Source organism: Streptomyces sp. NPDC002742, assembly GCF_042888885.1.
GTDB lineage: Bacteria > Actinomycetota > Actinomycetes > Streptomycetales > Streptomycetaceae > Streptomyces.
On record NZ_JBIAQF010000004.1, the window covers coordinates 57,150 to 287,835 of the forward strand.

The 230,686-nt window shown below is 71.3% G+C and carries 182 protein-coding genes and 6 pseudogenes (2 of these 188 only partly in view); 94 read left to right on the forward strand and 94 right to left on the reverse strand.

The features are described from left to right. Together ACFYW8_RS07760 and ACFYW8_RS07765 are read left to right on the forward strand one after the other, a co-directional pair. On the forward strand, window positions 1-1,577 hold the 3' portion of the coding sequence (locus ACFYW8_RS07760) for a PucR family transcriptional regulator (RefSeq protein ID WP_389068957.1). The gene continues 97 nt to the left of window position 1, outside the view; the window shows 1,577 of its 1,674 coding nt (coding positions 98-1,674); its start codon lies off the left edge, out of view; its stop codon occupies window positions 1,575-1,577. A gap of 135 nt (window positions 1,578-1,712) precedes the next feature. Then, the gene (locus tag ACFYW8_RS07765) at window positions 1,713-2,486 is read left to right on the forward strand and encodes a hypothetical protein (RefSeq protein WP_365868523.1); all 774 of its coding nucleotides are present in this window, start codon (window positions 1,713-1,715) and stop codon (window positions 2,484-2,486) included. Between the two features lie 192 nt (window positions 2,487-2,678). Here ACFYW8_RS07765 and ACFYW8_RS07770 read toward each other — a convergent pair whose 3' ends face one another. Next, a complete protein-coding gene (locus ACFYW8_RS07770; protein WP_365868525.1) occupies window positions 2,679-3,404 on the reverse strand; it encodes a GntR family transcriptional regulator in 726 nt (241 codons plus the stop codon). A gap of 595 nt (window positions 3,405-3,999) precedes the next feature. Here ACFYW8_RS07770 and ACFYW8_RS07775 point away from each other — a divergent pair. After that, window positions 4,000-4,905, forward strand: coding sequence for a (2Fe-2S)-binding protein (locus ACFYW8_RS07775; protein WP_389068961.1), 906 nt, complete (start codon window positions 4,000-4,002; stop codon window positions 4,903-4,905). A gap of 407 nt (window positions 4,906-5,312) precedes the next feature. Continuing rightward, window positions 5,313-6,353 (forward strand): DUF2637 domain-containing protein, encoded by a 1,041-nt coding sequence (locus ACFYW8_RS07780; RefSeq protein ID WP_389068963.1) that lies wholly within the window; start codon window positions 5,313-5,315, stop codon window positions 6,351-6,353. An 81-nt stretch (window positions 6,354-6,434) separates the two neighbouring features. Here the strand turns inward: ACFYW8_RS07780 and ACFYW8_RS07785 are convergent, their stop codons facing one another. Next, window positions 6,435-6,887, reverse strand: a complete 453-nt coding sequence (locus ACFYW8_RS07785) for an ATP-binding protein (RefSeq protein WP_389068966.1) — start codon at window positions 6,885-6,887, stop codon at window positions 6,435-6,437. Window positions 6,888-7,103: 216 nt separating this feature from the next. Between ACFYW8_RS07785 and ACFYW8_RS07790 the strand changes: the two genes are divergently transcribed. Continuing rightward, complete coding sequence (locus tag ACFYW8_RS07790) at window positions 7,104-10,118, forward strand: alpha-mannosidase (protein WP_389068968.1); 3,015 nt, start codon at window positions 7,104-7,106, stop codon at window positions 10,116-10,118. Between the two features lie 272 nt (window positions 10,119-10,390). Next, a complete protein-coding gene (locus ACFYW8_RS07795) occupies window positions 10,391-11,836 on the forward strand; it encodes a helix-turn-helix domain-containing protein (RefSeq protein WP_389068971.1) in 1,446 nt (481 codons plus the stop codon). 114 nt (window positions 11,837-11,950) lie between these two features. Here the strand turns inward: ACFYW8_RS07795 and ACFYW8_RS07800 are convergent, their stop codons facing one another. Next, a complete protein-coding gene (locus tag ACFYW8_RS07800) occupies window positions 11,951-13,693 on the reverse strand; it encodes a pyruvate dehydrogenase (protein WP_389068974.1) in 1,743 nt (580 codons plus the stop codon). 101 nt (window positions 13,694-13,794) lie between these two features. Next, entirely contained in the window at window positions 13,795-15,342 is a 1,548-nt protein-coding gene (locus ACFYW8_RS07805) for a protein phosphatase 2C domain-containing protein (protein ID WP_389068977.1), read from the reverse strand. Between the two features lie 933 nt (window positions 15,343-16,275). Between ACFYW8_RS07805 and ACFYW8_RS07810 the strand changes: the two genes are divergently transcribed. Together ACFYW8_RS07810 and ACFYW8_RS07815 are read left to right on the forward strand one after the other, a co-directional pair. Next, window positions 16,276-17,256, forward strand: a complete 981-nt coding sequence (locus tag ACFYW8_RS07810; protein ID WP_389068979.1) for a helix-turn-helix transcriptional regulator — start codon at window positions 16,276-16,278, stop codon at window positions 17,254-17,256. Window positions 17,257-17,292: 36 nt separating this feature from the next. Continuing rightward, the gene (locus ACFYW8_RS07815) at window positions 17,293-17,775 is read left to right on the forward strand and encodes a DUF456 domain-containing protein (RefSeq protein WP_389068982.1); all 483 of its coding nucleotides are present in this window, start codon (window positions 17,293-17,295) and stop codon (window positions 17,773-17,775) included. Here the strand turns inward: ACFYW8_RS07815 and ACFYW8_RS07820 are convergent. Then, complete coding sequence (locus tag ACFYW8_RS07820; RefSeq protein WP_389068984.1) at window positions 17,738-19,075, reverse strand: SGNH/GDSL hydrolase family protein; 1,338 nt, start codon at window positions 19,073-19,075, stop codon at window positions 17,738-17,740. The genes ACFYW8_RS07815 and ACFYW8_RS07820 overlap by 38 nt on opposite strands. 255 nt (window positions 19,076-19,330) lie before the next feature. Here ACFYW8_RS07820 and ACFYW8_RS07825 point away from each other — a divergent pair, with 255 nt between their 5' ends. Beyond that, entirely contained in the window at window positions 19,331-19,699 is a 369-nt protein-coding gene (locus tag ACFYW8_RS07825) for a PPOX class F420-dependent oxidoreductase (RefSeq protein WP_365868541.1), read from the forward strand. Between the two features lie 93 nt (window positions 19,700-19,792). Here the strand turns inward: ACFYW8_RS07825 and ACFYW8_RS07830 are convergent, their stop codons facing one another. Continuing rightward, a complete protein-coding gene (locus ACFYW8_RS07830) occupies window positions 19,793-21,253 on the reverse strand; it encodes a DNA-3-methyladenine glycosylase 2 family protein (protein ID WP_389068988.1) in 1,461 nt (486 codons plus the stop codon). A 228-nt stretch (window positions 21,254-21,481) separates the two neighbouring features. Continuing rightward, window positions 21,482-22,597: a ribosome small subunit-dependent GTPase A gene (rsgA, locus tag ACFYW8_RS07835; RefSeq protein WP_389068991.1), complete on the reverse strand. Its 1,116-nt coding sequence runs from the start codon at window positions 22,595-22,597 to the stop codon at window positions 21,482-21,484. Window positions 22,598-23,074: 477 nt separating this feature from the next. On the opposite strand from rsgA, the gene ACFYW8_RS07840 reads away from it, so the two are divergent. Together ACFYW8_RS07840 and ACFYW8_RS07845 are read left to right on the forward strand one after the other, a co-directional pair. Then, on the forward strand, window positions 23,075-23,659 hold the full coding sequence (locus tag ACFYW8_RS07840) for a DUF4232 domain-containing protein (RefSeq protein ID WP_365868545.1): 585 nt from the start codon (window positions 23,075-23,077) through the stop codon (window positions 23,657-23,659). Between the two features lie 109 nt (window positions 23,660-23,768). Next, on the forward strand, window positions 23,769-25,751 hold the full coding sequence (locus ACFYW8_RS07845) for a trypsin-like serine peptidase (protein WP_389068994.1): 1,983 nt from the start codon (window positions 23,769-23,771) through the stop codon (window positions 25,749-25,751). Between the two features lie 301 nt (window positions 25,752-26,052). Here ACFYW8_RS07845 and ACFYW8_RS07850 read toward each other — a convergent pair whose 3' ends face one another. After that, window positions 26,053-27,573, reverse strand: coding sequence for a cellulose binding domain-containing protein (locus tag ACFYW8_RS07850; RefSeq protein WP_389068997.1), 1,521 nt, complete (start codon window positions 27,571-27,573; stop codon window positions 26,053-26,055). A 426-nt stretch (window positions 27,574-27,999) separates the two neighbouring features. Then, the gene (locus ACFYW8_RS07855; RefSeq protein ID WP_389068998.1) at window positions 28,000-29,322 is read right to left on the reverse strand and encodes a radical SAM protein; all 1,323 of its coding nucleotides are present in this window, start codon (window positions 29,320-29,322) and stop codon (window positions 28,000-28,002) included. A 164-nt stretch (window positions 29,323-29,486) separates the two neighbouring features. Between ACFYW8_RS07855 and ACFYW8_RS07860 the strand changes: the two genes are divergently transcribed. Beyond that, window positions 29,487-30,368 carry an alpha/beta fold hydrolase gene (locus ACFYW8_RS07860; RefSeq protein WP_389069000.1) on the forward strand — a complete coding sequence of 294 codons (882 nt, stop codon included), beginning with the start codon at window positions 29,487-29,489 and terminating at the stop codon, window positions 30,366-30,368. An 88-nt stretch (window positions 30,369-30,456) separates the two neighbouring features. On the opposite strand, the gene ACFYW8_RS07865 is transcribed toward ACFYW8_RS07860, so the two are convergent. Next, window positions 30,457-31,434, reverse strand: coding sequence for a hydroxyacid dehydrogenase (locus ACFYW8_RS07865; protein ID WP_389069002.1), 978 nt, complete (start codon window positions 31,432-31,434; stop codon window positions 30,457-30,459). A gap of 278 nt (window positions 31,435-31,712) precedes the next feature. Between ACFYW8_RS07865 and ACFYW8_RS07870 the strand changes: the two genes are divergently transcribed. The 6 genes from ACFYW8_RS07870 to ACFYW8_RS07895 all read left to right on the forward strand — a co-directional run bounded on the left by ACFYW8_RS07870 (window position 31,713) and on the right by ACFYW8_RS07895 (window position 40,802). Beyond that, window positions 31,713-32,963, forward strand: coding sequence for an FAD-binding protein (locus ACFYW8_RS07870; protein WP_389069004.1), 1,251 nt, complete (start codon window positions 31,713-31,715; stop codon window positions 32,961-32,963). Between the two features lie 263 nt (window positions 32,964-33,226). Continuing rightward, on the forward strand, window positions 33,227-34,474 hold the full coding sequence (locus tag ACFYW8_RS07875) for an ROK family transcriptional regulator (protein ID WP_365868559.1): 1,248 nt from the start codon (window positions 33,227-33,229) through the stop codon (window positions 34,472-34,474). Window positions 34,475-34,723: 249 nt separating this feature from the next. Continuing rightward, on the forward strand, window positions 34,724-35,986 hold the full coding sequence (locus ACFYW8_RS07880; protein WP_389069009.1) for an ABC transporter substrate-binding protein: 1,263 nt from the start codon (window positions 34,724-34,726) through the stop codon (window positions 35,984-35,986). A gap of 20 nt (window positions 35,987-36,006) precedes the next feature. After that, window positions 36,007-36,972, forward strand: coding sequence for a sugar ABC transporter permease (locus tag ACFYW8_RS07885; RefSeq protein WP_365868563.1), 966 nt, complete (start codon window positions 36,007-36,009; stop codon window positions 36,970-36,972). A gap of 8 nt (window positions 36,973-36,980) precedes the next feature. Next, window positions 36,981-37,859 (forward strand): carbohydrate ABC transporter permease, encoded by an 879-nt coding sequence (locus tag ACFYW8_RS07890; protein ID WP_389069605.1) that lies wholly within the window; start codon window positions 36,981-36,983, stop codon window positions 37,857-37,859. A 12-nt stretch (window positions 37,860-37,871) separates the two neighbouring features. Beyond that, window positions 37,872-40,802: a glycoside hydrolase family 2 TIM barrel-domain containing protein gene (locus ACFYW8_RS07895; protein WP_389069011.1), complete on the forward strand. Its 2,931-nt coding sequence runs from the start codon at window positions 37,872-37,874 to the stop codon at window positions 40,800-40,802. 83 nt (window positions 40,803-40,885) lie between these two features. Here the strand turns inward: ACFYW8_RS07895 and ACFYW8_RS07900 are convergent, their stop codons facing one another. Both ACFYW8_RS07900 and ACFYW8_RS07905 read right to left on the reverse strand, forming a co-directional pair. Then, the gene (locus ACFYW8_RS07900) at window positions 40,886-41,497 is read right to left on the reverse strand and encodes a hypothetical protein (protein ID WP_389069013.1); all 612 of its coding nucleotides are present in this window, start codon (window positions 41,495-41,497) and stop codon (window positions 40,886-40,888) included. After that, window positions 41,494-43,197: a PHP domain-containing protein gene (locus tag ACFYW8_RS07905; protein WP_389069016.1), complete on the reverse strand. Its 1,704-nt coding sequence runs from the start codon at window positions 43,195-43,197 to the stop codon at window positions 41,494-41,496. The genes ACFYW8_RS07900 and ACFYW8_RS07905 overlap by 4 nt, the downstream gene beginning before the upstream one ends. Before the next feature lie 247 nt (window positions 43,198-43,444). Between ACFYW8_RS07905 and ACFYW8_RS07910 the strand changes: the two genes are divergently transcribed. Beyond that, window positions 43,445-44,032, forward strand: coding sequence for a TetR/AcrR family transcriptional regulator (locus ACFYW8_RS07910; RefSeq protein WP_389069019.1), 588 nt, complete (start codon window positions 43,445-43,447; stop codon window positions 44,030-44,032). A gap of 10 nt (window positions 44,033-44,042) precedes the next feature. On the opposite strand, the gene ACFYW8_RS07915 is transcribed toward ACFYW8_RS07910, so the two are convergent. Next, window positions 44,043-44,513, reverse strand: a complete 471-nt coding sequence (locus ACFYW8_RS07915) for an Lrp/AsnC family transcriptional regulator (RefSeq protein ID WP_389069023.1) — start codon at window positions 44,511-44,513, stop codon at window positions 44,043-44,045. 214 nt (window positions 44,514-44,727) lie between these two features. On the opposite strand from ACFYW8_RS07915, the gene ACFYW8_RS07920 reads away from it, so the two are divergent. Both ACFYW8_RS07920 and ACFYW8_RS07925 read left to right on the forward strand, forming a co-directional pair. Continuing rightward, the gene (locus tag ACFYW8_RS07920) at window positions 44,728-45,177 is read left to right on the forward strand and encodes a hypothetical protein (RefSeq protein WP_389069025.1); all 450 of its coding nucleotides are present in this window, start codon (window positions 44,728-44,730) and stop codon (window positions 45,175-45,177) included. Window positions 45,178-45,208: 31 nt separating this feature from the next. Continuing rightward, complete coding sequence (locus ACFYW8_RS07925; RefSeq protein ID WP_389069027.1) at window positions 45,209-45,706, forward strand: hypothetical protein; 498 nt, start codon at window positions 45,209-45,211, stop codon at window positions 45,704-45,706. Between the two features lie 90 nt (window positions 45,707-45,796). On the opposite strand, the gene ACFYW8_RS07930 is transcribed toward ACFYW8_RS07925, so the two are convergent. The 3 genes from ACFYW8_RS07930 to ACFYW8_RS07940 all read right to left on the reverse strand — a co-directional run bounded on the left by ACFYW8_RS07930 (window position 45,797) and on the right by ACFYW8_RS07940 (window position 49,686). After that, window positions 45,797-46,537: a rhomboid family intramembrane serine protease gene (locus ACFYW8_RS07930; RefSeq protein ID WP_389069030.1), complete on the reverse strand. Its 741-nt coding sequence runs from the start codon at window positions 46,535-46,537 to the stop codon at window positions 45,797-45,799. Window positions 46,538-46,585: 48 nt separating this feature from the next. Further along, the gene (locus tag ACFYW8_RS07935; RefSeq protein ID WP_389069032.1) at window positions 46,586-48,421 is read right to left on the reverse strand and encodes a DUF2264 domain-containing protein; all 1,836 of its coding nucleotides are present in this window, start codon (window positions 48,419-48,421) and stop codon (window positions 46,586-46,588) included. Window positions 48,422-48,597: 176 nt separating this feature from the next. Continuing rightward, window positions 48,598-49,686 carry a rhamnogalacturonan acetylesterase gene (locus ACFYW8_RS07940; protein WP_389069035.1) on the reverse strand — a complete coding sequence of 363 codons (1,089 nt, stop codon included), beginning with the start codon at window positions 49,684-49,686 and terminating at the stop codon, window positions 48,598-48,600. A 268-nt stretch (window positions 49,687-49,954) separates the two neighbouring features. Here ACFYW8_RS07940 and ACFYW8_RS07945 point away from each other — a divergent pair, with 268 nt between their 5' ends. Next, window positions 49,955-51,631, forward strand: a complete 1,677-nt coding sequence (locus ACFYW8_RS07945) for a rhamnogalacturonan lyase B N-terminal domain-containing protein (protein ID WP_389069037.1) — start codon at window positions 49,955-49,957, stop codon at window positions 51,629-51,631. Window positions 51,632-51,655: 24 nt separating this feature from the next. Here the strand turns inward: ACFYW8_RS07945 and ACFYW8_RS07950 are convergent, their stop codons facing one another. Both ACFYW8_RS07950 and ACFYW8_RS07955 read right to left on the reverse strand, forming a co-directional pair. Further along, a complete protein-coding gene (locus ACFYW8_RS07950; RefSeq protein WP_389069609.1) occupies window positions 51,656-53,065 on the reverse strand; it encodes an RICIN domain-containing protein in 1,410 nt (469 codons plus the stop codon). 140 nt (window positions 53,066-53,205) lie between these two features. After that, entirely contained in the window at window positions 53,206-54,159 is a 954-nt protein-coding gene (locus tag ACFYW8_RS07955) for a LysR family transcriptional regulator (protein WP_389069040.1), read from the reverse strand. Between the two features lie 173 nt (window positions 54,160-54,332). Here ACFYW8_RS07955 and ACFYW8_RS07960 point away from each other — a divergent pair, with 173 nt between their 5' ends. Next, the gene (locus ACFYW8_RS07960; protein WP_389069043.1) at window positions 54,333-55,160 is read left to right on the forward strand and encodes an oxidoreductase; all 828 of its coding nucleotides are present in this window, start codon (window positions 54,333-54,335) and stop codon (window positions 55,158-55,160) included. Between the two features lie 170 nt (window positions 55,161-55,330). Here the strand turns inward: ACFYW8_RS07960 and ACFYW8_RS07965 are convergent, their stop codons facing one another. Then, the gene (locus ACFYW8_RS07965; protein WP_389069045.1) at window positions 55,331-55,933 is read right to left on the reverse strand and encodes a nitroreductase family protein; all 603 of its coding nucleotides are present in this window, start codon (window positions 55,931-55,933) and stop codon (window positions 55,331-55,333) included. A 350-nt stretch (window positions 55,934-56,283) separates the two neighbouring features. Between ACFYW8_RS07965 and mmuM the strand changes: the two genes are divergently transcribed. Further along, window positions 56,284-57,210: a homocysteine S-methyltransferase gene (gene mmuM / locus ACFYW8_RS07970; protein ID WP_365868591.1), complete on the forward strand. Its 927-nt coding sequence runs from the start codon at window positions 56,284-56,286 to the stop codon at window positions 57,208-57,210. A gap of 216 nt (window positions 57,211-57,426) precedes the next feature. On the opposite strand, the gene ACFYW8_RS07975 is transcribed toward mmuM, so the two are convergent. Beyond that, window positions 57,427-59,181 carry a carboxylesterase/lipase family protein gene (locus ACFYW8_RS07975; RefSeq protein ID WP_389069049.1) on the reverse strand — a complete coding sequence of 585 codons (1,755 nt, stop codon included), beginning with the start codon at window positions 59,179-59,181 and terminating at the stop codon, window positions 57,427-57,429. Between the two features lie 187 nt (window positions 59,182-59,368). Then, entirely contained in the window at window positions 59,369-60,052 is a 684-nt protein-coding gene (locus ACFYW8_RS07980; protein ID WP_389069051.1) for a ThuA domain-containing protein, read from the reverse strand. A 117-nt stretch (window positions 60,053-60,169) separates the two neighbouring features. On the opposite strand from ACFYW8_RS07980, the pseudogene ACFYW8_RS07985 reads away from it, so the two are divergent. Continuing rightward, window positions 60,170-60,301: pseudogene (locus tag ACFYW8_RS07985) on the forward strand (glyoxalase); the annotation flags it as partial. Between the two features lie 74 nt (window positions 60,302-60,375). Here the strand turns inward: ACFYW8_RS07985 and ACFYW8_RS07990 are convergent. After that, window positions 60,376-61,545: a YihY/virulence factor BrkB family protein gene (locus tag ACFYW8_RS07990; protein WP_365868603.1), complete on the reverse strand. Its 1,170-nt coding sequence runs from the start codon at window positions 61,543-61,545 to the stop codon at window positions 60,376-60,378. 17 nt (window positions 61,546-61,562) lie between these two features. Between ACFYW8_RS07990 and ACFYW8_RS07995 the strand changes: the two genes are divergently transcribed. From ACFYW8_RS07995 to ACFYW8_RS08075, 17 genes are all read left to right on the forward strand, one after another. Beyond that, the gene (locus tag ACFYW8_RS07995) at window positions 61,563-63,197 is read left to right on the forward strand and encodes an acyl-CoA dehydrogenase family protein (RefSeq protein WP_389069055.1); all 1,635 of its coding nucleotides are present in this window, start codon (window positions 61,563-61,565) and stop codon (window positions 63,195-63,197) included. Window positions 63,198-63,454: 257 nt separating this feature from the next. Continuing rightward, window positions 63,455-64,750 carry a GAF domain-containing protein gene (locus ACFYW8_RS08000; protein ID WP_389069058.1) on the forward strand — a complete coding sequence of 432 codons (1,296 nt, stop codon included), beginning with the start codon at window positions 63,455-63,457 and terminating at the stop codon, window positions 64,748-64,750. A 160-nt stretch (window positions 64,751-64,910) separates the two neighbouring features. Beyond that, window positions 64,911-66,260 (forward strand): hypothetical protein, encoded by a 1,350-nt coding sequence (locus ACFYW8_RS08005; protein WP_389069060.1) that lies wholly within the window; start codon window positions 64,911-64,913, stop codon window positions 66,258-66,260. A gap of 212 nt (window positions 66,261-66,472) precedes the next feature. After that, window positions 66,473-67,045, forward strand: a complete 573-nt coding sequence (locus ACFYW8_RS08010) for a GNAT family N-acetyltransferase (protein ID WP_389069064.1) — start codon at window positions 66,473-66,475, stop codon at window positions 67,043-67,045. Between the two features lie 155 nt (window positions 67,046-67,200). Continuing rightward, window positions 67,201-67,284 carry a putative leader peptide gene (locus ACFYW8_RS08015; protein WP_309486338.1) on the forward strand — a complete coding sequence of 28 codons (84 nt, stop codon included), beginning with the start codon at window positions 67,201-67,203 and terminating at the stop codon, window positions 67,282-67,284. Between the two features lie 136 nt (window positions 67,285-67,420). Next, window positions 67,421-69,115 (forward strand): nitrite/sulfite reductase, encoded by a 1,695-nt coding sequence (locus ACFYW8_RS08020; protein ID WP_389069066.1) that lies wholly within the window; start codon window positions 67,421-67,423, stop codon window positions 69,113-69,115. Continuing rightward, on the forward strand, window positions 69,112-69,291 hold the full coding sequence (locus tag ACFYW8_RS08025; RefSeq protein WP_328552809.1) for a hypothetical protein: 180 nt from the start codon (window positions 69,112-69,114) through the stop codon (window positions 69,289-69,291). Before ACFYW8_RS08020 ends, ACFYW8_RS08025 begins: the two co-directional genes overlap by 4 nt. After that, complete coding sequence (locus ACFYW8_RS08030) at window positions 69,288-69,998, forward strand: phosphoadenylyl-sulfate reductase (RefSeq protein WP_389069068.1); 711 nt, start codon at window positions 69,288-69,290, stop codon at window positions 69,996-69,998. The genes ACFYW8_RS08025 and ACFYW8_RS08030 overlap by 4 nt, the downstream gene beginning before the upstream one ends. A 53-nt stretch (window positions 69,999-70,051) precedes the next feature. Then, window positions 70,052-70,588 carry an adenylyl-sulfate kinase gene (cysC, locus tag ACFYW8_RS08035; RefSeq protein ID WP_389069070.1) on the forward strand — a complete coding sequence of 179 codons (537 nt, stop codon included), beginning with the start codon at window positions 70,052-70,054 and terminating at the stop codon, window positions 70,586-70,588. Further along, complete coding sequence (gene cysD / locus ACFYW8_RS08040; RefSeq protein ID WP_365868615.1) at window positions 70,585-71,523, forward strand: sulfate adenylyltransferase subunit CysD; 939 nt, start codon at window positions 70,585-70,587, stop codon at window positions 71,521-71,523. The genes cysC and cysD overlap by 4 nt, the downstream gene beginning before the upstream one ends. Before the next feature lie 2 nt (window positions 71,524-71,525). After that, entirely contained in the window at window positions 71,526-72,881 is a 1,356-nt protein-coding gene (locus ACFYW8_RS08045; protein ID WP_389069074.1) for a sulfate adenylyltransferase subunit 1, read from the forward strand. 235 nt (window positions 72,882-73,116) lie between these two features. Next, entirely contained in the window at window positions 73,117-74,226 is a 1,110-nt protein-coding gene (locus ACFYW8_RS08050) for an aliphatic sulfonate ABC transporter substrate-binding protein (protein WP_389069612.1), read from the forward strand. 36 nt (window positions 74,227-74,262) lie between these two features. Next, the gene (locus ACFYW8_RS08055; RefSeq protein WP_389069077.1) at window positions 74,263-75,051 is read left to right on the forward strand and encodes an ABC transporter ATP-binding protein; all 789 of its coding nucleotides are present in this window, start codon (window positions 74,263-74,265) and stop codon (window positions 75,049-75,051) included. Then, window positions 75,038-75,943 carry an ABC transporter permease gene (locus ACFYW8_RS08060; protein ID WP_389069080.1) on the forward strand — a complete coding sequence of 302 codons (906 nt, stop codon included), beginning with the start codon at window positions 75,038-75,040 and terminating at the stop codon, window positions 75,941-75,943. The genes ACFYW8_RS08055 and ACFYW8_RS08060 overlap by 14 nt, the downstream gene beginning before the upstream one ends. 7 nt (window positions 75,944-75,950) lie before the next feature. Next, window positions 75,951-76,697 carry a sirohydrochlorin chelatase gene (locus tag ACFYW8_RS08065; RefSeq protein ID WP_389069082.1) on the forward strand — a complete coding sequence of 249 codons (747 nt, stop codon included), beginning with the start codon at window positions 75,951-75,953 and terminating at the stop codon, window positions 76,695-76,697. A gap of 180 nt (window positions 76,698-76,877) precedes the next feature. Continuing rightward, on the forward strand, window positions 76,878-77,252 hold the full coding sequence (locus tag ACFYW8_RS08070) for a hypothetical protein (RefSeq protein ID WP_365868625.1): 375 nt from the start codon (window positions 76,878-76,880) through the stop codon (window positions 77,250-77,252). Between the two features lie 287 nt (window positions 77,253-77,539). Next, window positions 77,540-78,394, forward strand: a complete 855-nt coding sequence (locus ACFYW8_RS08075; protein WP_389069087.1) for a transglutaminase-like domain-containing protein — start codon at window positions 77,540-77,542, stop codon at window positions 78,392-78,394. Here the strand turns inward: ACFYW8_RS08075 and ACFYW8_RS08080 are convergent. Together ACFYW8_RS08080 and ACFYW8_RS08085 are read right to left on the reverse strand one after the other, a co-directional pair. After that, window positions 78,375-78,752 (reverse strand): DUF4440 domain-containing protein, encoded by a 378-nt coding sequence (locus tag ACFYW8_RS08080; protein WP_389069091.1) that lies wholly within the window; start codon window positions 78,750-78,752, stop codon window positions 78,375-78,377. The two genes, ACFYW8_RS08075 and ACFYW8_RS08080, sit on opposite strands and share 20 nt — an antisense overlap. Continuing rightward, window positions 78,745-79,293 (reverse strand): DUF1697 domain-containing protein, encoded by a 549-nt coding sequence (locus ACFYW8_RS08085; protein ID WP_365868630.1) that lies wholly within the window; start codon window positions 79,291-79,293, stop codon window positions 78,745-78,747. Before ACFYW8_RS08085 ends, ACFYW8_RS08080 begins: the two co-directional genes overlap by 8 nt. A 308-nt stretch (window positions 79,294-79,601) precedes the next feature. On the opposite strand from ACFYW8_RS08085, the gene ACFYW8_RS08090 reads away from it, so the two are divergent. Further along, complete coding sequence (locus ACFYW8_RS08090) at window positions 79,602-81,875, forward strand: MMPL family transporter (protein WP_389069096.1); 2,274 nt, start codon at window positions 79,602-79,604, stop codon at window positions 81,873-81,875. Window positions 81,876-82,123: 248 nt separating this feature from the next. On the opposite strand, the gene ACFYW8_RS08095 is transcribed toward ACFYW8_RS08090, so the two are convergent. Genes ACFYW8_RS08095 through ACFYW8_RS08105 form a run of 3 tightly spaced genes read right to left on the reverse strand, consistent with a single transcriptional unit; the run spans window position 82,124 to window position 85,172 of the window. Next, window positions 82,124-83,404 (reverse strand): ABC transporter substrate-binding protein, encoded by a 1,281-nt coding sequence (locus ACFYW8_RS08095; RefSeq protein WP_389069099.1) that lies wholly within the window; start codon window positions 83,402-83,404, stop codon window positions 82,124-82,126. Continuing rightward, entirely contained in the window at window positions 83,404-84,237 is an 834-nt protein-coding gene (locus ACFYW8_RS08100; RefSeq protein ID WP_389069102.1) for a carbohydrate ABC transporter permease, read from the reverse strand. Before ACFYW8_RS08100 ends, ACFYW8_RS08095 begins: the two co-directional genes overlap by 1 nt. Then, window positions 84,234-85,172 carry a carbohydrate ABC transporter permease gene (locus tag ACFYW8_RS08105; protein ID WP_389069105.1) on the reverse strand — a complete coding sequence of 313 codons (939 nt, stop codon included), beginning with the start codon at window positions 85,170-85,172 and terminating at the stop codon, window positions 84,234-84,236. The genes ACFYW8_RS08100 and ACFYW8_RS08105 overlap by 4 nt, the downstream gene beginning before the upstream one ends. 212 nt (window positions 85,173-85,384) lie before the next feature. On the opposite strand from ACFYW8_RS08105, the gene ACFYW8_RS08110 reads away from it, so the two are divergent. Then, a complete protein-coding gene (locus ACFYW8_RS08110) occupies window positions 85,385-86,248 on the forward strand; it encodes a phosphotransferase enzyme family protein (RefSeq protein ID WP_389069108.1) in 864 nt (287 codons plus the stop codon). Between the two features lie 331 nt (window positions 86,249-86,579). Here ACFYW8_RS08110 and ACFYW8_RS08115 read toward each other — a convergent pair whose 3' ends face one another. The 4 genes from ACFYW8_RS08115 to ACFYW8_RS08130 form a co-directional block, all read right to left on the reverse strand. Continuing rightward, entirely contained in the window at window positions 86,580-87,302 is a 723-nt protein-coding gene (locus ACFYW8_RS08115) for a 3'-5' exonuclease (protein ID WP_389069111.1), read from the reverse strand. Between the two features lie 106 nt (window positions 87,303-87,408). Further along, a complete protein-coding gene (locus tag ACFYW8_RS08120; protein ID WP_365868674.1) occupies window positions 87,409-88,647 on the reverse strand; it encodes an SAV2148 family HEPN domain-containing protein in 1,239 nt (412 codons plus the stop codon). A gap of 119 nt (window positions 88,648-88,766) precedes the next feature. Further along, window positions 88,767-90,086, reverse strand: coding sequence for a copper amine oxidase (locus tag ACFYW8_RS08125; protein ID WP_365868676.1), 1,320 nt, complete (start codon window positions 90,084-90,086; stop codon window positions 88,767-88,769). Window positions 90,087-90,142: 56 nt separating this feature from the next. Then, on the reverse strand, window positions 90,143-90,955 hold the full coding sequence (locus tag ACFYW8_RS08130; protein ID WP_389069114.1) for a Tat pathway signal sequence domain protein: 813 nt from the start codon (window positions 90,953-90,955) through the stop codon (window positions 90,143-90,145). Window positions 90,956-91,133: 178 nt separating this feature from the next. Here ACFYW8_RS08130 and glgX point away from each other — a divergent pair, with 178 nt between their 5' ends. Both glgX and treY read left to right on the forward strand, forming a co-directional pair. After that, window positions 91,134-93,242, forward strand: a complete 2,109-nt coding sequence (glgX, locus tag ACFYW8_RS08135) for a glycogen debranching protein GlgX (protein ID WP_389069117.1) — start codon at window positions 91,134-91,136, stop codon at window positions 93,240-93,242. A 455-nt stretch (window positions 93,243-93,697) separates the two neighbouring features. After that, entirely contained in the window at window positions 93,698-96,190 is a 2,493-nt protein-coding gene (gene treY, locus ACFYW8_RS08140; protein ID WP_389069120.1) for a malto-oligosyltrehalose synthase, read from the forward strand. On the opposite strand, the gene ACFYW8_RS08145 is transcribed toward treY, so the two are convergent. Then, window positions 96,150-97,241 carry a cytochrome P450 gene (locus ACFYW8_RS08145; protein ID WP_389069124.1) on the reverse strand — a complete coding sequence of 364 codons (1,092 nt, stop codon included), beginning with the start codon at window positions 97,239-97,241 and terminating at the stop codon, window positions 96,150-96,152. The genes treY and ACFYW8_RS08145 overlap by 41 nt on opposite strands. 656 nt (window positions 97,242-97,897) lie before the next feature. On the opposite strand from ACFYW8_RS08145, the gene ACFYW8_RS08150 reads away from it, so the two are divergent. Continuing rightward, entirely contained in the window at window positions 97,898-99,148 is a 1,251-nt protein-coding gene (locus ACFYW8_RS08150) for a M14 family zinc carboxypeptidase (protein ID WP_389069126.1), read from the forward strand. Window position 99,149: 1 nt separating this feature from the next. Here the strand turns inward: ACFYW8_RS08150 and ACFYW8_RS08155 are convergent, their stop codons facing one another. The 3 genes from ACFYW8_RS08155 to ACFYW8_RS08165 all read right to left on the reverse strand — a co-directional run bounded on the left by ACFYW8_RS08155 (window position 99,150) and on the right by ACFYW8_RS08165 (window position 101,719). Then, window positions 99,150-99,569: an SSI family serine proteinase inhibitor gene (locus ACFYW8_RS08155; protein ID WP_365868687.1), complete on the reverse strand. Its 420-nt coding sequence runs from the start codon at window positions 99,567-99,569 to the stop codon at window positions 99,150-99,152. Beyond that, window positions 99,566-100,891 (reverse strand): M14 family zinc carboxypeptidase, encoded by a 1,326-nt coding sequence (locus ACFYW8_RS08160; protein ID WP_389069615.1) that lies wholly within the window; start codon window positions 100,889-100,891, stop codon window positions 99,566-99,568. The genes ACFYW8_RS08155 and ACFYW8_RS08160 overlap by 4 nt, the downstream gene beginning before the upstream one ends. 261 nt (window positions 100,892-101,152) lie before the next feature. After that, complete coding sequence (locus ACFYW8_RS08165) at window positions 101,153-101,719, reverse strand: FHA domain-containing protein (RefSeq protein ID WP_389069130.1); 567 nt, start codon at window positions 101,717-101,719, stop codon at window positions 101,153-101,155. 193 nt (window positions 101,720-101,912) lie between these two features. Here ACFYW8_RS08165 and treZ point away from each other — a divergent pair, with 193 nt between their 5' ends. Then, the gene (treZ, locus tag ACFYW8_RS08170) at window positions 101,913-103,658 is read left to right on the forward strand and encodes a malto-oligosyltrehalose trehalohydrolase (protein WP_389069132.1); all 1,746 of its coding nucleotides are present in this window, start codon (window positions 101,913-101,915) and stop codon (window positions 103,656-103,658) included. Between the two features lie 162 nt (window positions 103,659-103,820). Here treZ and ACFYW8_RS08175 read toward each other — a convergent pair whose 3' ends face one another. From ACFYW8_RS08175 to ACFYW8_RS08195, 5 genes and pseudogenes are all read right to left on the reverse strand, one after another. Next, a complete protein-coding gene (locus ACFYW8_RS08175) occupies window positions 103,821-104,759 on the reverse strand; it encodes an aminoglycoside phosphotransferase family protein (RefSeq protein ID WP_365868693.1) in 939 nt (312 codons plus the stop codon). Between the two features lie 63 nt (window positions 104,760-104,822). Then, window positions 104,823-105,947, reverse strand: a complete 1,125-nt coding sequence (locus tag ACFYW8_RS08180; protein WP_389069135.1) for an aminopeptidase P family protein — start codon at window positions 105,945-105,947, stop codon at window positions 104,823-104,825. Window positions 105,948-106,041: 94 nt separating this feature from the next. Next, window positions 106,042-106,662: a LysE family translocator gene (locus tag ACFYW8_RS08185; protein ID WP_389069137.1), complete on the reverse strand. Its 621-nt coding sequence runs from the start codon at window positions 106,660-106,662 to the stop codon at window positions 106,042-106,044. Window positions 106,663-106,781: 119 nt separating this feature from the next. Then, the gene (locus ACFYW8_RS08190; RefSeq protein WP_389069140.1) at window positions 106,782-107,513 is read right to left on the reverse strand and encodes a PDZ domain-containing protein; all 732 of its coding nucleotides are present in this window, start codon (window positions 107,511-107,513) and stop codon (window positions 106,782-106,784) included. A gap of 92 nt (window positions 107,514-107,605) precedes the next feature. Then, window positions 107,606-107,902 (reverse strand): annotated as a pseudogene (locus ACFYW8_RS08195) (LysR substrate-binding domain-containing protein); the annotation flags it as partial. On the opposite strand from ACFYW8_RS08195, the pseudogene ACFYW8_RS08200 reads away from it, so the two are divergent. Beyond that, window positions 107,886-108,182: pseudogene (locus ACFYW8_RS08200) on the forward strand (hypothetical protein); the annotation flags it as partial. The pseudogenes ACFYW8_RS08195 and ACFYW8_RS08200 overlap by 17 nt on opposite strands. Before the next feature lie 372 nt (window positions 108,183-108,554). On the opposite strand, the gene cyc2 reads toward ACFYW8_RS08200, so the two are convergent. Next, complete coding sequence (gene cyc2 / locus ACFYW8_RS08205; protein ID WP_389069142.1) at window positions 108,555-110,732, reverse strand: germacradienol/geosmin synthase Cyc2; 2,178 nt, start codon at window positions 110,730-110,732, stop codon at window positions 108,555-108,557. Window positions 110,733-110,905: 173 nt separating this feature from the next. Next, the gene (locus ACFYW8_RS08210) at window positions 110,906-112,102 is read right to left on the reverse strand and encodes a damage-control phosphatase ARMT1 family protein (protein ID WP_389069145.1); all 1,197 of its coding nucleotides are present in this window, start codon (window positions 112,100-112,102) and stop codon (window positions 110,906-110,908) included. Window positions 112,103-112,512: 410 nt separating this feature from the next. Here ACFYW8_RS08210 and ACFYW8_RS08215 point away from each other — a divergent pair, with 410 nt between their 5' ends. Next, window positions 112,513-113,475 carry a lytic polysaccharide monooxygenase gene (locus ACFYW8_RS08215; protein WP_389069147.1) on the forward strand — a complete coding sequence of 321 codons (963 nt, stop codon included), beginning with the start codon at window positions 112,513-112,515 and terminating at the stop codon, window positions 113,473-113,475. Window positions 113,476-113,493: 18 nt separating this feature from the next. Here ACFYW8_RS08215 and ACFYW8_RS08220 read toward each other — a convergent pair whose 3' ends face one another. After that, window positions 113,494-114,159: a Tat pathway signal sequence domain protein gene (locus ACFYW8_RS08220; RefSeq protein ID WP_365868706.1), complete on the reverse strand. Its 666-nt coding sequence runs from the start codon at window positions 114,157-114,159 to the stop codon at window positions 113,494-113,496. A gap of 726 nt (window positions 114,160-114,885) precedes the next feature. On the opposite strand from ACFYW8_RS08220, the gene ACFYW8_RS08225 reads away from it, so the two are divergent. Both ACFYW8_RS08225 and ACFYW8_RS08230 read left to right on the forward strand, forming a co-directional pair. Further along, window positions 114,886-115,560: a DUF6230 family protein gene (locus tag ACFYW8_RS08225; RefSeq protein ID WP_365868708.1), complete on the forward strand. Its 675-nt coding sequence runs from the start codon at window positions 114,886-114,888 to the stop codon at window positions 115,558-115,560. Beyond that, the gene (locus tag ACFYW8_RS08230; RefSeq protein WP_365868710.1) at window positions 115,560-115,973 is read left to right on the forward strand and encodes a DUF6114 domain-containing protein; all 414 of its coding nucleotides are present in this window, start codon (window positions 115,560-115,562) and stop codon (window positions 115,971-115,973) included. Before ACFYW8_RS08225 ends, ACFYW8_RS08230 begins: the two co-directional genes overlap by 1 nt. Window positions 115,974-116,233: 260 nt before the next feature. Here the strand turns inward: ACFYW8_RS08230 and ACFYW8_RS08235 are convergent, their stop codons facing one another. Genes ACFYW8_RS08235 through ACFYW8_RS08255 form a run of 5 tightly spaced genes read right to left on the reverse strand, consistent with a single transcriptional unit; the run spans window position 116,234 to window position 120,491 of the window. Then, on the reverse strand, window positions 116,234-117,586 hold the full coding sequence (locus ACFYW8_RS08235) for a cytochrome P450 (RefSeq protein ID WP_389069619.1): 1,353 nt from the start codon (window positions 117,584-117,586) through the stop codon (window positions 116,234-116,236). 38 nt (window positions 117,587-117,624) lie between these two features. Continuing rightward, entirely contained in the window at window positions 117,625-118,227 is a 603-nt protein-coding gene (locus ACFYW8_RS08240; protein WP_389069152.1) for an ATP/GTP-binding protein, read from the reverse strand. After that, window positions 118,205-118,570, reverse strand: coding sequence for a DUF742 domain-containing protein (locus ACFYW8_RS08245; protein ID WP_389069154.1), 366 nt, complete (start codon window positions 118,568-118,570; stop codon window positions 118,205-118,207). The genes ACFYW8_RS08240 and ACFYW8_RS08245 overlap by 23 nt, the downstream gene beginning before the upstream one ends. Next, on the reverse strand, window positions 118,567-118,980 hold the full coding sequence (locus ACFYW8_RS08250; RefSeq protein ID WP_365868718.1) for a roadblock/LC7 domain-containing protein: 414 nt from the start codon (window positions 118,978-118,980) through the stop codon (window positions 118,567-118,569). The genes ACFYW8_RS08245 and ACFYW8_RS08250 overlap by 4 nt, the downstream gene beginning before the upstream one ends. Continuing rightward, a complete protein-coding gene (locus ACFYW8_RS08255; RefSeq protein ID WP_389069157.1) occupies window positions 118,977-120,491 on the reverse strand; it encodes an ATP-binding protein in 1,515 nt (504 codons plus the stop codon). The genes ACFYW8_RS08250 and ACFYW8_RS08255 overlap by 4 nt, the downstream gene beginning before the upstream one ends. Window positions 120,492-120,698: 207 nt before the next feature. Here ACFYW8_RS08255 and ACFYW8_RS08260 point away from each other — a divergent pair, with 207 nt between their 5' ends. Both ACFYW8_RS08260 and ACFYW8_RS08265 read left to right on the forward strand, forming a co-directional pair. Next, window positions 120,699-121,670 (forward strand): helix-turn-helix domain-containing protein, encoded by a 972-nt coding sequence (locus ACFYW8_RS08260; protein ID WP_389069160.1) that lies wholly within the window; start codon window positions 120,699-120,701, stop codon window positions 121,668-121,670. Between the two features lie 269 nt (window positions 121,671-121,939). Next, on the forward strand, window positions 121,940-122,809 hold the full coding sequence (locus tag ACFYW8_RS08265; protein ID WP_389069162.1) for a LysR family transcriptional regulator: 870 nt from the start codon (window positions 121,940-121,942) through the stop codon (window positions 122,807-122,809). 97 nt (window positions 122,810-122,906) lie between these two features. Here the strand turns inward: ACFYW8_RS08265 and ACFYW8_RS08270 are convergent, their stop codons facing one another. Beyond that, the gene (locus ACFYW8_RS08270; RefSeq protein ID WP_389069165.1) at window positions 122,907-124,304 is read right to left on the reverse strand and encodes a YhgE/Pip domain-containing protein; all 1,398 of its coding nucleotides are present in this window, start codon (window positions 124,302-124,304) and stop codon (window positions 122,907-122,909) included. Between the two features lie 147 nt (window positions 124,305-124,451). Here ACFYW8_RS08270 and ACFYW8_RS08275 point away from each other — a divergent pair. Beyond that, window positions 124,452-124,715, forward strand: a pseudogene (locus ACFYW8_RS08275) (lysylphosphatidylglycerol synthase domain-containing protein); the annotation flags it as partial. Window positions 124,716-124,842: 127 nt separating this feature from the next. On the opposite strand, the gene msrB reads toward ACFYW8_RS08275, so the two are convergent. The 4 genes from msrB to ACFYW8_RS08295 form a co-directional block, all read right to left on the reverse strand. Beyond that, on the reverse strand, window positions 124,843-125,250 hold the full coding sequence (gene msrB / locus ACFYW8_RS08280) for a peptide-methionine (R)-S-oxide reductase MsrB (RefSeq protein ID WP_365868730.1): 408 nt from the start codon (window positions 125,248-125,250) through the stop codon (window positions 124,843-124,845). A gap of 45 nt (window positions 125,251-125,295) precedes the next feature. Then, on the reverse strand, window positions 125,296-126,684 hold the full coding sequence (gene murC / locus ACFYW8_RS08285) for a UDP-N-acetylmuramate--L-alanine ligase (protein WP_365868732.1): 1,389 nt from the start codon (window positions 126,682-126,684) through the stop codon (window positions 125,296-125,298). Window positions 126,685-126,891: 207 nt separating this feature from the next. Continuing rightward, window positions 126,892-127,365 (reverse strand): indole-3-glycerol phosphate synthase, encoded by a 474-nt coding sequence (locus tag ACFYW8_RS08290; RefSeq protein ID WP_365868734.1) that lies wholly within the window; start codon window positions 127,363-127,365, stop codon window positions 126,892-126,894. Window positions 127,366-127,496: 131 nt separating this feature from the next. Then, window positions 127,497-128,291: a pyrimidine reductase family protein gene (locus ACFYW8_RS08295; protein ID WP_389069171.1), complete on the reverse strand. Its 795-nt coding sequence runs from the start codon at window positions 128,289-128,291 to the stop codon at window positions 127,497-127,499. Here ACFYW8_RS08295 and zapE point away from each other — a divergent pair. The 6 genes from zapE (at window position 128,290) to ACFYW8_RS08325 (ending at window position 134,414) form a co-directional block, all read left to right on the forward strand. Further along, window positions 128,290-129,435 (forward strand): cell division protein ZapE, encoded by a 1,146-nt coding sequence (gene zapE / locus ACFYW8_RS08300; RefSeq protein ID WP_389069174.1) that lies wholly within the window; start codon window positions 128,290-128,292, stop codon window positions 129,433-129,435. The genes ACFYW8_RS08295 and zapE overlap by 2 nt on opposite strands. A 167-nt stretch (window positions 129,436-129,602) precedes the next feature. Next, entirely contained in the window at window positions 129,603-130,637 is a 1,035-nt protein-coding gene (locus ACFYW8_RS08305; protein ID WP_389069176.1) for a slipin family protein, read from the forward strand. 179 nt (window positions 130,638-130,816) lie between these two features. Next, window positions 130,817-132,079: a threonine--tRNA ligase gene (thrS, locus tag ACFYW8_RS08310; protein ID WP_389069178.1), complete on the forward strand. Its 1,263-nt coding sequence runs from the start codon at window positions 130,817-130,819 to the stop codon at window positions 132,077-132,079. A 177-nt stretch (window positions 132,080-132,256) separates the two neighbouring features. Continuing rightward, the gene (locus ACFYW8_RS08315) at window positions 132,257-133,129 is read left to right on the forward strand and encodes a polysaccharide deacetylase family protein (RefSeq protein WP_389069181.1); all 873 of its coding nucleotides are present in this window, start codon (window positions 132,257-132,259) and stop codon (window positions 133,127-133,129) included. Window positions 133,130-133,275: 146 nt separating this feature from the next. Beyond that, a complete protein-coding gene (locus ACFYW8_RS08320) occupies window positions 133,276-133,482 on the forward strand; it encodes a hypothetical protein (protein WP_389069182.1) in 207 nt (68 codons plus the stop codon). A 182-nt stretch (window positions 133,483-133,664) separates the two neighbouring features. Further along, complete coding sequence (locus tag ACFYW8_RS08325) at window positions 133,665-134,414, forward strand: peptidyl-tRNA hydrolase (protein WP_389069185.1); 750 nt, start codon at window positions 133,665-133,667, stop codon at window positions 134,412-134,414. Between the two features lie 93 nt (window positions 134,415-134,507). Here the strand turns inward: ACFYW8_RS08325 and ACFYW8_RS08330 are convergent, their stop codons facing one another. Next, window positions 134,508-134,981: a hypothetical protein gene (locus ACFYW8_RS08330; RefSeq protein WP_365868748.1), complete on the reverse strand. Its 474-nt coding sequence runs from the start codon at window positions 134,979-134,981 to the stop codon at window positions 134,508-134,510. A 284-nt stretch (window positions 134,982-135,265) separates the two neighbouring features. Here ACFYW8_RS08330 and ACFYW8_RS08335 point away from each other — a divergent pair, with 284 nt between their 5' ends. Further along, a complete protein-coding gene (locus tag ACFYW8_RS08335) occupies window positions 135,266-135,496 on the forward strand; it encodes a DUF397 domain-containing protein (protein WP_365868749.1) in 231 nt (76 codons plus the stop codon). Between the two features lie 128 nt (window positions 135,497-135,624). Beyond that, a complete protein-coding gene (locus ACFYW8_RS08340) occupies window positions 135,625-136,548 on the forward strand; it encodes a helix-turn-helix domain-containing protein (RefSeq protein ID WP_389069187.1) in 924 nt (307 codons plus the stop codon). A 66-nt stretch (window positions 136,549-136,614) separates the two neighbouring features. On the opposite strand, the gene ACFYW8_RS08345 is transcribed toward ACFYW8_RS08340, so the two are convergent. Continuing rightward, window positions 136,615-137,433, reverse strand: a complete 819-nt coding sequence (locus ACFYW8_RS08345; protein WP_365868753.1) for an SAM-dependent methyltransferase — start codon at window positions 137,431-137,433, stop codon at window positions 136,615-136,617. A gap of 348 nt (window positions 137,434-137,781) precedes the next feature. On the opposite strand from ACFYW8_RS08345, the gene ACFYW8_RS08350 reads away from it, so the two are divergent. The 5 genes and pseudogenes from ACFYW8_RS08350 (at window position 137,782) to ACFYW8_RS08370 (ending at window position 143,420) form a co-directional block, all read left to right on the forward strand. Further along, window positions 137,782-138,426 carry a TetR/AcrR family transcriptional regulator gene (locus ACFYW8_RS08350; protein WP_389069191.1) on the forward strand — a complete coding sequence of 215 codons (645 nt, stop codon included), beginning with the start codon at window positions 137,782-137,784 and terminating at the stop codon, window positions 138,424-138,426. 195 nt (window positions 138,427-138,621) lie between these two features. After that, complete coding sequence (locus ACFYW8_RS08355) at window positions 138,622-139,233, forward strand: TIGR03086 family metal-binding protein (protein ID WP_389069194.1); 612 nt, start codon at window positions 138,622-138,624, stop codon at window positions 139,231-139,233. Window positions 139,234-139,456: 223 nt separating this feature from the next. After that, on the forward strand, window positions 139,457-140,911 hold the full coding sequence (locus ACFYW8_RS08360) for a DUF692 domain-containing protein (protein WP_389069196.1): 1,455 nt from the start codon (window positions 139,457-139,459) through the stop codon (window positions 140,909-140,911). Between the two features lie 188 nt (window positions 140,912-141,099). Further along, window positions 141,100-141,636: pseudogene (locus tag ACFYW8_RS08365) on the forward strand (TIGR04222 domain-containing membrane protein); the annotation flags it as partial. A 146-nt stretch (window positions 141,637-141,782) separates the two neighbouring features. Continuing rightward, a complete protein-coding gene (locus ACFYW8_RS08370; protein ID WP_389069199.1) occupies window positions 141,783-143,420 on the forward strand; it encodes an alpha/beta hydrolase in 1,638 nt (545 codons plus the stop codon). A 67-nt stretch (window positions 143,421-143,487) separates the two neighbouring features. Here the strand turns inward: ACFYW8_RS08370 and hemQ are convergent, their stop codons facing one another. Continuing rightward, window positions 143,488-144,219, reverse strand: coding sequence for a hydrogen peroxide-dependent heme synthase (hemQ, locus tag ACFYW8_RS08375; RefSeq protein ID WP_365868765.1), 732 nt, complete (start codon window positions 144,217-144,219; stop codon window positions 143,488-143,490). A 4-nt stretch (window positions 144,220-144,223) separates the two neighbouring features. Further along, window positions 144,224-145,714, reverse strand: a complete 1,491-nt coding sequence (hemG, locus tag ACFYW8_RS08380; RefSeq protein ID WP_389069202.1) for a protoporphyrinogen oxidase — start codon at window positions 145,712-145,714, stop codon at window positions 144,224-144,226. 160 nt (window positions 145,715-145,874) lie between these two features. On the opposite strand from hemG, the gene ACFYW8_RS08385 reads away from it, so the two are divergent. Then, window positions 145,875-147,131, forward strand: coding sequence for a DUF4349 domain-containing protein (locus ACFYW8_RS08385; protein WP_389069205.1), 1,257 nt, complete (start codon window positions 145,875-145,877; stop codon window positions 147,129-147,131). Window positions 147,132-147,164: 33 nt separating this feature from the next. Next, window positions 147,165-148,604: an FAD-dependent oxidoreductase gene (locus tag ACFYW8_RS08390; RefSeq protein WP_389069623.1), complete on the forward strand. Its 1,440-nt coding sequence runs from the start codon at window positions 147,165-147,167 to the stop codon at window positions 148,602-148,604. 78 nt (window positions 148,605-148,682) lie between these two features. On the opposite strand, the gene ACFYW8_RS08395 is transcribed toward ACFYW8_RS08390, so the two are convergent. Then, window positions 148,683-149,015: a hypothetical protein gene (locus ACFYW8_RS08395; RefSeq protein ID WP_365868769.1), complete on the reverse strand. Its 333-nt coding sequence runs from the start codon at window positions 149,013-149,015 to the stop codon at window positions 148,683-148,685. Between the two features lie 212 nt (window positions 149,016-149,227). Here ACFYW8_RS08395 and ACFYW8_RS08400 point away from each other — a divergent pair, with 212 nt between their 5' ends. Then, complete coding sequence (locus ACFYW8_RS08400; RefSeq protein ID WP_389069628.1) at window positions 149,228-150,046, forward strand: rhomboid family intramembrane serine protease; 819 nt, start codon at window positions 149,228-149,230, stop codon at window positions 150,044-150,046. Between the two features lie 88 nt (window positions 150,047-150,134). Here ACFYW8_RS08400 and hemE read toward each other — a convergent pair whose 3' ends face one another. Continuing rightward, window positions 150,135-151,202 carry a uroporphyrinogen decarboxylase gene (gene hemE, locus ACFYW8_RS08405; RefSeq protein ID WP_365868771.1) on the reverse strand — a complete coding sequence of 356 codons (1,068 nt, stop codon included), beginning with the start codon at window positions 151,200-151,202 and terminating at the stop codon, window positions 150,135-150,137. Between the two features lie 185 nt (window positions 151,203-151,387). On the opposite strand from hemE, the gene ACFYW8_RS08410 reads away from it, so the two are divergent. The 5 genes from ACFYW8_RS08410 (at window position 151,388) to ACFYW8_RS08430 (ending at window position 158,330) form a co-directional block, all read left to right on the forward strand. Next, on the forward strand, window positions 151,388-152,062 hold the full coding sequence (locus ACFYW8_RS08410; RefSeq protein WP_365868773.1) for a DUF3000 domain-containing protein: 675 nt from the start codon (window positions 151,388-151,390) through the stop codon (window positions 152,060-152,062). A 282-nt stretch (window positions 152,063-152,344) separates the two neighbouring features. Next, window positions 152,345-153,007: a response regulator transcription factor gene (locus ACFYW8_RS08415; protein WP_019073943.1), complete on the forward strand. Its 663-nt coding sequence runs from the start codon at window positions 152,345-152,347 to the stop codon at window positions 153,005-153,007. A 182-nt stretch (window positions 153,008-153,189) separates the two neighbouring features. Beyond that, complete coding sequence (locus ACFYW8_RS08420; protein ID WP_365868775.1) at window positions 153,190-154,467, forward strand: ribonuclease D; 1,278 nt, start codon at window positions 153,190-153,192, stop codon at window positions 154,465-154,467. Window positions 154,468-154,971: 504 nt separating this feature from the next. Beyond that, window positions 154,972-156,198 (forward strand): thiolase family protein, encoded by a 1,227-nt coding sequence (locus tag ACFYW8_RS08425; RefSeq protein WP_389069213.1) that lies wholly within the window; start codon window positions 154,972-154,974, stop codon window positions 156,196-156,198. After that, window positions 156,195-158,330, forward strand: coding sequence for a 3-hydroxyacyl-CoA dehydrogenase NAD-binding domain-containing protein (locus ACFYW8_RS08430; RefSeq protein WP_389069215.1), 2,136 nt, complete (start codon window positions 156,195-156,197; stop codon window positions 158,328-158,330). The genes ACFYW8_RS08425 and ACFYW8_RS08430 overlap by 4 nt, the downstream gene beginning before the upstream one ends. A gap of 85 nt (window positions 158,331-158,415) precedes the next feature. On the opposite strand, the gene ACFYW8_RS08435 is transcribed toward ACFYW8_RS08430, so the two are convergent. Both ACFYW8_RS08435 and ACFYW8_RS08440 read right to left on the reverse strand, forming a co-directional pair. After that, window positions 158,416-159,942 (reverse strand): hypothetical protein, encoded by a 1,527-nt coding sequence (locus ACFYW8_RS08435; protein WP_389069217.1) that lies wholly within the window; start codon window positions 159,940-159,942, stop codon window positions 158,416-158,418. 32 nt (window positions 159,943-159,974) lie between these two features. Continuing rightward, entirely contained in the window at window positions 159,975-161,462 is a 1,488-nt protein-coding gene (locus ACFYW8_RS08440; RefSeq protein WP_389069218.1) for a hypothetical protein, read from the reverse strand. Window positions 161,463-161,526: 64 nt separating this feature from the next. Between ACFYW8_RS08440 and ACFYW8_RS08445 the strand changes: the two genes are divergently transcribed. Next, window positions 161,527-161,766 (forward strand): hypothetical protein, encoded by a 240-nt coding sequence (locus ACFYW8_RS08445; protein ID WP_389069221.1) that lies wholly within the window; start codon window positions 161,527-161,529, stop codon window positions 161,764-161,766. 232 nt (window positions 161,767-161,998) lie between these two features. On the opposite strand, the gene ACFYW8_RS08450 is transcribed toward ACFYW8_RS08445, so the two are convergent. After that, window positions 161,999-165,865 (reverse strand): CDP-glycerol glycerophosphotransferase family protein, encoded by a 3,867-nt coding sequence (locus tag ACFYW8_RS08450; RefSeq protein ID WP_389069224.1) that lies wholly within the window; start codon window positions 165,863-165,865, stop codon window positions 161,999-162,001. Between the two features lie 396 nt (window positions 165,866-166,261). On the opposite strand from ACFYW8_RS08450, the gene ACFYW8_RS08455 reads away from it, so the two are divergent. Continuing rightward, window positions 166,262-167,356 (forward strand): LCP family protein, encoded by a 1,095-nt coding sequence (locus ACFYW8_RS08455; protein WP_389069227.1) that lies wholly within the window; start codon window positions 166,262-166,264, stop codon window positions 167,354-167,356. A gap of 135 nt (window positions 167,357-167,491) precedes the next feature. Here the strand turns inward: ACFYW8_RS08455 and ACFYW8_RS08460 are convergent, their stop codons facing one another. Continuing rightward, window positions 167,492-168,508: a hypothetical protein gene (locus ACFYW8_RS08460; protein ID WP_389069229.1), complete on the reverse strand. Its 1,017-nt coding sequence runs from the start codon at window positions 168,506-168,508 to the stop codon at window positions 167,492-167,494. Window positions 168,509-168,622: 114 nt separating this feature from the next. Between ACFYW8_RS08460 and ACFYW8_RS08465 the strand changes: the two genes are divergently transcribed. After that, entirely contained in the window at window positions 168,623-168,997 is a 375-nt protein-coding gene (locus tag ACFYW8_RS08465; RefSeq protein WP_389069231.1) for an NTP pyrophosphohydrolase, read from the forward strand. 158 nt (window positions 168,998-169,155) lie between these two features. Here the strand turns inward: ACFYW8_RS08465 and ACFYW8_RS08470 are convergent, their stop codons facing one another. From ACFYW8_RS08470 to ngcE, 9 genes are all read right to left on the reverse strand, one after another. After that, complete coding sequence (locus tag ACFYW8_RS08470) at window positions 169,156-170,679, reverse strand: amino acid permease (RefSeq protein ID WP_365868795.1); 1,524 nt, start codon at window positions 170,677-170,679, stop codon at window positions 169,156-169,158. A gap of 148 nt (window positions 170,680-170,827) precedes the next feature. Further along, window positions 170,828-172,759 (reverse strand): 1-deoxy-D-xylulose-5-phosphate synthase, encoded by a 1,932-nt coding sequence (gene dxs, locus ACFYW8_RS08475; protein ID WP_365868797.1) that lies wholly within the window; start codon window positions 172,757-172,759, stop codon window positions 170,828-170,830. Between the two features lie 226 nt (window positions 172,760-172,985). After that, a complete protein-coding gene (locus ACFYW8_RS08480; RefSeq protein ID WP_389069235.1) occupies window positions 172,986-174,308 on the reverse strand; it encodes a sugar ABC transporter permease in 1,323 nt (440 codons plus the stop codon). Continuing rightward, window positions 174,305-175,096, reverse strand: coding sequence for an ATP-binding cassette domain-containing protein (locus ACFYW8_RS08485; RefSeq protein WP_328552899.1), 792 nt, complete (start codon window positions 175,094-175,096; stop codon window positions 174,305-174,307). Before ACFYW8_RS08485 ends, ACFYW8_RS08480 begins: the two co-directional genes overlap by 4 nt. A gap of 245 nt (window positions 175,097-175,341) precedes the next feature. Then, window positions 175,342-176,433 carry a substrate-binding domain-containing protein gene (locus ACFYW8_RS08490; RefSeq protein WP_365868801.1) on the reverse strand — a complete coding sequence of 364 codons (1,092 nt, stop codon included), beginning with the start codon at window positions 176,431-176,433 and terminating at the stop codon, window positions 175,342-175,344. Between the two features lie 133 nt (window positions 176,434-176,566). Continuing rightward, window positions 176,567-177,766, reverse strand: coding sequence for an ROK family transcriptional regulator (locus tag ACFYW8_RS08495; protein ID WP_365868803.1), 1,200 nt, complete (start codon window positions 177,764-177,766; stop codon window positions 176,567-176,569). 240 nt (window positions 177,767-178,006) lie between these two features. Continuing rightward, window positions 178,007-178,945 carry a carbohydrate ABC transporter permease gene (locus ACFYW8_RS08500; RefSeq protein ID WP_365868806.1) on the reverse strand — a complete coding sequence of 313 codons (939 nt, stop codon included), beginning with the start codon at window positions 178,943-178,945 and terminating at the stop codon, window positions 178,007-178,009. A gap of 15 nt (window positions 178,946-178,960) precedes the next feature. Further along, a complete protein-coding gene (locus ACFYW8_RS08505; RefSeq protein WP_355851371.1) occupies window positions 178,961-179,893 on the reverse strand; it encodes a sugar ABC transporter permease in 933 nt (310 codons plus the stop codon). Window positions 179,894-179,975: 82 nt separating this feature from the next. Beyond that, entirely contained in the window at window positions 179,976-181,427 is a 1,452-nt protein-coding gene (gene ngcE, locus ACFYW8_RS08510; RefSeq protein WP_389069242.1) for an N-acetylglucosamine/diacetylchitobiose ABC transporter substrate-binding protein, read from the reverse strand. A gap of 487 nt (window positions 181,428-181,914) precedes the next feature. Between ngcE and ACFYW8_RS08515 the strand changes: the two genes are divergently transcribed. Continuing rightward, on the forward strand, window positions 181,915-185,739 hold the full coding sequence (locus tag ACFYW8_RS08515) for a GH92 family glycosyl hydrolase (protein ID WP_389069244.1): 3,825 nt from the start codon (window positions 181,915-181,917) through the stop codon (window positions 185,737-185,739). 65 nt (window positions 185,740-185,804) lie between these two features. Here ACFYW8_RS08515 and ACFYW8_RS08520 read toward each other — a convergent pair whose 3' ends face one another. After that, a complete protein-coding gene (locus ACFYW8_RS08520; RefSeq protein WP_389069246.1) occupies window positions 185,805-189,080 on the reverse strand; it encodes a GH92 family glycosyl hydrolase in 3,276 nt (1,091 codons plus the stop codon). Between the two features lie 524 nt (window positions 189,081-189,604). After that, window positions 189,605-190,606: a lytic polysaccharide monooxygenase gene (locus ACFYW8_RS08525; protein WP_389069632.1), complete on the reverse strand. Its 1,002-nt coding sequence runs from the start codon at window positions 190,604-190,606 to the stop codon at window positions 189,605-189,607. Between the two features lie 468 nt (window positions 190,607-191,074). On the opposite strand from ACFYW8_RS08525, the gene ACFYW8_RS08530 reads away from it, so the two are divergent. After that, window positions 191,075-191,464 (forward strand): hypothetical protein, encoded by a 390-nt coding sequence (locus tag ACFYW8_RS08530; protein WP_389069249.1) that lies wholly within the window; start codon window positions 191,075-191,077, stop codon window positions 191,462-191,464. Between the two features lie 402 nt (window positions 191,465-191,866). Here ACFYW8_RS08530 and ACFYW8_RS08535 read toward each other — a convergent pair. The 4 genes and pseudogenes from ACFYW8_RS08535 to ACFYW8_RS08550 all read right to left on the reverse strand — a co-directional run. Next, window positions 191,867-192,823, reverse strand: a pseudogene (locus tag ACFYW8_RS08535) (sensor histidine kinase); the annotation flags it as partial. A 267-nt stretch (window positions 192,824-193,090) separates the two neighbouring features. Next, window positions 193,091-195,805: an aconitate hydratase AcnA gene (gene acnA / locus ACFYW8_RS08540; protein WP_365868820.1), complete on the reverse strand. Its 2,715-nt coding sequence runs from the start codon at window positions 195,803-195,805 to the stop codon at window positions 193,091-193,093. A 383-nt stretch (window positions 195,806-196,188) separates the two neighbouring features. Further along, window positions 196,189-197,550 carry a sensor histidine kinase gene (locus ACFYW8_RS08545; RefSeq protein WP_389069636.1) on the reverse strand — a complete coding sequence of 454 codons (1,362 nt, stop codon included), beginning with the start codon at window positions 197,548-197,550 and terminating at the stop codon, window positions 196,189-196,191. 79 nt (window positions 197,551-197,629) lie between these two features. Further along, a complete protein-coding gene (locus ACFYW8_RS08550; protein ID WP_389069253.1) occupies window positions 197,630-198,307 on the reverse strand; it encodes a response regulator transcription factor in 678 nt (225 codons plus the stop codon). 135 nt (window positions 198,308-198,442) lie between these two features. On the opposite strand from ACFYW8_RS08550, the gene ACFYW8_RS08555 reads away from it, so the two are divergent. From ACFYW8_RS08555 to ACFYW8_RS08565, 3 genes are all read left to right on the forward strand, one after another. Then, window positions 198,443-199,018, forward strand: coding sequence for a PepSY domain-containing protein (locus ACFYW8_RS08555; RefSeq protein ID WP_389069255.1), 576 nt, complete (start codon window positions 198,443-198,445; stop codon window positions 199,016-199,018). Window positions 199,019-199,422: 404 nt separating this feature from the next. After that, window positions 199,423-199,617 (forward strand): DUF4236 domain-containing protein, encoded by a 195-nt coding sequence (locus ACFYW8_RS08560; protein ID WP_266763518.1) that lies wholly within the window; start codon window positions 199,423-199,425, stop codon window positions 199,615-199,617. A gap of 229 nt (window positions 199,618-199,846) precedes the next feature. Continuing rightward, window positions 199,847-201,376 (forward strand): UDP-N-acetylglucosamine 1-carboxyvinyltransferase, encoded by a 1,530-nt coding sequence (locus tag ACFYW8_RS08565; RefSeq protein ID WP_365868828.1) that lies wholly within the window; start codon window positions 199,847-199,849, stop codon window positions 201,374-201,376. A gap of 490 nt (window positions 201,377-201,866) precedes the next feature. Here the strand turns inward: ACFYW8_RS08565 and ACFYW8_RS08570 are convergent, their stop codons facing one another. Together ACFYW8_RS08570 and ACFYW8_RS08575 are read right to left on the reverse strand one after the other, a co-directional pair. After that, window positions 201,867-203,543 carry a hypothetical protein gene (locus ACFYW8_RS08570; RefSeq protein ID WP_389069258.1) on the reverse strand — a complete coding sequence of 559 codons (1,677 nt, stop codon included), beginning with the start codon at window positions 203,541-203,543 and terminating at the stop codon, window positions 201,867-201,869. Window positions 203,544-203,973: 430 nt separating this feature from the next. After that, window positions 203,974-204,423 carry a DUF6299 family protein gene (locus ACFYW8_RS08575; RefSeq protein WP_389069260.1) on the reverse strand — a complete coding sequence of 150 codons (450 nt, stop codon included), beginning with the start codon at window positions 204,421-204,423 and terminating at the stop codon, window positions 203,974-203,976. Between the two features lie 252 nt (window positions 204,424-204,675). Between ACFYW8_RS08575 and ACFYW8_RS08580 the strand changes: the two genes are divergently transcribed. Next, window positions 204,676-204,870, forward strand: coding sequence for a DUF5999 family protein (locus tag ACFYW8_RS08580; protein ID WP_389069263.1), 195 nt, complete (start codon window positions 204,676-204,678; stop codon window positions 204,868-204,870). Between the two features lie 21 nt (window positions 204,871-204,891). Here the strand turns inward: ACFYW8_RS08580 and ACFYW8_RS08585 are convergent, their stop codons facing one another. Both ACFYW8_RS08585 and ACFYW8_RS08590 read right to left on the reverse strand, forming a co-directional pair. After that, window positions 204,892-205,290: a RidA family protein gene (locus tag ACFYW8_RS08585; RefSeq protein ID WP_365868879.1), complete on the reverse strand. Its 399-nt coding sequence runs from the start codon at window positions 205,288-205,290 to the stop codon at window positions 204,892-204,894. Then, complete coding sequence (locus ACFYW8_RS08590; RefSeq protein ID WP_389069267.1) at window positions 205,287-206,432, reverse strand: acyl-CoA dehydrogenase family protein; 1,146 nt, start codon at window positions 206,430-206,432, stop codon at window positions 205,287-205,289. The genes ACFYW8_RS08585 and ACFYW8_RS08590 overlap by 4 nt, the downstream gene beginning before the upstream one ends. 126 nt (window positions 206,433-206,558) lie before the next feature. On the opposite strand from ACFYW8_RS08590, the gene ACFYW8_RS08595 reads away from it, so the two are divergent. Continuing rightward, window positions 206,559-208,256: an AMP-binding protein gene (locus tag ACFYW8_RS08595; RefSeq protein ID WP_389069270.1), complete on the forward strand. Its 1,698-nt coding sequence runs from the start codon at window positions 206,559-206,561 to the stop codon at window positions 208,254-208,256. A gap of 15 nt (window positions 208,257-208,271) precedes the next feature. Then, entirely contained in the window at window positions 208,272-209,114 is an 843-nt protein-coding gene (locus tag ACFYW8_RS08600) for a PaaX family transcriptional regulator C-terminal domain-containing protein (RefSeq protein ID WP_365868884.1), read from the forward strand. 113 nt (window positions 209,115-209,227) lie between these two features. Here ACFYW8_RS08600 and ACFYW8_RS08605 read toward each other — a convergent pair whose 3' ends face one another. Both ACFYW8_RS08605 and ACFYW8_RS08610 read right to left on the reverse strand, forming a co-directional pair. Then, the gene (locus ACFYW8_RS08605) at window positions 209,228-211,564 is read right to left on the reverse strand and encodes a bifunctional salicylyl-CoA 5-hydroxylase/oxidoreductase (RefSeq protein ID WP_389069274.1); all 2,337 of its coding nucleotides are present in this window, start codon (window positions 211,562-211,564) and stop codon (window positions 209,228-209,230) included. A 7-nt stretch (window positions 211,565-211,571) separates the two neighbouring features. Then, window positions 211,572-212,399 carry an enoyl-CoA hydratase family protein gene (locus tag ACFYW8_RS08610; protein WP_389069276.1) on the reverse strand — a complete coding sequence of 276 codons (828 nt, stop codon included), beginning with the start codon at window positions 212,397-212,399 and terminating at the stop codon, window positions 211,572-211,574. A gap of 510 nt (window positions 212,400-212,909) precedes the next feature. On the opposite strand from ACFYW8_RS08610, the gene ACFYW8_RS08615 reads away from it, so the two are divergent. Further along, the gene (locus tag ACFYW8_RS08615; RefSeq protein ID WP_365868890.1) at window positions 212,910-213,365 is read left to right on the forward strand and encodes an ATP-binding protein; all 456 of its coding nucleotides are present in this window, start codon (window positions 212,910-212,912) and stop codon (window positions 213,363-213,365) included. Here the strand turns inward: ACFYW8_RS08615 and ACFYW8_RS08620 are convergent. The 3 genes from ACFYW8_RS08620 to ACFYW8_RS08630 form a co-directional block, all read right to left on the reverse strand. Then, a complete protein-coding gene (locus ACFYW8_RS08620) occupies window positions 213,322-214,785 on the reverse strand; it encodes an amino acid permease (RefSeq protein ID WP_389069279.1) in 1,464 nt (487 codons plus the stop codon). The two genes, ACFYW8_RS08615 and ACFYW8_RS08620, sit on opposite strands and share 44 nt — an antisense overlap. 141 nt (window positions 214,786-214,926) lie before the next feature. Further along, window positions 214,927-215,934 carry an ornithine carbamoyltransferase gene (argF, locus tag ACFYW8_RS08625; protein WP_389069281.1) on the reverse strand — a complete coding sequence of 336 codons (1,008 nt, stop codon included), beginning with the start codon at window positions 215,932-215,934 and terminating at the stop codon, window positions 214,927-214,929. A 149-nt stretch (window positions 215,935-216,083) separates the two neighbouring features. Then, on the reverse strand, window positions 216,084-217,307 hold the full coding sequence (locus ACFYW8_RS08630) for an arginine deiminase (RefSeq protein WP_389069284.1): 1,224 nt from the start codon (window positions 217,305-217,307) through the stop codon (window positions 216,084-216,086). A gap of 174 nt (window positions 217,308-217,481) precedes the next feature. On the opposite strand from ACFYW8_RS08630, the gene ACFYW8_RS08635 reads away from it, so the two are divergent. Beyond that, window positions 217,482-218,528, forward strand: a complete 1,047-nt coding sequence (locus tag ACFYW8_RS08635) for an SPFH domain-containing protein (protein ID WP_389069286.1) — start codon at window positions 217,482-217,484, stop codon at window positions 218,526-218,528. Then, on the forward strand, window positions 218,525-219,418 hold the full coding sequence (locus ACFYW8_RS08640) for a hypothetical protein (RefSeq protein WP_365868900.1): 894 nt from the start codon (window positions 218,525-218,527) through the stop codon (window positions 219,416-219,418). The genes ACFYW8_RS08635 and ACFYW8_RS08640 overlap by 4 nt, the downstream gene beginning before the upstream one ends. A gap of 259 nt (window positions 219,419-219,677) precedes the next feature. Here the strand turns inward: ACFYW8_RS08640 and ACFYW8_RS08645 are convergent, their stop codons facing one another. From ACFYW8_RS08645 to ACFYW8_RS08655, 3 genes are all read right to left on the reverse strand, one after another. Continuing rightward, the gene (locus ACFYW8_RS08645) at window positions 219,678-222,245 is read right to left on the reverse strand and encodes a polynucleotide kinase-phosphatase (protein ID WP_389069287.1); all 2,568 of its coding nucleotides are present in this window, start codon (window positions 222,243-222,245) and stop codon (window positions 219,678-219,680) included. After that, the gene (locus ACFYW8_RS08650; RefSeq protein ID WP_389069290.1) at window positions 222,242-223,732 is read right to left on the reverse strand and encodes a 3' terminal RNA ribose 2'-O-methyltransferase Hen1; all 1,491 of its coding nucleotides are present in this window, start codon (window positions 223,730-223,732) and stop codon (window positions 222,242-222,244) included. The genes ACFYW8_RS08645 and ACFYW8_RS08650 overlap by 4 nt, the downstream gene beginning before the upstream one ends. Window positions 223,733-224,119: 387 nt before the next feature. Then, window positions 224,120-224,743 (reverse strand): TetR/AcrR family transcriptional regulator, encoded by a 624-nt coding sequence (locus tag ACFYW8_RS08655; RefSeq protein ID WP_365868906.1) that lies wholly within the window; start codon window positions 224,741-224,743, stop codon window positions 224,120-224,122. Window positions 224,744-224,864: 121 nt separating this feature from the next. On the opposite strand from ACFYW8_RS08655, the gene ACFYW8_RS08660 reads away from it, so the two are divergent. Both ACFYW8_RS08660 and ACFYW8_RS08665 read left to right on the forward strand, forming a co-directional pair. After that, complete coding sequence (locus tag ACFYW8_RS08660) at window positions 224,865-225,578, forward strand: SDR family oxidoreductase (protein ID WP_365868908.1); 714 nt, start codon at window positions 224,865-224,867, stop codon at window positions 225,576-225,578. Window positions 225,579-225,837: 259 nt separating this feature from the next. Continuing rightward, a complete protein-coding gene (locus ACFYW8_RS08665; protein ID WP_365868910.1) occupies window positions 225,838-226,761 on the forward strand; it encodes an LLM class F420-dependent oxidoreductase in 924 nt (307 codons plus the stop codon). 79 nt (window positions 226,762-226,840) lie between these two features. Here the strand turns inward: ACFYW8_RS08665 and ACFYW8_RS08670 are convergent, their stop codons facing one another. The 4 genes from ACFYW8_RS08670 to ACFYW8_RS08685 form a co-directional block, all read right to left on the reverse strand. After that, complete coding sequence (locus ACFYW8_RS08670; protein ID WP_365868912.1) at window positions 226,841-227,320, reverse strand: DUF6099 family protein; 480 nt, start codon at window positions 227,318-227,320, stop codon at window positions 226,841-226,843. A gap of 428 nt (window positions 227,321-227,748) precedes the next feature. Next, the gene (locus ACFYW8_RS08675) at window positions 227,749-228,081 is read right to left on the reverse strand and encodes a nucleotide pyrophosphohydrolase (protein WP_389069295.1); all 333 of its coding nucleotides are present in this window, start codon (window positions 228,079-228,081) and stop codon (window positions 227,749-227,751) included. Further along, window positions 228,078-229,235, reverse strand: coding sequence for an AAA family ATPase (locus tag ACFYW8_RS08680; protein ID WP_389069297.1), 1,158 nt, complete (start codon window positions 229,233-229,235; stop codon window positions 228,078-228,080). Before ACFYW8_RS08680 ends, ACFYW8_RS08675 begins: the two co-directional genes overlap by 4 nt. Before the next feature lie 165 nt (window positions 229,236-229,400). After that, complete coding sequence (locus ACFYW8_RS08685) at window positions 229,401-229,790, reverse strand: cell division protein SepF (RefSeq protein ID WP_365868919.1); 390 nt, start codon at window positions 229,788-229,790, stop codon at window positions 229,401-229,403. Between the two features lie 196 nt (window positions 229,791-229,986). Between ACFYW8_RS08685 and ACFYW8_RS08690 the strand changes: the two genes are divergently transcribed. After that, window positions 229,987-230,406 (forward strand): molybdopterin-binding protein, encoded by a 420-nt coding sequence (locus ACFYW8_RS08690; protein ID WP_389069300.1) that lies wholly within the window; start codon window positions 229,987-229,989, stop codon window positions 230,404-230,406. Window positions 230,407-230,505: 99 nt separating this feature from the next. After that, window positions 230,506-230,686 carry the beginning of a hypothetical protein gene (locus ACFYW8_RS08695; RefSeq protein WP_389069302.1) on the forward strand. The gene runs 1,562 nt beyond the window's last position, so only the first 181 of its 1,743 coding nucleotides appear in the window; its start codon is at window positions 230,506-230,508; the stop codon falls past the right edge of the window.

Genomic DNA, 230,686 nt, shown 5'->3' on the forward strand with positions numbered 1-230,686 from the left:
CCGACCTCAAGGACCCGAGCCGCTACCTGTCGGGCGGCGAACTGGTCCTCACCGGCCTCGCCTGGCGGCACGACGCCGAGGACTCGGAGCCGTTCGTCCGCATCCTCTCGACCGCCGGCGTCGCGGGCCTGGCCGCGGGTGAGGCGGAGCTCGGGGACATCCCCGACGACCTGATCGTGGCCTGCGCCCGGCACCGGCTGCCGCTGTTCGCGGTGAACGAGTCGGTCGCCTTCGCCACGATCACCGAACACGTCGTGCGCCAGGTCTCGGGCGAGCGTGCCGGGGATCTGGCCGCCGTCGTCGACCGGCACCGGCGGATGATGACCTCGGGCCCGGCCGGCGGCGGCCCCGACGTGGTCCTCGATCTGCTCGGTACCGACCTCGACCTGCGCGCCTGGGTCCTCTCGCCCGCCGGACGGCCCATCGCGGGCTCGAAGCTCGCGGGCGGCGCGCTGCCCGCGGACACCTGCGCCAGGCTGGCCGCCGAGCATCTGGCGGCGGCCCGGACCGGGCGCCGGGGACCGCACCGGGTGACGGTGGGCCCCGCGACGTACTCGCTCTTCCCGATCCGGTCCTCGGGGCGTGCGGCGGGAGCCTCCCGCGACGTGCGTGAGACGGTGCTCTGCGACTGGCTCCTCGCGGTCGAGGCGGACGCCGGGGACTGGCCCGAGGAGCGGCTCGACCTGCTCCAGGGCGTCACCCAGCTGATCGCGGTGGAGCGCGACCGGCGGGACGCGGCGCGCACGGTTCGGCGGCGGCTCGCGCAGGAGGTCCTCGAGCTGGTCCAGACCGGTGCGGCGCCCGCCGAGATCGCGGCACGGCTGCGGGTCGCGGCGCCGGTGCTGCTGCCCGGCCTGGGCGCCGCCCCGCACTGGCAGGTCGTCGTGGCGCGCGTCGAGTGGGACGGCGGCGAGATCGAGGGCGGTCCGGTCGCCCAGGCGCTGCTGGAGGAGATCCTGGTGGACCCGCTGTCGCCTGGTTCGGAGCACTCCGACCGGATCGCCGTCGCCCACACGGGCGACGAGGCGGTCGCGCTCGTCCCCCTTCCGGCGGTCCCGGCCGGCGAGGACGGCCCGGAGCCCGGCCTGCACGCCGACACGCTGCTGGCGGCCGTACGGGACCCGCTGTCGGCGGGCCTGAACGACGACGGGCGGCTCACCCTCGGCGTGAGCGCCGCCGTCCACTCGGCCGAGGGGCTGCGCGGCGCCCTGGAGGAGGCCCGGCACGCCCGCCGGGTCGCCGCGGCGCGCCCCGGGCGGGTCTGCGCGGCCGGACACCAGGAGCTCGCCTCGCACGTCCTGCTGCTGCCGTTCGTCCCGGACGACGTACGCCGTGCCTTCACCGCGCGGCTGCTGGACCCCCTGCGCGAGTACGACGGCCGGCACCGCGCGGAGCTGATTCCGACCCTGGAGGCGTTCCTCGACTGCGACGGCTCCTGGACGCGCTGCGCCGCCCGTCTGCACCTCCACGTCAACACGCTGCGCTACCGCGTCGGCCGTATCGAGCAGTTGACGAGTCGTGATCTGTCGCGCCTGGAGGACAAGTTGGACTTCTTCCTGGCACTGCGAATGAGCTGACCTCAAGGGCCCCGGGTGAGCCGCACGCGTCCAATGACTTTGTGAAATCCTTCACCCACCCTCTTGGCCGGGCCCGGTGATCCGTGCTGAGATGCCACCACTCAACAGCTCAATGGTGTGCTCGGGGAGGGCAACGTGGCGCATACCGCCATGTCTGGTACCGGAACGACTGCAGGGGACGATCCACTCCAGACCGCGGTATGGCGGCTGCGCTCGCGCGCCTGCTGGGCCGACGCGGCGGCGCTGATCCAGCCCCACACGGCGGGGGCCGCCCTGCAGAGAGCGTCGCTGCTGGTCGAGCGCTGTCTCTACACCGAGCAGGGCTGGGCCGAGGCGGAGGACGCGCTGCGCACCGCCGAGGCGCTGGCGCAGAGCGACGACGAGCGGGGCGCGGCGGCCTGTGAGCGGGGGCAACTCGCCTACGCCGCCACGCTGCTGACCGTGCGGGACCGGGCCGACGAGGCGCGCGCGGCGCTCGGCCGGGCCGCGGCGCTGCTGGCGCCGGGCGCGCCGGGCAGGGCCCTGCTGGACTTCCGGCGCGGGCTGCTCGCCGAGAACCTCGCGCACGCGCCGCAGGCCGCCCGCGCCGCGTACCGGCGGGCGCACGCGGGCGCGACCGCCCAGAACGACGCCCTGCTGCTGTCCTTCACCTGGCGGCATCTCGCCGGACTCGCGCTGCGCGAGGGGGAGTTGACGGAGGCCCGGCACGGCTTCGCCGAATCACTGAGGATCCGGGAGGAGTTGGGGTACCTCGTGGGTACCGCACCGGCTCTGGCGTCCCTGGCCGACGCCGAGGTCGAGCCGGAGGCATCGCGGCTGCGGGCGGAGGCGGGACGGCTGTTCCGGCTGCTCGGGGGCGTGCCCATCTGGCTGACGGGTCAGCTGACTCCGCCCGCCGCGACGGCCTGATCACGCACGGGCGGGCGGATACTTCGCCCGCCACGGGCTCCCTCGCCGACCGCGGACTCCCGCCGTCCGGCACGGGCTCTTGTTGTGCGGCACGGATGCGTACGGTCCGCGCGGCAGACCTCGCGGAGTGGCGGGCCGGGCGTTTCGGAACGCGCCCGACGCTTCACGTTGTGCCCGACGCGCCGGACCGCCTCAGGAGGCGCCGGCGAAGTGCTCCCGCACCAGGGCCTGGACGACTGTCAGGTCCTCGGCGATCAACGCGTCCAGCAGCGCGGTGTGTTCGGCCGCGTCGGCCACCAGGTCGGCGCGGCCACGGGAGACCGGGCCGCCGACCAGCGGCCACTGGGCGCGGCGGTGCAGATCGTCGGCGATGCGCACCAACTGCGCGTTGCCCGCGAGGGCCAGGACGGCGCGGTGGAAGGACCGGTCGGACTCCGCGTAGGTCGCGCGGCAGCCCGAGGACGCGGCCCGCACGGTGGCCTCGGCGAGCGGGCGCAGCTCGGCCCAGCGGGCGGCGGGCACGGTGCGCGCGAGCCGGAGCATCACCGGGACCTCGATCAGGCCCCGGATCTCGGCGAGTTCGGCCAGCTCGCGGGTGCCGCGCTCGATGACGCGGAAGCCCCGGTTGGGGACGACCTCGACGGCTCCTTCGAGGGCGAGTTGCTGCATCGCCTCCCGCACGGGCGTCGCGGACACCCCGAAGCGCTCGCCGAGCGCGGGCGCCGAGTACACCTCGCCGGGAGCGAGTTCACCCGCCACGAGCGCCGTGCGCAGGGCGTCGAGGATCTGCCCGCGCACGGAGGCGCGCTGCACGACGGGCCGGACGGCTTCGGCATGAAGGGCGGGGTGGGCGTCGTCGGCGCGTCCGGGGCGGGCGCTCCGCTCGCGTGCCGCCGGACGGTCCTCCTCGGCGCGCACGGGCCGGAAGCTCTCAGGACGTGCTCCGGGGCGAGTCCCGCCGGTGTGTACGGGCCCGGGACGGAGGTCGCCCCTACGCACGTCGGCGCGAAGGTCGTCCGTGCGCACTTCGGCGCGGGTGCCCTCGGTGCGCGGGTGCGGGATCGGCGTCTCACTGTGCGTGTGTTCACCGCGCGCCGAGGCCGAGGCCACGACGGGACCGCCACCCGGCCGGCCACCCGACCCACCGTTCGGAAAGTCACCGTTCGAAGAGTCACCGTTGGGAGAGTCACCACGTGGCCCGGCGCCGGAACCGTCGCCCGCGACACGCTCCGGGACTCCCCTCGCCCGGCCCACGTCCGCGGGTCCGGGCTGCGGCGGAACCCGGAAAACGCCCGCATGGAGGTCCGGGTCCCATGACCCGGCGGAGTCGTGCGCGCCGCGCGGACCGGCCTGCTCCACGGGGTCCTCCTCCGGGTCGGTGGTACTTGGGGTCATGGTGTCGGTTGTTACTCGTCCGTCAAGCACGATAGGCGCACATGGCCTCAGTTCAAACACCTGCCAGGCCGGGTAAGGTAAGGCTTACCTGCTAACGATCGTGAAGCGATGGTTCCGCATGTCCGCTCCGCCCCTGTCCATCGACGCCACCACAGACGCCCCGGCCGACCCGGCGGTCCGCCCCGGCGCGCCGCTCGCCGCGGTGTCACCCGTGGCGGACGCGTACGCGCGGCTGAGCGAGGCCTTCCCCGGACTGAGCGTCAGCGAGCTCAAGGCGGGCGAAGCCGCCCCGCGGGGCGCGGGCTGGGCCGCCGCCGCCCGGCTCGCGGAGGGCGGGCCCGACCTCGACGCGTTTCTCGCCCTGGACGAGGCCCAGGTGGTCCGGGACCACGGCCGGCGGGCGCGGCCCGATGTCGTGGCGACCTTCGGGCTGCACCGGTACGCGTGGCCGGCCTGCCTGCTGATCACCGTGCCGTGGTTCCTGCTCCGCCGGGTGCCGCGCCTGTCTGTGGAGGACGTCACATTCCAGCGTGAGCTCGGCCGGATGGCCGTCCGGGTCACCACGTTCGCCTGCCTCCCGGACGACCCGGCCGCCGCCCTGCCGGGCGCCAGGGTCGTCCGGGACGAGGAGGCGCTGCGCGCCGAGGTGCGGGAGGCGGTGGCCGAGCACCTGGGGCCGGTCCTCGGCGGGTTCGGGCCGCGGATGCGGCGGCGCGGCCGGGCACTGTGGGGCATGGCGACCGACGAGACCGTCGAGGGTCTCTGGTACGTCGCCCAGCTGTTCGGTGAGGAGCGGCGCGCGATGCGCGAACTGGAGCTGCTGCTGCCGGGCTCGACCCGGCCGTACGCCGGCTCGGCGGCCTTCCGCGAACTGACCGGCCCGGACGGGGAGTCGCTTCCCACCCGGGACCGGGTGAGCTGCTGCCTCTTCTACACACTGCGCCCCGCGGAAACGTGTGCCACCTGCCCGCGCACCTGCGACGCGGACCGGATCACCAAGTTGACGGCCGCCGCGGCGAGTTGAGGCTCCCGGGCGAACGCCGGCGCGTACACGCCCCGGGAGCGTTATCAGGATCAGGACCAGCACCGGCGCTGGCGCCGGCCCTGGCGCAGACGCAGACGCAGACGCAGACGCAGACGCAGACGCAGACAGCGGCAGCGGCAGCGGTCGAGGCGCCCTTGGACCGCTCACAGATCACAGGTGCTTCACAAATTCCTCACTTGTCACGGGAACTCTCCGTGGAACCATCCTTACGGGTAGTCTTATTCGTACTCAACTCCCGTCCCTCGCGCGGTAGTTCGAGCAGAAAGTCGCCCTGCGCACCTCCTTGCACTTCCTTGGCGGCCTCTTGCCCCGAAACCCCCTGAGGGCCGACGTGATTGGGCCACTATGGCGGGCGTTACGCCCTATCCCAATGCAAGGGACCCCAGATGAGACTTACCGACATATCGCTGAACTGGCTGCTTCCAGGCGCCGTTCTGCTCCTGGGCCTGCTGGCGGCGGTGGCGGTGCTCGCGCGCGGCAAGCGGTCCGGGGACAGCACGAGCAGCGACGACTCGTGGGAGCGCACCGAGGAGCGCCGCAGGCGTAAGGAGGCCGTCTACGGCACGGCCTCCTATGTTCTGTTGTTCTGCTGTGCCGCGGTCGCGGCGGCACTCTCGTTCCACGGCCTGGTCGGCTTCGGCGAGGAGAACCTCGGCCTCTCCGGCGGCTGGGAGTACCTCGTCCCGTTCGGCCTGGACGGCGCGGCGATGTTCTGTTCCGTCCTCGCCGTGCGCGAGGCCAGCCACGGTGACGCGGCACTCGGCTCCCGCATACTCGTGTGGACCTTCGCCGGTGCGGCGGCGTGGTTCAACTGGGTGCACGCGCCCCGGGGCATGGCCCACGCCGGTGCTCCGCAGTTCTTCGCGGGCATGTCCCTGTCGGCCGCGGTGCTGTTCGACAGGGCGCTGAAGCAGACCCGTCGTGCCGCGCTGCGTGAGCAGGGCCTGGTGCCGCGTCCGCTGCCGCAGATCCGTATGGTCCGCTGGCTGCGCGCGCCCCGCGAGACGTACAGCGCGTGGTCGCTGATGCTCCTGGAGAACGTCCGCTCCCTGGACGAGGCCGTGGACGAGGTGCGCGAGGACCGGCGCCAGAAGGAGCAGAACCGACTGCGCCGCCGGAACGAGCAGCGGGTCGAGCGAGCGCACCTCAAGGCGCTCAGCCGTGGTCACCGCGGCTTCGCCGGACGCGGTGGCGCCCGGGAACTGGAGACCGCGACCGTGGAGCGGGCGCCCGCCCAGGCCTCCACGGAGCCTGCCATATCCACCGCGGAGCAGCTGCCCGTGCGATCGCGGCCCTCCCTCACCCCCGTCCGCAAGAACACTGAGCCGATCACCGTCGACCTCACCACGGAGGACGAGACGATGGCCCTGCCGCGGCTCGACTCGCTGGAGCGCAAGCTCAAGGATCTTGAACAGCAGTTCGGCTGAGGCACACTCGACCGACCCCCGGCGACAGCCCGGCCGGAAGCTCCGGCCGGGCCTGGACACGACAATGGCGGCGCGGTGTTCCTACACCGTGCCGCCGTTCAGTTCGAACCACACCGCCTTGCCCACCCCATGTGCCCGTACGCCCCATGCGTCGGCCAGGGACTGGACGAGGACGAGACCTCTGCCATGCGTACCGTCGTCGGCGTTCGGTACGCACAGTCGGGGCCTGCGTGCCACGAAGTCCCGGACCTCCACGCGCAGCCCGCGCGGTCCGATCGTCGCCGTCAGAAGGGCGTCGTCGTCGGTGTGAATCAGTGCGTTCGTGACGAGCTCGCTGGTCAAGAGCTCGGCTATCTCGGACCTTCCCGGTTTCCCCCAGTGCCGTAACAGCTCCCTCAGCGCCTTGCGCGCCTCGGGCACCCCTCGCAGATCCGCCTTGCCCAGCCGGCGCCGGAGCTGCGCGCCGTCCGGTCGGTCGATCGCCCCGTCGGACGCTTCCTCCACTGGATCGGTGGAGAAGGCCCCCCTGGTCATGGGACCACCTCCTGGTGCATGCCGCTTCATGACCCCCGCCTGCGTGCCGATGTCGGTTCCCCTCTGCTCGAACACGTTCACGGGGATCCATGCCCTCTTCGGGAAGGTGACAGTCATGTCGAATCGTCGGCCGGCTGCCGCCCGGTCACGGGTGCGCGCCGCCCGCACGGGGAAGTGAAGGGTTCGACAGAGCCGTCCGAGCACCGAGGAGCCGCCGTGCACGACGACCGTTCGCTGGTGGAGGCGCGCCTGGAACGCGCGCTGCGGCAGTGCCTGCGCCCCGCGCAGTACGCGGACCGGGTGCCGCTCACGCTCTCCGTATGGCACGTGCCGGGCGAGCCGGTACCCGTCGGCCAGGCGCTCCGGGCCTCCTACGAGCCCTTCACGACCGGCACGGTCTGGGGAAAGCCCTGGTCGACGAGTTGGTTCCGCGTCGAGGGCCGGGTACCCGAGGAGTGGGCGGGCCGCCAGGTGGAGGTGGTGATCGACCCCGGGTTCACGGGGGACGGACCCGGATTCCAGGCGGAGGGGCTGCTGTACGACGCGGCGGGCATCCCCCTCAAGGGCATCCACCCGCGCAACCGCCACCTGACGGTCGGGGCACCGGCGGCCGGAGGCGAGGAGGTGCGTCTGCTGCTGGAGGCGGCCGCCAACCCCGCCGTCCTGCACGGTTTCGAGCCCACGCGCCTGGGAGACGTACTGACCGCCGGGGATGGGCCGATCTACCGATTCGCGGCTGCCGACCTCGCCGTACTCGACGAGGACGTGTGGCATCTGGTCCTCGACGTCGAGGTCCTCTCGGAGCTGATGTACGAGCTGGATCCCGAGCGGCCGCGGCGGCACGAGATCCTGCGCGCCCTGGAGAACATGCTCGACGCCCTCGACCTGCACGACGTCTCCGGCACCGCGGCGGCGGCCCGGTCCGAGCTGGCCGAGGCACTGTCACGGCCAGCCTCGGCCAGCGCGCACCGCGTCTCGGCGGCCGGGCACGCGCACATCGACTCGGCCTGGCTGTGGCCGCTGCGCGAGACGGTCCGCAAGGCCTCCCGGACCTTCGCCAACGTCACGGCGCTGGCCCTCGACTACCCGGAGCTTGTCTTCGCCTGCTCGCAGGCCCAGCAGTACGCCTGGGTCAAGGAGCACCAGCCGCACATCTGGGAGCGCATCAAGAAGGCCGTGGAGGAGGGCAATTGGTCTCCGGTGGGTTCGATGTGGGTGGAGTCCGACGCCAACATGCCGGGCGGTGAGGCGCTGGCCCGGCAGATCGTGCACGGCAAGCGGTTCTTCCGGGAGGAACTGGGCGTCGAGACGGAGGAGATCTGGCTGCCGGACTCCTTCGGCTACACGGCGGCCTTCCCGCAGCTCGCGAAGCTCGCCGGAGTCCGCTGGTTCCTCACCCAGAAGCTGAGCTGGAACCAGACCAACAAGATGCCGCACCACACCTTCTGGTGGGAAGGCATCGACGGCACCCGGGTCTTCACCCACTTCCCGCCCGTGGACACCTACAACTCCCAGTTCCACGGCCGCGAACTCGCCCACGCGGAACGCAACTTCGCGGAGAAGGGCCGGGCCACCCGCTCCCTGGTCCCGTTCGGCTGGGGCGACGGCGGGGGCGGCCCGACCCGCGAAATGCTGGAGAAAGCCCGGCGGTTGCGGTCCCTGGAGGGCTCGCCGCAGGTCCGGATCGAGAAGCCGGAGGCGTTCTTCGCCGCCGCGGAGGACGAGTACGGGGTCCACGCGCCGGTCTGGTCGGGCGAGCTGTACCTGGAGCTGCACCGGGCCACCTACACCACGCAGGCCAAGACCAAGCAGGGCAACCGGCGCTCCGAACACGCCCTACGCGAAGCCGAGTTGTGGTGTACGACGGCCGCTGTGCGCGATCCGTCGTACACCTATCCTTACGACGCCCTGGACCGGCTGTGGAAGACGGTCCTGCTGCACCAGTTCCACGACATCCTGCCCGGCTCCTCGATCGCCTGGGTTCACCGGGAGGCACGCGCGACCTACGCGCGGGTGCTCGCGGAACTGGCGGAGATCACCGCGGACGCGGTACGGGCGCTGGGGACCGGCTCCTCGCCGGGGGTGCTGAACGCCTCGCCGTACGAGCGGACCGAAGTGGTCGGCGACGCTCTGGTGACGGTGCCGGGGCTGGGCGCCGCCGAGACGGGGGCCGGTACGGGCCCCACCGTGCGGGCCGAACGGACCGACGGTTCCATCGTGCTGGAGAACGAGCGGCTCCGGGTGCGGATCGACCGTGACGGGCTGCTGACCTCCGTCCGGGATCTCGCGCACGGCCGGGAGGTGCTGTGCGGTCCCGGCAATCTGCTCCAGCTCCACCCGGACCATCCCAACGCCTGGGACGCCTGGGACATCGACCGGCACTACCGGCGCACCCACACCGACCTGACGGCGGCCGAGTCGGTGGAGCTGGTGGAGAGCGGGCCGCTGCGGGCGACCGTGCGCGTCACCCGGGCCTTCGGCTCGTCCCGGATCACCCAGGAGCTCCGGCTGACGGCCGCGAGCCGTCGGCTGGACATCGTGACCGACGTCGACTGGCAGGAGTCGGAGAAGGTTCTCAAGGCCGCCTTCCCGCTCGACGTCCACGCCGAACGGTCCGCCGCCGAGATCCAGTTCGGGCACGTCCACCGCCCCACCCACGCCAACACCGGCTGGGACGCGGCCCGTTTCGAGATCTGCGCCCACCGCTGGCTGCGGGTCGCGGAGGAGTCGTACGGCGTCGCGGTGCTCAACGACTCGACGTACGGCCACGACGTGACCCGTGCCCCGCATGCCCACGGCCTCGGCACCACCGTACGGCTGACCCTGCTGCGCGCCCCGCACAGCCCGGATCCGGAGACGGATCTCGGCACGCACCGGTTCACGTACGCGCTGCTGCCGGGCGCGGAGGTGGGAGACGCCGTCGCGGAGGGGCTCGCACTCAATCTGCCGCTGCGGCAGGCCTCGGTGCCGGCGCTCGAACCGCTGGTGAGCGTCGACGACCCGGCCGTCACCGTCGAGTCGGTCAAGCTCGCGGAGGACCGCGGCGGCGATGTGGTGGTGCGGTTGTACGAGTCCCGGGGCGGGCGGGCCCGCGCGAAGGTGACCGCCGGTTTCCCGGTCTCCCGGGCCGAGGTGACCGACCTGCTGGAGCGGCCGCTGGGCGAAGCCCCCTCGGAGATCGAGCTGCGGCCGTTCCAGATCCTCACCCTGCGGCTGCGGCCCGCCCGTTAGGCCGGTCGGAGCCCCGGGGGCCGGGCCGCTGGTCACGTGCCCGGCCCCCGGTACGGGCGGCCCCCGTCATGGGCGGCCCCTCGCCCTCCGTGGTGCGGGGGCGGCTCCGGCCGCGCCACGAGCATCAGGGGCCCGGAGGTCCGGGCACCCGGAGGTCCGGGCGCAAGGGACAGCGCCCCCGCCGCGACGGTGGAACCGTCCCGGGCCTTCCGCCCCTCTCCTACGGGGGAGTACCTGGGACGCCGTCCTGGGACGTGAAGCGGGGAGAACAGGTGTCATCCCAGGACGACGTGGCGGAATTCGCGGCGCTGCTGCGGCGTCTGAAAGCACGCACGGACCGCAGTTACGCCGCGCTCGCGCGCCGCCTGAACATGAACGCCTCGACTCTGCACCGGTACTGCGCGGGGGAAGCGGTGCCGCTCGGGTTCGGACCTGTGGAGCGGTTCGCCGCGTTGTGCGAGGCCACCCCGGCCGAACGGATCGAGCTGCACCGGCGGTGGATCCTGGCGGTGGCGGCACGACAGCGGTCCCGAACGGCGACCGCGTCCGTACCGGGAGTCTCCGAAGCACTCTCGGCGGGCGGCGAGGACCCCACGGCCGACGGGACGCCTGAGCTCGTCTCCGCGCTGACCGCCGACCCCACTTCCGCCCCTTCTTCCGACCCCTCTTCCGACCTCACTTCCACGACGGCCGCCGACTCCGTGCCCGCGGCAGCCCCCGCACCCTCGCCCGGCCCCCGGGACAACCCCACGGAAGGCCTCCCCGACTCGTCGCGCGAGCAGCACGGCGCGGCGTCGCGCCCCGCCTCGCGAAGGCCCTGGTACAGGCGCCGCCTCACGGTCACCGCTGCTGTCGTGACCGCGTTGGCCGCCACCCTGGGCAGCCTCTCCGTCCTGCCGTCCGGGCACTCCTCGGCCACCGGCGACGACCGGGCCTCCGGCACCAGGACCGCGAGCGCGGCGGACGCGCGGCACGGCTCCCCGACGCCGTCCGCACCCGCCTCCGCCACGCGCGGAGGGGGACCCGGCACGCCGTCCCCGAAGGTGTCCGGCAAGCGGGACGCCTCGCCGGGCCCGTCCGCGCACCCCTCCCCCACGACCGGCTCCGCCGTCCCGCCCATCACCTGGACCGCGAACTCCCATCGCTGGGCGACCGGCTGCTTTCACGACTACGTCATCGACAAGACGCCCGACGAGGTGCCACCGCCCCCGGCCCCGCAGGACGCGTCCCCGTGGGCGCGGACGCAGAACGCGGTGCACGGCGACCAGACCTTTGTCGACATCACCGTGCAGGGGCGGACGGACGCGGCTGTCGTCCTGGAGGCACTGCGGGTCCGCGTCGTCGGACGCTCAGCTCCGGTGAAGGGCAGGGTCTACTCCACGGGCCAGGGCTGCGGCGCCGACCTGCCTCCCCACTCGTTCGCCGTCGATCTGGACAAGGACCGGCCCATCGCCCGCGCGGTCCCGGGCGATGACGCCGGAACGATCACTCCGCCGCTGCAAATGCCCTACCGGGTGTCCGTGACGGACCCCGAGGTGCTGATGGTCGACGCGCGAGCCGAAGGCTGCGACTGCCGCTGGTACCTGGAACTCGACTGGTCCTCGCAGGGCCGCACCGGCACCGAGCGCATCGACGACCACGGTGTCCCGTTCCGCGTCAGCGGCACCAAGGGCCTGCCGCACTACTGGTACGCGCACGAAGGCTGGACCCCGGCGTGAGACGGGGGCGGGCCCCGGATCCGCGCCCGGCCCCGGACGGGCGTGACAGCCGGTACATGCGTTACAGCCGGTACACGCGTTACAGGCGGTACGAGCGTACGGGCGTTACGGGCGTTACGGGCGAGGCACGTTGCGCAGGTTGGAGCGGGCCAGCTGCACCATGCGACCGACGCCGCCGTCCAGCACGATCTTGGACGCCGAGAGCGCGAAGCCCGTCACCATGTCCGCGCTGATCTTCGGCGGGATGGACAGCGCGTTCGGGTCGGTGACGATGTCGACGAGGGCCGGGCCCTTGTGGCGGAAGGCGTCCTTGAGGGAGCCGGCGAGCTGCTTGGGCTTCTCGACCCGGACGCCGTACGCCCCGCACGCGCGGGCCACCGCCGCGAAGTCCGGGTTCTTGTTGGTGGTGCCGTAGGAGGGCAGCCCGGCGACCAGCATCTCCAACTCGACCATCCCGAGGGACGAGTTGTTGAAGAGAACGACCTTCACCGGCAGGTCGTACTGCACGAGGGTGAGGAAGTCGCCCATCAGCATGGAGAATCCGCCGTCGCCGGACATCGACACGACCTGCCGCTTCCGGTCGGTGAACTGGGCGCCGATCGCCATCGGCAGCGCGTTCGCCATCGACCCGTGCGAGAACGAACCGATCACGCGGCGGCTGCCGTTGGGCGAGATGTAACGGGCGGCCCAGACGTTGCACATCCCGGTATCAACAGTGAACACCGCGTCGTCGTCGGCGAGTTCGTCGAGCACGGAGGCGACGTACTCGGGATGGATCGGGACGTGCCTGTCGACCTTGCGGGTGTACGCCTTGACGACCCCTTCGAGGGCGTCCGCGTGTTTCTTCAGCATTTTGTCGAGAAAGCGCCTATTGCCCTTGGGTCGCACCCTCGGGATCACGCAGCGCAGCGTCTCCCGCACATCGCCCCACACCGCCAGGTCCAGCTTCGATCGGCGTCCCAGGTGTTCGGGACGCACGTCGACTTGAACGATCTTGACGTCGTCGGGAAGGAAGGCGTTGTACGGGAAGTCGGTGCCCAGCAGGATGAGGAGGTCGCACTCATGGGTCGCCTCGTAGGCCGCGCCGTAGCCGAGGAGCCCGCTCATCCCGACGTCGAACGGGTTGTCGTACTGAATCCATTCCTTGCCGCGCAGCGCGTGCCCGACCGGGGACTTGATCTTCTCGGCGAACTCCATGACCTCGGCGTGCGCGCCCGCCGTGCCGCTGCCGCAGAACAGCGTGACCTTCTCCGCCTCGTCGATCATCGCGACGAGCTTGTCGATCTCGGTGTCGCCCGGCCGGACGCTGGGCCGGGAGGTGACGAGGGCCGTCTCGACGGTCTTGTCCGGGGCGGGCTCGGAGGCGATGTCGCCGGGCAGCGAGACCACGCTGACACCGGACCGGCCCACCGCGTGCTGAATGGCGGTCTGGAGCAGCCGCGGCATCTGTTTCGGACTGGAGATGAGTTCGCTGTAGTGACTGCACTCGCGGAAGAGCTGGTCGGGATGGGTCTCCTGGAAGTAGCCGAGGCCGATCTCGCTGGAGGGAATCTGCGAGGCGAGGGCCAGTACCGGGGCCATCGAGCGGTGCGCGTCGTACAGGCCGTTGATGAGGTGGAGGTTGCCCGGGCCGCAGGAGCCGGCGCAGGCCGCGAGCTTGCCGGTGATCTGGGCCTCGGCGCCCGCCGCGAAGGCCGCGGTCTCCTCGTGGCGGACCTGGACCCAGTCGATGGCCGCGTTGCGCCGGATCGCGTCCACCACCGGGTTGAGACTGTCGCCCACGACTCCGTACAGCCGTTTGACGCCCGCGCGGACGAGGATGTCGACGAACTGCTCGGCGACGTTCTGCTTGGCCATGCTGCACGCACCTCTTCGTGATTCTCGATGCCCTCGGGTGTCCCGGGTCCCCCTGTTCCTTCGGCTCGTCCCTCGGTTCCATCAATTCACACCCTGCGCGCTTACGCCTCCCACACGGCGGCGGCCGTCCGGTCGTCGGCGTACCCCTTGACCCGCACCAGGCTGTCCGCGAGGAACGCGGCGAGGCCGGGCGGCTCCCCCGCCGACCACCTTGCCGTCAGGTGCTCGGCCAGCTCGGGTTCACCCCGCAGCGGCTCGGCCAGGCCGCCCGTGCACAGCAGGAGCGTGTCACCCGGGCGGGCGACCGAGGCCCGGAACCGGAACGGCGCGCGCGGCGGCCTGGGGGCGGGTTCGTACGGGCTCGGGGGCGTCGTGATGCCCAGGTCCATGGTGAGCCGGTCGCCCTCGGGGGTCTCGTGGGGCAGCGACCCGAACCCGACGACGGCCTCCCCGGCGGTGTCGGCGACCCGCGGTTCGATGTCCTGCCACTCGCCGTCCCGCAGCCTGAACAGACCGCCCGCGCCGACGCCGAAGAAGACGCGGGTACGGCACTCCGGATCGGCGGGCAGCAGCAGACAGCGCAGGCCGGCGGTGTACTCCTCGGGTTCGACGCCCTGCTCCGCCGCGCTCGCCCGCAGTCTGCCGAGGCTGCGGTCGGTGAGCCGGTGCAGCCCGGACTTCAGGTCGCCGCGCCGGGCGGCCCTGATGTCGTCGGCCAGCCGCTCGTGGCTGCGCCCGACGGCCTGCCCGATCCACTGGCACGCCTCCGCCGCGGCCCGGTGCGCGCCCGATGTGGCGCGGGCGCCGGTCGCCATGGCCACCAGGACGAGCGCCTGCTCGCCCGTACCGAACCGGGCGGTGAGCAGCGCGTCCCGGCGGGGCTCGCCCCGGTACCGCGCCGAGTCCCCGCGCACGGACACGGCCCGCAGGGTGCTCGTTCCGTACCGTGCGCCGTCCAGCACGGTGTCGGCGACCAGGTCACCGAGTTCGTCCGGCTCGGCGGGCGGCAGCGCGGTCGGTTCGGGGTCGTAGGTGGGCGGCCCGGAGCCGACGTGACCGACAGGGGCCGGCGGCTGGACGACGGACAGGGCCGTCGCCGGGGGTTCACCCGCGGGCGTCTCCTCGGACGCCGACTCGGGAGGTGGTGTCCGGAAGCCCCCGGTGGTGCTCGGCAGCGCGGGCGCCGGGGGCGCCGCCGCCGGGGACCGGGCAGGAGCCGCCTCGGGTTTCGGCGGCACGTCCGACGGCGCCCTCGACACGGGCACCTGCGCCGCCGGAGGCTCCGGGGACGTGTCACTCCGGGCGTCCCGGGGCGCGTCCGGGTGGGGCTCCTCCGCGGTGAACCCCGGCGGTTTCGGGCCGGGCGGGAAGGGCGGGGGAACGGCCGGGGCCGGGCCGGTGGGCGGGAGCTCCCAGGACGGCGGCTCCCACGCCGTGGGCTCCCAGGGGGTGGGCTCCCAGGACGGCGGCTCCGAAGGGGATCCGCCGCGGCCGGGCGGCCCCGTGTCGGCACCGGGCCCGGGCACCGGGCCGCGCTCCCAGCGGCCGGGCCGGGAGGCCGTCTCGTCGCGCGGGGCCGCGCCCGGTCCGGCGGTGGTGGCCGGAGGGCCACCGGGCTGCCCCGATACGGCGGGAGGCTGCCTCGGCATGGAGGGGGGCTGCTTTCCCGGTCCGGGAGACGACGGCCCCGGGACGGTCGGCGGCAGCTCCGGGCGCGGCGGACCGTCGGGACCGCGTGCGTCGGACCGCCGGGCGGAGCCGCGTCCGCGCGAGGACGGCAAATCCTGCACGGACCTCGCATCCGACGCGGACCTCGGTTCCAACACGGGCCTCGCGTCCGGCGGTTGCGAGGCGGGCCGCGCGTCCGACCCGGATTCCGGACCCGGATCGAGCCCGCTCCCGAGCGTCCCCGACGCCGACGCGAACCGGTCGTCGAGGGAATCGGCCACGGCCGCGGGCCCCGTGTCCTCGGTGGAGTCGTCGTACAACTGCCTCCACCAGTCGTCCTCGTGACCGGTGGGCTTCTCCCCCTGCTGGCTCATGCTCCCGATTGTCCACCGAGAGAGCCGGTTGAAAACGGGGCATCCGGAAAAACCGGCCAAGGTGCGGGCCGTCGAACGGCGTACCGAGTGAATCTTCGAACAGGGATGCGCACCGAAACGCGCGAACACCTGACCGCCGGACGGTCCCGCCCCCACGGGAGAACCGCCCGGCGGCGCCTGGGCGGCCAGGGCCCGACGCCCGTCGGGACAGGCCCGGGTCACGGCCCGGATGGCCGAATCGCCTTTGGCGTCGGCCGGTTCGGCACCGGGTCCAGCACCGGTCCGGCATCGAATGCGACCTGCCTGCCGCCGGGAGCTCGGTGATCGACGGTCGCGGACCGCGAGCCCGTACTGCCGCTTTCACACAGGTCGAGCCCAAGCGGGTTATTACGGACGGTAGTTGATGCCGCGATGACGTGAGCTTGTCAGAGGGGCGGGGGGTGCGGCGATGATGTGCCGGGGCGGGTTCGTGCCGTGGCCGATTTCCGCCACGGCTCCGCCGACCGGCCGGAAACGCATCCACGGGAGGGACTTCGCCGCATGCTGGGAGCGATAGGTCTGGACGAGACCCACGAGGCGGCGTACCGCGCGCTGGTGTCCGTGGGCGCCGCCGAGGTGCCCGATCTCGCGCGTCGGCTCACGCTCGGCGAGTACGAGACGGAGCGCGCGCTGCGCCGCCTGGAACGGCACGGTCTCGCCGCCCAGTCCTCGGCGCGGCCCGGACGCTGGGTCGCCGCGCCGCCGGGAGTCGCCCTCGGCGCGCTGCTCACCCAGCAGCGCCACGAGCTGGAGAAGGCGGAACTGGCGGCCGCGCTGCTGGCCGAGGAGTACCGGGGCGCGGCCGGCGAACCGGCCGTGCACGACCTGGTCGAGGTGGTGATCGGCGCGGCGGCGGTCTCACAGCGCTTCCTCCAGCTCCAGCTGGGCGCAAGCGACGAGGTGTGCGCGCTGGTCACCGGGACCCCGATGGTGGTCTCCGGCGCGGACAACGACGCCGAGGAGCAGGCCGCGGGCCGGGGTGTCGGTTACCGGGTGGTCGTCGAGCGGTCCGTCCTCGGCCAGCCCGGCGGGATCGGCGAACTGTCCGCGGCGCTCGGCCGCGACGAGCAGGTGCGGGTCGTGGACCAGGTGCCCACCAAGCTGGTGATCGCCGACCGGGCGCTCGCGATGGTGCCGCTCACCTCGCACACCTCGGAGCCGGCCGCACTGGTCGTGCACGCGAGCGGGCTCCTGGAGCTGTTGTCGGGGCTGTTCCAGTCGGTGTGGCGGGACGCGCTGCCGCTGCGGCTGGGCAGCCGGGGCGTGCTGGAGCAGGAACCGGACGGCCCGGACTGCACCGACCTGGAGATACTCTCCCTCCTCCTCGCGGGGCTCACCGACGCGAGCGTCGCCAAACAGCTCGACCTGGGCCTCAGGACCGTACAGCGCCGGGTGAAGCGCCTGATGGAGCTGACCGGTGTGACGACCCGGCTGCAACTGGGCTGGCACGCGTACGAGCGCGGCTGGGTGGCGCGGGACTGACCTGCGGTTTCCCGCCCGCTCGGGCAGGCTGGGCAGATGGGAGTGTGGGAACTCCTGCTGGTCGGCGTGGTGATTCTGCTCGGCCTGGCCGGAGTACTGGTGCCCGGTCTGCCGGGGTCGTGGCTCGTATGGGCCGCGGTCCTGTGGTGGGCGCTGAGCTACCCGCAGGCCCTGTCCTGGGGCGTCCTCGTCGGTGCGACCGCGGTCCTGCTGCTCGCTCAGGCCATCCGCTGGATGCTGCCGCCGCGACGGCTGCGCGAGAGCGGCGCCACCACCCGAATGGCGGTGTACGCGGGTGGCGGGGCGATCCTCGGCTTCTTCCTGGTGCCGGTCATCGGCACCGTCCCCGGTTTCGTCGGCGGGATCTACCTCGGCGAGCGGCTGCGCCTCGGCGGGCACGGACAGGCGAAGGCCTCGGTGCGGACCGCGATGCGGGCGGGCGGCTGGAGCGTGCTGACGGAGCTCTTCGCCTGTCTGTTGATCATGGGCGCTTGGCTGGGCGCGGTGATCTGGGGCTGAGCGGGCGGACGGGCACGCGCGTCCGGGCCTCCGCGGGCCTGGGCCGGCGCCCGTACGGCGTCGGCACGAGGGAGCGCAGGTCGATCGCGCCGGCCAGCGCGCGCATGCCGGCGTCGTTGAAGTGCAGGTGGTCGCCGGGGTCGTAGGCCGGGAGGATCCGGCTCGGACGGGCCGGGTCGCGGACGGTGGCGTCGAAGTCCGCGACCTCGTCGAAGATCCGGTGCGTGCGGATGGCGGCGTTGACAGCCTGCCGCACGGCTTCCCGGGCCGGGGTGTACGCGGCATGACCGCCGTACGGGGTGATCGTGGCGCCGATGACCCGGATGCCGCGGGCGTGCGCGCGGCTCACGACGAGCCGGTAGGCGTTCTCCAGGACGCGGGGGTCCTTCTGCTCCGGTGTCCCCTTGATGTCGTTGATGCCCTCCAGGACGATCATCGTGCGGACGCCCGCGCGGGAGAAGACGTCGGTGTCCAGACGCGTCAGCGCGCTCGGGCCCCGGTCGGCGAGCAGGACGCGGTTCCCGGCGATCCCCGCGTTGAGGACACCGGGCCTGCGATACGCGGGAAGGACGCGCAGCCGGTCGGCGAGCCGGTCGGGCCAGCGGTGATTGGCGCCGGCCGAGGAGCCGGAGCCGTCGGTGATCGAGTCGCCGAGCGCGACCACACTGCCCGCGGCAAAGGGGCCGAGCACGTCCACGCCGGTCACGTAGTACCAGCTGGCGACGGTGGTGGTGTAGGCGGCGCCGCTCTCCTCCGCGGTCCGATCGCCCCGGGGCGCGATGAAGTTGGCCTGGAGCGCCGAGCGGTGGTAGGTCGCCGGGCCCGAGTCGGCCGGGGTGTGCACCGAGACCAGGAGATTGGCGTCGGCGGGGACCGGCAGGGCGACGGGGTCGCTGAACACGTCCCGGCCGGCGGGTACGGTGACCGATCCCGCGCCGGCGAAGGTGACCGCGCGTACGGAGCCCTCGACGGCCCCGGGACTCATCGGTTCGCCCGGCCGCTGCAACGCCAGTGTCACGGAGCCGAGTTGGAGTGCTCTCATGCCGAGCCGGTTGGAGATACGGACGCGAGCGGCCCGGCCGCCGACACTGGTGTGCACGACGTTGCGGATCGAGGCACCCGGCAACGCGGGCACGGTACCCGAGGCCGCGGCCTCCCAGGTGCCCGTCCAGGTCCCGGCCGGCCTCGGGGCGCTCCGGCCGGGCGCGGACCGGGCTTCGGTGATCTCGCTCGGGGCGGCGAGGACCAGGGCGGCCACCAAGGGGACGAGCAGACGCCGGAACATGATCGCGCGGGTCATGGGCCATCGCTTCCCCGCCCGTGAGTCCTCGCATCGCACCATCACACGATCGGACGCGCCCGAACGTGACCGGACACGACCATATGGGACCTGATGGGACCCGATGAGACCTGATGGGACCGAAATGCGACCGGACAGGGCCGGACGAGGTCACGCGCGCCGGTCCGCGCGAGGTTCCGCAGGAGATGGGCTCCTCCCCCGGGCCTAGGTCCAGAACCCGATGCGCCGCGCGCTGGGGCGTGTTTGGCTGCGGTCATGACGGAATTCAGTGAAGCCGAGCGCGCGTATCTGAGGTCCCAGCGGCTGGGACGGCTGGCCACCGTCGACCCTCTCGGGCAACCCCAGGCCAACCCCGTCGGCTTCTTCCCGCAGGAGGACGGAACGATCCTGATCGGCGGTTACGCGATGGGCACCACGAAGAAGTGGCGCAACCTTCGGAAGAACCCGAAGGTCGCCCTGGTCGTCGACGACATCGTCAGCCTCGAGCCGTGGAAGGTCCGAGGCATCGACATCCGTGGAGAGGCGGAACTCCTGACAGGCGCACACGACTTGGGACCGCACTTCAGCGAGGAACTGATCCGGATCCATCCGAGGCGGATCCACAGCTGGGGCCTCGTCGACTGACGAGGGGAACACGGCGTCCCCGGAGCCGTGCGACTCAGGAGCGAGCGACCTGCCGGACGTCCGGTGAAACCGCCGCCCGTTCGGGCCGTCGGGCTACAACTCCCCCGCTACTCTGAGGTGTTGGACGGCATACGAGCGCCACGGGCGCCAGGTGTCCGGGGCGTCCGCGCCGGGCGGTGCCACGTCCGGGTCGCCGAGGGCCCGGGTGCGGATGACGGCGGCGGTCCCCTCGTCGATGCCGGGCAGCGCGAGCAGTACCGCCCGCGCTTCTTCGCGGTCGGCGCCCGGGTCGAGACGCAGGGTGCCGTCGGCGAGGGCGGCCGTCAGCGCGCCGAGCGGGCCGTCGGGCTCCGCCTCCGCGAGTACGGCGGCCTCGGGGAAGAGATGCGTGAGCGTGCCGCACGGGGCGTCCAGCGCCTTCCCGTACCGCAGCACCAGCCGCTCGGCCTGCGCCGCCCCGACCAGCGCGCGCACCGCCGGCTCGTCCGGATCGGCGGCGCCCGGCGACCGCAGGCCCGGCCGCGCCGCGACCAGCGGACCCAGCCGGGCGTCGGCTCCCAGGCGCTCGTCGACGGCGTACGGATCGGCGTCGAGGTCGAACAGGCGCCGCAGCCGCTGTACGGCGGTGGTGAGGTCCCTCAGATCGGTGAGGTGCAGACGGGCGTCGAGCCAGCCGCCGAGATGCGCGGCGTCGGCAGGGTCCGCTGTGGGCGCGGTACGGCTCGTCCCGCCGGCCCGGTGACGGCCCGCGCCTGTGCCCGGCCGCTCTTCGACGGCCACGATTCCCGTGCCGTACGGCAGCCGGAGCGTGCGCCGGTACGTACGACTGCCACGGCTCCCGACGACGGCCTCGACACCCGGGACGGCCTCGCCGGCCAGCAGGTCGAAGACGGCGGCGGACTGGTACGGCCCACGGTAGGCGAGACGCAGTGGGACGCCGGCGCCGGGGGTGGCCGCGCTCCGGGCCGCGGGGCCGGTGCGCGGCGCGGCGGCGCGCAGCTCGCTCGGTGTCGACGCGTAGACCGCGCGGATCGTCTCGTTGAACTGGCGCACGCTGGCGAACCCGGCCGCGAACGCGATCTGGGTGACGGGGAGTTCGGTGGTCTGGAGCAGGATCCGCGCGGTGTGCGCCCGCTGGGCCCTGGCGAGCGCGACCGGGCCCGCGCCGACCTCCGCCGTGAGCTGCCGCTGGACCTGGCGGGTGCTGTAGCCGAGGCGCGCGGCGAGGCCTCCGACGCCCTCGCGGTCCACCACCCCGTCACCGATCAGGCGCATGGCCCGGCCTACGACATCGGCCCGTACGTTCCAGGCCGCGGAGCCCGGCACCGCGTCCGGTCGGCATCTGCGGCAGGCCCGGAAGCCCGAGCCCTGCGCGGCGGCGGCCGTCGCGTAGAACCGCACGTTCCGCTGCTTCGGCGTCACCGCGGGGCAGCTGGGCCTGCAGTAGATCCCCGTCGTCCGCACGGCGAAGAAGAACTCTCCGTCGAACCGGGCGTCCCGGCTCCGCACGGCCTCGTACCTGGTTTCCTCGTACCTGGCGTCCTCGTCGTTCACCCTTCCAGTGTGGCCCGGCCCCCACGACGGGGCTGGCGGAAATCGGACACGGCGCTTCCGCCCGGGCGACAGCCCGGGCCCACGCCACGCCGCACCACGCCGAACCACACAACGGTCCGCGGTGCGGACCCGGCCTTCCGGGGTGGAGGGCGCGGCCCGGCGAGGTGGAGGACGCGGTCCGGCGGGGTGGCGGACGCGGGGAATCCGCGCCCTCCACCCCGTCCCGGGCTACCAGCGTCCGCGCTTGACCTCCATGGCGGCGCGGCCCTCCGCGTTCTTGCGCTTCCAGTCCCGGCGGATCTCGGCGCGGGCACGCGCGTCCGTCTTGGCGACGATCCGCTGGTTCTCGCGGAGCAGCTTGCGGTAGCTCTCCAGGCGTCGCTCCGACAGTTCGCCGGAGTCGACGGCCGTCAGCACCGCGCACCCGGGCTCGGCGACATGGGCGCAGTCCTGGAAGCGGCAGTCGGCGGCGAACTCCTCGATCTCGGAGAACACCTGTCCGACCCCGCTCTCGGCGTCCCAGAGTCCGACTCCGCGCAGCCCCGGGGTGTCGATGAGGACACCGCCGCCGGGCAGCGCGAGAAGGTTGCGGGTCGTCGTGGTGTGCCGCCCCTTGCCGTCCATGTCGCGGGTGGCCCGTACGTCCATGACGTCCTCGCCCAGCAACGCGTTGGCCAGGGTCGACTTGCCCGCGCCGGACTGCCCGAGCAGGACGGCCGTACCGCCGGCGAGCACGGCTTCGAGGAGGTCGAGCCCCGACCCCGTCGCGGAGCTGACGGCGAGCACGGGAACCCCCGGCGCGGAGGTCTCCACGTCCTCGACGAGGTGCCCGAGGGTCGCCGCCTCCGGAACCAGGTCGGCCTTGGTGAGGACGACCACGGGCTGTGCGCCGGACTCCCAGGCCAATGCGAGGAAGCGTTCGACACGGCCGAGGTCGAGTTCCACGGCGAGCGAGACGGCGATGACGGCGTGGTCGACGTTGGCCGCGAGGATCTGCCCCTCGGACCGCTTGGAGGAGGTGGAACGCACGAAGGCCGTACGGCGCGGCAGATACGCCCGTACGTAGCGCGGGTTGCCTGACGGTTCGACGGCGACCCAGTCGCCGGTGCACACGACCCGCAGCGGATCGTGCGGCGTCACGAACGCGGTGTCGGCGCGGACGACCCCGTCGGTGGTGGCGACATCGCACTGGCCGCGGTCGACCCGGATCACCCGTCCCGCGACGAGCCCTTCGGAGTCGTAGGGAGCGAACTCTTCCGCCCAGGCGTCGTCCCAGCCGAGGGAAACGAGCGGGGAGAGCCCCAGGGAGGCGGACGAGATCGGGAAAGCGGAGCTGGAAGTCAAGGGAGACCCTTCACAAGGGCGGCCCCGGCGACGCGCACTGCGGCGCGAAGTAAAGAGGAAGGTCAGCCGGCGGCCACGAAGGTGGACTTGATGAACTTCTGGATGCGGGCAGCGCCCATCTCAACGACAGCCATCGGTCACACCTCCCAAACAGTCCACATCGGCACGGCAACCCGAGGTCGCCGCTCGAACGGCTCCGACTCCTCGAACGGCTCCGACTCTAGGGGCACGCGGGCCACGACGCCATCGATTTACGACGCGCCTGGCGGCCGTCCGGACAGCGGCCCGCACGGAGTGCCACAACTGCGGCGGGGCGCGCGGCCGCCGCCCATCGGACCATGTCAGGCAGGCACGCAGACCCGGAGCCCGGCGAGGCACCCGGGAACCTGCCCGGGCCTGTTCGCATCTCCCTGTCGGGGAGGCAGGAGTGGGGGCACCCGGCCCTCGCGGGAACGGCTTCGCCCGGGGGAAGTTCTCATGGCACGGCGGACCGCGGCGGTCATCGGCATCAGTCTGGGCCTGGTTCTGTCTGCCACAGCCTGTGGTGCCGGCGACCACGGGGCCGCACGGCCGACCACCGAACCGTCACGGACAACCGCCTCCGCCTCGGCGGGAGGAAGCCGGGCTGCCGGATGCGGAACCCGGCAGCTGCGGTGGAAACTGACGCGTCTCACCGGGAACCCGAGGAACGCGTCCGCGGCCCTGTTGAGCGCGGCCAACACCGGCACCACGCCGTGCGCCTTCGACGGTTACCCGGATGTGGAGGTCCACGCGGGCAAGGGGCCTTCGGTCTCGTCGAGACCGAAGGCGCCCGCGCCGGTGCGGCACGTGCTGAACCCCGGCCGCAGCATCGAATTCCCGCTCTTCTACGAGACGTCCGCCTCCCCTCACGGGAGCTGCTTCCTGCCGGCCGAAGACGACGCCGGCATCGATGTGCGGCCACCACACCCCGCTCGCAACGACTACGGCGCCTCGATAGAGATGACCGACGCACAGGGCCGACATGTGCGCGCGGCGGTCTGCGGGATCGTCGTCCGGATGGGCTCACCTCGGCTGCCGTAGCACGCGGGGGCGGTGCTCGACATCCGAAGCGGCGGATCGAAGTCCGTGGAAACGAAGACACGGCCTCGCACGTCGCGACGGCCGCCCACCTCACGCACGGACGCCCACCATGCCGTCCGGCGTGTCCGACCTGGAGCAGATGTACTTGCGTTATTCACGAATACGGCTGGGGACCGCCGCCGCGCTGTGCGCCGCGCTACTGCTCGGAAACGCCGCAGTGGCCCAGGCCGCCACACCGGCTCAGGCGCCCACCGGACCCTCGACGGCCGAGCCGGCACCCACCGGCGGGACCGACAACGTACCGAGGCCCTCGACGCCCATCACGCCGTCTCCGACCGGCACCGGCACCGGCACCGGCACCGGGACCGGCACCAACATCAACGCCGACGCCGACGCCGACGCCGACGCCGACAACTGGACGGTTCAGAACGCCCTCCGCTTCTGGACGCCCCGGCGCATGGCCTCGGCGACCGACCCCTCAGGCCGTATCGCCCGGCCACCGGGCTGGACGGCGCCGCGCGGGAAGCGGGCCGTCGCCGCCAGGATCGACGGCGAACACTTCGACGGCGTCAAGTCCGTCGGCGTGCTCTTCAACACGGACAAGGGCATGAAAGCCCACTACTGCACGGCGAGTGTCGTGCGCAGCAAAGGACGCAACCTCATCCTCACCGCCGGCCACTGTGTCGGCGACAAGGCCGTGTTCGTACCCAAGTACGACCACACGAAGTCGGGAGCCGACCAGCCGTACGGGATGTGGCTGGTTCAGGAGTGGTTCCGCGACGCGCGGTACGCCTCGGACAAGAGCCCCGAATCCGACCTGGACTTCGCGTTCGGGAGCCTGAAGGCCGACAACGGCCGCGAGGTCCAGGACGTCGTGGGCGCCAACACCCTCGTCCGCACGCCCGGGTTCGTCAACAAGGTGACCGTCATCGGCTACCCGATGATCGGCCACAACCCGCAGGACCGCGCCTTCCGCTGCCCCGACGTCTCGACGGCTCCGCTGCCGGCCTACTACCAGATGCAGATCGACTGCGGCGGCATGTGGGGCGGGGTTTCCGGTGGACCGTGGTTCTCCTCGCTCGACCCTTCGGGTGACACCGGCCAGATCATCGGCAATGTGGGCGGCTTCCTGAAGGGTGGCCCCGATGTGCCCGCCGACAACCCGCTGTACAACCGGATCACCTACAGCCCGCTGCACGGCGACCGGTTCTTCCAGCTCTACGACGACGCCCAGAACGGCCTCCACACCGACCATGGCGCCTACCACCAGCCGCCCCTGCCCTACTCCATGGGCAATGGCGAGACCTGGAAGCACGCCAGGCTCATGGCCGCGGGCGACTTCAACGGCGCCGGCCACAGCGATCTGATCGTGGTGTGGACGGACGGCGAGGTGACCCTCTACACCGACGACGCCCACGGCCGCTTCGTCTCCGAACGGCGGTTGCTGGCCCCCAACTCCACCTGGACCCACGCGGAGACCATCACCGCGGGCGACTTCACCGGCTCGAACCAGTTCGACCTCATGGTGCGCTGGTCCGACGGTGAGGTCACGCTCTACGGCGACGTCGGCGCCAAAGGGCTCGACTGGACCGGCACCCGGATGACCGGCCCCAATCCGACGTGGCAGCACGCCACCCAGATCGCCGCGGGCCGCTTCAACGCCTCCACCTACGTCACCGACCTGATGGTGCGCTGGTCCGACGGCGAACTCACCCTCTACACCAATGTGAGCGCGGGCAGCTTCGGACAGGAGCACAAGCTCAAGGACCCCAACTCCACCTGGCAGAACGCCACACTGCTCACCAGCGGCGAGTTCTCGGGCAACCAGAAGTGGGACCTGATGGTTCAGTGGAAGGACGGTGAACTCGACAACTACGTCGGCACCTCCGTCTCCGCCCTCGGCACCGAGGCACGCATCCAGAACCCCAACGGGCTCTGGACCCACAACACGGTGATGACCACGGGCAGTTTCACCGGCGATCACCGCACCGACGACCTCGTCGTGCGCTGGTCCGACGGCGAGACGACGATGTACACCGACACCGGTATGGATCACCTCGGCACCGAGGAGAACCTGGTTCCGCACGCCTGAACGCGCCCCGAGCGCGCGGACTCCGCTGTCCGTTCCGTCTTCCTCCGAGCCCCTCCGGGCCGCACCGGGAGACGGCTGGGACGGAGAACACCGATGGGCCCCACCGCGAGCGACGGGGCCCATCGGCGCCCCGCCGGACAAGCACCGGCCGGGAAGTGCCGGCTTGAGAACGGGCGGCGGGTAGTGCCGACTTGAGGACGGGCGGCGAGGTCTCCCGTGCCCGAGTCCGCTCCGGGCAGCGGCTCTGCGGCGATGAGCTGGAGCGCACCCTCGCACGAGAAAACGGGCCCGTTCGGGCCGGTCAGTGAGCGGCCGTACAGCGTCCGCCGTTGAGGGTGAAGGTGTCCGGGGCCGCGTTCGTGCCGTGCCAGGTGCCGAGGAAGCCGACGGCGAAGGACCCGCCCGCGGCGACCGACTTGTTGTAGTCGGCGGCGGTCGCGGTCACGTGGGAGCCGTTCTGGGCGACCGTGCCGTCCCACATCTGCGTGACCTGCTGGCCGTCGCCGAAGGTCCAGGCGATCCGCCAGGAGTCGAGGGCCGCGGCGGACGTCACGGTGACGGTGGCCTGGAAGCCGTCCGTCCACTCGTCGACGATGTGGTACTTCACCTCGCAGGACGCGGGGCTCTTGGCCGAGTCCGAGTCCGCGGGTTTCGTGGGGGCCTTGGAACCCGGAGTACTGCCGCGGGTGTCGGCCGAGGACGAGGACGTCCCCTGGGGTTCGGGGTCGGGGGCGGGCTTCGAGCCCGCGTCGGCGCTGGGGTCCGCGGGTTCGGGAGAGACGAGCGAGCCCTCGGCGCGGGTGGTCGCCGGCGGGGACGACACGTCCGATTCGGCCACCGGCTGACGGTCGGCCGAGTCGCCCCGCGCGGCGGCGCCACCGTCGTTTCCCGCGCCGAAGGGCATAAGGGAGACCGTGAGCGCGAGGCCGGAGACGATGACGGCGGCCACCAGCAGTCCGGTGCGTCCGACCCTGGGCGCGGCCTCCTTGGCCTCGGCGATACCGGTGTCCACCGCCGCGTCCCTGCGCCCGCCCGCCATCCCCGCCTCGGCGGCGCGGCGCCTGCGTTCCAGATAGGCGAGACCGCCCCAGCCGATCACCCCGCCCGCGAGCGCCGCGGGCAGTCCGCCGCCATGCAGCCGCAGACAGCCGGCGGCCTCCGCGCACTCCACACAGCGGGAGAGGTGCTGCGAGAGGTCCTCGGGGGTCTCTGCGCCCGGCGAGCGGGTGACCGCGTCGAGAAGCCGGGCGTAGCTGCGGCAGTTCGCGTCCATCGGCGTGTCGAGGTGATTGCGATGGCACCGGTCCCTGAACAGCGCCCGCACCTGGCCGAGTTCCTCGGCGGCCGCCACCGGGTCGAGACCGAGGCGCCGGGCCACCGCGGGCAACGGGAGCGCCTCCACCTCGACCAGCCACAGCAGTGCCGCGTCGGGTTCCTGGAGATCCCGGAGGCCCCGCAGCGCGATCGGCCGGTGCAACGGAGGTCCGGTGTATCGGGCGGCCTTCTCGGAGTTGAGCCACAGTCTGAGGTCGGGGTCCAGCCGGTGGCCCTGGCCGTGCGCCTCCCAGGCCGTGGCGGTGGTCCGAACCGAGTTCAGCAGCAAGGGAATCCGGGGCAGCCGGGGGGTTCTGCGGCCGGTGTTCTTCGTGCGGGCCATGACCGACCGCGCCTCATGAATGCCATGGGTGAACGCCTCGGTGGCCAACTGTGTGGCCGCGGCGGAGCCGGACGTGCACAGATCGGCGTACGACAGGACCGCGTCCCAGCATTCCGAGAACAGCGCGGCCTCGGCGGCATCCTGGGGGGTCGGCAGGTCTGACATGGGGGGGCTCCTGCATCGATTGCTTCCATGCGCAACTTCGCACAACGCCCAACTCGCCCTGATTCGGCTGGAGTTGGGGACCGTCTCGACAACGGGCCAGAGCCTTTCACGCGTTCGACACAACTGACAAGCGACGCAGTCACATATCGCGGTCACGCGATCACACGGTGGACCGACCGGTTCCGGTGAACTGCCCTACGCGCGCGGACCGTCCGACTCCGGTCGGCTGAGTGTCGTACGGAACGCGGGCCGGCAGGGACCGATTGCTTCAACTTTCACAGAACCCGCCACTCCTCGGGCAGGACAGCTCTCGGTACGGACGCGGTGCGGGCTCAGTATGGGCGCGATACGGGCATAGCACGACGCTTACGGCCCGGACGTACGGATGACGTCCGGGCCGTGCGGGGTGCGCCTCGGGGACGCGGGTCACACCTGGGAGGCGGGCTCCCGCGCGGGCAGGCTGTCCATGAAGGAGCTGACGGAGAAGACCGCTCGGCCGGGACCGGGCTCTCCGTATCCGGGCGGCGACTTGAGCCCGAAGTCGTCCATCGTGGCGCGGTAGGCCTCCAGCAGACGGATGTGGTACTCCAGCGGCGCGCCGTTCGGGTTGGCCTTGCCCAGCGGGGTGGTCGGCTCGGGGCACCAGGTGGTGAAGCGGGGCGTGATGCCGTGCGACATGAAGAAGCGCAGCCCCTCGGTCGTCGACGCGATGGCCTCGTCGACCGTGGTGAAGCCGAAGGGCTCGGCCATCTCCACGCCCGCGACGAAGTTGGGGATCACGTTGCGCGCGCCGAAGATCTCGGCGGAGTCGAGGATGCGCTTGTGCCACTCGTCCCTGCCGACGTAGCGCTCCTTGCCGGGGCAGTACAGCTCGAACAGCCGGCGGTCCCACACCTCGTAGTTGGGGTGGTAGATCTGCACGCCGTAGTCCTTGAACCGCTGCACGTCGTCGCGCGGCAGCGCCTGGGCCACCACCTTGCCGATCCACCGCCCCGGGAACCGCTCCTCGATGGCCTTGGCGTAGTGCCCGTAGAAGTCGGCCTCATCACGCCCGGCGACCGTCTTGGTGATCGCGCCACCCGTGAGGGTGTAGGCAGTCGACGCCTTCGCGGTGTCGTAGCGGTCGATGATCTCCAGCGCTTCGAGGACCTCCTCGACGTCCTTCACACCGGTGTACGGGCGGCCGGCGGCCTTGTGCTGGCGCCAGTTGTGGTTGATGTCGCAGTACTGGCACTCCTCCTTGGCGCCGAAGTACTGGCACACGCGGAAGACGGTGAGGTAGATGAGGTAGCCCCACTGGATGGTCGGGGCCACCTCCATCACGGACTTCCCGTTGGAGAGGGTGTGCCGGTAGTACTCGGGCATCGGCGGCACCCCGACGTCGGAGATCCGCTTCCCGTCGAGGTAGAGCCCGAGGACGCCCTCGTCGTCGGCGGCGACGCGGTACGGCGAGGCGGGATTGACGCGCACGGACACCACGGTGCGGCGCAGGTCGTACGGGCCGCCCGTGAGGATGATCTCCTCGGGCGGGCGCCGCAGCGCGGCCTCACCGAGCTCGGGCAGGGTGCCGTGGTCGAAGGAGAAGATGAAGTACGACTTCGGTTTGACCTCGCCGCTCTCGTTGTCGCTGAGGGCCGAGGCGTCGAAGGCCACGCCCCCGCGGAGCAGGTCCTCCTTGATGACGGCTTCCCGCGGCACGTGTGGGAACCGCTCCATCAGATCCTCGACCAGCGCGGTGCGGCTGCCCATCCCGATCTCCTCGCTCCCGACCAGCTTCGTCTGTCGTGTTCGACTCCTCACGGTATGCCCCCGCCCGGACATCGGCCGTGCCGGGTCCCCTCGCGCCGCGCGACGCCCGCCGCGGGGCCGGATCTCGTTTGCTCCGTCCGGGCGCCGCTGCGAGAGTCGTCGCCATGCCTTCCTTCACCACGTACGACGGGACCGAGCTGGCGTTCGACACCTTCGGGGACGGCTCACCGGTGGTGTGTCTGCCCGGCGGGCCGATGCAGGACTGCGGTTATCTCGGGGACCTGGGCGGGCTGTCCGCGCACCGGCGGCTGATCATGCCGGACCCGCGCGGGACCGGTGGGTCCGCGATCCCGGCGGACCCGGCCTCGTACCGCTGCGACCGGCTCGTCGACGACGTCGAGGCGCTGCGCGAGCACCTCGGCCTCGACCGGATGGACCTGCTCGCGCACTCCGCCGGGACGAATCTGGCGCTGCTCTACGCGCAGCGCCATCCGGAGCGCGTCGCGCGGCTCGCGCTGATCACGCCGAGCGTGCACGCCGTCGGGATCGAGATCGCCCCGGAGGTCAGACGGGCGACCGCGCTGCTGCGCCGGGACGAGCCGTGGTTCCCGGATGCGTTCGCGGCACTGGAGGCGATCGTCTCCGGGAACGGGGACGCCGCCGCGTTCCGGGCCATCGCCCCCTTCTGGTACGGCCGTTGGGACGAGGCCGCGCGGGCGCACCGGGACGCGGAGGACGCGCACAAGAACCACGAGGCCGCGGCCCGCTACGCCGACGGCGCGTTCACCCCGGACGCCACCCGGGCGGCGCTCGCCCGTCTGGCGTCCCCGGTGCTGGTGCTCGCCGGGGAGGTCGACCTGAACTCCCCGCCTCCCGCGATGGCCGGGATCGCCGCGCTGTTCCCGCACGCCGAGCTGGTCGTCCGGCCCGGGGCCGGACACTTTCCGTGGCTCGACGACGCGGAGCGGTTCGTGGCGACGACCGCAGGGTTCTTCGCCCGCCCGGCCGGGCGGCTTCCCACCGACGGCGTACGGCCTGCCGTGTGACGCGTACCGGGCGGGGCACCCCGAGGAGAGGCTCCCCCGGCAGGCGGCCCCCCTGCAAGCACCGCCAGGGGCAGCACAAGCACCCCGCTCAGGCGACCCGCTCCAGGCCCTCCGGGTCGATCCGGAACTCAAGCTCCCCTCCCGACAGGAGGCGTTCGGCCTCGTTCAGCACGGTCAGGCCGAGCCGGGCGACCTCGTTGCCCTGCGAACCCGCCAGGTGGGGGGTGACGAACGCGTTCGGCAGGTCGTGCAGTGGGGAGTCGGCGGGGAGCGGCTCGGGGTCCGTGACGTCGAGGATCGCGCTGATCCGCTCGGCGCGCAGCGCCTCGACCAATGCGTCGTGGTCGACCAGGGAGCCGCGTGCGGTGTTGATGAGAACCGATCCCGTGGGCATCAGCGCGAGTTCGCGGCGGCCGATCAGATGCCGGGTCTCCGGAGTCTGCGGGGCATGGATCGTGACGATCTCGCTGCCGGCGAGCAGGGCGTCGAGCGGCAGCAGGGGGACGCCGAGAGCGGCGGCCCCGGCCTCGTCGACGTAGGGGTCGGCGAGGCTCACCGCCAGGTCGAAGGGCCGGAGCAGTTCGATGACGCGCCTGCCGATGCGGGAGGCGCCCACGATGCCTACGCGGCGGCCGAAGTTGCCGATGCCGGGGAGGATCTGTCCGTAGGGGAAGGTCCGTTCGCTGCGCAGGCGGTCCCGGTGGGCGAAGACGTCCTTGCCCGCGAGCAGGATCATGGCGAGCGTGTACTCGGCGACCGGCAGCGCGTTCGCGGCGGCGGCCGACGACACGACGATCCCGCGCTCCCACACCGCCGGGGTCGCGAAGCCCTTGACGGAGCCGGCGGCGTGCAGCACGGCCCGCAGTTTCGGGGCCGCGTCGAGCGTGCCCGCGTCGAGTACCGGGCACCCCCAGCCGGTGATCAGGATCTCGGTGTCTGCGAGGCGAGCCCGTACCCGCGGATCGGTGAGGTCGCCTGCCGCCAAGGAGGGATCGATGTCCACCAGCTCGCGCAGCCGGGCGAGTGCGTCCGGAGGGAAGATCCGCGTCACGTTCTCGTCGGTCATGGCGAACATCGCCACAGGACGCTCGGGAGGCATCGTCACAGGACGCTCGGGAGGCATCGTCACAGGACGCTCGGGAGGCATCGTCACAGGACGCTCGGGCAAGGAGGTGACCTTCCGGTTCGGGGACGCCGACGACAGCAACCGCTCTCTACCGTAAATCGCGCCACGTGAGAGGGTCAACGGACAGGTCTGCCGGCTCGGCGGACCGGCAAGGTACGTTCCCCGGGTGGTCATCGCGCGGGCCACGTACTGCGACTTCACGGGAAGGGACGACAGGGATGACTCGGACCCTGACCAACTGGGCCGGCAACATCACGTACGCGGCCAAGGAGCTGCACCGGCCGTCCTCGCTCGACGCGCTGCGCGCGCTGGTCACGGAGAGCTCCCGGGTGCGGGTGCTGGGCAGCGGCCACTCCTTCAACGAGATCGCCGAACCGGGCGCCGACGGCGTCCTGCTGTCGCTGACCGCGCTGCCGCCCGGGGTGGAGATCGACACGGCCGCCCGGACGGTACGGGTCTCGGGCGGCGTCCGGTACGCCGAGCTCGCCCGCCTGGTCCACGAGCGCGGGTTCGCGCTGCACAACATGGCCTCCCTCCCGCACATCTCCGTGGCGGGCTCGGTCGCCACCGGCACCCATGGGTCCGGGGTCACGAACGGGTCGCTGGCCTCCGCCGTGCGCGAGGTCGAGCTGATCACGGCGGACGGCTCGGCCCTGACGATCGGCCGCGGTGAGGCGCGCTTCGACGGCGCCGTGACCTCGCTGGGCGCGCTCGGTGTGGTCACCGCGCTCACCCTCGACCTGGAGCCGGACTTCGAGGTGAGCCAGCACGTTTTCACCGAACTCCCTCTGGAGGGACTGGACTTCGAGACGGTCGCGGCGTCGGCGTACAGCGTGAGCCTGTTCACCGACTGGGGGCACCCCGGCTTCCGGCAGGTGTGGCTCAAGCGGCGCACGGACCAGCCGCTGCCCGACTTCCCGTGGGCGGCGCCCGCGACCGTGGCGATGCACCCCGTGCCGGGCATGCCCGCCCGCAACTGCACCGAGCAGTTGGGGGTCCCGGGACCCTGGCACGAGCGACTGCCGCATTTCCGGGCCGAGTTCACCCCGAGCAGCGGGGCCGAGTTGCAGTCCGAGTATCTGCTGGCGCGCTCGGACGCCCTGGCCGCGCTGCACGCCCTGGACGCGATCCGCGGAACGATCGCGCCGCTGCTGCAGATCTGCGAGGTGCGGACCGTGGCGGCCGACGACCAGTGGCTGAGTCCGGCCTACGGCCGGGACACCGTGGCCCTGCACTTCACCTGGGTCGAGGACACCGAGGCCGTGCTGCCGGTGGTACGGCGGGTCGAGCGAGCGCTTGAGCCGTTCGGGCCGCGGCCGCACTGGGGCAAGGTGTTCACCGTGCCGCCGACGGTGCTGCGCGAACGGTACCCGCGGCTGGCCGGGTTCAGGGCGCTGGTCGACGAGCTCGACCCGGCGGGCACGTTCACGAACGCCTTCGTGGGGGACTTCCTCCGCCCCCTTTCCTAACCCCTTGTCGAAAGTCCCCGGCAGGCCATAGCCTTGCGCAGCGCCGGGGCCGACGGGCCTCGTCAGGGCACGGAGGCAACGGGGGAGGCGATCGGCGCCGTGCCGCTCCCGGGCGCGTCCCCGGACCCCGGCGGCCCGAAGATCTGGCCGGCCGATGTACCCGGTGCGCGCCTGCCCTGCTCCGCAGGAGTCCGTTTCTCCCCATCACGGGGGAGGTACCCCCACCCCGGCCCGAAGGCCGGGGTATCCACGGAGGAAGACCGATGAAGCGCGGTACATCACGCGACATCCGCACCGCGAACCGTTACGAGGTGCTGCGCCAGATCATCGCGGAATCCCCCACCTCGCGACAGGAGTTGGCGGCGGCGACCGGGCTCAGCCTGGCCACGGTCGCCACGCTCGTGGGCGAGCTGCTCGACCTCAGGATGCTGACCGAGGTCGGGTTCGAGGACTCCGCGGGCGGCCGGCCGCGTGGGCTGGTGGCGGTGAACGCGGCCGGGGGCGCCCTCATCGGCGTCGACATCGCGGAGACGTACGTCCGTGTCGAACTGTTCGACCTGGCCCTGAACGTGCTGGCCCGCGCCGACGAGGACATGCGCCCCGGCGAGAGCCGCCCGGAGCAGGTCGTCGGGCATGTCGCGGCCGCCGTCGGCTCGGTGGTCGCGCAGGCCGGGGTGGAGGGCGCGCGGGTCCTGGGGGTGGGTGTCAGCGTCCCCGGGCAGGTCGACCGCGACACCGGGATCGCGGAGTACGCGCCCAACTGGGACTGGCACGACGTGCCGTTGCTCGATCTGCTCGCGGAGCACATCGCCTATCCCCTCCACCTCGACAACCCGCTGCGCGCCTGCGCCGTCGCCGAGTTGTGGTTCGGCGCGGCCCGCGGACGCGGTGACGCCGTGGTGGTCAATCTGGGTACGGGCGTCGGCGCCGGTCTCGCGCTCGGCGGCGGACTGCACCGCGGCGTCAGCAACAGCGCCGGCGAGTGGGGCCACACCACCCTCGTGCTGGACGGCCGGCTGTGCCACTGCGGCAACCACGGCTGTGTGGAGACGTACGTGGGGGCGCCCGGGATCATGCTGAATCTGCGGGAGTTGAGCCCAGGAAGCGCCCTGCTGCACCCGGAGGACCAGACCGCCACCATCGACGCCCTCGCGGCGGGCGTCGCCGCGCAGGATCCGGTCGCCCTCAAGGTCGTCCGCGACACCGCCCGCTACCTCGGAGCCGGGATCTCCGACCTGGTCAACCTGCTCAACCCCGAGGTGGTCGTGCTGAGCAGCTGGGTCGCCGCCACGCTCGGCGAACCGCTGCTGCGCGAGGTGCGAGAGGCCGTCGCCCGGCACGCGCTGCGGCGCCCGCTCGCGGCCACCGAGATCGTCCTCTCGCCCATTCCGAGCGATCCCGTCTGCCTCGGTGCCGCGACGTTCGCCCTCGAAGGGGCACTGCAGTCGGTCGGCCAGCGGCCGGTCAAGCGGGCGACCCCGGCGAGGAGCCGCACCGCGCCTCCGGCGTGACGACGGCATCGGAACCACCGGCGAGACCCGTCGCAAGTAGGGCCGCATCGCGGTGAGTTGAGCCGACGCGGCCCGCCATGACCATGGATCGCGACCCGGCGCGTCCGGTATCCCGAACCCCCTACAACGCTTCGCACCGGCTTCGTCCAACCCCTTGCCGAAGCCTTAGCAGAAGGTTAACGTCCCGCACCGCACCGCGAATTCGAGCCGCAGCAGCACTCAGACCGCAGACAAGACAAGGACGTCACCATGTCGGCATTGAGCAGCAACTGGGACCGTCGATCCGTACTCCGGGCCGCCGCCGGCCTCGCCGCCCTCGGGCCGCTGGCCGCGTGTGGCAGCAACAACGGGCGTTCCGGGGGCGGGAGTTCGGGCAAGGAGCTGGTCCAGTACTTCCACGCCTACGGGGAGCCGGGCACCGAGCAGGCCATCAAGAAGTACGCGAAGGCCTACGACAAGGCCCAGGTGAGCACACAGTGGATCACCGGCGCCGACTTCGAGAGCAAGCTGTTCGCCTCGCTGCTCACCAAGAGCGCGCCCGACCTCTTCGAGTTCCACCCGCAGATCCAGCTCGTCAAGAGCGGCCAGGTGGCGGATCTGAGCAGCATCATCGATCCGGTCAAGGACGACTTCAACCCGGCCGACATCGCCTCGCACACGGTCGACGGGAAGATATACGGCGTCCGGATGATCGACGACCCGCAGTTCTTCTTCTACCGGCCCTCCCTGCTGGAGAAGGCCGGGGTCAAGGTGCCGACCACTTTCGACGAACTCGTCGAAGCGGCCGCGAAGTTGACGACCGGCAAGGTCAAGGGCCTGTTCATCGGCAACGACCTGCACGCGGTCATCAACCCGCTCATCTGGTCCGCGGGCGCCGACACCCTCGACGCCAAGAACCAGATCGCTTACCACACCGAGGGGGTCAAGGAGGGTCTGAAGAAGATGCGGGGGCTCTTCACCAGCGGCCATCTGCTCCTCGACGCCCCGGCCGACTACTGGGACCCGTCGGCGATCAACCAGGGCCTGTGCGCCATCCAGTTCTGCGGGATGTGGGCGATGCCGCAGATGCAGCAGGCGCTCGGCGACGACATCGGGGTCTTCGCCTTCCCCAAGGTCACCGACTCCGGCAAGCCCTCCGTCTACAACGGCGGCTGGTCGATGTTCGTCAACGCCAAGGGCAGACACGTCGACCTGGCCAAGGAGTACGTGAAGTGGCTCTGGATCGACCAGAAGAAGTACCAGGAGGACTGGTCGCTGTCGTACGGCTTCCACATCCCGCCGCGCGCCTCGCTCGCCGCGTCCGCCACGAAGCTCAAGTCGGGCCTGCCCGCGGAGGGCGTCAAACTCTTCGGTGAGTACGGGCACTTCGACAACATCGGCTGGACCCAGTCCATGATCACCGCACTTGAGGACGTCTTCGCCAACTGCGTCCGCAAGAACGGAGACCCGGAGGCCGCGCTCGACAAGGCCGACGTGACCGTCAATCGCGAGCTCAAGAAGCTCTTCGGATAGACCGACGGACGGGCTGCGACATGTCGACCACCACCTCACGCGGTGTCTCGCGCCCCGCCGTGGCCGAGGCGACAACGCCCCGGCCACGGCGAGCACTTCGGGGCGGCGCCACCTTCAACTTCTGGCTCTTCACCGGCCCCTTCCTCATCGGCCTGCTGGTCTTCGTGTACGTGCCGATCGGCTGGAGCCTGTGGCTGAGCTTCTTCGAGGCGCGCTTCACGGTCACCCCCGACAAGTTCGTCGGCTTCGACAACTACCGGCAGATGCTGGAGAACAGCAACTTCACCGGATCCCTGGTGACGTTCACCGTCTTCGCCGCGTTCATCGTGCCGCTGACCTGGGCGCTCTCGCTCGGCCTCGCACTGCTGGTGAACCGACTGCGGTTCATGCGCGCGTTCTTCCGGTCGGTGTTCTTCCTGCCGACCGCGTGCAGCTACGTCGCCGCCTCGCTGATCTGGAAGATGTCCATCTTCAGCGGGGTCCGCTTCGGTCTGATGAACACCGTCCTCGGCTGGTTCGGGGTCGAGAACATCGCCTGGCTGGCCGACCCCGATCCACCCTGGTACTGGCTGGTCATCGTGAGTGCCCGGCTGTGGCTCCAGGCCGGCTTCTACATGATCCTCTTCCTGGCGGCCCTGCAGAACATCCCGCCGGAGCTGTACGAGGCCGCCGCGATCGACGGCGCCAGGCCGGGCTGGCAGACCTTCCGCCACATCACCCTGCCGCAGTTGCGGGCCACCTCGACGGCCGTGATCCTGCTGCTCCTCGTGGCCGCCTACCAGGCCTTCGACGAGTTCTTCAACCTGCTGTCCAAGACCACCTGGGGCCGGCCCCCGCTCGTCGAGCTGTACTACACGGCGCTGGGGCAGGCCCAGGACTACGGCGCGGGCAGCGCGGGCGCGGTCATCCTCACCCTGCTGATCTGCATGGTGACCCTGCTCCAAGGCAGGTTCATGGGATTCGGACGCGGGGAGGAAGCCGAGTGACCGCCGTCATGCCGGGCCGCAAGGCCCACGCCGCCGCGCCACAAAAGCGCCGGCGGGACCGGGGCGGAGTCCTCGGCAGCACCGGCCTGTACGTCGCCACCGGTGTCGCCGGTCTGCTGTTCCTCGTCCCCTTCTATCTGCTCGTGCGCAACGCCCTGTCGACCGACGCCGCCATCACCGGCGAGAACTGGCAGTTCTTCCCCACCGACCTCAAGTGGGGCAACATCGGCGAGCTCTTCGACGACCCCACGGTCCCCTTCGCGCGCTCCTTGTGGAACTCCGCCGTCGTCGGAGTGCTCCACACCCTCGGCACCCTGCTGGTCTGCTCGCTCGCCGGCTACGGCCTCGCGCGGATCCCGTACAGACACGCCAACAAGGTCTTCTACGGGGTGCTGGTCACCCTGATGGTCCCCTCCGCCGTGACCTTCGTGCCGAGCTTCGTGCTCGTCTCGTCGCTGGGCTGGGTGGACAGTCTTCGCGGTCTCATCATTCCGGGGCTTTTCAGCGGTTTCACGTGCTTCCTCTTCCGGCAGTACTTCTTGGGGTTCCCGAAGGAACTGGAGGAGGCGGCGCGCATGGACGGGCTCGGCTACTGGGGCGCCTACTGGCGCATCGTCGTGCCGAACTCGCTGAACTTCTTCGCCGCGATCGCGACCATCACGTTCATCAGCGGCTGGAACGCCTTCCTGTGGCCGCTGGTCATCGGCCAGGACCCGGACGCCTGGACGGTCCAGGTCGCCCTGTCCTCGTACATGACGAACCAGACCGTCAACTTCCATCTGATCTTCATGGCCACGGCCATTTCCATCCTGCCCCTGGTGTTCGTGTTCCTCTTCCTCCAGCGCTGGCTGGTCCAGGGAATCGCGCAGACCGGCATCAAGGGCTGACCTAGGAGACGCATGTCTTTCCGCACCTCTCCCGGACAACCGGCCTCTCCCACCACCACCGACTACGTCGAGGACGTCTCCCCCGGCAGCGGCGCCCTGCCGCCACGCTCCTGGTACGCGGCCTCGGACGCCAGGTCCCTGTCTCTGAACGGAAGTTGGAGCTTCAGGCTCTCGCCCACCGCCGACGCCGAGGACGACTCCTTCGCGGCCGAGGGGTACGAGCCAGGGGGCTGGGCCGAGGTCCGGGTCCCCGGCCACTGGGTGCTGCAAGGCCATGGTTCACCGATCTACACCAACCACCTCTATCCGTTCCCGGTCGACCCGCCGCGCGTGCCCACCGAGAACCCGACCGGTGACCACCTGCGCCGTTTCGACCTGCCGCCCGACTGGCCGGGGGACGGCGGTTCGGTGCTGCGCTTCGACGGGGTCGAGTCCTGCGCCCGGGTCTGGCTGAACGGCACGGACCTGGGCGAGTTCAAGGGCTCGCGGCTGGCGCACGAGTTCGCCGTGGGCCAGTTGCTGAAGCCGGGCGGCAACGTGCTCGCGGTCCGGGTGCACCAGTGGTCGGCGGGCTCCTACCTGGAGGACCAGGACCAGTGGTGGCTGCCGGGCATCTTCCGTGACGTCACCCTGCTGCACCGCCCGGCGGGCGGCGCGCTCGACTTCTTCGTGCACGCCTCCTACGACCATCGCCAGGGTCTGGGGACCCTGCGCGTCGACTCCGACGTCGACGGGCGGGTGCTCGTGCCCGCCCTGGACATCGATGTCGTGACCGGCACGCCGGTCATCGTGCCGGTGCTGCCGTGGACGGCCGAGACGCCCCGGCTGTACGACGGCGAACTGGTCACCGAGGGTGAGCGCGTCCCGCTGCGTATCGGCTTCCGTACTGTCGCCCTTGAGGACGGTCTGATCAAGGTCAACGGCACGGCGGTCCTCTTCAAGGGCGTCAACCGGCACGAATGGCACCCGGAGCGGGGCCGCGCCCTCGATCCGGAGACGATGCTCGCGGACGTGCTGCTGATGAAGCGGCACAACATCAACGCCGTGCGCACCTCGCACTACCCGCCGCACCCCGCGTTCCTCGACCTGTGCGACGAGTACGGTCTGTGGGTCATCGACGAGTGCGACCTGGAGACCCACGGTTTCACCGAACAGGGCTGGCGCGACAACCCCGTCGACGACCCGCGCTGGACACCCGCACTGCTCGACCGGGCCGCGCGCATGGTCGAACGCGACAAGAACCATCCCTCGGTCGTCCTCTGGTCCCTCGGCAACGAGGCCGGTACCGGACGGGGACTCACCGCCATGGCAGAGTGGATCCGGGGCCGCGACAGCTCACGGCTCATCCACTACGAGGGCGATCTCGACTGCCGCGACACGGACGTCTACTCACGGATGTACGCCGGCCACGCCGAGGTCGAGCGGATCGGCCGGCGTCTGGACGGCGGCGGCCTGAAGCGGCGTCAGCTGCCTTTCATCCTCTGCGAATACGGACACGCCATGGGCAACGGACCCGGCGGACTCGCGGACTACCAGCACCTCTTCAGCTCGTACGACCGCGTCCAGGGCGGCTTCGTCTGGGAGTGGATCGACCACGGCATCAAGGACGAGCGGTACGGGTTCGCGTACGGCGGGGACTTCGGCGAGGAACTGCACGACGGGAACTTCGTCTGCGACGGACTTCTCTTCCCGGACCGGACGCCGTCCCCCGGGCTCGTCGAGTACAAGAAGGTGATCGAGCCCGTCCGCATCGACGGTGGGGGCTCAGCTCTCGACTCCGAGCGGGGCCGGGAAGCGGTCGCGGCCTCGGACGGCACCGTGCGCGTCACCAACGGGTACGACTTCGCGGACCTTTCCGCGCTGGCCTTCGAGTGGTCGTACCAAGTGGACGGCGAGACCGCCGAGTCGGGCCCGCTCCCGGTGCCCGCGCTGGCACCGGGCGAATCGGCCGACGTCAAGCTGCCGACGCCGCCCGCGGACCCGAGGGGCTCCGAGACCCAGTGGACGGTCCGGGCGGTGCTGGCCGAGGAGACGGCCTGGGGGCCGCGCGGCCATGTCGTCGCCTGGACCCAACTACCCGTCACAGAGCCGGTGTTGACACGATTTTTGCCGTCCGGCGGTCCGGTGCGGGGCGAGCGCGTGATCACCCTGGGGCCGGGCACCTTCGACTCCCGCACCGGTGCGCTGCTGACCATCGGCGGGGTCGAGGTCCGCGGGCCACGCCTCGACGTATGGCGCGCCCCGACCGACAACGACAACGGCGCGCCCTGGCAGCCGGACGCCCGCTTCGGCCCGCTGTGGCGCACTCTGGGCCTGCACCGGATGCGGCACCGGCTGGACGGGGTGGAGCCGGACGACGACGCCCTGACCGTACGCACCCGGGTGGCGCCCGCGGCCCGGGAGGCCGGCCTGCGCACGGTGTACCGGTGGACCTCCGACGGCACGCGGCTGCGGCTGACCGTGTCCGTGGCACCGGAGGGCCAGTGGGAACTCCCGTTGCCGCGGCTCGGCGTCCGGCTCGGGCTCGCGGGCTCCGCCGACCGCGTGACCTGGTTCGGCGGTGGACCCGGCGAGGGATATCCGGACACCAAGTCGGCTTCCATGAAGGGCCGTTGGCACTCGACGGTGGACGCGATGCAGACGCCGTACGTGCGCCCGCAGGAGAACGGCGCCCGGCCCGACGTCCGCTGGGCCGAGATCGGCGGCCTGCGGATCGAGGGCGACCCGGACTTCTGGTTCACCGCACGCCGCTGGACGTCCGAGGAACTGGACGCCGCGGACCATCCGACCGATCTGCGCCCCGGTGACACGGTCTGGGTCAACCTCGACCACGGCCAACAGGGCATCGGGTCGCAGTCGTGCGGTCCCGGCACGCTTCCCCGGTACCAATTGCGGGCGGAGGCAGCGGAGTTCTCGTTCGTCTTCGCGGAGATCCAGGACTGACGTCCGTGTACCGAGCGTGGCCGGACGGCTCTTCCGCCGTCCGGCCACGCGGCAGCACCTGCCCTGTCGGTCGCCGGCCGGCCTCAGTGGTCGGCGCAGCAGGGCGTCGGGTCCGGCACCTCGAACGGGACGAGGGTGCCGCCCGCGGCCGGCATCGCCGCGAGGACGAGGCGACCGTCGCGCCACTCCGGACGGACGTGCTCACGGGTGACCAGCTTCGCCTCCGGATCAGCGCCTCCGGGCGAGCCGAGGACGGCGACCCGGTCCACCGCCGACACCTCCAGCAGCCGCGCGACGGTCACCGCCCCGGTGAGGGCGTCGGCCCCCGGGTAGAGGACGGCGCGGCCGCCCGTGCGCGCCGTGTGCTCCGCGGCGGCATGGGCGGCTCCGGCCGCGAGCTCGTCGGGCCCGTGCAGCTCACCGGCGAAGGCGACGCCCCGGACGACCCCGGGACCGGTGCCGGGACCGGACCCCCTCTCCGTGAGCCGCTGCCGGATCGCGCGAGCCGCACGCTCCGACGGCACGGCGAAGGACAGGGCCGTGTGCGGCCGCCGTCCGTCCCGTACGTGATGGGTGCAGCCCAACACGTCTTCCCGGAGACCGAGTTCGACCGCGAGCGCGAGCAGCAGGTGGTCGGCCTCCCGCAGGGCTCCCGTATGACCGGTGTCGACTCCGACGACGTACCACTCGCTCACGACGGCAGGACCCACACCGGGTTGGAGTAGAACCACAGGTCCGTCCACGGGTCGGCGTCGCCGAGGACGTCCACGGCCGGACCCACCGGGTCGACCGCCGCGCCCCTCAGGCCGACGGCGGAACGGTTGCCGTCGGTGCCGCGCAGACGGACGTACACGGGACGGTCGACGGCGCCGAGGTCGTAGGTGAGGCGGACCGTGCCAGCCGACTTGTTCACCTCGTAGGACTTGGCGACCCGCGCGGTGGGCGCGGTGATCGTGTCCCGGTCCGCGGCCGCGCCCGTCACATCGCCCTGGATGACGTCGACGCGCGCCAGCTTCGGTACGAAGCCCGCCCAGTTGGGGCCGCCGGCCAGTCCCACGTCGACGGTGAGGGTGACCCGGGTGCCCTTGCGCACGTGCAGCGCGCCGCCGAGGGTGGCCCAGCGTCCGCCACCCGAGACCCGGGCGTCGAGACCGCTGAGGAGCTGCCCGTGGTCGACCCACACACGCCCGGCGCGGATGCCGTCCATCACGGCGGAGTACGAGAAACCGTCGGAGCCGACGTGCGTACGGCTGTACTGGCCGGGCCAGTAGTCGCCCTGCGTGAGGTCGATCCTGCCGCCGTAGACCGGGTCGGTGTGCCGGCCGTTGGCGTCGAAGTCACTGTCCGGTCCGCCGCGTACGGCGGTGTCCGTGTAGACCTGGTGGGAGTCGGAGTTGGCGGTGATCCACCAGGGCTTGCCCTCGGCGAGGAGGCTGTCCCACAGGCCGCCGACGGTGGCGGTCATCCAGTCGAAGCCGCCCCAGGTGCGGTAGCTCTCCAGCGGGTACCCGGCGAAGGAGTTGGCGCTCGGGCTGTTGTCGTACAGACCGCGCGCGACACCCATGCCGTACGTCTTCTCGATGCCGCCGCCCTGGTGCCCCGGCGCGCCCTCGAAGCCGACCGCGATCTGGTGGGACGCGGGGGTCGCGTCGCGCCAGGCGCGGATCTCGTGCGGGGAGTCGAGTCCCTTGCGGGCGGGGTGGTTGGCGAGCATCAGGATGTCCTTGACGCGGCGCCGCTGGACCTGGTCGGAAAGGAAGTTGAGGCCCGCGATGGCGAGCGCCTCGTTGGCGGGCGTCGAGTCGGAGGCGTTCTTGACGCTGCCGTCGTAGTCGGTCTCGAACTGCTTGAGGACCGCGACCTCGTTGCGGCCCGGGTGGACGAAGACGGTGCCGTGCTCGGCGGCCGGGATGTTCCACTCCAGCCCCTGGAAGACGAGCGTGTCCTCGTGGGCGTCCCGGGCCTCCCGGATGTCCGGGTTGACCTTGTCCACGCCGATCTTGGCGTGCGTCACGCTGCCGTGGTCGGTGATGACCATCCAGTCCAGGCCGTGCGCGGCACCCTGGCGGACCTGGTCGCCGACGCGGTACTTGCCGTCGCTGCTGTACTGGGTGTGGATGTGGTGGTCGCCGGCCAGCCACAGGAAGCCGTTCTTGCGTCTGCCGCCCGTCGAGGCGTACGCGGGGGCGGCGGCCCCCTGCGCGACGACGCTGCCGGCGGCGAGGCCGGCGCCGAGCAGTCCCGCGCGACGCAGCAGTGAGCGGCGCGACTGCTGCTCGGGGGTGAGGTCCTCGTCGGGCACGGCGGTGTCGAAGGCGGCGGGCAGCGGGGCGCCCGTCTCCTCGTGGTCGTGATGGTGGTGATGCCCGTGCTCGTGTCCGTGCGTGTGCCCCATGACCGCCTCCTGAATTCCGCCCCGCCCCTGCGGGGGCGTCATGAGGAGATTCCGCGCGGCGTATGAACGGCGGGCGGCGCCCTCGTGTTCGCCGGACGACCTGGATCGGTCAACTGCCCTTACCGAAAAGCCTGTTGACGTTCCGGATGCCCGTTGCGTCAGGACTTCCGTGGAGTTGGCGGTCCTCCGGGACTAGGGTTTCGCCTGGGTTCCCTAGGAAACAGTCTGTGGCGAAAAGGTGGTCCTCATGGCTCGTGCCGGGCTCACGACCGAGCGGGTCGTGCTGGCCGCGGCCGATCTCGCGGACGAGATCGGCTTCGAGAACGTCACCGTGGCGGCGCTGGCCCGGCAGTTCGGGGTCAAGGACGCGAGCATGTACGCGCACGTGAAGAACGTACGGGAGCTGCGCGAGCGCATCGCGCTGCTCGCGTCCGGCGAGATGATCGACCGGATCGCCCTCGCCGTGGCCGGACGGGCCGGAAAGGACGCGCTCGTCGCCTTCGCCGACGCCTATCGGGCGTACGCGCTGGAGCGGCCCGGTCGCTACCGGGCCACCCACACCCAGCTCGACCCCGCCCTCGTCGCCGGGACGACGACCTACCACCGCACCGCCGAGGTCACCTACGGCATGCTCCGGGCCTACGGGCTGTCCGAGCCCGATCTGACCGACGCCGTACGCCTGCTGCGCAGCACGTTCCACGGCTACTGCAACCTCGAGGCGATCGGCGGATTCGGCGCCCCGCGCTCCGTGGAGACCTCGTGGCGGCACGCGCTGGACGCGCTGCACGTCGCCCTGGAGAACTGGCCCGGCGCCGAGGACGGGGACCGGGCCTGACCGGCGCCTCTCACTCCGTGCCGGTGGGTCCGAGGGGGCTGGTCACCGGGTTGCTCAGATGCTGGTAGATCACCGAGCTGCGGAAGGTGACGATCTCGCGTCTCTTGCTGAAGCGGTCCAGCAGGAAGGAGTGCAGCTGGTCGACGTCCGGGACGGCGACATGGACGAGGAAGTCCTCGCTGCCCGCGACCACGAAGACCGACAGGACTTCGGGGAGACCGGCGGCGTACCGCTTGAAGCCCTCGATGACCTCGCGGCTGAGCGGCCGCACCTGCACGGACAGCAGGGCCTGGACAGGGCGGTTGAGGGCGCGCAGGTCGACGGCCGCGTGATACCCGGTGATCACGCCGCGATTGCGCAGCGCCCGCACCCGTTCCAGGCAGGTCGACGGGGCGATGCCTAGCTGGCGGGCCAAGTCCCGGTTGGTCTGCCGGGCATCGCGCTGAAGGTGCTCCACGATCGCCGAATCAAGTTCATCCATGACCGCCACTCTTCCCATTCCACCGAATTGAATTCGGCAGATCGTCCGACGATCACACTCCCTGTCTACGTTCGGCCCACGATGCCGAACAGTGAGTGGGGAGCCGTACCGATGAACGTACGAACGCGACGGGGTCGGACGAGCCCCGGACCGGGCTGGGGCCGGCGCCGTCAACGCGTATCTGGCGGGCGGGGCCCGGCTGGGTTCGGCACTCGTGCGGTCCGGGTCGCTCCCCCTGCCGGCGACCTGTGGCGTCCGGGGAAGCCTGGCCCTCCTCGCCGTCGTCTGCGCGGCGGTCCTGCTGATCGCCGCGCGGGGCGTGATCGGCCTCGAGGCGCTGCTCCGGGCGACCTCGGCATGTCTGGCCGCGGTGACGCTGGCCGGGACGACGGCTGCCGTCGTGCTGCTCCCCCGGCGCAGCGCCCTGCGCCGCTGCGCGGTCGCCGGGTGCCTCCTGATGGCGGTGGTCGTGGCCTGCTGCGGGGTGTACCTGGTGGTTCCCGCGGTGCTGGGAATCGCCGCGCCGGGCGCTGAGCGCCTGCACCTGCGCGTAGTCCGGACGGCACGGCGGTCCCGGATTCTCACTGCCCTCGGCCTGCGCGCGAGGAGCAGAGAGGGAAACGAGGACGCCGCACCGATGTCAGTGCCGCCTGATCTACTTTGATCCCAGGACACGGTGAAGGACGGAGGCCGACATGGGTGTGCTGTACGACTACTTCCACGCGACCGACCACACGACGGCCGTGCGTCAGGCCATCGGCCCGGACGACGACCGGCCCGGCGGGACGTCGCTTCCGGAGACGGGCGCGGACCGGTTCGGCACGAAGGGCCTGGACCCGAACGTCGTCCTGGCTCAACTGGTCGCCTACGCCGAGGGCGTCAACTCCACCGATCAGCAGGACCAGCCGGAACTGGTCTGGCCCGACCTGCCGTACCCCAAGGGCGAGCCCACCGATCCCGACTCCCCCTGGAACGCAGGCATCATCCTCCAGCAACTCCCCGACCGCTGGCGGGACATCCTCGCCGACCTTCCCGAGGAGGCCGTACCGATGGTGGCGGCCCAGTGGTACGAGATCGAGGAGGTCGACTTCGCGGACTACCTCGCCGTCAAGGACTCGGTCGACATGTTCACAGTCCTGGCACGCCGGGCCCGGATGGCGGGCGCCCATGTCTACTGCTGCTGCTGCGTGTGAGACCGGCCGCGGGGTGCTGAGCGCCGCGGTGCGGCAACGCCGTACGGCGGCCACCACGATCCCGGGTTCCGGCCCGCGGGACCGCCCCCGCTAGAGCAGCCCCAGATCGCCCAGTTCCTTGTGCAGGTCCGCGCGCGGGTTGCCGGTGTCTGCCTGCGGGGTGCGGCGCGCGGGAGCCCGTCCGTCGCCGTCGGACCGGGAGGGCGGGAGGGGGCGTGGGCCGCGGTCCCGGAAGAGCCACGCCCCGGCCAGACCGCCGATCAGACCACCGAGGTGTCCGAGCCAGCTCACCCCCGGTGTGCCGGGTACGGCGACGGTGAGGAGGTAGGCGAAGGAGGCCGCCATGACGACACCGATCAGGGTGTCGATCAGGTGCCGGTCGAAGATCCCGCGGACCACGACATAGCCGAAGTAACCGAAGATCAGGCCGCTGGCCCCCACCGTGTCCACACCGCCGCGCTCGAAGAACCACACCGCGAGCCCGCTGGTCACCGCCACGAGCAGGCTCAGCCCGAGAAAGCGGACCACGCCTCGGTAGGCGGCGAGGAACCCGAAGACGAACAGCGGTCCGGAGTTGCTCTCGATGTGCTCCCAACTCCAGTGCAGGAAGGGAGCGCTGAGGATGTCGGGCAGTGTGCCGAAGTCTCCGGACACCACCCCGTGGTCCCGGGAGAGGGCGTAGTGGTCCGCGTAGTTGGCCAGTTGCACCAGCCAGACGATCACGAGGAACCCGAACATCACGAAGAACGCCTTCCGCGCCTCCGCGATCATCTGCTCCGCGTCGACCGGGCCACTGCCGCCCTGGCCCCGACCCTGGTCCGACCCACCCATGGCACGCTCCCCCTCCCCCGGCGGATCGCTTTCCGCCTCACCCGAACTCTAGGGAATCCCCGCGGTGCCGTCGCCGCTCAGGGTCCCGTCTCCCACGAGTCGTCGCCGCGCCGTCACCGAGGGCCCCAAGAGCCCCGCCGGCGTACCTTCCCTCCCGGCGGAACCGTCGAGGCCGTCAAACCCGTCGAGGCCGCCGGAACCGTCGAACCGGAAGCCCGCCGTCTCCTCCCGGGTCCAGGTCACCGTCAGGTCGTACGCTCCCGGCCTCCCGTCCGCGGGCGCCGTCACCCGTACGGACACCAGGTCCCTCAGCGGGAGGGGGTCGCGCTCGGCGGTCAGGCGGACCAGGGCCACGAAGAGCGAGGCGTCGTCCCCGGCGACGCCGTACCCCCCTCCCGACAGGCCGTGCACGGGCAGGAGTTCGGCGCGCGCGCCGTCGCGCGCGGCCCAGCCCGTGACCCGTACCGACGTCCCGGGGGCAGCGCCCGACACCAGGTGGGCCCGCACCTCCACAGCACCCCGCGCGACCACGAGGGAGGCGACCTCGACGCCCTCCGAGACGGTGTGCCGGGAGGCCGCCCAGCCCTCCCCGACGCCCAGCGGCTCGATCCCCGTACGGCTCGCGTCGGCACCGACGATCACACTGTTGTCGTACGACGGCGAGGGCTCCGTCACCGTCGAGTAGGCGAGCCGGGTGTAGCAGGGGTCATAGCGGACGTCCTCGCTGCCGTGGTTGTGGAGTCGGACCAGGCCGTCCGAACTCGTCGACTGCAACAGCCAGTTCGGAGGTCCGACCGGGGTGACGGCGTCGGCGCGTTCCGTCGGACCCGGTTCCTCCCTGGCCGTCCAGACCTCGTGCTCCGCGGGCAGCAGCAGACCGACGAAGGCCTTGGCGGCCCAGTACGGCGAGGCGGGGCCGGAGTAGTGCTGCAGGAACGCCTCGTCGGGGCCCCGCCAGCCGAGGGTGAGCAGGCCGCTGTCGTCGACCGCGCCCCGGTCGAGGAAGTAGCGCAGCGCGCCCGAGGCGAGACGGCGGGTCTCACCCGGGGACAGGGGCGTACGGCCGGTGAGCGCGCCGAGCCACAGCGGGGCGGCGGTCGCGAAGCGGTAGGTGAGCGAACGGCCTTGGAGCACCGGCGCGCCATCACCGCCGAACAGGCGGGCGTAGTGCGCGAGATGGGCATCCAGCCGGCCGGCGTACAGGTCGAGCAGCCGGGTGTCGTCCGCCAGCCACGCGTGCAGCACCGGGTACAGGTGCATCGCCCAGCCGTTGTAGTAGTCGAACTTGCGCCCGTGGCCGTCGGTGTACCAGCCGTCGCCGACATACCACTGCTCGATGCGCTCCAGGCCTCGGTCGATCGCGGCGCGGGACGCCTCCGGCTCGTATCCGACCTCCTGGAGGAAACCGCCGACCGTCACCGGGAACAACTCCCAGTTGCAGGGCCAGGGTTCGGCCGTCAGCGCGTCGCCGAGCCACTCGGCGGCCCGCTGCCGTACGGCGTCGTCCAGGCGGTCCCACAGCAACGGCCGGGTCAGCCGCAGCGCGAGCGCGATCGACGCGGCCTCGACGAGCGGCTGACCGCGGTCCTCGACACGGGGCCAGACGCCCGCCGCACCGGCGGCGAGTCCCCGCGCGTACCTCTCCAGGACCTTCTCGTCACGGCGGAAGCCTGCCAGCAGCAGCGTACGGGCGTAGCCCTCCAGGCCGTCGGAGAGCCTGCCGGACGTGCTCGTGTGCTCTCCGGGGAAGTGGTAGAGGGCCCCGTCCTCGGTGGCGTACGGCGCGACCGCGGCGAGCAGGGAATCGGCCGCCGCCTCCCAATGGGCGCGGGTGCAGCCGGTGTACGGGCTGAGGGTGCGGTCCTCGGGCGGGTCTGCGGGCATCACATCGGCCTCCTGTCTGGGCTGTGCCGGACGTCCTCGGCGCAGCCGGGCACCTCGTCACGCCGGAGCGTCAGGACCTCCGGGCACCTCACCGTGCCGGAGCGTCCGGACCCCCGGACGGCACGGCCGGGGTCGATACCTGGGGCGCCCCGGTTCCGGTCGGGACGCCCCAGGGGCTATCCCACCCTCACCAGAGCCCTGGGCACCAGATGCAGGGCGAGGAGTTCGTCACGGACCAGCGCCGCGTACACCGTGGCGCCGTGCACGGAGGTGTGGGTGTTGTCGCGTTTCTCGTTGTAGAGATAAATCGCCTTGGAACCTTCGACGCCGAGTGATTCGACGAGCGCCTTGGTCTTGGCCGTGAGGTCGATGAGCGGCACGCTCTCGGCGGCGGCCACCGAGCGGATGACGGCCGGATGGTCCACGCCCAGACCGTTCACCAGCAGCGCGGTGCCGTTGTTCAGGGTGCCGTCCGCGTTGAACCAGCGGCGGACGATCGGCGTGACGAGCACGGGCTCGCCGCCCCGGGCGCGGACGCCCGCGACCAGTGCCTCCAGGTTCGCCCTGTAGGTCGCCTCGTCGGTCGTCTTGTCGTTGTGGGCGAGCTGGATGAGCACCAGGTCGTGCTCGCGGATCAGCGGCTGGACGGTCGGGAAGAGCGCCGGGTCGGCGAGGTAGGTGACCGTGCTCTCCCCGGAATCGGCGTAGTTGGCGACGGAGAGGCCCTTCCTGAAGTACTGCGGCAGTTGCTGGCCCCAGCCGGAGTAGGGGTCGGCGGGCTGGTCGCAGACGGTCGAGTCGCCGACCAGGAAGATCTGCCGGGTGCGCGTGCGGCCGTCCCCCGGCCGGGCGGAGCCGAGTCCTCGGAGGGCGGCCGGGGTCACCCGGATGTCGGCCGGCGCGGGCGCCGAACCGCCGATGACGAGGTCCAGGCCCGGCGTGCCCTCGGGGCCGGTCGGCTCACCCTCGGGAGTACGGACGTTCACGGTGAAGCCGCGCGCCACGCGTCGACCGGCCTCGGTGGCGGTCTCGGGCAGCAGGGAGCGGCGGGTCTCGCCACTGATCGACGTACTGGCCGAGGTGGCACCGCCGAGCTGCACCCTGACGTCGTACGTGCCCGGCGGGACGTCGAAGTGACAGGCGGTCGCCGTGCAGTTCTCCACGCCCAGGGCGGGCCGCCCCGCGCGGGCCTGGGCCGGGGCGGCCGACAGCGCACCGGCGGCGGCCACCGCCAGCAGCGGGACGGCGATGGTGAGACGTCTCATGTGCGGCTCCTCCAACGGGACGACGGGACGGCAGAGGGAGAAAGACGAAGAGCGACAGGACCTGGCGCCAGGACGGTACCGCTCACGGGCAAGCGCTTTCTAGACTGCGGCCGAATTTCACACAACTGCCAACTTCCATTGAGCGAAAGCCCTTTCGCGATGATGGTTCAACTGTCACTCTGCGAGACAGCCGCACCCCCAGCTCCGCCACCCCCACCTCCACACCCCGCACCTCCACACCCCCGCACCTCCCGAAGGAGGCACCCCCATGTCCGGATCCCTGAACAGGCCGGTCCGACGCCGCGCCTTCGTGCTCGGCGGCGCTGCCGCCGCCGGCACCGCCGCCCTCGCCGGGCCGTTCGCCACCGCCGCGTCCGCCGCGGCCTTCGGCTGGAGCGACGACGGCTCGAACTACGTCGTCGACACCGGCGCGAACCTCGTCTTCAAGGTGAGCAAGACCAACGGAGACCTGACCTCGCTGGTCTACAAGGGCACCGAGTACCAGGGCTACGGCGGCAAGAACTCGCACGTCGAGTCCGGCCTCGGCGCGTCCACCGTGACGATCACGCAGTCCGGTACGACGATCCTGGTCTCCGTCGCCTACGGCACGCTCAAGCACTACTACGCGGCCCGCAGCGGCGAGAACAACGTCTACCTGTGGACCAACAAGGCCGACACCTCCGTCAGCGCCACTCGCTACATCGTGCGCGTCAAGGCGGGCCTGTTCCTCAACGACGAGCCCGATTCCTACACTTACGCGCCGACCGTCATCGAGTCCGCCGACGTGTTCGCGAAGTCGGACGGCCAGACCCGCTCGAAGCACTACGCGAAGCGCCGCGTCATCGACTACTCCGCGATCGGCTGGACCACCGGCAGCGTCGGTCTGTACATCGTCCGCTCCAACCACGAGAAGGCGTCCGGCGGCCCGTTCTACCGTTCCCTGCTGCGCCACCAGAGCACGGACGGCGGCGGCCTGTACGAGATCCTGTACTACGGCGAGAACCAGACCGAGGCCGAACGCTTCGGCCTCCAGGGCCCGTACGTCATCGCCTTCACCGACGGCGGTGCACCCTCCTCCTCGTTGTATCCGGGCACCCTGACCACCACGTGGGCGGACTCGCTCGGCATCTCCGGATACGTCGCGGCGAGCGGCCGGGGCAAGGTCGCGGGCGTCGGCATCTCGGGACGTGACACCGCGTACGCGTACACCGTCGGCCTGGCCAACTCGGCCGCACAGTACTGGGGTTCGGCGCGCTCCTCGGACGGTTACTTCTCGATCGGGGGCGTTCTGCCGGGGACGTACACCCTCACGGTCTTCAAGGGCGAACTCGCCGTCCACACCACCTCGGTGACGGTCACGGCCGGAGCCACGACCACGCTCAACACCATCGCCATCGCGTCCTCGAACGACCCGGCCAACGCGACCGCCATCTGGCGGATCGGCACCTGGGACGGCACGCCCGCCGGGTTCAAGAACGCGGACCTGATGACGTACGCGCACCCGTCCGACGTCCGGGCGGCCGCGTGGACCGGCAACGTGGTCATCGGCAGCGGCAGCGAGACCGCGTCCTTCCCGGCGTACATCTGGAAGGACGTCAACAGCGGTCTGCTGGTCTACTTCAAGCTGACGGCCGCGCAGGCCGCCGCCGCGCACACCCTGCGCATCGGCGTGACCACCGCCTACGCGAACGGCCGGCCGCAGATCACGGTCAACAGCTGGGTGTCGTCGGTCCCTTCACCGCCCACCCAGCCGAGCACCCGTTCCCTGACGGTCGGTTCGTACCGCGGCAACAACAACACGTTCACGTACAGCGTCCCGGCCAGTGCCTGGCTCACCGACACCAGCCGGTACAACGTGCTGAAGATCGACGTGGTGAGCGGTTCGGGAACGACGTCGTATCTCAGCGCCGGCACGTCGATCGACGCGCTGGATCTGTTGTCCTGAAGCCGGTGTCGGTGACGCCTGGGCTCAAGTGCCGCGCGTCCACTGCTGGTTGGTGCCGCTGTTGCAGGTGTACGTGATGAGCGCCGCGGAGTTGGCGGTGGACGCGCCGGACACGTCCAGGCACTCGCCGGACGCCCTGGCCTTCAAAAGCACATAGCTGCCGGAGGCCGTCACGGACCACTGCTGGGTGGTGGCGCCGGCGCAGTTCTCCTGGGTGACGCCGGTGGCGTTCTCGGTCAGACACAGGGAACTGCCCCGGCCCATCAGCTCGTAGTAGCCGCTGCCGAGGGACTTGAACCAGAACTTCTGGTTCGTACCGCCGTTGCAGGTGTACTGGGCGACGGCGACCCCCTGCCACAGCGACTGGTTGGGCACGTCTACGCACTTGGCGGAGTGACGGGCCGTCAAGGTCTCGTAGGTGGCGGACGTTCCGCCGATGGTCCCGGCGGCCGTGTCGACGGTGATCTCCGGGGACCAGGACAGGGACATCGTGGTCGTCGTCGGGAAGGCGAGGGGCAGCCAGACGTACCGGGAGTCGTCGACGGAGCCGCCGAAGGAGTCGCCCCAGCGGTCGCCCATGTAGAGGTACGAGGTGCCCGAAGTCCCTTGCACGGGAAGGACGTACGCGGCCTGCGAGCCGTACGCCGTGGAGTCGCCGATGTCGGTCATCGCGGTCCAGGGGCCGGCGAGCGAGGTGGCGGTGGCGTACTGCTGCTGGTTGGGGGTCCAGCCCGTGGCGGCCGAGGTCAGCATGAAGTAGACGCCGCCCCGCTTGAAAAGCGCGGGTGCCTCGCGGTGTCCGCCGTGCCAGGGGTCGGCGACCAGGGCCGCGATGCCGGTGTAGTCGGCGGTGAGCCGGTAGATCTGGAGGTCGTAGTTCTCCCGGGCGGCGGAGACCATGTAGCCGGTACCGTCGGTGTCGACGAAGGTCGTGATGTCACGGGACATGTACTGGCCGAGCGGCTGGAAGCTGCCCTGGTAGGTGTAGGCACCGTCCACCGTGCCCGACACCGCGACGGCGGCACGCGCCTCGCTGTAGTCGACGCCGTTCTCCTTGTGCATCCACATCACGAACTTGCCGGTGGACGCGTTGTAGATGACCTTGGGCCGCTCGATGTAGGCGGTACCCAGCTCGGCGGCGCTCGACTGGGTCAGGACGTGGTTGCGGAACTCCCAGTTCTTCAGGTCGGTCGAACGATAGGCGTCGACATACCTGAAGGTGTTGTCGGCGTTGCGGTTCTCGCCGAACCAGTAGTAGAAGCTGCCGACCTTGACGACCCCGCCGCCGTGCGCGTGCACCGCGGAGCCCGAAGTGTCGGTGAACTGGGTTCCGTTGGTGATGGTCTGGGCCGCCGCCTGGGCGGGCCCGGCGGCGAGGAGTCCCCCGGCGACCGCGAGACAGAGGGCGACGAGAAGGGCGTACAGGCGTCTCACCTTGCTCGTACCGCTGATGCGGCTCGTACAACTCATGCGGCTCATGCGGCTCATGCGGTGACCGTCCGTCCGGTATGCCGAACATTATCTGCGATTACGAACGTTGCCGCCGAAAAAAGTAAGCGCGTACTATGGCGAGGTCAACGGGGCGGACGGGACCGGTCCTTCACGGTGGGGCCCGCGGGGTGGCCGGGGTGCTGCCCCGAGGCGAGACGACTCGCCTCGGCATAGGCCCGGACCAGCGGACGCCGGTCGTCCGCGCGCCAGGCGAGCGCCAGTCTGCTCGGGGCGATGCCGAGCACCGGGCGGGTCACGACGCCACCCCTGGTGAGCAGCGGCGCGTTCCCCGCGGCGAGCAGGACGACACCCCGGCCGTCCACCAAGGCCTCGTACGTCTCGTCGGCGTTGGCGGCCTCGGCACCGATCCGCGGCGGGCGCCCGGCGCGGTCGTCCAGGGCGAGCCAGTACGCGCGCAGCACACCGGCGGACTCGGGGATGGCGATGAACGGTTCGTCGACGAGGTCCGCGAAGTCGATCTCGGCGCGGTCCGCGAGGGGATGCGTCTCCGGCAGCGCGACATGGCGCGGCTCCTCGGCGACCACCACCCACGCGTAGCGCTCCTCGTCCGGCACCGGCAGCCAGACGAACGCGACATCCACCGAACGGTCCGCGAGTCCGGCGCTGGAGTCCGCCCAGCCCACCTGCCGCAGTTCGATCCTGACGTCCGGACACGCCTCACCGAACCGGGACCGGATGGCCGGCAGCAGGCCGCCCCGCCCCGGGCTCGTACTCATGCCGACGACCAGGGTGGCCAGTTGGTCGGCCTTGGCCCGCTCCAGTGCCTCGGCCGCGACGGCCCACTCGGCGAGCACCCGGCGCGCATGAGGCAGCAGCACAGAACCCAGGGCGGTCAACCGCACTCCCTGGTGGCCCCGTTCGAACAGCTCTGCTCCCAACTGCCGTTCCAGCATGCGGATCTGTTTGCTGAGAGCGGGCTGCGAGACGAAGAGACGCTCGGCGGCGTGTGTGAAGTGCAGTTCCTCGGCGACGGCGACGAAGTAGCGCAGGTCCCGCACATGAACGTCCATGGCCATAACCATGGGTTATCACGAAAGGTCTTGGACGAGCGAGCGGGCGCGGGGCGAGGCTCGACGCATCGGAAGCGACCGCACGGAAGCCGGACGCCGGACGCCGGACGCCGGACGGAAGTCGAACGCCGGACGCCGGACGCCGGACGCCGGACGAAACAAGAATCAGGGAGTCGGACATGAGCAAGGTGTGGCTGGTCACGGGGGCGGGCAGCGGTTTCGGCCGGGCGTTCACCGAGGCGGCGGTCGGGCAGGGCGACGTCGTGGTGGCCACGGCCCGCAAGCCCGAGGCGCTGGCCGATCTGGTGGCGGCTCACCCCGACCAGGTGGAGGCGCTCGCCCTCGACGTGACGGACCCGGCGGGCATCGACGCCGTCGTGGCCGATGTCGTCGAGCGGCACGGGCGGATCGACGTGCTGGTCAACAACGCGGGCCGCACCCACGTCGGCGCGGCCGAGGAGACCACGGACGCGGAACTGCGGTCCCTTTTCGAGCTGCACTTCTTCGGGCCCGCCGCACTGGTACGGGCCGTGCTGCCGCACATGCGGAACCGGCGCTCGGGCGAGATCGTCCAGATGAGCAGCATGGGCGGGCAGATGACGTACCCGGGATTCTCCGCGTACTGCGCCACGAAGTTCGCGCTGGAGGGATACTCCGACGCGCTGGCGGCCGAGGTCGGGCCGCTCGGCATCAAGGTACTGGTCGTGGAACCGGGCGCGTTCCGTACGAACCTCATGAGCGGGGCCGGCACAAGCGAGGAGATCACCGACTACGCGGACACGGTCGGCCCGACCCGGGAGGCCGTGGCCGCCGGTGACGGGGACCAGCCCGGCGACCCCGCGAAGGGTGTGGCCCTGGTGCTGGCCGCCCTCGCCGACGCCCGCACTCCGCTGCGACTGCCGCTCGGCGGCGACGGCGTGGACGCCGTCCTCGGTCACCTGGACGCCCAGCGCGCGGAGATCACCGCCTGGGAGAAGGCCGCGCGGGACACGACGTTCGCGGTGTGAGACGCCGGTGACGGTCGAGGGCGCTGCCGGTGCCTTTTCGCCGGGCCGTGATCAGCTCTCGAAGGAGGCGACCTCGTCGAAAGGTCACGCGGTATCCCCGAAAGCTCACCCCCCGATCCGCCCAAGGGGCACCCCCGGGGGCCAGAGACCGGCCCGGTGCCCTCGCCGGCTCAACTGTGCAGGCCCCAGTGACCCCGGTGGACGACCTCGGCCGCTCCGCGGCGGCGTTCCGCGAAGCGGGAGCCCTGCGGGGGAACGTCGTCCGCCCGGTGGCCGACCGTGATGCCCCCGATCGGCGCGTACTCCTCGGGAACCCCGAACTCGGTGCGGAAGGGCTCCAGCTGCTCGGGCATGATCCCGAAGAAGCAGGCGTCGAGGCCTTCGTCCACCGCGCTGAGCAGCATCATGAGGGCGGCCATCCCCGTGTCGATGTACCAGTACGGGGCGGGCCAGCGGGCCTCGGCGCGGTCCTCCCAGCCCTTGTCGGGCTCGGCGTAGCGCTCCAGATAGGCCGCTTTGTGGGCGAGCGGCACGACGACCAGCGGGGCGTCCTGCATGGTCGGCGTCCGCTCGGTGCGGGTGGGGACGAACGGCCAGAACCGGGCACGGTCGGCGGGGTCGGTGAGCGCCAGGAACGCCCAGCCCTGGGAGAAGCCGGCCGACGGGGCCCGCAGGGCGGAAGCGAGGATTCTCTCCACCGCCTCGGGGGCCAGCGGCTTGTCGGAGTAGTGCCGGATCATGCGACGTCGACGGACCACTTCGGAGAATTCCATGTCGCCTGATCCTGCCAGTGGCCGGACCGACGGTGACCGGGCGCCGTCCGGATCAAGCCTCGCTCACCGACACACCGGAGGACCGACAGACAGACGGATCGGAGGAGGACCGGAGGGCCGGAGCACCGGAGGACATGCGGACCGGAGGACATGCGGACCGGAGGACATGCGGACCGAGGGACAGGCGGACCGGAGGACTTGCGGACCGGAGGACTTGCGGACCGGAGGACTTGCGGACCGGAGGACGAACAGGCGAATCGACAGAGGCAGGCGTGTCTCATTCGGCGAGACAGTCTCCCAGAAAGTGGACGCGGCCGGGCGGCCCGCCCCGGATCGGCTAGCGTCGTGGCATGGCCAGCGACAACGCCCTCACCCTCGCCGCCGCGCTCTCCTCCGGCACGGTCGTGCTCGACGGAGGCATGTCCAACCAGCTCGAATCGGCCGGACACGACCTGAGTGACGAGCTGTGGTCCGCGCGGCTGCTCGCGGACCGGCCCGAGGCGATCGTCGAGGCGCACCTCGCCTACTACGAGGCCGGCGCGGACGTCGCGATCACCTCCAGCTACCAGGCGACATTCGAGGGATTCGCCCGGCGCGGCATCCCGCGCGAGCGGGTGGCCGAAATGCTCCGCCTGAGCGTCGGGTCGGCGCGCGAGGCCGCCCGGCGCGCGCACGCGAAGGGCGTCGCACGGCCGTTGTGGGTCGCCGCGTCGGTGGGCCCGTACGGGGCGATGCTCGCGGACGGTTCGGAGTACCGGGGGCGGTACGGGCTGAGCGTCGCGGAACTGGAACGGTTCCACCGGCCGCGCCTGGAGGTGCTGGCCGCCGCCGCGCCCGATGTGCTGGCCCTGGAGACGGTCCCGGACACGGACGAGGCGCTGGCGCTGCTGCGGGGGGTGCGCGGGCTCGGCGTACCGGCGTGGCTGTCGTACAGCGTGGCCGGTGACCGTACGCGGGCCGGGCAGCCGCTGGAGGAGGCCTTCGCCCTGGCCGCCGAGGCGGACGAGATCGTCGCGGTCGGGGTCAACTGCTGCGCCCCCGAGGATGTCGACGGGGCGGTCGCCACGGCCGCGCGCGTGACCGGAAAGCCGGTCGTGGTCTATCCGAACAGCGGCGAGGCCTGGGATTCCCGGGCCCGCGCCTGGACCGGCAGCTCCACGTTCACGGCCGGGCAGGTCGGCGGGTGGGAGCGGGCGGGGGCCCGGCTGATCGGCGGGTGCTGCCGGGTGGGCCCGGAGGCGATCACCGGGATCACGGCGACACTGCGGGCCGCGTAGGACCGCAGGCCAAGCCGTCAGCTCCCTGAGCCGTCAGGTCCCTGGGCTATGAGGTCCCTGAGCCGTCAGGTCCCTGGGCTATGAGGTCCCTGAGCCGCCAGGTCCCTGGGCTATGAGGTCCCTGAGCCGCCAGGTCCCTGGGCTATGAGGTCCCTGAGCCGCCAGGTCCCTGGGCTGTCAGCAGGTCCCTGAGCCGCCAGGGATCAACGGCCTGGCTCACTGCCGCCCCGCGCCGCCCGAGCGGCGGAAGCGTCGTACGGCCGACAGCGGTGTCGTGATGCGCGCGGAGGCTTCGACGGGCGGGACCGACGTGGGCGGGCCCTCCACCGAGCCGGCCGTATCGTCCGCGGGCTCGCCGGCGGGTTTGTCCGCAGGCTCGGCCGAGGGACTGTGGGCGGGACCCGTCGCGGGACCGGCCGCGACCTTGGCTGCGGCCCTGGCCGATTCGGCTTCCCACAGGGCGAGTTCGCGGTCGCGCGGGCCGTGCGCGGTGTGCGGGTCACCGGCGCCGAAGATCCGGACCGGGCGGGAGGCGTCCCAGACGGCCCACCCCGGGTCTCCGTCGACCGCGAACCGCACCCACGCGCCGTGCATGGCGTCCGCCAGCTCCTGCGGGGCGCCCTCCCCCGCGAGCTTCGCCGACTCCGGGGTGCCGACGGTGTCGAAGACGAAGCCCAGCTCCAGGGCGTGACAGGCACCGAGGTCGGGCACGTTGGACGGCCAGGCGAACTCGTAGACGTGCGCGGAGGCCCGGCCGCCGCCACGGACGTCCGCGTCGAGGGCCGCGGTGGGCCGGCCGCTGCGCGCGTCGGCGAGGCGGTGCAGCGGGACCCGCAGAAGATGGTCGGTGATCATCTGGCCGACGAGATCCGCGGTGCGCCCTTCCGGGTGGATGGCACGGTAGCCGCGGGGCACCTCGTGGCCACAGCGGCAGCGGGCCATCGCACCGGCCAGGGCGACCGGGCCGAGCCGGTCGACGCGCTCCAGGAGCCCGCCCGGTACGAGCCACAGCCGGTACTCGTCCCGGGTCCAGCCGAGCAGGAGACCGACGTCCGGCGCGGCACCCTCGACGAGCGCCTCCAGCGGGTCGCGCGGCACGAGGTCGCCGTCGACGACGATGCCGAAGGCGGGGCCGCCGAGCACCGGGCTGCTGAGTCTGCCCACGTCGGCCTGGGTGCGCAGGAGCAGGTCGCGGTCGACGGCGGCGAACGCCTCCGCCGTGGCCGGGATCTTCAGCCGGGTTGCCATCCTGCGCACCATCCGGCGCACCTTGTCGCGGTCGCTCGCCTCTGGAGGCCCGCTCTGCAGGACCGCACGGTGGAACAGTCCCTGGGCGCGGGGACTGGCGAGCAGCGCGCCGACGCTGATGGCTCCGGCGGACTCGCCGAAGACGGTCACCCGGTCGGGGTCGCCGCCGAACCGCGCCACGGACTCCCGTACCCACTCCAGCGCGGCGAGCTGGTCGCGCAGCCCGGGGTTGGCGGGCGCGTCCGGGAAGAGGCCGTAACCCTCCACGCCCAGACGGTAGTTGACGGACACGAGCACCACGCCGTCGCGGGCGAAGGCGCGCCCGTCGTACACGGGCACGGCCGAGGAACCGCGGGTCAGGGCTCCGCCGTGGATCCACACCATGACGGGGAGCCGGGCGGCGGGGTCCGGCTCCGGAGTCCACACGTTCAGGTTGAGGCAGTCGTCGCCGGGCACGACGGGGTCGGCGAGGAGCCGGGCGAACGCCTCGGAGTACGGCGGCTTCGGCGGCGTCGGCCCGAAGGCGCCGGCGTCCCGGACTCCGTCCCAGGGCTCGGGCGGCACGGGCGGGCGGAAACGGCGGGCGCCGAAGGGCGGGGCGGCGTACGGGATGCCCCGGAAGACCGCGATCCCGTTCTCGTACCGGCCGCGCACCGCCCCGTACGGGGTTGCGACCACCGGGTCCCTCGTCCCCGCCACCGGATCCACCGTGTCCACCGCCATCCGGGACCAGCTCCTCACGTCGCGCGTCGTAGAGATCAGAGCACCACATCGCTTCCGGGTATTCCTGCGGATGTCCCCTGTTCGGCCGATATCGCCGTACGGCCCGGCCCGGCGAGCCGGCCCGTACCTCTGTACGGCGAGCGAGCGTGCCTGATCCGAACCGGCCCGCACCCCTTTGCGGCGTGGGTCAGCGCGTCGGCTCCGGACCGGCCGCCGAGGGCCTCCGCGCCGCCCAGAGGAGGCCGCCGAGCAGATGCCCGCGGAATTCCGGGTCCTCGTACGCCCGCGCGGCATGTCCGAGCGCGGTGTAGAAGACCCGGCCCGCGCCCTGTTCCCGGCACCACACCAGAGGGTGGTCGTCGCCCATTCCCCCGCCCTCGTAGGAGGATTCGTCGGCGGAGGCGAGTACGCGCACCGAACCGCGCGGGTTGGAGCGGAAGTCGTACCACTCGTCCGTGAACTCCCAGACGGGCGGCAGGTGCCGGGTCGCGGGATGTCCGTGGTCCTCGACGAGGACCCTGCCCGGCTGGAGGTCCGGGTGCCGGTCGAAGCGGGCGCCGAGCAGCTCGCCGTAGTGGGGCCACTCGTACTCGGTGCACGCGGCGGCGTGCACCCCGACGAAGCCGCCGCCGCCGTCGACGTAGGCCGCGAGCCGGTCGCGGCCCGTCGGCGTCAGCACCTCGCCGCTCGTGGACAGGAAGACGACCGCCGCGTACGGGGCGAGGGGCGCCTCGAAGACCGCGGGGTCCTCGGTGGCGTCGGCCGCGAAGCCGTGCGCGTCACCGAGGGCGCGGACGGCGGCGACGGCGGCCGGAATGGAGTCGTGCCGGTAGCCGGTCGTACGGGTGTACACGAGAACGCGAAAGGCCATGCCCGGAGCCTAGGACGGGCCCTGTTCCGGGCGGTACGGCGGACCGCTGACGAGGTGGGGCGGGAGGTGTCCGATTCGTTCAAGACCCACGGGCCGCGGCCTGCCTACGGTGACCGTATGACTCCACGATTCGATGTGATCGGCCTGGCGGTCTCCGACATGGCCGCCTCCCTCGCCTTCTACCGCCGGCTCGGGCTCGTCTTCCCCGAAGGTGCCGAGAACGAACCGCACGTCGAGGCCGCCCGCCCGCAGCCGCACCCGCTCGCCCCGCTCCGGTACGACCCGGGCGTCACCGCGAACCACCGCAGATCCTCAGATCCGGCTCACTCCCGCGGGGGGTGCTCCTCGCCGTTCTTGTGGGTGCGAGGGGTGTGATGGGTGTTCTTGGCGTGCGTGCGCAGACGGGACGTCACGTCCTCCGGGGGCAGGAAGCGCGACCAGCGTTCCGGGAACTCGGAGGGCATGTCGGGGTCGTCGGGGTCGGCGTCGTAGGAGCGGTGTGCGGCGACGCGGGCCACGTACTCGGCGGCCTGGGCCTCGCGCAGCCGCTCGTTGGCGGCACGCGCCGCGGCGGTGGCGGCGGCCGGCCAGACCCGGTCGATGGCGGCGTTGACGGCCGCGCCGACCAGGACTGCGAAGGCGGCGACACCGATCCACAGCAGGACGGCCACCGGTGCGGCGAGCGAGCCGTAGATGGTGGGGCCCTCGATGGCGTTGGTCAGGTAGATGCGGAGCAGGAAACTGCCGAGCACCCACATGGCCAGGGCCACCAGGGCGCCCGGCACGTCCTCGACCCACGGGGAACGGACGGGGACGGACACGTGGTAGAGCGTCGTCAGGAAGGCCACCGACAGGACGATGACGACCGGCCAGTACAGGACCTGCACGACGGTCGTCGACCACGGCACGACGTGCACCACGGCGTCCGGGCCCGCCACCATCAGCGGGAGCAGGACCGAGCCGATCAGCAGCGCCACGATGAACAGCAGGAACGACATCACCCGGGTCTTCACGATGCCCCGGGTGCCGTCGAGGCCGTACATCACGGTGATGGTGTCGACGAAGACGTTGACCGCGCGCGAGCCCGACCACAGGGCGAACAGGAAGCCGAGGGAGATGATGTCGGGCCGGCCGCCCTTCATCACGTCGTGCAGGATCGGCTCGGCGATCTGGTGCACGCCCTTCTGCGTCAGCACCCTGCGGGAGGCGTCCAGGATGTTGGACTCCACGCTGGCGATGGTGTCGGCGCCGGTCCAGGCGTCCACGTATCCCAGCAGCCCGACCATGCTCAGCAGCAGCGGCGGCACGGACAGGAGCGTGAAGAAGGCGGCCTCGGCCGCCAGTCCCAGGATCCGGTACTCCATGCACGAGTTGACCGTGTCCTTGATCAGCAGCCAGGCGGTCCTGCGCTTGGAAACGTTCCGATAAAGCGCGCGAGCGCGATGAAAGCGGCCGGAGCGAGGCCGTTCAGAGGTTTCTTTTGCCTGGTGCACGTCCTTACGGTAGCGGTATGGCAGCCAGCACCCACACTGTGACCAACCAGGCTCCGCCCCTGGTCGGATATGACGTATTCGCCGCCGACCGGGCCCTCGTCGAGGCGGTCGACCGGCATCTCGATCCAGAGCTCCTCGATGAGGCGCGCGAGGAACTGTCGGCACTCGGCCGGACGACCGGTTCCGCCCAGGTTCAGGAGTGGGGTGCGCTGGCCAACGAGAATCCGCCGAAGCTGCGCACCCACGACCGCTACGGCAACCGGATCGACGAGGTCGACTTCCACCCGTCCTGGCACCGTCTCCTCGGCAAGGGCGTGTCGGCCGGGCTGACCTCTGCCTGGAGCCGTCCCGGCGGACACCTCCGGCGCGCGGCGGGTTTCGTGATCTGGACGCAGGCCGAGGCGGGCAACGGCTGCCCGCTGTCGATGACCCACGCCGCCGTGCCCGCGCTGCGCACCGACCCGGCGCTCGCCGCCGAGTGGGAGCCGCGGCTGACGTCCACGGTCTACGACCAGGAACTGCGGCCCGCGTCCCAGAAGGCCGGCGCGCTCTTCGGTATGGGCATGACGGAGAAGCAGGGCGGCAGCGACGTACGCGCCAACACGACCGAGGCCCGGCCGCTCGCCGAGGACGGCACGTACGTGCTGACCGGGCACAAATGGTTCTGCTCGGCGCCGATGTCGGACGGTTTCCTCGTGCTGGCGCAGGCCCCTGGCGGCCTGTCCTGCTTCCTGGTGCCGCGCGTGCTGGAGGACGGCACCCGTAACGCCTTCCGGATCCAGCGGCTCAAGGACAAGCTCGGCAACCGGTCCAACGCGTCGAGCGAGGTCGAGTTCGACGGGACCTGGGCGCGCCGGGTGGGCGACGAGGGCCGCGGGGTGCGGACCATCATCGAGATGGTCGCGGCGACCCGGCTGGACTGCGCGCTCGGTTCGGCCTCGCTGATGCGGCAGGCCGTCGCGCAGGCGATCCACCACAGCACCTACCGCGAGGCGTTCGGCGGCCGGCTTCTCGACAAGCCGCTGATGCGCAACGTGCTCGCCGATCTGGCGCTGGAGTCGGAGGCGGCGACGACCCTGGCGATGCGGCTGGCCGCGGCGTACGACGACGGCAGCGAGCAGGAGCGGGCGTTCCTGCGGCTCGCGGTGCCGGCCGCCAAGTACTGGGTGACCAAGCGGTGTACGCCGGTCGCGGTGGAGGCGCTGGAGTGCCTGGGCGGCAACGGCTACGTCGAGGAGTCGGGCATGCCGCGGCTGCTGCGGGAGTCGCCGCTCAACTCCGTCTGGGAGGGCGCCGGCAATGTGCAGGCGCTGGACGTCCTGCGCGCGCTCCAGCGGGAGCCGGGGGCCCTGGACGCGTATCTGCGGGAGGTGGGACGGGCCCGGGGCGCCGACCACCGGCTGGACGGGGCCATCAAGAACCTGCTGACCGAACTCGCCGACCTGGACGGCATCGAGGCCCGTGCGCGCCGTCTGGTCGAGCGGATCGCGCTGGTGCTCCAGGGTTCGCTGCTCGTCCGGTACGCGCCCCCGGAGGTCGCCGACGCGTTCTGCGCCTCACGCCTGGGCGGTGACTGGGGGACGGCCTTCGGGACGCTGCCGCACAGTCTGGATCTGGCCACGGTGGTGGAGCGGGCCCGGCCGGTGTCCTGACGGAGGCGCTGACGCGGGGGTGGTGCTGCGCCGACACGGCACCACCCCCTCGCCGGCCCCGTTCAGGAGCTCGGACACCGCACAGGCGGCATCGCTGTCAGTTTCGAGGAACCTCGTGACCGTTGGCGAGAGTTGCAGACCGTTGCATTCCTTTGTGTACCTTGCGCGAAGGCCCGGCGGACCCGGCCGAGAGCAGGCACGATGTGGGATGACGCGGTGTCGCGGCCCGTACGAGGTCCTGGTTTCGGGAGTGCCCTGTGAAGATCACATCGTTCAACCCCGCCCGTTCCGCCCCGTCGGACGCGTCCGAGACGGCCGGGCACCTCAAGGAGACCTGGGCCGCGTCCGTCAAGGGGGAACGCGGCCCGATCGCCCCGCGTCCGGTGATCGGGCGGTCCTGGCAGAGAGCGAAACGTTTCGGCGTCAATCCCGAACAGGGAACGGGCAGTGTCCTGTTAGCGGCGGACGAACTCGAACACCGCCGGACCTCCACCGCGCTCGCCGAGGTGATGCCGACCCTGCACGGCGGACTCGGGGCGGTCGCGGACGCCTCCCTGCAGATCATGGTGGTCACCGACCCGGAGGGCCGGGTGCTGTGGCGCGAGGGCAACCCGGGGGTGCTCCGCCGGGCGGACGCCATCTGCCTGGAGGAGGGCGCCTCCTGGAGCGAGGACACCACCGGCACCAACGCCATCGGAACCGCCCTGTCGGCGGGCACCCCGGTCCAGGTGCACTCCGCCGAGCACTTCGTGCGCACCCTGCACGACTGGACGTGCGCCGCCGCGCCCGTCCACGACCCGCGGGACGGACGGCTGCTCGGGATCATCGACGTGAGCGGCCCGGACAGCACCTTTCACCCCGCGACGCTCGCCCTGGTCGACTCGGTGTCCAGACTGGCCGAAAGTGAACTGCGCGCCACGCATCTGACAGCCATCGAGCGGCTGCGCGCGGTGGCCGCTCCCCTGCTGTGCCGGCTGGACGGCCCGGCGCTGGTGGTGGACACCCACGGCTGGCTCGCCGCCGTCACCGGTATGCCGCCGGTGGACCGGGTGCCGCTGCCCGACACCTTCGGCGCGGGCCGAAGCTGGCTGCCCTCACTCGGGATGTGTGTCGCCGAGCCGATGCCCGGCGGCTGGCTGCTGCGCCTCATCGGTGCCGGCGACGCGGGGAGCGCCGGCCGGGTGGTCCTCGACCTCGGCGACCCCCGGCGGCCGTACGTCACCGTCTCCGGCACGGCGGGCAGCTGGACCCAGGTTCTGAGCCCGCGCCACGCGGAACTGCTCTACGTCCTCGCCGTGCACCGGCAGGGGCGCAGCGCCGCCCAGCTCGCGGTCGACCTGTTCGGCGACCCGACCCGCACGGTCACGGTCCGCGCCGAGCTGTCCCGCGTACGCCGTCGGCTCATCGGGCTCCTCGACCACCGGCCGTACCGCTTCCGCGAGGAGGTGGGGGTCGAGGTGCTGCTGCCCGGCGACCCCCGGGACCTGCTGCCGCACTCGACGGCGCCCGCGGTGCTCGGAGCGCGCGCATCGGCCGAACCGGCGCCCTCCTGAACGCGGGAAGGGGGGAAGCGAGCGTATTTCGTGAGCGTCTTCCGCGGTCTTTGTCCTGGCCGGGAGGTCTCTGCCGTAGCATCCCCTTCACAGGCCACCCCACCCGTCTCTCCGTCAACGCCCTCGGCGGGGGAGGCAGTTGGCCTACTCGGGAGGACGCATGAAGCAGCGCGGCAGGCACCGCCGTCGCAGGAGGGGACAGGCGCTGCGCGCCACCCTGGCCGGAACCGCGCTCGCGCTCACCGCGGCCGCCACCCTGATCAGCACCTCGCAGGCGACCGGTGCCAACACGCCGGGCGGGCTCACCGCGCTCCGTTCCCCCGCCGCCGCGCAGCCGCTGCGACTCCACGAGAACCTCGCGTCCCGGGACGCGCTCGACACGCTCAGCGGGAACATGGGCGGCAACGTGGGCGTCGAAGGGGTCCTGCGCGACGCCGACCGTTCGATGCGGAACACCGCCGACTGCACGGAGGACGAGCGGGCCTCGCTGCCCGTCGAGCCGACGGCCACGCGCGCGTACTGCTGGGACGGCGCCGACGCGCGGACCGGGCAGTGGCAGCCGCGTTCCGTGACCACGTCCGGTGACGCGGTCGACGACGGCCTGTGGGGCACGCGCGAGGTGATCCTGGCCGGCTGGACGCACCACGACGGGCAGGCGGCCGCGCCGACCCGGGAAGAGGGCCTCGCCAAGGTCGCCGTCGTCGACGCGACCGACCCGGACGCCCTCAGCTACCGCTGGGTCCTGCTGGTCGCCCCGCGCGCCGGCGGCAAGGACTTCACGGCCGTCCACTCGGGTCTCGGCGGCATGGTCTGGTACCAGGACAAGCTGATCGTCACCGCGGAGCACGGCCAGGGCCTGCTCGTCTTCGACCTGCACCGGCTGCTGCGGGCCGACGTGGACAGCGGCGCCGTGGGCCGGGTGGGCCACGGCTACTCGGCCGCGGGCTACCAGTACGTTCTCCCCGCCATCGGCTCGTACGACCCGGAGGGCGGCGCGTGTACGCGCGGCCGTGACAACGCCGTCCCCTGTTTCGGATCCCTCTCCCTCGACCGTACGACCACCCCGCACAGCCTGGTCGCGACGGAGGCCGCGGGCCACCGCCCCGAGCGGACCCGCGTCTGGCGGTACGCGTTCAGCACCGCCGCGTACCGGACGGGGCTGCTCGCCGACGTCCAGGGACACGTGGACGCGGTCGAGGCCTACACGACGAAGGGTTCCGGGGTCTCCGGCGCCCTCTCTCACCGGTCCGACGGCGAGCGCGAGGCCCAGTGGTACATCGGCCGGCCGGCCGACAGCGGCACCCGGCACGGCTCCCTGTGGCGGCAGAGCGGACACGGCGCCCAGGCGGCCACGTGCACCGCGGACCAGTCGCACGCCTGCTGGAGCCTCGGCTCGGGGTCGCTCTCCTACTGGCAGCGGACCGGCGAACTGTGGACGCTCACCGACGCCGCGGACCGGCGGGTGCTCTACGCGGTGCCGCTGTCGTCGGTCGACGGCTCGCTGGGATAGCCACCCGAACCGCGGCCCCGCTCCTACAGCGGCCCGGCCCGCGGACACGCCCGTCGCCCCTGTCCGGGCCCGGCCCGCGGACAAGCCCGCGTCTCCTGTCCGGGCCCGCGGACACGCCCGGACCGGGGCCCGGTCCACGGTTCCCCTCGGACAGCGGCCCGGCCCGCGGACACTTTTGGAACGGCGCCCGCCCCCGTGATTCCCTGGCGGTCATGAGCAACGTCAGTGTGACCACCTGGTCCCTGGAGCAGACGGCCCCGACCGACCTGCTCCCCGCGAGCGCGCCCGACGGGGATCTGCGGATCGTCCGCGCCGAGGTCCCCTCGCCCGAGTTCAGCCGCTTCCTGTACGCCTCGGTCGGCGGGGACATCCGCTGGACGGACCGGCTCGCGTGGACGTACGCGCAGTGGCAGGAGGTCCTGGCGCAGCCGGGCACGGAAACCTGGGTCGCCTACGACCGGGGGACGCCCGCGGGCTATGTGGAGCTCGGCGCGCAGGACGACGGGGTCGTGGAGATCGTCTACTTCGGGCTCGTCCCCGCGTTCCGCGGGCGCCGGATCGGGGGACACCTCCTCTCGTACGGTGTCGAGCGGGCCTGGGACCTGGCCGGGCGCTGGCCGGGGCTGGCCGAGACGAAGCGCGTCTGGCTGCACACCTGCAGCAAGGACGGGGAGCACGCCATGGGCAACTATCTGCGCCGCGGCTTCAAGCTTTTCGACACCAAGGTCGAGGAGGAGTCGGAGGTCGCCACGCCCGGCCCGTGGCCGGGGGCGTACACCGTCTGACCCGCTTCGGACCGCGGCCCCCGGACCCTCGGTTTGGCGCCGCGGGAGGCCCGATCGCGTGATCGACAACACTCTTGTCTCGCGATACGGGACAAGGGTGTCCACATGATGGACGACGGTGGACTGCCCGGAGATCCCCGTGACACGCTTCCGTCATGTCTGGAACTGGAATTGCCTTGGTGAGTCGGCGGCACGTCGACCTCGGCCGCATGTCCAGCGCCATCTGTCCGGCGAGCTGACCAGACCAGCAGCGCCCGACTCCCTCCCTTTTTGGGACCCTTGCGCAGTGCTGCGCCCATTCTTCCGTATGCACCCGTATGCGCAGGTCAGAGCCGCAGTCAGACCTGTCCCGCAGTCTCGAAGGACGTATCAACCATGGCCGCCACCCCCGAGAATCCCGCCGCCGCGCCCCGCCGCAAGGTGAGCCGTCACCGCGGCGAGGGTCAGTGGGCCGTAGGTCACTTCACCCCGCTCAACGGCAACGAGCAGTTCAAGAAGGACGACGACGGTCTCAATGTGCGGACACGCATTGAGACGGTCTACTCCAAGCGGGGCTTCGACTCGATCGACCCCAACGACCTGCGCGGCCGGATGCGCTGGTGGGGTCTCTACACCCAGCGCAAGCCCGGGATCGACGGCGGCAAGACCGCGATCCTGGAGCCGGAGGAGCTGGACGACAAGTTCTTCATGCTGCGCGTCCGGATCGACGGCGGCCGGCTGACCACCGAGCAGCTGCGCGTGATCGGCGAGATCTCGCAGGAGTTCGCGCGCGGCACCGCCGACCTCACGGACCGTCAGAACGTCCAGTACCACTGGATCCGCATCGAGGACGTCCCGGAGATCTGGGACCGCCTGGAGGCCGTCGGCCTGTCCACGACCGAGGCCTGCGGTGACACGCCCCGCGTCATCCTCGGCTCGCCCGTCGCCGGCATCGCCGAGGACGAGATCATCGACGGCACCCCGGCCATCGAGGAGATCCACCGCCGGGTCGTCGGCAACAAGGACTTCTCCAACCTGCCCCGCAAGTTCAAGACCGCGATCTCCGGCTCGCCGCTGCTCGACGTGGCGCACGAGATCAACGACGTCGCCTTCGTCGGTGTGAACCACCCGGAGCACGGCCCCGGTTTCGACCTCTGGGTCGGCGGCGGCCTCTCCACCAACCCGAAGATCGGCCAGCGCCTCGGCGCCTGGGTCCCGCTCGACGAGGTCGCGGACGTCCACATCGGCGTCCTCTCGATCTTCCGCGACTACGGCTACCGGCGGCTGCGCACCCGCGCCCGTCTGAAGTTCCTGGTCGCCGACTGGGGTGTGGAGAAGTTCCGCCAGGTCCTGGAGGACGAGTACCTGAAGCGCAAGCTGGTCGACGGCCCGGCCCCCGACCAGCCGGTCGCCCGCTGGCGCGACCACGTCGGGGTGCACCGGCAGCAGGACGGCCGGTACTACGTCGGCTTCGCCCCGCGCGTCGGCCGCATCGACGGCGCCACCCTGACGAAGATCGCCGAGCTGGCCGAGGCGCACGGCTCGGGCCGGCTGCGCACCACCGTCGAGCAGAAGATGATCGTGCTCGACGTGGACGAGACCCGGATCGACTCGCTCGTCGAGGGCCTGGAGGCGCTCGACCTGACCGCCAGGCCCTCCACCTTCCGGCGCGGCACGATGGCCTGCACCGGCATCGAGTACTGCAAGCTCGCGATCGTCGAGACCAAGGCGCGCGGCGCTTCCCTGATCGACGAACTCGAGCGCCGCATCCCCGAGTTCGAAGAGCCCCTCACCATCAACATCAACGGCTGCCCGAACGCCTGCGCCCGTATCCAGGTCGCGGACATCGGTCTCAAGGGCCAGTTGGTCCTCGACGAGAACGGCGAGCAGGTCGAGGGATACCAGGTGCACCTGGGCGGCGCGCTCGGGCTCGAAGCCGGATTCGGCCGCAAGGTCCGTGGTCTGAAGGTCACTTCGGACGAGCTGCCCGACTACATCGAGCGTGTCCTCAAGCGTTTCCAGGCGGAGCGCGAGGACGGCGAGCGCTTCGCCGCCTGGGCCGCGCGTGCCTCCGAGGAGGCGCTGTCGTGAGCGAGCGTGCCGCGCCGTTCTACTGCCCGTACTGCGGAGACGAAGACCTGCGACCCAGCGAAGAAGGTCACGGCGCGTGGGAATGCGCGGCGTGCAACCGAGCCTTCCAGCTGAAGTTCCTCGGGCTGCTGTCCCGGGGCGTTCGGCAGGAAGACCGTGGAGGGGCGGAGATATGACGGCCATTCAGGAAGAGCGTACGGGCGAGGACTTGAAGACCCTGGCCGAGCGGGCGGGGCGCGACCTGGAGGACGCCTCCGCGCTGGAGATCCTGCGCTGGGCGGTCGACACGTTCGGCACGAGGTTCTGCGTGACCTCCTCCATGGAGGACGCGGTCGTCGCGCATCTCGCCTCGCGCGCCAAGTCCGGCGTGGACGTGGTGTTCCTCGACACCGGCTACCACTTCCCGGAGACCATCGGCACCCGGGACGCGGTCGAGGCGGTGATGGACGTCAACGTCATCACCCTCACCCCGCGGCGGACCGTGGCCGAGCAGGACGCCGAGCACGGGCCGAGGCTGCACGACCGCGACCCGGACCTGTGCTGCGCCCTGCGCAAGGTCAAGCCGCTCGAAGAGGGCCTGACCGCGTACGACGCCTGGGCGACCGGGCTGCGCCGCGACGAGTCCCCGACCCGGGCGAACACCCCGGTCGTCGGCTGGGACGAGAAGCGGCGGAAGGTCAAGATCTCGCCGATCGCCCGCTGGACGCAGGACGACGTGGACGCGTACGTCGCGGAGCACGGGGTCCTCACCAACCCGCTGCTGACGGACGGTTACGCCTCCGTCGGCTGCGCGCCCTGCACCCGCCGGGTGCTGGAGGGCGAGGACGCGCGCGCCGGCCGCTGGGCGGGCCGCTCGAAGACCGAGTGCGGGCTGCACGGATGACGACCACGACGACCGCGCCCGCCGCGGACCCCACGATTTCCCAGGAGCAGCAAGTGACGACCGGAGCCACCGTCTGGCTCACGGGTCTGCCGAGTGCCGGCAAGACCACCATCGCGTACGAACTGGCCGGCCGGCTGCGCGAGGAGGGCCACCGTGTCGAGGTCCTCGACGGCGACGAGATCCGCGAGTTCCTCTCGGCGGGCCTCGGCTTCAGCCGCGCCGACCGGCACACCAACGTGCAGCGTGTCGGCTTCCTCGCCGAACTGCTCGCCCGCAACGGCGTCAAGGCGCTCGTCCCGGTGATCGCGCCCTACGCGGACAGCCGCGAGGCCGTGCGCGGGCGCCACCAGGCCGGGGGCACCCCCTACCTGGAGGTGCACGTGGCGACCCCGGTCGAGGTGTGCTCCGTACGCGATGTGAAGGGGCTGTACGCCAAGCAGGCCGCGGGCGAGATCTCGGGGCTGACCGGTGTCGACGATCCGTACGAGGCTCCCGAGTCGCCCGATCTGCGCATCGAGTCGCACACCCAGACCGTGCAGGAGTCCGCTGCGGCGCTGCATGCGCTGCTCACCGAGAGGGGTCTCGCATGACGACCGTCGCCAGTGTCTCCGAGGAGACGGAGAGCACCCCGTACGCGCTGTCGCACCTGGACGCCCTGGAGTCCGAGGCCGTCCACATCTTCCGCGAGGTGGCGGGTGAGTTCGAGCGGCCGGTGATCCTGTTCTCCGGCGGCAAGGACTCCATCGTCATGCTGCACCTCGCGCTGAAGGCGTTCGCGCCCGCCGCGGTGCCCTTCACGCTGCTGCACGTCGACACCGGGCACAACTTCCCCGAGGTGCTCGACTACCGCGACCGGACGGTGGAGCGGCACGGCCTGCGGCTGCACGTGGCCTCCGTGCAGGACTACATCGACCGCGGTGTGCTGCGCGAGCGTCCCGACGGGACGCGCAACCCGCTGCAGACCCTGCCGCTGACCGAGAAGATCCAGTCCGAGCGCTTCGACGCGGTCTTCGGCGGCGGACGCCGTGACGAGGAGAAGGCCCGCGCCAAGGAGCGGGTGTTCTCGCTGCGGGACGAGTTCTCGCAGTGGGACCCGCGCCGCCAGCGGCCCGAGCTGTGGCAGCTCTACAACGGCCGCCACGCGCCCGGCGAGCACGTCCGCGTGTTCCCGCTGTCGAACTGGACCGAGCTGGACGTGTGGCAGTACATCGCCCGCGAGGGCATCGAACTCCCCGACATCTACTTCGCGCACGAGCGTGAGGTCTTCCAGCGGTCGAACATGTGGCTGACCGCCGGTGAGTGGGGCGGCCCGAAGGACGGCGAGACGGTCGAGAAGCGGCTCGTCCGCTACCGGACCGTGGGTGACATGTCCTGCACCGGCGCCGTCGACTCCGACGCGACCACGCTGGACGCCGTCATCACCGAGATCGCCGCCTCCCGGCTCACCGAGCGCGGCGCCACCCGCGCCGACGACAAGATGTCCGAGGCCGCGATGGAAGACCGCAAGCGCGAGGGGTACTTCTAGACATGACCAGCACCACCGAACCCACCGAGCCCCTGTCGGTCGAACAGCTGTCGGCGACCACCCTGCTGCGTTTCGCGACCGCGGGTTCCGTCGACGACGGCAAGTCCACGCTCGTCGGACGACTGCTGCACGACTCCAAGTCGATCCTCACGGACCAGCTGGAGGCCGTAGAGCGCGCCTCGGCCGGCCGCGGGCAGGACACCCCGGACCTCGCGCTGCTCACCGACGGTCTGCGCGCCGAGCGCGAGCAGGGCATCACCATCGACGTCGCCTACCGCTACTTCGCGACCGCGCGCCGCCGGTTCATCCTCGCCGACACCCCGGGCCACGTTCAGTACACGCGCAACATGGTCACCGGCGCCTCCACCGCCGACCTGGCCGTCGTGCTCGTCGACGCCCGCAACGGTGTCATCGAGCAGACCCGCCGGCACGCCGCCGTCGCCGCCCTGCTGCGCGTCCCGCACGTGGTACTCGCCGTCAACAAGATGGACCTGGTCGAGTACAAGGAGTCCGTCTTCGCGGCGATCGCCGAGGAGTTCACGGCGTACGCCTCCGAACTGGGCGTCCCGGAGATCACCGCCATCCCGATCTCCGCGCTCGCCGGTGACAACGTGGTCGACGCCTCCGCGAACATGGACTGGTACGGCGGCCCGACGGTCCTGGAGCACCTGGAGACGGTGCCGGTCAGCCACGACCTGGCGCACTGCCACGCGCGGCTGCCCGTGCAGTACGTGATCCGCCCGCAGACCGCCGAGCACCCGGACTACCGGGGGTACGCCGGTCAGATCGCGGCCGGTACCTTCCGCGTCGGCGAGAGCATCACGGTGCTGCCGTCCGGGCGCACCACGAAGGTCGCCGGGATCGACCTGCTGGGCAAGCCGGTCGACATCGCGTGGACGCCGCAGTCGGTGACCCTCCTGCTGGAGGACGACATCGACGTCTCGCGCGGTGATCTGCTCGTGCCGAGCAAGGACGCGCCGCCGACCACGCAGGACGTCGAGGCGACCGTCTGCCACGTGGCCGACGAACCGCTCACCGTCGGCCACCGGGTGCTGCTCAAGCACGGCACCCGCACGGTGAAGGCGATCGTCAAGGACATCCCGTCCCGGCTGACGCTGGACGACCTCTCGCTGCACCCGCACCCGGGCCGGCTGGTCGCCAACGACATCGGCCGGGTCAAGATCCGCACCGCCGAGCCGCTCCCGCTCGACGCGTACGCCGACTCCCGGCGCACCGGCGCGTTCATCCTGATCGACCCGGCCGACGGCACCACGCTGACCGCGGGCATGGTCGGCGAGTCCTTCGCCGCGCCGCAGCCGGTCAAGGACGAGTCCGACGACGACGGCTGGGACTTCTGACATGAATCCCATCGACATCTACTCCACGTTCGCGAAGGAGGGCGGCCGCGTCGGCAGCGGCGCCCTCGGCAGCGGGCAGGGCGGGGTCGGGCGATGTGCGCGATGACGTACGCGCACTGCCTGCGCGCCCCGTCCCCCCACAGCCTGAGCGTCCGAAGACCTGCCGACTTCCCGGCCACGACCTGAGAAAGGCGTGACCGCCGGGCCACCGAGAGGAAACCCTCCCGTGCCTGCCATCCGCTCCACGCGCTCCACGCTGCTGACCCGCGGCATAGTCCTCGCCACCGCTCTCCCCCTGCTGGCGCTCGCCGCCTGCAGCTACGGCTCCGACGCGAAGGACGACACCAAGTCGAAGGTCGCCGCCGGGTCGAAGAAGATCGACGGTCTCGACTCCGTGAAGATCGGCTACTTCGGCAACCTGACGCACGCCACCGCGCTGGTCGGCAACCAGAAGGGCTTCTTCCAGAAGGAGCTCGGCGCCACCGCCGCGAAGTACCAGATCTTCAACGCCGGGCCCTCCGAGATCGAGGCGCTCAACTCGGGCTCCATCGACATCGGCTGGATCGGCCCCTCGCCGTCGATCAACGGCTTCACGAAGTCCGAGGGCAAGAACCTGCGGATCATCGGCGGTTCGGCCGCGGGCGGCGTCAAGCTCGTGGTGAACCCCAAGAAGATCAAGTCCCTGAAGGACGTCAAGGGCAAGAAGATCGCGACGCCGCAGCTCGGCAACACGCAGGACGTCGCGTTCCTCAACTGGGCCGCGGAGCAGGGCTACAAGGTCGACCCGCAGAGCGGCAAGGGCGACGTCTCGGTCGTCCGCACCGACAACAAGATCACTCCGGACGCCTACAAGTCCGGCTCCATCGACGGCGCGTGGGTGCCGGAGCCGACCGCGTCCAAGCTGGTCGCCGAGGGCGCCAAGGTACTGCTCGACGAGTCGGACCTGTGGCCCGACAAGAAGTTCGTGATCACGAACATCATCGTGTCGCAGAAGTTCCTCAAGGAGCACCCGAAGGTCGTCGAGGCGGTCCTGAAGGGCTCCGTCGAGACCAACAAGTGGATCAACGCCAACCCGGACGACGCGAAGGCCGCGGCGAACAAGCAGCTGGAGGCCGACTCGGGCAAGGCGTTGAAGGCCGAGGTCCTCGACCCGGCCTGGAAGTCCATCCAGATCACCAACGACCCGCTGGCCTCCACGCTGCACACCGAGGCGGACCACGCGGTGAAGGCCGGTCTCCTGGACAAGCCGAACCTGACCGGCATCTATGACCTCACTCTCCTGAACAAGGTCCTCAAGGCCGCGGGCGAGAGCCCGGTCGACGACGCCGGTCTCGGCGTCAAGTAACCCCGGATCCCGATGAGTTCCCAGGAGGTGACGACCATGGTTACAACGCTCGCCAAGGCCGCCGACGGCGCCGACACGACGGAGTACGCCACCCGCATCGAGCACGTCTCGAAGTCCTTCGCCGGACCCGCGGGTCCCCAGCTCGTCCTCGACGACATCACCCTCGATGTCGCGCCGGGCGAGTTCGTCACCCTCCTGGGGGCCTCGGGGTGCGGCAAGTCCACACTGCTGAACCTGGTGGCGGGGCTCGACAAGCCCTCCGCCGGCACCATCACGACCAACGGGCGCCCCGCTCTGATGTTCCAGGAGCACGCCCTCTTCCCGTGGCTGACCGCGGGCAAGAACATCGAACTCGCCCTGAAACTGAGGGGAGTTCCCAAGGCCGAGCGGCGCGGCAAGGCCGAGGAGCTGCTCGAACTCGTCCGGCTCCAGGGCGCGTACGGCAAGCGGGTGCACGAGCTGTCCGGCGGTATGCGCCAGCGCGTGGCGATGGCGCGGGCGCTCGCGCAGGACAGCCAGATCCTGCTGATGGACGAGCCGTTCGCGGCGCTGGACGCGATCACCCGGGACGTGCTGCACGACGAGCTGACCCGGATCTGGCGCGAGACGGGCCTGTCCGTCCTCTTCGTCACGCACAACGTCCGTGAGGCGGTGCGGCTCGCCCAGCGGGTGGTCCTGCTGTCCTCCCGCCCGGGGCGTGTCGCCCGCCAGTGGACCGTGGACATTCCGCAGCCGCGCCGCATCGAGGACGCTCCCGTGGCGGAACTGTCCATCGAGATCACCGAAGAACTGCGTGGGGAGATCCGCCGCCATGGCCAGCACTGAGACGACGTCCGACGCGGCCGTCAAGGACAACAACGCCGGGCTGGGCGGACTGGAGGCGGGCCTCGACGCGCTGGAGTCCTCCGTCACCGGCCGCGGCTCCTTCGGCACGACGTTCCGGCAGAAGGTGCTGCCGCCGCTCGTCGCGGCCGTGGTGGTCCTGGCGGCCTGGCAGGCGCTGATCACGTTCAAGATCGTCGACGACCCGACCAAACTGCCCTCACCGTCGGCCGTCTGGGCCGAGGTCAAGAACGCCTGGCTCCAGGGCACGCTGCTCGACTACATCTGGACCAGCGTCTCGCGCGGTCTGCTCGGCTTCCTGTTCGCCCTGGTGATCGGGACCCCGCTGGGCCTGGTGGTGGCCCGGGTGAAGTTCGTGCGGGCCGCGATCGGCCCGATCCTGTCGGGCCTGCAGTCGCTGCCGTCGGTGGCGTGGGTGCCGCCGGCCGTGATCTGGCTGGGTCTGGACAACTCGATGATGTACGCGGTGATCCTGCTCGGCGCGGTCCCCTCGATCGCCAACGGGCTGGTGTCGGGCGTGGACCAGGTGCCGCCGCTCTTCCTGCGGGCCGGCCGCACGATGGGCGCGACGGGCCTGCGCGGGACCTGGCACATCGTGATGCCGGCCGCGCTGCCCGGCTACCTGGCCGGTCTGAAGCAGGGCTGGGCGTTCTCCTGGCGCTCCCTGATGGCCGCGGAGATCATCGCCTCCTCCCCCGACCTCGGCGTGGGCCTCGGCCAGTTGCTGGAGAACGGCCGCAACGCCAGCTCCATGCCGATGGTCTTCCTCGCCATCTTCCTCATCCTGTTCGTCGGCATCGCCATCGACCTGCTGATCTTCAGCCCGGTGGAGCGGTGGGTGCTGCGCAGCCGCGGACTCCTGGTGAAGGGCTGACCCCGTCATGAACAGGCCGGAGCGTCCCGTCCTCGTCGTCATCGCCCACGGCAGCCGCGACCCGCGGCACGCCGCGACGGTGCACGCCCTGGTACGAAGGGTGCGCGCCCAGCGCCCCGGCCTGCGCGTGGAGACCGGTTTCCTCGACTTCAACATCCCGTCCGTGCAGGGGGTGCTGAACTCCCTGGCGGCCGAGGGCGTCCGCGAGGTGGTGGCGCTGCCGCTGCTGCTGACCCGCGCCTTCCACGCCAAGTCGGACATCCCGGCGGTGCTGCGTCAGGCACCGTCGCGGCTGCGGATCCGGCAGGCGGAGGTGCTCGGCCCGTCCCCGCTGCTGACCGCCGCGCTCGAACGCCGGCTGTACGAGGCCGGGCTGACGCCCGCCGACAAGTCCCGGGCCGGGGTCGTCCTGGCCTCGGCGGGGTCCACCGACCCGGAGGCGATCGCGGTGATCGCAGAAATCGCGCGGGAGTGGCGGCACACCGGTTGGTGCGCCGTGCGGCCCGCGTTCGCCTCCGCATCCCTTCCCCGCACCGAGGACGCCGTCCGTGAGCTGCGCGCCCTCGGCTGCGAACGCGTCGCCGTCGCGCCGTACGTCCTGGCTCCCGGCTTCCTGCCGGACCGCATCGCCCGGGGTGCCGCCGGGGCGGACGTCCTCGCCGATGTCCTCGGTCCCGCGCCGGAGGTCGCGCGCCTTCTGCTGGACCGCTACGACGAGGCACGGATGCCGTCCTTGGCCGCGGTCGGCGCCTGACCTCGAAGGCGGGGCCCTCTCGGCGCCCTGCGTATGGCGCACCGGAAACCCGGCTGCCGCCCGGTGCCCGTCTGTGGTGCAATTCCCGGAACCGCCGGGCCGGACCGACGGGGGATCCGGCGGGCGATCGGGCGGGGCCCGCCACGGCCCGCACCGCAAACGGGCGAGGAGCGAGAGTTCGTGAAGATCCTGGTGATCGTCGCCGTCTGCATCGCCGGATATCTGGTCGCCGGCCAGTGCGCATGGGTTCTGTACGGCTGGATCAAGGACGGGAAGGCGCTCTGGCTGACCCCCTGGGGTCTGCGGGAGGCCGTGGAGGACCGGATGCCGACGGACGTCTCCGGGCTCCCTCTGGCGCTGCTCCTATGGGTCTTCATGTCCGTCGCATGGCCGTTCCCACTCGGTATCACCGTGTCCGAGGACCTGCGGGAACGGCGGGAACGGCGGGAACGCCTGGAGCAGCGGAAGCGGGAGGCGTGGGAGTTGTGGCGGAGCCGGTCTCGTCTGCCGTCCGCGGCTCCCGTCGACGCGCGGCCGGACACCCCTGACGACTGAGGCTTTCCCGGCGGAACGATCCGCGTGCAGCGGTTGTGAACCACCCCGCGCGCGGCGGCCGGACGGCTCGTACCCGGCTGCGGGCGGACGTGGAGCGGACCGGGGTCTCCTCCACTCCGCCCAGGCTCTTTCCACCGTCCAGCTCCTTGACGATCATCGGGCGATGTCCGCCGGCCGCTGGAGCAGCACGTTGAACGGGGTCTGTGCGCCGTGCGGGCGGGCCAGGAGGGCGATCTCGCCGTTCGGCGGTTGACCTTGCCCCTGGGGCAGACCCGAGGGTCCGGGGCATGGACGTCCATCTGACGCAGAGCGTCTTCAGCGACCCCGGCCGTCCGGGCTTCGGCGAACTGCCCGTCGATCCTCGGCGACTCGCGCTCCTCGTACGGAATCTGATCATCCATCGGCGAGAGGGCGAGCGCTTCGGCCATGTCATCACGGAGCGGCGGCTGCGCGAGGACGCGGAGGCGCGATACGTGTCGGAGATGACCCGGATCCTGCGGGAGCGCTCGGACGCGCCACTGACCCGAGGGCGTGAACCGGGTGAACGGTTCGTCGGGACCTGCCGCGACTTCTCCCTGCTGCTCTGTTCCATGCTGCGGGCGACGGGCACACCCGCCCGGCTGCGCTGCGGATTCGCCACCTACCTCGTCGAGGGCTTCCACGACGACCACTGGGTCACCGAGTACCGTTCGCCGGACGGCGGTTGGCGGCTGGTGGACGCGCAGGTCGCGTACGGCCCCTACGAGGTGGACTTCGATCCGCTGGATGTCCCGAGGGACCGGTTCCTCGTGGCGGGCCAGGCTTGGCGGGAGTGCCGGGCCGGCCGCCGGGACCCCGGCACCTTCGGCGTCGCCGGACTCCGGGGGATCAGGGGCCTGTGGTACGTCCGCGGCAATGTCCTGCGCGACCTGGCCGCCCTCAACGGCGTCGAGGTGCTTCCCTGGGACTGCTGGGGACCCGAGGTTCTCGACGAAGCCGCCCTCACCGAGGACGACCTCGCGCGGACCGACGCCGTCGCCGCGGCCCGCACGGACGACGAGGTCCGACGCCTGTACCGGGACCCGCGCCTGACCGTCCCGGACGAGATCACCTCGTACACGACCTATGCGGGTGTACGAAGGGTCACTCTTCCACGGAGCTGAACGGAGTGCCCTGGTGGAAGTACAGCAGCCACTCGGTGCCGGTGCGGCGCCACAGTGAACTCCGGTGTGCCCGGCGGCCGTTGTCGTCCGTGTCGAACGTCAGATGGACCAGGTCGGTGGCGAGCTGCACGCCCTTCATGCGCGTGGTCGTGCTGCGGCCCCCGGCCTCCGTGTCCGTCTCCGAGGCCAGCATCTCGACCGTCGAGGCGCGGTCCCAGATGTGTCCGGACGCGCCGAACTCGTAGAAGTCGGGGTGCAGCAGCGCGCCGACGAGTTCGGCCGAGCGGCGGACCGCAGGGTCGAGCAGGCGCAGTTCACACTCGATGGCGGCCTCGACGGCGGCGTTGCGCTCAAGCACCGGTCAGCTCCTCCAGTTTGACGACGGTGTTCCAGTTCCGTGTGGTGGCGAGGACGCCCTTGAGCAGTCTGGGCTTCGCCAGGGCCTCCGCCAGCTTGGACCGGCCGAGACCGTCGGGTGCGTACAGGTAGAGGACACGGTCGCCGAGACGGAACTCCTCGGGGAGGAAGGCCGCGGGCTCGACGGAGGCGAATCGCTCGGGGCCGACGTGATCCGAGAAGTACGTGACGTGCAGCTGCTTGGCCTCCAGTTCGGCGGCCGGGAACGGGCACGCCTCCTGCACGGCCTTCAGATAGGCGTGATCACGGACGAGCACGCCGACGCCGAAGCCGAAATGCTTCTCTATGGCCCCGGAGAGCTCCTCGGCGAGGGATTCCTCGTCGCCGCGGCCGCTGCTGAACACCGCGTTCCCGCTCTGGAGATAGGTGCGGACGTCGCCGTGTCCCAGGCCTTCCATCAGGGTGCGCAGCTCGGCCATCGGCACCTTCTTCGCGCCGCCCACATTGATGCCGCGCAACAGCGCCGCGTACGTCGTCGTCATCCGCACACCTTAAAACGGCGGCACTGCCCGGCGCGGGTGGGCACGACGGCCGGGTCCGCCCGAGGGTCGCTCCTCGGGCGGACGGACGGCGCACGCCCCGCCGATCCCTGAGCGGTGTCCCCGAGAAGTGCCTTTACGTGTAAGGGGCTTCCGTCCTCCCCAGTGCGGAGACCCCGGGGTCCGCGGGGAGGAGCCGGAGTGCCGAGGGGTCACCGGACAGCACGACGAGACGCTCTTATCGGGGCCATACCTTCGATACAAAGGTGGCGGCAGGGGGCTGTCACCGTGCACAAAGGGGCTGGCCCGTCATGGGGAACGGAGACACACGGGTGCGGGGCATCGCCGCCCGAGCAGGCGGCTGGAGCGCCCGGCACCGATGGGCGGCCGTCGGAATCTGGGTGCTGTTCGTCGTCCTGGCGATGGGCCTCGGCTCCGCGGCGGGCCGCGTCGACGTCAAGGAGAGCGACCAGCTCCAGGGCGAGACGCACACCGCAGCCAAGATCATCGAGGACGCCGGCATCAAGGAGCCGGCCAGTGAGACGGTCCTGATCCAGGCGAAGGACGCGGGCGCCAAGGCCACGGACGCCGAGTTCAGGAGCGCGGTCGCCGCGGTCGTCAAGGCGGTCGACGCCACCGGCAGGGTCACGGACGTGACCTCGCCGTACGACTCCAGGACGATCTCGAAGGACGGCCGCAGCGCGCTCGTGCAGTTCGACATGCGCGGCGACTCCGAGACGGCGGGCGACCGCGTCGCGCCCGTGCTGAACGCCGTCCAGAGCGTGCAGAAGGACCATGCCGGGCTGCGGATCGAGGAGATCGGCGGCGCCAGTATGAAGAAGCAGTACGACGACGCGTTCGGCGACGACTTCCAGAAAGCCGAGCTCTCGGCCGTGCCCGTGGCGCTCGGCATCCTGCTGATCGCCTTCGGCGCGCTGGTGGCGGCGCTGCTCCCGGTGGCGCTCGCGGTCACCGCCATCATGGCGACGATGGGCCTGATGGGCGTAGTCAGCCACCTGATGCCGATGAGCGACACGGCCAACTCCGTGATGCTGCTGGTGGGTCTGGCCGTCGGCGTCGACTACTGCCTGTTCTATCTGCGGCGTGAGCGCGAGGAGCGCGAGGCGGGTCGCGACGCCGGCACGGCGCTGCGGATCGCCGCCGCGACCAGTGGCCGCGCCATCATCGTCTCCGGTGTCACCGTGTGCGTGGCGATGGCGGGCATGCTCTTCACCGGGCTCGCAGAGTTCGAGGCGATGGGCCTGGCCTCTCTGATGGTCGTCGCCGTCGCCATGGTCGGCTCGGTCACCGTGCTGCCCGCCCTGCTCTCCCTGCTCGGCGAGCGCGTCGAGAAGGGCCGCATCCCGTTCCTGCACCGGGCCAAGCGACGCGCCGCGAACGGCGCCCGGGGCAACCGCCGTCCGGCCGACGAGGGCAGCCGGTTCTGGGGCGCCGTCCTGCGCGTGGTGCTCGCCAGGCCCGCGGTCTCCCTGGTCGTCGCGACCGGCGTGCTGCTCGCCATCGCCGCTCCGGCACTCGGCATGAAGACCCAACAGCTCACCCTGGACAAGGAGTTCGGTAACTCGCTGTCGATCGTGGGCACGTACAACCGGGTCAACGAAGCGTTCCCCGGCGGCTCCGAGCCGGCCGAGGTGGTCGTCAGGGCGCGGGACATCAACGCCGCCGACGTGAAGGCCGCGCTCGCCGACTTCCGTGCGAAGGCGGTCAGTTCGGGCGCCTCGCGCGGTCCGGTCGACATCAAGGTGCACGCGGAGCACAACGTCGCCTTCGTCTTCGTCCCGCTGGTCGGCGGCTCCGACCAGGACAAGGCGGAGAAGAGCCTGCAACTGCTGCGCGACACGGTACGGCCGCAGACGCTCGGCAAGGTCGACGGCCTGCAGGCGCCGATCACCGGACAGGTCGCGGGATCGCACGACTTCAACGACCAGTTGATCGGCTCGGTGACCCCGGTCTTCGCCTTCGTGGTCGTCTTCGCCTTCCTCCTGATGCTGCTCTCGTTCCGCTCGCTGACGATCGCGATCACCTCGATCGCGCTCAACCTCCTCTCGGTGGCGGCCGCCTACGGCATCCTGGTCGCGGTCTTCCAGCACGGCTGGGGCGCGTCCCTGGTGGGAGCGGCGGGCGTCGGCGCGATCGTCGCCTGGCTGCCGCTGTTCCTCTTCGTGATCCTCTTCGGGCTCTCGATGGACTACCACGTGTTCGTGGTCTCCCGGATCCGTGAGGCACGGCTGCGGGGCCGCAGCACCAAGGACGCGATCCGGCACGGGGTGGTCACCACGGCCGGTGTCGTCACCAGCGCCGCCGTCATCATGGTCGCCGTCTTCGCGATCTTCGGGACGCTGTCCATGCAGTCCATGAAGCAGATGGGTGTGGGCCTGGCGGCAGCGGTGCTCATCGACGCGACGATCATCCGGGGTGTCCTGCTCCCCGCGGTGATGGCGCTGCTCGGCGAGCGCAACTGGTACCTGCCGAAGTGGCTGAACCGGATGCCCGACCTCACCCACGACGAGGCACCCGAGGCCGTCGCGCCGCCGGTGCCGCGGGGCGAGCGGGCCGGGGTGTAGCCGGCCACGACCGGCCACCGCGACGGCCGGCTCGGACCACCGGACCCACCGGACCCACCGGCCTGAACGAGCGGCGCGGACCACTGGCTCGAACCACCGGCCCGAACCACCGCGCACTTTTCAGGGCCTGCCGGCCCCCTCCGCCCGGAGGGGGCCGGCAGGCCCTTCCCGCAGGTGGCCACGGCCCTTCCCGCAGGTGGTCAAGCGTCCACCCGCGAGATCCTGCCGGGCCGGACCGGGGCAGGCGCTCAGCGCTGATAGCGGGCCAGCACCAGGTTTCCGTCCTTCACCAGCCGTCGGCGCAGCTCGCCGAGGTCGATCGCCCCGCTGTAGTAGTCCTGGAACGCCGGGGTCGCGATCTTGTCCTTCCACTCCGGGTAGCCGCGGACGGACTGGGCGGGCGCCGAGCGCAGGTGGGCCGCCAGCGCGGTACCGGTGGCCCAGTCGTCCTTGGTGGTGTGCAGGGCAGGGTTATTTAGCGCCTCCGTGCCGGTGGGCAGCATCCAGTCGCCGAGGGCGAGCCGGACCATGTTCCCCGGCCTCAGCAGGAAGTCGAGGAACGCGGCCGCCTCCTTCTTGTGCGGGCTGTCCTCGGCGATCGAGAGCGTCTGCGGGCTGACCCCCTGGGCGAGGCCGTCCGCTCCGGCCGGCGCGGGCAGTACCTGCCAGTCGAAGCCCTTCGGCGCCTGCTGCACGATCTGCTGACGGTAGGAGAAGCCGAGCGGGACCATCGCGTACTTGCCGCCGAAGAACCCGGGCAGCGTGTCGGAGCCGCCCATACCGAGCGTGGCGCTCGACGCGCTGCGGTCCTCGTTCACCTCGTCGCGCACGGTCCGCGGCACCACGGCGTCCGCCGCGTCGAAGCGCACCGTCACCTTGCCGTCCGCACCCCGGTGGAACAGCCGGCCGCCCGCGGAGAGGGACAGGTTGAGCGTCGCCGAGACGGGTTCCTTGAGCGGCCACGCGACGCCGTACCTGCCCCCGCCGCTCAGTCGCTCGGCGATCGTACGGAACTCGCTCCAGCTCCAGGGTTTTTCGGGAGTCGGTATGCGGACACCCGACGCCTTCAGCCACCGCGCGTTGGCGATCAGAACACGCGGCTCCTGAAGGAAGGGCACGCCGTAGACCCCGCCTTTGAAGGTGGCCGTCTCCCAGCTCTGTTGCGGGATGTCCGACTTCAGCCGCGTCGACAGCAGTTCGCTCAGGTCGGCGAGATAGCCGCCGTACGCGAAGTCCGCGAGGTCGTCCGAGGCGTCGTGGATGATGTCGGGCGCCTCACCGCCCTCGAAGGAGGTGAGCAGCTGGTCGTGAACGCTGTCCCAACTCCCCTGTACGTAATCGACCTTGACGTCGGAGTGGCTCGCGTTCCACTCCTGCACGAGTTCCTTGTTGGCGGTGACGGAGTCCTGCTGCCAGGCCAGCGACTGGAATCGCAGGGTGATCACGCCTCGCGCCCCGCCGTCGCCGTCCGCGCAGCCGGTGAGCAGCAGGCCGAGCACGGCCAGGACGGTCAGCAGTCGGGTCCTCATCAGCTCTTCACCGCCCCGGCGAGCATACCGCCCGTGATCCGCTTCTGGATGACCGCGAAGACGACCAGCGAGGGCAGCGTCGCCAGGAACGCCGCCGCGGCCAGCGGCCCGAGGTCCGCGGCGCCCTCCGCCCCGATGAAGTGCGTGAGGACGACCGGCAGGGTCTGCTTCTCCGGGCTCTTGAGCAGGACCAGGGCGAAGAAGAACTCGTTCCACGCGCTGATGAACGCGAAGAGCGCCGTCGCCACGATCCCGGGCGCCAGCAGCGGCGCCGTGACGGAGATCAGCGTGCGCGCCCGGCCCGCCCCGTCGACCGCGGCCGCCTCCTCCAGCTCGGCCGGCACGGCCCGTACGTACCCCACCAGCATCCACAGCGCGAACGGCAGCGCCCACACCACGTACACCATGATCAGTCCGGGCATCGAGTCGATCAGCCGCAGGTTCTTCAGCACGAGGAACAGCGGGATGATGACCAGCACGAAGGGGAAGGCCTGGCTGACCACGACCCACCCGGTGGCGGCCCTCGCGAGCGGCGTGCGGTGCCGCGCCATGACATACGCCATCGGCGTCGCGATCAGTACGGCGATCAGCGCCGCGCCGAGCGCCGCGATCAGGGAGTTGAGCCCGGCGCGCAGCAGCGGCTGCTCGTCGAGGGCCTGCCGGAAATTGGCGAGCGTCGGGTCCCGGGGAATCCAGGTGGGATGCAGACTGGCCAGCTCCCGCGCCGGTTTGAAGGCGGTGGAGAGCAGCCAGAGGAAGGGGAAGGCCAGGAAGACGAGGTAGCCGAGCAGTGCCGCGTACTGGCCCACGCGGGCGCTCTTGCGCGTCCTCACGCGTCCTCGCCTCCCCTCAGGCGGCCGGCGAGATATCCGGCGAGGATCACCGAGATCACCGCGACCATCACACAGCCCATCGCCGCCGCGTAGCCGAACTGTCCGTAGCGGAAGGCCTCTTCGTAGGAGAAGAGCATCGGCAGCCGGGTACGTCCGCCCGGCCCCCCGTTGGTCAGCACATACACCAGCGCGAACGAGTTGAAGTTCCAGATGAAGTTGAGCGCCGTGATGGCGAGCGCCACCGGTCTCAGGGCGGGCCAGGTGACCGTCAGGAAGCGGCGCCAGGCACCCGCGCCGTCCATCGCGGCTGCCTCGTGGAGTTCGCGCGGGGTGTTCTGCAGTCCGGCGAGCAGGGCGACCGTGGTCTGCGGCATGCCCGCCCAGACGCCGACGACGACAACCGCGGGCAACGCGGTGCCGATTCCGCTCAGCCAGTCACGACCCCCGCCGAGACCGAGGTCGCGCAGGCTTTCGTTGAGGATGCCCGCGTCGGGGTTGTAGACCAGCCGCCACATGATGCCGACGACGACCTCGGGCATGGCCCAGGGAATGATCGCGAGGGCGCGGGCGAGCGGGCGCAGCCGCAGATCCTGGTCGAGCAGCAGGGCGAGCCCGAGCGCGAGGAGGAACTGCGGCACGGTCACACCGGCCGCCCACACCAGACCGATCCGGAACGAGTCCCAGAACAGGGTGTCGTGCAGCAGGTCCTGGAAGTTCAGGCCGCCGACCCACTGGGTGGGCGACGTCCGCCCCGACTGGGAGTCGGTGAACGCCAGCCCGATCCCGTACAGCAGCGGTCCGGCGCTGAGCACCAGGATGGGGATCAGCGCGGGCAGCACCAGGAACCAGGCGCCGTGGTCGAGGGGGCGGCCTTCCCGGCCCACGGGACGCGGCGCGCGCTTCGGTGACCGCCCGGTCGCGGCCGTCACGGTCATGGCGTCAGCTCCTTCGGGCGGCGCGCGGTGGTCCGGCCGTCCCTGCCGTCCCGGCGGCCCCCGTCATGGTCGTGAAGTCTGTGTGGGTCGTCAAGGCATCGCGCACCCGGTCCGACCTGTGGGAATGCGACACTGGCCGACGGATGGCGTGAACCCGACGCCGTCGGACACGAGGGCCGCGCGGGCGGCGCGCGAGGACACGGAGGCGGGCGATGGACGAGGCACGGGCGCGGGACGTACTGGCCGCGGCGAAGGTACTGCCGGGGCCGGTGCGGGACGCATCTCTCCTCGCCCTCGGCGAGAACGCGGTGTTCGCCGCCGCCGACCTGGTCGTCAAGGTGGGGCGCGATGCCGAACTCCTCGACCGCGCCCGCCGGGAGCTGGACATCGCCGCATGGCTCGCCGAGTCGGGCGTCCCCGCGGTGCGGGCCGCCGAGCCCGAGCCGCTGCTGGTCGAAGGACACCCCGTGACCGTGTGGCACCGGCTGCCCGATCCCGTCCGCCCGGCCGAGCCGCGCGATCTGGCCGAACTTCTGCGCGTGGTGCACGCGCTGCCCTCACCCGCCTTCGCCCTGCCGCCCCGCGAACTCCTCGGCGGCGTGGAGCGTTGGCTGCGGCTGGCGGGCGACGCGATCGACCCCGTGGACGCGGCGTATCTGCGGGAGCGGCGCGACGGCTTCGCGACGGCCGCCGCCTCGCTCACCCCGCACCTGCCGCCGGGCCCGATCCACGGCGACGCGCTGCCCCGCAACGTCCATGTCGGCCCGGACGGCCCGGTCCTGGTCGACCTGGAGACCTTCTCCGCCGATCTGCGCGAGCACGACCTCGTGGTCATGGCGCTCTCCCGTGACCGCTACGGCCTTCCCGCCGAGGCGTACGACTCCTTCACCGCGGCCTACGGCTGGGACGTCCGCGCGTGGGAGGGCTGCTCCGTCCTCCGGAGCGCCCGCGAGACCGCCAGCTGCGCCTGGGTCGCCCAGCACGCACCGACGAACCCCAAGGCGCTGGCCGAGTTCGAACGCAGGGTGGCGTCACTGCGGGACGGCGACGAGACGGTGCGCTGGTACCCGTTCTGACCTGACCTCCGGTATCTGCCTCGACCCGGCGTCACCCGGCGCCCTGGCCACGCTGAACGGGCCCCGTCACGGTGACCGGACCCGTCGGCAAGTCCGGGCCCCTCCCGGTTGCCGGACCCCGTCGGCGCGTCCGGACCCGCTGGCGCGTCCGGACCCCGTCACCCTGGCCGAATCGCATCCCGGGGCCTCACCCCTTAGCCGGACCTCGTCATCGCGGCCGGGCCCTATGACCGTGCCCGGTGGCGGGGTGCGCGTGAACGGCCCGTCACCACGTCCGGACCTCGTCACCTGGCCGGCGGCCGGGTGCGCGCGGACGGTCCCCGGGATCGGGTCAGACCCGTTCGTCCGCCAGGTCCCGCAGCGGCCAGGTCCCGTCCACCACGGCGTCCGTCTCGCCCTTGCGGCGCAGGAAGGACTGGAAGTCCGCAGCCCATTCCGCGTACCACTCGATCTGGCGGCGGTGCAGCTCGACGGGGCCGAGAGCGGCCACCTTGGGGTGGCGGCCGGCTATCGCGCAGGCGAGCCGACCCGCGGCCAGGGCGTCGGCCGAGGCGTCGTGGGCGGAGTCCAGGACCACCCCGTACTCGGTGCAGACCGCTTCGAGGTTCCGCTTGCCCCGACGGTAGCGGTCGACGGAGCGGTCGATCGTGTACGGGTCGATGACCGGAGCCGGATCGATGCCGCCGAGCCGCTCGCGCAGCGACGGCAGTCCGTACCGCCGCAGCTCGGCGGAGAGCAGTGTCAGATCGAAGGCCGCGTTGTACGCGACGACCGGAACGCCGGTCCGCCAGTAGGTGACGAGGACGCCCGCGATGGCGTCGGCCACCTCGTCGGCGGGACGGCCCTCGGTTGTCGCCCGCTCATTGGTGATCCCGTGCACCGCCACCGCGTCGGCCGGGATCTCCACCCCCGGATCGGCCAGCCACTCGCGGCGCCCCAGCGGTTCTCCGCCCTTGACCTCTATCACTGCCCCCGTGACGATCCGCGACTCGCGCGGATCGGTCCCGGTCGTCTCCAGGTCGAAGCCGATCAGCAGCTCCCGGTGCCAGCCCATGGGTGGCCCCCCTTCTTCGTGGTGCTTTCCCCCAGTGGTCTCCACGATCCCATGGGCCACTGACAATCCGAGGAGCGCGTTCCACTCGGCCGCGAGGAACGGCCTTTCAGGACACCGGCCGCGAATCGGCCCAAGCCACCTCGAACTCCTCGCGATAGGTCGGGAAAAGTCCTTCTTCGTTACTTTCGTCCTGTTTGAGCAGTCGGCTTCCGCCGCGCAGCACCAGGACCGGGGCCTCCATGCCACGGGTGCGGCGCAGATACGACTGCACGACCGCGACACCGTCGGAGCCGTCCCCGTCCACGAGGTAGGCGGTGAAGCGGGGCGTCTCGTCGTAGACCTGGATCTCGAAGGCGTCCGGGTCGCGCAGCCGGGACCTCACCCGCCGCATGTGCAGGATGTTCATCTCGACCGCCCGGCTCAACTCGCCGCGTTTGATGCCGAGTTCACGCTCACGGCGCTTGACCGCGCTGGACGCGGGGTTCAGGAACAGCAGCCGCGTCCGGCAACCGGACTCTGCGAGACGGACCAGCCTGCGCCCGGAGAAGTTCTGCACCAGCAGGTTCAGGCCGATGCCGATCGCGTCGAGCCGGCGGGCCCCGCCGAAGAGGTCCTCGGCGGGGAACTGGCGCAGCAGCCGGACCCGGTCCGAGTGCACACCGACGACGTCCGCGTAGCGGTCGCCCACGAGGTTCTCGACGGCGTCCACGGGCAGCCGCCGTGCGGAGGGCACGTCACTCCCGGCGCCGAGGATCTCCAGGAGCTTCGCGGCGGCCCGCTCGGCCTGGCCCAGCACGGCCTCGGACAGAGCCCGGTTGCGCGACACGACGTTCCGGGTCACTTCCAGCTCGTCCAGGGCGAGTTCGACATCCCTGCGCTCGTCGAAGTAGGGCTCGAAGCACGGCCAGTGCTGCACCATCAGCTCGCGCAGCTGGGGCAGCGTGAGGAAGCTGAGCACGTTGTCGTCGGCCGGGTCGAGCAAGTACCCCTTGCGGCGGCTGACTTCGCGCACGGCGACGGCGCGCTGCACCCACTCCTGGCCGGCCGGTCCCGCGGCGGCGACCACCCAGTCGTCGCCGTGGACGGGTTCGTAGATGGGCCGGAGAACAGCGGCCACGACCGCGCGCAGCCGCTGTTCGACCAGGTTCAGCCAGATGTAGGCGCGCCCGGCCCGCTGGGCGCGCGTACGCACCTCGCGCCAGGCGTCGGCGCCCCAGTCCAGTTCCGGTCCGATGGATCCCATTTCCATCGGCCGCGCCAGGGACACCGCGCCGGGTGGGACATCTGTGGAGTTCCCCTCGTGACCCTCGTCACCAGGAGGCAGCTCCAGCCCTCCCGAGCCCACCCGCGCACCGCCTTCCGCTCCCCCGAGCACTCCCCAGGGGCCAGGCCCCAATCAACGATCAAGGAAGGGTACTCCGGGAGCGGCGAGCGGTGCAGCCCGATGCACAGGTCGTTTCCCAACTACCTTGGTTCGACATGCCCGTTCTGGTTCGCCAGCTCCGGCGGAGTGAGCGGATTCATAGCGGTGACGTCACGCGGGGCGATGGAGAAACCCTGCCAGTGGACCGGCATCGGCTGCTGGTCCTCGTCCCGGGCGATGTGGTGGAAACCCACGTTGACCCAGACCACGGGGTGGGTGAGCGTCTGCCCGTCGACCCACTTGTCGACGGATGTGCCGTGTCCGGCACCGCAGTTGCGCAGGTTGTCGCTGGCGAACTGCTCGCACTTGTTGTACTCGGTGAAGTAGACGTCGTGCTTGGTGAAGGAACGGCCGAGGTACTTGGTGGTCGCGCCCGGGACGATCTCGTAACTGCGTGCGTGATTGTCCTTGTTCTTGCCGGAGTTGCTGACGATGCGCCACCAGCGCATGTTCTTGGCGTCGCCGGCGAGTTCCTTGGTGACCTTGGTGACCGTGGTCCTGTTGCTCGGCGCCTGGGCGCCGCGCGCGGGCGGGCTGACCGTGGAGTCGTACTGCTCGACCCTGCCCTTGGACGAGCCGTCCAGGCCGAAGTCGAGTCGCCAGAAGACGTTGTGGCTGTGGCTGGTGGCGTAGTCCTTCGCACCCTTGCCGAGCGGCCAGCCGCGGCCGTCGCCCGCGTCGTAGTCACCGGGCGAGAGGCTGCCGGTGGCGCCGATGTTCATGTTGAGGGTGCCGTCGTCCTGGAACCGCCACTCGGTGATGTACTCGTACCAGCCGACCTTGTTGACGGTGTAGACGAGCAGATCCTTGCCCTGCTTCTGGAAGACCTTGTTCCCGGTGTCGGCCTCCATCCGGTAGGCGTGGCCGCGTGAACGGGTCGTGGTGCACAGACCCTTGACGTTCGCGTGCTGCGGGTCCCAGGCGTCGGGGACCTTGACCGTCTTGATGGCCCCGCCGGGGCATTCGGCGGGGACCATGTCGACCAGGCCCTGGCCGAAGCCGGCGCCCGTCAGGTCGCTGTACTCGACCGAGCCGTCGTCGTAGGGCACGTCGATCTGGGCGAGCTTGGCGCTGTTGAGGACCTTGATCGGGTGCGCCTCGCCGGGGGGCTGGTAGGAGATGTTCTCCAGGACGAGCCCGGCCTCGCTCTCGTAGTGCCAGCACATCCGCCAGGTGGTGCCGGTGGCGAGCTTCTGTTCGATGCGATAGGCCGCGCTGCAGTCGGCGGGCGGGGCGGGAGCGGCCTTGGGCCGGGCGGCGGCTGCCGGACCCGCGGCGGTCGTCGCGCCGGCGGCCAGGGCGAGCACCGAAAGGCCCACCGCCGCCCGGCTGCGGGCACGGCTGTTTCTGTTGACGCGCATGAAGAGGTGACTCCTTGCGGAAAGCTGAAAGGGTGGGAAGGAGAGAAGGGCGGCGCTCAGCCGAGCTTGCCGACCCTGCGGGCACTCAGGTCGATCACCAGGTCACGGCTGTCGATCCAGGGCCCGTTCTTGACCTTCGGGAAGAGCCGTACGCACCGGTGCTCGCCGCAGGCGTCGAGGACGGCCGGCTGGGCGCCGGGCGTCGCGCGGTAGACCATGCTGTTGAGCACCAGCTGGCCGGGCGAGGTGAGTTCCTTGCCGGTGGCGTCCTTGAAGTCGGCCCTCAGGCCGGCGCCGAGCGGGTCGGCGATCAGCAGCTTGGCGGCCTCGGTCATCTCGTCGCGGCTGATCGGCGGCTGCACGCCGTGCTGGACACCCGTGTGCTCGACCTTCCCGGTGTCGAGGTCGACGGTCTTGGTGACGAGCGTGTCGTCCTTGTAGTCGTAGAACGTGACGTCGGCGCGGCGCGGCGCGTTCGGGTCGTCCAGTTCGGCCGTCTCGGGCTCGGCGAGGCCGACACCGATGCGCTGCGGTCCGCGAGCCCCCTCGACGTTCTGGCTGGAATCGAGGAGCTGCCGGTTCACCGCGAGCTGCTCGACGCGCTTCATCTCGTCGTCGGTCAGCGGGTCACGGCCCTTGCCCTTCTCCCCCTCGGCGGGCGCCCGCTCCACGACGCCGGGCCGTACCGCGCCGCCCTGCCCGTCCTGCGCCGCCTGCTGCGCGGTTCCGCCGGCCCCGAGGCCCCCGCCCGATTCGTCGGCCCCCGCCGACCCCGGAAGGGTGATACCGATCATCACGGCCGTCCCGGCGACCGCGATGGCCGCACCCGCCACCACCTTGCCCAGATGGCGGTGCACTATCTTGCGCACATTTCCCCCTACTCCCCCTATGTCATCAGGAGTCGCTTGAGTCCCACTGGTTCGGCATACGAGATATGCCTGGTCGCGGGGTAAGAGGGATGTAAGTCATAGGAGGTTCCATCACTTTCGGGGAGACTCGGCACGGACTCGCCCCCAGGGGCACGGCACTACTGGAAGAGTCATATCCATGCAGGTCTGGCCTGGCGAGGCGTATCCACTCGGTGCCACGTACGACGGCGCCGGTACCAATTTCGCGGTCTTCTCGGAGGCCGCCGACCGTATTGAGCTGTGTCTTCTGCACGACGACGGCTCGGAGACGGCCGTGGAACTGCGCGAGACCGACGCGTTCGTCCGGCACGCGTACCTGCCCGGCATCATGCCCGGACAGCGGTACGGCTTCCGGGTGCACGGGCGGTACGCGCCCGAGCGGGGGCAGCGCGCCAATTCCGCGAAGCTGCTGCTCGATCCGTACGCGAAGGCGATCTCCGGCGCCATCAAGTGGGGCGAGGAGGTGTACAGCTATCCGTTCGGGTCGCCCGACAAGCGCAACGACCTGGACTCGGCGCCGCACATGATGTCGTCCGTCGTGGTGAATCCGTACTTCGACTGGGGCGACGACCGGCGCCCCCGTACGGAGTACCACCACACCGTGCTCTACGAGGCCCACGTCAAGGGCCTCACGATGCGCCATCCGGCGCTTCCCGACGAACTGCGCGGCACGTACGCGGCGCTCGCCCACCCGGCAATCATCGAACACCTGACCGAACTGGGCGTCACGGCACTGGAACTGATGCCCGTACACCAGTTCGTCAACGACCACCGGCTGGTCGACATGGGCCTCAACAACTACTGGGGCTACAACACGATCGGCTTCTTCGCCCCGCACAACGCGTACGCCTCCTGGGGCGACCGGGGCCAGCAGGTCCTGGAGTTCAAGTCGGCCGTCCGGGCGCTGCACGAGGCGGGCATCGAGGTCATCCTCGACGTGGTCTACAACCACACGGCCGAAGGCAACCACCTGGGCCCGACGCTCTCCTTCAGGGGCCTCGACAACGCCTCGTACTACCGCCTGGCGGACGACCCCCGCTACTACATGGACACCACGGGGACCGGCAACTCGCTCCTGATGCGCTCCCCGCACGTGCTCCAGCTGATCATGGACTCGCTGCGCTACTGGGTCACCGAGATGCACGTGGACGGCTTCCGCTTCGACCTCGCGGCCACGCTGGCCCGGCAGTTCCACGAGGTGGACCGGCTGTCGTCGTTCTTCGACCTCGTCCAGCAGGACCCGGTGGTCTCCCAGGTGAAGCTGATCGCCGAGCCCTGGGACGTCGGCGAGGGCGGCTATCAGGTGGGCAACTTCCCGCCCCTGTGGACCGAGTGGAACGGCAAGTACCGCGACACGGTCCGCGACATGTGGCGCGGTGAGCCGCGCACGCTGGCCGAGTTCGCGTCCCGGCTGACCGGCTCGTCCGACCTGTACCAGGACGACGGACGCCGTCCGCTCGCCTCCATCAACTTCGTGACCTGCCACGACGGCTTCACGCTGCACGACCTCGTGTCGTACAACAACAAGCACAACCAGGCCAACGGCGAGGACAACCGCGACGGCGAGAGCCACAACCGTTCCTGGAACTGCGGCGCCGAGGGCGAGACGGACGACGAGGGTGTGCTGGCACTGCGGGGCCGGCAGCAGCGCAACTTCATCGCCACGCTGATGCTCTCCCAGGGCGTGCCCATGCTCAGCCACGGCGACGAGTTCGCGCGCTCCCAGGGCGGCAACAACAACGCGTACTGCCAGGACAGCGAGCTGGCCTGGGTGCCGTGGCCGGAGGACGGCTCCGAACTCCTCGACTTCACGCGCGCGATGGTGTGGCTGCGCAGGGACCATCCCGTGTTCCGGCGGCGGCGCTTCTTCCACGGACGGCCCGTCCAGGGCACCCACGACGAGCTCTCCGACATCGCGTGGTTCACCCCGGAGGGCCAGGAGATGACCCAGCGCGACTGGGGGTCCGCGCAGGCCAGGGCGCTGTCCGTCTTCCTCAACGGCAACGCGATCTCCGAGCCGGGCGCCCGCGGGGAGCGCATCGCCGACGACTCCTTCCTGCTGCTGTTCAACGCCTCCCCGAAGTCCCTGGACTTCGTCGTACCGGTCGACCACGGCCGCCAGTGGCAGGTCGTCGTCGACACGTCCCTCCCGGAGGGAATCGCCCCGGGTACGGGCGCGAAGGTCGAGGCCGGTGACCGGCTGACCCTGGTCGACCGGAGCATGACGGTGCTTCAGCGGCCCGCCTAGGGCGGTCCCTCTCCCGGACCCTCTCCCGCCGGTCACGCGCGTGGGCTTCCTCCGTGGGGCCCACGCGCGCGGGGCGTGGATCTCGTCGGCCGTGTCCTCCGCCGCGCCCGGCCGTCGGGCGCCCCGCCCGCGGGGCGGGGAAGGGCCGGTGCGGGGGCGGAGGAACGTTTCCGGTCCGGTTCGCGGCGGCGGGAGCGCCGTCGTCGGGCGCGCCCGCTCGGGCGTCAAGAGCCCGTCGTGCCACCGGAACGGCACGCGTGCGGACCCTGCCGTGGGCCCCCGCGCGCGGCCGGGGCGGAGGTGACTTTCCGCTCCGGTGCACGTCGTCGGGCGCGCCGTCGGCGGGACGCCCGCGCCGGCGCCGAAGCCGGCCGTACCGCCGGGACGGAACGCGTGCGGGCCAATCCGCGGGCACCGATGACAGGAAATCCCGCGGGGCGGGTACGTAGATGCGCATGACACCTGAGCGTCCCGAACCGGCGATCGCGCACTCGGTCGTACCCGGCCCGGTTGTTCCCGTCGTGCCGACCTCCACCTACCGGCTCCAGCTCCAGCCGCAGTTCCCCTTCCGGAGTGCCGAGGCGGCCGTGCCGTACCTGGCCTCGCTCGGCGTCTCCCACCTGCACCTGTCCCCTGTCCTGGAGGCCGTCCCCGGCTCGACGCACGGCTACGACGTGGTGGACCACGCGCGCGTGCGGGCCGAACTGGGCGGCGAGGAGGGTCTGCGCTCCCTGGCGCGCACCGCGCGGGCGCACGGCCTCGGCCTCGTCGTGGACATCGTGCCGAACCACATGGCCATGGCCCCGCGCCACAACCACGCCCTGTGGGAGGTGCTGCGCGAGGGCCCCGGGTCGCCGTACGCACGCTGGTTCGACATCGACTGGGACGCCCAGGGCGGCCGGATCCTGCTGCCGGTGCTCGGGGACCGCCTCGGCGCCGAGATCGGGCATCTGAAGGTCGACGGCGACATACTGCGCTACTACGACCATGTGTTCCCGCTGCGCGAGGGCACCGAGAAGCTGCCGCTGCCCCGGCTCCTCGACGCCCAGTGGTACCGCCCGGCGTGGTGGCGGCTGGCCCGCACCGAGCTCAACTACCGGCGCTTCTTCAGCATCTCGGAGCTCATCGGGGTGCGTGTCGAGGACCCGGAGGTGTTCGCGGCGACCCACGCGAAGATCCTGGAGCTCCTCCACGACGGGGTGATCGAGGGACTGCGTGTCGACCACCCGGACGGGCTGGCCGACCCGGACGCGTATCTGCGCCGGCTGCACGAGGCGACCGGAGGCCGCTGGACGGTGGTCGAGAAGATCCTCGCGGACGGCGAGCCGCTCCCGCCCGCGTGGCCCGTGGCGGGCACGACCGGCTACGACGCGCTGCGGCACGTCGACGGCCTCTTCACGGACGCGGCGGGCGCGAGCCGGCTGCTCGGCCGCTACCGGCGGTTCGCGGGGCCACAGGCCGACCGGGGCGGCCACTGGGAGAGCACGGTGCGCCGGGCGGCGTACAAGGTGGTCACCCACGAACTGGCCACGGAGGTCGAGCGCCTCACCCGCGAGGTGAGCGCGCTGTGCGCCGCGTCGCCCGACCCCGCCCTGCGCGACCACGCCCCCTGGGCCCTGGGCGCCGCGCTGCGGGAGCTCCTGGTCCGGCTGGAGGTGTACCGGCCCTATCCGTCCACGGACGCGTCCCAGGTGGTCACCGAGCGGGCCACGGCCGAGGCCAGGACGTCGTTCCGGGTGCCCGAGGAGGCGCATGCCGTGGACGTCGTACGGGACCTGGTGCTCGGGCGGGACGGGGACGCGGGCGGGCCCGGGGCGGCCGGGTTCCGGGCCCGGTTCGCGCAGACCTCGTCGGCGCTGCGGGCCAAGTCCGTGGAGGACACGGCGTTCTACCGCTATGTGCCGCTGCTGTCCGCGAACGAGGTGGGCGGCGATCCGGGGAGCCCCGCGGTGTCCCCGGAGGACTTCCACGCGTACTGCGCGCTCGTGCAGCGCGACCGGCCCGCCACCGGGACCGTCCTGTCGACCCACGACACGAAACGCAGCGCGGACGTGCGCGCCGCCGTGTCGGTGCTCACCCAGTGCCCGGAAGCCTGGTCCGACGTCCTGGCGGAGGTGACCCACGAGACGGGCGGGACGCCCGACCCGCAGGTGGCGTGGGCCGCGTGGCAGACGGTGTTCGGCCTCGGCCCGGCCACCGGGGAGGGCGGGGGCGCGGCCGGGCCGGGGGGCGAGCCGGAGGACGGGGGCGAGGCCTACGCGGAGCGGGTCCGGGACGCCCTGCTGAAGCACATCAGGGAGGCCGGGACACGCACCGCCTGGACCGAGCGGGATCCCTCGTACGAGGACGCGGTGGCGGCGTTCGTCACCGACGGGCCGTGCGGGCCTCCTGGGCGGCGTGTGGCCGCCCTGCGGGCCTCCCTGGCGCCGCATGTGCGGGCGAACGTCCTGGGGGCCGCCCTGGTCCATCTGACGATGCCCGGGGTGCCGGACGTGTACCAGGGCACCGAGGACGAGTACCGGGCACTGGTGGACCCGGACAACCGGGGTTCGTTCGCGCCGCGCGAGATGTCCGCGGAGAAGGTGACGCTCACGGCGGCCGCGCTGCGACTGCGCGCCCGGCGGCCCGACGTCTTCGGCGACGCGGCGACGTACGCGCCGCTGGCGGCCGAGGGTCCGGGCGCCGAGCACTGTGTGGCGTTCGTGCGGTCGGAAGAGGTGATCACGGCCGTCACCCGGCTGTCGCTGGGGCTGGCCGAGACGGGCGGGTGGCGCGACACCCGTCTCGCGCTCCCCGACGGGCGGTGGGCCGATGTGCTCTTCCCGGACTCGCCGGAGCGGGAGTTCACGGGCCACGCGCGCGTGGCGGACCTCTTCGGGAGGTCGCCCGTCGTGCTGCTGGAGCGCGTCAGCGCGGACACACCGGCAGGGTCCGGGGGGACCGGCTGATCAGACCCTCCGCGCGCGGGCGGGGTCCTGGGGCCCTGCGGAGGCCCGGCAGGACGGTCAGCAGGGCGCGCAACCCGCCCTCCGCCGTCAGCCGGGCCAGCGGCGCGCCGAGGCAGACGTGCCGTCCCGAGCCGTACGCGAGCTCGCCCGGGTCGGCGCGGAAGGCGTCGTAGCGGTCCGGGTCCGCGAACCGCGCCGGGTCGCGGCCCGCGGACCCGAGCAGACACGCCACGGTGGCGCCCTCGGGGATCGGTCCGATCGGTTCGAGCGCCCGGCGCGGCACGATCTGCAGCGGCGGATCGTGGCGCAGCGACTCGGCCCAGGCGACGCCCGTCAGCTCGGGGCGGGCACGGACCAGCTCCAACTGGCGGGGATGGTCGAGCAGGTTGGCGAGGAACGACGCCAGCGCGCGTGCGGTCGTCTCGCCGGCCGCTCCCAGCACCGTCCCGGCCAGGTCCGTCACGGCCTCGTCCGGCAGGGGGCGTCCGCCGGGCCGGGCGGCGCACAGCGCGGACAGCAGATCGTCACCGGGGTGGGCGCGGCGGCGGACGATGTGGGGGCGCAGATAGGCGGCGAGTGCGGGGCGGTGACCGCCGAGGTGGTCGAGTCCCGTGCGGCACCAGGCGTGCACGCGCGCGGTGTCCTCGTACGGCAGTCCGAGCGCGGCGACGACCGCGGCGGTGGGCAGCCACTGACAGAACTCGGCCACGAGGTCGGCCTCCTGACGGGACGCCAGGCGGCGGGCGAGGACGTGCGCGGTGCGTTCGACGCCCGCCGCCAGGGCGGCCGACGCGCGCTCCCCGAGCACCGAGGACACGAGGGTCCGGTACGCACCGCGCGTGCCGTCCTCCCGGCGGGCGAGTGCGGGTCCGGGCGATGGCGCGGCCAGCCGCGGATCCGCGAGCGCGGCACGCACATCGGCGTATCTGCTGATCAGCCAGGCGCCGAACGGCGCGTCGTACACCAGGGGGAGGTTTCCGCGAAGGGTGCGGTACAGCGGGTGGGGATCGCGCTCGGTGCCCGGATCGAGCAGGCTCGGCGGAGCGGTCACGCGCGCGTACGGCACAGGCGACGGCGCGTACGCCACGTCCGCCCCGGGACACGGCGGCACCGGCGGGCTCACCCGCGCGGGACACCCCGGTACGGGGGTCGGAGCCGGGCTCGCGAGGAGTGGGTACGGCGCGCCCCGGCCGGGCGGGGACGGCTCGTCCGAGGCGGGCGGCGACGTCCATGGGCCCGTGGCGGGTGGGGGTGGCTGCGGGACCACGACCGGTGGGCCCGGCCGTGTCGCCGCCGGGCCGCCTTCGCCGGGAAGGCCGTGAGGACACAGCACCGCGGGCCACCACCTCGGGTCTGCGCGCCGGACCCGCGCGCGGTTGTTCCGAGTCGACCACCGACCGCCCTGGACCGCAGCGCCCGTACACCCGTACGGGTGAATCGTGTATATCGCCCAGGCGCGCCCGCCCGTGACGCGCGCGTACGCCAAGTCACCCACTTCCGGGCGCCCGTTCCAAGGCCCCCGTCAGGATTCTCCGCAGGCCTGCGGCACGCGGTCCGATCCGGACGGGCCGGCTCGCGCACCCGCCACCGCCCGTTGCCAGGGGAAAGCGCCACCCGGCGCCCCTCGCAGCCGCTCCGTCGCGTCCTTGACAGTTCCCCGAGACCGTGGAGTACTGCCAAAAGCGACGCAGGGCGGACAAGTCGGGGGTGAGTCACCTGCCGGAGTTGCGCTACCCCAGTGTGACCGAAATCGTCTCGTCCGCCTGGGCGTTGGCGGCCCACCGACCCGACCTGTGTGTCCTCAGACAAGTCGGCGCCTCCCGCGCGGGCAGGCCCCTCCACCTGCTGTCCCTCGGCCACGCCCGGCGCGCGGTCCTTGTCGTGGCCGGGGCCCACGCCAACGAGCCGACGGGCGGTTCGACGCTGCTGTCCTTGGCCGAACGCGTTCTGCGTCAGCGGGAGTTGCGCCGGGACACCTCCTGGCACTTTCTGCTCTGCGCGGACCCCGACGGGGCGAGCCTTCATGTGACGCCCGCGCCGCGGACCCTGCTCGAGTACCACCTGGGTTTCTTCCGTCCGGCCGGACCCGAGCAGCCGGAGTGGTCGCCCTCCGTCCTGCCGCCCGACCGGCTGCCGCCGGAGACCCGCGCGCTGACCCGGGTCATCGACGAAGTGCGGCCCTACCTCCAGGTGACGCTGCACGGGACCGATCTCGGCGGCAGCTGGGTGCAGTTGACCAAGGACATCCCGGGCCTCGCGGAGCCGTTCGCCAAGTCCGCGGCGGAGCTGCGCATCCCGGTCGAGACGGCCGCGTCGGACGCCGCGGGCTGGCCCGCCTCCGGGCCCGGGGTGCATGTGATGCCGGCCCCCGGCTCGGACACGGCGTACCCGAGCATGCCGGACGACGCCCGGCACAGCACCTGGTACCACGCCCACCGGTACGGCGGTCTGACCGCTGTCGTGGAAGTGCCGATGTGGGCCAGCGAGTTGGTGGACGATCCGGCGCCGCACCCCGACCCCGCGGCGGCGATGCGGGGCCTGGCACACCGGCTGCTGGCGGACGCGTACCAGGTGGAGGCGGTGCTCGGACGGGCCCTGCCCCGGCTGCGGGGACCCGACGGGCCCCTTCTACGGGCCGCGAAATGGGCGCTGGCGCTGGTTCCGGGGCTCGCCGCGGACTGGTCGCAGTCGCCCCCCGTGGACACGACGATCGCGTACGTGGGCAGTGTCGACGCGTTCGGCAGGCGGATCCCGCTGCGCGCCGCCTCGATGCTGCTGCGGGTGCTCCGCGAGGCCGACGACCGCGAGGCGCCCCAACTCGAACAGCTGGTCGCCGGCTGGAGCGACGCCTTCGCCGAACGCTTCCGCGCACGCTGGGTGCCGCTGGAGAACCAGGTCGAGCACCAGGCCCGTACGGTCGTGGCGGCCGCCCGTCACGCGCGCGACGACGCCGCCTGAGTCAGCCCGACAGGTCGAACACCGCACCCGTCTCGGCGTCCATCACGCAGGAGTTCGAGAAAGCGTGCGTGTAGTCGACCCGGCGGCCGTCCCATTCGCCGTAGGCCGACGCGGTCACCGGTGCGTAGAGCATCGGGCAGACGGCGCCGGACCGGCGCGGGATACGGCCGATGTCGCCCCCGGCGGAGGCGAGTTGACGGCAGGCCCGCGCCGCGTGGGCATGGCCCCGGGGCGGGTCGCAGAACAGCAGGACGCCTTGGGTGTCGCCGGAACGGGCATCGCCCCGGGTGACGGCGAGACGGAGCCAGTTGCCGGGCAGGACGTGCCGGGGTGCCGCGTGGGCCGCCGGAGCGGCGCCCGCCAGCAGGAGCGCGAGCGGGAGGAGCAGTCCGGCGCGGATCGCTTGGAGCGTTTTCGTCATTCCTGGTGTATCGGCACCGTGGCCTGCGCGGTCCAGCCGGAGTCACTCGAACGGGAGCGCGTGCTCGCGCCGCGCCCGGCGAGTTCGAACGCGGCGAGCACCACGCGCGCCTGGTATTCGACCTGGCGTGCGACCGGTATCCAGCGCGCCCCGCACCCGTCGCGGTAGTCGGCGCACCACGCGTCGATCAGCCGGTCGAGCTCGGGCAGCACGTCGCACGGGTCGTGCCCGGAGCCGGTGACCAGTTGGTGCAGCAGTCCGGCCGTGCGCAGCGCGACCCGTCGCCCGGCGAGGCGCAGGGCTGTCAGCCGGGCGGTGTCCAACGGCGGCAGGGCGCGCGTCCCGGCGTCCCGCACGTCGGGGTCCCAGGAGTCGGCGAGTCCGGGGCCGACCAGTAAATAGTCGTCGACGGGCGCGAGCAGACGGGTCACGTCGGGCGAGCTGCCGAGGCCGGGCCGGACCCGGGCCAGGATGTCCGCCAGGACCCCCGTGTCGTGCCGCAGAGTGCGGCTGACGGAACGCAGCACCGCGTCGGGATCGGCGGGGCGCGCCGGGTCCTCGACGGCGCCGACACCCCACATGGGTGCCTCGACGATCGCGGTGACCGTGCCGTACGGCTGCGGGTGGAACCAGGTGGAATCGACCGCGGCCTCCGTGATGGCGGCGGCCAGGTCTCCTGCGCGCGGCGGCGGGACCCGGTAGACGGCGGGCCCGAGCTTCGGCCAGTACAGGGTGTCGTACGGGCCGAGTTCGCGCGGGATGCCGAGGCGGGCCGCGCTGTGCGCGACGCGCTGGGCGAGGCCGGGCAGGTCGCGGGTCAGCTCGACGAAGGCGCCGCCCACGTCGACGCCGTGCAGGGAGCACTGGAGGAACGGCCTCAGTTCGTCCTGGAGGCCGAGCAGGACGCGGGTCTCCGGCAGGACGGCGGCGTCCGCGCCCTCGGGCAGCCATTCGGGCTGTTCCAGGAAGCCGGGCCGGAAGAAGTTCCGGAAGTAGTGGCCTAGCGTGTACGGGCCGCGGAGCCAGCCCTCGTTGCGGCGGGAGCCGTCGGGGTCGAGGCAGAGCAGCAGGTTCCACGTGGCGTCCGCGCCCTCGGTCAGCCGGGGGTCGGCGAGCGCCCGTTCGGCCAGCCGCAGGACCGTGGCACCGCCCACCGGTTCGTTGGCGTGCGGTCCGGCGACGACGAGGACCTGACGGCTGCCGTGTCCGACGGTCAGGAGCAGCAGGGGTGTGCCGGCCCGGGAGGTGCCCACGCGGCGCAGCCGGGCGCTGTCGGGACTCCGGGCGACGAGCGCGGCGGCACGGACGCCGAGTTCGTCCACGGTCGCGTAGCGGCGGAGGGGCGGCAGAGCACACCTCCACTCGGACGGCACCGTCGGTTCACCTGATGTGCATGACGTACGCACAGTCAGTCACGGTCGAGGGGGTACGTCAACACCGCGGGACGCGGAGGATGTTGCGGGGACCGACGGGCGAACCCGGGACCGGCCGCGGTCAGCGGGGCGGCCGGGACTCCTCGGCCGTGCCCGGGACCGGCCACCGGGACACCGGTTCTCCTCGGCCGTGCCGCGTCGCGCCGCGGCTCAGTCCGAGGCGAGGCGGAACATCATCCGGCCGAAGCCGATCTGGTCGCCGTCCTTCACGACGGACGCGCCGATGACGCGCCGTCCGTTGACGGTCGTGCCGTTGGTCGAGCCGAGGTCGCGCAGCACCCACACGCCGCCCTGCCGGCGCAGTTCGGCGTGCACCCGGGACACCGTCTCGTGGTTGAGGCGCAGTCCGCTGGCCGGGTCGCGGCCGATGCGCAGCGGGTGGAGGCTGCCGACGTCGGGCAGCTGCAGCTTGGGCAGCCGCTCGGCCTGCCAGGCCCTGCGCAGCCGCACCGTGAAGCCGGAGACGGCCTCCACGGTGCCGAACACCGCTTTCGACCAGCGGGGCCCGGCGGGCTCGTCGCCGGTGGGCAGGTCGGCGGTGAGCACGGCGAGTTCCTCGGACCGGCGGGCCGACAGCGCCAGCTCCATGCGGCGGATGAACGTGTCGTGCGAGAGACGGCCGAGGGCGGCGCCGTCGCGGAGGGACTTGAGCGCCCGGTCGCGCTCCGCGTCGGACAGCCGCGCGGGGTACGGGTGGAACTCGAAGGACGACGTCACGCTCGTGATTGTCGGCCAGTAATTACGGGGTGTCCAGAAGACCCTGAAACGGCTGGTGGGGCCGAGTGCGGCCGTTCGCGCGACCGAAGCGCGACGAACACGCGGCAAAAGGGTGGATCCCGAAGCGAATTGATCTCCTGTGGAGCACCATGGACGGGCTATGTCACGGCGAGCTGACGAGGGGGAACCGGCTGTGCGATTCGAGTTGTGGGCACCGCGGGCGGAGCGGGCGACACTCCATTGCGCTGGTGTCACCAGTGCGTTGGACCGCGATCCCGAGCGTGCCGGATGGTGGACGGGCGAGGTGGACGCGCCGGACGGCACGCGGTACGGGTTCGCGGTGGACGACGGTCCCGTCCTGCCCGATCCGCGCTCGCGCCGACAGCCCGACGGCCCCGACGGACCGAGCGCCGTGGTCGACCAGGGGCGGTACACGTGGCGCGCCGACTGGCCCGGACGCGCTCTGCCGGGCGCGGTCCTCTACGAGCTCCACGTGGGTACGTACACGCCCGAGGGCACACTGGACGCGGCGGCGGACCGGCTCGGGCATCTGGCCGAACTGGGCGTCACGCACGTCGAGTTGATGCCGCTATGCCCGTTCCCCGGCCGGCACGGCTGGGGGTACGAGGGTGTCTCCCCGTGGGCCGTGCACGAGCCGTACGGCGGTCCCGAGGCGCTGAAGCGTTTTGTCGACCGGGCGCACGGACTCGGCCTGGGAGTGGTCCTCGACGTCGTGCACAACCACCTGGGCCCGTCCGGCAATCATCTGCCCGCGTTCGGGCCCTACTTCACGGACACCCATCAGACGCCCTGGGGCTCGGCGGTGAACCTCGACGCGCCCGGCTCGGACGAGGTGCGCGCGTACCTCGTCGGCAGCGCGCTGGCGTGGCTGCGCGACTACCGGATCGACGGACTGCGCCTGGACGCGGTGCACGCGCTGCGGGACACCCGTGCCCTGCACTTCCTGGAGGAGTTGTCGACGGCCGTGGACGCGCTCGCCGCCGATCTGGACCGGCCGCTCTTCCTGATCGCCGAGTCGGATCTCAACGACCCCCGGCTCATCACCTCCCGCGAGGAGGGCGGTCTCGGGCTGCACGCCCAGTGGAACGACGACTTCCACCACGCGCTGCACACCACGCTGACCGGCGAGGCGCAGGGCTACTACGCGGACTTCGCGCAGGCCCCGCTCACGGCGCTGAGCAAGACGCTGACGTCGGGCTACTTCCACAACGGCACGTACTCCAGCTTCCGCGGGCGGCACCACGGCCGCCCGCTCGACCGTGCGCGGGTCTCGGCGCAGCGGCTGCTCGGCTACACGCAGACCCACGACCAGATCGGCAACCGCGCCCAGGGCGACCGGCTCTCGGCCTCCCTCTCCCCCGGTCTGCTGGCCTGCGCCGCCGCGCTGACGCTCACCGCGCCGTTCACGCCGATGCTCTTCATGGGCGAGGAGTGGGGTGCCGGGACGCCCTGGCAGTTCTTCACCGACCACACCGACCCCGAGCTCGCGGAGGCCGTACGGCGTGGCAGGCGGCGGGAGTTCGCGGCGCACGGCTGGGCCGAGGAGGACGTGCCCGACCCGCAGGACCCGGCGACCCGGGACCGCTCCTGCCTCGACTGGTCGGAGCCCGGAGCGGCCCCGCACGCGCGCGTGCTGGCCTGGTACCGCGAACTGATCGCCCTGCGCCACCGCCAGGCCGACCTCTCGGACCCCGATCTCGCGGCGGTCAGGGTCGTCCACGATGCCGGGGCCCGCTGGCTCGCGCTCCGGCGCGGGGACGTCCGGGTCGCCGTGAACCTCTCCGAGGACCCGGCGGCGATTCCCCTGGGCATCCGCCGCGCGCGCGTCCTCGCGGCCTGGGATCCGGTCGAGGCGCCGGGCCCGGACGGGGTGCTGAACGTACCGGGCGAGTCGTGCGTGGTGCTGACCCAGGCGTGAGGTCCTGGCCGGTACGCGGAGGACGCTCACCGGGGGACGGAGGGCGATCGCCGGGAACGGGGGGCGATCGGCCTCGGTCGGGGGCGACCGGCCGCACGCGGAAGGCGCCGACCGGTCCGCGGCCGGCCGTCCGCCGCACGCCGGGGACGGCCGGCCGCGCGCCTACGGTGCCTCGTCCGGTCCGTCCCGCAGGTCCGTGACCCGCTCCAGCAGGATCGACTCCCAGGCGTGCGCCAACCGTGTTTCCAGGAGCGAGAGTTCACCTTCGTCACGGCCACGCCGGTGTTCGGCGAGCCGGATGACGGTGTCGCAGCGGGCGAGCCACAGACCGCGCAGGCAGGGGCGGGCGCCGTATCCGGCGAGGGTGGCGGCGCGTACGGCCGCGGGGGCGCCGACGGCGACGGCGAGCCCGGCGATGTCCTCGGCCGGATCGCCGGTCACCGCGTCGGTCCAGCCGAGAACGCCCCGCACCCGCCCGTCGGGGCTGACCACGAGGTGATCACCCAAGAGGTTGTGGTGCACGAGCACCGCGGCTCCGGTCGTCGCGCCGAGCTGGACGGCGGCGGGCGCGGCGAGCTGGTCGAACCGCGCGGGGTCGAACTCCTCGGCGGGGAGCCGCTCCGCGGCCCGTACGGCGGCGGCCCGCAGAGCCTCCAGGGACCGCGGCGGGGTGCGCGGCACCCCGAGTGTCTCGGCCTGGCGTACGGGGACCTCGCGCAGCCCGGTCAGCAGCCCCGCCAGGTCGGCCTCACCGAGCGCCGAGACGGCCTGCTCCTCGCCGGAGACGCCGGGCACCTTGGTGTCCAGCGTGTAGTTCAGTCCGCTCGCCCACTCGCCCCGCGCGACACTCACGGGGACGGCGACCCCGACGTGCGGGCGGATCAGATCGCGCAGCCGCAGCTCACGGCGCTGCCGCAGGGATGCCTCGCCGTCCCGGGCGAGCCGCAGCACATGGCGCCGGCCCACCCACCAGGTGGAGCGCCCGCCCCCCTCGGCGACGGGCCGCACATCGGGCCCCGGGCCCGGTGCGGCGTCGTCGGCGAGCAGGGAGAGGACCAGCCGGCGGACGGTCTCCGGGGTCGGTGTCGGTGGCTCGTTCATGGTCGCGCCCTTGTCGTCCGGGTGCCGGGGCGAAGCGGTTGCCGCGCGGTCGGTGGGCGCGCGTCAGTCGACGATCACCATCTCGCGGGTCGTGGTGTTGAGCCGGCGCCCGCCGTCCTCGGTCACCGTGACGATGTCCTCGATGCGGACGCCGAAGCGGCCGGGCAGATAGATGCCCGGCTCCACGGAGAAGCACATGCCGGGGACCAGGGGCTGCTCCTCGCCCTCGACCATGTAGGGCGGTTCGTGGGTGGTGACGCCGATGCCGTGCCCGGTGCGGTGGATGAAGTACTCGCCGTACCCGGAGTCCTTGATGACGGCTCGCGCGGCGCGGTCGATGTCCTGGCAGGCGACCCCGGGGCGCACGGCACGGAAGCCGGCCTCCTGGGCCTCGCGCACGATGTCGTGCACCTTGCGTTCCTCCTCGTCCGGCTCGCCGACGTGGACCGTGCGGGAGGTGTCGGAGCCGTAGCCGTCCTTGAGACCGCCGAAGTCCAGGACCACCATGTCGCCCTGCTCGATGACGCGTTCGTCGGCCTCGTGGTGCGGGTTGGCTCCGTTGGGGCCCGAGGCGACGATGGTGAAATCGACCTGGGAGTGCCCGAACCGGCGCAGCAGATCGGCGAGTTCACGGGAGACCTCCGACTCCCTGCGGTCCGCGAAACGGACCTTCCGGATCTCCTCGAACGCCTCGTCCGCCGCGGCTCCGGCGGCCGCGAGCCGCTCCAGTTCGGCCGCGTCCTTGACGGCCCTGAGCATCGGCAGGGCGTCGGTGAGCGCGGTGTAGCGGCTGTCGGGAAGCCGCTTCTGGAGGCCGAGCAGGTGCAGGGCCCAGCCGTTGTCGCTGATGCCGAAGTGGCCGGCGCGGTCCAGGAGGGGCGCGGCCGCCGCGTAGGGGTCGGTGCCGTCGGTCCAGTCGTGGAGGGTCAGCGCGGGCGCGCCGGCCGACTTGGCCGCGTCGGGCGCCTCCAGGGTGGGCACGACGAGGGCCGGGTCCTGTCCTGGCCGCAGCACCAGCAGGGTGAGCCGCTCGGTCTCCACCGGGCGGTACCCGGTCAGCCACACCAGGTCGGGCCCCGGCGCCACCAGGACGCCGTCGAGCCCGGCCTCGGCCGCGGCCTCGGCGGCGCGCCGCATACGGGCCTCGTAGTCGTCGGCGGTGAAGGGCGCGGGTGTGGCGGCGGTCATCCTTGCCTCCGTGTGTCCGGAGTTCCCCAGGGGGCTACGGCAGCATCCTGCCCGTCCGGTCGGGCGCGCGCGAGCCGGTCACGGCCGCCGCAGGTCAGCCCTCCAGTGCCAGACGGGCTCCGAGGAGCAGCAGAACCCCTCCGGAGACCTGTTCCAGACGCCGACGGACGCCCGCCCGGGACAGGACGGTCCTCATCCGGCCGACGAACCACACGTAGAGGCCGTAGTAGCCCACCTCGTAGAGCGCCCAGATCGCGGCGAGGCCGAGCATGGCGGGCAGGTGCGGGGCGCCCGCGGGCACGAACTGCGGCAGGAAGGACATCGCGAAGACGGCCGCCTTCGGGTTGGCGAGGTTGAGCAGCAGCCCGCCGCGGTAGGACGCCCAGTCGCTCTTCTCGGCGCCCTCCCAGCCGCCGTCACCGGCCCCCTTCGGGTGACGCGCCTGCCACAGGGTCTGGACGCCGAAGCCGACGAGCACGACGGCACCGGCGATCCGCATCACGCCGTACGCCATCTCGGAGGCGGCGAGCAGCGCGGTGAGTCCGAACGCGGCGACGGCGCCCCACAGGAAGACGCCCGTCTCGTTGCCGAGCACGGTCAGGAAGCCGGACCGCCTGCTGCCCAGGGACCGTTTGATGATCAGCACGGTGCTCGGTCCGGGTGAGGCCGCGATCAGGGTGCAGGCGCCGAGGAAGGCGACGAGGGTGCTCAGCATGCGGCCATCGTGACGGGCCGGGGCTCGGTTGACCAGCCCCTTTTCCCCGCGCCCGGCAGAACCGGGAGGCGCGCCCCGGCGCGGCCGGGCACGCGAACGGGGTGAGCGGTCGGGTCGCCTCAGGTCACGACGCCCGGGATCGCGGACAGGTGCCGGCGGCTGCCGTTCGCGTGACGTACGCGAAGGGTGACCTCCCTGCCCGGCCGCGCGGCCGCCACGGCGCGCGCGAGGTCGGCGGCCGAGGTGACGCCGGTCCCGTCGACGGCGAGCAGGACGTCTCCGCGTACCAGGCCCGCGGTGCGGCCGGGACCGGGGATGTGCACGGCGACGATCAGCGCGCCCGCGCCGTCCGGGGCGTCGACGGCCTCGACCCCGAGGGTCCCGCGTACGGCTTGCCGTTCGGACGCCCCCGACAGGATCGGGCTGCCGGTGCCGGACTCCGTCGTGGAGCCTCCGGACGACGACGCCAGGGAACCGTCGGGCCGCGGCACCGACGAGCCACCTGGCCGCGGCGCTCCGGAGCCGTCGGAGGGCCGGTGTGCGTACCCGGCCGCACCGTCCCGCTTCTGAAGGTCCGCCAGTCTGCTCAGGCCGATCACGCTCGCGCCCACCGTGCCGAGCCCCACCCCGGACAGGACGAGGACCGACCCGACGAACAGCCCGAACAGCAGGTTGACCAGCCGCCTGCCGCGGCGCCGCGAGGCGTGCGGGCGCCGGGTTCCGCAGGACGGACCGGTGCCGTCGGACGGGCGGTCACCGTCGGACGGACGCGCGCCGCCGCCCGGACGGTCGCCGCCGCTGCCCGGGTTCTGACCGGGCATCGGCTTGGGACGCAACGCGGTCTGTTCCATGAGTCGCCTCCGGCAGATGTTCTACGGACCGCCTTCGGCTCCTGCTTTACCCCGCGCTCCGGCGCGCGACGATTCCCGAACGAGTGAGACTGTCATCCTCGTTCGAGAACCCGGTCCGCCAGGGCCGCCGCCGCTCCGCGCGGCGATCCGCCGTGCACGAGCTCCGTACGGTGCACGAGCCGGGGCGCGACGAGCGGCACGGCGACCCCTCCGGGCACGCCGGTGGCGGCGGTGCGCGGCAGCAGGGTGAGGCCGTGGCCGGCGGCGGCCAGGGCGGTCAGGGTACGGAGGTCGGTGCCCTCGTACCGCAGGGCAGGACGGAATCCGCCACCACCGCTCGCGGCCCAGAGCTGGTCCAGCGGCAGGCCCGCGCCGGGCTCGCTCGCCCAGTCGGTGATCGGCTCCGAGCGGACCGTCGAGCGCTACTTCTGCTCCTACGGGCCGTCGCGCCGCCTCGACACGCTGCACGCCCACGGGCTCCGCTTCAGCGGGCACGACGAGGACGGTCACGTCAGGATCGCGGAACTCCCCGGCCATCCGTTCTTCCTGGCCACCCTGTTCCAGCCGGAGCTGTCCGGGGACGGCTCACGCCCGCACCCGGTCCTGCGGGCGCTGGCACGCGCCGCGGTCGCCCACGCCGGACTCGCGCCGTCGGGCGGACCGGCCTGAGCCGCCCGGAGGCCGGCGAACCACGGCTCGCCGCCGTGCCCGTGGGACCGCGCGGTCCGGCGGAGGAGGCCCGCGAGGTCACGGAGGCCGCCACGGCGCTCCTTTCGGAACTCTCCGGGGCGGGCCGCCGCCGGGTCCGGCGGTGACTCTGACTCCGGCTCACGCTTCCGCTCCCGCCGAAGGCGTGCGCGGTGTGCGGACGGCGGAAGCGGGGGCCGACCGGCCCGCGCGTGGACGGGACCGCGGTTCCCGCAGAGCGAAACGGTCTGCGGGAACCGCGGGACTACCGGTCCTCCGGCGTCCGGACCTCGTCACGATCCGTCGCGGTTCCTCGCGATCCGTCGCGGTTCGTTTACGGTTCGCCGCGGTTCGTCAGAGCGAGACGGGATCCGCCCGCCAGGCGAACGGCAGCGCCGACGCCTGGTCCGGTACGAAGCCGTGGGCGCGCCGGGCCAGGTCGGCCGCGCCGTAACGGCGGCAGTCCTGGTGCCACTTCAGGATTCCGGACAGCCAGTTCTGCAGCTCCACCACATAGCCCCGCATGATCCCGCGCGCCTCTTCGGAGAGCTTGAAGTCCTCGTACAGGATGGGCAGTTCATGGTCGGCGACATGCTGGAACTGCTCCATGCGCTGGGTCATCAGGTCATGGATGACGCCGAGCGCGGTCGGATAGTCGCAGCCGAAGAAGTTCTGCACGACGAGGATGCCGTTGTGGACCTCTCCTTCGTACTCGATCTCCTTCTGGTACGAGAAGACGTCGTTCAGCAGCATCGCGTAGTCCATGGCCGCGTTCTCCAGCGACCGGACGGGGCCGCTGCGGTAGACCTCCGGCGGGACCTCGGGGCCATGGCCGAGGCGGCACAGGTTCATGGTGAGCTCGGAGCCGAAGGTGGCCCGGCGCATCTCCAGGTAGTCGACCGGGTCCGGGACGCGGTTCTGGATCTGGTTGGACAGCTCCCACAGCCAGCTCTCCGTCATCACGTCCACGGCCGCGCGCAGGGTGCTCCGGGCGTCCGGGGTCATCTCCGCGGTGGTGCGCCGCCACAGCTCGATCAGTCCGCGTTCCATGCCGTTGGCCGGGACGGGGACCTCCTCGCCGTCGAGGGGCATGCAGGCGGAGAGGCGCGCGGTGGTCAGCTTGGCGGCGGCGAGGTCGCGGCGGTTGCCGAAGAGCAGCGGGTAGTAGTCGTCGCCGTAGGTGCCCCAGGCCAGCCACTGCGAGCTGAGGTCGAGGGCCTCCGGAGTCGCGTCGGGATGGATGCCGGCGGCGCACAGCGGCAGGTCGTAGGCGATGAGTTTGTCCTCGTCCCAGACGCCCTCCTGGAGCATGCCCGTGGCGTGCATCCAGGTGACGAGCCGGTCCCGGGCGCCCGCGAGGTGCGGGCTGAGGGTGACCTCGAACGGCATGTGGAAGTCGGGGAGCACGGAGGGTCCGACCTTCTGGAACGGGACGTGGGTGTACGCGCGCAGCCGCTCCGCTCCGGCCGCGGAGAGCAGCGCCCCGACGTCCGCGGCGGACGTCCCGAACCCGCCCGTGCCGAGCGGGCGCGGCTCCTCGGCGGCGCCCTTGTTCATGTAGCGGCTGGAGCGCATGTGCCACTCGTGGCCGCCGGACTGCCAGTCCTGGAGTCCCTGCGTGTACGCGGCGACGGCGCCGACCTCGGCGGGGGTGAGCCCCTTCTCCACAGCCAGTGCGGGCACCTCGGTGAGCGCCGTGTGCTCGAACTGGTGGAGCCGTGAGGTGAGGATGTCGTTGACGGTCTCGGCGGCCTCCTGTGTCGTGCAGCCGAAGAACGTCTCCAGGACGAGGACGCCGTTGCTGAGTTCGCCCTCCTCCTCGACCTCGCGCTGGTAGGAGAAGAGGTCGTTGCGCAGGTGGACGCCGTCGGAGAACGTCTCCATCAGGACGCGCAGCGGCCTCGACCCGGCGACGGACGCGGGCACTTCGGCGGTCGCGTACTCGACGAGCCCCGCCGACCACGGGGCGCCGCCCACCTTGCGGCGCATCTCGATGTACTCGACGGGGTTGGAGATCCGCCCCTCGTTGATGTTGGACAGCTCCCACATCGACTCGTTGAGCAGATGCTCGGTGGAGACGGCGAACCGCTTGCGCCACTCGGTGGACATCGAGGGCACCGTGCGCGCCCACAGGTCGGCGAGTCCCGCCTCGACGGGATTCTCCGGCTCGGGTACGGGAGTCGACAGGTCGAGCGGCATGAAGAGGGGGAGCCGGTCCAGGTAGGCCTTGCCGCCGGCGCGGTCCTGGGTGCGTTTGAAGGTCTCCAGGAAGTGGTCGTCGAAGAAGAACACCCACACGTACCAGTCGGTGATGAGGGAGAGGGCCGGTCCGTCGCAGTCGGGGTGGGTGTACGCGCACAACAGGCCGTAGTCGTGGGCGTCGAGGTCGGACTGCTCCCAGATGCCCGATCCTTCGAGCATGCCCATTCCGCGGGCCCACTCGACCGAGTGGGCCCGCGCCTCGTCCAGGTGCGGGTTCAGCCGGGCGGTGTACGGCATGTAGAAGTGCGGGAGTTCGAACGGCTGCGTCATGGCCGGGCCCTACCCATGGCCCCGCGGGGACATCCGCAGGCCAGGACATGATCACACCATCGCGTGAACCGGTGCGAAAGCCGCGCACGGCGGCGCCTCGGTCCGATCGTGGGCCGCCGTGATCCGCGATCCCACCCCGCGGCCCGGCCGCAGGCGCCCGAGGCGCCGGTCCGTCAGCGCCTCGCCTGGATCAGCGCGTGGGTGCCGCCGGTACGCCAGCGGTCGCCCTCGGCGGCGTCGAGGGCCGCCTCGACGGTGGAGGTCAGTCCGACGACCACGTCGGACTTGAGGGTCCGCAGCGCCGCCACCGAACCGGGGAAATGGGCGGTGGCGTCCGCGAAGGGGGTGGTGGCGGGGTAGAGCCGGTCGCCGATGAGACGGCGGTAGTTCAGGTCGCCCTTCAGCAGGGTCACGTCGGCCGCGGCGAACTCCTGCCGCAGGTCGTCGGGCAGATCGGCGTACGGCAGCGGGGCACAGGCGAAGGGGTGGGCCCGGACGGTGAGACGGCCCTCGGACAGCGCGGCCCAGAGGCGGTTCCCGGCCTCGCCCGCCGCTCCCTTCGCGGCGGTCAGACGGCGAAGGGCGTCGAGCACGTCCGCCGCCGTGGCGTCGGACACGTAGTACGGGTACGGCTTCACGTGCAGGGCGGTCCGCCCGACCCGGCGGTGGCGGAGCAGGTGGTCGGCGAGGAGCAGGTCGGGGATGAGCTCCCGGCCCGCGTTGTCCGCGACGAGACAGAGAGTGCCGCCGGCCAGGAGCGATCGCAGCAATTCTCCGTCGTTCGCCACGAGCTGGGACTCGGCCGCCGCCCCGCCCTCGGCGCGGGCCAGCCTGAACCCGAGGTCCGCGCGGTTGCCCCACAGGGAGCCGCGCAGCAGCGCCTCCTCCTGCTCCTCGACCGGCCGCCGCGCGAGGCCGTCCAGCGCGGCGAGTTCCTCGTCGGCCTCCGGGGTGTCCAGTTCGGCGAGCTTGAAGGGGCGGAAGGGGTCGATGCCCTGCCACGGCCCGGGTGCGAAGTAGCCGACGGCTTCGAGGAGTCGGCGGTAGAAGTAGCTCTCGGACCAGAGGAAGGGCACGTCGAACCAGGACCGGCCGTAGTACTCCCGGCCGCCCCAGGCGTCCCACTGTCCACGGTCCGCGGCCGGCGCCGGGAGCGGTTCGAGCACCCCCTCGGCGCAGTTCCGGAGCAGGACGTCGAGCGCGTGCCGCTGTTCGGGACCGTACGGGAAGGCGTCCCGCACCTTCTCGATGAGCGCGGGATGCCGCTGGGCCAGCACGCTCCAGGGGAAGGAGCCCCGAACCGAGCTCACGACCACCGGAGCGTCGTCGGGACCGGCGGCGGAGCGGGCGGCTGCGGCGGGATCGGGCATGCGGCTCACCGTACCGGCCGAACAGAAGGGGCCGTCCGACGCGGTGCGCGCCGGGCGGCCCCTCCCCCCGTAGAGCCCAGCGGTCGGCCTAGGTCGGTCGGCTTCGAGCTGTCGACCGCCTCGGTGTCCTGCGCGGCCCTGTCGTGGACACGGTGTGCGCAGCGGGCGTCGGCGGTCGCGCTGAACGATAGGCAGGCCGTCAGGGGGAGGGATAGCGGGAAAACCCTCGACCGGCCGCCGATCGGCCCTTGCCCGCCCGCGGTTCGGTGAGGTGGTCCGGTTTCGCGGGGATTGCGGATCTGAACATCCGGCGCTCCGGCCCCGTATCTCACAGTGCCCCGTGCGAGGAGTGCGTCCCGGCCGCGCGCGGTGGCACGCCGCTTCGCCCACGCTTCGAGGAGACCCTCCGGATGACCGCCTACCGCACCGCCACCGCGGCCGCTGTCGCCCTGGCGGCTCCGCTGCTGCTCACGACGTGGGCCGCGGGGACCGCATCGGCGCACGGCGCGCCGACGTCCCCGGTCAGCCGCGTGGTCGCGTGCTCGCCCGAGGGCGGCAGTCTGATCCGGACGTCGGCCTGCAAGGCGGCGATCGCCGCGAACGGCGCGCCGTTCACCGCGTGGGACAACCTGCGGGTGGGCGGCGTCAACGGCCGGGACCGCTCGGTGATCCCGGACGGAAAGCTGTGCAGCGGGGGCCTCCCCGCGTACAAGGGGCTCGATCTGGCCCGCGCCGACTTTCCGTCGACGCGTCTGACTCCCGGCGCCGCCCTCACCCTCACGTACGGCTCGACGATCCCGCACACGGGTACCTTCAAGCTCTATCTGTCCAAGCAGGGTTACAGCGCCACGCGACCGCTGAAGTGGTCCGACCTGCCGGAGAAGCCGTTCGCCACGGCCACCGACCCGGCGATGGTCGACGGCGCCTACCGCATCAAGGCCACACTGCCGTCCGACCGAACCGGCCGCCAGATGCTGTTCACGATCTGGCAGAACTCCAGTACGACGGACACGTACTACTCGTGCTCGGACGTGGTGTTCCCCGGCGCGAGCGGCGCGTCGAAGCCGGCGCGGAGCGCCGGGACCTCGGGGAGCACCGGGAGCACCGCCGGTGGCAAGAACACGGGGGGCAGCCCCTCCCCGTCGACCAAGCTGGAGACCGTGCCGCCCAGCCGCACGCCGGCGAACCCGGCCGCCGACTCGCCTTCCCCGGCGGTCGGTTCGTCCGCCGGGAAGGCGGGCGCCGATCATCTGACGCCCGCCGCCGACAGCACCTCGGGCGGCGGCCCCGCCCTCCCCCTGGTCGCCGGAGGAGCGGCGGCGACGCTGCTGCTCACCGCCGGCGCCGCCTTCGCGCTGCGACGCCGGGGGTGAACTCGCGCCCGGTGAGCGTCAGTTGACGTAGACCACCGGGCTGTCCGGCTGGCTGGTGTCGGTCACGGGGGCGTACTTCGCGGTGAAGTAGCCACTGCTGAAGCAGAGGGACGAGCCGGAGAACTTGGTGAACTGCTGGTTGGCGAAGGCGATGCTGTTGTCGGTGTTGCTCGCCGTGCCGGACAGGCTCGCCGCGCGGTAGACACAGGTCAGCGTGCCCAGCAGGGAGCGCAGCTTGACCGTGGTCTGGATGGTTGAGCCGGCGGCCGGAGTGACCGTGACGGTTCCGTCGGAGCCCACCGCGGTGCTGTACGGGAGGTTGTCGACCGTGATGCTCGTGACACCGAGGACGCCGACGACGTTGCTGCTGCACGAGCTGCTGGCGAAGGTGTGCCCGGTGAGCGATTCGGTGGCCGTGCCGGGGGACGCCGGGTTGTCGGCGGCGGTCGCGGTGAAGGTCGACGCGGAACACGAGACACCGCTCGTGCCGGTGGCGCTGGAGTAGAGCGTGGCCGTGGTGCCGGTCGCCAGCGAGGCGGCGAGTACGTCGCCGACGGCCACGGGGGTTCCTCCGGCGCTCCCGGTGGTGAGCACCGGGACGTCGTCCGCGGAGGCGGGAAGGACCGCGGACGCCGACAGGGCCGCGACGGCGCCGACGACGGCGAGCAGGGATCGAGTACGCATGGGGGGTGCCTCTTCTCCGATGGGGGTGTGGGTGCCTGACCGCGCCGGGGCGCGGGGGTGCGGGTCGAGAAGGTGGCGCGGGGGTGCGGGGTGGAACGGGCCATGCGCGAAGGCGGGTCGAGACGCCTGAGCGCGTGTGCGGGAGTGGTGCGAGGAGAGACCGCTGCCGGTCCGTGACGCCTTCTCCGTACGTCACGGGCCGGCAGCGACAGCCGGGCGACCGGTACGGCCCTCGGGGGGAAGGTGACCGCGCCGGTGCCACGGGAACGGGGAATGGCCCAGGGGGGCGCGCCGTTTCGGCGTACGCGCACAGGGCCGCTCCGGAACACGCCATGACCGCCCCGCGCAGAACGGGGTCCGGGAGGTGACGGGCGGTTCGACCTACGGATCCGGCGCCACGGATCCGGGGAAACAGGGAGAGTTGTAGACCTGATGGATGGTCAACGTCAAGACGTAGCAAGGAAGTTGAAGGTCAGCGACGCCCTTCCGGCGACGCGTGTTCACAGGTGGGGCACAACTCGACACGGATTTCCCACACGCGCCTTGACCCATACATGTAACCCCCGGTAACTTCCTCGACGGCTACTGCTGCGTAACGAGAAAGCCCTTGCAACCGCCGGGAGGCGCGAGGAGGCGTGCGCCGCAGCCGCTGTCCGCGCCAGGACAACGCGCCACTGGAGCCCAACCCGCATCGAGACCCGCATCGAACGTGCCCAGGGAGCAGACATGGCCTCGTCCCCGGACGCCACGGCGTCCAACGGTTCCACGCCCGAGACCCCGGAAAGCGGTTCAGCCGCCCAGGGGCAGGACAGACGCGGGCGGGTCCGTCTGCGTCGCGCCGCCGTGATGGCGGTGCCGGCCACCGCGGTCGCCGCGGGGTTGATGATCCTCACGGCCCAGGGCGCCCTCGGCGTCCAGTTCGCCATCTCCGGCATGCCGTTCACGGTCACCGCGACCGAGCTGAACGGCACGGGCTTCGAGCAGTTCGGCGGCCTCGACAACATGGCGGAGGACAGTCCGAACGCCGGCGACACCGGCGGCCAGGTCCTCATCGTCACCTCGGCGATCAGGAACGCGACCCTCGACCACCTGTGCCAGAGCGTCGACCTCGGCGGCACGAACCTGCTCATCACGGCGGGCAGCGGGGCGAACAAGGTACAGGCCAGCCACCTGACCACGGACTCCACGGAACTCTCCGGTGACGCCTCCTTCGACAACATCGAGATCGGCAACGACGCCAGCACCCTCGACAAGGCCGGGGTCCAGGGACCCAAGGGCGTGTTCAGCCAGCAGGCCGACACCGTGCGCATCGCGAACCTGCGCCAGACCAACTACGCGACGACGGCGGCGGTGTTCAAGCTGCCCGGCCTCAAACTCCGCTTCAGCGACCAGGGTTGCTGATGAGCCCCGACGCACCGACGGACGACTCCCGGGACCTGAGGGAGGCGTTCCGGCAGTGGCGCGCGCACCGGCCCTTCTGGGGCGGGCTGCTGCTCACCCTGGCGGGGGCGGAGATCCTCCTCACCGAGAAGGCGTCGCTGAAGGTGGTCCTGCACATCGGGATGCAGGGCCTGGCCGGCTACCTGCTCCCCACCGTGATGCTGCTGTGCGGGCTGCTGATCCTCTTCAACCCGGCCCAGCGGCTGTTCTACTCCCTGCTGGGCATCCTGCTGTCCCTGGGCACCTGGCTCACGTCCAACCTCGGCGGATTCTTCGTCGGCCTGCTCCTCGGGGCCGTCGGCAGCTGCCTCACCTTCGGCTGGCTCCCCGACCAGAAGCCGCGCAGGCGGCTGCTGCGTCGCGAGCCGGTCTGAGGCGGGCGGCACCGCACGGAACCGGGCCCCTGGCCGACTTGTCCGTACGCGCGGCAGGCCCGGACTTCCCCGCACGCGCGGGGAAATCCGGCTTGCCCGCACGCGCGAGGAAGTCGTCGTCCTCTCCCAGCTCGGCGGCCCCGAGGGGACCGTGATCTTCCAAGGGCGAGGCGATCCTCGCGGCGTACGCCGCCTCCGGGCGTGATGCCGGGGAGGTCCGCATCTCCCGGAGTCCGCATCTCCCGGAGTCCGAGGCCGGGTCACTCCCCGCGCCACCAGGCCACCGACCGCGCCCAGCCGCTCCTCGGGCGGTCGGGCGCGGGATCCAAGGGTTCCGCCTTGGGCCCCGCGGTGGGCGCCGCGGTGGGCGCCTGGACATGCTCGGCCCGCGTCTGCCGCGCGTCCTCGGGGCGTCCGTCGCCGGACCGTCCGGCCTCGGACCGGCCGACGGTCGCGGCGGGCGGGAAGCTCACGGGCAGTGCGGCGAGCGCGCGGTGGAACGGGCCGGGACGCCACCTCAGCTGTTCGACGGGCACCATCAGTTCGATGTCGGGGATCCGGTCGAGGAGTTTCTCGACCGCGACGGCCGCGATCAGCCGCGCCGGACCCTGGGCAGGACAGGTGTGCGGGCCCGCACTCCACGCCAAGTGGGCCCGGTTACCGGTTCGCTGACCGTCCATCAGCACGGGATCCGTGTTCGCGGCGGCGAGGCTCACCACCAGTGGATCACCCGCGCGCAGCAGCGTGCCCTCGTGGACGACGTCGTGCCGCGGGTAGTGCACGGCGTAGTTGGCGATCGGCGGATCGGTCCAGAGCACCTCGTCGAGGGCGTCCTCCACCGGCAGGGTGCCGCCGGACAGGTCGCCCGCGAAGCGGTCGTCGGACAGCAGCAGACGCAGGCTGTTCGCGATCAGGTTCTGCTGCGGTTCGGTGCCGGCGCCCATCAGCACGGCGAGGGTGTGGATCATCTCCTCGTCGGTCAGCGCGGCCGGGTGCTCCATCAGCCAGGACGTCATGTCCGACGCGGGCCGCCGCCGCTTCAGCCCGACCAGGTCGAGCAGAGTCGTGGTGAGCAGCTCGTTCGCCTTCTCGGCGTCCACCCCGTCGAAGATGCCGGACATGCCCTCGACCAGCCGGACTCCGTGGCCGGCCGGGCAGCCGAAGAGGTGGTTGAAGACGAGCAGCGGCAGCACCTGGGCGTACTCGCCGAGCAGATCCGCCGTGCCCAGCGGCGCGAACCGGTCGATGAGCGTGTCGGCGCTGCGCTCGGCACAGCCGCGCAGGGCGCTCGACTCGACTCGGGCGAGCGTGTCGGTGATGGCGCCCCGCAACCGGCTGTGCTCCTCGCCGTCGGTGAACAGGGCGTTGGGCCGGTACATCATCATCGGGACGACCGGGCTGTCCATCGGGACGGTGCCGTCGGCGAGGTCCTGCCAGCGCCGCGGGTCCTTGGAGAAGGTCTCCGGGCTGCGCAGGACGTGCAGGGCGGCGTCGTACCCGGTGACCAGGGTGGCCCGGACGCCGGGCGCGAGTTCGACGCGCGCGGTCGGTCCGGCCTCCCGCAGCCGCCGGTAGACGGTGGCGGGATCGGCGGCGAACTCCGGTCCGTACAGGGCCTGGTGGGCCGGGCAGCCGGGTGGCGGTACGGCGTTCACGCGTGCTCCAGTTCGCCGGTGCGAGCCAGCAGATGGGCGACGAGGGCGATCAGCGTCTCGGTCGCGGAGACCCTGTCGCGGGCGTCGCAGCGCAGCAGCGGGGTGGAGGGCAGCAGGTCGAGGGCCTCGCGCACCTCGTCGAGGCCGTGCTCCGGCCCGTCGTCGAAGCCGTTCAGGGCGACTGCGTACGGAAGCCCCAACTCCTCCAGTAGGCCCATGACTTCGAACGACTGGTCCAGGCGCCGGGTGTCGGCGAGAACGAGTGCGCCGAGCGCTCCGCGCGTCAGGTCCTGCCAGAGCCCGGTGAATCGCCGCTGCCCCGGGGCGCCGAACAGGTAGAGGACCAGGGTGTCGTCGAGGGTGACGCGGCCGAAGTCGAGGGCGACCGTGGTGGTGGTCTTGTCCCGGGTGTCCACCAAGTCGTCGACGAGCGCGCCGGCTCGGGTCATGACCTCCTCGGTGCGCAGCGGCCGTATCTCGGACAGCGCGCCGACGAACGTGGTCTTGCCGACCGCGAAGTGGCCCACGACCAGCAGCTTCACGGCGGTCCGCACCCCCTCGGGCAGGTACATGACTTCAGAGACGGGAGCGGAGTCCATCGAGCACCTCCTGGAGGACGCGGGTGCCGGACGGGGGCCCGGCGGAGGGGATCGGCGTGCGGGTGACGAGGTGACCGCTGTCCATCAGGTCGGCGACCAGCACCTTCGTGACACTGACGGGCAGCTCCAGATGGCCGGCCACCTCTGCCAGCGACAGCGCCCCGGGCCGGCACAGCTCCATCAGCCGCCGCTTCTCGGGACCGAGTCCGGCGAGCGGCCGACCGAGGGCCGCGATCAGCAGCGTGACGAGGTCGAGGGTGTTGCGCGACGGATGGGAGCGGCCGTCCGTGACGACGTACGACCGCACCAGCCGCTCCCCGGGACGACGTCCGGACGGCGTCATGCCGGACTGCCGGTGTCTTTCCGGGCCGGGCTGGTCAGCTCCTTGCCGAGCCGGTCGACCATCTTGTGCATGCGGTAGGTGACCGCCTCCATGTCGACGTCCTCGGTCGTGGACACCGCGAGATGGGTGCCCTCGCCCGCGGCGACGAGAAAGACGTACCCGTGCGCGAACTCGATCAGGGTCTGCCGCCACGGTGTGTCCGGGCTGCCGCAGAACTCGGCGGTGCTGCGGCTGATCGACTGCACGCCGGACAGGCCCGCGGCCATCCGTTCGGCGTCGTCCCGGCCGATGTCCGCCGAGTGGGCGCGGAGCATGCCGTCGGCGGACAGCAGGATCGCGTGCCGCGCCTGCGGCACCTTCAGCACCTCGTCGAGCATCCACCCCAGCTCGTTGGTCATGGGCGCGGTCATCCCTGTGTGCTCCCTTCGATCCGGTGGGGTGTCTCGTACGACGTCACGGGGGCGCCCATGGGCCGCACAGGGGTCTGCGCACGCGGCACAGGGGCATCCGTGGACGTCACCGGGGCTTGCGTCGGCGCGAGGGCTTCCGTGCTGCCGGGAGCGTCGGGCGGTCGCCGGGCGGGCGGTCGCGGGGCGGGCGGCGTTCCGGTGGTGTCCCGCTCCGCGCGGCCGAAGCGGGTGCCGCGGGCGAACGCGCCCATGCGCCGGGCGTTCTCCTCGGCCGACCGCGCGCTGACGTCCTCGGCGGGCGCGGCAGCGGGCTGTTCGCCGGGGGTGGCCTGCTGCGGGCCACGGCGCCGCCGCTTCGGCAGGCCACCTGCCGTCGTCGTCTCGACGGGCTCGGCCGTCCTGCGCGTGGGACACGCCGGCGCCACGGCTGCCGCCCCCGGACCCTGCGGACGGCCGTCCGTCCGCCGGAGCTCGGCCCGGGGCGGCACCTTCACCACCGGGACCAGATGAGTGAGCAGCGCCGACGGGAGGAACACCACGGCGCGGACACCGCCGTACGGGGAGCGCGTGTCCACCGAGACGCTGAATCCGTACCGTGCGGCGAGCACGCCGATGACGGCGAAGCCGAACTGCGGCGGATCGTCGAGCCGGGTCACGTCCACCGGGTCGCGGCCGGTCAGCAGCGCGGCGGCCCGCTCGGTCGACTGGCCGTCCATACCGACACCGGCGTCGTCGATGACCACGCAGGCGCCGTTGTGCGCCGGCTGGACGGTGACCTCGACGTTCGTGCCGGGCTGCGAGTGGCGTGCCGCGTTGTCCAGCAGTTCGGCCAAGGCGAGGACCACCGGTTCGACCGCGCGGCTCTCGACGGCGATGTCGACCTGTCCGTTGACGCGGACGCGCCGGTAGTCGCGGACGCGGGAGGTCGCGCCACGCACCACGTCGATCAGCGCGGAGGTGCTGCGCTGCCGTCCGGGCCAGGAGCCGCACAGGACGGCGATCGCCTGGGCACGACGGCCGAACTGGGCATTGGTGTGGTCGATTTCGAGAAGGTCGCGCAGGACGTCGGGACGGTCGTGGCGGTCCTGCATCTGCCCGATGGACACCTGCTGCTCATTGGCGAGAGCCTGGATCGAACGCATCGACGCCTTGAGCGCGGACTTCGCGGACTGGTCGGCGCGCGCCTGCGCGTGCCCCACCGCTTCCGAGAAGCGTTCGAGGACGCTTTCGAGGTACTTCGCGAAGTCCGTTCCGGCCAGCCGGACGTCGAGCGGGCCCGCGGCGCGGACGCCGTTGGGAACGTGCTGGTGGGGGGCGTCCTCCAGTGCGGGCAGGCGGACCTCGGCCAGGTGGCGCAGCTCCTCGTCGCGCACCCGCAGGTCCTCCGTGAGTGCGGCGGTCCGCCGGCGCTGCCGCGTGCTGATCCCGCGCTGGCGCAGCAGCAGCACGGTGACGGCGAGCAGGCCGACGGCCAGGCACCAGGACGCGGCCTCCGGTATCCGTTCGGTCATGGTCCTCAAGTCCTCTTGTGCAGAGACGTGTTGCCTGGACTGAAGCAAGAAAAGTGAGGGGTGTGCCGCGAGTTGGCGCGGGCGCATGACGGTAGCCGCGCGGCGGCGTCCGCGCTTGCCCCGGCGCGCAAGGAAGTTGCCCTCATGCGCACCGGCTGTGTGCACTAGGCTGACTCCGCGTGACTACCCTCACCCACACGGGAGTCGATGGTGTCGTTGCCTGCGGCGAACTACCTGGTGGAGACCCGCTCGACGGATGCGGTCGAACCGCGGGAGCGGACCGACTTCTGGACCGAGCACGTCGGGTCGTACCAGTCCAGGATGGGTTACCGGTACGGCCGAACCGACGACTTCCGCGGTGAGACGGTGCGTCAGCGCACGGCGGCGTACCAGCTCGTCAGGTTCCGGTCGGACGAGATCGAGTACAGCAGGACCGCGCGGCAGGTCCGCGAGGACCCCGACGGGGACTACCGGTTACTGCTGCCGCTGAGCGGGGAGATCATCCTGCGCCAGGACGGTCACGAGGCCCTGCTGACCCCCGGGACGGGCACACTCGTCTCCTTCGCGTCGCCCTTCCAGTGCCTCCAGGACGCCTCCGCCCAGGCTTTCGTCCTGACGATCCCGGCGCGCGAGGTGGACGGCCCGCTGAACCGCAAGTCGCCGCTGGCCACCGCCCTGGACCTGAGCCGGGGCCTCGGCCGCGTCGTCCGCTCGATGCTCGACGGTCTGTACGCCGAGCGCGAGGATCTCACCGACTCCCAGTTCAACGCCGTGTCCGACCGGGTGGTGGAGCTGGTGTGCATGCTCGCCACCGGCGACGACCGGCCCGACGGCGCCCGCCACCTGACCGACGTGGAGACGGTGGTCCGCCGCCACGTCCGCGAGAACGCCGCCGACCCCGGCCTCACCGGTACGTCCATGGCCCGCGCCCTCGGCTGGTCGCTGCGGCAGATCCAACTGACCCTGCAGCACGCGGGCACCACCCCCCGCGACCTGATCCGCGAGGAGCGCCTGCGCCTGGTCCGCGAACGCCTCCGGCGCGGCGACTGCGAGCACCTGACCATCACCGATCTGGCCTACGCCTCGGGGTTCTCGTCGGCGAGCGCCCTGAGCACGGCGTTCCGGCAGCGCTTCGGGGTGAGCCCACGGGAGATGCGCAAGGGCGTCCGCGGGACGTGACCGTCCACTCCCGGCCCTCCGTCGCCGGTACGTCCGCCTGTCCACCGCCGGACCGCCGTCCCCGTACTCGGCAGGCCCACCGTCCCCGTACTCGGCAGGCCCACCGTCCACGCGTCCCCCGTCGGCCCACCGTCCGCGTGCCCCGTAGGCCACCGTCGGCCTGTCCCCTGTCGGCACCTCGCCGGAACCCCCTCCGACGCCCACGGCCTGGGACAATCGACGGAGGACGGGATCTCGGTCGGAGACGGGCTGCTGCTTCGGGAGTGGAGATGGATCTGCGGCAGATGGAGGTCGTGGTCGCGGTGGCCGAGGAGGGCGGTTTCACCGCGGCGGCCCAGCGGCTGCGCGTGGTGCAGTCCGCCGTGTCGAGCACGGTCCTCGCGCTGGAACGGGAGCTGGGCACCCCCCTGTTCGACCGCACCACGCACCGGGTGTTCCTGACCCCGGCGGGCGAGGTCTTCGTCCCGGCGGCGCGCGCCGCGCTGCGGGCGGCGGAACAGGCGCGGGCGACCGTCGACCTGGTCCGGGGACAGCTGCGGGGCAGGATAACGATCGGCACGACGCACGGGGTCTGGGCCGACCTCCACCGGCCGCTGGCCGCGCTGCGCGCCGAGCATCCGGGCGTGGTGGTGCGTTTGCGGCAGGCGTCCGTGACCGACGTCCGGCACGCGCTGCGCGAGGGCACCGTCGACCTGGCCGTGGTCGCCCTCGACCGGCAGCGGCAGCGCGGTCTGGTGACCCGGCTGCTGTCGTACGAGGAGATGGTGCTGGTGTCCGCCCCGCGGCGGGCGCTCAAGGGAACCGGTCCGGACGGCACGGTCACGCTCGCCGAGACCGCCCGGCTGCCGCTGGTGGACTTCACACCGGGCTGGGCGATCCGCCTCTGCGTGGACCGGGCCTTCCGTGCCGCCGCCGTGGAACGGGAGACGACCTTCGAGGTCAACGACATCGTCGCCGCGGCCGAGCTCGTCCGGGGCGACCTGGGTGTCTGTGTCATGCCCACCTCGATCGCCGAACGGTTCCCCGACCTCAGCACCCACGCCTTCGACCGGCACGCGCCCCACTGGAAGATCATGCTGGTCCACCCACGCGGCGACACCCCGCCGGCGGTCACCGCACTGCTGCGGCACATGCCCTGAGTACCTGCGCCATCGCTTCGGCGGGGGCGAGGTGCCGGTCGGGCGGATCCGGCGGGGGGTGAGGTCGGACGGGGGTGAGGTCGGGCGGGGGGTGGGATCAGGCGGGGCCGGGGGCCGGCTGGGGGGTCAGGCGGTGCAGGCCCTTGCGGTCGTAGTAGCGGGTCATCGCGAAGCCGAAGAGGAGGGCCAGCAGGGCACCGACGCCGATCATGAGCCAGGCGCGGGCGAGACCGGCGTCGGCCCGCGCGTCGAAGAAGAGGATGGCGCGCACCCCGTCGCTGAGCTGGCGCATGGGCTCGAAGACGGACAGGAAGCGGTAGAAGCCGGGGACTGCCTGCAGCGGCACGGTGGCACCCGAGGACGGCAGGCCCAGCACGATGAAGACGAACATGGACACGAGCTGCCCGATCCCGCCGAAGGCCGCGTTGATCGCCTGGACGCCCAGTCCGACGGCGAGGCTCGCGCAGTAGGAGTAGATCCACAGCAACGGCAGGTGGGTGGCGTCCATGCCGAGGATCGCGACGGTGGCCAGCATGACCAGGGAGACCGTGAGCACGGTGATCCCCGCGGTCATGACCATTTTCAGGAGCAGGGTCTGGGTCCGGCTGATCGGCACGGTCGGACGGCGGGTGTGCCAGGGGCCGATCTCGTTGTCGGCGTAGCCGAGAGCCGTGTCGACGCCGGTACTGATGAGGTTGCCGCCGAGGAACCCGGCCAGCACCAGGAGCAGGGTGTAGTAAAACGCGCTCAGCCCGAGACCGCTGTGCGGGCCGATGGGGTGCCCGATCCGGGTGACGATGTCGACGGGGTCGGCGAGGAGCAGCCGCGTGGTGGAGTCCGCCTTCGCGGTCGCGGGCGACGCCGTGAGTTCCCTGCCGATGGATGCGGAGGCCTGCTGCGCGGCCGCCGTGGTGATCCGACTGGCCAGCGACGAACCGAGGCTGCCCATACCGGGGTTGGTCAGCACCGTCATGGTGGGCCGGACCCTGGCGTTCGCGGTGGTCAGCGCGGTCAGGGAGTCGGTGAAGTCCCTGGGGACGACGAGGGCGCCGTAGATCTTGCCGGAGGAGAGTTCGTCCTGGGCCTGCGCGCCGGTGAGCCTGCGCCAGTCGGCAGTGCCGGAGGTGTCGCTCGCGACGACGGCCGCGGTGACCTGGGTGCCCACGTTCTGCCGCTGCCCCGGAGGCGGTTTGCCGGTGTCCTCGTTGACCAGGCCGATCGGCAGGTCGTGCAGATGCCGGTTCGGGCTGACGATGCCGCCCATGTAGAGCAACGACAGCAGCAGCGCGAGCAGTCCCGTCAGCACGGTGGGCACCAGCCACAGCTTCGGGCGGCGCAGGAGCGCGGCGGCATGCGCCTGGGCGGGGGCGGCGACATGGTCACCCCGGCCGGGGTCCGAACCGCCACGGCCGCCGCTGCGCGTGGCGTCACCGCCGCCCGTGCCCGTGGCGTCCTCGTCGCCGTCGTCCGCGGAGTGATTGCTGTCGGCGTCCATGGTTCTCCGTAGGTTCCGGGGCGGCACGGGAGCGGCGTGGGAGCGCGCCCCCGGCCGGGGAGTCCGGGGCCGCGCGTCACGTCAGGATCGGCTGTGCGCGGGCGTCACGGACGGCGACTCGCCGTGTCCCCGGCGGCGGCCCGCGGTGTCGGTTTCTCCCTCGGGCTGCCGCTGTCGTGGGCGCAGGCGGTGTTCGCGCTGTTGATCGCCAGTACCGCCGTCGGTGCCGTGCCCGCGCCGGGCGGTATCGGCCCGGTGGACGCGGCCCTGGTGTTCACCATGGTCGCCCTGGGTGCCCCGATGGGCCCGTCGACGGCCACCGTCATCGGCTACCGCGTCCTGACGGTATGGATCCCGCTGCTCCCGGGCACCCTCGCCCTCTCCGCCCTGGTCCACCGCAAGGTGCTGTGAATCCCTGCGGCAAGGAACTCACCCGCCGTCTGAGGCAGGCCTCATGAACCCCGGCGGGCCGAACCGGCCGCGATCGCCGACTCCGTGGACCATCAGCCCGTCGTGAGCGATCTCGTTGCGAAATGGCTCAGCCCTCGTTCGGCGCCAACCGCAACGAGATCGAGTTGATGCAGTACCGCTGATCCGTCGGCGTCGCATACCCCTCACCCTCGAACACATGCCCGAGGTGCGATCCGCAGCGGGCGCAGCGCACCTCGGTGCGTGTCATGCCGTGCGAGCGGTCCTGGATCAGCTCGACGGCGTCGGAGTCCTTCGGGTCGTAGAAGGACGGCCAGCCGCAGTGCGACTCGAACTTCTCCGTGGAGGTGAAGAGTTCGGCGCCGCAGGCGCGGCAGGAGTAGACGCCGGTCGTCTTGGTGTCGGTGTACTCGCCGGTGAAGGCGGGCTCGGTGCCCGCCTTGCGCAGCACCGTGTACTCGGCCGGGGTCAGCTCCGCGCGCCACTGCTCGTCCGGCTTTTCGATGTCGTACGACATGAAGCTCAACCCCTCACGCTCAAGGAGGCCCGCTGAGGGCCACGGTCACTCGGACAGCCGGGCGAGGATCTCCGGTCCGAGATCCGTCACGTCGCCCGCGCCCATGGTGAGAACGAGATCACCGGGCTTCGTCATTCCCGCGACGACGGAGGGCACCTCGGCCTTGTCGTGGACCGGGGTCACCTCGGCGCCCGCGGCCCGCGCGGCCCGGAGGATCAGCTCGCTGGTGACACCCGGGATCGGGTCCTCGCGGGCCGGGTAGATGTCCAGGACGACAGAGGCGTCCGCCAGCGCCAGGGCCTCGCCCATCTCCTTGCCCAGCTCCTGGGTGCGGGAGAACAGGTGCGGCTGGAAGACCACGAGGATGCGGCCCGAGGCGCCGGCCCGCATGGCCTCCAGGTCGGCGGTCATCTCGGTCGGGTGGTGCGCGTAGGAGTCGACGACCTGGACGCCGGCCGCCTCGCCCTTCAGCTGGAGGCGGCGCTTCACGCCGGTGTACGAAGCGAGCGCGGGGGCCAGCTCGGCGGCCGGGATGCCCAGGGCCACACCCGCGGCCAGCGCCGCCACCGCGTTGTGCGCGTAGTGGCGGCCGGGGACGGAGACCGCGAAGGTCAGCTCGGCGCCGTCCAGCAGGACCGTCACCTCGCTCTTCAGACCGTGCGGGACCACGGAGAGCACCCGGACGTCCGCGTCGGCGGCATCGCCGTACGTCACCACGCGCACGTCACGGCCCGTGAGCCGGCGGGTCAGCTCGCGGGCGCCCTCGTGGTCCGCGGAGATCACCAGCGTGCCGCCCTCGGTGACGCGGTCCACGAAGGTCTCGAAGGACTCGTAGATCTCTTCCATGGACGCGTAGTTGGCGTGGTGGTCGAGCTCGACGTTGAGGATGATCGCGACCTCGGGCGCGTACTTGTGGAAGCTGCGGTCCGACTCGTCGGCCTCGGCGACGAAGATCTCGCCCTCGCCGTGCAGGGCGTTCGAACCGGGGGCGTCGAGGTCGCCGCCGATGGCGTACGACGGGGCGAGGCCGAGCGACGACAGGGACACGGCCAGCATCGACGTGGTGGTCGTCTTGCCGTGGGTGCCCGCGACCGCGATCGGGCGCAGGCCGTCCATCAGGCGGGCGAGGGCGTCCGAGCGGTGGACCACCGGGATGCCGAGCTCGGCGGCGCGGGCGAGCTCCGGGTTGTCCGCGCGGATCGCGGAGGAGACCACGACGCAGGTGGCGTCGGGGGCCAGGTGGTCGGCCGCGTGCCCGATGTGCACCGTGGCGCCCAGTGCGCGCAGCGCCTCGGCGGTGGCGGACTCCTTCGCGTCGCTGCCCGCCACCTGGGCTCCGCGCTGCGCGAGGATCTTCGCGATGCCCGACATCCCGGCGCCGCCGATGCCGATGAAGTGCGGTCGGTCCATCGCGGTAGGAAGGCCGGGTGCCATGCGTGTATCTCCCCAAGATCCGGTACGAAGGTGGGCGCGCTCTCCCGAAGGGAACGCGGACCCAGCCTATTGGGTGCGGCGGACAGCGCCTCACAAGGGACCGGCGGACGCGTCCCGCCTTCCGGGGACGGGCACGAAGCCCTCCGACGGGGCGGCACCGGGACCCGCGGCCGCGAGACGCCCGCGCCCCCGTGACGCGAAGCCGTCTCAGGCCTTGCTGTGCGAGAACAGCTTCAGCACCGGCACGCCCACCTTGTGGCGGGCCCGGGAGGCCCAGTCGCGGTGGAAGAACTCCTCCACGTAGTGGGGGTCGGTCAGCACGATGACCTCGTCGGCCTCCACCTCGTCGACCAGGCTCTTCAGCGCGTCGAGCGGGTGGTCCTCGATGAGCCGTCCCTCGGCCGCACTGCCGGACGTGCGAAGAGCCAGCAGCGACACCTCCAGCGCCTGCTCGCCCTGGCTGGCGGCCGCCTCGCCCTCGGGCGTCTCGCCCTCGCGGGCCGCCTCGTCGATCTCGCCGAGCGCGACGTCGTCGATGGCCCGCAGCAGTCGGTCCGCCTGGTCGCCCCGGGGCTGGAGCAGCACGTGGAAGGCGACGGCCTCGTCACCGTGCAAGGTGGTGACGAACTCCACGTCGGCGGACGTCAGGGCCTTCTCGATCATCAATACGCTTGTGAACACGACAGGCGCCCTTCTCGTCCGTGGGCCGTCCCGGCCCCTGCGGAAACCATCCTGCCCCGTGATCGCACGGGTACTGCGCGATTTAGTGTGCCCGTCGGAAGATAAACGGAACCAGCTGTTCCGTGGGCTTGTCAGGGCCGACGGTATCGGCTGTACAGGAACCCGGCCTCTTCCAGCAAGGACGCCAGTTCGAACCGCTGCGGCACCTGCAGCCGGGGCCCTCCGGCGATCCGCTGCGCGGCTCCCGCGGCGAGCATCGGGGCCAGCGTCAGACACATCTCGTCCAGCACACCGGCCGCGACCAGCTGGCCCAGCAGCCGGGGCCCGCCCTCGGTCAGCAGCCTGGTGCACCCGAGGTCGCCCAGGGCCCGTACGGCGCGGGCGGGATCGATCCCGGCGCCGTCCCCGGCGATCACCACCCGCGCACCCGCCCGCTCGGCCGCCGCGATCCGGTCCGGGGCGGCCGTGGCGCCCGTCAGCACCAGCGTGGGCACCAGGGGCGAGGTGAAGAGCGGCAGCGAGAAGTCGAGGTCGAGGCTCGCCGTGACCACGGCGATCGCGGGCGCGGGGCCCTGTCCGGCGGCCTCCCGGAGTGCCGCGAAGGCCTCACGCGCGCGTGCCGGCCGGTAGCCCTCCTGCCGTACCGTTTCCGCCCCGACGACCACGACGTCCGCGAGACCCCGGAGGACGCCGAAGATCCGCATGTCGGTGGCGTTGGAGATGGGCTGCGAGCGCCCTTCGTGCTGGGCCGCGCCGTCGAGCGTGGACACCATGTTGGCCCGCAGCCAGGGCCCCTGGACGTCGGGGTAGGCGTACGCCTCCGCCAGTTCGCCGAGCTCCCACTCGCGCTCCGCCGCATCCGTCACGGAGGCCTCGGCGGAGGCCTGGGCTGCTGTTTCGTAGGTCACAGGGAACAGGCGTCGCATGACGTGCAGTGTGGCACGGCGCATAGAGTGGGTAACCGTGTCGTCCACCTCCACCGCCTCCGCGATCGACCCGATAGCCGAAGCGGCCCCCCTGTCCCTGTGCGCCCGCGAGCCGCACGTCCCCGCCGACCGGCTCGTCGCCGAGATGGTGCCGCCGCCGCGCTTCGACTCGGTCCGCTTCGCCACGTACATCCCGGACCCGAACCAGCCGAGCCAGACCGAGGCCGTGGGCATCCTCGAAGGCTTCGCGGGAGGGCTCGGCGGGGCGCACGCCATCGGTGCCCCCAAGCGGAGGCTGTTCGGCTTCGGCAAGGCCCCGAAGACTCCGGCCGGCCCCCGGGGCGTCTACCTCGACGGCGGCTACGGCGTCGGCAAGACCCACCTCCTCGCCTCTCTGTGGCACGCGACCCCGGCGGAGCCCTCGCTCAAGGCGTTCGGCACCTTCGTGGAGCTGACGAACCTGGTCGGCGCGCTCGGCTTCCAGAAGACCGTGCAGACGCTCTCCGGGCACCGCCTCCTGTGCATCGACGAGTTCGAACTCGACGACCCGGGCGACACCGTCCTCGTCTCCACCCTGCTCGGCAAGCTGGTCGACGCGGGTGTCGCACTCGCGGCCACTTCGAACACACTTCCGGGCAAGCTCGGCGAGGGCCGGTTCGCGTCCGCCGACTTCCTGCGGGAGATCCAGGGCCTGTCCGCGCGTTTCCGCCCGCTGCGCATCGACGGCGAGGACTACCGCCACCGCGGACTGCCCGAGGCGCCCGCCCCGTTCTCCGACGAGCAGGTCACCAAGGCCGCGTACGCCACCGACGGCGCGTCCCTGGACGACTTCCCGCACCTGCTGGACCACCTGGCGCGCGTCCACCCCAGCCGGTACGGCGCCCTGACCGACGGGATCAGGGCGGTCTGCCTCACCGACGTCCAGCCCGTCCCGGACCAGTCGACCGCGCTGCGGCTCGTCGTGCTCGCCGACCGGCTGTACGACCGCGAGGTGCCGGTCCTCGCCTCCGGAATGCCCTTCGACCGGCTGTTCAGCGAGGAGATGCTGAACGGCGGCTACCGCAAGAAGTACTTCCGCGCGATCTCCCGGCTGACCGCGCTCGCCCGCGACGCGAAGGGTCTCGTGGAGGGCCGGGGAGCCTAGGCCCTGTCGGCGCCCGGCACGCCCGGCACGCACGCCTGGCACGCACGCCCGGCACCGCGACACGCCACCGGCCTCGGGAACCCCTCCCCACCGACCGGTAACAACCGCTCCCCCGCGACGTAGAGTGGAATGGCCAGAGATGTCAGGCGGCTCGGAAGGGGGTCGTCATGGTCCAGGAACTCATCGCGGCTATCGCGGTGGCCGCTTCGGCCGGTGTGGTCTATGTCGCGGCCGGCGCCAGGGTCGTCAAGCAGTACGAACGCGGAGTCGTCCTCCGCCTCGGACGGCTCGCGGGAGAGGTCCGCCCCCCCGGCTTCACCATGGTCGTGCCGTTCGTGGACCGGCTGCGCAAGGTCAACATGCAGATCGTGACCCTGTCCGTGCCGGCCCAGGAGGGCATCACGCGGGACAACGTGACGGTCCGGGTGGACGCGGTCGTCTACTTCAGGGTGGTGGACGCGGCCGACGCGGTCATCAAGGTCGAGGACTACCGCTTCGCGGTCTCCCAGATGGCGCAGACGTCGCTGCGCTCGATCATCGGCAAGAGCGACCTGGACGACCTGCTGTCCAACCGCGAACTGCTGAACCAGGGGATGGAGTTGATGATCGACAGTCCGGCGATCGGCTGGGGTGTGCAGATCGACCGGGTCGAGATCAAGGACGTGTCGCTGCCGGAGACCATGAAGCGGTCCATGGCCCGGCAGGCCGAGGCCGACCGTGAGCGCAGGGCCCGGATCATCAACGCAGACGCGGAGCTGCAGGCGTCCAAGAAGCTGGCACAGGCCGCCGAGGTGATGTCGGAACAGCCGGCGGCGCTCCAACTGCGGCTGCTGCAGACGGTGGTCGCCGTCGCGGCCGAGAAGAACTCCACCCTCGTCCTGCCCTTCCCCGTTGAGTTGCTGCGCTTCCTGGAACGGGCCCAGTCGGGACAGCCGCCTGTGGTGGCGGAGTCACAGCGGGCACGGGAGCCGAGGGTGCCGCCCGTGACGGAGGGGCAGACCGCGGTCGAGCCCGCCGCGCCGGACCGGGTCAACGGAGTGCCGGAGGCGCTGGGCCTTCCGGAGGCGTTCGCGGACACGGACGGGCTCGGCATTCCGGACGCGTTCGGAATCCTGGGCGGGCCCGGGGCGCCGAGGGAGCCGGGTGAACCGGAGGACGGGCCGACGGAGGAGCACACGAAACCCGAGACGCCCGCCGGATAATCCCGTGCCCGCACCCGGGCCCCGTTGTTAGCGTGAGGCCCATGAAGCGTGCCGCAGTGAACACGACGACGCCGGAGAGTGTCCCGGCGCGCTGACCGCTGACGTGAGTCGAAGCCCCGGGGCGAGTGCCCCGGGGCTTCGCCGTGTGGCACTCGCCCTCCGCAAGCGAGGAGACCACCATGAACGACCACCGCAGGCTCGGCCGTGAACTCGGTCTGTTCGACACCGACCCCCTGATGGGCGCCGGACTGCCGTACTGGCTGCCGGACGGCGCCGCCGTGCGGTACGCCCTGGAGGAGTACGTCCGCGACACCGAGCGGCGGGCGGGCTATCGGCACGTGTACTCACCGGTGCTGGGCAAGAAGGAGCTGTACGAGATCTCGGGGCACTGGTCGCACTACGGCGACGACATGTTCCCGCCGATGGAACTCGGCTCGGAGCAGATGCTGTTGCGGCCGAGCCTGTGTCCCCACCACGCGCTCATCTACCGGTCCCGCCCGCACAGTTACCGGGAACTCCCCTTCCGAATGGCCGAGTTGGGCGCCATGTACCGGTCCGAGCTGTCCGGCGTACTGGGCGGCCTGACCCGTGTGCGCGCCATCCAGCTCAATGACGCGCACATCTTCTGCACTCCGGACCAGGTCGCCGAAGAAGCCTCCGCCGCACTCGGGTCGATCCGCGACGCGTACGACGCGATGGGCATCGAAGCGGCCCGCTACCGGCTGTCGCTGCCGGGCCCCGGCGGGAAGTACGTCGCCGATCCGGAGCTGTGGCGCAGATCGGCCGCACTGCTGCGCGAGGTCCTGGACGAATCCGGTGTGGAGTACGAGGCCGTCGAGGGTGAGGCCGCGTTCTACGGGCCCAAGATCGACGTCCAGATCACCGATCCGGCGGGCCGCGAGTCGACCCTTTCCACCGTCCAGGTCGACTTCCACCAGCCCGAGCGCTTCGATCTGCGCTACATCGGCGCCGACGGCGGCAAACACCGGCCGGTCATGGTGCACCGCAGCGTGATCGGCAGCCTGGAACGAGCCGTCGCCCACCTCATCGAGGTGTACGCGGGCGCCTTCCCGGCCTGGCTGGCCCCCGCCCAGGTGGTGGTCCTTCCGGTCTCCGAAGCCGAGTCCGACCGGGCCCTTCAGCTGGTACGCCGCTGCCGCGACCGGGGCCTGCGGGCCGAGCTCGCCACCCCGGACCAGGGCGGTCTGGGCGCCCGGGTGCGCGCGGCCCGCCTGGTCCCGTACCAGGCGGTGATCGGCCCCAGGGAAGCGGCCGCCGACCAGGTCGCCCTGCGCCTGCGCGACGGCCGCCGTCTCGAACCCCGGCCGGCCGACGAGGTCCTTCACCGCATCGCACGGCAGATCGAATCCCGCGGCATCGGCCTGCTGGACGAGAACGACCGGGCCGACCGGGTCCAGCAGCAGGTCCGGCAGGCCGACTGATCACGGCCGGCGGGGCGAGCCTCGGACCCTCGCCCCGCCGACCGTGACCGCTCGCGCCGGAGACGGCCCCGGGCAGAGCCCCGGGCGGGTGACTCGGGGGCCGCATACGGGCGGCACACGAGCGGCTCACCCTCCACGATGACCGAATTATCACACTTGCATACATATCGTCGCACGATGATTCTCTCTGCACGAAGCATCGCCGCGACCTGCGCCGCGGGAGCCCTGGGTGCCGCACTCGCCGCGTGCGGCGGCCCGGCCGGCCAGGATGCCACCCACCGGGAACCCCACGCGCCCTCCACCATCCCTTCCACCATCAGCGCCACGCCCTCGCAACCGCCCACGCTCGCGCCCGGTCCCGCCGGGCTGACACCCGTCTTCAAGAACGGGCCGCGGGCGCACGACAGGGCCGTCGCGCTGACGTTCGACGCGGACATGACGGCCGATCAAGGGGAGCGGGCGGCGGCCGGCGAGCGTTTCGACAATCCGCGACTGATCGCGACGCTGAGGAAGTTCAAGGTGCCCGCGACCGTCTTCATGACCGGCCGGTGGGCCGACGAGTACCCCCGGGAGGCCAAGGACATCGGACAGGACCCGCTGTTCGAGATCGCCAACCACTCGTACAGCCACTACGCCTTCACGGACGACTGCTACGGGCTGCCGACCCTGCCCGAGGACAGGATGCGCGCGGACGTGGAGCGGGCGTACACCGCTTTCAGGAAGGCGGGGGTACGGGACGCGATGCCCTACTTCCGTTTCCCCGGGGGGTGTTACGACCAGCGGTCGCTGCGGGCGCTGAGCGCGGCCGGGGTCACCGCCGTGCAGTGGGACGTGGTGAGCGGGGACGCCTTCGCGACGGACGCGGACGCCGTGGCACAGCAGGTCCTGGACGGGGTCCGGTCCGGGTCCGTCGTCGTCATGCACTGCACACGCAGCGCGGCGCCCGCGACCGAGCGGGCGCTGCGGACGATCGTTCCCGAGCTGCGCCACAGGGGCTTCCGGTTCGTGAAGGTGTCCGAGCTGATCGGCGCCGCGGACGGGCGGCACTGAGCATCCCCCCGGCTCACCGGCTCCTTGCACTCGCACTCCGCTCCGGGCCCGCCGCCAGCTCGTACTCCCCGGACCTCGTCCGCCCGCGCCTCCCGGCCCTCCACTCCTCGTACTCCCCGGCCATCCGCCGCTCGTAAGCTGGAGACATGAGCGAGGACCACCGCGCGATCGGCGCGGACGGGCCGGCCGGGGAGTCCCGCCGGGCCGTCGACACGGCGACGGAGGCCGGGCCGCCGTACGCGGAGTGCGTACTATGCCGCGAGCCCACCGAGTACCCCGAGTCGCACAAGGGGATCACGCTGTGCCCCGTCTGCGCATGGCAGGAGGCGCAGCGCACCGCGTGTTCCGGCTGACCCGCGGGGGTCAGGACAGCGGGCGGCGGGCGGCGGGCGGTACCCGGCACCGCGGAGCGGAGCGGCGACGGTCGCGGGTACCGGGTCGGGCTGTCGGGGAACGGGCGAGAACGACCGGGCGGCGGCCGTGAGACACGGACCGTCCGTTCGGAAGGGATCTTCCGCCTGGCAGACTGGTGGGCGTGAGCAGCGATCCGACCACCGCCGACGACAGTCCGTTCCGTGCCGAATCCAGCGTGCGCGACCAGGAACGGCAGTTCGTGCTGCCGCTGGTCGTGCACATCGAGAAGGCCGCTCCCCCGGCGCGCACCGACGCGCTGGAGACCGCGGCACGGGCCGTGCTGACCATCCTGAGCGACGAGCGTTCGCTCGGGGAGGGCGAGTGGGCGCAGGCGATGCGGGACTGGCAGGACGCCCGGATCCGCAAGGTCGTGCGGCGGGCGCGCGGAGCCGAGTGGCGGCGGGCCGAGGCGCTGCCCGGCATCACGGTGACCGGCAGGTCCGCGGAGGTGCGGGTCTTCCCGCCGGTGCCGCTGGACGGCTGGCCCAAGGACCTGGCGCGGCTCCAGGTGTCCGGTACGGACCTCGACGATCCGGCGCCGCCGGCACCGGCCGATCCGGCGGTACCCGTGCTGTGGCTCAACCCTGAGCTCGACATGTCGGCCGGCAAGACGATGGCGCAGACGGGGCATGGCGCCCAACTGGCCTGGTGGGAGCTGTCGGAGAAGGAGCGGGGCGCCTGGCGCGACGCGGGCTTCGCACTGTCCGTGCGCACCGCGGATCCGGCCCACTGGCGTGAACTGACAGCCTCGGAGCGGCCGTTGGTCCGTGACGCGGGATTCACCGAGATCGCCCCCGGACTGACCGTCGCCGTCGAGGGTCACGACCGCGTCGGCGCTCTGCCGGAGCGCGCACCGGACTCGGCGGGCTGACGCCGAGGGGCTCTCCCCGGCTGCGGACGTACGCCGGGGTGCGGTTGACGTGCTGCCTGTACGTACCGGCGCGGGGCCCCCGGGTCCGTGGCGTCAGTCGGCCAGCGTGGAGGCGAGCTCCGTGGTGACCCTGACGAGTTCGGTGTCCGGCTCGGCGAGCAGGTGCTGGAGGGTGCCGCGGTGGGCGCGTACGGCCTGACGGGCTTCGCGCTCCCAGCCCACCCAGTTCTCGCGGCGGTTGAGGAGTCTGGGATACGCGGCGGCCGTGCGCTCCCACTGCCGGGCGTCCGCGATGTCCTTCAGGAGCTGGATTATCTGCACACGGCAGGCGACCTGGGGAAGTTCGGCGAGTTCCCAGAGGAAGGGGACGGTCGCGGCCGTCGCCTGCTCCACGACGAATCCGTACTGGCAGATTCGTTCCCGCAGGTCCTGGAGTGCTGCCCTGGCCGTTGCGGCATTACCCCAGGCGACGGTGTTGAGCAGGACCGGGATGGCCTCCGCCGACCCCTTGGAGTCCTTGATCTCGTCCCACGACACGCGTTCCAGGTTCCTGAGTGGTGTTGCCATTTCCGCTCCCTCCGAAGGCGTCGGACAGTGCCAGGTGCGCGGGCGGTCCCAGCCCGTCCCGGACGATCACGCTCTCCGGGGAGCCCTTGATACGACGTCAGCACAGGGCGCTGGTAACGAGGTTGCCGCCACGGCTATTATCCACGCCGACAGCGCCTTCGTGCAATTGCACGAGAAATTGCACGAGGCGGAGGGAGGCAGGGGCCGTGTGAGGTCCGGCCGGATCCCGCGACCGGGCGGGCCGGCGGAACACGTGGTGGAACGTCAGCAAGGAGAGTGCGTTGGTGCCATCAGTGCCGAACGGAGTGCGGGCGAGCTCGCTGGGCGCCCGCTGGATCAAGAGCAGGCACAGCAACGCCGAGGGCAACTGCGTCGAGGTGGCCGCTCTGGGCGACGGAGCGGTCGCGGTACGCAACTCCCGCGACCCCGACGGTCCGGCCCTCGTCTACACCCCGGCGGAAGTCGCCGCGTTCCTGGCCGGCGCGAAAGAGGGGGAGTTCGACCACCTGCTGTGAAACGACCCCCGATGGTCCGAACTCCGTTGAAGTGGAAGGATAGTTGTCCACTTCTGTCTCCCCATGCGGCAGAGTCGGGCGCAGTGCGATAATTTTGGCTGTCTTCTGCCGGCCGACTGGGAGTCAGGATGTCCGTCGAGTCACCCCGCGTCTCCCGCCTCGAACCGTATCTGAGCCGGGCGGAGCCCGCCCCCACCCTGCTCAAGATGCTGGTCGGTGTTCAGCTGGCCGGCGCCCGCGAGGACGCGGGCCTCTCCCAGGAACAGGCGGCTCGGTCCCTGGGGTTCAGCGCGGCGAAGCTGTCGCGCATAGAGGCGGGCAAGGGGCGCCGGCCTCCCACGGAGGGCGATGTCCGCGCGCTGCTCGGGCTGTACGGGACCGACGACTACGAGGGGTCGGTCCTGCTCAGACTCCTGAAGCGCGCCGGTGAGCCGGGATGGTGGCAGCGCTACGACAAGCGGTTGATGCCCGAGTGGTTCGACCGGCTGGTCGGGCTGCAGGAGGCGGCCACCACCATCCGTACCTTCGAGATCCAGTACGTTCCGGGCCTGTTGCAGACTCCCGACTACACCCGGGCCGTGGTGGAACGGGGTCTGCCCACGGCGCCGGCCGGCGAGGTGCAGCGCCGGGTCGAGCTGCGGATGCGCCGAAGGGAGCTGCTGGACCGGGCGGACGCCCCTCATCTGTGGGCCGTCGTCGACGAGTCCGTACTGCTCCGCGTCCTGGGCAGCCGCGAGGTGATGCGGGCTCAGCTGGAACATCTCGTCGCGATGGCCCAGCGTCCCCATGTGATCGTGCAGATCGTGCCGTTGGACGTCACGAACGCCTCGGCACCCGCCATCCCCGTCACCTATCTGCGCTTCGGCGGCGTCGAACTGCCCGACATCGTCTACCTGGAGCACATCAGGAGCGCCAACTTCCTGGAGGACCGCGACGAGACGGAGGAGTACCGGGTGGTACTGGACCGCCTCGCGGACGAGGCCCTCAGCCCGCGCGCGTCCCTGGCTCTGCTGCGCGACACGGTGGACCAGCGCTACAGCGCTTCGCACTGACGGGACGGCACCGCGTCGCGCCGGTGAGCGAGGCGCGCGCGGGTCGCCCGATCCCCTGGCACCGCTCTAGCGGATGCGGCCGACTCCGCCGAACTCGATCCACTCCTGGGTGAGCTGGCGCGGCACGAGGTCGGTGTCCGGCCGCCAGGTGGACACCTCGACGAGTCCGGGTTCGAGGATGTCCATGCCGTCGAAGAAGTCCGCGACATCCTTCTCCTGGCGCACCCGGCCCCAGTGGCCCTGTGTGGCGGTGTCCATGAAGTCGGTGACGAACTTGCGGACCTCGGGGTCCTCGCTCACCAACTGGCACATCACCATGAAGCTGCCGGGCGCCAGCCGCTCGGCGACGCGGCCGATCACGGCGAGGGGGCCGTCGGTGTCACTGTCCGGGATGCAGTGGAACACCGAGTTGAACAGTACGGCCACCGGCTCCGAGAGGTCGATCAGCCGCTGGGTGTCGGGGTGGGCGAATATCGCCTCGGTCTCCCGCAGGTCGGCGTGGATCACGGCCGTACGGTCGTTCTGGTCCAGCAGGGCCCTGCCGTGCACCAGCACCATCGGATCGACATCTACGTACACCACCCGGGAGTCCTCGTCGATCGCCTGGGCGACCTGGTGCACGTTGTTCTGGGTGGGCAGGCCGGATCCGTGGTCGAGGAACTGCCTGATTCCGTATCCGTCCGCCAGTGTCCTGACCACCCGCTGGAGGAAGCGCCGGTTGTTCAGCGCCAGCGCGCGCGTGCTGGGCACGACCTTGTCCAGCTCTTCACAGGCGGCCCGGTCGGCGGCGTAGTTGTCCTTGCCACCCAGGTAGTGGTCGTACATGCGCGCGGCCGTGGGCACCGTGGCATCGATCGACGTGGACAACTGCTCGCCAGGCTGCATCGTTCCCCCAGATCCGTGCCGCGCCAACCCGACTGGCCCGACCGACAACACATATTAGGGAAATGGAAGTTGGCCTCACCAGTCCCCGAACGAAGGACGCGGGGCGGATCCGCACTCCCGCCCGCCCCTTCGTTCCGCGGATCGGCGTGAAACGGCCGATGGGCGGGGACCGCCGAGGGTCGCGCCGCGCGGGGCAGGCGTCCGCCGCGCATGAGCTGCCACGGCCCGCGGTCCGGCCATCGCGCTCGACCTCCTCGTGTCCCGTTCCTCGCCGTCGGACCCGGCCGGGCGGGGCCCCGTGCCCGCCGGGCTACGCTTGACCCACGGACGTGAAGGTGGGAGGCCTGGATGACCGGCACCCGACTGGACGGCAGGGTCGAACGCGGCAACCGCACACGGCGGTCGGTCCTTCGCCGCACGGTCGACATCGCCTCGGTCGAAGGACTGGAGGCGCTGTCCGTCGGACGCCTCGCCACCGAGCTCGGTCTCAGCAAGAGCGGAGTCTTCGCCCTCTTCGGGTCCAAGCAGGAACTGCAACTGGCCACCGTGCGCGAGGCCTCGCGCATCCACGTCGAGCGTGTGAACCGGCCCGCGGCCGAGACCCCGGCCGGCGTCGCCCGTGTCCGGCGGCTGTGCGAACTCTGGCTGGAGTACTCGCGGAGCCGGGTCTTCCCCGGCGGCTGCTTCTTCTACGAGGTCATCGCCGAGTTCGACGCCCGGCCCGGCCCCGTCCACGACGCGGTGGCCCGGGCCCAGCGGGCCTGGGCGGACCACGTCGAGCACACCGTCGCCGAAGCCCGCGAGCTCGGCGAACTCCGGTCCGACACGGATGCCGCCCAACTCGCCTTCGAGCTACTCGCGTTGATGGATACGGCCAACGCGCTCTCCGTCCTGCACGACGAAGCGACCGTCTACCGCAGAGCCGGCGCCGCGATCACCTCGCGGCTGCGGGCGGCGGCGACGGATCCGAGCCGGGTACCTGAACTCTCCTGACCCGTAAGGAAACTGACGTCACGGAACGCGTCCTGCGTCCGCGAGGGCCCGCGAGGTCCCGCGAGGTCCCGCGAAAACAAGTAGCACGACCGTTCGCTCAGTTTTATGCTCAGGACGACCGGAGCGCGGCGAGGCCCCCCGATACCGGCCCCGACCGCGCGGTAACTCGACAGCGGACGAAGGAGGACATCGCCCATGAGCATCAGCGGAGCGGACATCGTCGGGCTCGACCGGATCGCCGTACGGGAATCACTCAGGGTCGTCGCCGCCGCGCGGCCGGCCGACTGGGACCGGGACACACCCTGTGCCGGGTGGACACTGCGGCGGCTGGTGGCGCACATGACCGCTCAGCACCACGGGTTCGCGGCCGCGGCACGCGGCGCGGGCCGGGAGGCCGCGCACTGGCGGGAACCGGCGGCGCACCGGAGCGACCCCGGGCAGGCATACCGGGCCTCGGTGACGGCGGTGCTCACCGCCTTCGCCGAACCGGGCGTCACGGAGCGGGAGTTCGACCTGCCGGAATTCGGGAGCTCGTTCCCCGGTCGCGTCGCCGTGGGTTTTCACTTCATCGACTACGTGGTGCACGCCTGGGACGTGGCCGTGTCTCTCGGCGTCGCACTCGAACTACCCGCCTTCGCGCTCGAAGCGGCGGTGGTCATCGCCCGCCGCGTCCCGGCGGACCCCGAACGCAGGGGAGCCGGCTTCGCGTTCGCGTCCGCGCTGGAGGTTTCCTCCGGGTCGGATCCGCTGACCGAGGCACTGCGGCTCCTGGGCCGCGACCCGGACCTCCGGCCGTCGACACGCTAGCCACCCTGGGCCCGGCGAGGTGAACACCGCGAGGCCCGAACCGTCGGACCCGGACAACGTGCTCCGGTAGCGGGCGCGGAACCTCAAATGTTGCTCTGAACGTCCGCCCCGGTGGGTTCGGTCCACGTTCCCGGGGCCATGACTCCGTCACGCCGGAACACGGGCCGTCGTGGGGGAACGACACGCAAGCAGGCCCGGTCGAGGCCGTGATGGAGGAGGGGACATGCGGCAGCAGATGCGGCTGGGTACGGGAATCGGGTGGCGGCCGGAGATCGCCGAGGCCGTGGAGCGCATGCCCGGCGTCGACTGGGTCGAGGCCGTGGCGGAGAACGTGTGTCCCGGCCATGTCCCCGAGTCGCTGCTGCGGCTGCGCGAGCGGGGTGTCACGGTGGTGCCGCACGGGGTGTCGCTGGGTCTCGGGGGCGCCGACCGGCCCGACGAGGCCCGGCTCGCCGCACTCGCCGAACGCGCCGAGGCGCTGGGTTCCCCGCTCGTCACCGAACACATCGCGTTCGTCCGGGCGGGCGGCCCGCTCACCGCGTCACCGCTGCTGGAGGCCGGACACCTGCTGCCCGTGCCGCGCACCCGGGACGCTCTGGACGTCCTGTGCGCGAACATCCGCGCGGCTCAGGCCGCGCTGCCCGTTCCCCTCGCGGTGGAGAACATCGCCGCACTGATCTCCTGGCCCGGCGAGGAGATGACCGAGGGGCAGTTCCTGTACGACCTGGTCGACCGCACCGGCGTCCGGCTGCTCATCGACGTGGCCAACCTCCACACGAACCACGTCAACCGCGGCGAGGACCCCGCCAAGGCGCTCGACGAACTGCCCGTCGAGGCCATCGCCTACGTGCACGTCGCCGGCGGGTTCGAACGGGACGGCGTCTGGCACGACAGCCACGCCCATCCCGTCCCGCGGCCCGTTCTCGACATCCTCGCCGACCTCGCGTCCCGGGTGACCCCGCCGGGGGTCCTCCTCGAACGGGACGAGAACTTCCCCGAACCGGCAGAACTGGAGCGGGAGCTGACCACGATCCGGGGCACGCTGGAGCGGGCCTCGGCCGGAGCGGCCGGCCGGGACGCGACCGCCCTGGTGAGCAGCCCGGCCGTCCCCTCGGCGCCCACCGGCGCGGCCGCCCCGCTCGTCACCCCCGCGGTGGTCCCGTCGGTCACTCCAGCGGCACCCCGGACACCCGGCGACGCCGGAGCCGGGCCCGCCGCCCCGGCCGGCGCGGAGAACGACAGCGGCTCAGGCACCCGTACCGAAGACGCCTCCCGACAGCGGCTCGCGCTGGCGCAGGCCGCCCTGTTGTCCGCGCTCGTCGCGGGGACCCCTGTGCCCGAGGGCTTCGACCGGGTCCGGCTCGGGATACAGGCGCGCGCCCTCGCCGCCAAGCGGGCGGACGTCGTGGCGAAGGTGGCCCCGGAACTGCCGGAGATCCTGGCGGACGGCTACCGGCCGGCGTTCCTCGCGTACGCGCAGGGGCAGCCGATGACCGGCGGCTACCGGCGCGACGCCCTGGACTTCGCCGAACAGCTCCTGCTCGCGGGACTCCCGGAGGGTGCGGAGACACGGCGGCTGCGTGACTGGTGGCTGGAGCGATCAGGTCCGGCCCCGCTGTCGGGCCGTCCCGTGGCCCGGCTGGCCCGAGCAACCCGCAGGGCGCTGCTGGGCCGCTGAACAAGCGCGCCGACCGGATCCCCACCCGGTACGCCGGCTGCGGCGCGCCGCCCGGCTCCGTCCGGTCCCCGTCACCGCCGGTCCCGGTGACCCCGTCCTCCGGCTGCCCGCTGCCTCCGGCCGCCGTACGCCCCAACCCGACCGCGACCTCCTGACGCGCGCGTCCGTACGGCCTCGGCCGACCCGCGCCGCCCGGGCGCGACGACATGGAGCGCTCGGTCATCGGAGCCATCGGCCTGGAGGGCCAGTCCCGGATAGCACCGGTACGGGCGACCACGGCCGCCGCCGATTCGGTACGCCGGCTCGCGGACCACCTGGTCGCGGCCGGCCTCGCCGTCCCCGAAGGCGCCCGCACGACCGTCGTGGGGGCCGTCCGCCAGGTCCAGGCCGCGGCGGCCGCGGTCCTCGCGCTGGCCGTCGCCGCCCTGCTGCTGCCGGCCCAGACCCCCGGGAGCGAGGTTCCGGTGGCCGTCTGGTTCATGCTTCCGCTCATTCTGACGGTGAGCTGTCTCGCCATCGCCCGGATCGAGGCGCACCCCTACAGCCGCTGGGCCTCCCCGGCCGGGCAGCGGCTGCTCGGCGACCTGGCCCGGCAGTCCGACGCGTCCGGCGACGACCGTACGTACCTCACCTCCGTCGCCGTACGCGGCATCCACGCGATCGGCGAACCGGAGGTGCGGGCGGCCCTGGCACACCGGGACCGCGGCACCGGCCACGACGCCTGACGGCAGGGGGCTCACGAGGGGGCTGAGGGGCGCTCCAGGGGGCGCATCGGGGTCATTGGCGCCGACACCGGCGGTCGGTGCTTTACTTCGCCAACTGCCGCACGAAGCATCCCTTTTGTCGCTGCCGCACGCTGAAGGGATTCGCGATGAGAGCTGCTGTCCTCCACGGAACCGCAGGGTCCTTGCTGCTGACCGGCCTCGTCGCCGCCCCGGCGGGCGGCGCACCGGCCTGGCCGGGCCCGGCCGGCTCCGCCGAGGCGCGCGGCACCGCGGTCGCCGCCCAGCGCGCCGCGGCAGCCGGGATCCACTTCGGCACGTGCGCGAAGGTGGAGCATCTGCCGGCCAGCCTCCAGTGCGGCACGGTCACGGTGCCCCTCGACTACGCCCTCCCCGACGGCAAGCGGATCACACTGACCGTCAGCCGCGTCGACGCCACCGGCAAGGACCCGCACAACTCGAAGCACAAGGTGCCTCGTCAGGGCGCCCTCGTCTACAACCCGGGCGGTCCCGGCGCCTCGGGCATGTACTTCCCGCTGATCGGCATCCTCCCCGAGTGGAAGCGGATCGGGGCCGCCTACGATCTCGTCGGCTACGCCCCGCGCGGCGTCGACCGCTCCGCGCCGCTGTCCTGCCGGGACCCGAAGCATCCGCCGAAGGCGCACCCGGAGTCCCCGACGGTCCCCTCGGAGTCGTACAAGAAGACTCGGATCGCGGAGGCGAAGGCCTACGCCCGCGGGTGCGCCCAGCGCTCGGGTCCCGCCCTGCGCCACTACACCTCGCTCAACAACGCCCGTGACCTGGACGTGCTGCGCGCCGCGCTCGGGGAACGGAAGCTGACCTTCATGGGGGCCTCGTACGGAACGTACTTCGGCTCCCTGTACGCGACGCTGTTCCCCTCGCACGTACGCCGGATGGTCTTCGACTCCGCGGTGAACCCCGCCCCCGAGAAGGTCTGGTACCAGAACAACCTCGACCAGTCGGCCGCGTTCGAGGTCCGCTGGGCGGACTTCCGCGCGTGGATGGCCCGGCACGACAAGGTGTACAAGCTCGGCCGGACGCCCGAGGAAGTACTGCGCTCCTACGAGAAGGCGCGGACCCGGCTCGCCGTCTCGCCCGCGGGCGGCAAGGTGGGACCCGCGCAGCTGCAGGGCGCGTTCCTGCAGGCCGGGTACTACGACGACTACTGGCCGCAGCGCGCGCTGGCGCTGTCCGCCTATCTGAAGGGTGACCCCGAGCCGCTGATCCAGGTGGCGGGACCGCATCCGGAGGCGGCGGCCGAGCAGGAGAACGGCAACGCGGTCTACACGGCCGTGGAGTGCAACGACGCGCCCTGGCCGACCGACTGGCGCACCTGGGACCGCGACAACACCCGTCTCGCGCGGGTCGCGCCGTTCGAGACCTGGGACAACGTGTGGATGAACCTGCCGTGCGCGTACTGGCCCGCGCCCCGGCAGAAGCCGCTGGACGTACGGACGCTGCCCGGGGAGCTGCCCCCGACGCTGATCCTGGCCGCCGAGCGGGACGCGGCGACGCCGTACGAGGGGGCCGAGGAACTGCGTCGGCGGCTGTCGGGCTCGGTGCTGGTGACCGAGAACGGCGCCGGTACCCATGGGATCGCCGGCGGCCCCAACAAGTGCGTCAACGGCTATCTGGACGCCTACCTGCTGGAGGGCCGGCTCCCCGACGGGAACGCGGCGTGCGCACCGCACCGGGAGCCGGCGCCGCAGGTACCGGACACCGGTGCGCGGTCCGGGACCGCGAAGTCCGTCCGCAAGGCGCCCTGACCCGCGTCCCGGAAACGTGAAGGCGGGCGTCCCCGGAGGGGGCGCCCGCCTCGTTCCGCCGGGACGGTCAGGCGAGACCGGCGACCAGTTCGGCGATGTCCTTGCGGCGGCCGGTGTAGAACGGGACCTCTTCGCGCACGTGCATCCGGGCCTCGGAGGCACGCAGGTGTCGCATGAGGTCGACGATGCGGTACAGCTCGTCGGCCTCGAAGGCGAGCATCCACTCGTAGTCGCCGAGGGAGAACGAGGCGACCGTGTTCGCGCGCACGTCGGGGTAGCCGCGGGCCATCTTGCCGTGGTCGGCGAGCATGCGGCGGCGGTCCTCGTCGGGCAGCAGGTACCAGTCGTAGGAGCGCACGAAGGGGTAGACGCTCACATAGTCGCGCGGCGTCTCGTCGGCGAGGAACGCCGGGATGTGCGAGCGGTTGAACTCGGCCGGCCGGTGCAGCGCCATGTTCGACCAGACCGGCTCCAGGGCGCGGCCCAGCCGGGTGCGCCGGAAGAGGTTGTACGCCTCCTGGAGCTGGTCGCTGGTCTCGGCGTGCCACCAGATCATGAGGTCGGCGTCGGCGCGCAGCCCCGACACGTCGTACGTGCCGCGGACGGTGACGTCCTTCGCGGCGAGCTGGTCGAACAGCTCCTGGACCTCGTCGGCGTAACCGGTGCGGTCCTCGGGCAGCACGTCCTTCAGCCGGAAGACGGACCACAGGGTGTAGCGAATGGTCTCGTTGAGGTCCTTGGCCAGCTTGCCCTTGTTCGGGACCCTGCCGGACTCGGTGGTGGGGGCGTCGTCACTCATGGGGCTATTCTCCCGCGCCGCCGTGCAGGCTCTGCACCGGGTCGGCCCGCAGCGCGTCCAGGGCGCGGGCGTCGCCTTCGAGCCGGTCGACGGCGGCGTACGCGGACGCGATGCAGGCGGGGATGCCGACCCCGTCGTACGCCGCGCCGCAGACCGCGAGGCCCGGCAGCCTGCCGACGTGCTCGCGGACGCGGGCCACGCGCGCGTGGTGGCCGACGGGGTACTGGGGCAGCCCGTCGTCCCAGCGCGTCACCCGGGTCTCCACCGGCTCGGCGTCCAGGCCGGTCGCCTCGCGCAGATCGTCCCGGGAAACCTGGACGAGGTCGGCGTCGGGCCGGCCGAGCACCTCGGTCTCGCCGTACCGCCCGACGGATGCGCGCAGCACCAGCAGACCGGGGTCCTGGCCGGCGATCCAGCCCCACTTGCGGGAGGCGAACGTGGACGCCTTGATGGTGCGGCCGTCGACCGGCGGCACCAGAAAACCGCTGCCTTCGGGGAGGGTGATGCCGTCACTCCGGTAGGCGAGCGTCACCAGGGCCATCGAGGCGTACTCCACGGCGGCCAGCTCGGCCGCCGCGGCGGGCGCCTCGGCCCGCAGCAGTGCGGCGGCGGCCGGGGCGGGCAGCGCGAGGACGACCGCGTCGGCGTGCAGGACCCGGCCTCCGGCGACGACGCGCCAGGTCGCGCCGGGCCCCCCACCGGTGCCGGGCCCGGCCTCCGCCGTCCTGCGCAGTTCGGTCACCGGCATCCGGGTGAGGATCTCGCCTCCGCGTGCCGTCACCGACTCGGCCACGGCGAGCGGCAGTCGGCCCACTCCGCCGTCGATCCCCATGAACACAGGGCCGGTCTGCCCGGCGGCGGCCGCCTTGGCCTGGATCTCGCGGACGGCCTCGGTCAGGGACGTGTGCGTGCGGGCGGCGGCGTAGAGCTGGGGGACGGCGAGACGCAGGGAGAGGCGGTAGGCGTCACCCGCGTACACGCCGCCGAGGAGCGGTTCGACAAGGCGGTCGACCACCTCGCGGCCGAGGCGTGCCGCCACGTACTCGCCCACGGCGATGTCCTCGCCCACCTCCGTGCGGGGCAGGTCGGCGTCGCGCTCGACGCGGCGCAGGCCCTCTTCGGAGAGGACTCCCGTAAGGGCTGACGCGCTGCCGGGGACACCCATGACATGGCCCTTGGGCATGGGGCGCAGCTCTCCACGGGTCCACAGGAAGGCCGTCGCGGTGGCGGGCGGCTGAAGGCGGTCGCCGAGTCCGGCCTCGTGGGCGAGGTCCACGGCCTCCGGGCGGCGCGCCAGCATCGACTCGGCACCGAGGTCCACGCGCGTGCCCGCGATCTCCCCGGCCAGCAGCTTGCCGCCGAGGCGGTCCGACGCCTCCAGGACGGTGACGCGCGCGCCCCGCCCCAGCAGGCGGTGGGCGGCGGCCAGCCCCGCGATCCCTCCGCCGACGACCACGACGTGTTCCGAACGGGTACGAGTGTCCTCTTCGCGCATGACTCCACCCTCTCAAACCGGACCGGCGCCTTGGGCAGGGAGCCCGGTGTCCCGCGCGAGTCCGGAACGTGACCGCATCGGGACCGGATCCCGCCAACGTCCAGCACCCGTCCGGCGTCGAAGAACCGTCAGTCGTCACCACCCTGGGGGGTAGACCCGCATGCTCGAACGAGAACGCAGTGCCGGACGTCCGGCACGATCCGTGCCACCTGTCCCGTCCCTCTCACCCACGTCGCCCGTACGTCCGGTCCGCACGGTCCGCACGGCCCGCACGGCCCGGGTCCTGACGGGGACGTTCCTCGTCGCCGCGCTCGCGCTGACGGGATGCAGTGCCGCCGAGACGGGAAGCGCCAGTGACGACAAGGCGGCCGCCCCGGACGCACGAAGCGCGAACGACACCGGCTCCGGCGCCGAGAAGGCGGCGGCCGGTGCCGCGGGGAGCGACGGTTCGAACGGCTCCAAGGCCGCCCCGCCCAAGGTGACCGCGAACAGCATCATCCGCACCGCCTCGCTGACCGTCGTGGTCAAGGAGGTGCCCAAGGCCCTGGACGACGCCCGCGTCACGGCCGAGAACGCCGGCGGCTACGTCGGCGACGAGACCACCACCCGCGACGGGCGGGGTCACGAGCGCACCCGCCTCGTCCTGCGGGTGCCCAGCGAGCGGTACGACCAGGTGCTCGCCGAGCTGGAGGGCACCGGCAAGGTCGTCGAGCGGACGGCCAAGGCACAGGACGTCACCGATCAGGTCGTGGACGTGGAGAGCCGCGTCAAGTCGCAGCGCGCGAGCGTGGCCCGGGTCCGCGAACTGATGGACCAGGCGACCAAGCTCAGTGATGTGGTCGCCCTGGAAGGGGAGTTGAGCAGCCGGGAGGCCGATCTGGAGGCGCTGCTCGCCCAGCAGGCGACGCTGAAGGACCGTACGAGCCTGGCCACGATCACGCTCTCGTTGTCCGAGACCCCGGTGAAGAAGGCCGCGAAGAAGGACGCGGACCCGGGCTTCCTGGACGCGCTCTCCGGCGGCTGGAACGTGCTGGTCACCGTCGTGCGCTGGCTGGCCCTGGCGATCGGGGCGGTGCTTCCCTTCGCGGCCGTCCTCGCCCTGATCGCCCTGGTGTGGACGCGGGGCGTGCGCCCACGGCTGCGCCGCGGCCCGGCCCCGGCGACGGCTTCTGGTCCGGCTCCCGCGGTGTCCCCCGGCCCGGCCCCGGAGATGGCTTCCGGTGCGTCCGGCGGTCCGGCGGCACGTCCGTCGGCGGCCCCGGTTCCGGCCTCCCGCCCGGCTTCGGACCCCGCTTCCGGTCCTGCGGCCGACCCCGTCTCCGGCCCGGCTTCCGGCCCCGCTTCGGGGGGAACCGCCGCGACGAAGCCCGCACCGCCCGCCCGCGGCGCGTCCTCCGAAGGCGGCGAGGAGGACTGAAGTGCCGTGCCCCCGTAGCGTGTTCGTATGAGCATGAGCGGTACGGACGGCACAGGCAGTACGGGCGGCACAAATGGCACGGGCGGTACGGAGGGGGCCCGGGAACGACTGGTCGTGATCGGTGGTGACGCGGCGGGCATGTCCGCCGCGTCACAGGCACGCCGGCTGCGCGGTCCGGACGAGCTGGAGATCGTGGCGTTCGAGCGGGGCCACTTCACGTCGTACTCGGCGTGCGGCATCCCGTACTGGGTGGGCGGCGACGTCCCCGGACGCGACCGGCTGATCGCGCGGACCCCCGAGGAACACCGTGAGCGCGCCATCGACCTGCGGATGCGTACGGAGGTCACCGAGATCGACGTCGCGGGCGCCCGGGTGCGCTCCCGGGACCTCGGCACCGGGGCCGAGGCGTGGACGCCGTACGACAGACTCGTGATCGCGACCGGCGCGCGTCCGGTCCGCCCCGACCTGCCGGGCGCCGACGCGCCGGGCGTGCACGGCGTGCAGACCCTGGACGACGGCCAGGCCCTGCTCGACACGCTGGCGGTGACCGGAGGCCGCCGCGCCGTGGTCGTCGGCGCGGGCTACATCGGTGTGGAGATGGCCGAGGCGCTCATCAACCGCGGGTACGAGGTGACGGTCGTCAACCGCGGCAAGGAACCCATGTCCACGCTGGACCCGGACATGGGCCGCCTGGTGCACACCGCCATGGAGGGCCTCGGGATCACCATGGTCGACGACGCCGAGGTGTCCGAGTTCCTCACCGGAGACGACGGGCGGGTCCGCGCGGTCGTCACGGACGACGCCACGTACCCGGCGGACGTGGTGGTCCTCGGCATCGGCGTACGCCCCGAGACGACGCTCGCCCGCGCCGCGGGGCTGCCGCTCGGCGATCACGGCGGGCTGCTCACCGACCTGGCCATGCGGGTTCGCGGGCACGAGAACATCTGGGCGGGCGGCGACTGCGTCGAGGTGCTCGACCTGGTCTCGGGGCGCGAGCGGCACATCGCGCTGGGCACCCACGCGAACAAGCACGGGCAGGTGATCGGCTCCAACGTGGCCGGCGGATACGCCACGTTCCCCGGTGTCGTCGGCACGGCGGTCAGCAAGGTGTGCGATCTGGAGATCGCCCGCACCGGGCTGCGCGAGAAGGACGCGCACCGGGCGGGCCTGCGGTTCGAGACCGTCACCATCGAGTCGACGAGCCGCGCGGGCTACTACCCGGGCGCCGCCCTCATGACGGTGAAGATGCTCGCGGAGCGCCGCACGGGGCGGCTGCTCGGCGTGCAGATCGTCGGACGGGAGGGCGCGGCGAAGCGCGTGGACATCGCGGCGGTGGCGCTGACCGCGGGCATGACGGTGGAACAGATGACGATGCTGGATCTCGGCTACGCGCCGCCCTTCTCCCCGGTCTGGGACCCCGTCCTGGTGGCGGCCCGCAAAGCGGTGGCGAAGGTGCGGCAGGGGGCCCGGTGACGGGCGTGGGCAAGCCCGTCGGCGCCCTGCCCGGCGGGTGCGGAGCCCGGCCGCCGGCGCGCGGCGGCCCGTGCTCGGCTAGGCGGACTCGTGCCCGGCAGTCCCGTTGATCCTGTCTATCGCCTGCCGGGCCTGCTCGGCGGGCGGCCGGGGCGGCAGCGAGGAGACCGAGGCCGCCGCCGTGACCGCGGGCGGGGTCTGGGCCGGCTTCGCGTGCGCCGCCGACCGGGAGGACCGCAGGCGATGGCTGACCGCCTCGTCCAGGGTCACGGGCCGCTGCATCCGGGCCGCGAGCCGCCCGGCCTCCTGGCCGAGCGCGGCGACGTCCTCCCAGGGGAGGTGCAGCACCAGGGCGATTTCCGCCTCGCCGTCGGGCAGGGCATGCATCTGAGGAGTAACTCGGTCGCTCATGGCCTGTGTCCTCACGTCTTCACGTCGTCGCGTCGTCGTACCCGCGCCGCGTCTTGGGCGCGGCGCGAGCGGTTGAGGAGACATACGGCCGCGGGGGCACAGGTGTTCAGTGTGTTCGATGGGCAACCGTGTCCGCCGCCGGGCAGGCCGCGCTCCACGCCCGGCCCCGTGGAGCGCGGATTCACCCCGCGCATCGGGGGCAGTACTTCCTCGTGGTCATTCCCGTCCATGACGTGAACCCGGTGCGGCGCACGCCCTATGTGACGTACGCGCTGATCGCCGCCAATGTGCTCGTGTTCCTCTACACCCCCGGTCTGGCCGGATCGGTGGCGGGGGACAGCGCCCAGTCGCAGCTGTGCCATCTGCACGCGTTCATGGACCATTACGCGGCCGTGCCACGGGAACTGATCCATCATCGGATGCCCCGGCTGGTGCCGACCGGCGAGGTCGGCGGCGGGCCGCACGGCTCGGGTTGCGCGGTGGGGCCGCCGGGCTACGACAAGTCGCCGCCGCTGTCGGTGCTCACGGCGATGTTCCTGCACGGGAGCTGGCTGCATCTGCTGGGCAACATGCTCTTCCTGCTGATCTTCGGCAACAACATCGAGGACCGGCTCGGACATGTGCGCTTCACGCTGTTCTACGTGGTCTGCGGTTTCGCGGCGGCGTACGGCTTCGCGCTGGTCAACGAGGACTCGGGCGACCCGCTGATCGGCGCCTCGGGGGCGATCGCCGGGGTCCTCGGCGCGTATCTGGTGCTGTATCCGAGGGCCAGGGTCTGGGTCCTCGTCCCTTTCCTGGTGTTCCTGCCGCTCCGGCTGCCCGCGTGGCTCGTGCTGGGCTTCTGGTTCGTTCTCCAGGCGGCGTACTCGTCCGGCGCCGCCGTGCCCGCCGCGGGAACGGTGGCCTACGCGGCGCACGTCGTCGGCTTCCTGGCCGGCATGCTCCTGGCCTGGCCGCTGCGCCCGGGCACCCCGCCGCCACCGGAACCGCGCCGCCTGCTGTTCGGCAGACAGGCGCGGCACAGCTGGTGAACCGGACGGGATGCCTCGCGCCCGCGGAACGAGCCGCCCTCGGGCGACCCGGCGGACGATCCGCGTACGGCTGAGGGAGCTGTCGCCCCTAGCGGGCCGTCTGCGTGTGGACGTACTCCACCAGACGGGTCAGCGCGTCCGGGTCCATGTTCGGCGGGACGCCGTGGCCGAGGTTGAAGACGTGGCCCTCCAGACCGGCGGCGGCGTCGAGCACCTCGCGGGTCTTCGCCTCGACGGCCTCGGTGGTCGAGAAGAGCACGGCGGGGTCGAGGTTGCCCTGGAGCGCCTTGCCGGGGCCGACGCGGCGGGCGGCCTCGTCGAGCGGGACGCGCCAGTCGACGCCGACCACGTCCGCGCCGGCCTCGCCCATGAGGCCGAGCAGTTCACCGGTGCCGACGCCGAAGTGGATGCGCGGCACGCCGTACGAGGCGACGGCGTCGAAGACCTTGGTGGACGCGGGCATCACCGAGCGTCGGTAGTCGGCGGGGGCCAGGGCGCCGACCCAGGAGTCGAAGAGCTGGACGGCGCTCGCGCCGGCCTCGATCTGCACCTTCAGGAAGGCGGTGGTGATCTCGGCGAGACGGTCGAGCAGGTCGGCCCACAGCTGCGGGTCGCCGTACATGAGCGCCTTGGTGTGCTCGTGGTTCTTGGACGGACCGCCCTCCACGAGGTAGCTCGCGAGGGTGAAAGGCGCGCCCGCGAAACCGATGAGCGGGGTCTCGCCGAGCTCGGCCGTCAGGAGCCCGATCGCCTCGGTGACGTACCAGACGTCCTCGGGGGTCAGATCGCGCAGCTGGGCCAGGTCGGCGCGGGTGCGGATCGGGTTCTGGACGACCGGGCCGACGCCCGGCTTGATGTCCAGGTCGACGCCGATGGCCTTCAGCGGGACGACGATGTCGCTGTAGTAGACCGCCGCGTCCACGTTGTGCCGGCGCACCGGCTGGAGGGTGATCTCGGCGACCAGCTCGGGCCGCGTGCAGGACTCCAGCATCGGAATGCCCTCGCGCACCTTGAGGTACTCGGGCAGCGAGCGACCGGCCTGCCGCATGAACCACACAGGCGTGTGCGGCACGGGCTCGCGCCTGCACGCCTTGAGGAAGGCGGACTCGTACGTGGCTGTCGGCTGCTGCCCGGCGGGGCTGTGGTTCGCGCTCACGACGCAAAGTCTCGCACGGCTCGCGGACATCCCCGTCCCGGGCTCCGGTACGCCCGCCGCCCGGCTCCGGACCTGCGGACGGCCCGCCCTCGGAAGTGGTGTTCGCGCGGCATGATCCGGACAGGGGTCCCACGCACGGGTGTCTCTCCCTGCGCGCGGGCTCCGTTCCCCTTAATCTTCCCGGCATGGCTGCGGCTCAGGGACGACTGTCGGACGGCGCTGGCGGAATGGACGACTCGAAGGAGAAGGAGGAGGACAGGAATGCGGCGGAGACGGCCCCGTTGCCCTTCCGGGCGGCCGTCGACGCGCTGAAGGCCGCCCGGCTGCGGCCGGACATCGAGATCGACCCGACGCGACCACCGCAGCGCCTGGCCCCGTACTCGTACGCGCTGGAGGCCGCGGTCGTCGCCGACGACGAGGATCTGGCCGACGGCCGCCTCGTGCTGCTGCACGACCCGGCCGGGCACGACGCGTGGCAGGGCTCCTTCCGTCTGGTGACGCTGGTCCGCGCGGAGCTGGAGCCGGAGATGGCCGCCGACCCGCTGCTCCCCGAGGTCTGCTGGTCATGGCTGACCGGCTCGCTCCAGGCCCGCGGTCTCTCGTACGGCGAGGCGAGCGGCACGGTCACGCGCGCGAGCTCGCACTACTTCGGCGGGCTCGCGGAGCGCCCGGCCGCCTCGCAGATCGAGATCCGCGCGTCGTGGACACCCCGGGAGGGACTCGGCGGCGTTCCGGACACGGCCGCGCACCTCGCGGGCTGGTGCGACCTGCTGTGCCAGATCGCCGGACTGCCGCCGGTGACCCCGGGCGACGCCTCGGTCGTCACCTTGCCGCAGCGCCGGGGACCACAGTCCCGCTGACCCCGGCAAGGGCGCGCGCCGACGCGCGCGCCCTTTCCGTTTCCTTACCGGCCGAATGTCGATACGACCACTTTCGGCCGCGTATCGACGTGGGAACGACTCGGTTCGATCTTCGGATGATCGATCGCGTGTCCGAATTGCACGGATTGTTACTCATCACATCGTGATCATTCTCTAAAGGTCGATGGGTTTGATGCCGAAGACGTCTGTGACCTTGAAAGCACGGTTCGTCCTGGCTCGCCCCCCCCAGAGCCGGTCCCGTCCCGCACCCCAGGAGGCCTGGTGTCCGTTCTCCTCGAGCAGCCCGCAAGCCTGGTCGCCTACCGCCCGAACAAGCCGACCGCCATGGTGGTCGTGGCCGACCCCCGGGTCCGCTCCACCGTCACCCGCCATCTGTGGGCGCTCGGAGTGCGCGACGTCATCGAGGCGTCGTCCGTCGCGGAGGCCCGTCCCCGAATCGGCAACCCGCGCGACATCTGCGTCGCCGACGTCCACCTGCCGGACGGTTCCGGCCTCACCCTCCTTTCCGAAACCCGAGCCGCGGGCTGGCCCAACGGCCTCGCCCTCTCCGCCGCCGACGACATCGGCGCCGTGCGCAACGCCCTCGCGGGCGGCGTCAAGGGCTATGTCGTCACCGGCACCCGTACGAACGTCGGGCTCCCCACCCGGCCCGGCGCCGCGCCCATCGGCTCGGCCGCCGCCCGCATGCACCGCCGCCCCCCGGGTGCCCCGAGCCACCCGGGCGGCTACCGCGAACTGTCCGGACGCGAGGTCGAGGTCCTTCGACTGGTCGCGGAGGGCCAGTCGAACAAGGCCATCGGCGTCTCCATGGGCCTGTCCGCGCTGACCGTCAAGAGCCACCTCGCCCGCATCGCGCGCAAGCTCGGCACGGGCGACCGCGCCGGAATGGTCGCGGTGGCCCTGCGGACCGGAATCATCCACTGACCCCTCCACCGCCCCCTCCCCCGACACCGCCCCGCCCGCCCCTCACCCCTCCTCCGCCCTGTGGCCGCCTCCCCGTGCGTGAACCGGGTCTTGCACGTACCTGACTGGTTTACGACCATCAGACGCCCGTCGACGGAACGTTCCGTCGGCGGGCGTTGTCCATACACAGATACTCTTGACAGGTGACCGACGCCCAAGAGACCGCAGCAGACAGCTCACTGCGAACCACCGGAGGCGGCCCTCCGGACGACGTCGAATCGGCGCCGACCCCTTTGCTCGAGCCCCGAGAAGGCATTCCGCCCGTGATCGCCGACGATGCCTCGCTCGCCGAGGTGATCGCCGCCTTCGCCGCCGGATCCGGCCCGGTGGCCGTCGACGCCGAACGCGCGTCCGGATACCGGTACGGCCAGCGCGCCTATCTGGTGCAGCTGCGCCGGGAGGGCGCCGGCAGCGCGCTCATCGACCCCGTCGCCTGTCCCGACCTGTCGGGACTCGGCGAGGCGATCTCCGGGGCCGAATGGGTCCTGCACGCCGCCACCCAGGACCTGCCCTGTCTCCGCGAGATAGGCATGATCCCCACCGGCATCTTCGACACCGAGCTGGCCGGACGCCTGGCCGGGTTCCCCCGGGTGGGCCTCGGCGCGATGGTCGAGGGCGTCCTCGGCTTCGTCCTGGAGAAGGGGCACTCCGCCGTCGACTGGTCGACGCGCCCGCTGCCCGAGCCCTGGCTGCGCTACGCCGCGCTCGACGTGGAGCTCCTCGTCGACCTGCGCGACGCCCTGGAGAAGGAACTCGACCGGCAGGGCAAGCTGGAGTGGGCCCGGCAGGAGTTCGACGCGATCGCGCAGGCCGAGCCCGCGCCGCCGCGCAAGGACCCCTGGCGCCGTACGTCCGGGATGCACAAGGTCCGCCGCCGCCGGCAGATGGCCGTCGTCCGGGAGCTGTGGGAGACCCGGGACCGCGTCGCGCAGCGCCGTGACATCTCGCCGGGCAAGGTGCTCGGGGACGCGGCGATCGTCGAGGCGGCGCTGGCCGTGCCCGCCAACCTGCACGCCCTGTCGGCCCTGAACGGCTTCGGGCACCGCATGGGCCGGCGCCAGCTCGAGCAGTGGCAGGCCGCGGTCGACCGGGCGAAGGCGCTGCCGGACACCGAGCTGCCGCAGCCCGGACAGCCGGTGACCGGCCCTCCCCCGCCGCGGGCCTGGGCCGACAAGGACCCGGCCGCCGCCGCCCGGCTCTCCGCCGCGCGGGCCGCCGTATCGGCGCTGGCCGAGCGGTTGAACATGCCGCAGGAGAACCTGATCACCCCGGACACCGTGCGGCGCGTGTGCTGGGAACCGCCGACGACACCGGACACGGAGTCGGTGGGCGCCGCGCTGGCCGCCTGCGGGGCGCGGCCCTGGCAGGTCGAACTGGTCACGCCGGAACTCGTGACCGCGCTGTCCCTGAAAACCGTCTAGAACGACCGCCGTTCGACCACCCCCGTCGGCGTGTTCCGGGCGCTCCGTCTGCTCGGGCTACGCCGAACGGGTCACCGAAGCGGAACCGACCCGTCGAACGGACGACGAGATCACGCCAAGATCCTGGGCCGCCGGGCCGGCCGCCCGGTTCCCCGGACATCAGCGACCGCGAAACGCCGTGGCGCCAGGCCCGGCGGCCGTTCGCACATCCGTGCGCGGACCCGTACCCGGACCGCGCACGGACCCGTACGCCGCGGCCCCGCAACACACGCCTCCCCGTACGCGACCCCCGACACGGCGTGCCCCGGGCCGCGCGCCGGCGCCGGACACCTGTGCGCGCCCCGCGGACCGGCCGGGGACCCCGAGGCCATCCGGATGTGACGTTCGCCGCTCCCGGCCTCGGGACTGGGCAGGTTGGTTACTCGTAAGTAGCATGGGTGCTGAGCGCGCGCTCAGGCGTGTGTCCGCGCAGCAGTGCCATCCCGCATCTGGAGGAGAGCCATCGTGCCTCGTACCGTCAGGGACGTCGTCTTCGTAGACGGCGTCCGCACCCCGTTCGGCAAGGCGGGCCCGAAGGGCATCTACCACGAGACCCGCGCCGACGACCTCGTCGTGAAGGCCATCCGGGAGCTGCTGCGCCGCAACCCCGGTCTTGACCCCAAGAAGATCGACGAGGTCGCCATCGCGGCGACCACGCAGATCGGTGACCAGGGTCTGACCCTGGGCCGCACGGCCGGCATCCTCGCCGGGCTCCCCCAGTCGGTCCCCGGCTACTCCATCGACCGCATGTGCGCCGGCGCCCTGACGGCCGTCACCGCCACCGCGGGCTCCATCGCGTTCGGCGCGTACGACGCCGTCATCGCCGGTGGTGTCGAGCACATGGGGCGCCACCCCATGGGCGAGGGCGTGGACCCGAACCCGCGGTTCGTCAGCGAGAAGCTGGTGGACGAGTCGGCCCTGTTCATGGGTATGACCGCCGAGAACCTGCACGACCGCTACCCCACGATCACCAAGCTGCGCGCCGACGAGTACGCCGTGCGCTCGCAGGAGAAGGCCGCCAAGGCGTACGCCAACGGCAAGATCCAGCAGGACCTGGTCCCCGTCTCCGTGCGCAACACCAACGCGCAGGCCGGTGAGACGGGCTGGGGCCTGGTCACCGCCGACGAGCCGATGCGTCCGGGCACCACGCTGGAGAACCTGTCCGGCCTGAAGACCCCGTTCCGCGTCCACGGCCGGGTCACCGCCGGTAACGCGGCCGGTCTGAACGACGGCGCGACCGCGTCGATCCTCGCGTCCGAGGACTTCGCCCGCGAGAACAACCTGCCGGTCAAGATGCGCCTGGTCTCGTACGCCTTCGCGGGCGTCGAGCCGGAGGTCATGGGCTACGGCCCGATCCCGGCCACCGAGAAGGCCCTCGCCAAGGCCGGTCTGTCGATCGAGGACATCAACCTCTTCGAGATCAACGAGGCCTTCGCCGTCCAGGTGCTCGCCTTCCTGGAGCACTACGGCATCGCCGACGACGACGCGCGCGTCAACCAGTACGGCGGCGCGATCGCCTACGGCCACCCCCTCGCCTCCTCCGGCGTCCGTCTGATGACGCAGCTGGCCCGCCAGTTCGAGGAGCAGCCGGAGGTCCGCTACGGCCTCACCACCATGTGCGTCGGCTTCGGCATGGGCGCCACGGTCATCTGGGAGAACCCGCACCACAAGGACGCCGGAGGCGACAAGTGACCACCGCTGAACTCCTGAAGGGCGCAGCCGAGCTGTTCCCCGACGAGGTCGTGACGTCCGCGCACGTACGCCACCTCGACCTGCCGTTCGGTGCGGGCCGTTTCGCCCTCATCACGCTCGACAACGGCTTCGACCACACCAAGCCGACCACCTTCGGCCCCGCGTCGCTGGCGAACCTGAACACCGCCGTCGACCAGGTCGAGAAGGAGGCCGCGGCCGGCGAGATCGTCGGTATCGGCGTCACCGGCAAGCCGTTCATCTTCGCGGTCGGCGCCGACCTCAAGGGCGTCGAGCTGCTCAAGCGGCACGAGGACGCGCTCGCCATCGGCAAGGGCGGCCACGAGGTCTTCAAGCGCCTGTCGGGCCTCGCGGTCCCGACCTTCGCGTACTACAACGGCGCGGCGATGGGCGGTGGCGTCGAGGTCGGTCTGCACTGCTCGTACCGGACCGTCTCCGCGGCCCTGCCGGCCTTCTCGCTGCCCGAGGTCTTCCTCGGTCTGGTCCCCGGCTGGGGCGGCTGCACGATCCTGCCGAACCTGATCGGCGCCGACAAGGCCGTCTCGGTCATCATCGAGAACTCGCTCAACCAGAACAAGCAGCTCAAGGGCGGGCAGGTCTACGACCTCGGCATCGCCGACGCGCTGTTCGAGGGCGCGGACTTCCTGGAGCAGTCGCTGCTGTGGACGGCCGCCGTCCTCAAGGGCGAGATCGCCGTCGAGCGCCCCGCGATCGACCGCGGCGAGGCCTGGGACCAGGCCGTCGAGCGCGGCCGGTCCATCGCCGACAGCAAGGTGCACGGGGCCGCCCCGGCCGCCTACCGCGCGCTGGACATCATCGCCGCGGCCAAGGACGGCGACCTGCAGAAGGGCTACGACGCCGAGGACGTTGCGCTCGCCGACCTGATCATGGGTGGCGAACTGCGCTCCGGCATCTACGCCTTCAACCTGGTCCAGAAGCGCGGCAAGCGTCCCGCGGGTGCGCCGGACAAGTCGCTGGCGCGTCCGGTCACCAAGGTGGGCGTCGTGGGCGCGGGCCTGATGGCCTCGCAGCTCGCCCTGCTCTTCCTGCGCCGCCTCGAGGTGCCGGTCGTACTGACCGACATCGACCAGGAGCGCGTCGACAAGGGTGTGGGCTACGTCCACGCCGAGATCGACAAGCTGCTGCTCAAGGGCCGTGTCAACAAGGACAAGGCCAACCGCCTGAAGGCCCTGGTCTCCGGTGTGCTGGACAAGGCCGAGGGCTTCTCCGACGCCGACTTCATCATCGAGGCCGTCTTCGAGGAGATCGGCGTCAAGCAGCAGGTGTTCGCGGAGGTCGAGGCGGTCGCCCCGGCGCACGCGATCCTCGCGACCAACACCTCGTCCCTCTCCGTGTCGGAGATGGCGTCGAAGCTGAAGAACCCCGAGCGGGTCGTCGGCTTCCACTTCTTCAACCCGGTCGCGATCCTCCCGCTCCTGGAGATCGTGCGCGGCGAGCAGACGGACGACGCCTCGCTGGCCACGGCGTTCGCCGTCGCCAAGAAGCTGAAGAAGACCGCGGTCCTCACCAAGGACGCCCCGGCGTTCGTCGTGAACCGCATCCTGACCCGCTTCATGGGCGAGATCCAGAACGTCATCGACGAGGGCACCTCGGTCGAGGTCGCCGAGAAGGCCATCGAGCCGCTCGGCCTGCCGATGTCCCCGCTGGTCCTGCTCGAACTGGTCGGTCCCGCGATCGGTCTGCACGTCTCGGAGACCCTCAACCGGGCCTTCCCGGACCGCTTCACGGTCTCCCCGAACCTCGCGGCCGTCGTCAAGGCCGGCAAGCGCGGCTTCTACGTCTACTCCGCCGAGAACGGCTTCAAGCCGGAGCTGGACCCCGAGGTCGCCGCGCTCCTCAAGCAGGGCGACGTCGTCCTGACGGAGGAGCAGGTACGCGCCCGGGTCCTCGACGCGGTCGCCCAGGAGATCGGGCTCATGCTCGACGAGGGCGTCGTCGCCGAGGCCCAGGACATCGACCTCTGCCTGATCACCGGCGCGGGCTGGCCCTTCCACCTGGGCGGCATCACGCCGTACCTGGACCGCGAGGGCGTCTCCGAGCGGGTGACCGGGAAGCGGTTCCTGGAGCCGGGGTTGGCTTCGGTTCCGGCGTAACGGCCTACGGCTGAAGGGGGGCCTCCCGGAACACCGGGGAGGCCCCCCTTGTCGTCTGCACGGCCCCTAGGAAAGTGCCGCTGTCTCAGGAAGTGCCACCTCGGTACGCGGCGGGGGCCGTCGCGGCCATGGCGTGCATCACGGTGAAGGGGAGCCTGGGCGCCGGGAACTCGGCGCCCGAGGCGTTCACGGCAAAGACGTCGAGGACGTGCGTGCCCACGCTCCACTGCCAGCCCGACTCCCATGACCAACGGCCGTCCGGGGCGACCGCTGTACGGCCCAGCAGCTTCCCGTTCTCGCGGAAGCCGACCTGGGCGAAGCCGCCCGCGGAGCCGGTGAAGACGATCCGCGGGTCCAGGACCTGTTCGTGCGCGACGGGTTCCAGCACCACGGGGGCGGTGGCGCCCGGCCTGACCGTCGACAGCATCGCACCGCCGTCCCGCGCCGGGGGCGTGGCCGGGGTCACGGAGTTCGCCCGGGTGCCGTCCACCGCCGTGAAGCGGAGCTCGGTGCGACGGGACTGGAAGCCCGCCGCGTCCACGCCGTACAGCTTCACCCGGTGTTCGCCCTTGTTCCAGGCCGTGCCCAGCTCCCAGGACCAGGTGCCGTCGGCGGCCACATCGGTCCGACCGAGATATTTGCCCTGTTCCCATAGGACCACGCGTACGGCTCCCGGAGCACGGCCCTCGAACCGGACGGCGTCCCTGCGCACCGGGGTCCGCGGCCCGGGTGCCATGACCGCCGGGGGCGGGAACTCGGCGCCGCGCATGATGGCCGTGGCGGTCAGGTAGGAGTCGATGGCGGACCGGTCGCGGTCCGGCTCCTCGAACCCGTTGCGCACGGAACCCAGCCGTGGCGCGATGCCGTCGATCAGAAAGTTGAGGAGTCCCATCAGCATGGGGACGTTGCGTCCCGTGACCTGGATGTGGTCGGCGATGTGCGGCGAGTCGCTGAGGACGAAGTTGAAGTTCTCGTAGTGCTGGAACAAGCCGAGGAAGGGCTCGACCTGGACCGGATACTGGTCATCCTGGGGCGAGGAGAGCACGTAGATGTTGGCGGTGCGGTTGGCGCCGGAGCGCACCAGGTCGGGTACGAGGGAGTCCACGATCCGCACGTTCTCCTCCGGCACACCCTCACCGAGCATGAACCGGGCGGTACCGGGACGCTCGTTCTTCACGTACGTGCCTATCGCGAACTGGGGCACGATGGCGACGATGTTCCGGAAGCCGTACTTGAGACCGAAGTAGAGAGCGGCACTGCCGCCCTTCGAACCGCCCCACAGCGTCACGGAGTCCGTGGTGAGGTCAAGGGCTTTCATCACCTTCGAGATGAGCGTGACGACGGACTGCTCCAGAGCGAAGTCCATCTCCTTGCAGAGGTAGTAGCTCTGGTTTCCCTCGAAACGGTCCCGAATCCACAGGATGTTCGCGCGCAGCTTGTCGAACACGCCGTTGGACCAGCCGTAGTCGGACGGTGCGGAGAAGTTGGCGAAGACGACGACCAGGTGCCGGTTGCCCTTCTGGCCGTGGGCGAACCGGTATTCGACCGGGAGCGTCCCTGCTGTTTCGATGCCGGTGAGCAGTTGCCTACCGCTGGCGGGTGCTGGGGACATGGGCTGATTCCACTCCTGAGGGGTGTCCCGGTTCACTGGCCGGAGACGGGTATGACGGCGAAGGTGATGGTCGCGGGCGGGGACGCCTCTCCCGCCTCGTTCGCTGCGACGACCTCGACGGTGTGCATACCGGGGTGCCAGTCGCGGTCCGCGTTCCAGAGCCAGCGGCCGTCGTGGGCGACCGAGCAGGAGCCCAGCAGGACACCGTTCTCCCGGAAACCCACGTGGGTGGCGGCATTGGAGGCGCCTGTGAAGCGGATGCTGATGGCGAGGAGTTGCTGGCCGGGCTCGGGGGTGTGCAGCAGCGGGGGCAGCAGGGTCACCCGAGCCCGCTCGGTGTCGAAGTAATGCTCGGGTGCCGATGTGTCATCCGGTGCCTGCGGAGCGGTGATCCGGTCCGACGCCGTGAACGTCACGTCGGTGCGGGCCGACTGGATCCCGTTCCCGTCGACGGCGAAGAGCCGCACCGTGTGCTCGCCGACGCTCCAGGGCTTCTTGCGCTTCCAGGTCCAGTCGCCCTCGGGGCCAACGGGTGCCGAGGCCAGGTAGTCGCCGTTCTCCCAGATGCTGACGCGTACCGCCCCGGGTGCCCGGCCGGTGAGGGGGACGCCGGTCACGAGCAGCGGATCGTGCGGGAGCGGCATGGTGACGACCGGCGGCGCGAGCCAGGTCTGCACGATCGAGGTGGCGGTGAGGAATCCGGTGATGCCCGACCGGTCGGCGTTGGGTTCCTCGTAGCCGTGCCGGGTGATGCCCAGTCTCGGGCTGATGCCCTCCACGAGAAGGCCGGCGATGCCCAGCAGCGGAGGTGTGTTGCGCTGGGTGACCTTGCCGTGGCCGGTGATGTGCGGGGACTCGCTGAAGAGGAAGTTGAAGTTCGGGTACCGCTGGAGCAGTCCCAGATACGGTTCGATCTGCGTGGCGTACTGCTCGTCCTGCGGCGAGGACACCAGGTAGATGTGCGCGTCCGGGTTGGCGTCGGAGGCCAGTAGGTCGGTCAGGACCGAGTCGAGGATCCGGACCCTGTCCTCGGGCATCGTCTCGCCGAGCATGTGCCGGCCGGTACGGGGGTACATGTTGCGGACGAAGGTGCCGATCCGCAGCTGCGGGACGCTGGCGACGATGTTACGGAAGCCGTAGCGCAGTCCGAAGTAGAGGGCCGCGCTGCCGCCCTTCGAGCTGCCCCAGAGGGTCACGTCGTCGGAGGTCAGACCGAGGGCCTTCACCACCTTCTGGATGAGCCCGATCACGGACTGCTCGATCCCGAAGTCCCCGTCCCTGCAGAGGTAGTAGGTGTTGCCGCCGTCGAACCGGTCGCGGATCCAGAGAATGTTGGAGCACAGGTTGTCGAGGATGCCGTCGGACCAGCCGTAGTCGTCCGGCGCGTGGATGTCGGCGAAGACGACCGTGAGATGCCGGTTGCCGCCCCTCGCGTGGGCGAACCGGTACTGCACGGGATGAGCGCCCGAGACGTCGATCCCCCGGATCACCCGGCGGCCCTTGGCCGCTGATTCAGACATTTTGCGCTTTCCTTGTCATTGAGAAGATGTAGCGTCTGGTCGGCAGGCAGGCCGTCATCTCGTGATGCATCCGCCTGCCTCCCCTTCCGCGCCCGGCCGCGGTGCCCGCCGATGGCGCCCGACCGCCGTCGCGGCGGTCGCCCTGCCGGGGTCGGCCACCGCGGTGACCGTGGCCCGGACCTCCCGGTCCGACCGTTCGTCCGCGTCGACGCGGTCCCTGACCGCGGCGCCCTGGAACATGTGCGGTGTCGAGCAGTGGAGCCGCGCGGTCACCGGCGGCAAGCCGGTGAAAAACGGCCGCTGAGCCTGCTTGCCACCGCTGCGTAAGCGCGGGTGATCTTTGTGCAGGAGACCTGCGGCGCCGAACTGGAGTCGGTGCGGGCGGGTCTTGGCCGGTCCCGGCACGCAGCGTTCCGGCCCTGCTCCCGGCGCGGGCGGACGGGCAGAGCACTTCCCGCCTCGGGCCCTCGGCAGGTACACCGAGGGCCCGAGGCGGCAACGCGGGCGCGGCTGTGGAGTGATACGGCCGAACAGGGTTACACGACCATGCCCTCGCCGATCCTGTCCCGGGGAACCTGGCTGCCGACGGCGCCACCCCGTACGGGCTGGCTGGGCAGGGCGTTCATGAGCCGGTCGGGGCCCGCCCCCGTCTCCGCCGGAGTCTGCTGCGGTGTGAACCAGTGCTCGGCGTTCCAGCGGAGCGGCGTGAGGGGGCGTCCCTGGTGCCGGGTGTCCGCGGAGCCCACCGCGGGGGCCCGCGCCTCCTCGGGGGCGAGGTCGCCTCCGGCGATCAGTATCCGGTCCGCCAGGCGAGCCGCAGCGAAGCCGTCGTCGAGGTCGCAGAAGTCCTGCTGGAACGAGCGGTAGCGCTCGGCGTAGTCGTCCTGGATCCGGTCGATGTCCCGGATCGCACTCACCAGGTCCTCGGACGTGGACACCAGGGGTCCGGGCGCTCTGCGTTCGAAGTCGAAGTAGAAACCGCGCAGGGTGTCGCGATAGTGGTCCATGTCGTAGGTGAAGAACAGGATCGGGCGGCCGGTGTTGACGTAGTCGAACATCAGGGACGAGTAGTCCGTGATCATCACGTCGGTGATCAGGGACAGATCGGCCATGTCCGGGTAGTCGGAGACGTCGAAGACGAAGCCGTCGCCGGCTCCGGGGACCGGGTCCACCACGTTGGGGTGACGGCGTACCAGGAGGACGTGGTCGGCGGCCAGCCGGGCGCGCGCGTCCTCCAGGTCGACGCGGAAGTCCAGCTTGTACTTGCCGGGCGCGTAGTACTGGTCGTCGCGCCAGGTCGGCGCGTACATCACGACCCGCTTGCCATCGGGCAGTCCGATACGGCGGCGGATCTCCCGCTCCTGGTGTTCCGTGCCAGGTCGGCGCAGGATGTCGTTGCGCGGGTAGCCGCACTCGACCATCTCGCCCGGGAATCCGAAGGCGCGCTTGAGGATCGGCGTGGAGAAGCTGTTGGGCGAGACCAGCATGTCCCAGTTCTGCACCTCCTTCTCGACCCGTTCCAGATAGCGCTGGTCGGCGAAGTGGATGGCCTCGATGTCATGGCCGATCTTCTTCAGCGGGGTGCCGTGCCAGGTCTGTACGACGACCTGGCCGTCGCGCTTCTCGAACCAGTCGGGCAGGTGGTTGTTGGCGACCACGTACCGGCTGGTGGCCAGGGCCTCGTACCACTGCGGGGACCACATGCGCACGGGTGTGGCGGTCGGCGGGACCTGGACCTGGTCGTCGCGTACGACCCACAGGTGTTCGAGGTCGAGGCCCCGGCGCACCAGTTCCTCGTGCAGCGCGCGCGGGCTGTCCGAGTACTGGGTGCCCTTGAAGGCGTCCAGGAGGATCGCGGGTCGTACCTTCTCGCGGCGTGCCGCCGGGTAGGCATCGGTGCGCAGCAGCTTCTGGCGGTAGGGGCCGCGGGCGTGATCAGGCATGGCGGAGTGGACAAGGAGGGAGAGCCGGTCGTAGGCCTCGGCCTGGAGTTCGTAACGGCGTTCGCCCGCCTCGTACTCCTCCGGGAAGGCGGCAACGATGTCCTGCTCGATCTTCACCATGAGGTCTTCGAGCCGGTCCTCGCGGGCCACCGCGGACAGGTCCTGGCGGCGCAGGAAGAAGTCCCAGCGTCCGGAGGCGAGCGGGATGTCCCCGGCCAGGGTGCGCATGGCGGCCGGGGTCAGGACGGACCGGAACTCGTTGCCGTCCCACTGGACGGGGACGGGGCGTTCGTCTCCGTGGGCGCGTGAGCGGACCACGAGATGGGCGTCGCGGTACTCGCGCTCGGTGAGCAGGTCGGCGGCGAGGTAACGGCCGGTGATCTCCAGGGAGCCGTCCTCGTGCCAGGCGACGGCAGTAGCCGTGGGCAGGGTGGCGCGTTCGAAGAGCACCAGGTAGCCGGAACCGTTGCGGTGGACGACGACCTCGCGGTCGCCCTCGCGGGTCTGGAGCCGGGCGGGCATGCGGTAGTGCCCGTCGGACATCTGCTCGGCGGCCACCGGGTAGATGGCCGTCTTGCGGCCCTCGGCGTGGAAGGTGGTCCTCCAGCCGTTGCTGCCCATGCTCCAGGACTGGGGCACCTCCACGCCGGACACGGCGTCGGCGCGGTATCCCGGCACCAGGACGCGCAACGGGATCCGGGCGGTGAAGGTGCACCAGCCATCGCCGCCGGGCCAGAAGTGGACCCGGGCGTCGTGGCGGCCGGCGCCGCTCATACTGGTGACCCGGAGCTTGCCCCACTCGGGCACCCTGGAGCCGAGATAGACGCCGTTGATCTCCAGGTGGTCGCCGCTGACCCGGTGGCCGGTGATCCGGCAGCGCACGATCTCCACGCGCAGCTTGAGCTTGCCCTGCAGGAACACGGGCAGCACGCGGGTGTTGCGGTCGACGTAGCGGTACGGCGGGTTGGCGGCGGTTCCGGCGCCGCCGCGGTCCATGCCCCGGTAGCGGAACAGCCCGCGACTGAGGACGCCGACGGCGACATCCCAAGTGCCCTCGACCCACTCACCCTTGCGCTTGAGCCGGGTGGTGTCGATCTGCGTCTCGAAGCCGGCCCAGTCATAGCAGTAACGATTCTGCTGGGAGTGCTCGGTGGCCTGGGGTGCGTAAGTGGTCTTCGCGGTAGCAAAAAGCATCCGCCCCTGCTTCTTGCTGCGCAGGGCGATCGCCTTCACCGACATGTGCTTCTTGTGCACATTGATGAAACGAACGTATGCCGCACCCGTGAGGGTGAGCAGATGGCCGTCATTGCTCCAGCGGGCGCCGCCGAGCGACCCGTGCAGCGAGAACTCCTTGTCCAGTCGGTAGGCCTTCTTGTCGAGGCCGACCTCGCGGTCGCCGAGGAAGGGGTACTTCAGGTAGCGGCGGAAGCGCCGCTGGACGGGCATCGGGCCGCCGAGCCGTTCGAACTGGATGACCTCCAGCAGTTCGGACAGCCGCCGGTCGCGCACCAGGAGCCACTTGACCCGGGCATCGGCCGGCAATTCGTCGATGATGGAGGGGTCGGCCTCGTCGAGGAACTCGTTGGCCCACTCCATGAAGGCCTGCTGGTACTCCTCGTCGGCGTCCGGGAGCACCTTCAGGTGGAGCATCAGGTCGGACTTGAGGCAGGCGAGGTCATACTTGCGCTTGCCCTCCTCGTAGACCTGGGAGCGCCGTTCGGCGAGGAAGCGGCTCACGGACTGCACGGCGGCGACCCGGTCGCGCAGGTTGGACAGCTCGTTGTGGCGCTGGGTGATCGAGGGGGCGGCACCGCCCTCGCGGCGCCGCCAGAAGTAGACGATGTCGGTGACGACGTCGACCTTGGCGGCCCGGAAATGGGCGTACATGTTGACCCAGGAGTCCTCGTAGAGGACGCCCTCGGGGAACTCGATGAAGTGGCAGTCCCAGAAGGACCGCCGGAACAGCTTGTTCCACACCGTCCGGTCGTAGATGAGCGCGTCGAACTTCGTGATATGGGTGCCGCGTCGGCTCTTCTGCATCGGGCTCTTGTGCAGGGGGGACTGCCACTTCTTGGTGGAGTTCATCATCTGCACGTTGCCGGAGACGAAGTCCGAGCCGGACTCCTGCAGGGTGCGCACCAGCAGTTCGTAGGCATACTCGGGAATGACGTCGTCACCGTCGACGAAGGCGATGAACTCGGTGCGCGGATGCATGGCCCGCAGGCCGGCGTTCCGGGCATGTCCGGGCCCGTGCGGTTCCTGTCGGATCAGCCGGAAGCGCGGGTCGGTGGCGCAGAACTCAGCCGCGATGCGAGTCGAATCGTCGGTGGACCCGTCGTCGACGAGGATCACCTCGAAGTCGCGGAACGACTGACGTGCTATCGATTCCAGGCACTCGGTGAGATAGATCTCAACGTTCTGAAACGGCACAACGACACCGAGACGCGGATGATGCGTCAATTTTCACTCCTACCGGGACAATTCACCCAATGAGTCCATCGATCAGCTGACACTGGGCACGCCCCGTGACCCGGCGAGTCCGCAGCCCCCTGCCGCGTGGACAATCGCCGCCCCTGCGATCTCGGACACGAGCCCTCTCCATCGAGGGCCACGAGACCTCCACCGAAGATCACAGGACCTCCACATTCTTAGCCAAGACTGCACCATGGTCAAGAAGAGACAATGTGACGTTCACCTGGGGTTCAGCTGCAGGCCAGCCCCCCTTAAAGCATGGTCACCGGGACGCCTATAGTTCTCGCACTGCACTGCACTGCTTCGTATCAGTTGGGCCGGTTCCCCCCTCCCGGGCCCCGCAACTCCGCGCGTGCGGAGCTCGTGAGGAGAGGACTAAGTCCAATGACGCACATCAACACGACCGAAAACCGACCCACCGCCAAGCCGGACGACACCGGACGGCGCGACTCCGGGCCGCGCAGGAGACGCCGGGGCCGCATCGTGCTGCTGACGCTCCTGGTCCTACTGCTGGCCGCTGGCGGTACCGCGTACTGGCTCTACAGCGGTCTCGACAGCAACATCAAGGGCATCGACCTCGACAAGGCGATCGGCGACGACCGCCCGGCGAAGCTTCCCACCTCAGGGCAGAACATCCTGATCCTCGGGTCCGACTCGCGCGCCGGAGCCAACGCCGCGCTCAAGACGGGCCACGTCTCCGGGGCGCGTTCCGACACCGCGCTGGTGGTGCACATACCCGAGGGCCGCAAGAAGGCCATCGCTATCAGCATCCCGCGTGACACCCTGGTGACCCGCCCCGAGTGCACCGAGGCGGATGGTTCGAAGGTGCCCTCCGCGCGGCGCGTCATGTTCAACTCCGTCTACTCCCAGGTCGGTTCGGCCTGTGTGGTCAAGACGGTGGAGCAGATCTCCGGGATCCGCATGGACCACTACATGGAGATCGACTTCGCCGGCTTCAAGGGCCTGGTGGACGCGATAGGCGGCGTGACCGTCACCGCCGACGAGGACATCCACGACACCTCCAGCGGCCTCGACCTCACCGCCGGCACGCACCGGCTGGACGGCACCCAGTCCCTGGAGTTCGTGCGGACCCGGCACGGTATCGGCGACGGCAGCGACCTCGGCCGCATCGGCCTCCAGCAGCAGTTCCTGACCGCGCTGCTCTCCGAGATCAAGAAGCAGGACCTGCTGGGCAGCCCCACCAAGACGTACAAGATCGCCGACAGTCTGACCCAGGCGCTCACCACCGACTCCGACCTCGCCTCGCTCACGGCCCTGGCCGAGTTCGGCCGGAGCATGAACGGCGTCGACCCGTCCACGATGGAGACGATCATGCTCCCGGTGTCGTACGACAAGATCGACCCGAACCGGGTCGTGGCGGCCGAGCCGCAGGCCTCGACCCTGTGGAAGGCGCTGCGCACCGACTCCGCGATCCCCGAGTCGGCGAAGAAGTCGCCCGCCACCGGCGGGAGTTCCTGACCCGTCGCGCGCCAGGAGGCTCCTGACTCGGGGTCGACTCGCCCTCACTCACGCGAGGTTGAACCACTTCACCGCCGTACTCACCTTCTGTACGGCGGTGTCGGCGTGCGTTCCAGTGCGCGTCGGCCGTCGGTGTCAGACCGACCGCCATGCCTCCAGAGCGATCCCCGGTTCCTCCTTGCGGCGGGTGACGCGGAGTTCGCCCGTTTCGGGGGAGAGGGTCGCGGCGACCACCCGGCCCTCCTCGTCCTCCGCCAGCGACAGCAGGGCATCGGCGGGGAGTTCGGGCCCCGACTCCGTCCACCACGCGCCCGCCGACTCGTCCTCGGTCGGGTAGGCGGCGAAGGCCACCCGTCCGCTCGCCGAGCGCTGCGCCAGCAACGTGCAGTCGTGGCCGTCGAGTTCGCAGCGGATGACACACACCGGCCCCGGACCGGCCGAGGCCAGCAGTGCCACCGGCTTGGTGCCGGGACGCCAGGCGCACACATCGCCCGAGTCGTCGGTGAAGAAGAGCGTGGTGGAGTCCGCGGAGGTGGCGAGCGCGCGCAGGCTGCCGGGGCGGACCGGTGCCTCCAGCGCCTCGTCCAGGGCGGGTTGCGTGCCCGGCTCCTCCTGACGCCAGTGCAGAACGCCGCCCGGGACTGCCGCGTACAGCTCGATACGGCCGGAACTCCCGGTCACGGCCGCCAGATCCCCTTGGACGTCATGCCCCTTGAGATCGCACCAGGGCCCCCAGCCGCCCTTCTCCTTCTGGGCGATCATGCTCACTCCACCGCCCTTGTTGCGGACGAAGACGTGGGCGCGTCCCTCCGCGTCGACCGCGACGGCGGGGTTGCCGGTCCGGTCCCCGGTGCGGTTGGGGTGACCGATCGGGTTCCAGTCGAGGGCGGTGAGGTCCGGCCGGAAGTGGGTCGAGTGGACGAGGCCCGACTGGTCGCGGCCCGTCGGACGCCAGGAGACCAGGTGGGTGTAGCGATCGGCGCCCTGGCCCAGGGCCAGTACGGAGTGCAGGCGTTGGTCGCCGCCCACGGTACGCGGAGTGTCCCAGGGGCCACCGGGTCCGCGCTCCGCCCGGCAGCGGACGGTGGCCTCGGACAGCAGGTACGCACCGAGCCTGCCGTCGCGGCCGCGTATGAGCCAGTCGACGTTCACCGCTTCACCTTAATCGTGGACGGGCCGCGTGTTCATCGGGGGCGGGCCGTTTCGCCGAGGCCGTGTCCGTCCTGACGCGGCCCGGGGCCGAGGGCGTTCTGGAAGGGTGAGGGCATGACGACTCTGCTCATCGTGGACGGCGCCAACGTGGTGGGGTCCGTGCCGGACGGCTGGTGGCGGGACCGTCGCGGCGCCGCCGGGCGGCTCAGGGACACGTTGGCGGAGTTCGCCGAGCAGGGCCTGCCCGGCCACCCGGGCCCGCTGGAGATCGTCCTGGTGGTGGAGGGCGCCGCGCGTGGGGTGGACTCCGTCCCCGGGGTCCGTGTCGAGGAGGCTCGGGGCAGCGGCGACGACCGGATGGTGGAGCTGGTGGCCGAGGCACGGGACCGCGCCTGTCTGGTCGTCACGGCCGACCGCGAACTACGACGCCGGGTCGGCGAACTGGGCGCGGAGGTCACGGGGCCGCGCACGGTACGCCCTCGCCCCTGACCGCCGGATCGGGTCCGGGGCACTCCCCGTGGCGCCGGTCCGCACCGCCCTCACCGCCGCCGCCCGCCCGGCGCACGGGCACGTCACAAGGCCCCGCCGTCCCCGCCGGAGCGGGACGTACGGGGCCATGGGACAGCGGGAGGCGGCCAGGACGGGTCCTACCCGGCGGTGCCGCCGGGCGGGTTGCGGGGCTCGCCGAGGGTCGTCTCCTCGTGCCGGCCGAGGCGGCTGTGCGAGCGCCCGTAGAGGAAGTACACGACGATGCCGATCACCATCCAGATCGCGAACCGCAGCCAGGTCTCGGCGGGCAGGTTCAGCATCAGCCACAGCGTCGCGAGCACGGACAGGATCGGCACCCACGGCACCAGCGGGGTGCGGAAGGAGCGGGGCAGGTCGGGGCGGGTGCGGCGCAGGATGACGACGCCGACGGCGACCACGATGAAGGCGAAGAGCGTGCCGATGTTGACCAGTTCGGCCAGCTCGCTGAGGCTGGTGAAGCCCGCGAGGATCGCGATGATCACACCGAGCAGGATCGTCGGCCGGTGCGGGGTGCGGAACCTCGGGTGGACGCGGGAGAAGAACCGCGGCAGCAGTCCGTCCCGGCTCATCGCGAAGAAGACACGGGTCTGGCCGAGCAGCAGGATCATGCAGACGGTGGTCAGTCCGATGGCGGCGCCGAAGCTGATGACGCCCGCGTACCAGGGGTGCCCGGTGGCCTTGAACGCGTCGGCGAGCGGGGCGTCCACGGACAGCTTCTTGTAATTCTGCATGCCCGTGACCACGATGGACACGAGGACGTAGAGCGTGGTGCAGATGATCAGCGAGCCGAGAATGCCGCGCGGCATGTCCCGCTGCGGGTTCTTCGTCTCCTCGGCGGCGGTCGCGACCACGTCGAAGCCGATGAAGGCGAAGAACACGACGGAGGCCGCGGTGAAGATGCCCATCACGCCGAAGTTGGTCGGCGCCCAGCCGAACATGAGCTGGATCAGCGGGGTCTTGATGCCGGTGCCCGCCTCCACGGCCTGCGCCGGGGGGATGAAGGGCTTGTAGTTCTTGCCCTCGATGAAGAAGGCGCCCGCGATGATCACGATCAGGACGACGGTGACCTTGATCGCGACGACCAGCGTGGTGATCCGGGCGGAGAGCTTCACGCCGATGACGAGGATGGCGGTGAGCACCAGGACCAGCGCGGCGGCGAGGATGTCGAAGCCGAACCCGTGGGCCCCGTCGCGCCCGCTGAGCGACTCGGGCATGTGCCAGCCCGCGTTGTCCATCAGCGAGCGCACATAGCCCGACCAGCCGACGGCCACCACCGCCGTGCCGAGCGCGAACTCCAGGACCAGGTCCCAGCCGATGATCCAGGCGGGCAGTTCGCCGAGGGAGGCGTAGGCGAAGGTGTACGCGGATCCCGCGACCGGGACGGTGGAGGCGAACTCGGCGTAGCACAGGGCCGCCAGGGCGCAGGCGACACCCGCGGCGACGAAGGCCAGCGAGACTCCCGGTCCCGCGTTCTCCTTGGCCACCTTGCCGGTGAGGACGAAGATGCCGGTGCCGATGATGACGCCGACACCGAACACGGTGAGGTCCAGAGCGGACAGCGTCTTCTTGAGCGCGTGCTCCGGCTCCTCAGTGTCCAAGATCGATTGTTCGACCTTCTTCGTCCTGAAGAGGGTGTTGCTCACGGACGTACCTCCCACGCTTGTCGTCCTCGACATGATCGAGAGGGCAGGTAGCACGTATCCCCCGACGCGGCCCGGTTCACGCAGATGGGCCGGTTTCACCACCCGTACAGGGTGCTGAAACCGGCCCATCGGCCCTGCCGTGACTACGTCAGTCGCGCGCGGGCTCCACCGCGTCCATGGCCTGCGCGGTGGTGCTCTCGTACCGGCCGTCGAGCTTGGCGACGAGACCGGTGACCTGCCGGGCGATGTCCGGAGCGGTCAGGCCGATCTCCGCCATGACCTCGGCACGCGAGGCGTGGTCGAGGAAGCGCGGCGGGATGCCGAAGTCGCGCAGCGGGACGTCGACGCCCGCGTCGCGCAGGGCCTGCGCGACCGCCGAGCCGACACCGCCGACCCGGGAGTTGTCCTCGACCGTGACCACCACGCGGTGCTGCTCGGCGAGCGGGGCCATGGCCTCGTCGACCGGCTTGACCCAGCGCGGGTCGACGACGGTGGTGGAGATGCCCTGCCGGTCGAGGAGTGCGGCGATCTCCAGGCACATCGGGGCGAGCGCGCCGACGGAGACCAGCAGCACGTCGGGCGCGTCGGTGCCGGGCTCCCGCAGGACGTCCATGCCACCGATCCGGCCCACGGCGGGCACGGCCGGGCCGACCGCGCCCTTGGAGAAGCGCACCACGGTGGGCGCGTCCTTCACCTGGACGGCCTCGCGCAGCTGGGCGCGCACCTGGTCGGCGTCGCGCGGCGCGGCGAGCCTGAGGCCCGGGACGACCTGGAGGATGGACATGTCCCACATGCCGTTGTGCGAGGCGCCGTCCGTGCCGGTGACGCCCGCGCGGTCCAGGACGAACGTGACGCCGCACTTGTGCAGGGCCACGTCCATCAGGACCTGGTCGAAGGCGCGGTTGAGGAAGGTCGCGTAGACGGCGAAGACGGGGTGCAGTCCGCCGGTGGCGAGGCCCGCCGCGGAGACGGCGGCGTGCTGCTCGGCGATACCGACGTCGTACACCCGCTTGGGGAACGCCTTGGCGAACCGGTCGAGGCCGACCGGCTGGAGCATCGCGGCGGTGATCGCGACGATGTCCTCGCGCTCCTTGCCGAGCTCGACCATCTCCTCGCCGAAGACGGAGGTCCAGTCGGCGCCGGAGGAGGCGATCGGCAGGCCCGTGTCGGGGTGGATCTTGCCGACGGCGTGGAAGCGGTCCGCCTCGTCCTGGAGGGCGGGCTGGTAACCCCGTCCCTTCTCGGTGAGGCAGTGCACGATGACCGGGCCGCCGAAGCGCTTGGCGCGGGCGAGGGCCGACTCCAGGGCCTCGATGTCGTGGCCGTCGATCGGGCCGACGTACTTCAGGCCGAGGTCCTCGAACATGCCCTGCGGGGCGATGAAGTCCTTCAGGCCCTTCTTGGCGCCGTGCAGGGTCTCGTAGAGGGGCTTGCCGACGACCGGCGTGCGCTCCAGGAGGTCCTTGCCACGGGCCAGGAAGCGCTCGTAGCCGTCGGTGGTGCGCAGGGTCGCCAGATGGTTCGCGAGGCCGCCGATGGTCGGCGCGTACGAACGCTCGTTGTCGTTGACGACGATGATCAGCGGGCGGTCCTTGGCGTCGGCGATGTTGTTCAGCGCCTCCCAGGCCATACCGCCGGTGAGAGCGCCGTCACCGATGACGGCGACCACGTGGTCGTTCCTGCCGAGCACCTCGTTGGCCTTGGACAGGCCGTCGGCCCAGCCGAGGACCGTGGAGGCGTGCGAGTTCTCGATGATGTCGTGCTCGGACTCGGCCTGCGAGGGGTAGCCGGACAGGCCGCCCTTCATCTTCAGCCGGGAGAAGTCCTGGCGGCCGGTGAGCAGCTTGTGGACGTAGGACTGGTGCCCCGTGTCCCACAGCACCCTGTCCTTCGGTGACTCGAAGACGCGGTGCAGGGCGATGGTCAGTTCCACGACACCGAGGTTGGGGCCGAGGTGGCCGCCGGTCTTGGAGACCGCGTCGACGAGGAAGGTCCTGATCTCGCCGGCCAGCTGGTCCAGCTGCTCCAGGCTGAGCCGGTCCAGATCGCGCGGTCCCCTGATGCGGGTCAGCAGCGGCACCCGTGCCTCCTTGCTAGAGCTGTTGCCGGGCTTGGTCGAGTCTAATGTTCCGCCTTCGCGGGCGCGGGCCGGGCCTGGCGTTGTACGCCACACGATCGGCCCAACCGGACGGGAACACGCGTTCCATGTCCGGACGTGACTGTGCCCGGCGCCACCACTGGCGCCGGGCACAGGATGTTTCACAGGGACGCCGTCGCGCTGTGCTACGGCGTTCCCCCGCGGAGTGTTACGCGCGGCCTGCGGCCTTCTGGCTCTTGCGCGACACGGAGTCGATGACGACCGCGCCCAGGAGCACCGCACCAGTGATCATGTACTGGATGGAGGTGTTCATGTTGAGCAGGTCGAGACCGGTCTGGATCGACTGGATGACCAGCATGCCCAGGAGGGCCGACCAAACGTTTCCGCGGCCACCGAAGAGGCTCGTACCACCGATGACGGCCGCCGCGATGGCGAGCATCAGCGTGTTGCCGCCACCGGCGTTCAGCGTGGCGCTCGCGGTCTGGCCGGCGAAGAACATACCGCCGACCGCCGCGAACCCGCCGGAGATGGCGAAGACGGTGATGCGGACCATGGACACGCTGATACCGGCACGGCGGGCAGCCTCGATGCCACCGCCGACCGCGAAGATCTTGCGGCCGTACGTGGTGCGGCGCAGCACGAAGTCGACGATCACCAGGGAGGCGAGGAAGATCACCAGGGCGTTGGAGACACCGGAGGCGTTGTTCAGCACGGCGGCGGCGGTGAAGGACGCCACGGCGAGCGCTCCGACGCGCAGCGCGATCTCGCTGGTGGGCCGGAAGGGCACACCGGCGGCCCTGCGGCGACGCTGGTCGATGAGCGAACCGACGAGCATCGAGGCGACACCGAGGCCGGCCAGCAGGTAGGCACCGACGACGGCCTGGTCCATGAAGAACGAGCTCTGGCCGAGCAGGTGGACCGGGCCGCTCTCGGCCGGGATGTTGATGGTGCCGCTCGTACCGAGCAGCCACAGCATCAGGCCGTTCCAGCCCAGGAAGCCGGCCAGCGTCACGACGAAGGCGGGCACGCCGATCCTGGCGAAGAACCAGCCCTGCATCGCGCCGATGACGGCACCGGTCAGGACGGTCAGGAACAGGGCCAGCCAGGCGTTCACGCCGTGGTTGACCACGAACACCGCGAAGACCGTGGAGGCGAGGCCGCTGACCGAGCCGACGGAGAGGTCGATCTCACCGAGCAGCAGGACGAACACCAGGCCGATGGCCAGCATGCCGGTGGCCGACATGAAGTAGCTGATGTTCGACAGGTTGTCGGCGCTGAGGAACCGGCTGTTCTGCGTCTGGAAGATCGTCCAGATGATGATCAGACCGATGAAGACCGGCAGCGAGCCCAGCTCGCCACCCTTGATCTTGCGCTTGAACTCGGTGACGTAGCCCTTGAGGCCCTCTTCGCGGACCAGCAGACGCGGGTCCACGACCGACACGGGAGCGGCAGTGGGGTCGTCGGAGGGAGCCACCGTGTTCTGGTGCTCCACCTCGGCCTCCGCCTTGGAAACCTTGGACGTGTCGCTCACTTTGCGGCCTCCGTGTTGCGACGCCCCGCACGACGGGTCACGGCGTTGTCCGTGGCTCCGGTGATCGCGGCGATGATCTCTTCGTGGCTGGTGTCCTTCACGGAGAAGGAGCCGTTGTTCTTGCCCAGGCGCAGGACGGCGACGGTGTCCGCGACGGCCTTCACGTCAGCCATGTTGTGGCTGATGAGAATGACGCCGAGGTTGCGCTCGCGCAGCCGCTCGACCAGGTCGAGGACCTGCGCGGTCTGCTCGACACCGAGCGCGGCGGTCGGCTCGTCGAGGATGACGACCTTGGGGTCGCCGATGAGGGCGCGGGCGATGGCCACGACCTGGCGCTGACCGCCGGAAAGGCTCGCGATCGGGATACGCACGCTCGGGATGCGGATGGAGAGTGTGCTGAGCAGCTCACGCGCCTTCTGCTCCATCGTGACCTCGTCGATGACGCCGCGGTGCAGCAGCTCACGACCGAGGTAGAGGTTGCCGACCACGTCGAGGTTGTCGCACAGGGCGAGGTCCTGGTAGACGGTCGCGACGCCGAGTCCCTGGGCGTCGTGCGGCTTGTTGATGCTGACGGGCTGACCGTCCCACTCGATGACGCCTTCATCGATGGGGTGGACACCCGCGATTGTCTTGACCAGGGTGGACTTTCCTGCGCCATTGTCGCCCACCAGGGCGACCACTTCTCCGGGGTGGACCTCCAGCTCGACATCGGTGAGTGCCTGCACAGCACCGAATCGCTTGGAGACTCCGCGCAACGCCAGCACGGGCGTAGCGGACACGTGAACCATCTCCTTCGCCGCCTGACCGGCGGGGATGCCGCGCTCGAACCAACCGGCGCGGAGGGATGTGCGAAATGCACAAGGTTTACAAGATGAACATGCGCGAATCCGTCGCATTTCGCAACGGATCCATCCGACGCCCGCCCCGCAGCGGGGTGTGAAGGTGGAGCAGGCGTCGGACAGGTTCGCGAGACCGCTGAGCGGTCGGAACTCGGGCGACCACCGTTGTACGGAGGTCGCCCGAGACGGTCGTGCTACTGAAGGCCGGCAGCCTTGCAGGCCTTGGCGAAGTCCGCGGTGCAGATGTCGGTGACGCTGTAGAGGCCGTCCTTGACCACGGTGTCCTTGATGTTGGCCTTGGTGACCGAGACCGGGACGAGCAGCTGCGAGGGCACCTTGTCGCCGGAGCCGCTGGTCAGCGTCTGGTTGGCGAGGGACTTGATGTCCTTGCCCTCCAGCAGGTTGACCGCGAGCTGGGCAGCGGCGTCCGCCTCCGGCTTGAAGGCCTTGTAGACCGTGGAGGACTGGGTGCCGGCGACGAGGCGCTGGATACCCGCGAGCTCCGCGTCCTGACCCGTCAGCGGGATGCCACTGATCTTCGCACCCTTGAGGGTGTTCGCGATACCACCGGCCATGCCGTCGTTGGCGGAGTAGACGCCCGCGATGTTCTTGGCACCGAGCTGCGTGATGGCAGCGGACATCTTCTGGGCGGCGACGGTGTCCTTCCAGAGACCGGACTGCTCGTAGGCGATGTCGACCTTGCCGTCGAGGGCCTTGTGGGCACCCGCCTTGAACTGACCGGCGTTCGGGTCGGCGTCGTCACCGTTGATCATGACGATCTTCGACTTGGGGGTCGCCTTGGAGCCGAGCGAGGTGAGCAGCGCCTGGCCCTGGAGCTCGCCGACCTTCTGGTTGTCGAAGGAGACGTAGGCCGAGACCGGACCCTGGGCGAGACGGTCGTACGCGACGACCTTGATGCCCTTGTCGACCGCGGTCTGGATCGAGGACTTGATGGCCGCCGAGTCCTGCGCGCTGATCACGAGGACCTTGACGCCCTGGGTGATCATCGTGCTGACCTGCTGGGCCTGCTTGGCGGCGTCACCGGCCGCGTTCGCGTACTGGACCTTGCAGTCCGGGCACAGCTCCTTGACCTTGTTGACGAAGAGCGGGTGGTCGAACTTCTCGTAGCGCGCGGTGACGCTGTCGGGGAGCAGGAGACCGATGGTCTTGCTGCCCGAGGAAGAGCTGCTGCTGCTGTCGCTGGTGCTCTTGTCGCCGGCCTTGCCACAGGCGGCCACCGAGAGGGCCATGGAAACAGCGGCGGTACCGATTACGACTCTACGCATCGTTGCGTTCATTGGTGGTGCCTCCCTGACAGGGCCGCAACGCTGCGGCCGAGGTGGTTTGGAGTCAACTCGGCCACCCGTGCGACGTCAAGAAGTAAATACTTAACGGGTTGGCAACGGCGTGTTTCGTTCTCTAAGTGAAGGCAGGTGTAACGGCGGACAGCGAGCCGTCCAAAAGGGTCGAATCGCCCATCTCGCTGAGTGCGAGAGCGAGCGCTCCGAGCACCTCGGCGCGGCCCCCGAGCGCCCCTGGCAGCACCGAGAGCTGACGTGCGGCGCTGGGGATCGCGTAGCGGCCGACAGACTCCCTGATGGGCCCGAGAACGAGCTCTCCGGCCTCTGCGAGATCGCCGCCGAGGACCACCCGGCTCGGGTTCAGCAAGTTGCAGAGATTGGCGACTCCACTGCCGATATGTCGGCCGACGTCGGCGATCACCCGACGGCAGCCCGGATCTCCGTCCCGCGCCAGCCTGACCACGCCCTCCATGGTCAGGTCGGTCCCGTGACTGGACTGGAGGAGCGGCAGCACATAGCGCGCCGCCGCGAAGGTCTCCAGGCAGCCGCGGTTGCCGCAACGGCAGACGGGGCCTGATTCATCAAGTGTAATATGCCCGATTTCTCCCGCTGTGCCACCGGGGCCGCGGTAGATCTTGCCCTCTATCACCAGGCCTGCCCCGACACCGCTGGCGACCTTGATGTACGCGAGATCGCGGACCCCTCGCCCGCTGCCCCAGACCATCTCGCCGAGCGCGCCCAGATTGGCGTCGTTGTCCACGTAGACAGGCACGCCGAGCCGCCCCCGCAGCTCCTCGGCGGGCCTGGCGCCGGTCCAGCCCGGCAGGATCGAGGTGGATCCCAGGGTCCCCGACTCCACGTCGATGGGGCCCGGCACGCCGAGCCCCACACCCGCGACCTTGGAACGATCCACGCCGGTTGCCGCGATCAGGCGGCTGACCAGCTCTTCGGCCCGGTCGAAGCCCTGCGCGGCGGACGCGTCCACGTCCAGCGGCTCGGACTCCTCGGCCAGCACCTGGTGGGCCAGGTTCCCGACCGCGACGCGCAGATGGGTATGCCCGAAGTCGACACCGATGACGATGCCGGCGTCACCGCTCAAGGACACGCTGCGCGCCCTGCGGCCGCCGGCCGAAGTGGGTGTGACCTCGACCGTTCCCCCATCCTTGAGTTCACGGACGATATTGGAAACGGTCGCGGCCGATAGGCCCGTCGCCCTCGCGATCTCCGCTTGTGTGAGCGAACCGGCGAGGCGCACCGCTCGCACGACGCGCTCCAGATTGGCTCGGTGCAGCGAAGACTGCGACCCCGGAGTCTCCATCGACTCATCCACTCCTGCCCTCAGCCGGGCGGCCCCGATGCCGCCCGTGTGATCTGGGTCACGTCAACGGGACCCCGGTCACTTACAAGTTGTGAACTCCAAGCTCCGCTGAACGGGTTACCGCAGTCAAGTCCTTGACGAAAATCGGCTCTGTCCTCAGGTTCGATTTCCGGCCGCGCCCGGACACGCGTACGCCACCCCCGGGACGGAGGTGGCGTAGGCGGGGAAGGGGGCGAATCGTTACTTGAGGGTCGCCGAGGTGAGGCCTGCCTGGACCTGGCGCTGGAAGGACAGGTAGACGATCAGCATCGGGATCATCGCGATCGTCACGCCGGCGAACAGGACGGGAAGATCGGTGGCGTACCCCTGCTGCTGCTGGAGCTGGATGAGGCCCTGGGTCAGAACGTAGCGTTCCGGATCCGAACTGCTCTGCGGCTGCATCAGCACCGAGGGCAGGATGTACTGGTTCCACTGGCCCAGGACGTTGAAGATGCCGACGCTGAGCAGTCCGGGCTTGGCCATCGGCAGCATGACCTGGAAGAACGCCCTGGTGTGCGAGGCTCCGTCAAGTACCGCCGCCTCGAAGACCGCCGTGGGCAATGTCCGGAAAAAGGCGTGCATGAAGAACACGGTGAACGGCAGCGAGTAGGCGACGTACACCAGGATCAGGCCTTGGTACGTGTTCAACATGTCAAGACGTTTGACCATGAAGAACAGCGGCACCAGGGCCAGGAAGACGGGGAACATGGCCCCGCCGACGAAGAAGTAGTACACGAGCCGGTTGCCCGGGAACTCGTAGCGGGCCAGGACGTAGGCCGCCATCGCGCCCAGGAGCATGGTCAGCGGGACCGAGAAGACCAGGACGATCAGGGTGTTGGCGAAGTAGTCGCCGATGCCCTTGTTCCAGGCCCGGGTGAAGACGTCGAACTGCCAGTTCGAGGGCCAGCCGAGGGCCGAACCGCCGATCTGCGCGTCGGTCTTGAAGGAGCTCAGGACGAGCCAGAGCAGCGGCAGGATGATCAGGACCGCCCACAGGGCCAGGAAGCCGTGCGAGAAGACGTTGAGGGCCATGCCCTCGGTGCGCTTGTCACCCGGCCGGGGCGGGGCCTTCCTGGCGTTTCGTTGCGGGGGTACTCCGGCGCCGTCGACCTTCGTCGGCTCCGTGATGGGTGCGCTCATAGTCGTGTCTCCCGCTCAGAACTCGATGCGCTCGCGGCGGGTGGCGCGCAGCGTGACCACGGACAGGATCAGGGTGAGAAGGAGCATGACGACGCCCATGGCGCAGGCGTAGCCGCTCTTCCCGAAGTAGAGGAAGTTGCGCATCATGACGTTCGCCATGACCTCGCTGTGATGGTCGGGCCCGCCGCCGTAACCGGTGCCCTGGGTCGTGGTCGAGACGAGGACGAACATGTCCATCGCGATGATGCCGAGATAGACCCAGGCGGTCTGCACCGTGTCCCAGAGCAGGGGCAGGGTGACCCGGAAGAAGGTGTGGGCGCGGCTCGCGCCGTCCAGCAGCGCGGCCTCGTAGATGTCCCGCGGGATGGACTGCATGGCGGCGGAGAACAGCACCAGGTAGAAGCCGACGCCGTGCCAGACGACGACCGCCATCAGGCACCAGAGCACCAGGTTGGGCTCGTTCATCCACTCGACGGGGTTGTTGCCGTCGACCAGGCCGAGCTTGATCAGCAGGCCGTTGAGCAGACCGCCGCTGTCACTTCGGTAGAGGGCCCCGAAGAGCACCGCGACGATCGCGAGCGACAGCACCTGCGGGAAGAAGTACACGATCTTGTAGAAGCGGGAGCCGGCGACGCCCTGTACGCCACCGGCGCCACCCCGCCCGCCCGCGTTCACCATGAAGGCGAAGAAGAGGGCGAGCAGGATGGTGATCACCGGGATGAACACCAGGAACAGGATGTTGTGCCAGATCGCTTCGAGGAATACGTCGTCCTGGAACAACGCCTTGTAATTGTCCAGGCCGACGAAACTGAACGTCTGCGACTGACCCCTCCAGTCGGTGAAGGAGTAACCGATGGTCTGTATGTAAGGCCAGATCACGAAGATCAGATACAGCGCCAAAGGTGCGAGGAGAAACCCCGCGACGAACCGGTACTGCCCTTTTCGCATGGCATCCTGCCCTGGTGTTCCGGGTGTGCGTGACCCGGGTGTTCCGGGTGTGCGTGACCCTGATGTTCCGGGTTTTACGTGATCAGTCGCGGTGGTTCTTCTTGGACGCCGGGTCCTTGGCCGCCTTGTCGACCGCCGCCTGGGCCCGCTTCAGCCATTCCTTCGGCTGAATACGCTTGGACATCAGCTCGTTGGACGCGTTCTGGATGGAGACGTCCATCTCGCTGTACCAGTTGAAGTACAGGTAGTTGAAGGTATTGTCGCCCGCCGCCTTGGAGGCGTCGACGGTGGACTGCGTACCGGGACGCAGCTGCACACCCTCGGACACGCTGTCCTTGAGGATGGTGAGCGAGTTGGCCTTCTGCGCGAAGAGCGTCGACCACTCCTTGGAGAGCATGGAGCGCATGAACTCCTTGGCCTCGGGCAGGTTCGCGGCCTTCGCCGGGATGATGAACGGCTCACCGGAGCCGGCCCGGATCGCCTCGAACGGCAGCTTGTCGCCGGGCAGGCTGGGCATCGGCATGAACTTCATGTCGAAGTCCGCCGGAGTCTGCTTGAGCTGCTCGTTCTCCAGCCAGGAGCCACAGGTGATGAACGCGGCCTTGTACTGGTTCCACCGGGTCTGCGACTCGGTGTGGGTCAGGCCGTTGGTGCCGGCCAACAAGTAGCCCTTTTCCACGACCTCGTAGATGGCCTCGACGGCCGCCTGGGCGGCGTCGGACCCGACGAACGCCTTGGGGTCGAGGTTGTCGATCGCCTTCATGGCGTCCAGACCGCCGTTCTTGGCGATCAGGTCCATGATGGCGATGTTGATGTAGTACGGGTACTTGCCCTGGTGCGCGAGACCGCCGATGCCCTGCGACTTGGCGTCCTTGCAGATGGCGAGGAAGGCGTCCCAGGTCTTGGGCACCTCCCAGCCCTTCTCCTTGAAGAGCTTGCCGGAGTACCACAACCCCCACACCGTGTAGATGTAGTTGAGGGACACGACCTTGCCGCCCTGCAGGCCCGGGTCGAGCGTGCCCGGGATCAGGGTGTCGCGGACCTTCTTGGTCGGGTCGTCGATGGACGGGGCGTCGAGGACCGAGGCCAGGTCGAGGAGTTGGCCGCTCTTGTAGAGCACGTCCAGCTTGATCTGCTGGGCGCCCGAGTCGTCGACGATGTCCGGCGGGTTGCCGCCGTTGAAGCGCGGCTGGAGCTTGCCGGTGATCTCCTGGGTACCGGTGTGGGCGCTCTTGGAGCCCCACTTCTTGTCGAAGGCCGCTTCCCAGGCCTTGGCGTAGTCGTCGCCGTAGCCGCCCTTGAAGACGACGACGTCGAGCTTGCCGCCGCCCTTCTTCACGCCGAAGGGGTTGTCCTTGCTGGTCTTGCCGGTGCCCTTGTCGCCGGACTTGTCGTCACTGCCCCCGCCGCTCGCGCAGGCGGACAGGAAGCTCATCGTCGGGACGGTGATCAGACCGAGTGCGGCCGACCTCTTGATGAGGTCACGGCGGCCGACACCCTCGGGGCTGCTGTTCTCGGCGGAAGTGGATCCCATGCTCAAGTCCTCGCCTTCTCCAGGACTCAGGCGGTGAACCGGATCCTCCCCGGCACCGCGGTTAGGTCAAGCTGGGGTCGTGCATGGGGGATTCAGTGGGACGAATCGGCTGTAGGCGTATGGCCCACGCTCTGCCGTCCCTCGAAATTCCCCCCTGGGTCCTGCCCGTCCGGCGCCAGTCGATCGACTGGCCGGACGCGACAGGTATAGTCCACTTCCCGCCAGCGGAGCAAGATCGAATGCAGGTTTGCCCGTCGGTCTTTTCCGAGTTGAGACCTCCCGGAAATATGGGGCACCCCCGGACCACCCCGGCGAAGATCCACAGGAGGCCAACCTCCCGCAATGAACTCAATGCACGGTTCGTCACGCGTCATTCACCCCGGATGCCACACCCGACACCCTTGACAGCACTGTCGACTTGGCGCCCAAATGGTCCTTGCGCTTCGAATCTGACAACGTTGTCCAGGTGCAGGGAGGGTGCTCGCGCATGCAGCACAGAGCTCGGTACAGACGGAGTTTGACGCGCCGGACCGGATGGTTTTCCCCGGCGGCACTGGGGGTGGCCGCCCTCTCCCTGTTAGCGGCCTCGCAGGGCGTCGCGGTCGCCCTGCCGGCCCAAAAGGCGTCCGCGGACCGGGAATTCAGCTCCTCGTTCGAATCGGGCGATCCAGCTCCGGACTGGCTCAATACGGTGGATACAGCCCCCGGCGGGACGAAAAGATCCTCCGGGGTCGACGGCGGCTACAGCACCGGCATCCCCGGAAACGTGACCGACCATGTCACCGACGTGCGGGCCAGCGGCGAGAACACCGGCGCGGGCGAGGTGAAGGAGAACCTCGTCGACGGCGAGTCGAGCAGCAAGTGGCTCACCTTCGAGCCCACCGGCTGGGCGGAGTTCGACCTGGACGCGCCGGTCAAGGTGGTCACGTACGCGCTCACATCCGCAAACGACCACGACGAGCGCGACCCCCAGGACTGGACCCTTCAGGGCTCCACCGACGGCAAGGACTGGAAGGCCCTCGACACCCGCTCCGGCGAGTCCTTCGGCGAGCGGTTCCGGACCAAGACGTACGACATCCAAAGTCCCGTCGAGTACCAGCACTTCCGGCTCGATGTCACCAAGAACAACGGCGGCGACATCCTCCAGATCGCCGATGTCCAGTTCTCGACGGGCCAGAGCGACGACCCGACGCCCAAGGACATGCTCTCGCTCGTGGACCGGGGGCCGAGCGGCTCGCCGACCGCCAAGGCGGGCGCGGGCTTCACCGGCAAGCGGGCGCTGCGCTACGCCGGCACCCACAAGGGTGGCGGCCGTGCGTACTCGTACAACAAGGTCTTCGACGTGAACGTGGCCGTCCGGCGCGACACCGGACTGGCGTACCGGGTCTTCCCCTCGATGGCGGACGGCGACCGGGACTACGACGCCACGAACGTGGCCGTGGACCTGGTCTTCACCGACGGCACCTCGCTGAGCGAGCTGAACGCCGTCGACCAGCACGGATTCGCGCTGACGCCGCAGGGCCAGGGCGCGTCCAAGGCGCTGTACGTCAACCAGTGGAACAACGTGACCTCGCGGATCGGTTCCGTCGCGGCCGGGAAGACCGTCGACCGGATCCTCCTCGCGTACGACTCGCCGAAGGGCCCCGCGAAGTTCCGCGGCTGGCTGGACGACGTCTCCCTGAAGCGGGCCGCCCCGGAGAAGCCCAAGGCGCACCTCGCCGACTACGCGGTGACGACCCGCGGCACCAACTCCAGCGGCGGCTTCTCGCGCGGCAACAACTTCCCGGCGACGGCCGTCCCGCACGGCTTCAACTTCTGGACGCCGGTGACCAACGCGGGCTCCCTGAGCTGGCTCTACGACTACGCGCGTGCCAACAACGACGACAACCTGCCCACCATCCAGGCGTTCAGCGCGAGCCATGAGCCGAGCCCCTGGATGGGTGACCGGCAGACCTTCCAGGTGATGCCGTCCGCCGCCTCCGGCACCCCGGACACCGGCCGCGCCGCCCGTGAACTGGCCTTCCGGCACGAGAACGAGACCGCGCGGCCGTACTACTACGGGGTGACGTTCGAGAACGGCCTGAAGGCGGAGATGGCGCCGACCGATCACGCCGCCGCCCTGCGCTTCACCTATCCCGGCGACGACGCGAGCGTCATCTTCGACAACGTCACCGAGCAGGCGGGCCTCACGCTGGACACCTCGGCGGGTGTCGTCACCGGCTACTCGGACGTGAAGTCCGGTCTGTCGACCGGCGCCACCCGGCTCTTCGTCTACGGGGTGTTCGACGCGCCCGTGACCGACGGCGGCTCCAGCGGCGTCAAGGGCTATCTGAAGTTCAAGGCCGGCTCCGACCACACCGTCACCCTGCGCCTGGCCACCTCGCTCATCAGCATCGACCAGGCCAAGGACAACCTGAGCCAGGAGATCCCGGACGGCACGTCGTTCGACGCGGTCAAGAAGGGTGCGCGCAAGCAGTGGGACCGGCTGTTCGGCAAAGTCGAGGTGCAGGGCGCCACGCCGGACCAGCTGACGACGCTGTACTCCAGCATGTACCGGCTGTACCTGTACCCCAACTCCGGCTTCGAGAAGGTGGGTTCGAAGTACCAGTACGCCTCGCCGTTCTCCCCGATGCCGGGACCCGACACCCCGACCCACACCGGCGCGAAGATCGTCGACGGGAAGGTGTACGTCAACAACGGCTTCTGGGACACCTACCGGACGACCTGGCCGGCGTACTCGCTGTTCACGCCTCATCAGGCGGGTGAGATGGTCGACGGGTTCGTGCAGCAGTACAAGGACGGCGGCTGGACCTCTCGCTGGTCCTCGCCCGGTTACGCGGACCTGATGACCGGCACCTCGTCGGACGTCGCGTTCGCGGACGCGTATGTCAAGGGCGTCGACTTCGACGCGAAGTCCGCGTACGAGGCGGCGCTGAAGAACGCGACGGTCGTCCCGCCCACCTCCGGCGTCGGCCGCAAGGGCATGACCACCTCCCCCTTCCTCGGCTACACGAGCACCGCCACGGGCGAGGGCCTGTCGTGGGCCATGGAGGGCTACGTCAACGACTACGGCATCGCCGAGATGGGCAAGGCGCTCTACAGGAAGACCGGCGAGAAGCGCTACAAGGAGGAGTCGGACTACTTCCTCAACCGCTCCCAGGACTACGTGAACCTCTTCGACTCCAAGGCCGGCTTCTTCCAGGGCCGGAACGCGAAGGGCGACTGGCGGGTCGACTCCGCGAAGTACGATCCGCGCGTGTGGGGTTACGACTACACGGAGACCGACGGCTGGGGGTACGCCTTCACCGCGCCGCAGGACTCGCGGGGCCTCGCGAACCTCTACGGCGGTCGCAGTGCGCTCGCGCAGAAGCTCGACACGTACTTCGCGACCCCCGAGACCGCGTCGCCGGACACCGTGGGCTCCTACGGCGGGGTCATCCATGAGATGACCGAGGCCCGGGACGTACGGATGGGCCAGTACGGGCACTCCAACCAGGTGGCCCACCACGTGAACTACATGTACGACGCGGCCGGGCAGCCCTGGAAGGCCCAGAAGAACGTCCGCGAGGTCCTCTCCCGGCTCTACACCGGCAGCGAGATCGGCCAGGGCTACCACGGTGACGAGGACAACGGCGAGCAGTCGGCCTGGTACCTGTTCTCGTCGCTCGGCTTCTACCCGCTGGTGATGGGCAGTGGCGAATACGCCATCGGCTCCCCGCTGTTCACGAAGGCGACGGTCCACCTGGAGAACGGCCACGACCTGGTGATCAAGGCCCCGCGGAACAGCACGAGGAACGTGTACGTGCAGGGCGTGCGGTTCAACGGCAAGCGGTGGAACTCGACTTCGCTCCCCCACTCGCTGATCACCCGGGGCGGAGTGCTGGAGTTCGACATGGGCGCCGAGCCGTCCTCTTGGGGCACCGGCAAGGACGCGGCACCGGTCTCGGTCACCGAGGACGACAAGGTGCCGTCGCCGCGCGCGGACACGCTCGAGGGAGCCGGCGCGCTGTTCGACAACACCTCGGCGACGGATGCCTCCGTCACCTCGGTGGACCTGCCGGTCGGCGCCGCTGCCAAGGGAGTTCAGTACACACTGACGTCCTCGGACCACACCAAGGCCCCGACCGGGTGGACCCTGCAGGGTTCCTCGGACGGGACGACGTGGACGGACCTCGACAAGCGCTCCGGTGAGTCCTTCCCCTGGGACAGGCAGACCCGGGCGTTCACGGTCGCGGACCCTGGCTCGTACGCCCACTACCGTCTCGTCCTCGACGGCGAGTCGACGCTCGCGGAGGTGGAACTGCTGGCCTGAGCCGCACAAGGGAAAAGGGGCGGGCCCGGAGGAGACTCCGGGCCCGCCCCGCGTTCATGGACGGATCAGCTCACCGCGAGGGTGAAGACGTGAAGATCCGCGTCATCCGGAAGGGTGACGCTCCTGATGGTCCTGCCGGCCGGTGCCGTGAAGGGCTTGGTCGCGAAGACGTAGGTGGCCACCGGGTCCTTGTCGGCGCCGGAGACGTTGCGGTAGGCGGCCTTGGCGATGGTCTCGTTGCCGTACTGGACCGTGCCGCCCCCGCCGCCGACGGTCCAGTCGGTGAAGGACAGGTCGACGGAGTCGGTGCCGCCGTCGGTGTAGGTGACGGTCGCCCTGGTCTCCTGGTTGCCGTTCACGGCGCTGCCGATGAAGGACAACCGGCTTGCCGGGGCGGTCAGTTCGATGCTCTGCGAGGTCGCCGAGGCGTTGTCGGGGCGGCCGGACGGCGATCTCGGCCAGGTGTAGGCGAGACCGTCCACCGTGCCCCGGCCGCCCGGGGTCAGGCCCGCGTCGGCGAGGGCCTGGCGGGAGTAGCTCCAGCCGCCGCCGTCGTAGTCGGCCTCGGCGTGGTCCCCGGTGTCGTCGGAGACACCGGTGTTGTTGTAGGCCGCGAGGAGGGATCCCGGGGCCGCGACCGTCAGGGCGACCGGCTGGGCGTACGAGGTGTCGGCGGAGGTCACCGTCACCTTGACGTCGTAGAACCCCTGATCGGCGTCATCGGCGGCGGTGAGGGCGATTCGCTGGGTGCCGTCGGTGACCGTGCCCTCGGCGGGCGTCGCCGTCACGCCGGAGGGCACGTCCACGTGGAAGCGGACCTCGGGCCCCGCGCCGCCTCCGAGGGCGAGGGCGCGGATGTCGAGCGCGGTGCTGCCGCCGGGCGCGAGCGTCGCCGCGGTCGGTCCCACACCGATCTGGTACGGCTGCTCGCCCCTGCGGAAGGAGGGCGGTACGGCCGACTCCGCGCTGCCCCAGCTCTTGTCTGCCGCGCCGGACAGCGTGTAGTCGAGCGTGCCGCCGTCGCGGACGAAGGAGGCCGGGAGCCACGGCCGTCCGCTCGTACGGCCGTCCACGCGCAGCGACTGGACGTACGGGGCGTCCGCAGCCGCGCCCCTGGCCCGGATCTCGATGTCGGCGCCGCCCGGACGCTCGATCTCGATCCTCGGGAACAGCGGTGAGGACAGGGTGAGTTCGGCGCGGGAGGGTACCTGGGGGTACATGCCGAGCGCGGAGAAGACGTACCAGGAGGACATCTCGCCGAGGTCGTCGTTGCCGGGGATCCCGCCCGGCTGCGTCGACCAGAGCCGGGTCATCGCCGCGCGGACGGTCTCCTGCGCCTTGTAGGGCGCGCCCGCGTAGTCGTACAGGTAGGGGACGTTGACCGACGGCTCGTTGTCCAGCTCGGACTTGTCGCCGCCGCTGCCGGTGAACGCCCAGCCGCCGTCCGCGTCGTGGAAGAACGTGTCGAGGCGGTCGAGGGCCTTCGCGCGACCGCCCATGGCGGCGAAGAGGCCCGCCGGGTCGTGCTGAACCATCCAGGTGTACTGGGCCGCCGTGCCTTCCACGAAACCGTTGCCGGTCGAAGGGGTGAAGCCGGTGACCCAACTCCCGTCGGCCTTGCGGTTGGCGATGTACCCCCCGCCGGGGTCGGCCGCGATGTTGAAGTTGTTCTGCCAGTACTGGGAGCGCTCGGCGAAGTCGGCGGCCGTCCTCTTCTCCCCCGCCGCCTTGGCCAGTTGGGAGATCGCGAAGTCGGCGCCGGACATCTCCAGGGTCTCGGCGGCGCCGCCCCAGGCGTTGGACACGGACGGCATGTAGTGGTGTTCGAGGTACTTGTCGAGCGAGGGGCGCTGGCCCGCCGAGAGCACCGGCTTGCCCGCCGGGGAGAGGTCCGCCTCGGTCGGCACGGTCGCCGCCTTCACCAGGGAGCCGAGCGCGCCGCGCAGGTCGAAGTCCGTGCCGCCGAAGGCGCGGATGCCCGCGAGGGCGGGGGCTGACGGATCGCCGTTCATGACGTGCGTGCCGCTCGCGCCGTGCAGCCAGCGGTCCCAGACTCCCCCGTTCTGCCGGGCGAGTTCGAGCAGCGACTGCGCGATGTCGGAGCCGGTGTCCGGGTTGAGCAGGGTCAGCAGCTGGACCTGGGAGCGGTAGACGTCCCAGCCGGAGAACGTGCCGTACTGCGCTTCGTGGCCCCGGCTCACGGTGTGCACCTTGCCGTCGGGGCCCCGGTATCCGCGGTCGGCGTCACTGATGACGTTCGGGTGCAGGAGAGCGTGGTAGAGCGCGGTGTAGAAGGTGGTGCGATCGCTGTCGGTGCCGCCGCCGACGCCGATCGCGCCGAGCCGTTCGCGCCAGGCACGGTGGGCGGCGCGCTGGACGGAGGCGAAGGAGCGGGAAGGCGGGTTCTCGGCCGCGAGGTTGGCGGTGGCGCCCTCCTGACTGACGTACGAGATACCGACCTTGACGTTCACCGGACCGGTGCCGGGCGTGAACTCCACATAGCCGCCGGCCCCCTTGCCCGCGACGGGACGGCCGCCCTGCGCGAAGCCCCCGGTGCCGCCGCTCGCCTCGGTGGCCCCCGGGCTCAGCCGGTCGTCCTGCCAGGTTCCGGCGGCTTTGAAGTCGCGGTCGAAGCGTGCGGTGAAGTAGAGGGTGTAGTACGAGCGTTGGCCCTCGGGGTCGAGATAGCCGCAGAAGTTTCCGGAGGTGACGGAGCCCGAGACGGTCCTGGCCGCCGGGTCGATCCGTACGGTCGAGTCGGTCGACCCGACCTCGGAGTTGGCGGTACGGATCAGCAGCGAGGCGGGCTTGTCGGCGGGGAAGGTGAAGCGTCCCGAGCCGGTGCGCGCGGTCGCCGTGAGGTCGGCGGTCACTCCGGAGGCGAGTCCCACCTCGTAGTGGCCGGGCTCGGCCTGCTCGTCGGAGTGCGCGAACCCGGAGGCGTAGACGGCGTCCTTGGTGTCGCTCGCCGGAGAGGAGGTGACCTCGCCCGCGTACGGGAAGAACGGGATGTCGCCGCCACCGCCCGCGCACCCCGTTCCGGACATGTGGGTGAGGCTGAAGCCCCGGATGCGTGTGGCGTCGTACTGGTAGCCGCCGGGCGCGGCCGTGCGGGTGGCGTCCCCGCGGGTGTTCTCCGGGCTCCAGGAGAGCATGCCGAAGGGCGTGACGGCCCCCGGGAAGACATTGCCGCCGTTCTTGGTACCGATGAGCGGGTCGACGTACGCGGTGGGGTCCTCGACGAGTCGCGGTGGACCCGACGGGGGTGCGGCGAGCGCCGGAGTGGCGCCGGCGACCGTCAGGGCGACGGCCAGCAGGATGGATGACGGACGGAAACGCATGACGCGGCCCCTCCTCCTTCGGACGGGTCGCGCACCACGGGTCGCACAAGCCGCAGGGACAGTAACGTGCGTCACGGGTACCACGGAAGACCGCCTGCGCCGCCGGGGACGCGCCCGGCACACACTCCGATGGCGTCACTGGCGACGCGCCAGGCACCCATCCCGGCTGCGCCACCTCAGGCGCGGCCTCCCCCCGCGACGCGCCCGGCACGCCCGATCCGTCACAGCCGGCGCGCGTCCCGGTCACCCGACCACGCGGCGTCACAGGGGTGGGCGTCAAAACCCGCCGGCCCGCGGGGGCGGGCGCCCAAACGAGGCGGCACACCCAGAGGAGGGCGTCAACTCGCTTGACATCGTTGTCCGTTGAGGCGATAGAGTCTTGCGCAGACCGCTCGACAACGTTGTCGCGCACCATGGTCGCCACAAGCCGCACCATCCCGGGCAGGGCCTCCCCCGACCCGTCCGGGCTCGCGGACCGGGCGGGTCCGAACCCACCCACCCGGTCCGCCCCGAGCGTTGCTCGTTCAACCGACCCGACAGGGCAGGGTCGACGACGGATCGTCGCCCGAGCCCGAGACGACGTACCCGAACGTGGCGCTGCCGCCGGGATTCAGCAAGCCGTTCCAGTCGGCGTTGTGCACCATCACGTCCTGACCGCTGTACGTCGCGTTGCCGTTCCACAGACTGGCGACCGACTGACCGCCCGGCAGCGCCCAGTCGACCATCCAGCCGAGCATCGGGACGGCGCCGGTGTTGGTGACGGTCACCTCCGCCTGATAGCCGCCGGGCCAGCTGTTGGTCGTGCGCCGGGTCGCCGAGCACACGCCGGGCGGGGGTTCGGTCGGGTTGCCCGGATCGTGGATGCCCGTGACCTCGCCGTTGCCGCCGTCGAAGACCACGTCGGAGCAGGAGTAGAAGGTCTCCGCGCTGTCCGAGCGCTGCCAGACCATGTAGACGATGTGGCGGCCGGACTTGCCGGTCGGCAGCTTCCCGCTCCAGGAGTAGTTGGCCTCGACCGTGCCCGGGGTGCCGTTGAGCGGCGGGTGGTCGACCGTGAGGAACGGCTGGTCCTCCATGGCGTCCCAGGTGAGCGCCTTGGTCGGGTCGAAGCCGTCCTTGGTGATGTAGACGTAGAACCAACCCGGGTGCGCCGCCCAGGCGTTGTACGCGAAGTCGACGGTCGCGCCCGAGGTCAGGTGGGTCAACGGCCAGTCGGAGCGCGGCAGATCGAAGCCCGAGAAGTTGGGGTTGCCGCCGCTGCACAGCTGACCGTCCGGGACGAAGCCGCGGGTGCGCCCGGCGCCGTCCGAGCGCAGCACCGAGAACCAGTTGTAGAACGGCGTGGTCCCGCTGACCTGTTGGGCCGCCTTGCAGGCCGGGTTCACCGGTTTGATCTCGCCGGTGTCGGTGAGGCCGTCCTGCCAGCACAGGAACGTGCGGCTGCCGGGCTTCATCGGGGTGCCGTGCGCCTCCGCCCGGCCGCCGGTCACGACGATCAGGGCGAAGGCCGGGAGTACGGCGAGCAGGACGAGGAAGGGGGACGGGTGGCGGGTGGGGAGCCACGACCGGGAGAGCCGCCGTAGAAGTCCTGCCGAATGCGAGCCGACCGGTCGCGGGCTCACCGAATGAGGTCTTGTTAAGTGCATGACAATCCACTCCTTCTCGGGGCCGTGCGGGACCGCATGGGACCCGCCTGGGACCTGCGCGGGACCGCCTGGGACCCGCCTGGGACCCGTGCGGGTCGGGGCGAGGCGGGAGCGGCTCCGGGGGCGGGTTCCGGTCCACCCCATGGGAGCGCTCCCACCTCACTCGGAAAGTAGCGCGCACAGGAACCCCTGTAAACGCCCCGCGCACGACGCGCGCACCTGGGTCTCACCCCGCACCTGGGGGTGAGACCCCTGACGCGAGGCCGCGTTCGCGGAACCTCATGGGCGCCGACGCCCTCTACCTGTGAAAACGGCGCGTATCAAGGGGAGTTCGGGAGGAGGTGGACCGTGCGGGATTCCGGAGGTGGCGGAGGTCGCCGCAACGACACCGCGAGCACCGGCCGCGTCGGCCTTGGCCGGGCCCTGTCGGCCGCCGCGTTCGCGAACCTGCTGATCGGAGGGGTCGGGATCATTCCCGCCCTGTGTGTGCGGTGGCTGCTGACCGGATTCCCGTCCGTCGGCTGCGGCGGCCACTTCGGCTGCCACCGGGAGACACCCGACAACGCCCTCGGCCTGATCGCCGGCGCCGTGCTGGGCGGCGGCTTCGTCCTCGGCACGGTTCTGGTGGTGGACGTCCTGATGCCCTTCCAGGAGGGCCGCCCCATGAGTCCCTGGCTCGGCATGGCCGCTCTCGTCCCGGCACCCTTCCTGCTCGGGCAGGCGGTGGGCTGGTTCTGAGGACGCGGCGGATGAGCGGGGCGTCGGCCGGTGAGCCGGTCGTCCACTCGCCCCGGGGCCGGGCCGCGGCGGGTGAGCCGGTCGTCGGCCGGTGGCCGGTGGCCGGTGGCCGGTGGCCGGTCGTCCTCACCTGCGGGGGAGGACGACCGCTTCCCCTTCGGTGCGGGGCGCCGGTGCCGCCTTCACCGAAGGCGGGTTCGGCGCGCCCTCTCCCGAGGCTCGTACGGTCCACGTGCCGGTGCCGCCTTCGCCGAGGGCGGGGATCGGCGCACTCTCTCCCGAGGCTCGAACGGTCCGCATGCCGTCTCCGAGCGGCCGGGCCTGCGGCGCGGCACTCCGCGCGGACCGGCGTGCCGGTGAGTGCTCCCCTGGGGGCTGGCCGGACGGGGGGACGGGCCGGCCGACGGGGAGTTCGACGGTGAACTCCGTGCGGCCCGGGGCGCTCTCGACGCGGATACGGCCGTGGTGGGCCCTCGTGACAGCCGCGGCGACGGCGAGGCCGAGGCCCGAGCCGCCGTGTCCGGGAGAGACGCGGGAGCGGGAGGCGTCGGCGCGGGTGAAGGGTTCGAAGACGCTGGGCAGCAGGGTGGGCGGGATGCCGGGGCCGTCGTCACGGACCCTGATCACGCAGAACGCGCCGGTGACCTCCACGCCGACGGCGACCGTCGTACCCGGCGGCGTGTGCGCACGGGCGTTGGCCAGCAGGTTCGCCACCATCCGGTGGAGCCGGTCCTCGTCACCGGCCACCAGGACCGGGGGGTCCAGGGGCAGGGCCAACTGCCAGACATGGTCCTCTGCCATGGCCCGGGTCTCCCCCGCGGCCCGCGCCTCCATCAGCGCCTCGGTGACGAGCGCCGCCAGGTCCACCTCGGCCGACCCCGGCGGCCGCCCCTCGTCGAGCCGGGCGAGCAGCAGCAGGTCCTCGACCAGACCCGTCATCCGTGCCGACTCGGCGGACACCCGTCGCCAGGCCTGCGCCTGTTCGAGCCCGTCGGCGTCCCGGTTCATCAGCTCCGCGTATCCGGCGATGGCCGCGAGCGGCGTACGGAGTTCATGGCTCACGTCGGCGAGGAAGCGGCGCATGCGTTCCTCGCCGCGGCGCGTCTCCGTCCGTATCTCCGTCCGTATCTCCGTCCGTATCTGCTCCCGCACCTCCTCCCGCATCCGCTCCCGCACCTCCTCCTCGCCGCGCAGGCGATCCGCGAGGGAGGTCTCTACGTGGTCGGTCAGGCGTGCGCCGGGCCGGGGGCTCATCTCCCGCCCTCCGGCTCCCTGACGGCGTACCCGAAGCCGCGCACGGTGCGGATCGGAGGCGTCCGCGGGTCGTGATTCCGGCGCGGGCCGACGACGGACGACAACTCGACGACCACCGACTCGGCGTGGACGATCGGCAGACGGACACGGACACGGCCGACAAGGACCCCACAAGCGCCAGACATGGGGCAATCCTGTACCGGCCCGCTGGGGGAACCCTGTGTTCCACCTGAGCACCGCCGATGTCCTGAAACCGACTTCGGGGCCGACGGCGAAGGGCCGCACCCCCGTCACCGGGGATACGGCCCTCAACTGCCTTGGAGCTGCGGGGCAACCTCTTGGAGGTGTCCGGCAACCGCCTTACCGGACCGCTTAGTTGCGGATCAGGTTGCGCAGCACGTACTGCATGATGCCGCCGTTGCGGTAGTAGTCCGCCTCGCCGGGGGTGTCGATGCGCACGACCGCGTCGAACTCGACGCCGGTGTCGGTGGTGACCTTCACCGTACGCGGGGTGGTGCCGTTGTTGAGCTCCTCGACGCCGGTGAAGGAGAAGGTCTCCTCGCCGGTCAGGCCGAGGGACTCGGCCGTCGCGCCCTCCGGGAACTGGAGCGGCAGGACGCCCATGCCGATGAGGTTCGAGCGGTGGATGCGCTCGTACGACTCGGCGATGACGGCCTTGACGCCGAGCAGCGCGGTGCCCTTGGCGGCCCAGTCGCGGGACGAGCCGGAGCCGTACTCCTTGCCGGCCAGGATGACCAGCGGGATGCCCTGCTCGATGTAGTTGCGCGAGGCGTCGTAGATGAAGGAGACGGGGGCGCCGTCCTGCGTGAAGTCGCGGGTGTAGCCGCCCTCGGTGCCCGGCGCGATCTGGTTGCGCAGGCGGATGTTGGCGAACGTACCGCGGATCATGACCTCGTGGTTGCCGCGGCGCGAGCCGTAGCTGTTGAAGTCACGGCGCTCGACACCGTGCTCCGTGAGGTACTTGCCTCCGGGGGTGTCGGCCTTGATCGCACCGGCCGGGGAGATGTGGTCGGTGGTGACCGAGTCGCCGAGCTTGGCGAGGACGCGCGCGCCGGCGATGTCCGAGACCGGGGTGGTCTCCATCGTCATGCCCTCGAAGTAAGGGGGCTTGCGCACGTACGTCGACTGCGGGTCCCACTCGAAGGTGTTGCCCTCGGGGATCGGCAGCGCCTGCCACTGGGCGTCGCCCGCGAAGACGTCCTTGTAGGACTTGTTGAACATGTCCTCGCCGATGGCGTTCGCCACGACGTCGTTGACCTCGGCCTCGGAGGGCCAGATGTCGGCCAGGTAGACCGGCTTGCCCTCGGTGTCGGTGCCGAGCGCGTCGCGGGTGATGTCCACCTTCATGGAGCCCGCGAGGGCGTAGGCGACGACCAGCGGCGGAGAGGCCAGGTAGTTCATCTTGACGTCGGGGTTGATACGGCCCTCGAAGTTCCGGTTGCCGGAGAGGACCGAGGTGACCGCGAGGTCGTGGTCGTTGACGGCCTTGGAGACCTCGTCCGGCAGCGGGCCGGAGTTGCCGATGCAGGTGGTGCAGCCGTAACCGACCAGGTTGAAGCCGACCTTGTCGAGGTAGGGGGTGAGCCCCGCCTTGTCGAAGTAGTCGGTGACGACCTTGGAGCCCGGGGCGAGGGTGGTCTTGACCCACGGCTTGCGGGTCAGGCCCTTCTCCACGGCCTTCTTCGCGACGAGCGCGGCGGCGACCATGACGTACGGGTTCGAGGTGTTGGTGCAGGAGGTGATGGCCGCGACCGTCACCGCGCCGTGGTCGATCTCGTAGGTCGAGCCGTCGGGGGCGGTCACGGTGACCGGGTTGGACGGGACGCCGTTGGCGGAGGCCGGGGAGTCGGAGGCCGGGAAGGACTCCTTGCCCGCCTCGTCGTCGTCGGCGACGTAGTTGCGCACGTCGCTCTTGAACTGCTCGGCGGCGTTCGCCAGGACGATACGGTCCTGCGGGCGCTTCGGGCCGGCGATCGAGGGGACGACCGTGGAGAGGTCGAGCTCCAGCTTCTCGGAGAAGTCGGGCTCGGCGGCCGGGTCGAGCCAGAGGCCCTGCTCCTTGGCGTACGCCTCGACGAGCGCGAGCTGCTGCTCGGAGCGGCCGGTGAGCTTGAGGTACTTGATGGTCTCGCCGTCGATCGGGAAGATCGCGGCGGTGGAGCCGAACTCCGGCGACATGTTGCCGATGGTGGCGCGGTTGGCCAGCGACGTGGCGGCCACACCCTCGCCGTAGAACTCGACGAACTTGCCGACGACACCGTGCTTGCGCAGCATCTCGGTGATGGTCAGCACGAGGTCGGTGGCGGTCGTGCCCGGGGTGAGCTCACCGGTGAGCTTGAAGCCGACGACGCGCGGGATGAGCATGGAGACCGGCTGGCCGAGCATCGCGGCCTCGGCCTCGATGCCGCCGACGCCCCAGCCGAGCACACCGAGGCCGTTGACCATGGTGGTGTGGGAGTCGGTGCCGACCAGGGTGTCCGGGTAGGCCTGGCCCTTGCGGACCATGACCGTGCGGGCCAGGTGCTCGATGTTGACCTGGTGGACGATGCCGGTGCCCGGGGGGACGACCTTGAAGTCGTCGAAGGCGGTCTGGCCCCAGCGCAGGAACTGGTAGCGCTCCTTGTTGCGGCCGTACTCCAGCTCGACGTTCTGGCCGAAGGCTTCCTTCGTGCCGAACTTGTCGGCGATGACGGAGTGGTCGATGACCAGCTCGGCCGGGGAGAGCGGGTTGACCTTGGCCGGGTCGCCGCCGAGCTCCTTGACGGCCTCACGCATGGTGGCGAGGTCGACGACGCAGGGCACGCCGGTGAAGTCCTGCATGATCACGCGGGCGGGCGTGAACTGGATCTCCTGGCTCGGCTGCGCCTGGGAGTCCCACTCACCGATGGACCGGATGTGGTCGGCGGTGATGTTCGCACCGTCCTCGGTCCGGAGCAGGTTCTCCAGCAGCACCTTCAGGCTGTACGGAAGGCGAGCCGAGCCTTCCACCTTGTCCAGCCGGAAGATCTCGTACGACTCGTCGCCCACCTGCAGCGTGCTGCGGGCGTCGAAGCTGTTCGCCGACACGACAGTCTCCTTCATTGATGTGCGCGTTCCCACCGCATCCTGCCGCCACGGCGTCATGGCCGATCCGCTAAGGTAAGGCTAAGTTAGGTAACCCTTACCGTCAGATGGACGACGCGGTGCGGCTGCGGTACGCCTCGGCAGATATCTCGATGTCGAGATAACTCTAGTACATGGGGGCGGGCAGGTCATGTCCGGGCGCCCGCATGTCCGGCCGGCGCCGCTTGTCCGATCGGCGCGACTTGCCCGATCGGCGTCACTTGTCCGAGCGGAGTCGGCTGGCCCGGCGGAGCCACTCGTGCGACCGGGGTCGCTGTCCGGCCGCGGGACGACGACCCGCGTCGGCCGGCATGAAGCGCTCACCGTTCCCGCACACCACGGCGGTGCTACGGCACTTCAGCGGTCCTGGGTGAGAGCGGGAGGCGGGCGACGATGCGGGCGCCGTGCGGGTGGGGCTCGGCGGTGAGGGTGCCGTCGTGATGGCCCGCGATCTCACGGGCGATGGCCAGACCGAGCCCGGCGCCGCCGAGGTCGCGACTGCGGGCGTCGTCCAGGCGGGTGAAGCGCTCGAAGATCCGGTCACGGTCGGCGTCCGGAATGCCGGGTCCGTCGTCGCTCACCTCCAGCACGGCCGTCCGGGCGTCCCCGTCGGCGTGCACGGCCAGCTCGATGCTCTGGTCGGCATGGCGTTGGGCGTTGTCGAGAAGGTTGGTCAGGAGTCTGGTGAGCCGGCTGCGGTTGCCCTCGACCGTGACGCCCGGCCGGAGCCTGGCGTCGATCCGGATCCGGTCGCCGTGGCGTGCGGTGAGGATCGTACGGCAGAGGTCGGCCAGGTCCAGCGGAGCGCTCTCCACGGGCTCCGCCGCGTCCAGCCGGGCCAGGAACAGCAGGTCGGCCGCGAGGTCCTGGAGCCTGATGGTGTCCTCCAGTACGTCGCTGACCAGGTCCGGCCACAGTGCCGGGTCCGGATGGGCGAGGGCGACCTCCAGCTGGGTCCGCAGGACGGTGATGGGGCTGCGCAGTTCGTGCGAGGCGTCGGCGATGAACCGGCGCTGGCGGACGACCGCGTCCTCCAGGCGGTCGAGGGTGACGTTCATGGTGCGGGCGAGCCGGGCGACCTCGTCCTGGGCGTCCGGGACCGGCACCCGGCGGTGCAGCGCGTGCCCGGTGATCTCGGCGACCTCGGACCGGATCGCTTCCACCGGACGCAGCGCCCGGCCGGTCACCCACCAGGTGACCAGGGCGACGGTGGCCAGCAGCAGCGGGGCGCCGATGCCCAGCGCCACCGAGGTGATCTCGTCCGCCTGGTCCGCGTCCCGCAGTGAGGTGCCCGCGTACACGGTGACCGTGCTGCCGGGGGTGACGGCGGTGACGGCGACGATCCGCTGGCGGTGTTCGTCGTGGAACGGCTCGCCGGACCAGGTGACGCGCAACGCGCCCTCGTCCGGTCGGAGATGGCCGATGGGCGGGCGGCCTGCGAGGTTCTGGCTGGCGGCCACCACACGGCCGTCGGCGTCCACGACCTGGATGAAGTCGGCGCCCTGGGCGACGGGCAGCGGGTCCGGGAGTTTGCCCTGGGCGGCCAGCCGCCCCACCTTGTCCGCCTGCTGGGTGGCGGCCTCCTTGGCAGTGCGCTGGAGGTTGGAGTGCACGGTGCCCATGAGCGCGAAGGAGGCCGCGGTCAGCGCGAGGGCCACGACCGCGGTCGCCCCGAGCGTCGCCCGCGCTCGCACCGATCCCGGCCACAGTCGTCGCGCGAGCCTCACCACTTCGGGGCCCAGGCGCCGGGTCGAGGCCAGGATCGCGTCCGGACGCGGGAGAAATCGCCTAGCCACCGTTGGCCGCCAGCCGGTATCCGGCGCCCCGGACGGTCTCCAGGGCGGACCGGCCGAACGGGGCGTCGATCTTGCGGCGGACGGCACTGACGTGGACCTCGACGAGATTGAGGTCCGCCTCGAAGGCGGAGTCCCAGACGTGTTGGAGGATCTCGCGTTTCGTCACCACCTCGCCCGCGCGCCGGGCGAGGTACTCCAGGATGGCGAACTCCCGCGTGGTGAGCCGTACCTCGCTGCCGTCGCGGCTGCATGTGCGGCGGGCCGGGTCGATCACCAGGCCGCCGAGCTCCAGGGTCGCGGGGAGCCGACGGCCGGTGCGCCGGTGGAGTGCGCGGAGCCGGGCGACCAGGACGACGTAGGAGAACGGCTTGGACAGGAAGTCGTCGGCACCGGTGTCCAGCGCCTCGGCCTCGTCGTACTCGCCGTCCTTCGCCGTGAGCATCAGGATCGGTGTCTCGCTCCCGACCCCGCGCAGCCTGGAGCAGACCCGGTAGCCGTTGAGGCCGGGCAGCATGATGTCGAGCACGATCACGTCATAGCCCTGTTCGAGGGCGAGCCACAGCCCCTGGTTCCCGTCGTGGGCGACATCGACGGTGAACCCCTCGGCCGTGAGGCCTCGCTGCAGGGCGGCGGCCAACCGCCTCTCGTCCTCGACCACCAGTACTCGCACGGGGACAGCCTCGCATGCCGCCCCGGCGGTGGCTGAAGACGTCTTCAGCTGCCTTCAGCCTGGCTTCAGCAACGGTCCTACAAGCTGACCGCAGGAGCCGGCATCGGGCCGGCCGACGCGTTCAGGAGCCCCAGCATGTCCCAGCCCGTCCCGCCGGAGCCGTCCGAGTCCACGCCGACCGAGCCGTCCCGCAGGCGCCTGCCGCGCCTGCCTCAGCTGGGGCGGAGCCGCTGGCTGGCACTCGGCGTCGGGGTCGTCCTGCTGGGCGGAGCCGTGGCCGGCGCCGCCGCCGTCGCGGAGCATGACCGCGGCGAGAAGGGCGACCGCATGCGCGTCGAGGCGGCGCCCGGCTGGAAGGGCGGCGACGGCGGCGAGCGTCGCGTCCTCGAAGACGGCCGGGGCGAGAGCGGCTTCGAGAACGGCGAGTCCAGGATGCGCCGGAACATCGAGAACGGTCAGGACGCCGAGAACGGTCGGAGCGGTCTCGCACCCGCGCCGGTGCCTGCGGTGTCGGCCGCCAAGGCGATCGAGGCGGCCGGCAAGGCGGTCCCCGGCGGCAAGCCGGACTCGCTGCGCGTGGTGGTGCAGCAGGGCGGTGGCAGCGGCTGGGAGGTCGAGGTGCTGGGCACCGACGGCGTCCGGCACCTGGTGACCCTCGACGGTGCGACCGGCGCGGTGACCGGCAACACCGTCGCCTCCACCGGACGCTGAGAAGCGCTCTCCTGAAGAGCGCGGCTCTCCTGAAGAGCTGACGCGACCAGCGGTGCTCCGGAAGAACAAACCCCAGGTCAGCAGCCTGGGGTTTGTTCGTTTCTGCGGCGGGCGCCGGACGGGCGAAGACGGCGGCCGACGGGGCGGCCGCCGGCGGCTCGGTCGAAGGCGCCCGACGCCGGCCGGGCACCCGCCGGTGACGGTCACTCATCCGGAAGGACGGGCCCCTCCGGGGTCCCCGCCCATGGTCCCGGGGACGGATTCCGACGCCACCCCCAGAGCGCCAACTCGCCGCCTCAGGACAAAAGCCGGCGCCCCGAAGCAGGGGACAGGCACATCGGAGCCCTTTCGGGGTACCCGGTGTCAGCCGGGAACGCCCCGGCGGAACCGACACAGGGGGCACCATGCCGCTCACCTTCCGCAAGAGCTTCCGCATCCTTCCGGGACTGCGGCTCAACATCAACCGCAAGTCATGGTCCATCACCTCGGGCGGAAAGAACGGACCGAAGCGCACCCACAGCAGCACCGGACGCCGGACGACGTCGATGGACCTGCCCGGGCCGTTCGGCTGGCGCAAGACGACCCGCAAGGCAAAGTGACCCAATAGCGACATACGGTTCCAGTATCGACGAACCGTCACGGAAGCGCCTCTTCACGGCATTCACCGACGGCGGCGTGGGCTCGCGGCGCCTCCCGGCAGGCCGCGAGCGTCGCCGCCGCACCGGCGCGGGCACCCGAACTCCCCCTCGAACAGCGCCCGGTGGGCCCGCCCACCCGGAAGGCCGCGCTCCATTTCTCTTTATCTCACATCCGATATACGGTCGCGCCATGGCAGACGACTACCTCGTACGTATCGGCAAGCTCATCCGTGACGCCCGGCAACACCGGGGCTGGACACAGTCGCAGCTTGCCGAGGCGCTCGGCACCAGTCAGAGCGCCGTCAATCGCATCGAGCGCGGCAATCAAAACATCAGCCTTGAGATGATCGCCCGAATCGGTGAGGCGCTGGACAGCGAGATCGTCTCGCTCGGCTATGCGGGTCCGATGCATCTGCGCGTCGTCGGCGGCCGTCGTCTGTCCGGCTCGATCGACGTCAAGACCAGCAAGAACGCCTGTGTCGCGCTGCTGTGCGCGACGCTCCTGAACAAGGGGCGCACCGTGCTGCGCCGGGTGGCCCGGATCGAAGAGGTGTACCGCCTCCTGGAGGTCCTCAGCTCGATCGGTGTCCGCGCCCGGTGGATCAACGGCGGGGTCGACCTGGAGATCGTGCCGCCGAGCGAGCTGGACATGGAGGCGATCGACGCCGAGGCCGCCATCCGTACGCGGTCCATCATCATGTTCCTCGGCCCGCTGCTGCACCGCCTGGACGCCTTCAAGCTGCCGTACGCGGGCGGTTGCGACCTGGGCACCCGGACCATCGAGCCGCACATGATCGCGCTGCGCCGGTTCGGCCTCGACATCGCCGCGACCGAGGGTCTCTACCACGCCCGGGTCGACCGGTCCGTCACGCCCGGACGGCCGATCGTGCTGACCGAGCGCGGGGACACGGTCACCGAGAACGCGCTGCTCGCCGCCGCCCGCCACGACGGCGTCACGGTCATCCGCAACGCGTCCTCCAACTACATGGTCCAGGACCTGTGCTTCTTCCTGGAGGCCCTGGGTGTACGGGTGGAGGGCATCGGCACCACGACGCTCACCGTGCACGGTGTGCCGAACATCGACGTCGACGTGGACTACTCGCCCTCCGAGGACCCGGTCGAGGCGATGAGCCTGCTCGCCGCCGCCGTGGTCACCGAGTCGGAACTGACGGTGTGCCGGGTGCCGATCGAGTTCCTGGAGATCGAGCTCGCGGTCCTGGAGGAGATGGGCCTCGACCACGACCGTACGCCGGAGTACTTCGCGGACAACGGCCGCACGCGACTGATCGACCTGACCGTGCGGCCCTCCAAGCTGGAGGCGCCGATCGACAAGATCCACCCGATGCCGTTCCCCGGCCTGAACATCGACAACGTCCCGTTCTTCGCGGCCATCGCGGCCTCCGCGCAGGGCAAGACGCTGATCCACGACTGGGTCTACGACAACCGGGCGATCTACCTGACGGACCTCAACCGGCTCGGCGGCCGGCTCCAGCTCCTCGACCCGCACCGGGTGCTCGTCGAGGGCCCGACCCGCTGGCGCGCCGCCGAGATGATGTGCCCGCCCGCGCTGCGGCCCGCCGTGGTCGTCCTGCTCGCGATGATGGCGGCCGACGGCACCTCGGTGCTGCGGAACGTGTACGTCATCAACCGCGGCTACGAGGACCTCGCCGAGCGTCTGAACTCGATCGGCGCGCAGATCGAGATCTTCCGGGACATCTGAAGATCTTCAGAAGATGCGCCGTCACACCCCTGCTGCCCCCGTGTGAACGCGGGGCGGGAGGGGAAGTGGCGGCGCCCCTGGGGCTTTCCGGGACTTTTGGCCGGGACCGAAGCCTTCCGGTCGCCGCGTATTCGACACGCTGGTGTCACCGGAGACGTGTCAACCTGAGCGAGTCACGGAAAATGGCAGGTCAGGTCCTGTTCCTCGGCTCGCTGCCCAGTTTGCGGGTGCCCAGTACCGCACCGTTCTGCACGAGGGCCTGCGCGACGACCTTCCCCGGTATCTCAACCGGGACCTGCTTCTCCAACTGTGGCCGGTGCTGGACACCCTCACCGGTCGCACCGTCCGCGCCGTATCCGCGCGGAGGCCCGCCAGGAAGCCCGCGTCGGCAACCCCTACGTCTCCGGCCTCGGCGAGACCTTGGCGCTGAGCACTGCCGAACTCGTCGCCAACGGGGCGAGACGGAGGGGAGGGCGGCGCGGCCGTGTCGTCATCGCACGTCGACGTAGTCCGTGACCATGGGGCTCTTCAGATAGTGGGTCCCGGTGCTGCGATTCATGGCAACCGCCCAGGTACCGTCCTGGGTGGCCTTGAGGACGACGTTGGAGATCCGGCCCTTCGAGTCGGTGCCCAAGTCGCTGACGTAGCGGTAGGCGGAGGCCCCACGGGGCCGGAAGTACAGGGCGGGGCTCTCGTCGGTGAGCGGCTTCCACGTGGTGCCCGAGAGGTACTGCAGCGTGCCCGCGAGGTGGATGAGGCCGTTCTTGCGTACCGGTTCGGGGGAGACGTTGAACCCGGTGATCCGCGTGGCGTAGCGGCGGAGGTGGACGGGACGGGTGGTGCTGCCCGCCAGGTCGGGGTTGCCGTTGAAGCGGGCACGCCAGTAGGCGTCGCTCGGCGCGGTGAACGCGGCGCTGAACTCCTCTTCGAGATCGGCCTTGTTGTACCGGACCTTCACGGGGAGTGCGGATGCGGCCTTCCAGCCGGTCTTGCCGTCCTTCGAGTATTCGATGCTGACGACCGGGTTCGCGGGCCACTGGGCGCGCCGGTCGCTGTAGTACATCCATCCAGAGACGTGGAGCCGGGAGTCGTCGCCGAGCGTGGCCGCCATGTCGAGATGGGTCGTGTAGGCCACGTGGAGACTGAAGGGCTGAACGGCGGTCTCCTGGAACGGTGTATCGCCGAGGACGAGTTGTCCGGACGGAGCGGGACCGTCCGTGGGGACGCGCAGGGTGTAGAGCCCGTGGTCGTCCGTGGTGGTTCGGGCGACCACGAATGCCGGTGTGCCGGTGGGTCCCAGGCCGAAGAGGGTGAGCGATGTGTGCGGCAGTGGCTGCCAGCCGTCGGCCGTCTGGACCTCCGCGCGGCCGGTGACCGTACCGGTCGTTCCCTGGACCAGGCTGAGTGCGTGTGTGCTCGCCGTGAATCGGGTCGGGGCCTGCACGGCGGCCACGTGCTGCTCGGGCGTGTCCAGGGTGATCGCCCCGGGGTAGGCGCCGGAGGCACCCGGCCACGCCTTGAGGTCGGCCGAGTGCCAGGTGGGGACGAAGGAGACGGCGAAGCGCCCGTCGGCTCCGGTCTTCGCGTCGATCCTGCCGTACCGGGAGGTGATGGCCACCGGGACATTGCCGGCCGGGACAGGAGCGTCGGGATTCCGGGGATCCTCGGCAAGCACGGTCCCGTCGACGGTCACCTCCTGATGGAGGTAGTCCGGTCCGGCCGGAGCGACGGAGAAGTCCGGAACAGTGAGAATGGTCCGGTACTGAAGCGTCAGAGGTGACAGGGCGCCGGTGACCGTTGCGCCGGAGGAGTCCTCCAGGTCGACGGTGACGCGGTACTCGCCGAGTTCCGCCAGGTGTACCGGTGCCCGCCAGACTCCGGACCGGCCGTCCACGCCGGACTGCTGGGTGAAGTCCTCCGTGGATCCCGACTCGGCTTCGCCGTCCTGGCCACCGACGGGGCTGAAATGCGCCGTGATGTGAGTGATCGGGTTGTCGGAGTGCGCGGTCACGAAGACCATGCCCGGATAGGCGTACCAGGCGTCCGCGTTGTCCAGGACAGGTCCGCCACCTGGGGCGGCGTCAGCCCGGGCCACCGCGGAACCGGTGAGCGTCGAGGCGGCCAGCACCGTTGCGGTGGCGGCGGAGATCAGGGCAATGCGTCGCACGATGGTGTTCCCCCCACAGGATCACGTGGCCCCGAGCGCACGCGCCTCCCGGCAGGCGGCCCGACTTCAGCTGTTCACCCGATGCGCATCGCCACCGGGTGATCAAGGATCATAGCCGCCCGGTCCGACAGTCGGTTGTCCTCACCGACGTCCGGACACGGGTGCTGGACCTCATTCGCGGGCGAAAGGGAACTCGCTCGGACCCGCACGCCCAGATGCAGTAATCCGCGGAAGACACAGAACAGTTGACCACCCGGCCGGGAGCGGATGGGCCGTGTTCACCGACGACCGACGTAGGGCAGGAGCGATGCTCGGGGCCTGCCCAGGACCGTGCCTGCCCAGGACCGGGCCTACCCCGGCCGGTACCGGTCCCTGCCCGGCCCGAAGGGGCCCGCCGACCCGCACCGTCGGCGGCCCCCTTCGCACGTGCTCAGGTCCGGACGATGGTGATGTCCTGCTCCCGGACGGAGTGGACCGAGGGCAGGGGGAGGCCGGTGGCGCTGATGTCGAACACCGTGGCCTCGACATGCGCCGGTCCCGGGACGAGGGTTTTGGGCGCGCTCTTCTCCGAGTTGCTCCAGCGGTGCTCCGCGCCGTCACAGACCGCCGAGGAGCCGCCGACGGGGTGGCTGACCCAGGGATCGCCCTGGGACACCGTGGAGGACACGAACACGGGCCCGGCGGCGCCCGTGCAGCGGTAGGTGCCGGAGAAGGTGATGGTGCCGTCGGCGGCGACCGTGCCGGTGGGGTCGACGGTCACCTCGTCGGTCGGGGCGGTCCGGGCGGTGTCGTACGGGGCGGACACGGCGACGGCGGACGGGGCGAGGAGCAGGAGCAGCGCGGCACCGGCGGCCGTGCCGATGGCCTGGCGATATGACATGGAGTACCTCCTGGAGCGGGAGCCTGGAAGGAGCGCTCAACAGGTACCGGTCCCAGGACCCGACGGCCGTGATCATCACCCCTTTGGTGGCGAGTTGGCACCGTCCGTCTTGGGGACGTCCGAGAGTTGTCCTCGTGTTGTCACGCTTCACGACCGGCTGTTCCGGTGAGTTCGCCGCGAGCGCATGGTCTATTCATGCGAGGGCGACGACAACGCCGCCGACACTCTTCGCATCCCATGTGGAGGTGCACCATGTGTTCACACCAGTCTTCGTGCCCGTCCGTGGACACCGCCGCCCCGCACATCGTTTCGGCCCACCCCGAGCAGGGCTGGAACCTCCTGTGCAACGGCGCCATCGTCTTCGACGACAGCGGCGAGCTGCTCCCCGACGGCAGTGTGGTCGCTCCGCACCGGGTGTTCGCCGGCCTGCTGGCCGTCGCGGCCTGATCTCCGCTTCCACGGACCCCGCTACGCCAGTACGGCGAAGCCGTCGAGTTCGACCAGCGCCTGTTCGTCCCACAGGCGCGTGGCGCCGATGACGGCCATCGCGGGGTAGTCGCGGCCGGCCAACCGGCGCCAGACGCGGCCCAGTTCGGGAGCGTGGAGGCGGTAGTCGGCGACGTCCGTGGCGTAGACCGTGACCCGGGCGAGGTCGGCGGGAGCGCCGCCCGCGGCGCGCAGCGCGGTCAGCAGATTGACCAGCGCCCGCTCGAACTGCAGCGGGAGGGTCTCCCCCACCACCTTGCCGTCCACGTCGAGCGCGGTCTGTCCGGCCAGGAAGACGACACGCGAACCGGTGGCGACGACGGCGTGGGAGAACCCGGCGGCCGGGGAGAGCTCCGGCGGGTTGACGCGCTCGGCGGTCATACGGACTCCGTTCCCCGCGTCTGCTCTGCCGTTCGGTACAGCTCCTTGGCGATGACGGTCCGTTGGACCTCGCTGGCCCCCTCGTAGATGCGCGGCGCGCGCACCTCGCGGTAGAGGTGTTCGAGGAGATGGCCGCGGCGCAGGGCGCGGGCGCCGTGCAGCTGGACGGCCGCGTCGACGACGTACTGGGCCGTCTCGGTCGCGAGCAGCTTCGCCATCGCCGCCCGCCGGGGCACGTCCGCGGCCCCCTCGTCGTACGCCGCCGCGGCCGCGTACACCATCAGACGGGCCGCCTCGGTGCGCAGCGCCATCTCGGCGACCCGGTGGGCCACGGTCTGCAGGTCCTTCAGCGGGCCGCCGAACGCCTCGCGGCGCGCAGTGTGCGCGAGAGTCGCGTCCAGTGCGGCCTGCGCCATACCGACGGCGAAGGCGCCCACGCTCGGCCGGAAGAGGTTGAGGGTGTTCATCGCGACCCGGAACCCGTGGCCGGGTTCCCCGAGGACGTCGTCCGCCGTGACGGGTACGGCGTCGAAGGCGAGGGCGCCGATGGGGTGCGGGGAGAGCATGTCGAGCGGGGTTCCGGTGAGGCCGGGGCGGTCGGCGGGCACCAGGAAGGCGGTGACTCCGCGGGCGCCGGCGTCGGGCTCGGTCCGCGCGAAGACGGTGTAGAAGTCGGCCTCGGGGGCGTTGGAGATCCAGCACTTCTCGCCGGTGAGCCGCCAGCCGCCGGTGCCGTCCTCGTCCGCCCGCAGCGCCAGCGCGGCGGCGTCCGAGCCCGCGCCGGGCTCGGACAGCGCGAAGGCCGCCACGGCGGCGCCGTCCGCGACCCGGGGCAGCCAGTGCTCGCGCTGGGCCGCGGTGCCGTACGCGTGGACCGGGTGGGCGCCGAGCCCCTGGAGGGCCAGCGCCGTCTCGGCCTCGGTGCACACCTGGGCCAGGGACTCCCGCATCAGGCAGAGGTCGAGGGCGCCCGAGGTGAACAGGCGGGAGAGCAGGCCGAGTCGGCCGAGTTCGGCGACGAGCGGTCGGTCGACGTGACCGGGCTCGCCCTTGTCGGCCAGTGGGCGCAGGTGTTCCACGGCCAGCGCGCGCAGCTCGGCACACCAGGCGGTCTGCCCCGGATCAAGCGAGAATGCGGTCATTGCCCGTCCCCTCTCCCCGTCGGACGCCACCCACGTTATCGCGAACCGTTGACTGTCGTCACCAACACGATACGCTCCTTGTGCGAGCCCACCACGACGCCCACCAAGGCAAGGGGGCGAACCTCCATGGACCCTGTGGACCCGGTGGATCCCGTGGATCATGCGGATCCCGCGGACACCTCGGGGCCGGCGCACTCGGCCCACGTCGACACCTTCGCGCGCGACCATCTCCCGCCCCCCGGACAGTGGCCCGAACTCCGCTTCGACCTGCCGGGACTGCGCTACCCCGACCGGCTCAACTGCGCCGCCGAACTCCTCGCGGACACCGACCCCGGACGCCCGGTGTTCCGTACGCCGTCCGGCGATCCGTGGACGTACGGACAGCTGCGCGCCCGCGTCGACCGCATCGCCCATGTGCTGACCGGCGAGCTGGGCGTCGTCCCGGGCAACCGGGTGCTGCTGCGCGGCCCGACCACCCCGTGGCTGGCGGCCTGCTGGCTGGCGGTGCTGAAGGCGGGCGCGGTCGCCGTCACGGTGCTCGCACAGCAGCGGCCGCACGAACTGGGCACGATGTGCGGGATCGCCCGGGTGACGCACGCCCTGTGCGACATCCGCTCGGTCGACGACCTGGTCAGGGCGGACATCCCCGGACTGCGGATCACGACGTACGGCGGTGACGCGCCGGACGATCTGCTGCTGCGGATCACCGGCGCCCCGGACGGGCCCTTCGACGCGGTGGACACGGCCGCCGACGACGTGGCGCTGATCGCGTTCACCTCGGGCACCACCGGACGGCCCAAAGGCTGTATGCACTTCCACCGCGATGTGCTGGCGATAGCGGACACCTTCTCGAAGCATGTGTTGCAGCCCCATGAGGACGATGTCTTCGCGGGCAGTCCTCCCCTGGGATTCACCTTCGGCCTCGGCGGTCTCGTCGTCTTCCCCCTGCGGGCCGGCGCCTGCTCCCTGCTGCTCGAACAGGCGGGCCCCAAGCAGTTGCTGCCCGCGATCGCCGAGCACCGGGTCTCCGTACTGTTCACAGCGCCGACCGCCTACCGGGCGATGCTCGCGGAACTGTCGGAACCGGACGAGCACGACGTCGGGTCGCTGCGGCGCTGTGTGTCGGCCGGCGAGAACCTGCCCGCGGCGACCTGGCGGGACTGGCACGGGCACACCGGGCTCGGCATCATCAACGGCATCGGCGCCACCGAACTGCTGCACATCTTCATCTCCGCCGCCGACGGGGACATCCGCCCCGGCACGACGGGCCTGCCCGTGCCGGGGTGGCACGCGCGCGTGGTCGACGCCGACGGGACTCCGGTGCCGGACGGCGAACCCGGCCTGCTCGCCGTGCGCGGCCCGGTCGGCTGCCGGTATCTCGCCGATCCCCGGCAGCGGGAGTACGTGCGCGACGGCTGGAACATCACCGGCGACACCTACGTACGCGACTCCGACGGCTACTTCCGCTATGTGGCCCGCGCCGACGACATGATCATCTCGGCGGGGTACAACATCGCGGGCCCCGAGGTCGAGGACGCGCTGGCCCGGCACCCGGACGTGCTCGAGACGGCCGTCGTCGGGCGGGCCGACGAGGCGCGCGGGCAGATCGTGGTGGCCTACACGGTGCTCAAGGAGGGCGCGCGCCGGGACGCCGACGCGCTGCGAGCGTTCCTCAAGTCCGAGCTGGCGCCGTACAAATGCCCCCGCGAGATCGTCTTCCTGGACGCGCTGCCGCGCACCGCCACGGGCAAGCTCCAACGGTTCAGGCTACGGGAAGAGACCGAGGTCGAGGCCGGCTTGTCCACAGGCGGCGACCCCAAGTGATCTTCGCGCACTAGAGTGATCAACGTGTCAGAGCACCACGCCCCCCGGTCCCTCATCGTCACCTTCTACGGCGCCTACGGCCGGTTCGCTCCCGGCCCGGTGCCGGTGGCCGAGTTGATCCGGCTCCTCGCCGCGGTCGGCGTGGACGCGCCCTCGGTACGGTCGTCGGTGTCCCGGCTCAAGCGCCGCGGGCTGCTGGAGCCGGCGCGCACCGCGGCGGGCGCCGCCGGATACGCGCTCTCGCCGGACGCGCGGCAGTTGCTCGACGACGGCGACCGCCGGGTGTACGCGTCGGCGCCTCCCGAGGACGCTGGCTGGGTGCTCGCCGTCTTCTCCGTGCCCGAGTCGGAGCGGCAGAAACGGCACGTCCTGCGCTCTCGGCTCGCCGGTCTCGGCTTCGGCACGGCCGCCCCCGGGGTGTGGCTCGCCCCGGCACGGCTGTACGAGGAGACCCGGCACACCCTGGAGCGGCTGCGGCTCGATCCGTACGTGGAGCTGTTCCGCGGCGAGCATCTGGGGTACGCCGCGACGGCCGACGCGGTGGCGCGCTGGTGGGACCTGACCGCGATCGCCAAGGAGCACGAGGCGTTCCTCGGCCGGCACGCGCGCGTGCTGCACACCTGGGAGGGGCGCGCGGACACCCCGTCCGAAGAGGCGTACCGCGACTATCTGCTCGCCCTCGACTCCTGGCGCCATCTCCCGTACACCGACCCGGGACTGCCCGCCGCGCTGCTCCCCGAGGACTGGCCCGGCGCCCGCTCGGCCGCGGTGTTCCAGGCGCTGCACGAGCGACTGCGCGACGCCGGCGCGGAGTTCGCCGGGGTGCCCCCGTGGTCCGGGCACCCCGACGCCGGGTGATCTCCGCCGCGCGACATCCCGCGCGGCGGCGTGATCACCCTCGGGCCGGGTACCCCCGCGCTCATGCGGGACGTCCGAGCCGCCGCGGCCACCTCTCCTGACTCCGGTCGTCCTCAAGTCCCAAGAGTGAGACGGGGCTTGGGGGCGTCCGTGCGGCCGGCCCGCGGGGGGCGGCTGCCCGCCCGGTAGGGCATCGGCCAACCGGCGCCCGGCCCCTCGTAGCCCTGCTCGGCGGCCGCGTGCAGGGTCCAGTTGGGGTCGTACAGGTGTGGCCTGGCCAGTGCGCACAGGTCGGTACGGCCCGCCAGGATCAGGGAGTTGACGTCGTCCCAGGAGGAGATCGCGCCGACGGCGATCACGGGGAGCCCGGTCTCGTGCCGGATCCGGTCGGCGTACGGCGTCTGGTAGGAGCGGCCGTACTCGGGGCGCTCGTCCGCCACGACCTGGCCGGTGGACACGTCGACGGCGTCGGCGCCGTGCGCGGCGAAGGCCCGTGCGATCACCACCGCGTCGTCCCCGGTGGTGCCGCCCTCCGCCCAGTCGGTGGCGGAGACCCGCACGGTCATGGGCCGTTCCGGCGGCCACACCGCCCGTACCGCGTCGAACACTTCGAGCGGGAAACGCAGCCGCTTCTCCAGCGATCCGCCGTACGCGTCGGTGCGCAGGTTGGTCAGCGGCGAGAGGAAACCGGAGAGCAAGTAGCCGTGGGCGCAGTGCAGTTCGAGCAGGTCGAAGCCGGCTCGGGCGGCACGGCAGGCGGCCGAGGCGAACTGCTCGCGCAGATCGGTGAGCTGGGCGCGCGACAGCTCGCGCGGTGTCTGACCGCCCGGCCTGTACGGGAGGGGGGAGGCGGCCACGAGGGGCCAGTTGCCGTCCGGCAGGGGTTCGTCGATGCCCTCCCACATCAGCCGTGTCGAGCCCTTGCGGCCGGCGTGGCCGAGCTGGAGGCCGATCGCGGCGCCCGGTGCCTGCCGGTGCGTGAAGTCGACGATCCGCCGCCAGGACTCGGCCTGCCGGGCGGTGTAGATGCCCGCGCAGCCGGGCGTGATGCGGCCCTCCGCGCTGACGCACACCATCTCGGTCATCACCAGTCCGGCGCCGCCGAGTGCCCGCGCGCCCAGGTGGACGAGATGGAAGTCGCCGGGGACGCCGTCCACGGCCGAATACATGTCCATCGGCGAGACGACGACACGGTTGCGCAGGGTCAGACCGCGCAGCCGGAACGGGGTGAACATGGGCGGGGTGCCGGGCGGGCAGCGGAACTCCCGCTCGACCGCGGCCACGAAGTGCGGATCGCGCAGCCGCAGGTTGTCGTGGGTGACCCGGCGGCTGCGGGTGAGCAGGTTGAACGCGAACTGCCGGGTGGGCTGGCCGAGATAGCGGCCGATGTCCTCGAACCAGTCCAGGCTGGCGCGGGCGGCCCGCTGGGTGGAGGCGACGACGGGGCGCCGCTCCTCCTCGTACGCCGCCAACGCCGCCTGGAGCGAGGGCTGTTCCTCCAGACAGGCGGCCAGCGCGAGCGCGTCCTCGACGGCGAGCTTGGTGCCGGAGCCGATGGAGAAGTGGGCGGTGTGGGCGGCGTCGCCGAGCAGCACCAGATTGCCGTGCGACCAGCGGTCGTTGACGATCGTCCGGAAGGTCGCCCAGGCCGACTTGTTGGCGCGCAGCGGGCGTCCGCCGAGCGCGTCCGCGAAGATCTTGCCGCACCGCTCGACCGATTCCGCCTCGTCGAGGTCCGCGAACCCCGAGGCCCGCCAGACCTCTTCGCGCATCTCGACAATGACGGTGGAGGCGTCGGACGAGTACGGGTAGCCGTGCAACTGCATCACGCCGTGTTCGGTCTCGGCGATCTCGAAGCGGAAGGCGTCGAAGGCGAAGTCCGCGGCGAGCCAGATGTAGCGGCAGCGGTGTTCCTCGACGGACGGCCGGAACACCTGTGCGTACGCCGTGCGCGTGAGGCTGTGCACTCCGTCGGCGGCGACGACGAGGTCGTAGGCCGCCATCAGTTCGTCGACGGGCGGGGCCTCGGCCGTGAAGCGCAGGTCGACGCCCAGCGAGCGGCAGCGTTCGTGCAGGATCTCCAGGAGCCGGCGCCGCCCGAGTGCGGCGAAGCCGTGGCCGCCGGAGGTGTGGCGCACCCCGCGGTGCACGATGTCGATGTCGTCCCAGCGGACGAACTCGGCCTGGAGCGCCGCGTACACGACCGGGTCGGCGTGCTCGATGCCGCCGAGGGTCTCGTCGGACAGGACGACACCGAAGCCGAAGGTGTCGTCGGGCGCGTTGCGTTCCCAGACGGTGATCTCGCGGGCCGGGTCGAGGCGTTTGAGGAGGGCCGCGGCGTAGAGTCCACCGGGTCCCCCGCCGATCACCGCGACGCGCACGGCGCCGCCGGCCGCGCGGCCGGCCCCGGCACGGTCCTCGCGGTTCTCCCCGCGCGCGTCCGTACGCATCCCGGGTTCACCTCCCCCGCCATTTCGGGGCCCGCTTCTCCGTGAAGGCCGCGTGGAACTCCGCGTAGTCCTCGCCGTTCATCAGCAGGGCCTGGGTCGCGGCGTCCAGTTCGACGGAGGCGGCGAGCGGCATGTCCAGTTCGGCGGTGAGCAGCGCCTTGGTCTGCGCGTACGCCAGTGCTGGACCGTCGGCGAGGCGGCGGGCCAGTGCCTGGGCGCCCTCGTCGGCGTGGCCCTCGTCGGTGAGTTCGCTGATCAGGCCGATGCGCTCGGCCTCGGGCGCCCGCACCGGTTCACCGAGCATCAGCAGCCGGGTCGCGTGGCCGAGCCCGACCACCCGGGGCAGCAGATAGGCCGCGCCCATGTCGCCGCCGGACAGCCCGACGCGGGTGAAGAGGAAGGCGAAGCGGGCGCTCGGGTCGGCCACCCGGAAGTCGGCGGCCAGCGCCAGCACGGCTCCGGCACCCGCCGCCACCCCATGCACCGCCGCGATCACCGGGAACGGGCATTCCCGTACGGCCCGGACGACCTGCCCGGTCATCCGGTTGAAGTCGAGGAGTTGGGCGGTGTCCATGGACAGGGTCGCGCCGATGATCTCGTCGACATCCCCGCCGGAGCAGAATCCGCGGCCCTCGCCGGCGAGCACCAGGGCGCGGACGGACCGCTCACGGGACAGCTCGGCGAGCAGGTCGCGCAGGTCGGCGTAGGCGCCGAAGGTGAGCGCGTTGAGCTTCTCGGGGCGGGCCAGGGTGACCTTGGCGACGCCGTCGGTGAGCTCGTAGCGCAGATGCTCCCAGTCGGGAGTGCGGCCGGCGGAGCCGGTGAAGGGACTCATGACGGGCGGCCTCCTCGGGCGGGGGCGACGCGATGCGACTGTTCAACCAAGTTATCACTCATCCGTGACTGTCGTCATGAGTGCGCGATAGGGCGATCGCGGCGTCCCGGACGGACGGACGATCGCGCCGCCCGCGAGACCGTTCGGCGTGGCGCAGCGTGCTGTGACATGACGCGCCGCCATGACTGCGAGTCGTGAAGTGACGGTCGCGCCGCGTGAGAGGGCGGCCACAGGCCATGAAGGGACGGCCACAGGGCGTGAGGGTGCGGCCGCGAGGTGGCCCAGGTCCGTCACGGCGTCACGGATCATCGATAGCCGTGTAACGGCGGGAGCGGATGCGGGAGAGGGACCGATCGTCCGGGTAGACAGCCCCGTATCGGACCGAACGTCCCGAAAGGAGACCGCGGCACCCCGGGGACGCACCGGTCGATGTCCCGAGAAAGCCCACCGGGCGCGTTCGCCCGGTGGAGCCGTACCATTCCTTAGGTTGTAAGCAGGACAGCCTGCTCCATGAACGGACCCGCCTTGCACGACACCCCAGCACCCGCCTCCTGGCGCATCGCGCTGCCGCACACCGTCGCGGCCGTGCCCGTCGCCCGCGCCCTGGTCCGCACGGCACTCGCCGAGCGGGAGCACGCGGCCGACAGCGACACCGCCGAACTGCTCACCGCGGAGCTGGTCGCCAACGCCGTCGAGCACACCGCGGGCGACGGTCCGATAGAGCTGGTCGTCGAGCTGATGCCGACCGGCTGCCGGGTCGAGGTGCACGACCCCGACCCGGTGCCGCCGCTCGACCTCACGCTCCCGCACCCGCCCGGAGAGCCGGACCCCTGGCAGGAGCACGGGCGCGGTCTGCTGCTGCTCCGCGCCCTCAGCTCGGCCTGCGGACACCGCCTCACCGACTCCGGCAAGGCGGTCTGGTTCAGACTGCCTGTGGTTCCCGCTCAGCGGCGTCCGGTGCTGTAGCCGTCTCGGCTCCGGCGCGGGCGCCGGTCCGGGCCAGCCGGGAATTGCGGCGCCCGTAGAGGACGTACACCAGGGATCCGGCCGCGAGGAAGGCGGCGAACTGGATCCAGGTCGTCCAGCCGGTCTCGTACATCAGGTAGAGGCAGAAGCCGACACCTAGCAGCGGCACCACGGGGTAGAGCGGCACCCGGAAGGTGCGGGAGAGGCCCGGCTCGCGGCGGCGCAGCGCGATCACCGCGACGTTGACGGCGGCCATCACGGCGAGTGTGCCGATGGTGCACAGGTTGACCACGGAGTCCAGGGACGCGAAGGCCGCCGGGAGCGCGAAGACGAGCGCGACGATCAGGGTGCCGGCGACCGGCGTCGAGGTCCTCGGCGACACCTTCTCGAACACGCGCGGGACCAGGCCGTCGCGGGACATCGACAGCAGGATGCGGGTCTGGCCGTACATCACGGCGAGCACGACCGAGGCGATGGCGACGACCGCGCCGAAGGCGATCACCGCGCCGCCGACGGTGGAGCCGGTGACCTCGTCGACCACGTAGGACAGCGCGGCCCGGCGGCCGCCGACCTTGTCGCCGCCGATGGCGCCGATCGCGGCCAGGGCGACGGCGCAGTACAGGACCGTGACCAGGCCGATGCAGACCAGGATGGCGACGGGGATGTCGCGGCGGGGGTTCTTGGCCTCCTCGCCGGCCGTGGTGATCGCGTCGAAGCCTATGTAGGAGAAGAACGCGGCCGTGGTGCCGGCGCCGATGCCGCCGAGTCCGGCCGGGGAGAACGGCGTGAGGTTGCCGTCCTTGAAGGCGCTGAAGCCGATCGCGCAGAACAGCACGAGGACGACGAGCTTGAGCACGGCCATCGCGGCGGTCGCGCGGGCGCTCTCGCGCACGCCGCGCACCAGCAGGACCGAGGCCAGCGCGATCACGACGACGGCGGGAAGGTTGACGATTCCGCCGTCGGAGGGGCCGGCGGAGAGCGCGGCGGGCAGCCGCGTACCGGTGAGGCTCGCGAGCAGTTCGTTGACGTACTGGCTCCAGCCGACGGCCACGGCCGACACGGAGACGCCGTACTCCAGGAGGAGACACCAGCCGACCAGGAAGGCCGTGCCCTCGCCGAGTCCGGCGTAGGCGAAGGAGTACGAGGATCCCGAGACGGGGATCGCGCCGCCGAGCTCCGCGAACGCGAACGCCGTGAAGACGCAGGTGATCGCGGCGAGGACGAAGGAGACGACCACGGCGGGTCCGGCCTGGGCGACCGAGTCGGAGAGTCCGACGAAGATTCCGGTGCCGACGATGGCGCCGACGCCGAAGCAGATGAGCTGGAAGAGCCCCATCGTGCGCTTGAGCCCGTTGCCTTCGAGGTCGGCACCGGATTCGGCGATCAGTTGAGCGGGGGTCTTGACGCGTGGAGCGGGCATGCGGGGTGGTGCTCGTTTCTGGTGGTGCGGGTGCGACCGCAGGGGTGCCCCCCGCTCGAACGAGGCCGAGAGTTCGGGGGAGAGTCGCGCGGCGGTCCCGGAAGGGATGGCTCCGGGCCGCCGGACATCGTACGGAGAAAATCAGGCCAGCGTGGCGACCAGGATCGCCTTGATCGTGTGCAGCCGGTTCTCCGCCTGGTCGAAGACGACGGAGTGCGCCGACTCGAATACCTCGTCGGTGACCTCCAGCGAGTCGAGGCCGTACACCGCGTGGAGGTCGCGGCCGACCTCGGTGCCGAGGTCGTGGAAGGCCGGCAGGCAGTGCAGGAACTTGACGTCGGGGTTCCCGGTGGCGCGCAGCACGTCCATGGTCACGGCGTACGGGACGAGGGCACCGATGCGCTCGGCCCACACCTCCTTGGGCTCCCCCATGGAGACCCAGACGTCGGTGGCCACGAAGTCGGCGCCCCGCACACCCTCTCCCACGTGCTCGGTGAGGGTGATGCGACCGCCGTTCTTCTCGGCGAGTTCACGGGCCTGCGCGACGATCTCGTCGGCCGGCCAGTAGGCCTGCGGGGCCACTATCCGCACGTCCATGCCGAGCAGCGCGCCGGTGACCAGGTACGAGTTGCCCATGTTGAAGCGGGCGTCGCCCAGATAGGCGAAGGCGATCTCGCCGATCGGCTTGGCGCAGTGCTCGGTCATCGTGAGGACATCGGCCAGCATCTGGGTCGGGTGCCATTCGTCGGTGAGGCCGTTGTAGACCGGCACGCCCGCGTAGGCGGCCAGCTCCTCCACCGCGGCCTGGCTGTCGCCGCGGTACTCGATGGCGTCGAACATGCGGCCGAGCACGCGGGCGGTGTCCTTCACCGACTCCTTGTGACCGATCTGGGAGCCGGTCGGGTCCAGATACGTGGTCGAGGCACCCTGGTCCGCGGCCGCGACCTCGAAGGCACAGCGCGTGCGCGTCGAGGTCTTCTCGAAGATCAGCGCGATGTTCACGCCCGTGAGATACCGGGTCTCCGCCCCCAGCTTCTTGTCCGCCTTGAGCCCGGCGGCCAGCTCGACCAGGCCGCGGAACTCGCCCTCCGTGAAGTCCAGCTCCTTGAGGAAGTGGCGGCCGGCGAGGGCGGTCGGGACTGTCGCCATGGGGCGCTCCAGGGATGACGGGGGCGAGGACGGGAACGGACGCTTGGAATTCTATACGACGCTCAGAATTTATATGCAGCTGTACGCGGTCTCGCGTTCGACTCCGCGGTCCCCCGGGAGTACGGCCCCCACGACACCGCCGCGCGGGACTACACCGGGTCCCGTTCGACGGGGCAGCTCATGCAGCGCGGACCACCCCTCCCCCGGCCCAGCTCACTGCCCGGGATCTCGATCACCTCGATGCCCTGCTTGCGCAGATGCGTGTTGGTGGTGGAGTTCCGCTCGTAGGCGATGACGACACCCGGTTCGACGGCCAGGACGTTGCAGCCGTCGTCCCACTGCTCCCGCTCGGCCGCGTGCACGTCCTGCGTGGCGGTCAGGACGCGGATCTCGCCCAGGCCGAGCGCCGCGGCGATGGCGCGGTGCATGTGCTCCGGCGGATGGTCGGTGACCTTCAGCTCCTTCTCCCCCACGCCCGGTTCGATCGTGTAGGAGCGGAGCATGCCGAGCCCGGCGTACTGCGTGAAGATGTCGCCGTCGACCATCGTCATCACGGTGTCGAGGTGCATGAGCGCCCGCCGCTTGGGCATGTCGAGCGCCACGATGGTGCTCGCCGAGCCCGCCGCGAACAGCTTGTGCGCCAGCATCTCGACGGCCTGGGGCGTCGTCCGCTCGCTCATGCCGATGAGCACCGCGCCGTTGCCGATGACGAGGACGTCGCCGCCCTCGATGGTGGACGGGTAGTCCGCCTGCCCCTGCGACCAGAGGTTGAAGCCCTCTTCACGGAAGAGCGGGTGGTGCCGGTAGATCGCCTCGAAGTGCACGGTCTCGCGCTGCCGGGCCGGCCAGCGCATGGCGTTGATGGAGACCCCGTCGTAGATCCACGCGGAGGTGTCACGGGTGAAGAGGTGATTGGGCAGCGGCCGCAGCAGGAAGTCGTCGAGGTCCATGACATGGAAGCGCACGGAGGTGGGCTCCGCGTGCGCGTCCAGGAACTCGCGCTTGGTCATGCCGCCGACGAGCACGGACGCCAGCTCCGGAGCGGACAGGGTCTCGAAGGCGGCCCGGAGGTGGTCGGTGGCGAGCGGCCCGTACTCCTTCTCGTCGAAGACCCGGTCCAGGACGAGCGACCTGGCCGCACCGATAGCCACGGTCTCGGCGAGCAGGTCACCGAAGAGATGGACGGTCACGCCGCGGTCGCGCAGCACGTCGGCGAACCCGTCGTGTTCCGCGCGCGCCCGGCGCACCCACAGCACGTCGTCGAAGAGGAGCGCGTCCTTGTTGCTGGGGGTGAGCCTTTTGAGCTCGAGATCGGGCCGGTGCAGGATGACGCGGCGCAGCCGCCCGGCCTCGGAGTCGACGTGGAATCCCATGTCTCCATCCTGACCATCCGGACGCGTGTTCACCCGCGGATCGCCCGAGCCGCACCGCATTCATTTCGTCCCCTTGACGATAAGCGGTTCCCTCCATTATCGTCTCACTGACGACAACACGCGACAGCGGGTGACGAGGAACCGCCGGGACCGCCCGGCGAAGAGGGGGTACTCATGGCCGACATCACGCGACGCCTCGGCTGGCGCCATCTGCGCGGGGCGCCCACAGCCCATGTCCGGCACCACATGTCGGGACGCCTGGTCCACGACGGCCCCGGACTCAGCTTCTGGTACCGCTCACTGACCGCGGCGCTCTCCGAAGTCCCGGTCGACGACCGCGAGTTGGCCATGACCTTCCACGCCCGTACGTCCGACTTCCAGGACGTCGCGGTGCAGGCGACCGTCACCTACCGGATCAGCGACCCCGCTGTCGCGGCCTCCCGCATCGACTTCTCCATAGACCCCGACTCCGGCGCCTGGCGCGGCACCCCGCTGGAGCAGCTGGGCTCGCTGCTGACCGAGACGGCCCAGCAGCACGCGCTCGACGTACTGGCCCGTACGTCACTGGCGTCCGCCCTGGTGGACGGCGTCGCCGCGGTACGGGAGCGGATCGCGGACGGCCTCGCCGCCGAACCCCGGCTGCCCGCGACAGGCATCGAGGTGGTCGCCGTACGGGTCGTCGCGCTGCGCCCGGAGCCCGAGGTGGAACGGGCCCTGCGCACCCCCGCCCGCGAGCAGATCCAGCAGGAGGCGGACAAGGCGACGTACGAACGCCGGGCGGTCGCCGTCGAGCGGGAGCGCGCCATCGCCGAGAACGAACTCGCCAGCCAGATCGAACTCGCCCGGCGCGAGGAGCAGTTGGTCGACCAGCGCGGTACGAACGCGCGCCGCGAGGCCGAGGAACTCGCGGCGGCGGACGCGGTGCGCGCCGGAGCGGAGGCGGCCCGCACGGTGCGGCTGGCCGAGGCGGAGGCCACCCGGAAGGTACGGCTCGCCGGGGCCGAGGCACAGGCGGAGCGCGAGGTCGGCGCGGCGCGGGCCGAGGCGCAGGCGGCCTGGCTGCGGGTGCACGGCGACGTCGACGTCACCACGCTGCACGCGCTGACCGGCACCCGGCTCGCGGAGAACCTGCCGCGGATCGAGAACCTCACCGTCTCGCCCGACGTCCTCACCGGGCTGCTCGCCAAGCTGGGCAACGGGGCCGCCGGAGACCCGGCGTGAGTCTCGCGCCCAGGGTCGTCCTCGTCCACCGGACCACCGAGTACGAGGAGTTGACGGCTCGTCACGGCACGCACGGACAGGCGGCGTTCTTCCTGTCCTCGCGCGGACGGGACATCGCGGAGGTGGCCGAACGGCACCGGCGGGCCCGCGAGGCGCTCGCCTCGGTGGTGTCCGCCATTCCGTTGACCTGGCGTCAGGCACGCTTGGAGCGCGCCGACTTGGACCGCTTCCTGTTCGCGCCCGAGGACGTGGTGGTCGTGGTCGGACAGGACGGGCTGGTCGCGAACGTGGCCAAGTACCTGGCCGGCCAGCCGGTGGTGGGGATCGACGCCGACCCCGGGCGCAATCCGGGCGTGCTGGTACGGCACCGGCCGCAGGACGCGGGCGCGCTGCTCGCCTCCGCGCACGGGGGTGCCGCCGACGAGCTGACCATGGTCGAGGCGGTCGCGGACGACACCCAGCGGCTGGTCGCCCTCAACGAGATCTACCTGGGAGCCGCGGGCCATCAGACGGCCCGCTATCGGCTGGGGCTCGACGAGTACGGGGGTGCCGTCGAGCCCCAGGCGTCCTCCGGGGTGCTGGTGGGGACCGGGACCGGGGCCACCGGCTGGCTCCGGTCGGTGTGGCAGGAGCGGGGCGGCGGGCTGCCGCTGCCGGGGCCCACTGACGAGCGCCTGCTCTGGTTCGTCCGCGAGGCCTGGCCGTCGCCGGCCACGGGGACCTCGCTCGTGGCCGGCGAGCTCACCGCCTCCGGGCGACTGTCCCTCACCGTCGAGTCGGACCGGCTCATCGTGTTCGGGGACGGGATGGAGGGGGATGCGGTGGAGTTGACGTGGGGGCAGACCGTGCGGGTGGGGGTGGCCGGGGTTCGGCTCCGGCTGGTCGGCTGAGGGTCGCTTCGCTCCCTCGCCGACCGGCTGCGCCGAACCCCGCCGGGCCCCGCCGCCCCGGACCGGGCTGCCCCCCCGGGCGGGTCTGTCACGTGTGCCCCGGTGGGGGCGGGGTCGGCTGCGGGCCCGGTGGGGGCGGGGTCGGCTGCGGGCCCGGTGGGGGCGGGCCGCGCAGTTCCCCGCGCCCCTTGCGGGGCTCCCCCACCCGGGGTACAGAGGGACCCTTGCGGGGGCGGCCCGGGTTGAGAGGGTGGACCCGCTACAGGCGGGGGTCGACCGGTTCGGATTCCAGGGAGAGGATGCCGAACACCGCCTCGTGGACGCGCCACAGGGGCTCGCCCTCGGCCAGGCGGTCCAGGGCCTCCAGGCCGAGGGCGTACTCGCGGATCGCGAGGGACCGCTTGTGGTTGAGGAAGCGGCCGCGCAGCCGGGCGAGGTTCTCCGGGCGGGTGTACTCCGGACCGTAGATGATCCGCAGGTACTCGCGACCCCGGCACTTGATGCCGGGCTGCACCAGCCGCCCGTTACCGCCGCGCACCATCGCGCCGACCGGCTTCACGACCATGCCCTCACCGCCGCGGCCGGTCATCTCCAGCCACCAGTCGACACCGGCCCGCACCGACTCCGGGTCGCCGGTGTCGACGTGGAGCCGCCTGGTGGTGTGCAGCAGCCCGCTCCCGTCGTGTTCCACGAGCCGGTCGATCAGGGCGAGTTGCTCGTCGTGCGGCAGCGCGGCAAGGCTCCGGCCCTGGACGGCCAGGATCTGGAACGGTGCGAGGCGGACGCCTTCGAGGCCGTCCGTGGTCCAGCAGTAGCGGCGGTACGCGTCCGTGAACGCCTTGGCGTCCGCGGCCCGTTCACGCTGGCGCGTCAACAGGTCACCGACGTCGACGCCCCGCGCCGCCGCCCCTTCGAGCGCCGCCAGCACTCCGGGGAACACGGCACCGGACGCGGCGCCGACAGCGGCGTACTGACTGCGCAGCAGCCCGGACGCCTTCAGCGACCACGGCATCAACTCGGCGTCCAGCAGCACCCAGTCGGTGTCCAGTTCCTCCCACAGGCCGATCTCGGTCGCGGCGGCGCGCACCCGGCCGAGGATCTCCTCGGTGACGGCGGCGTCGTCGAAGAAGGGGCGGCCGGTACGGGTGTACAGCGACCCGGTGGGGCCGTCGACGCCGAACCGCTCGCGGGCCGCGTCCGCGTCCCGGCAGACCAGGGCCACCGCCCGCGACCCCATGTGCTTCTCCTCGCACACGACCCGCGCGACCCCGTCCTCCTGGTACTGGGCGAACGCCTCGGCGGGGTGCTCCAGGAAGTGTTCGTCAGCGGCTCCGCCGCGGGCCTCGACGTGCGAGGTCGCGGTCGGTGCCATGGTCGGCGGGAGGTACGGGAGCAGCCGGGGGTCCACCGCGAAGCGGCTCATGACCTCCAGGGCCGCCGCGGCGTTCTCCTCGCGGACGGCCACCCGGCCGGCGTGCCGGGTCTCGACGGCCCTGCGGCCGTGCACGTCCGCGAGGTCCAGCGGACGGCCCTCGTGTCCGCCCGGCGCCTCGGTGGCCAGCGGCTTCGCCGGCTCGTACCAGACCCGCTCGGCCGGTACGTCGACGAGCTCGCGCTCCGGCCAGCGCAGCGCGCTGAGCTTGCCGCCGAAGACGGCGCCGGTGTCGAGGCAGATGGTGTTGTTGAGCCAGGTGGCCGTGGGGACCGGGGTGTGCCCGTAGACCACCGCGGCGCGCCCCCGGTAGTCCTCCGCCCACGGGTAGCGCACGGGCAGCCCGAACTCGTCGGTCTCCCCGGTCGTGTCGCCGTACAGCGCGTGCGAGCGGACCCGGCCCGAGGTGCGGCCGTGGTACTTCTCGGGCAGGCCGGCGTGGCAGACGACGAGCCGCCCGCCGTCGAGGACGTAGTGGCTGACCAGCCCGTCGACGAACTCCCGTACCGTGGCTCGGAATTCGTCGCTCTCCCGGTCCAGCTGCTCGATGGTCTCGGCAAGTCCGTGGCTGTGCTGGACGTTGCGGCCCTTGAGGTAGCGGCCGAGCTTGTTCTCGTGGTTGCCGGGCACGCACAGGGCGTTGCCCGAGCCGACCATGGACATCACGCGGCGCAGCACGCCGGGCGAGTCCGGACCGCGGTCGACCAGGTCGCCGACGAAGACGGCCGTACGGCCCTCGGGGTGCACGCCGTCGACGTAGCCGAGCTTGCCGAGCAGGGTCTCCAGCTCGGAGGCGCAGCCGTGGATGTCGCCGACGATGTCGAACGGGCCGGTGAGGTGGGTCAGGTCGTTGAAGCGCTTCTCGGTCACCACCGACGCGTTCTCGATGTCCGCGACCCCGCGCAGGACGTGCACCTTGCGGAAGCCCTCGCGTTCCAAGCGGCGCAGGGAACGGCGCAGTTCGCGGATGTGGCGCTGGATGACGCGGCGCGGCATCCCGGCGCGGTCCGTGCGCGCGGCGTTGCGCTCGGCGCAGATCTCCTCGGGCACGTCGAGCACGATGGCGATGGGCAGCACGTCGTACTTCTTGGCCAGTTCGATCAGCGCGCGGCGGCTCTCCTCCTGGACGCTGGTCGCGTCGACGACGGTCCGGCGGCCGGCGGCGAGCCGCTTGCCGGCGATGTAGTGCAGCACGTCGAAGGCGTCGCCGCTGACGCTCTGGTCGTTCTCGTCGTCGGCCACCAGGCCCCGGCAGAAGTCGCTGGAGATGACCTCCGTCGGTTTGAAGTGCCGTCGGGCGAAGGTCGACTTGCCGGAACCCGACGCACCGATCAGGACAACGAGGGAGAGGTCGGTGACGGGCAGGACGCGCCCCGGGGTGGTCTGCTCGCTCATGCTGCCTCCTCCTTCGCGGTCGGGGTGGCGGTCGGGGTGGCGGTGGCGGCGGCCAGGGTGAAGACGGCCATCTGGGTGGGCGGGCCGACCTCGGGGTCGTCGAGGCCGACGGGGGTGAACTCCACGTCGTATCCGTGCCGTTCGGCGACCCTGCGGGCCCAGGCGCGGAACTCCTCTCGGGTCCACTCGAAGCGGTGGTCGCCGTGCCGGGAGTGTCCGGCCGGCAGGGTCTCCCAGCGGACGTTGTACTCGACGTTCGGGGTCGTCACGAGAACGGTCCGCGGGCGGGCGGAACCGAACACCGCGTACTCCAGGGCGGGCAGCCGGGGCAGGTCGAGGTGCTCGATGACCTCGCTGAGCACGGCGGCGTCGTACCCCTTGAGCCGACGGTCGGTGTAGGCGAGCGAGCCCTGCACGAGCTGGACCCGCGCGGCCTGCCGCTCGCCCATGCGGTCCAGTTTGAGCCGGCGCGAGGCGATGGTGAGCGCGCGCATCGACACGTCGACCCCGACGATCTCGGTGAACCGGGTGTCCTTGAGCAGCGCCTGCACCAACTGGCCCTGTCCACAGCCGAGATCGAGGACGCGGCTCGCGCCGGACACCTGCAGCGCGGCGAGGATCGCGTCCCGGCGCAGCACGGCGAGCGGCACCGGCTTCTCCTCGGTGTCGGTCTCCTCGTCGACGGCGTTGTCGATCTCCTCGACCTCGGTGTCGTCGGTCTCGGCGAGCCGGACGAGTTCGAGGCGCTCCATGGCCTCCCGGGTCAGTGACCAACGCCGGGAGAGATAGCGGCTGGTGATCAGCTTGTGCTCGGGGTGGTCCGGCAGCCAGCCCTCGCCCGCTCGCAGCAGCTTGTCGACCTCGTCGGACGACACCCAGTAGTGCTTGGCGTCGTCGAGGACCGGGAGCAGTACGTAGAGGTGGCGCAGGGCTTCGGAGACCGTCAGTTCCTCCGCCGCCAGTTCCAGGCGTACGTAGCGGGAGTCGCCCCACTCCGGGAAGCTGACGTCGAGCGGCACGGGCTCGGCCGTCACCGTCCAGCCCAGCGGCTCGAAGAGCCCGCGGACGAGGTCCGCGCCGCCGCGTGCGGGCAGCGCCGGCACCTCGACACGCAGTGGCCTGGCCTCGGCGGGCAGCTCGGGCCGGGCGGCGCACTGGCCCTTCATCGCGCTGGAGAAGACGGCGCCGATCGCCACGGCGAGCAGCGAGGACGCGGCGTACGGGCGGTCGTTGACGTACTGCGCGAGCGCCGCGTCGGGGGCGCCGCCGCGCCCCTTGCCCTTGCCCCGCCGGACCAGCGCCACCGCGTCGACCTCGAGCAGCAGCGCGGCCGTGCATCGCTCGACGCCCGCCTCGGGGTACAGCACGTGCGCCGTGCCGTACGAGGTCGAGAACGTCTGCGCTTTGTCGGGATGCTTGTGCAGCAGGAAGCCGAGATCGGTCGCGGGGCGCTCTGGGGTACCGGTGGTACTGATCGTCAGGAACACGGTGGGTCTGCCTCGAAACGTCTTCTGGGCTGCGGAGACCCAACGGACCGCCCGACCGGTGCGCAGGGGCGCGCACGTGCCGGACGCCGGTGAGCCGCAGCGTGGGCGAGCGCGCCTCGGCCGTCGCCGCTCCCGGTTCTCCCCCGGCCCGCGCGGCCGTGGCCACGCCGCGCCGCGGCCGACCGCGGGGGCGACGCCTGTCCTCGGCGCGCCCCCACAACGTACAGCGAACGCCCCAGGTGGACCCGGGGTTTTTCGCCACCCACGGGCCCGCCGGGGGTGCGGCACAAGGGCCCGCCAGCGTGCGGCAGAGGGTCCCTCCGGGTGCGGAACAGGAGCCCCCCGGGGGGGGTGCGGAACAGGGCCCCGCCCGGGTGCGGCACAGGGTCAGCCGGAGGTCTCCGGGCCGCGGTGCGGAGCATCTCCACGTCCGTTCATACCCGCGCCGTCGAGCAGGGTGGCGGCGGTCGCGAGGGCGAGGCCGTCGAGGCCCCGGCCCTGCATGACGGCCCGCACACCCGATCCGTCGAAGGCGACGGTCAGTTGGCGTGCGAGGATCTCGGGGTCCGGGGCTCCACCGCGCTCCGCCTCCTGCCGGAAGAACGCCGTCAGCGCGTCCTTGCAGCGGCGGGCCACCAGGCTCGCGGGGTGATCCGGCGCCTTCAGTTCAGCGGTCACGGCCACGAAGGGGCAGCCACGGAAGTCCGGGCGGTCGGCGAGCTCTTCGAGACGCTCGAAGACGTGCAGAACGCGATCACGCGGCGACCGGTCGTCGTCGGGTGGCAGCAGGAAGGCCTGGTAGGCGGGTGCGCTACGTTCCAGGCTCGCCGCCAGCACGCCGTCCTTGCTGTCGAAGAGCTGGTACATCGACCGCTTGGACACTCCGGCCACCCGGCACAGCGCCTCGACGCCGACGCCGACGCCCTCGCGGTAGAAGAGATCGGCCGCGGCGTCGAGCAGTCGGTCACGGGTCGAGGAACCGGCGGTCGCGGTCGAGGGCGCCTGTGTCATGGGCCCAGCTTACGTTCTCCGTTTGCGTCACGGAAACCGATCGGTTTACAGTGCGGGTAGCATAGGAAACCGATCGGTTTCCACACGGCCTTCAACAAGCGGCCCCCAAGAGGAGAAGCTCATGACCAGCATCGAAGGTTCGGTGGCGCTCGTGACGGGCGGCAGCCGCGGCATCGGCAGGACCCTCGTGGAGGCCCTCTACGAGCGCGGCGCCAAGAAGGTCTACGCGACCGCCCGCGACCCGCGGACCGTCTCCCACCCCGACGCGGTGCCGCTGGCGCTGGAGGTCACCGACCCGGCATCGGTCGCGGCGGCCGCCGCCCAGGCCCAGGACGTGACCCTGCTGATCAACAACGCGGGCGCGACGGCCTCCACGTCCTTCCTCGACTCCCCCGTCGAGGACATACGGCGCGAATTCGACATCAACTTCTTCGGGCCGCTGCTCACCACCCGGGCATTCGTCCCGGTCCTGGAGCACAACGGCGGCGGGCACATCCTGACCGTCCACTCGGTGCTGTCGTGGGTCACCGTGCCCGGGGCCGACGGCTACAGCGCCGCCAAGGCCGCCCTGTGGTCCCAGAGCAACGCCCTGCGGCTGGAGCTCCAGCCGCGCGGCATCAAGGTCACCGGGCTGCACGTCGGCTACGTCGACACCGATCTGACCGCGGGCCTCGACGTTCCCAAGGTGTCCGCGCACAGCGTCGCCGAGCAGGCACTCGACGGCATCGAGACGGACGCCCACGAAGTCCTCGCGGACGCGCTCACCCGCCAGGTCAAGGCCGGCCTCTCCAGCGAGCTGAGCGCGCTGTACCCCCAGCTCACCGGGCAGAACTAGCCCCGCCCCGGACCCGCGCCGGTGCCGGACCCGCACCGGCACCGGCACCGGCACCGGCGGAGCCACCTCGCCCGTTCCGGACCCCGCCAGAGGTCCAGCCACCGCCGTCCGCGGGCCTCGTCGGCGGAACTGCGGCGGAACCGCGGATGGAGCCGCGCTGTCCGCCGCGGACCTCGTCGGCCATGCCGCTTCCCGATCGGCATAGACGTGACAGCGGTTCGGCACGGGGCGCCTGTTGCGACCGGTGCATGATGGATACATGGATCTTCGAGTCTTCACAGAACCGCAGCAAGGCGCGACCTACGACACGCTGCTCCGCGTCGCCAAGGCCGCCGAAGACCTCCATTACGGAGCCTTCTTCCGTTCTGATCACTATGTGCACATGGGGTCCGCCGACGGGCTCCCCGGCCCCACCGACGCCTGGATCACCCTGGCCGGCATCGCCCGCGAGACGAGCCGCATCCGCCTGGGCACCCTGATGACCGCCGGAACCTTTCGCCTCCCGGGCGTCCTCGCCATTCAGGTCGCCCAGGTCGACCAGATGTCGGGCGGCCGTGTGGAACTCGGCCTCGGCGCCGGCTGGTACGAGGCCGAGCACACGGCGTACGGCATTCCGTTCCCGAAGGAGAAGTTCGGCCGCCTGGAGGAGCAACTCGCCGTCGTGACCGGTCTGTGGGGCACGCCGGTCGGCGAGCGGTTCAGCTTCGACGGGACCTACTACCAGCTCAAGGACTCGCCGGCGCTGCCCAAGCCCACGCAGTCGAAGGTGCCCGTCCTGATCGGCGGCCACGGGGCCAGGCGGACCCCGGCGCTCGCGGCGCGGTTCGGTGACGAGTTCAACATCCCCTTTGCGTCGATCTCCGACACACAGGCACAGTTCGGCCGAGTACGCGCGGCTTTGCGACAGGCCGGGCGCAAGACCGACGAACTCGTCTATTCCAACGCCCTGGTGGCGTGTGTCGGGCGGACCGACGGCGAGGTGCGGCGACGGGCGGACGCCATCGGCCGCACCGTCGACGAACTGAAGGCCAATGGACTCGCGGGTTCCCCGGCGGAGGTCGTCGAGCGGATCGCCCAGTACCAGGCGGTCGGTTCACAACGGATGTACCTCCAGATGCTCGACCTCGACGACCTGGACCACCTGGACCTGATCGCCTCCGAGGTGACGCCGCAGCTGGGGTGAGCGGCCGGGCGAGGCCCGACGGGGGCGGGATCGGGCGAGGTGGTCGAAGCGCGACGGAGGCAGGGCTCGCTCCTCTGGCCTATCCCGCGGCCGAGTCCCGCTCCACCACCCGTTTCTCGTCCCGCACCGCGAGTCGTCTCAGCATCTCCAGGACACGGTCCCGGGACTCGTCCGCCGCGTCGATCGCCTCCATGCACTGCCAGTAGATCCCCTCGCCGTCCGCCGCGCAGGCAACGCCGACCAGGGCTATGCCGACCTCACCCAGAAGGCAGCCGAGGCAGAGCAGCGCCTCGCGCGCGTCACCCAACTCCGTGAGCTGGGCGGCCCGTAAGGCACCGGCCCCCAGGGCGTGATTGCCCAGCACTCCGCAGCCGCGACCCGCCAGCTCGGTCAACCCGAGTGCCTCGCCCCGGAGTTCAGGAGGTCCGGACACGGCGAGGCGGCTGCCGATCGCCTGCGCCAGGGAATGCGCCTGCCACGCTTCCGCCATCACCTCCGGGGTGTCACCGCTCTCCGCCAGAGCGCGTCTGCTCGCCACGATGAGCCGCACCGCTTCCATGCGCTGCCCCCGTCTGTCCGACGCGCTCTCGCACGTCCGCCCGAACTCCCTTGTTCACTACCCAGAGTGAAGTCCCTTGAGACGAAAAGCCAGAGGAAGCCCGAAATCTGTGGACACGGAATCGCATCGAGGCGCCTTGACAGCTACGGAGAGTAGCAGGTTCCTCTTTCGTGTCGCGTGACGGCCGCCCCGGCAAGGGGTTCCCCGGGGGCCGGGAAGGCACATCAGGGGCGCCCTGCAATGCCGGGAAAGGGCCGCCCGCCAGGAACTCCCCGACGCGGGGCGGCCCGCCTGTCAGGATCTCCGGCGCGAGGAAGCCCGCCCCGCCAGGAACCCTCCGGCGCGAGAAGGCCGCCTGCCGGGAACCCGGCGATGCAAGGAAGGCCCGTCGAGGAGCGCCCGGTCCAGGGAAGCCGTCAGGGAAGCCGTCAGGGACTTCCCGGTACCGGGAACCTCCGCTCGTTCCGGTCGATCTTCGCGTCGAGGGCCGCGAGCGGGTCGATGCCCAGCACCTCGCAGAACTGGAGCAGGTACGCGAGGACGTCCGCGACCTCGTCGGTCACACGGTGCGCCGACTCCTTGTCGTCCATGACACGGGCCGACTCCTCGGGCGTCAACCACTGGAAGATCTCGACGAGTTCGGAGGCCTCCACGCTCAGGGCGGCGGCCAGGTTCTTGGGGGTGTGGTACGGCTGCCAGTTCCGCGCGGCCGCGAACTCGGCCAGTCTGCGCTGCAGTGTCGCTACGTCAAGTTCACTCACGGCGTCAGGTCTACCACCGCGACCCCGGCCGCCCCGAACACGTGAGCTCCGTCGCTCAGCGCGCCCATCAGCCGGATGTGCCCGCGCTCGCACATCCGCGCCGCCAGCCGCACCAGTTCCCCGGTCTGCCGGGCGTCCAGTCCGCGGTCGAGACCGTCGGCCAGGACCGTCAGCGACTGGAACGCGGCCGGGACCTCGCCCGCCGGGTCGACCTCCAGGACGCCGGGCCCGGTGAGCAGCACCAGGGCCAGCGCGAGATACCTCAACTCGCCGTCCCCGAGCAGCCCGAGCGGCGTACGGACGCCGTCCCCGCGGTCGAGGAGCGCGCGTACGGTGCCGTCGCCGAGCACCTCGGACAGCACGTCCGTGACCGTGCCCGCGCAGCCGGCACGGACAGCGGTGACCAGATGGGCGTAACGGTGGCCGCACTCCGACCTTGTGCGCCACAGCACTTCGGCGAGGTTGTCGCAGCCGCGCAGGAGCCGCCCGGAGCCGAGCGGAACAGGAGCGCGCATGGATTCCGGGCTCGGATCGCAGACGTAGACCGACCGCAGCGCGAGCACCATCTGCTCGGCGGCGGCGAGGACTTGGCACTCGCCTGCGGTGCGGCCCGCGACACGCAGGGGCAGCAGCGCGGTGCCGAGCCGGTCGTCGGGAAGCGGGACCCGGGTCACCGCGGAGGGACCCCCGGTGTGCCAGGCCGCCTGGACGAACGGGCGGCCCGGGTCGCGCAGCGCCGTCTCCAGCAGGGTCTGCCCGCCCGCCGTCAACCGCTCACCCACGATGCGCAGTTCGGGTTCGGCCTGGACGGCGACATCGAGCCGGACCGGTCCTTCGGGGCCGTCCACCGTGCAGCCGACGCGGAAGCCGCGGCGCCGCTGGGCGTCGGGCCGCGACCGCTCGGGCACACAGGCGACCGGATCCGGGAACACCTCCCGGAGCCCGGCACCGGCACCGAGCCGCGCCAGCGCCTCGTACGCACGCAGGGCGGCCGTCTTACCGCTGCCGCTCGGGCCGGTGACGAGAGTGAGCGGTCCGAGCGGGAGCCGGACGCGGCGATGGGTGGCGAAGGCGGCGAGCCGCAGCTCGGTGACGCCCGGACGGACGGGGCGCGCCTCCGCCGTCGTGGGAGCTTCCGGCGAGGACAGAGTCATATGCGGACGGTAGGGCTCCACCGCGAGGCGAACCGTTACACCCGGGGGACCTTCCTACGATCGGGGGACAGAACCGCCCGATCCACAGCGGGTGACTCCATCGGCCCCACCCCGGCCCGCACCCCGGCGTCGGGGTCGGGGTCGGGGTGCGGGCCGGGGCCGGCGTCAGAGCCCGTGGACTCCCACCCCTTCCATCAGCCCCCGCACCTCGGTCCCCGGGGGCGTCAGCAGGAAGACGTTCCGGTCGACCCGGTGCATGCCGCTGGCGAGGCCGAAGACCACACCCGTGCTGAAGTCCAGCACCCGCTTGGCGACCTCGATCTCCGCGCCGGTCAGGTCGAGGAGGACGGGGATACCGGACATGAGCGTCTCGGCGACGTCGCGGGCGTCCGCGAAGACATTGACCCGCAGGACCACGAAGCGGCGCCTCGTCTCGGTCTCGGCCTCCGGTATCGACCGGTGGCGCACCGCCGAGGGCCAGGCGTCCCGGCCGCGCAACGGAACGACCTGGGCGAGCCCCTCCCACTGTTCATCGGTGACGTCGTGGCCGGTCATCGATCCACCCCGTCCTGGCTCGCACTCGTAGTCTGCACCGGGCAATTCTTACGCATGGTCACCCGTTCGGCCCAACAGCGACACGGCCCGCGCCCCGGACGCGGAGACGACGCGTGCGGCAAGCTACGCACATACGTCCAAATCCGTCACGTATACGTCCATATTCATCGCGTCGCACAGCAATCGAGGCCTCCGCATGAGCCTGAGCATCCGCAACCAGCTCCCCGGCACCGTCACCTCCGTCACCCCCGGTGAGGTGATGGCGACGGTGAAGGTCCGGCTCGACGCCGGGCAGGAGATCACCGCGGCCGTCACCCTGGAGGCCGTACAGGAGCTCGGCCTGACCTCCGGCTCCACGGTGCGGGCCCTGATCAAGTCGACGGAGGTGTCCCTCGCGACCGGCCGGGTGACCGGACTGAGCATCCGCAACCAGCTGCCGGGCACGGTCACCGACGTCGCGTCGGGCGGCGCCATGGCCCGTGTCAAGGTCCAGGTCGAGGGCGGCGAGCTGACCTCCGCGATCACCAAGGACGCGGTCAGCGAACTCGGCCTCTCGGCGGGTTCCGAGGTCGTCGCGCTCATCAAGTCCACGGAGGTGTCGCTGTCCAACGCCTGACGCGCAGGACGTACGGCAGGCGTGCTCTTACTCGCCTCACACCCGACTCTTCACGTCCTGTCGAGCACGGTTCACCTGCGGGAATTAGCGTCTTACAGCGTGTACTCGGCAGAAACCAAGCCAGCGCCCACCGGTCGGCAGGCCCCTCCGCAGGTCTCGCCCGGCGGGCTGCTCGCGCGGTGGAACCCGGACGAGACGCCCGCACAGTGGCACCGCGTCCTGACCCTCGTGGCCGACATCAGCCTCTTCATCGGTACGCGTCCGCTGTGGGCGCAGGCCG

Bases quoted from the DNA above. Each gene is read 5' to 3' on its own strand.
- ACFYW8_RS08010 (WP_389069064.1), top strand. From the start codon at position 66,473: ATGAGCAACGTCAGTGTGACCACCTGGTCCCTGGAGCAGACGGCCCCG.
- ACFYW8_RS08615 (WP_365868890.1), top strand. From the start codon at position 212,910: ATGAACGGACCCGCCTTGCACGACACCCCAGCACCCGCCTCCTGGCGC.
- ACFYW8_RS07895 (WP_389069011.1), top strand. From the start codon at position 37,872: ATGTCTTTCCGCACCTCTCCCGGACAACCGGCCTCTCCCACCACCACC.
- ACFYW8_RS07870 (WP_389069004.1), top strand. From the start codon at position 31,713: ATGACTCGGACCCTGACCAACTGGGCCGGCAACATCACGTACGCGGCC.
- ACFYW8_RS08265 (WP_389069162.1), top strand. From the start codon at position 121,940: ATGGATCTGCGGCAGATGGAGGTCGTGGTCGCGGTGGCCGAGGAGGGC.
- ACFYW8_RS08465 (WP_389069231.1), top strand. From the start codon at position 168,623: ATGACGACTCTGCTCATCGTGGACGGCGCCAACGTGGTGGGGTCCGTG.
- hemG (WP_389069202.1), bottom strand. From the start codon at position 145,714: ATGCGCGAAGAGGACACTCGTACCCGTTCGGAACACGTCGTGGTCGTC.
- ACFYW8_RS08560 (WP_266763518.1), top strand. From the start codon at position 199,423: ATGCCGCTCACCTTCCGCAAGAGCTTCCGCATCCTTCCGGGACTGCGG.
- ACFYW8_RS07780 (WP_389068963.1), top strand. From the start codon at position 5,313: ATGAGACTTACCGACATATCGCTGAACTGGCTGCTTCCAGGCGCCGTT.
- ACFYW8_RS08215 (WP_389069147.1), top strand. From the start codon at position 112,513: ATGACCGCCTACCGCACCGCCACCGCGGCCGCTGTCGCCCTGGCGGCT.
- ACFYW8_RS08575 (WP_389069260.1), bottom strand. From the start codon at position 204,423: ATGTCATATCGCCAGGCCATCGGCACGGCCGCCGGTGCCGCGCTGCTC.
- cysD (WP_365868615.1), top strand. From the start codon at position 70,585: ATGACGACCGTCGCCAGTGTCTCCGAGGAGACGGAGAGCACCCCGTAC.
- zapE (WP_389069174.1), top strand. From the start codon at position 128,290: ATGACGTGCAGTGTGGCACGGCGCATAGAGTGGGTAACCGTGTCGTCC.
- ACFYW8_RS08330 (WP_365868748.1), bottom strand. From the start codon at position 134,981: ATGGCAACACCACTCAGGAACCTGGAACGCGTGTCGTGGGACGAGATC.
- ACFYW8_RS08610 (WP_389069276.1), bottom strand. From the start codon at position 212,399: ATGAGTCCCTTCACCGGCTCCGCCGGCCGCACTCCCGACTGGGAGCAT.
- ACFYW8_RS08090 (WP_389069096.1), top strand. From the start codon at position 79,602: ATGGGGAACGGAGACACACGGGTGCGGGGCATCGCCGCCCGAGCAGGC.
- ACFYW8_RS08350 (WP_389069191.1), top strand. From the start codon at position 137,782: ATGACCGGCACCCGACTGGACGGCAGGGTCGAACGCGGCAACCGCACA.
- ACFYW8_RS07885 (WP_365868563.1), top strand. From the start codon at position 36,007: ATGTCGACCACCACCTCACGCGGTGTCTCGCGCCCCGCCGTGGCCGAG.
- ACFYW8_RS08565 (WP_365868828.1), top strand. From the start codon at position 199,847: ATGGCAGACGACTACCTCGTACGTATCGGCAAGCTCATCCGTGACGCC.
- ACFYW8_RS07965 (WP_389069045.1), bottom strand. From the start codon at position 55,933: ATGGAATTCTCCGAAGTGGTCCGTCGACGTCGCATGATCCGGCACTAC.
- ACFYW8_RS08045 (WP_389069074.1), top strand. From the start codon at position 71,526: ATGACCAGCACCACCGAACCCACCGAGCCCCTGTCGGTCGAACAGCTG.
- ACFYW8_RS07820 (WP_389068984.1), bottom strand. From the start codon at position 19,075: ATGACCCGCGCGATCATGTTCCGGCGTCTGCTCGTCCCCTTGGTGGCC.
- ACFYW8_RS08155 (WP_365868687.1), bottom strand. From the start codon at position 99,569: ATGACGAAAACGCTCCAAGCGATCCGCGCCGGACTGCTCCTCCCGCTC.
- ACFYW8_RS08020 (WP_389069066.1), top strand. From the start codon at position 67,421: ATGGCCGCCACCCCCGAGAATCCCGCCGCCGCGCCCCGCCGCAAGGTG.
- ACFYW8_RS08260 (WP_389069160.1), top strand. From the start codon at position 120,699: ATGGTGTCGTTGCCTGCGGCGAACTACCTGGTGGAGACCCGCTCGACG.
- ACFYW8_RS07955 (WP_389069040.1), bottom strand. From the start codon at position 54,159: ATGGCCATGGACGTTCATGTGCGGGACCTGCGCTACTTCGTCGCCGTC.
- msrB (WP_365868730.1), bottom strand. From the start codon at position 125,250: ATGTCGTACGACATCGAAAAGCCGGACGAGCAGTGGCGCGCGGAGCTG.
- ACFYW8_RS07785 (WP_389068966.1), bottom strand. From the start codon at position 6,887: ATGACCAGGGGGGCCTTCTCCACCGATCCAGTGGAGGAAGCGTCCGAC.
- ACFYW8_RS08125 (WP_365868676.1), bottom strand. From the start codon at position 90,086: ATGCGCGTCAACAGAAACAGCCGTGCCCGCAGCCGGGCGGCGGTGGGC.
- ACFYW8_RS08500 (WP_365868806.1), bottom strand. From the start codon at position 178,945: ATGAGCGCACCCATCACGGAGCCGACGAAGGTCGACGGCGCCGGAGTA.
- ACFYW8_RS07915 (WP_389069023.1), bottom strand. From the start codon at position 44,513: ATGGATGAACTTGATTCGGCGATCGTGGAGCACCTTCAGCGCGATGCC.
- ACFYW8_RS07960 (WP_389069043.1), top strand. From the start codon at position 54,333: ATGAGCAAGGTGTGGCTGGTCACGGGGGCGGGCAGCGGTTTCGGCCGG.
- ACFYW8_RS08555 (WP_389069255.1), top strand. From the start codon at position 198,443: ATGTCCCAGCCCGTCCCGCCGGAGCCGTCCGAGTCCACGCCGACCGAG.
- ACFYW8_RS07905 (WP_389069016.1), bottom strand. From the start codon at position 43,197: ATGGGGCACACGCACGGACACGAGCACGGGCATCACCACCATCACGAC.
- ngcE (WP_389069242.1), bottom strand. From the start codon at position 181,427: ATGGGATCCACTTCCGCCGAGAACAGCAGCCCCGAGGGTGTCGGCCGC.
- ACFYW8_RS07775 (WP_389068961.1), top strand. From the start codon at position 4,000: ATGTCCGCTCCGCCCCTGTCCATCGACGCCACCACAGACGCCCCGGCC.
- ACFYW8_RS08395 (WP_365868769.1), bottom strand. From the start codon at position 149,015: ATGAGCGACCGAGTTACTCCTCAGATGCATGCCCTGCCCGACGGCGAG.
- ACFYW8_RS08660 (WP_365868908.1), top strand. From the start codon at position 224,865: ATGACCAGCATCGAAGGTTCGGTGGCGCTCGTGACGGGCGGCAGCCGC.
- ACFYW8_RS07815 (WP_389068982.1), top strand. From the start codon at position 17,293: ATGGGAGTGTGGGAACTCCTGCTGGTCGGCGTGGTGATTCTGCTCGGC.
- ACFYW8_RS07840 (WP_365868545.1), top strand. From the start codon at position 23,075: ATGGCACGGCGGACCGCGGCGGTCATCGGCATCAGTCTGGGCCTGGTT.
- ACFYW8_RS08110 (WP_389069108.1), top strand. From the start codon at position 85,385: ATGGACGAGGCACGGGCGCGGGACGTACTGGCCGCGGCGAAGGTACTG.
- ACFYW8_RS08520 (WP_389069246.1), bottom strand. From the start codon at position 189,080: ATGCGTTTCCGTCCGTCATCCATCCTGCTGGCCGTCGCCCTGACGGTC.
- ACFYW8_RS08250 (WP_365868718.1), bottom strand. From the start codon at position 118,980: ATGACCGCGCCCATGACCAACGAGCTGGGGTGGATGCTCGACGAGGTG.
- ACFYW8_RS07865 (WP_389069002.1), bottom strand. From the start codon at position 31,434: ATGACCGACGAGAACGTGACGCGGATCTTCCCTCCGGACGCACTCGCC.
- ACFYW8_RS08320 (WP_389069182.1), top strand. From the start codon at position 133,276: ATGAGCGAGGACCACCGCGCGATCGGCGCGGACGGGCCGGCCGGGGAG.
- ACFYW8_RS07975 (WP_389069049.1), bottom strand. From the start codon at position 59,181: ATGGCGGTGGACACGGTGGATCCGGTGGCGGGGACGAGGGACCCGGTG.
- ACFYW8_RS08630 (WP_389069284.1), bottom strand. From the start codon at position 217,307: ATGGGATTCCACGTCGACTCCGAGGCCGGGCGGCTGCGCCGCGTCATC.
- ACFYW8_RS08065 (WP_389069082.1), top strand. From the start codon at position 75,951: ATGAACAGGCCGGAGCGTCCCGTCCTCGTCGTCATCGCCCACGGCAGC.
- ACFYW8_RS08655 (WP_365868906.1), bottom strand. From the start codon at position 224,743: ATGACACAGGCGCCCTCGACCGCGACCGCCGGTTCCTCGACCCGTGAC.
- ACFYW8_RS07945 (WP_389069037.1), top strand. From the start codon at position 49,955: ATGTCCGGATCCCTGAACAGGCCGGTCCGACGCCGCGCCTTCGTGCTC.
- ACFYW8_RS08015 (WP_309486338.1), top strand. From the start codon at position 67,201: ATGTCTGGAACTGGAATTGCCTTGGTGAGTCGGCGGCACGTCGACCTC.
- ACFYW8_RS08490 (WP_365868801.1), bottom strand. From the start codon at position 176,433: ATGCGTAGAGTCGTAATCGGTACCGCCGCTGTTTCCATGGCCCTCTCG.
- ACFYW8_RS08385 (WP_389069205.1), top strand. From the start codon at position 145,875: ATGCTCGAACGAGAACGCAGTGCCGGACGTCCGGCACGATCCGTGCCA.
- cyc2 (WP_389069142.1), bottom strand. From the start codon at position 110,732: ATGACGCAGCCGTTCGAACTCCCGCACTTCTACATGCCGTACACCGCC.
- ACFYW8_RS08105 (WP_389069105.1), bottom strand. From the start codon at position 85,172: ATGACCGTGACGGCCGCGACCGGGCGGTCACCGAAGCGCGCGCCGCGT.
- glgX (WP_389069117.1), top strand. From the start codon at position 91,134: ATGCAGGTCTGGCCTGGCGAGGCGTATCCACTCGGTGCCACGTACGAC.
- ACFYW8_RS08240 (WP_389069152.1), bottom strand. From the start codon at position 118,227: ATGGACTCCGCTCCCGTCTCTGAAGTCATGTACCTGCCCGAGGGGGTG.
- ACFYW8_RS08315 (WP_389069181.1), top strand. From the start codon at position 132,257: ATGATTCTCTCTGCACGAAGCATCGCCGCGACCTGCGCCGCGGGAGCC.
- ACFYW8_RS08245 (WP_389069154.1), bottom strand. From the start codon at position 118,570: ATGACGCCGTCCGGACGTCGTCCCGGGGAGCGGCTGGTGCGGTCGTAC.
- ACFYW8_RS08055 (WP_389069077.1), top strand. From the start codon at position 74,263: ATGGTTACAACGCTCGCCAAGGCCGCCGACGGCGCCGACACGACGGAG.
- ACFYW8_RS07935 (WP_389069032.1), bottom strand. From the start codon at position 48,421: ATGCCCGCAGACCCGCCCGAGGACCGCACCCTCAGCCCGTACACCGGC.
- ACFYW8_RS07860 (WP_389069000.1), top strand. From the start codon at position 29,487: ATGCCTTCCTTCACCACGTACGACGGGACCGAGCTGGCGTTCGACACC.
- ACFYW8_RS07805 (WP_389068977.1), bottom strand. From the start codon at position 15,342: ATGCCGAGGCAGCCTCCCGCCGTATCGGGGCAGCCCGGTGGCCCTCCG.
- ACFYW8_RS08620 (WP_389069279.1), bottom strand. From the start codon at position 214,785: ATGCCCGCTCCACGCGTCAAGACCCCCGCTCAACTGATCGCCGAATCC.
- ACFYW8_RS08665 (WP_365868910.1), top strand. From the start codon at position 225,838: ATGGATCTTCGAGTCTTCACAGAACCGCAGCAAGGCGCGACCTACGAC.
- ACFYW8_RS08185 (WP_389069137.1), bottom strand. From the start codon at position 106,662: ATGCTGAGCACCCTCGTCGCCTTCCTCGGCGCCTGCACCCTGATCGCG.
- ACFYW8_RS07825 (WP_365868541.1), top strand. From the start codon at position 19,331: ATGACGGAATTCAGTGAAGCCGAGCGCGCGTATCTGAGGTCCCAGCGG.
- ACFYW8_RS07995 (WP_389069055.1), top strand. From the start codon at position 61,563: ATGGCAGCCAGCACCCACACTGTGACCAACCAGGCTCCGCCCCTGGTC.
- ACFYW8_RS08440 (WP_389069218.1), bottom strand. From the start codon at position 161,462: ATGTCTGAATCAGCGGCCAAGGGCCGCCGGGTGATCCGGGGGATCGAC.
- ACFYW8_RS07855 (WP_389068998.1), bottom strand. From the start codon at position 29,322: ATGGGCAGCCGCACCGCGCTGGTCGAGGATCTGATGGAGCGGTTCCCA.
- ACFYW8_RS08255 (WP_389069157.1), bottom strand. From the start codon at position 120,491: ATGACCGAACGGATACCGGAGGCCGCGTCCTGGTGCCTGGCCGTCGGC.
- ACFYW8_RS07980 (WP_389069051.1), bottom strand. From the start codon at position 60,052: ATGGCCTTTCGCGTTCTCGTGTACACCCGTACGACCGGCTACCGGCAC.
- ACFYW8_RS08585 (WP_365868879.1), bottom strand. From the start codon at position 205,290: ATGACCGCCGAGCGCGTCAACCCGCCGGAGCTCTCCCCGGCCGCCGGG.
- ACFYW8_RS08085 (WP_365868630.1), bottom strand. From the start codon at position 79,293: ATGACGACGACGTACGCGGCGCTGTTGCGCGGCATCAATGTGGGCGGC.
- ACFYW8_RS08190 (WP_389069140.1), bottom strand. From the start codon at position 107,513: ATGGAACAGACCGCGTTGCGTCCCAAGCCGATGCCCGGTCAGAACCCG.
- argF (WP_389069281.1), bottom strand. From the start codon at position 215,934: ATGGCGACAGTCCCGACCGCCCTCGCCGGCCGCCACTTCCTCAAGGAG.
- ACFYW8_RS08270 (WP_389069165.1), bottom strand. From the start codon at position 124,304: ATGGACGCCGACAGCAATCACTCCGCGGACGACGGCGACGAGGACGCC.
- ACFYW8_RS08210 (WP_389069145.1), bottom strand. From the start codon at position 112,102: ATGCCCGATCCCGCCGCAGCCGCCCGCTCCGCCGCCGGTCCCGACGAC.
- ACFYW8_RS07850 (WP_389068997.1), bottom strand. From the start codon at position 27,573: ATGTCAGACCTGCCGACCCCCCAGGATGCCGCCGAGGCCGCGCTGTTC.
- ACFYW8_RS08505 (WP_355851371.1), bottom strand. From the start codon at position 179,893: ATGCGAAAAGGGCAGTACCGGTTCGTCGCGGGGTTTCTCCTCGCACCT.
- ACFYW8_RS08635 (WP_389069286.1), top strand. From the start codon at position 217,482: ATGGCCGACATCACGCGACGCCTCGGCTGGCGCCATCTGCGCGGGGCG.
- ACFYW8_RS08410 (WP_365868773.1), top strand. From the start codon at position 151,388: ATGGCTGCGGCTCAGGGACGACTGTCGGACGGCGCTGGCGGAATGGAC.
- ACFYW8_RS08645 (WP_389069287.1), bottom strand. From the start codon at position 222,245: ATGAGCGAGCAGACCACCCCGGGGCGCGTCCTGCCCGTCACCGACCTC.
- ACFYW8_RS08075 (WP_389069087.1), top strand. From the start codon at position 77,540: ATGGACGTCCATCTGACGCAGAGCGTCTTCAGCGACCCCGGCCGTCCG.
- ACFYW8_RS08580 (WP_389069263.1), top strand. From the start codon at position 204,676: ATGTGTTCACACCAGTCTTCGTGCCCGTCCGTGGACACCGCCGCCCCG.
- ACFYW8_RS08595 (WP_389069270.1), top strand. From the start codon at position 206,559: ATGGACCCTGTGGACCCGGTGGATCCCGTGGATCATGCGGATCCCGCG.
- ACFYW8_RS08445 (WP_389069221.1), top strand. From the start codon at position 161,527: ATGCATCCGCCTGCCTCCCCTTCCGCGCCCGGCCGCGGTGCCCGCCGA.
- ACFYW8_RS08680 (WP_389069297.1), bottom strand. From the start codon at position 229,235: ATGACTCTGTCCTCGCCGGAAGCTCCCACGACGGCGGAGGCGCGCCCC.
- ACFYW8_RS07925 (WP_389069027.1), top strand. From the start codon at position 45,209: ATGGGTGTGCTGTACGACTACTTCCACGCGACCGACCACACGACGGCC.
- ACFYW8_RS08435 (WP_389069217.1), bottom strand. From the start codon at position 159,942: ATGTCCCCAGCACCCGCCAGCGGTAGGCAACTGCTCACCGGCATCGAA.
- ACFYW8_RS07800 (WP_389068974.1), bottom strand. From the start codon at position 13,693: ATGGCCAAGCAGAACGTCGCCGAGCAGTTCGTCGACATCCTCGTCCGC.
- ACFYW8_RS08305 (WP_389069176.1), top strand. From the start codon at position 129,603: ATGGTCCAGGAACTCATCGCGGCTATCGCGGTGGCCGCTTCGGCCGGT.
- ACFYW8_RS08390 (WP_389069623.1), top strand. From the start codon at position 147,165: ATGAGCGGTACGGACGGCACAGGCAGTACGGGCGGCACAAATGGCACG.
- ACFYW8_RS08605 (WP_389069274.1), bottom strand. From the start codon at position 211,564: ATGCGTACGGACGCGCGCGGGGAGAACCGCGAGGACCGTGCCGGGGCC.
- ACFYW8_RS07875 (WP_365868559.1), top strand. From the start codon at position 33,227: ATGAAGCGCGGTACATCACGCGACATCCGCACCGCGAACCGTTACGAG.
- ACFYW8_RS08685 (WP_365868919.1), bottom strand. From the start codon at position 229,790: ATGACCGGCCACGACGTCACCGATGAACAGTGGGAGGGGCTCGCCCAG.
- ACFYW8_RS08515 (WP_389069244.1), top strand. From the start codon at position 181,915: ATGCAGCACAGAGCTCGGTACAGACGGAGTTTGACGCGCCGGACCGGA.
- ACFYW8_RS08220 (WP_365868706.1), bottom strand. From the start codon at position 114,159: ATGCGTACTCGATCCCTGCTCGCCGTCGTCGGCGCCGTCGCGGCCCTG.
- hemQ (WP_365868765.1), bottom strand. From the start codon at position 144,219: ATGAGTGACGACGCCCCCACCACCGAGTCCGGCAGGGTCCCGAACAAG.
- ACFYW8_RS07810 (WP_389068979.1), top strand. From the start codon at position 16,276: ATGCTGGGAGCGATAGGTCTGGACGAGACCCACGAGGCGGCGTACCGC.
- ACFYW8_RS08370 (WP_389069199.1), top strand. From the start codon at position 141,783: ATGAGAGCTGCTGTCCTCCACGGAACCGCAGGGTCCTTGCTGCTGACC.
- murC (WP_365868732.1), bottom strand. From the start codon at position 126,684: ATGGCACCCGGCCTTCCTACCGCGATGGACCGACCGCACTTCATCGGC.
- ACFYW8_RS08230 (WP_365868710.1), top strand. From the start codon at position 115,560: ATGAGCCCCGACGCACCGACGGACGACTCCCGGGACCTGAGGGAGGCG.
- ACFYW8_RS08360 (WP_389069196.1), top strand. From the start codon at position 139,457: ATGCGGCAGCAGATGCGGCTGGGTACGGGAATCGGGTGGCGGCCGGAG.
- ACFYW8_RS08180 (WP_389069135.1), bottom strand. From the start codon at position 105,947: ATGACCGCCGCCACACCCGCGCCCTTCACCGCCGACGACTACGAGGCC.
- ACFYW8_RS08345 (WP_365868753.1), bottom strand. From the start codon at position 137,433: ATGCAGCCTGGCGAGCAGTTGTCCACGTCGATCGATGCCACGGTGCCC.
- ACFYW8_RS08340 (WP_389069187.1), top strand. From the start codon at position 135,625: ATGTCCGTCGAGTCACCCCGCGTCTCCCGCCTCGAACCGTATCTGAGC.
- ACFYW8_RS08670 (WP_365868912.1), bottom strand. From the start codon at position 227,320: ATGGAAGCGGTGCGGCTCATCGTGGCGAGCAGACGCGCTCTGGCGGAG.
- ACFYW8_RS08455 (WP_389069227.1), top strand. From the start codon at position 166,262: ATGACGCACATCAACACGACCGAAAACCGACCCACCGCCAAGCCGGAC.
- ACFYW8_RS08030 (WP_389069068.1), top strand. From the start codon at position 69,288: ATGACGGCCATTCAGGAAGAGCGTACGGGCGAGGACTTGAAGACCCTG.
- ACFYW8_RS08225 (WP_365868708.1), top strand. From the start codon at position 114,886: ATGGCCTCGTCCCCGGACGCCACGGCGTCCAACGGTTCCACGCCCGAG.
- mmuM (WP_365868591.1), top strand. From the start codon at position 56,284: ATGGCCAGCGACAACGCCCTCACCCTCGCCGCCGCGCTCTCCTCCGGC.
- ACFYW8_RS08115 (WP_389069111.1), bottom strand. From the start codon at position 87,302: ATGGGCTGGCACCGGGAGCTGCTGATCGGCTTCGACCTGGAGACGACC.
- ACFYW8_RS08495 (WP_365868803.1), bottom strand. From the start codon at position 177,766: ATGGAGACTCCGGGGTCGCAGTCTTCGCTGCACCGAGCCAATCTGGAG.
- ACFYW8_RS07845 (WP_389068994.1), top strand. From the start codon at position 23,769: ATGCCGTCCGGCGTGTCCGACCTGGAGCAGATGTACTTGCGTTATTCA.
- ACFYW8_RS08095 (WP_389069099.1), bottom strand. From the start codon at position 83,404: ATGAGGACCCGACTGCTGACCGTCCTGGCCGTGCTCGGCCTGCTGCTC.
- treY (WP_389069120.1), top strand. From the start codon at position 93,698: ATGACACCTGAGCGTCCCGAACCGGCGATCGCGCACTCGGTCGTACCC.
- ACFYW8_RS08175 (WP_365868693.1), bottom strand. From the start codon at position 104,759: ATGAACGAGCCACCGACACCGACCCCGGAGACCGTCCGCCGGCTGGTC.
- ACFYW8_RS08690 (WP_389069300.1), top strand. From the start codon at position 229,987: ATGAGCCTGAGCATCCGCAACCAGCTCCCCGGCACCGTCACCTCCGTC.
- ACFYW8_RS07930 (WP_389069030.1), bottom strand. From the start codon at position 46,537: ATGGGTGGGTCGGACCAGGGTCGGGGCCAGGGCGGCAGTGGCCCGGTC.
- ACFYW8_RS07880 (WP_389069009.1), top strand. From the start codon at position 34,724: ATGTCGGCATTGAGCAGCAACTGGGACCGTCGATCCGTACTCCGGGCC.
- ACFYW8_RS07910 (WP_389069019.1), top strand. From the start codon at position 43,445: ATGGCTCGTGCCGGGCTCACGACCGAGCGGGTCGTGCTGGCCGCGGCC.
- ACFYW8_RS08060 (WP_389069080.1), top strand. From the start codon at position 75,038: ATGGCCAGCACTGAGACGACGTCCGACGCGGCCGTCAAGGACAACAAC.
- ACFYW8_RS07940 (WP_389069035.1), bottom strand. From the start codon at position 49,686: ATGAGACGTCTCACCATCGCCGTCCCGCTGCTGGCGGTGGCCGCCGCC.
- ACFYW8_RS08590 (WP_389069267.1), bottom strand. From the start codon at position 206,432: ATGACCGCATTCTCGCTTGATCCGGGGCAGACCGCCTGGTGTGCCGAG.
- ACFYW8_RS08005 (WP_389069060.1), top strand. From the start codon at position 64,911: ATGAAGCAGCGCGGCAGGCACCGCCGTCGCAGGAGGGGACAGGCGCTG.
- ACFYW8_RS08485 (WP_328552899.1), bottom strand. From the start codon at position 175,096: ATGGTTCACGTGTCCGCTACGCCCGTGCTGGCGTTGCGCGGAGTCTCC.
- ACFYW8_RS08355 (WP_389069194.1), top strand. From the start codon at position 138,622: ATGAGCATCAGCGGAGCGGACATCGTCGGGCTCGACCGGATCGCCGTA.
- ACFYW8_RS08295 (WP_389069171.1), bottom strand. From the start codon at position 128,291: ATGCGACGCCTGTTCCCTGTGACCTACGAAACAGCAGCCCAGGCCTCC.
- thrS (WP_389069178.1), top strand. From the start codon at position 130,817: ATGAACGACCACCGCAGGCTCGGCCGTGAACTCGGTCTGTTCGACACC.
- ACFYW8_RS07890 (WP_389069605.1), top strand. From the start codon at position 36,981: ATGCCGGGCCGCAAGGCCCACGCCGCCGCGCCACAAAAGCGCCGGCGG.